The following is a 226044-nucleotide window of genomic DNA, read 5'->3' on the forward strand; positions in this document are numbered from 1 at the left end:
TGGAAGCCTTCCAGATGCGGGGCGGCGTCTTCGGTGTCGAAAATCTCGGCATCCACCCACTCGACCTTGACCTTGACGCGGTTGGCCATGCCGCCATGGGTTAGCGCCTCGGCAATCGATTTATAGGCGTCTTCCAGCTGGGTGTATTTGCCAACGATGGCCACCTTCACCTCGCCCTCGGCGTTGTGGATGCGGTCACTGACGTCTTCCCATTTGGCCAGATCGGGCTTGGGTGCAGGGCTGATCTGGAACGCATCCAGAACCGCCTGATCCAGACCCTCGCGGTGATAGGCCAGCGGGGCGTCGTAGATGGTCGAAAGATCCTGCGCCGCGATCACGCTGTCCGGGCGCACGTTGCAGAACAGTGCCAGCTTCTCGCGTTCCTTGGTCGGAATCGGTCCTTCCGAGCGGCAAACCAGAATATCGGGGGCCAGACCGATGGACCGCAGTTCCTTGACCGAGTGCTGGGTCGGCTTGGTTTTCAACTCACCCGACGCCTTGATATAGGGCAGCAGCGTCAGGTGCATGAACAGGCACTGACCGCGCGGCTTGTCCTGGCTGAACTGACGGATGGCTTCGAAAAAGGGCAGGCCTTCGATATCGCCGACAGTGCCGCCGATCTCGCACAGCATGAAATCAACCTCATCCTCGCCGATGGCGATGAAATCCTTGATCTCGTTGGTGACGTGCGGGATCACCTGAATGGTTTTGCCGAGGTAATCCCCGCGGCGTTCCTTTTCCAACACGTTGGAGTAAATCCGCCCCGAACTGACCGAGTCGGTCTTGCGGGCCGCCACGCCGGTGAAACGTTCATAGTGGCCAAGGTCCAGATCGGTCTCGGCCCCGTCATCGGTGACGAAAACCTCGCCATGTTCAAACGGCGACATGGTGCCGGGATCGACGTTCAGATAGGGGTCCAGCTTGCGCAGGCGCACCGAATATCCCCGGGCCTGTAACAGCGCGCCCAAGGCCGCCGAGGCCAGTCCTTTGCCCAAGGACGAAACCACACCACCAGTGATGAAAATAAATCGCGCCATAGTTTTTCGGCTGCTCCCGTGAGACGTCAAAATCAGCTGCCCGACGGTTCCGAAAAACCGCTGCATCACGGGACTTCACGTATAAAGGATTCGCGCGCATAGCGCAAGAGAACCGCAAGATGCTGTTGCAGTTCTCTTTCAGGTTTCTAGGTCTAGTGGATCAGTCGGCCTGCGGGATCAGCGGCGCGTTGTCGCCTTCTGCCGGAGGCAGCAGATCATCTGCCGACGGAACCGCAGGTGTGCTTTCTTCGGTTGCCGCAGGGGCCGGAACGCCCAGACGGTCGATCACCGAACTGCCCGAGGATTTCTGCGCCGCCAGAATGGTCAGCGTGATCGAGGTCACGATGAAGCAGGCCGCCAGAATCCAGGTCACTTTGCCCAATGCCGTCGCCGCTGCGCGGCCGGTCATGGCACCGCCGCCGCCGCCACCCATGCCAAGGCCACCGCCTTCGGACCGCTGCATCAGCACAACGGCAATCAGGCCCAAAGCCAAAAGAAGGTGGATGATGAGAACAACGTTTTCCATGGTGGTCCCGTGCAGCGTGACGTGTATCGCGTGGTACTTATGCAAGTTTCAACTTGGGGGCAAGACACGAGTTCACATCACCCCGCGTGATGTATCATATCACAGCAAAGGGACTGGACAGAGCGATAAATCCTGACGCAGGCTTCGGGCTATGCCTCATGACGATCCCGACCACCCGCACGCCCTTTTGCCACCCGAACCCGCGCTGCGCGTCAAGGCGCTGGAGACGATTCTGATCCGCAAGGGGCTGATCGATCCGGCAGCATTAGATGAGATCATCGACACCTACCAGAACAAGATCGGCCCGCAAAACGGCGCGCGCGTCGTGGCAAAGGCTTGGAGCGACCCTGATTTCAAAGCGGCACTGTTGGAAGATGCCACGCCGGTCGTTGCCGAGCTGGGGTACTACGGCCGTCAGGGTGAACACATGGTCGCCGTTGAAAACACGCCCCGGCAGCACAACATGGTCGTCTGCACCCTGTGCAGTTGCTACCCGTGGCCGCTGCTGGGTATCCCGCCCGGATGGTACAAATCCGATGCCTATCGCGCCCGTGCCGTGCGGGAGCCACGCAAAGTACTGGCCGAGTTCGGCGTTACCTTACCCGAAAGCACCGCAGTGCGTGTCTGGGATTCGACCGCCGAGATTCGGTACCTTGTGTTGCCGATGCGTCCCGAAGGCACAGAAGGTATGGGCGAGGATGAGCTGACCGCTTTGGTGACACGCGACAGCATGATCGGGACAGGCTTGCCCAAGGTGCCCTCATGACACGTGTCCATGACATGGGCGGACGCTTTGGCGATGGCGAAATCCGGCCCGAGGCTGAGGGCGCGCCGGTCTTTGCCGAAGACTGGCACGGGCGGGCTTTGGCCGTGACGCTGGCTGCCGGTTTTCTGGGGCAGTGGAACATCGACATATCTCGCCACGCGCGAGAGCGGTTGTCGCCCAAGGATTACACCCGGTTTTCCTACTATGAGAAATGGATCTCGGGCCTTGCCGATCTGTTGGTTGAACAAGGCGTACTGACCCTGGATGATCTGCGAGGGGCCGGAGATGATGCGCCGCATCCCTTGACGGACAAGACGCTGAAGGCCGAGGCTGTCGCCGCTGCACTTGCAAAAGGCGGACCAGCAGATCGGCCTTCAAACGTTGCCGCGCATTTTACGATCGGTCAGCAGGTGGTGACAGCGCGACCAACCGCCAATCGCCTTGTCGATGGTGGCCACACGCGCTTGCCAGTTTATGCAGCAGGGGCGCGAGGTCGTATCCTGCGATTGCATGGAACCCATGTCCTGCCAGATTCCAACGCGCATCGTTTGGGGGAAGCGCCGGAACCGCTATATGCCGTTGTCTTCCCGGCGTCCGAGCTTTGGGCCGCCCCCGAACACCCGGATGATGAGGTCGTGCTGGACCTCTGGCAAAGCTATCTGGAGCCCGCATGAGTGACTGCACCACACATTCCGCGCCGGAACCGGTGTTTGCCGAGCCATGGCACGCGCAGGTCTTTGCCGTAACGGTTGCCCTGAATGAAGCCGGACGTTTCGGCTGGCCCGATTGGGCGGCCCGGTTTTCGGACACGTTGAAGCGCAACGGTCTGGACCGTGAACTGGACGGCGGAGACGACTATTTCCACGCCTGGCTGGAAACGCTTGAAGGGTTGTTGGTCGAACAGGGCGCGGCGGTGTCGGAAGACGTGCAGATGCTTCACCGCGCGTGGGAGCAGGCGTATCTGACCACACCCCATGGCCAGCCGGTCCACTTGCGACCAGGCGGGTAGGGGGCGCTGCCCCCGCCGCCCGTTCCGGGCGACTCCCCCGAGATATTTTTGGCCAGATGAAGCAGGGGATCCGATCTTCATCTGGCTATAAATATCCCCGCCGGAGGCATCGCGCGCCAGCGCGATTTCCATCTGCGGCGAAATAGCGGTTTCCCTGTCCTCTGTGCCCCGTTATACGAGCCGAGTTTGATTACTCAGCACGAAAAGGACCGGATATGGCCAACGTGGTTGTTGTCGGCGCCCAGTGGGGTGACGAAGGAAAAGGCAAGATCGTCGACTGGCTCAGCGAGCGGGCGGACGTCATCGCGCGTTTTCAGGGCGGACATAACGCCGGGCATACTCTGGTTATTGATGGCGAGGTTTACAAGCTGAACGCGTTGCCCTCGGGCGTGGTGCGTGGCGGAAAGCTGAGCGTGATCGGGAACGGCGTCGTTCTGGACCCGTGGCATCTGGTCACTGAGATCGCGTCAATCCGTAAGCAGGGCGTCGAGATCACGCCCGAGACTCTGATGATTGCTGAGAATACGCCGCTTATCCTGCCGATCCATGGCGAGCTGGATCGTGCGCGGGAAGAGGCGGCCAGCAAGGGCACGAAGATTGGCACCACCGGTCGCGGAATTGGTCCGGCCTATGAGGACAAGGTCGGGCGACGCTCTGTCCGTGTTGCCGATCTGGCCGATGACGCGACGCTTGAGGCGCGTGTAGACCGCGCGTTGCAGCACCATGATCCGTTGCGCAAGGGCCTGGGCATTGATCCGGTCGATCGCGACGCGCTGGTAGCGCAGTTGAAGGAGATCGCTCAGCAAATCCTGCCGTTCGCCGCCCCGGTCTGGAAGGTGCTGAACGAAAAGCGCAAGGCGGGCAAGCGGATCCTGTTCGAAGGCGCGCAGGGCGCGTTGCTGGATATTGATTTCGGAACCTACCCGTTTGTGACCTCTTCCAACGTGATTGCCGGTCAGGCGGCGACGGGTGTGGGTATCGGCCCGGGGTCTGTTGATTTTGTGCTGGGCATCGTCAAAGCCTATACCACTCGTGTGGGAGAGGGGCCTTTCCCGACCGAGTTGGACGATGATGACGGGATGCGCCTGGGGACCCGTGGCCACGAGTTTGGCACGGTAACAGGCCGCAAACGCCGGTGTGGCTGGTTCGATGCCTGCCTTGTACGCCAGACCTGCGCGACCAGCGGCGTGAACGGCATATCGCTGACCAAGCTGGATGTTCTGGACGGGTTCGAGACGCTGAAAATCTGCACCGGTTATGAACTGGACGGTGAGCGTCTGGATTATCTGCCCACGGCAGCCGACCAACAGGCGCGCTGCACCCCGATCTACGAAGAAATGCCGGGTTGGAGCGAATCCACCGAAGGCGCGCGCAGCTGGGCCGACCTGCCCGCCAACGCGATCAAATACGTGCGCCGGGTCGAAGAACTGATCGAATGCCCCGTGGCGCTTTTGTCCACTAGCCCGGAGCGGGACGACACCATTCTGGTGACCGACCCGTTCGCAGACTGATGGGCGCGGACAAAAAGCCGGGCCTGAGTTACAAGGCCCGACGCCGCTGGTCGCTGGTGATTTTGCTGGTCGGCCTGCCGCTTTACATTGTTGCGGTGGTGACCGTTGTGAACTGGCTGGATCGCCCGTCGATCCTGGTTGAGCTGTTGGTTTACATTGCCCTTGGCATTGTCTGGGCCTTGCCTTTCAAGTTCGTCTTCCGGGGCGTCGGCAAAGAGGACCCGGACGACTCTTGACTCGATCCAGAGACGTCGCCGCCTAAACTGCGGGCAAAAGAAAAGGGCCGAGAGATGTCTCTCGGCCCTTTGTCTTTCTGACTGAGTGATCAACCCGCCGCGCGTTCATCATCCGGGCGGAAACCGATCAGGTTCGAGGCTGCGAACCGGCCCCCGCCTGCTTTCTGGATCTTGCCGTCACGCAGCAACTGACCAAAGGAGCGCAGGCTTTCTTCGCGGTTGAATTCGTTCTGCTTCAACGAGCGGACCTTGTTCATCAGCTGCGGGCGCGAGAACTGTTCCTGACCTTCGATGAAGGACAGATAGGCCGCCGCCGCTTCCAGAAGATCGGGCAGGGACTGCGCGCCCTGATCCTGCGCGAATTGCGCAAAGCCGCCTTCATCCGCTGCGATGTCGTCCTGCTGCGTGGTCACGCGGCGGGGCATGACCGGGCCGGTTTCGACGGCTTCGTCGTCTACACGCTGTTCTGCAACCAGTTTCAGCGGCGCGGCGTCATCGGATTCCGGACGCATGCTGGTGACCTGAATTTCCGGGCGGCGCGGGCTGACAACCGAGGCAAGATCGCCGCGATATTGCTGATCTGGCGAGGCCTTGTCGATTTCACCTTCGGCTTCGGTGGCCGCTACGGCGGTGCGCAGGTGCGAATATGTCTCACGCGCGTCACTGGTGGCCGGATCGCCCATCTGTTCATCAGCTTTGGCCATCAGGCGCAGAACGTCCTGATCCGATGCGCGCTCATCCGGCTGTTTCTGGTCCACGCGGTCGGACATATCTGCCTCGACGCTCGAGATTTTGTTCAGCAGGTTGACCTCGTCGTCCAGCGTCAGAACACCGGGCGCAATGTCTTGCTGAGCTTCTTCTTCGGCTTCCGCCTTCGCTTCGTGATCGCTCAGGATGTTCAGAATGCCATCATCATCCGCATCGTCTTCGGCGGTATCTTCGAAATCCGAGAACAAGACGTCGGCGGGCTGATCGTCTTCCGCCTCATCTTCAAAGAACGCGGCCGGGGCAGGCGCCGGTTCTTTCATGGCCACGGGCTGCGGCTCGAACGTTGGCTTCTGCGGTTCGAGGTCTTCGGCGCTGAGCGCACCGGCCTCGAAGGCGGCGGTTACGGCGTCAACCGGAGCCGGGGCGGCGCTGAGCAGGGCCGAGTCATCATCTTCGGAATAGGCCACAGGGGTGGCGTCCGAGTGCGAGACCACGGCGCGGATGCGCTGCAGTTTCGCGGCGATGCTGTCGGCAGCAGGGGCAGGCACGGCATCAGCTTGTTCAAACGACGTCTGCGGCGCGGGCTGGTGTACCGGCATCGGGGCCGGAGTTCGGGCCACGTTCACCTCAGATGGTACGGGGGCAGGGGCAGGCGCGGCCAACGGTGCGGGGGTGGCTTCGGTGGCGCGCAGCAACAGGCCGCTTTCGCTTTGCCGGGCTTCCACGTGCTGCGAGGCGTCGCGCTGTGCAATACGGGTCAGCATCTCGGCATCGGGCTGGGGGGGTTCCGAACCGAAATACCGGTCATCTGCTGCGAGGTCGCGAAAATACTCGGCAATGGACTTCATCGTTTCGAACGAGTCGTCAAACCCTTCCAAAGTGCAGGAGAAAGTCCCATAAGAAACGGTCAATACCTTGTTATTCTGTACCATCAGACGCACGTCCTCTACAAACTACGAGAGCCAACCTACCCGGAATCGGGCACACACATCGGCTCAGAACTTTCTGCATGAACCTATCATTTTGTGGTCTCAATGTGTCCAAATCCGGGAAAAATGATCAATCTTAGAAAAAATGAGCCGATTGTGCGTTCAAACGGTCCAATTGGCCTGTTTGGAGGGGGATTTGTCGGGTTTGAGGACCTGAATTTGGTGCTGAATCGCGTCAGATCGGTTGTCGCGGCGGATGGCGGAGCGGCCATTTTGGTCGATTCGGACATAATTCCCGAGGCCGTGATCGGCGATTTCGATTCGATGCCTCAGGAAGTGCGAGCGCAGGTTCCCTCGGATCGGTTGTTTCAAATCTCGGAGCAGAACAGTACGGATTTCGACAAGGCGCTGAGGCACATAGAGGCCCCGCTGGTGCTGGGCGCCGGGTTTCTGGGCGGGCGGCTGGATCATCAATTGGCGGTTCTGAACACTCTGGTCGCGCGCTTGGATCGTCCCTGCATCCTGCTGGGTGAACATGAGGTGGTGTTCCACGCACCGCGCTGGATCACCCTGCACCTGACACCCGGCGATATCGTGTCCTTGTTTCCGATGCGGCGCGTCACGGGGCGCAGCCAGGGGTTGGAATGGCCGATCGAAGGGTTGGTGTTCGAACCGGATGGTCGGGTCGGAACTTCGAACCGCGCGGTGTCGGATGTCGAACTGCATATGGACGGGCCGGGCATGTTGCTGATGGTGCCGCGCGCGGCGCTGGATCAGGTTATGCAGGCGTTTCTGTCGGACCAGACCGGGCGGTGGCCCTCTCACGCAGAATGACATATAGCCCGGCACCGATTGTGATCAGAATGCCAATCGCCGCGATCCCGTCGGGCAGGTCGTGAAAGATCAGCCAGCCGATCAGGGTTGCAACCGGGATTTCCAGATATTGCATCGGGGCCAGCGTGGCCGACGGCGCATAGCGCAGCGACCAGGTCATCAGCAGATGCGCGACCGTTCCCAGCACGCCGATGGCCAGCAACAGCCAGTGGGTGTTGCCAGCGGGGATGATCAAGGACAATTCCCAAATCCCCGCATTGGTGCCCCAAAGGACCACCGGCAGCAGCAGGACCGTGGCAAACACCCCGGACACGGCCTGCAGGGAGACCGGATCGGTTTCCTTGGCGATCTGACGCGTCACCAGCATGAACAAGGCAAAAACCACGGCCACGATCAGGGGCAGCAGGGCGGGCAATCCGACCTCGGCAAAGCTGGGCTGGATCACCAGCAAGGTCCCGATGAAACCGACGATACAGGCGATCAGGCGGCGCGGGCCGACCTCTTCCTGCAAGACGTATCTCCCAAGCAGCAGCATGATGAAGGGCATGACAAAGGCGATGGCAATTGCATCCGCCAGCGGCAGAAACTGCAACGCACTGAACATGGCGGTGATGCCGATGATGTGCAGAACCGTGCGGATCAGGGTCAGCCGCAGAACGCGCCCCCGCATGCGCCATGGCCGTCCCGTGACTGCAATCAGCGGGATCAGAATCGCCGCCTGTATGGCAAAGCGCACCAGCACCAGCAGGCCCAGAGGCGTTGTTTCCCCCAACAGCTTGGCCATCGAGTCGCCAAGCGGCGCAAGCACGCAAAAGCCGAGCATCAGAACGATGCCGAATACGGGACGATCCTGGGTCATGGCCGCGACGCTAGCGGTTTCGCGGCGCGGGGGAAAGCTCTGTTCTCAGGCGTCCGGAAGGGGTTGGACTTTGGTGTAATCCGGGCCGGTGCAGGTCGGCAGACCATCATCCAGATGCAGCCAGTCCAGTTTCTCTTCATGCGACACATGCAGAGTCGGTTGCAGCGCTTCGGGGGTTTCCAGCGTCGCAACATACAAGTGCAGCACATCCGACATCTTAGCCGAGCGGAAAGAGATCGGCGTTCCGCAATGCGGGCAGAATGTGCGCTCGACACCGGGAGAGGAATTGAAACTCTTCGGTTCCTCTTTGGTCCAGCGCCATTGGGTGTCGCGGACCGCGAAATAGGTGGTCATGGGCGCGGCGCATTGGCGGCGGCAGCTGTCGCAATGACACGAGACGCAGGACAGGATCGGAGGATCAACCTCAAACGCGATCCTGCCGCACAGGCAATGTCCACGCATGATGCCGCCTCCTGTCTGACCTCAGCAGTTGGGGATGTTCACAGCCAAACCGCCAAGCGATGTCTCTTTGTACTTCTCATGCATATCATGCCCGGTCTGGCGCATGGTTTCTATGACGGAATCCAAGGGTACGAAATGCTTGCCGTCCCCGCGCAATGCAAGCGACGCAGCCGAGACGGCCTTGATCGCGCCCAGGCCGTTGCGCTCGATACAGGGCACCTGCACCAGACCCGCGACCGGATCGCAGGTCATGCCCAAATGATGTTCCAAGGCGATCTCGGCGGCGTTTTCCACCTGCTCGGGCGTGCCGCCCATCACGGCGCACAAACCGGCGGCGGCCATGGCCGAGGCGCTGCCGACCTCGGCCTGACATCCCGCTTCAGCCCCCGAAATCGAGGCGTTGAATTTCACCAAACCCCCAATAGCGGCGGCGGTCAGCAGGAAATCCTCGATATGGCTTTCCGATGCGCCGGGCACGTGGTCCAGGTAATAGCGCAGCACCGCAGGCAGAACGCCTGCCGCACCGTTGGTGGGGGCGGTGACAACCTGTCCTCCGGCTGCGTTTTCCTCGTTCACGGCCATGGCGTAAACGCTCATCCAGTCGTTGATCGTGTGCGGCGCAGTCAGGTTCATGCCGCGTTCCGCCATCAGCGCGTCATAGATGCCTTTGGCGCGGCGACGCACGCTCAGACCGCCGGGCAGAATGCCATCGGTGTGCAGACCGCGTTCGATGCAATCGTTCATCACTTGCCACAGACGCGCGCTTCCTTTGGCGAAACTGTCCGCGCATCCGCGCGCGATTTCGTTTTCGCGCTTCATCTGGGCGATGGACTTGCCGCTGGAGGCGGCCATCTCCAGCATCTCGACCGCTGACTTAAAGGGGAAGGGGACCGGTGCGCCTTCATCTGTCGCTTTGCCTTCGGCCAGTTCCTCTTCGGTCAGAACAAAGCCGCCGCCGATGGAATAGAACACCTGCCGCAGGATCACATCACCCTGCGCATCGGTAGCCATCAGGATCATGCCATTGGCGTGGCCGGGCAGGTTGTGGTCGTAATCAAAGACCAGATCTGCCTTGGGGTCGAACTTCAGGGTCGGCAGCCCCTCGGGGGTGACCGTATGCGTCTCGGCAATCGCGGCCAAAGCGGCCTCGGCCTTGTCGTTGTCATAGGTGTCGGGCACGAACCCGGCCAGACCAAGAATTGTCGCCCTGTCGGTGGCATGTCCCACGCCTGTAAACGCCAGTGACCCATGCAGCGACCCGCGCAGCCCGGCGAACTCAAATGGTGAGGCGCGCATCATGTCAAGGAAACGCGCCGCAGCGACCATCGGGCCCATTGTGTGTGATGAGGACGGGCCGATGCCGACTTTGAACATATCAAAAACGGAAAGGAACATGTCAGATAGCTGAGCCTTCTGGAGGGTTGGCGTGGATCGGAGAGGTGAACGGGGTGACCCCAAGACCTTCGGCTGCAACGGCCGCACGGGTCGCGGGGCGGGATTCAAGCTGCATCAGGATCGCTTGCAGATAAGGCGTGTCGGCCAACTGATACCAACTGCGATCCGCGCTTGCCGGGTACAGCGCCATCCAGCGCATCATGCAAGCAAGGTAGTAGGTCAGGATCGATGGTTTATCTGCGCTCAGCCAGTCAAGGGCCTTTGCGGCCTCGGTATCCAGATGTTTCAGATGGGTGCGCAGCCTTGGGCGGATACCTTGGCGTAAAGGCTCGGCCTGCGCGGCATCGATGTATTTCTCGGCATAGAACAGAATGCGCAGATCGGCATGCAGCGTGTTTGATGCAAAAAACAGCCATTTCAGGAACGATGCCCGATCCGGGCTGTCCGGTGCAGGGGCAAGTTGCCCATGTGTGTCAGCCAACCACAACAGAATGGCCGCTGTTTCAAATATTGGTCCGTTGGGCGTTTCCAGAACCGGGATCAGCCCGTTTGGGTTCAGCGCGCGATAGGCCGCGCTATCCTGTTCGTTCTGCCGTCGGTCGACCAGAACGGTGTCATAGGGTTGGCCCATCTCTTCCAACACCAGCCGGATCACCAGCGAGGCGTTGTCGGGGGCATAGTGCAGGCGGTAGGACGTCGTCATGAGGTCTATTTATACCGCACCGCGAATCCAAAAAGACATGATTGCGACGTTTCCTATCGGAAACGCGTAGTCTTGCGACATCTTTCGCAGGGATGCCGGGTGAATTGGGTCTCGAAGTCGCGATGTGCATTCCGTATAAGTCTGGCAGACCAATCAGGGAATGCTGCCAATGACCGGAGAATTGTCGCCAATCGATACCGCAAAATACGTCGCGGCCCGACGCGCGGCAGAGATGGTCGAAGACGGGATGCGTGTCGGATTGGGAACCGGCTCGACCGCCGCCTGGCTGGTGCGACGTTTGGGTGAGCGCACGCAGCAAGAAGGGTTGCGGTTCAAGGGCGTCCCGACCTCGACCCGTACCGCGCAATTGGCCCGAGAGGTGGGGATCGAGGTCGTCTCGCTGGATCAGGCCGGGTGGCTGGACCTGACGATTGACGGCGCGGATGAGTTTGACGGTGGTCTGAACCTGATCAAGGGCGGCGGTGGCGCGCATCTGCAGGAGAAGATCGTCGCTACGGCCAGCGATCAGATGGTGGTCATCGCCGATGCAGGCAAAGAGGTCGAAACGCTGGGTGCGTTCCCTCTGCCGGTCGAGGTGATCCCGTTCGGCTGGCAAACCACGCGTACCCTGATCGAAGAGGCGCTGGATACGATGGATGTGCTTGGCACGACTTCCGCCCTGCGCATGAATGGCGAGGCGCCCTTTGTCACCGATGAAGGCAACCACATTCTGGACCTACATCTGCAACGGATCGGCAACGCGCGCCAGATGGCACTGGTTCTGAACCAGGTGCCGGGCGTGGTCGAAAATGGCCTGTTCATCGACATCTGCGACAAGGTTGTGGTCGGCCACGGCGATGGCCGGGTCGAGCTGCGCGATATCAACGCAGGCACGATTGAGATGGACCAGTTGATCGGCGGTGCGCGCGAAAACCTGTTTTCGGACCTTGCGGATTGATCCCGGCGCGACCTTTGATGCAAGCATCCGTGAAAAAACCGAAATATGTGCATCAAGGGGTTGGCAGTCTGGTTTTTGCGCCCAGATACCCAGAGACTTTTTGAAAGCTGAACGAAGGAACCCAGCATGAGCTTTGACTATGATCTGTTCGTCATCGGAGGCGGCTCGGGCGGGGTTCGCGCGGCGCGCGTCGCCGCTGGCGAAAACGGAGCCAAAGTGGCACTGGCGGAAGAGGATCGCTATGGCGGCACCTGTGTGATCCGGGGCTGTGTGCCGAAGAAACTGATGGTGTTTGCCAGCGAGTTTTCGGGCATGGTCGGCGATGCGCAAGCCTATGGCTGGGACATTCAGCCCGGCGCGCTGAACTGGAACACGTTCCACGACAAGCTGGTGGCCGAACTGGATCGTCTGGAAGGCATCTACCGCAATATCCTGAAGAACAACGGCGTTGAAAGCTTTGATCAGCGCGCCCGTGTCGTTGATCCGCATACCGTCGAACTGGCTGATGGCACTCGCAAGACCGCCAAGCACATCCTGATTGCCACTGGCGGTCGCCCGGTTGTACCGGACTTTCCGGGCTCGGATCTGGCGATTACTTCGAACGAGATTTTCCACCTGGAGAAGCTGCCCGAAAGCATCCTGATCGTCGGGGGCGGCTATATCGCCAGCGAGTTTGCGGGGATTATGAACGGGATGGGTGTAAAGACCACTCAGTTCTATCGCGGGGCACAAATCCTGCGCGGCTTCGATGAAGAGGCACGCGGGCTGATCTGTGAAGAGATGCGCCAGAACGGCATCGATGTGCGTCTGGGCACCAACGTGCTTGAGATGGCCAAAGAAGGCGAGAAGATCCGCGTCAAAGCCACGGATGGCACCGAGGATCAGTTCGACGTGGTCATGTATGCCACGGGCCGTGCGCCCAATGCCGACAATCTGGGTCTTGAAGAGGTCGGGATCGAGCGCGGCCGCAAGGGCGAGATCATCGTGGATGAATACAGCCAGACGGGTGTACCTTCGATCTACGCCATCGGTGACGTGACCGACCGTGTGAACCTGACCCCGGTTGCGATCCGCGAAGGCATGGCCTTTGTCGAAACCGTGTTCAAAGGCAACCCAACGCCTGTGGATCACGAGTTGATCCCGACCGCGATCTTCACCCAGCCGGAATTCGGCACCGTGGGCCTCAGCGAAGAAGATGCGGCAGCGCAGGAGCCGATTGAGGTCTATGCGACCTCGTTCAAACCGATGCAAAAGGCGTTTGCCGGAGGAACGCAGCGGGTTCTGATGAAGCTGCTTGTCAGTCAGGCGACGCGAAAGGTGCTGGGATGTCATATCGTTGCGCCGGGCGCGGGTGAGATGATCCAGCTGGCAGGCATTGCCGTAAAGATGGGCGCAACCAAGGAAGATTTCGACCGTACAGTCGCGGTTCATCCCGTGATGGCCGAAGAACTGGTGACAATGCGGCAACCTGTGCGCACTGCTTGATTTGCAAGCGCGCGCACACAAGTTACAAGAGACCCCGTGATCACACGGGCCTAAACGAAGGAATTGATACATATGGCGGGCAACAGCGGTGGCCCCTGGGGGGGCGGAGGCTCCTCGGGCGGCGGAGGAAATCGGGGAAATAACGGGGACGGGCGCAAGCCCCCCGAAGGCGACGGCCCGCAGATCCCCGAGATCGATGAGCTGATGAAAAAAGGCCAGGAACAGCTGCGCGTCCTGATGGGCGGTCGCGGCGGTGGCCGTGGCGGCAATGGTCAGGGTTCGGGCGGCGGTGGCCCGATCTTTACCAAAGGCACTGTAATAATCGGTGGCTTGGTGGCGATTGGCCTTTGGGCGGCTGCAAGTTTCTACACGGTTAAGCCGGAAGAACAGTCTGTTGAGCTGTTTCTGGGCGAATTCTCTGCTGTGGGTAATCCGGGTCTGAACTTTGCGCCGTGGCCATTCGTGACGGCCGAGGTACTTCCGGTTACCCGTGAACAGACGGAAGACATGGGCGGCGCGCGCGGCAGCGATGATGGTCTCATGCTGACCGGTGACGAAAATGTGGTCGATATTGACTATCAGGTCGTATGGAACATCACCGAACCGGACAAATTCCTGTTCAACCTGCGTGATCCGCGTCAGACGATCCGCGCCGTGTCGGAATCGGCGATGCGCGAAATCATTGCACAAAGCGAGCTGGCACCGATCCTGAACCGGGATCGTGGCATTATCGCGGATCGCCTTCAGGAATTGATCCAATCCACAATGGATAGTTACGATTCTGGTATCAACATCGTACGCGTGAACTTTGACAAGGCCGACCCGCCGCAGGACGTGATCGCCGCTTTCCGCGACGTTCAGGCCGCTGCGCAGGAACGTGACCGGCTGCAGAACGTCGCCGACGCCTATGCCAACCGTGTTCTGGCGGAAGCCCGTGGTGAAGCCGCGCAGGTTTTGGAAGAGGCCGAAGCCTATCGCGCCCAGCAGATCAACAGCGCGCAAGGTGAGGCGAGCCGTTTCAGCGCGGTTCTCGAAGAATACACCAAAGCGCCTGATGTGACCCGCAAACGCCTGTATCTGGAACGGATGGAGCAGGTTCTGGGTGATGTCGACAAGATCATCCTCGACGAGAACTCGACCGGTCAAGGGCAGGGCGTTGTGCCATATCTGCCGCTGAACGAACTGCGTCGCACCCCAGCCGCGGAGAGCAACTGATGCGTAAGTCACCCATTATCCTGATCATCGTTGCAATTCTGGCCGTTGCCGGGTTGTCCTCGATCTTCATCGTGGACGAGCGTGAACGTGCGCTGGTTCTGCAATTCGGTCGCGTTGTCGCCGTGAAAGAAGAGCCCGGTCTGGCGTTCAAAATCCCGCTGATCCAGGAAGTCGTTCGGTACGACGACCGGATTCTGTCGATTGACGTTCAGCCACTGGAAGTCACCCCGCTGGATGACCGTCGTCTGGTGGTTGACGCATTCGCGCGTTACCGGATCTCCGATCTTGAACAGTTCCGTCAGGCCGTTGGTGTTGGCGGTGTGCCGGTCGCCGAAGATCGTCTGGACCGCATCCTGCGCGCCGAAACGCGGGAAGTTCTGGGTTCTGTATCCTCGCGGGATATCCTCAGTTCCGACCGTGCGGCCCTGATGCTGCGCATCCGCAACAGCGCAATTGCCGAAGCGCGGGCGCTGGGCGTCAACGTGATCGATGTGCGCCTGAAAGCGACCGACCTGCCGCAAGCCAACCTCGAAGCCACCTTCGACCGGATGAAGGCAGAACGCGAACGTGAAGCAACCGACGAACGCGCACGTGGTAACGAAGCCGCGCAGCGGGTTCGCGCGCAAGCTGACCGGACCGTGGTGGAACTGGTGTCTGACGCCAACCGTGAGGCCGAGATCATTCGCGGTGAGGCCGACGCCGAACGCAACGCGATCTTCGCCGAAGCCTATGGCGCGGACCCGGAGTTCTTTGAATTCTACCGCTCGCTGACAGCTTACGAGAATGCTCTGCAAGGCAGCAACAGTTCGTTGATCCTGAGCCCGGACTCGGAGTTCTTCAACTATCTTGCCTCGCCAACGGGGCGGCGGCCGGCGGCTGCTGCGGTCGCTGAGTAATGGGTATGATCCTTCTGGCCTTCGGGCTGGTTCTGATTGTCGAGGGGCTGGCCTATGCGCTGGCCCCTTCACTTATTGAGCGGATGCTCGAGGCGCTTCGATCATTGCCGGAACAGGCACGACGACTTGCAGGGCTTTTATGTGTTGTCAGCGGTCTGGTCCTGCTTTGGGGCGCGTATCAGGTCGGGTTTTAACCCATCTGTTTCACTTGGTGGTGATTTCCCCGCGATCCTGAGTTGCGAGTGGGAACAAACCGACTACATTGGATGCCAAGAAGGGTCTGCCTGCGGGCGGACAACAAGGATTTGACGACAAGGAGTTCCCAAGTGCAGGCACAAGCACGCAGTATTTCCGTCCGGCGGGACGATGGTGTTGGTTTCATGCGGCTGATGTGGCTGGCATTTGCGGGGATGATCCTGATCGCGGCGCAAACCGTTGCCGCCTATGCGCGCGGGGAAAGCCTTGCACCGCTGGCGGAGCAGATCAGCCCGGCGGTAGTGAACATCACCACATCCACGCTGATCGAAGGCCAGACCGGACCGCAGGGTATCGTGCCCGAAGGATCCCCGTTCGAGGATTTCTTTCGCGAGTTTCAGGACCGAAACGGGGACGACGACGATGACAATCGCCCCCGTCGCAGCAATGCGCTGGGGTCGGGGTTTGTGATCTCCGAGGACGGTTACATCGTGACCAACAATCACGTCATTGCCGAAGCGGACGAGATTCTGGTCGAGTTCTTCCCGGGCGACGGTCAGCCCAAGAAAGAACTGCCCGCCAAGGTGATCGGAACGGATGAGAAAACCGATATCGCGCTGCTCAAGGTCGAGGCCACGGGGCCGCTGCAATATGTGCAGTTCGGTGACAGCGACATTGCGCGTGTCGGCGATTGGGTGATCGCCATGGGCAACCCGCTGGGGCAGGGCTTTTCGGTCTCTGCCGGGATTGTCTCGGCCCGGAACCGGGCGCTGAGCGGGTCGTATGACGACTACATCCAGACGGATGCGGCGATCAACCGGGGCAACTCGGGCGGGCCGTTGTTCAACATGAATGGCGAGGTGATCGGCGTGAACACCGCGATCCTGTCGCCCAATGGCGGCTCGATCGGCATCGGGTTCTCGATGGCCTCGAACGTGGTTGTGAAGGTGGTCGACCAGCTGCGCGAGTTCGGTGAAACCCGTCGTGGCTGGCTGGGTGTGCGCATTCAGGACGTGACCGAGGACATGGCCGAGGCGATGGGTCTGGAAAAACCCGGTGGCGCGCTGATCAGCGATGTGCCGGATGGTCCGGCCAAGGATGCGGGGCTGAAAGCGGGCGACGTGATCCTCAGCTTTGACGGGGTCGAGGTCGAGGATACCCGTGGTCTGGTGCGTCAGGTCGGCGAAACCACGGTGGGCAAATCCGTCCGCGTTGTGGTCAGCCGCGATGGTGCCACGCAGACCATTCTGGTCACTCTGGGCCGCCGTGAAGATGCCGAGCGTGCCGAGAACGGGGAAGAGGATACCCCGGACGCGCCGGCCGACGAAAACACCGACATTCTGGGCCTCACAATCTCGCCGCTCAGCGACACGCTGCGCGAGGATCTGGGGCTGGACGCGGATGCCGAAGGGCTGGTGGTGTCGGATGTGGACGAAGCATCCGAGGCCTATGCCAAGGGCCTGCGCGCTGGTGATCTGATCACCGAAGCCGGTCAGCAGAAGGTTGTGACGGTCGAGGACCTTGAGGCGCGCATGGAAGAAGCCCGGACTGCGGGGCGCAAATCCTTGCTGCTGCTGGTCCGTCGCGGCGGTGACCCACGCTTTGTGGCGCTGAGTCTGGAAGAATAAAGGACCGGGCGCGGGAACGCGTCGTCAGGACATGAAAAGAGGCTCCGATCCGGGGCCTCTTTTTCTTTTGGAACGGCGGGGAATTGCGACCATCCATTATGTCGCAAACGGAAGTGACCTGACCCAAGGCCCGTGTTACTGGCCGGATGAAAGGGTATCCCGTGGCAGAACATCAGAAATTACAAAACCCTACCGTCGGCATCGCCTTCATCCTGTTCGGCATGTTGGCGATTTCGTTCAACGATATGATGATCAAGTTCCTGTCGGGCGGTTACCCTCTGCATCAGATGGTTTTCGCCCGGTCCTTTATCGGGATCGGCTTCAGTCTGGCTCTGGTTCAGTTGGAAGGCGGCTGGCGCATTCTGAAAACGGATCAACCCGGTCTGCACCTGCTACGGGCCATATTCATCGTGATCGCGAACCTCACTTTTTTCAGCGCCCTGGCCGTCATGCCATTGGCCGAGGCCACGGCTGTTTTCTTCGTGGCGCCATTGATGATCACGTTGCTGAGCATTCCGCTGCTGGGCGAAAAGGTCGGGCCGTTGCGCATCGGCGCGGTTTTGGTGGGGTTTGCCGGTGTGATCATCATGACGCGCCCGTGGGAAAGCGGGGCCGAGCGCTCAGTCAGCCTGTGGGTTTACGCACTGCCCGTGGCGGCGGCGTTCACCTATGCGCTGAACAACGTGATGACGCGGTTTCTGGGCGCGAAATCCAAGGCGTCTGCAATGGCGGTCTATGTCCAGTCCGCGTTCATCGCCATCAGCATCCTGTTCTGGGCCGTGGCCGGGGATGGGCGTTTTGCAGAGGGGCTGGAGAACGAAAGCCTTGTGTTTCTTCTGCGGGCCTGGGTCTGGCCCGAGGGGCGAGACGTCTGGCTTTTTGCGGGCCTCGGTCTGAATTCTGCCATCATCGGCTATTGTTTGGGGCAGGCGTATCGCATGGCCGACGCGGCCACTGTAGCGCCGTTCGAATATGTGGGGCTGCCTTTGGCGATCTTTTGGGGCTGGGCGATCTGGGGTGAATGGCCCGATCTGCCGGTCGTATGGGGGATCGTTTTGATTCTGGGATCCGGCCTGTTTGTGTTCCTTCGGGAAAAGCAAAAGAACCGAAAGGTGCTGCGCGGCAAGCGCGTGAACCGCCGGTACTGACACGTAAACCCGCCGTGCCACCCCCTTGAAGGTAAATGAGCCATATGCCGGGACAGCATATGGCTCAGGTACAGGGAGAGGTCAGTGGACAGATATCGGGGATGATTCTCTGACCTCCTACGGTAACAAGATCACGCTAGCTTGAACCTGGGTTCTGTTCTGTGAACCAGTTCACACGGGCGCATCTGTCGTCAGATCAAATCCGATTCGGCCAGCTCGCGCAGGGCTTCGAAATCCTGAATTTGCAGACCGCCACGGGAGGCCTCGACCACGTTGTCGCGTTTCCAGGTCGAGATGGTCTTGGACACGGCTTCGCGCGTTGCACCGACAAACTCGGCCAGTTCGCTTTGCGACAAGGTGATGCGTTCGTTGGGGTTGTCCTGCAGGTTGGACAGGTGCAGCAGCTTGCGGGCCAGTCGGATCGGCATCGGCAGAAAGACCTGCTCGTTCAATTGCGATCCCATCCAGCGCATGCGCAGACCGGCCAGACGCACCATATCAACGGCCAGATCGGGGTGTTGGCGGAGTTGGTTCATGACATCGCGCCGCCTAACGCGCAGAACGCGTGTGGGCTCGGCCGCGGCAACCGTTGCGGTGCGCGGGCCGCTGTCGAACAGGGCAATCTCACCAAAGACTTCGCCCGGGCGCATCAGGGTCAGCGACAGCTTGCGGCCGCTCATGGCGAGAAACGACACCTCAAGCGTCCCTTCGATGATCGCATAAAGCGCATCGCCTTCATCCCCTTGTTCAAACAAGGTTTCGTCCTGGTCCAGGGATATTTCGGAGGCAAGCGCCGAGAGCATATCTCGTAGCTCGTCTGAGGCTTCGGACAAAAAGCCACTATTGGGAAAGGCCGTCATGCGGGCGGTGAACTCCGGCTGTGAATGGTGAGTGGTGCCTTAACCTTTCACAGCTTGCCCGCTAAGCCAAGGTTTTTTGTATGGATTTGCTCTCTTTACGGTTGAACCCGACGGTATGTTCCACGGTGCGAACCGTTTATTGGCGGTCGGGGTCGTCCATGTAGTTTTGCAACAGGCTGAACTGCAGCATCAGGAACGCCATCAGGGCAATCGGAAAGCCGAAGGTTTCGATCTTGACCCACAGGTCGGTGGACATGGTCCGCCAGACAATTTCATTGGCGACAGCCAGCACAGCAAAACAGGCACACAGACGGCGCGTCAGGATCATCCAGCCTTCGTGTTTCATCGGCAGCATCTCGTCCAACACATAGGCCAGATAGGATTTCCCCTGCAGCAGTCCGATGCCCAGAATCGTCGAGAAAACGCCATAGACCAGCGTGGTTTTCATTTTGAAAAACCGCTCATCATTGAACCAGGCGGTCAGCCCGCCGAAAAAGATGACCATGAAGGCGGTGAAAATCTGCAATCGGCTGAGTTTCCCGGTCAGGAACCAAAGGATGCCCATCGCGCCCAGCATCAGCGGCACGAAGATGATGGTGGCGATAATGAACCCCGAATACTCGGTGCCGCCGATCAGGAAGCTGTCATCGCGCAGGCGCAGGTAGATGAAGAAGAAGGCCAGCGGGGGCCCAAGCTCCAGCACCTGTTTCAGAAACGGGTTGATGTCTTTTTTGCCTGTCATCATGTCTTCCTGCTGCTTACCCGCCCATTTCAACTATTACGGCGCCCAATGCAATCAATGCCATCAGGGCAATGCGTCTGGGGCCAACGGTTTCTTTCAGAACCAGCCAGCCGATCAGGGCGGCGAATACGGTGGAAGTTTCACGCAAGACGGCGGCCTCGCCCACCTTGTCCAGCCGCGTGGCCAGCATGATGGACCCAAAAGACAACGGCGCGATGATGCCGCCCGCAAGCCCGCGCAGCATCAGGGGCCCGATAGCCGGACGGTTGATCATGGCGCGCCATCTGAGGAAGGCGTAGATCGGCATCGCGGCCCCGTCGATCATGAAGAACCACGCGAGGAAAGTGAACGGGTCCGCAGTGGCGCGGATGCCATAGGCGTCATAGGTGGTATAAAGCGCCACGAACAACCCGGTAGCCACGGCCAGCGCCAGCGCGATGCCAAGCGTTTCCCGGTTGGTCTCAAGAAAGCGCAGGTTGTAGATCGCGAGGCCGAATATCCCGGCCAGAAGGACCGCCACGCCCAGCCACTGGGTACCTGTGAAAGTTTCCCCGAACAGCAGATAGGCTCCGATCACGGTGAACAGCGGGCCGGTGCCCCGGACGACAGGGTAGACGACCGTATAGGAGCCTTTGGTATAGGCCATGGCTTGAAGCGTTTTGTAGGCGATGTGGATCAGCCAGACGACCCCAAAGATGGGCCACATATAGGGTTCAGGCCATGGTACGACGAAGAAGGCGAAGGGGGCGGCCATCAGGCAATAGCAAGCGTCGATGGCCCCCCGCGACAGCCACGGGTCGTGGCGGCCTTTTTGAAGTGCGCCGAACGCGGCGTGCAGGAAGGCAGCCATCAGCGCCAGCCCAAGGGCAAGCTGGTGGCCCGCTTCGGTGCCTTCGAGTGAGATTAGCCAGTCGCTCAAGTATCAGATCTTTGTGCTGGGTGGAGAGGCTGGGGGCTGTCTGCCCCCAGACCCCCGAAGATATTTGTAGCCAGATGAAGAATCGGATCAGCTTTGGTCGAGGCCGGTGAGGGCGGCGGCGAATTCTTCGGGGTCGAAGGGGGCGAGGTCGTCGATTTGTTCTCCGACGCCGATGGCGTGGATGGGCAGGCCGAACTTGTCTGCCAGCGCGACAAGCACGCCGCCCTTGGCGGTGCCGTCGAGCTTGGTCATCACCAGGCCGGAAACGTCAGCCAGATTGCGGAAGGTTTCCACCTGACTGAGTGCATTTTGGCCCGTGGTCGCGTCCAGCACCAGCAGGGTATTGTGCGGGGCAGTATCGTCGACCTTGCGGATGACGCGCACGATTTTGGCCAGTTCCTCCATCAGGTCAGCGCGGTTTTGCAGGCGGCCCGCCGTGTCGATCATCAGCAGGTCTGCACCGTCTTCTTGTGCTTTGGTCAGCGCGTCGAAGGCGAGGCTGGCGGGGTCGGACCCTTCCGGGGCGGTCAGAACTGGGACGCCTGCGCGTTCCCCCCAGACTTGCAATTGTTCGACGGCGGCGGCGCGGAACGTGTCTCCGGCGGCGATGACGACTTTTTTGCCTGCGGATTTGAACTGGCTGGCAAGCTTGCCGATGGTTGTGGTTTTGCCCGAGCCGTTGACGCCGACGACCAGAACCACCTGCGGGCGTTTGGGGTAGATGGGCAGCGGGCGGGCAACGGGTTCCATCACGCGGGCGACTTCCTGCGCCAGCAACTGCTTGATTTCGCGGGCCGAGAGTTTGCGGCCAAAGCGCCCCTCGGCAATATTGGCAGTGACACGCAGGGCGGTGTCGACGCCCATGTCAGAGGCGATCAGCAGTTCTTCGAGCTGTTCCAGCATGTCGTCATCCAGCGTGCGGCGGATTTCGGTTTTGCTTTCAGAGCGACTGAACAGACGACCCAGAAGCCCCTTGTTTTCAGGGACTTCGGGCGGCGTAGGCGCCGGGGTTGGGTCTGCGGGGGCAGGCTCGGGCACCTCGACAGGCTCGGTGGTCGGTACGGGCGTAGGAATCTCCGGCACCGGCTGCGGTTTGGGCTCGGGCTGTGGGATCACCGGATCAGCGGCGGTTTCCTCACCGCCGTCTTCGACAATGGCGTCCAGCCCCTGTTCAAGGCGTGAAGAGGATTTGAACAGCTTGTCCTTCAGCTTTGAAAAAAACGCCATTTTCGATCTCCGCAGGTGTTCCCCCCACCTAATGCGGATTTACCCGAGTTGCAAAGGGTCAGGTAAAGGCAATCAGCAGCCCGGCCTGCGCCACCCAATAGAGCGGCCAGATCGCATAGGGTGTGAGTTTCAGGGCCGGGTGGTTTGGGGGCAGAAGGAACTTTTCGGTCGCCAGAACCAGATCCGAGGCAATGAAGGCCAGCGCGGCCGGAAGGGCCCAGACCAGCATGCCGGTGGGTTGCAGGGACAGGACCGATACTCCCATGCCGAGAATGATGGGGATATAGATCAGAACGGGGACCTTCAGCTCTCCGGCGCGGGGCGGGAGGATTGTAATGACGACGACACCCAGAAGGATCAGCGACCAGAATATCCCCGGTCGATCAAGGATGAGGCCGGCTGCGCTGGCAGGATGAGACAGGAACAGGGCAATATAGGCGATGTGGCCTGCCGCAAATGCGCCGATGCCTGCCATGAAGGTTGCCTCGGACTCGCGTGAGAGCAAGGCGTCCCCGACGGCGCAGAGCGCAAGCGCGAAGATCAGCAGCATCGCGCCGCCTTCAAGCGCAGCGATCACGGCCAGCAACGCGACCGAGGCGGTTTTGAGCACCGTTCGCGCAGCACCTGCCGGGCGCGGTGCCAGGGGAAGATAGGCCAGCGCACATGCCGCTGCGATCCAGAACAGGACGGTCATGTCGTATCCTCTCGGTTGTTTTGGGCCTACTGTCCTTCCTGATCTGCAGCCCAGGCAACAGGTGACGTAGAGGCAGGCGAAACCGGGCAATGCGATTAGCCTTGGCTGCCGGTATCTGACACTATGGTCGCATGGTGAGGTATCTTGCGATTCTACTGGCCCTCTCGGCCCAAGCCGTTGGCGCGCAAACAGCGCTTTCCGGCGCGGAGTTCGATGAGTATACGCGCGGAAAAACCCTGTTTTATGGTTTCCAAGGGAAGGTTTATGGGGTTGAGCAGTATCTGCCCGATCGGCGTGTCATCTGGTCGTTTCTGGACGGGCAGTGCAAGAAAGGCGTCTGGTATCAGCGTGAGGAACAGATCTGTTTTGTCTACGAAGACAGGCTGGATCCGCAATGCTGGGTGTTCAAACGGTCCGGCGGTGGCCTGATCGCGCGGCCAGACGGCGATCCTCAGGCAACCGAGCTGTATGGGATCGAGGATCTGGGCCAGGACATGGTGTGCCTTGGTCCCGAGGTCGGGGTCTGATCCTAGTTTACGCGAAGGTCGTCGTAGCTGATCATGACGTGTTCCTGATACGCAGGTCGCTGGCTCAGCCTGTCAAAGTAACGTTGTAGATTTGGTAAAGGTGCCCTTGGGATGTCGATATCATAATATCGGTACAGGATGTGACCCAACTGGATGTCGGCCAAAGTCAGGTCAGCTCCGGCAATGAAGGCCCTTCCTACAAGCTGCGTGTCCGCAATTTCAAGTTTTCTTTCAAGGGCTTTTACGGCGGAGTTGATGGATTTTTCATCCTGCTCTGACTTGGCCGTTCGCACAACCTGCCAGAACACGGGAACGGTGAAGGCCATCGCAATGTTGATCTTGGCCCATTCGGCCCATTTGTCGACCTCGGCCCGATGAGCCGAGTCTTTGGGCCAAAAGGTGTCGGGCCCGTAGCGGTCGGCGAGATAGCGCAGGATTGCTCCGGTCTCCCAAAGGGGTGGGTTGGGGCCGTCCTGTATCACGGGGATGGTGCGGTTTTGGTTCAGGTTCGCGAAGTCCGGCGTGTCCAGACCGCCGAAACGATGACCGACATCTTGTCGTTCATAATCCAGGCCCAGTTCTTCGACGCACCACATCAGAGCCTGCACATTGGATGACGTTTTGCGGCCCCAGATCGTCAGCATGGCTTAGAACAGCGAGCCCTGATCCGGGGTATCCGCTTTGGCCTTTTTGGCAGGGGTTTTACCGGCCCCTCCGGTCGTCAGGCGACCATCGGCGAATTCGATCTCAAGAGCCGGGTGCTTGGCGGCCTGCGATTTGGTGGTGACCACATCGCCTTCGGCCCGGACAACCGCATAGCCGCGCGCCAGAGTGGCCTTGTAGCTGAGCGTTTCGCGCAACCGATCCGTGGCGTCCAGTTGCTGACGCAGGCGATCCAGCCGGGTATTTTGGGCTGCGTTCAGACGTTCGGCCAGTCGGGCGGTGGCCTGCCGCTGTTGGTCGATCTCGCGCTGAATGGGGCGCAGGGACAGGCGAGAGGACAGGTTGCGCAGGCTTTCCTGACGTGAGGAAACGACGTTGCGCAAGGTCGAGGGGCGCAGATGGGCGGACATTTCGACCAGTTGCAGGCGGCGGTTCTGAACACCTCGGTTCAAAGCAGGTGTCAGGCGTTCCGCAATCAGATCAAGGCGTTGCCGGGGGGAGTTCAACAAACTGTCCGGGCGCGGCAAGGCGCGGGCAACATCGCGCAAACGCTGGGCGCGGCGCTGGACCGCATCGCTGGCGGCGCGGGACAGACGTGCGCCTTGCTCGTTGGTCCAGGCCAGAAGTTCCATCCGTACGGGCACGGCCAGTTCGGCGGCTGCAGTTGGCGTGGGCGCGCGGCGGTCCGAGACGAAATCGATCAGCGTTGTGTCCGTCTCGTGGCCCACGGCTGAGATCAGCGGTATGTCCGAGGCCGCCGCCGCGCGGGCCACGCTTTCTTCGTTGAACCCCCACAGGTCTTCGATCGAGCCACCACCGCGTGCGACAATGATCAGATCGGGACGGGGCAGCGCGCCTCCGGGTGTGAGCGCGTTGAAACCTTCGATGGCGCGCGTGACCTCGGGGGCGCAGTTGGCGCCTTGCACAGCGACCGGCCAGATCAGAACCTTGCGGGGAAACCGATCCCGCAGGCGATGCAGAATGTCCCGGATTACCGCACCGGAGGGGGAGGTCACAACGCCGATGATTTGCGGCAGATAGGGCAGCGGCTTTTTGCGTTCAGGGGCAAACAGCCCTTCGGCTTCCAGCTGCTTCTTGCGCTTTTCCAGCAGCGCCATCAGCGCGCCTTGGCCTGCGACCGCGACCTCATCGACATTCATGTTGTATTTGGACTGTGCACCAAAGGCGGTCAGGCGACCGGTGACAACGACCTCCAACCCTTCTTCCGGAACCACCGACAAGCCCGAGATCTGGCCTTTCCATGTCGTACAGGCCAGCACGTTCCGGTCGTCTTTGATGTCATAGTACAGGTGACCCGAGCGCGCCTTGAACACCCGTCCGACCTCACCCCGAACACGGATTCGCCCAAACGATCCTTCGAGCGTGCGCTTCACCTCGCCGGATATCTCGGAAACCGAATATTCAGGGGTGTTTTGGCCAGGAATGGGGTCGTCTAGCAGGTCGGACATTTCAGCGCCTTGTGTCAAATGCCCGGCCAGCTTAGAACGCCGCGCAGGCGAGGCCAAGCAGATCGGAGACGACCCCATGAACATCCTTATTCTCGGCAGCGGCGGGCGCGAGCACAGCCTGGCCTGGGCGGTGATGCAGAACCCCAAATGCGACCGTCTGATTGTTGCGCCGGGCAATGCCGGGATCGCTCAGATCGCCGAATGCGCGTCTTTGGATATCGAAAATGGCGGCGCGGTGGTCAATTTCGCCGAAGCCAACGCGATCGATTTCGTGATCGTCGGCCCCGAAGCGCCTTTGGCCGCAGGCGTGGCGGATCGGCTGCGTGAGGCAGGCGTGCTGGTCTTTGGCCCGTCAGCCGAGGCGGCGCGGCTGGAAGCTTCGAAAAGCTTTACCAAAGAGATTTGCGATGCCTCTGGCGCACCAACGGCGGCTTATGCGCGTTTTACCGAGGCGGAACCGGCCAAAGCCTATATCCGCGAGCAGGGCGCACCGATTGTCGTCAAGGCTGACGGCCTGGCGGCGGGCAAGGGCGTGATTGTGGCGATGGACGAGCAGGCGGCTCTGGAGGCTATCGACGACATGTTCGGCGGTGCGTTCGGTGGTGCAGGGGCCGAAGTGGTCATCGAAGAGTTCATGGATGGTGAAGAAGCGTCATTGTTCGTGCTGTGTGACGGTGAAAACATTCTGTCTGTCGGGACCGCGCAGGACCACAAGCGGGTTGGCGAAGGGGACACCGGGCTGAATACTGGCGGAATGGGGGCGTACTCTCCTGCACCGGTTCTCAGCGCCGAGGTCGAGGCCCGCGCTATGGACGAGATCATTCGTCCCACCATGGCCGAGATGAAACGCCGGGGCGCTCCGTTTCAGGGGGTGCTCTATGCCGGTCTGATGATCAAGGACGGGCAACCGCGTCTGGTGGAATACAACGTCCGGTTCGGCGATCCCGAGTGTCAGGTTCTGATGATGCGTCTGGGCGCGCAGGCGATGGACCTGATGCATGCAGCAGCCGAGGGGCGGTTGGATGAGACCCGCGTCAACTGGGCGGATGATCATGCGATGACCGTGGTCATGGCCGCGAAAGGCTATCCCGGGGCGTATGAGAAAGGGTCGGTTATCAAAGACTTGGATGGTCTGCCTGAAGACAGCAGCAATATGGTGTTCCATGCGGGCACCAAGGCGGTTGAGGGGCAGGTGCAGGCCTCTGGCGGACGGGTGCTGAACGTCACGGCGCGCGGTGAGACACTGCAAGAGGCGCGGGATCGGGCCTATGCGATGGTGGATGGGGTTGACTGGCCCGAGGGGTTTTTCCGCCGCGATATCGGGTGGCGGGCTCTGTGATCTGATTGCCGGGCTGCGCCCGTCTCAATTTTCTGGGCGAGGGGCCAGCCCCTCGCGCTCCCCGAGATATTTTTGGCCAGATGAAAAACGGATCAGCATTCCAGGGCTTGGACGAGGCTTTCGGGGCCGGCGAATGGGCCGATATCGGTTTGGGTCCAATCGTTTTGGTAAGTGATACTGATGATCCGGGTCCAATCGGCGCTGGCAACGATGAGTTCCGGACCGTTGGCGCAGGTGCGCAGGCCGCCTGAGATGAAATCCTCTCCGATCTTGTGGTTGGTCAGGCCGGGGAGCGAGGCGATTTCGGTCAGAGCATCGTCTTGGTAGCGCCAGATGCGCAGGGTTTTGGCAAGGTGAGGGCGGTCGATATAGGCAATCTCGATATGGCCGTCGCCGTCCAGATCAGCCGCTGCGATGGGGGCGAGCCAGCGGAAGCGTGTACCGATATGCGGTGTCGCGGCAATCTGTTCCCCGCGTGCGTCATAGACCGCGAGCTGTGCCCCGGTGTTGGCCTGGCTTTCGACGACAATGGCTTCGGGTGAGCCGTCTTTGGTGACGTCCACCAGCCGCGGCGCGAGGTCTTCGAAAACGCGATCTTGCGGTAAACGTATCGTCGATATTGAAGGGCTGGCGCTTGTGTTAGCGGTCTGGATGGTGAGCTCCAGCGCGCCATATTCGATAGTGTCGCCCAGAACGCCATGCGGATAACGAGTGGTGGGTTCTGTGAATCGGGCAGAGGCTATGGTGTCGGCGGTTACGATGGGTGCCCCCGCCAGCCACATGCATAAGGCCGTCAGCGCGCCGCGAGCCCATCCTTGCCACAGGCGGACGGGCAGGCGCGGCGCTTTGGGATGCATCAGATCTGCTTTTCCGGCATCTGCACGACCAGACCGTCCAGCGCATCGGTGACCTTGATCTGGCAGGTCAGGCGCGAGCGGGCGGGGTCGGGTTCATAGGCGAAGTCCAGCATATCCTCTTCCATGTCATCCTTGGCGGGGATTTTCTCGACCCAGTCGGGGTGGATATAGACATGGCAGGTAGAACAGGCACATGCGCCGCCGCAATCGGCCTCGATGCCGGGGATATTGTTGTCACGGGCCCCTTCCATGACGGTCAGTCCGTTGGCGACCTCGACTGTATGTTCGGTACCGCCATGCTCGACATAGGTGATCTTTGCCATTGCGTGCGTCTTCCTTTTGCGATGTTCGAATTCTTCCTTAGTGAAGGCATTTAGGTCTTTCCAGTACCATTTGCGACTCGTGACGCCGTGTCTGGACTTTCCGTGCGTATGTTCTATTTTTGTTCTTATGCTTGTTCGCCCCGTGGTTTCAAAGCGGGACTGGCCGCGCCCGCCGTCCTGTTTGCCGTCAGATCAGTTGACCGCACCGCCCGAGGGCGCGCGTGTGGCCGTGGCCGGGCTGGTGATCCTGAGGCAGAGGCCGGGGACCGCCAAGGGGGTGATCTTCGTCACGCTCGAAGACGAGACGGGTATCGTGAACGTGGTGGTCTGGCGCAAGGTTTACGAACAGTTTCGCCGCGCGGTGATATCGGGTCGGTTGCTGCGGGTTACGGGGCGGATGCAGCGGGCGCATTCGGTGACCCATGTGATCGCGGAAGAGATCGAGGATATTTCGGGGATGTTGGATGTGCTGGTGCGGGGCGAGGGACAATAAAGCAATCTGCGTATAGTGCGACCTCTGGAAAGCCCGAATTTCCGGTCATAGCTCGGGTAGGTACCGAAACGGGAAGAGGGCGCTATGGCACACGGGCATTTTCTATGGACCGACCTGTCTACCTACGACATGCAGGCGGCCAGAGCCGATTACAGCGACGTCTTCAGCTGGTCTTTCGGCGGCGATGGCGCCTACGACTTTGCCAGCATCAGCGGGCAGCAGGTCGCGGCCATCTTCCCGATGCCCGAGCGGTTGGCGCAGATGAACATGCCGTCTTTCTGGATGTCCTATATCCATGTCGATGATCTGGATGCGAAGGTCGAACAGGCACGTCGGCACGAAGGGGTTATCATCGAAGTGGAACCTCAGCCGTTCAGCGATGAGGCGCGCATCGCTCTGGTCCGGGATCCATCAGGCGCGGGTTTCACAATGTATGAAAGGCCGGAGATCACCTCTGCAACGTCGGGGCCCGGCGCAGTTGTGGCCCGATTTCATCATGTCCCGGACATCGCCCTGATCGAACCGTTTTACGCGGATCTCTTCAACTGGCGCTTTGAGAAAAGCGTGGAAACCCCGTGGCCCCGATACGATATTCGCCACCCTGACGGCACTGTGGTTGCGCAGGCCGAAGAGGTGCCCGAGGCCATCCGGGGCAAGTTTCGGTATTGGATGCCATGTTTCGGCGTGAGATCGGTGGACGACACCGTTCAGCGCATCAAAGCGCGGGGCGGGTGCCATCACAATGACTTGCCGGACGAGCGTATATTGGTCTCGGACCGGCAGGGTGCCCATTTCATGATCCAGCCCGCGTTTGGTGACTCGGTCGATGTTACCCAGGGGCTAAACTCCGATGTCACGCGAAAGACCCACGTGTTGGCGTGGAAATCGCTGATCGCGGTGACATGCGTTTGGCTTGCCGTGTTTTTGGATTTGCAGGTTTTCTGGGGTCTCCTGTTTCTGATCTGGACCTGGCTTGCCCTCAGAACCGGGCGGGCCGATTTTGTTGAGCCGATCGACCGCGCAACACGGCCCGGGGTGTTCTGGTTGATCACCGGGACGTGGATTGTTCTCAGCATATGGGTGATATTGGCTGCGGTCGCGGGCGTTATCTGATCCTTTGGTTAAGACGGAAGGTTAAAACGGCTCACCGCTTGAACAATACCCCCTGCGATTGCTTGTCGCGATGATCGCCGCGCAATTCGGCATGTAGCGCACGACCGGCCTGAACGCCGGGGCGGGCGCTGACCGTTTCAAGCCAGCGTGCAAAATGGGGTTTGTCGTCCAGCACCTGTTGCTGCCCTTCCCACAGGCTCGCCCAGCCCCAGATTGACATGTCCGCGATCGAGTAGAAATCGCCCGCGACAAACTCATTCTCGGCCAGTCGGCGGTCGAGAACGCCGTAAAGCCGGCCGACCTCGGCGCGGTAGCGGTCTTTGGGGTAGGGCAGGTCCTGTGGTGGGTCCAGTTGCGGGGCGTATCTCAGAAAGTGATGCGCTTGCCCCGCCATGGGGCCGACGCCACCCATCTGCCACATCAGCCATTCCTCGACCGCGATCCGGTCACGCTCGGTTTCGCCGTAAAAACGCCCGGTCTTGCGGGCCAGATACATCAGGATCGCGCCGCTTTCGAACACGGAAACGGGCGCGCCGCCGGGGCCGTCGGGATCGACAATCGCAGGCATGCGGTTGTTGGGTGCGATCTTCAGAAACGCGGGGTCGAACTGGTCGCCTTTGCCGATGTTGATCAGGTGAGTCGTATAGGGCAGTCCCATCTCTTCCAGCGCGATGGACACTTTCCAGCCATTCGGCGTGGGCCAGAAATACAGATCGATCATGATGTCTCCTCAGGTTGAGGAAATCATGAGGTTTTCTGCGCAAACGGCAAGAGGGCTTGCGGGCGGGGCACCGGAAAAAGCCGTGACCAGCGGCGGTTCGGCTGGTCGGGCACACCGCGCCGCAATGCGGTCAGGCTCAGGCGCTTGGGGTCGCGCAGCAAAGCGTTGTAGGTACGCAGAACGCCGTGCCGAGTATAGCTGGACCAGTGACAAATACGCCGCTGCGGTGCCGCGAGGGGGAAGGCCAGCGTGGACAAGTGATCCACGGTCGCAGGGCAGTCGATCTGTAGCGTGACGGCATTGGGTGCGCTCAGACCGGCCCCGATGCTGCGATCACCCGGTGCAGGCGGCTGGATCAGCGTTTCGTAGAGGAAGTCGAACAGGTCGTTTTCGCGGCTGGTGATGTTGATGAATTCCGCCTGACGCCCTGCGGGGGTTTGCAAGGCTTCAACGGCGCGCGATTGGTAGACGGCCCCGGTCAGCGAGACAATTCGGTTCAGCGCCCCCGGCTGAATGTGATGCAGCGCTTCCAACGCCAGTTCTGTGCCCAAGGAGTGCCCGATGAAGTGGATGGGGCGGTCGGGGTTCAGCCTGTGCATCTGTTGAATGACATCGGCCAGAACGCGCCCGGCTTCGACCGCGCGTCGCCGCGCTGTCCACAGCGGGCCGCGCGCGTCCCAGCCGAAGGCGATGGCCAGCCCTTCATCCCGGAACCCTGCGCCAAAGCCCAGATGTTGCGGCCAGCTGGGGCTGTACCACGGCATTGCTTTGGGGCGCAGCGACAGCATGTGAAGGTGCGGGCAGGCGTTCGGGTCATCGGGCCGGTATTTGTAGCCATGGGTCATGATGATGACCGGGCAGCTGGTGTGACGCGTTTGGCGCAAGACCCCAGTTATGGGTCGGGGGCTGCCGTGCAACCGGGCGTGTCCGTCGACAGCATTGATCCTGATTACTGGCATTGGCTCTGCCTCATACAAGATGTTGTGGTGCTGCTTTGTCATGACGCTATGACGCTTCGATGAATGAACGATTACAGAACCGTGACGTTGCCCCGGTCGGGGTTGACGAATTCGCGACTGCGGCGTAAGGGCAACAGCATCACGTGGCGATTTGTTACCGGATTGCGGGCCACGCTAAACAACACCGCTAAAAGGTCAGGATGAAAGGCCCCTTTCGCTTGACCGCGTCTGGGGTTTTTTTGATGCGCCTTGGGGATCGAGGCCGAAAGGAATGACATGAGCGAGAGCTGGAACAAACGCACCCAAGCCGTCCATGGCGGCATCCGTCGCAGTCAGTATAATGAGGTCAGCGAGGCGATTTTTCTGACCCAGGGCTTCGTCTATGACACCGCCGAACAGGCCGAGGGCCGGTTCCTGGAATGTGGCCCGGACGAGTTCATCTATGCGCGTTACGGCAACCCGACCGTCTCGATCTTTGAGCAGCGCATTGCGGCGCTGGAAGGGGCCGAGGACGCGTTTGCCACCGCCTCGGGCATGGCGGCGGTCAATGGCGCGCTGACCTCGATGCTGAAGGCCGGGGATCATATCGTTTCGGCCAAAGCTCTGTTCGGATCCTGTTTGTACATCGTCGAAAACATCCTGACGCGTTTTGGCGTCGAGGTGAGCTTTGTGGACGGCACCGATCTGGACCAGTGGAAGGCCGCAATCCGGCCTGAAACCAAGGCGGTGTTCTTCGAATCCATGTCGAACCCGACACTGGAAGTGATCGATATCGAGGCCGTGGCCCAACTGGCCCATGCGGTGGGTGCTCTGGTTGTGGTGGACCACGTGTTTTCGACGCCTGTGTTCTCGCGCGCGATCGATCAGGGCGCGGATGTTGTGATCTACTCGGCCACCAAGCACATCGACGGGCAGGGGCGCGCGCTGGGCGGTGTCATTCTTGGCACGAAGGACTTCATTCGCGGCACGGTCGAGCCGTATATGAAGCACACCGGCGGCGCGCTGAGCCCGTTCAGCGCCTGGATCATGCTGAAAGGTCTGGAAACCATGGCGCTGCGGGTCAACGCGCAGGCCGCGTCCGCGCAGCAGATTGCCGAGGCGCTGGAAGGGCACCCGGCCTTGGACCGGACCCTGTACCCCGGACTGAAGACTCATGCGCAGAACGATCTGGTGCAGCGGCAGTTGGGTGGCAAGGGTGGTACTGTCCTGTCGCTGGACATCAAGGGGGGCAAGGATGCGGCGTTTGCGTTCCTGAACGCGATGACGATCCCTGTGATTTCGAACAATCTGGGTGACGCCAAGTCCATCGCGACCCATCCGGCCACAACCACGCATCAACGTCTGAGCGATGAACAGAAGGATGAGTTGGGCATCACACCCGGTCTGATCCGCCTTTCGGTTGGGCTTGAGGATGCAGGCGATCTTCTGGCCGATATTCAGAACGCGCTGAAAGCCTCGCAAGGTTAACAAGGCGCTGCCGGGGGCCTGTCAGCCCCCGGATTTACTCTGCTGAATGGTTGTCAGCTACATTCGCGGGCGGTTTTTGACTGAAAATGCCGCAAATGCGTCACTCATTTCGATCCGGGCTGCTATTGCACGCGTAGTAGGTTTATCTGGCAAATAACTTGCCGTGGTATATATCAATGACGACCAATCGAGGAACCTCAGTCCATGAATGTTCACCCGCGCGACATTGACACCCCGGATCGTGATGAAGCTGCTGCTGCCCTGAAGGTGCTGCGGAAATGGGCCGAGACTGCGTCGTCGCTGGAAATCTCGCAGCTTGATCCGGCGGTTGCGCGTCTATTGCCGGGGACGGGTGCGGTGAACTATCCGACCCTTGCGCGGGACTATCCCGATGGCTTTGCCGTGGACACCGCCTATCGCGCATCGCTGCCCGATCTGCAAAACGGCCCGTCCAGTCTGATCCGTGGCGCAAAGCAACAGATTCAGCATGTGGGGATTTCCAATTTCCGCCTGCCGATCCGATTCCACCGCAAGGACGGTGATGTTCTGACGCTGGAAACCTCGATCACTGGCACGGTCAGCCTTGAGGCCGAGAAAAAGGGCATCAACATGTCCCGGATCATGCGGTCTTTCTACAAACATACCGAGCGGACGTTCAGTTTCGAAGTGATGGAATCGGCGCTGAGCGATTATCTGACCGATCTGGACAGCTTTGACGCGCGTATCCAGATGCGGTTCTCCTATCCGATCAAGGTGAAAAGCCTGCGGTCGGGGCTGGAAGGGTACCAGTATTACGACATTGCGCTGGAACTGGTGGAACAGAACGGCGTTCGCCAGAAGATCATGCATCTGGACTATGTCTATTCGTCCACGTGCCCCTGTTCGCTGGAGCTGAGTGAACATGCAAGGTCTCAGCGCGGGCAGCTTGCAACGCCACACTCGCAACGGTCGGTCGCCCGGATTTCGGTTGTCGTGGATCGTGACGCGGATTGCCTGTGGTTCGAAGACCTGATCGAACTGTGCCGCCGCGCGGTTCCGACCGAAACACAGGTCATGGTCAAACGCGAGGACGAGCAGGCGTTTGCCGAATTGAACGCCGCCAACCCGATTTTCGTCGAGGATGCCGCGCGTCTGTTCTGCGCCGAGCTGCTGGCAGATCACCACGTCGGCGATTTCCGCGTGATTGCCAGCCATCAGGAAAGCCTTCACAGCCACGATGCGGTATCGGTTCTGACCGAAGGGCCGACATTCGAATCGGCCAGCCTTGATCCCAGATTGTTTGCGACTCTGTTCCACGTGGGATGAACCGCGGCCGGTAAGCGGCTGAAAATTCATCGCATAGTGCGACTACCAGCGTTTTTTCGCCGCAATGCAGCAGAAATGCTGCAATTGCGCAGTCGTTTGAGGTATGCATGGTCCTGAATGCAGCTGCGGCACGCCTGCGTACTGTGTGCGTGCCGCCCCGGAGGGACACCGAGACGTGCCACGCCTTGGACTGCAATACCCAACCTGCCGCCCGAGCGATCGGAGCGGGGCGGGTCTTACACTCTCACAGACCTGGCTGCATCGCTACTACAGGAGAGACATGTAATGAATCCGATTACCCAACCGCTGGAACTTCAGGCAGCGGCGTTTCGCGTGGCAGGTTACGCCATGGTGAGCCAAATCAAGATCATGCAGATCATGGCGCGTTCGGCGTTGGAACTGCCCATGGCCCCGGTCCACGCGTTGCACAATACGGCATCCAAACCCGCTCCGGCAGAGGCCAAGCCCGTTGCGACCAAACCGGTTGCCAAGCGTGCAGCGGCGACCCCGGTCAAGAAACCTGCGGCGGCCAAGCCCAAATCGGCACCTGCGGCCAAGTTTACCGCGAAACCACGCGCTGTGGCCAAACCGGCTGTGAAGCCCGAAGCTGAGGCGAAAGCACCCGGCAAAGCCGCAGCGCCCGCGCCGAAACTTGCGGCACCTGTTGCAAAGACCACCGAGGCAAAGCCGGCACCCGCAAAGCAAGCTGCAGCGAAACCTACGCCGGAAAAAACGGTGGTGGTCAAAACTGCGCCCAAGACTCCGGCTGCCAAACCCGCCCCACGCAAAGCAGCGGTCGCAAAAACCGCGCCCAAGGCCAAAACTGCCCAAGCGCCGAAACCTGCGGCCAAGCCTGTTCAGGCGGCTCCGGCAAAAGCACCCGAGACGGCAAAACCTGCCGCTTCCGAGGCGCCTAAGCCGCAGGCACGCCGCACCCGGGCGCCTTCAAAACCACCGGTGATGCCGCAACCTGTTGCAAAATCCGACGAGTAATCGCGGATCATCGGCTTGACACGGTCGGGCAGGCGCGCCAACGCTGCGCCTCATGATGGACATTCGCCCGGTCGGATATGTGATTGGCTTGCTGGTCGCCATTCTTGGGGCGACCATGCTGTTTCCTATGCTCGCGGACCTGATCGAAGGGCGCGGCGAATGGTATGTATTCCTGGAAAGCGCGATCATCACCATGCTGACCGGGTCGGTTCTGGCCATGAGCTGCTCGAACGGTGTGGGCGAGGGGCTGACCATCCGGCAGACCTTTGTGCTGACAACCGGCGTCTGGGTCGCGCTGCCGGTCTTTGGCGCGATCCCGTTTCTGTTCGGTGAAACGGAACTGCGCTTTGTCGACGCCTATTTCGAGGCGATGTCCGGCCTGACTACCACAGGCTCGACCGTGATATCAGGGCTGGATGATCTGCCACAGGGCCTTTTGTTGTGGCGCGGCATCCTGCAATGGTTGGGCGGCATCGGCATCATCGTTGTCGCCATGGTGTTCCTGCCCGAGCTGCGCGTGGGTGGGATGCAGATCTTCCGCTCGGAAGGGTTTGAAACCATGGGAAAAATCCTGCCGCGCGCGCAAGAGATTGCGGGCCAGATTTCCCTGATCTACGTGTTTCTGACACTGGCGTGCGGACTGGTGTACGCCAGCTTCGGGATGAGCTTCTTTGACGCCACAGTTCATTCCATGACCACCATCGCAACGGGTGGTTTTTCGAACTACGATTCCTCGTTCGCGACCTTCACCGGTCCGGCGGAATATGCGGCCTCGGTGTTCATGATCCTCGCCGCGCTGCCGTTTGTCCGCTATGTGCAATTGGCCAACGGCAAGACCAACTCACTTTGGCAGGACAGTCAGATCAAGGCGTTTCTGGCGACGATCTTCGTTCTGGTCGTTGTCATGGCCGTCTTCCTGATGTCCGTCTTTCCGCACCACTGGGAGCGCGCCTTCCGCGAGTCGCTGTTCAACATCACCTCGATCATCTCGGGCACCGGCTATGCCAGCGTCAACTACATGACCTGGGGCAGTTTCCCGGTGATGCTGTTTTTCCTGATCGGCCTGATCGGCGGCTGCGCGGGCTCGACCGCCTGTTCGATCAAGGTGTTCCGGTATCAGCTGTTGTTTGCGTCGATCAAAACCCAGATTCGGCGTATCCGGTCCCCGCATGGGGTGTTCATGCCGCTTTACGACGGACGCCCGGTCAGCCGCGATGTTCTGACTTCGGTCATGAGTTTCTTCATGTTCTTCGTGTTGTCCATGGGCGTTCTGTCCTGGGCGCTGGCCCTGACGGGGCTGGATTTCATCACATCGGTCTCGGGCGCGGCGACGGCGCTGGCCAACGTGGGGCCGGGGCTGGGCGATCAGATCGGTCCGGCGGGTAATTTTGCCGGGCTGAACGACTCGGCGAAATGGCTGCTGACCATCGGCATGCTGGTCGGACGGCTCGAGTTGCTGGCCGTTTACGCAATCTTCACCGTTCAATTTTGGAGAAGCTGATGAAAAGAGCTCTTGGCGCGCAGATCTCGCATATGCTCAGAGATCGTGGCGTTGACGTGATCTTTGGTATTCCCGGCGTTCATAATCAGGAAATGTACCGTGGCATCGAAGAGGCCGGGATCACCCATGTTCTTGCCCGGCACGAGCAGGGGGCAGGCTTCATGGCCGACGGCTATGCGCGCGCGACGGGCAAGCCGGGCGTGGCTTATGTGATCACCGGTCCGGGTCTGTGCAACATAATGACGCCGATGGGGCAGGCCTATAGCGATTCGGTGCCGATGCTGGTTCTGTCGTCATGTCTGGATGAGACGCAGGCGCAGCGGGGGCAATTGCATCAGATGAAGGATCAGCAGGCGGCTGCGGGCACAGTGGCCGACTGGTCGTCTCAGGCGAACACCGCACAGGCCGCCTATGGCCTGATCGAGCGCGCATTTGAAGAATTCGAACTGTCGCGGCCCCGTCCCAAGCATATTCAGGTACCGATTGCCCGGCTAGAGGCCGAGGCCGAACCGGCCCCGTTCCCAAATCAGCCAGCACTGCGGACCAAAGCATTGCCGCCGGATGTGGCGCCGGTTGTGTCCCTGCTGAACATCGCGAAACGCCCCTTGTTCATTCTGGGCGGCGGATGTCGGTCGAATGACTGGCGGCAGATTCTGACGCAGGTGGGTGCCGCCTGTTTCACCACCTATGCCGGGCGCGGCATGGTTGGCACGAACTATCCCCTGGACTTCGGCTCAATGTTGCCGCGCCCCGGTAGTGCCGAGGTGATCGCCTCGGCCGATCTGGTGATCGCGGTGGGGGCTGAATTGGGTGAGGTCGATCTCTGGCGGCGGGAACTGGGGCACTCGGCCACTCTGATCCGCGTCGATCTGGACCCCGAGGTGCTGTCAGACCATCACCGCGCTGCAATCAAGATTCAGGCGGATAGCGCAAGCATTGCCCGCGCCCTTTGGGTCGCCACCGAAGACGCGAATCCGGCCACGGGCTGGACGCAGGAAGAGGTGGCCGAGGCGCGCGCCCGTTGGCGGGCCGAGGTTGATGCCGAACGTCCGGGCATCGTACCGATCCTTGACGCTCTGCGCGCCGCGATGCCCGCCGACACGATGATCTATTCCGATATGACCCAGTTTGCCTATGTCGCGAAAGAGGTCTGGGATATGGCCTATCCCCATCACTGGCACCACCCAACCGGCTTTGGCACCTTGGGCTATGGCCTGCCAGCGGGGATTGGCGGGGCTGTGGCGCGGCGAGGCAAACCAACCGCTGTGATCGCCGGGGATTACGGGTTTCACTATACGATGCAGGAACTGGGCGTCGCGGTCGAACTGGGCCTGTCGCTGCCGATCATCCTGTGGGACAACGGCAAGTTGAAAGAGATTGAGGACAGCATGGTCCGCAGTCAGATCGCGCCGAATGCGGTCGTGGCGCGCAATCCCGATTTCTGCAAACTGGCCGAGGCGTTTGGGGCACGGTCCGCCGCGCCCGGCACTCTGGCTGCACTGCAGGAGGCGGTGAAGGCCGCGTTCGATGCGCCGGTTCCAACGCTGATCCACGTCACGCCGGAGATCCTGAAATAAGAAAACGCCGCAGAAATCTGCGGCGTTTCTTTTTCTGCGGATAGGGCTGGGATCAGTCCCAGCAATGAACCAGAACAGTCATTCCCGTTGCGCGGCGGTTCAATTCGTTCGGCGAGATTTGCGTTGCCTCTTCAGGGCCGGACTGACCGGAAACGCCTGCCTGTGTCAGAACGTCCGTCAAACGGTCCGCGGTCGCCGCAAGGCTGACCGAGGCGGGCAGGGTGCGTCCTTCGGTGGGTGTCGGCAGCAACATGCCCACCACATTGCCGCTGTCGTTGAACACGGGGCCTCCGGCATCGCCGGGCTGGGCGTTCAGGGCCAGACGTTTGACCCCTTCTTCACCGTTCAGACCACGAACATCCGCGATTTGCCCATAGGTCAGGGTCGGGGCGCCCAGTGCGCCCTGATAGGAATACCCGGACACCGCCACTTCGGACTGAATGCGCGGTGTGCCTGCGCTGAAGGCGGCAACGCTCATCGGGGCCAGGCTTTGGTTGGGGCGCAAGACAGAAACACCCAGATCGGTATCGGTCCAGGCGACCTGAACCTCCTGATCGCCATCCAGTGTGATCCGGGTGCAATTGTCCGCTGCCTCGGACACGGTCAGCACCGCGCCGCTTGTGTCGGCAAAAAAGCCCGAGCGGGACAGGCGCGGTTTGCGCACTTGCAGGCCCGAAACCAGATCGATCCGCTGATCCAAATTGGCCCCGGCGGTTGCGTCCAGAACCGCGTCGGTGGTCGCAAAGCTGGACGCCATGGCCGCCAGAACGCGCAGGCGGCGCGCCTCATCGCCTTCGGGCCAGACCAGCGTGAATCCTTTGATCCGCCCGTCGTCCAGCTTGGCTTGCGTGAACGAAACAACGCCATTGCCGCGCCCTTCCAGCGAGAACCGGTCGCCGCGCAGCTCGCGCGGGCCATCCAGCGGTACGATTTCCAGCGATTGCATCACCTCATACAACGCGCGCAGCGTGGATGTGTCGCCTTCCTGAGAAATCAGCAGCGCCTTGGCTCCGATATCCGAACCAGACTTGAAATGGGCAAAGGGGGCTTCGTAGCGATCAAACGCCAATGCCTGCAAAGGCATGTCCATCGCAATACCGGCCTTATCGTCCACATATTGCGCCATGCCAACGCTGATCAGCGGCGCGTTGTAGTCATCAATCAGCGCCTTGCGCTGCAAGGTGGTCAGAACGCCTGTCGGCTCATAGCCGTTAAAGCGCTGCCAGTCGCCCATCGACCGGCGGGTGCCTTGCCCGAATGCTCCGTCGATGGTCGAGTTATAGAACCCTGCGGCCTGTAGCGCGGTTTGCAGGTCCTTCCGTTCCTGCGCGCTCAGCAGCCGTTCGGATTGCAGCGCCTGCGCGCGGGTTTCGTCGGACGCCTGCGGTGTCACCTCGGACAGGTTTTGTTCCGGCTGCGGTTCGGGCTCTACCGGTGGTGTGGCGATTCCACGGTCCAGCAGGTTGGCGCCGACCGGCCAGAACTGCTGACCAAAGGCGCTGGAGAATGCGATGAAGCTGTCGCGGGGGATTTCCCCTTCGGCGCGGTAGACGCGCAGAACCTGTTCGGCATCGCTGCGGGCGTAAGGCCCAATGACGATGGCGTACCAGCCGCTGTTCAGACGAAACCCGTTCACATCGGGCAGGGCGCTGGCGTAAACCTGCGCGCGCTCCTGCGCCTCGCGCAAGGAAGGCTGAGCCTCGACCTGTACCCAAACGCCCTGGTCTTGCTGAGCGGATGCGGCGTGCAGGCCGAATAGAAGAAACAAAAGAAATGCCGTTAAAACTCGTGTCATTGTCTGCCCGTTTATGCAGTGTTGGTGCTTTGGCGCAGAATACGCGATTTCGTCCTTCAAATGCCATGGCGGGAATACGGGGAATTTACGGTGTGGCCGTGCAGATACAGCATGGGGCCATTGGCCCGTTGACGCCCCTTGGCCCCTTGCATAGGAAGGGCAAAACCGACCGGAACAGGGCGCAAGCGACGCCCAAAGGGAATGTCATGACCGAACCGTCCAGCGCACCTCGTTCTTTTCAGGAAATTATCCTGCGGCTTCAGACCTATTGGGCGTCCAAGGGCTGTGCGATCCTGCAACCCTACGACATGGAGGTCGGGGCAGGGACCTTCCATCCGGCGACCACCTTGCGCGCGCTGGGATCCAAGGCCTGGGCCGCGGCCTATGTGCAGCCCTCGCGCCGCCCGACCGACGGGCGGTACGGTGAGAACCCGAACCGGTTGCAGCATTACTACCAGTATCAGGTGCTGATCAAACCCAGCCCGCCGGATCTGCAAGAGCTGTATCTGGGCTCGCTGCAGGCCATCGGCATCGATATGGACCTGCACGACATCCGGTTCGTCGAGGATGACTGGGAAAGCCCCACCCTGGGCGCCTGGGGGCTGGGATGGGAGGTCTGGTGCGACGGGATGGAGGTCAGCCAGTTCACCTATTTCCAACAGGTCGGCGGCCATGACTGCGCCCCGGTCTCGGGCGAGCTGACCTATGGGTTGGAACGTCTGGCGATGTATGTGCTGGGCATCGATCACGTGATGGACATGCCGTTCAACGACCCGCAATCCCCCAGTCCGCTGACCTATGGCGACATCTTCAAACAGACCGAAGAGGAATACGCCCGCTGGAATTTCGATGTCGCCAATACCGAGGTCCTGTTGCGCCATTTCGAAGAGGCCGAGGCCGAATGCGCCGCCATTCTGGCGCAGGAACATGACGATCCGAAAACCGGCAAGCGCATCATCATGGCGCATCCCGCCTATGATCAGTGCATCAAGGCGTCGCATATCTTCAACCTGCTGGACGCGCGCGGCGTAATCTCGGTGACCGAACGGCAGGCCTATATCGGGCGCGTGCGGGCCCTAGCCAAACAATGCGCGGATGCCTTTGTTCAGACCGAGGCCGCAGGGCACGCGGCCTGATGCGTCCAACGGGAAACACGACCTCAAGGGTCACAGGGATTTGGTGACCTTGGCCTGAGAGTTGGACAGCGGGCGACGGGCGGACTGTACTGTCCCGTAGCACGCGCTACCTCTGCAATACCTGAGAAAGACTGCGAACGAGGGACCTTCAAAACATGACTGGCAAATTGCTCGCCATCCTTCTTCTGGTGTCCGCCGCGCTTGCGGGCGGCGGGATGTATTATTTGCAGGTCTATGGGTTCTATTACGATGTCGCACCATCGCCAGGTGAGGACGTGGCGCTGCTGGTCGACGGGGCCGATGCACCGGTTGCGATCGAATATTCGGGTTTTCAGGCGATCGACGCCGACAGTTCTCCGATCCGGTTTCGGGCCTGTTTCGACACCGATCTGACGCTGGATGAGTTGCAATCGACGTACCAGTTGGCGGACGAGGCGACCCCCCTGACCGCGCCGGGCTGGTTTGATTGTTACGATGCGGTCGCTCTGGCAGATGCTTTGAAATCCGGTCAGGCGCAGGCATTCATCGGGCAGAAGAATATCCACTATGGTGTGGATCGGATCGTGGCTGTCACACAGGATGGCAAAGGTTACATCTGGCACGCGCTGAACAATTGTGGCGAAAAGGCCTATGACGGCACCGTTGTAGGCGAAGAATGCCCGCCCCGGCCTGAAAGTTAAAACGCCATGGACGCGCAGACCCTGCAGATCCCGGATTTTCTAACGGCGACGCTGGGCTTCGCGGTCTACCTGATCGGGGCCGAGGTCAACGCTCGGGTCGCGGCGCTGCGCCAGTTCAACATCCCCGAGCCGGTGACCGGAGGTCTGTTGGCGTCTCTTGTCGTTCTGGGGCTGTATCTTCTGTTCGATCTGGAACTCGGCTTCGGCCTCGCGGCCCGTGATTTCCTGTTGGTTGTGTTCTTTGCCGGGATCGGCCTGAATGCGCGGCTGTCTGATTTGATTGCAGGCGGCAAGCCACTGTTTTTGCTTCTTGTTCTGACGCTTGCGACCATCATCTTCCAGAACGTGATTGGTGCTGCCGGGGCGGTGACGTTCGGCTATCCCGCGCAGGCCGGGGTGCTGTTTGGCTCAGCCTCCCTGATCGGCGGGCACGGAACGGCGATTGCCTGGGCCCCGGATGTGGCCGAAGTGACTGGCCTGGACGGTGCGACCGAGTTGGGTGTCGCGGTGGCGACCCTTGGCCTTGTTCTTGCCGCGCTTGTCGGCGGGCCGATTGCGCGGGTTCTGGTCGAGGGCCGGAACCTGCAACCGGCGCGCCCGGATGAGGAACACACAATCGGCCTTCCCGATGATGCGGACGAGCGCAATTCCAAGATCGATCACCTGACGATCATGCGCGTCCTTCTGCACCTCAACCTCGCGATCATCTTCGGATATGTGCTGAGCGAGGCGATCACGGCCGCCGGGTTGAAACTACCGCTGTTTGTTCCGTGCCTGATCATGGGAATCGTGATCGCCAACCTACGCGACTGGATTGCCCCGAATGCACCGCAAGTGTCGCGCACACCTTCGCTGGCGTTGATCTCGGAATTCTCGCTGGGCGCGTTTCTGGCCATGTCGCTGATGAGCCTGCAGCTTTGGACAATCGCGGAACTGGGGCTGGCCATCGTCGTCATCATGACGGCGCAAACCCTGTTTGCCGTCGTCTTTGTGATCTGGGTTCTGTTCCCCGTCATGGGCTCGAACTACCGCGCTGCCGTGCTTGCAGCAGGGTTCGGGGGCTTCGCCCTTGGCGCAACCCCCACCGCGATTGCCAATATGACCGCCGTAACCAAGCGATATGGCCCGTCGCCTATTGCCTTTATCGTGCTGCCCCTTGTATCCGCATTCTTTGTGGATATCGCCAATGCCATCGTCATCCAGACGATCGTTTCATTCTAAGGACCGAAAATGCCCGACCTGCTGATCGAACTGTTTTCCGAGGAGATCCCCGCGCGTATGCAGACCCGCGCCGGTGAGGACCTGAAAAAGCGGATCACCGATGGTCTGGTCGAGGCCGGTCTGACCTATGCCGGGGCCGCCGCCCTGACCACGCCCCGCCGCCTGACACTGGCGGTCGAAGGGCTGCTGGCTGAAAGTCCGACGATCCGCGAGGAACGCAAAGGCCCCAAGGTAGGCGCGCCGGACAAAGCGATCGAGGGCTTCCTGCGTGGCGCGGGCCTGACCCGCGACCAGCTTGAGGAGCGTGACACGCCCAAGGGCGCAGTCTATTTCGCGACCATCGAAAAAGCCGGGCGTCCGGCGGCCGAAATCGTGGCCGAGGTGCTTGAGGCGACCATCCGCAACTTCCCCTGGCCCAAGTCGATGCGCTGGGGCAGTGGCCCGATGCGCTGGGTGCGGCCTTTGCACTCGATCCTCTGCATTCTAAATGATGAGACCGGCGCACAGGTCGTGCCGTTGGAGGTCGAAGGGATTACTTCCGGCGATACCACCGCCGGTCACCGTTTCATGGCTCCGGCCCGGTTCTCGGTTTCGTCTTTCGAAGACTACGCCGCTCAACTGAAACGCGCGTTCGTAGTCCTATCGCCCGGCGAGCGCGCCGAGCATATCTGGAACGACGCCCAGAACATGGCCTTTGCCGCCGGTCTGGAAGTGGTCGAGGATAAGGGCCTGCTGGCCGAGGTTGCCGGGCTGGTCGAATGGCCCGTGGTGCTGATGGGGCAGATCGACGAGGAATTCTTGGAGTTGCCGCCCGAAGTGCTGCAGACCTCGATGAAAGAGCATCAGAAGTTCTTTTCCGTGAGGAACCCCAAGACCGGTCGGATCGAACGTTTCATCACCGTCGCCAACCGCGAAACCGCCGACAATGGCGCGACCATTCTGGCGGGGAACCAGAAGGTGCTGTCGGCCCGTCTGGCCGATGCGAAATTCTTCTGGGAGAACGACCTGCGCGTTGCCAAATCGGACATCATCCAATGGACCCGCGCGCTGGAGAATGTGACCTTCCACAACAAGCTGGGTACGCAGGCCGAGCGCATCGACCGCATCGCCGCGCTGGCCCGCGAACTGGCCCCGGTGACCGGCGCGGATGCAGATCAGGCCGAGAAAGCCGCACGTCTTGCCAAGGCCGATCTGAGTTCCGAGATGGTCTATGAATTCCCCGAACTTCAGGGGCTTATGGGGCGGTACTATATCGAAGCCGCAGGCGAGGACACCGCCGTGGCTGCTGTGGCACAGGAGCATTACTCGCCGCTGGGGCCATCGGATGACGTGCCCACTGCGCCGCTGTCGGTGACCGTGGCGCTGGCCGACAAGCTGGACACGTTGACCGGGTTCTGGGCGATTGATGAGAAGCCGACCGGTTCGAAAGACCCGTTTGCGTTGCGACGGGCAGCGCTAGGTTTTGTTCGGTTGGCGTTAGAGAATGACTTGCACCTTAATGACACACCGAGTTTTCGGGAAATTCTTGCGATGGGCTACAATGGCCATGTCTACCCCAACCATTGGCGTCGTATGGGCAAGCCTATGGGTGAGTGGAATGATCAAGACCGCAAGGACGACGAAGCGGCATTGGCACTTTATGATCCAGAAAAAACACTCAAAATAATCGAAGACCTTCTCGCCTTCTTCCACGACCGCCTCAAAGTCTTCCTCCGAGACGAGGGCATCCGCCACGACGTGATCGACGCCTGTATCGCGATGGAGGGGAATGACGACCTCAACCTGCTGGTCAAACGCGCCCGCGCTCTGAATGCGGTGATCGCGACCGAGGATGGGGAGAACCTCGTGCAGGGCTTCAAACGCGCCAACAATATTCTGACGCAGGCCGAGGAGAAGGACGGCGTCGAATACTCCTACGGTGCGGATGTGAAATTTGCTGAAACGGACAGCGAAAAGGCGCTGTTTGCCGCGCTGGATCAGGCGCAGGCGCAGATTGATCCGGCGCTGAAGGCCGAGGATTTCCCGACCGCCATGGCCGCCATGGCCGCTTTGCGTGGCCCGGTGGATGCGTTCTTTGAGGATGTGCAGGTCAACACTGACAACGACATCCTGCGCCGCAACCGTCTGAACCTGCTGAGCCAGATCCGCACGATCTGTTCCAGCGTCGCCGATCTGACCAAGATCGAAGGCTAAGACACCGGGCGCGCGGCCTTGCGCGCCCATATCACCCTTGCGCAAGGGGTAAAGCTGCCTATGCTGCGGTGAAACCAAAAGGTGCCGCAGTGCAGAATAACCCGCATACCACGCTCATCACGCCCAAAGCGCCCATCGCTGCCAATACCCATGGCGGGCGGGCGAAATGTCTGCAACGTCTGGTCCGGCTTGAGATGCCGGTGCCTCGCACGGTGGCGTTGTCCTTCGATGCAGTTCACCGCATTGCGGAAGGGCAGGTGCCGGATATCGCGGCGATTCTGGACCAGTTTGACGAAGACGCCCTGTTGTGCGTGCGGCCCAGTTCGGAAGACCCGGATTGGGGCGGTCCGGGGGCTATCCTGAATATTGGTATGAACGAAGCCCGATACGGCGATTTCGCGGAAAAGATGGGGTCCGAGGCCGCCGCAGCCTTGTCGCTGCGATTTGTGCAAAGCTACGCCATTCACGTGGCGCGTCTGGATGCCGACGTATTTGACGATATCGATACCGTCGGTATGGACGGATTGCGGGACAGTCTGCGCGCCTATGAAGATGAGACCGACGAGGCCTTTCCGCAGGATCGGGGCGAGCAGTTGGTGGGCGTTCTGCGCTCGATGGCGCGGGCATGGGACGGAACGTCGGCCCGGTTGCTGCGTCAGGCCAAAGGGGCCCCAGCAGATGCGGGGCTTGGGCTGGTCATTCAGGAAATGATCCCCGGCGTGGGGCAGGGTGAATGCGGCTCGGGTGTGTTGCAACTGGTTGATTCCACAACCGGAATGCCCCAGATCACGGGGCGATATCTGAGCCAGAGTCAGGGGCGCGATGCGCTGGGCGAAGGTGTCTCGGCGCTGTATCTTGAGAAGGACCCGCGGGGGCAGTCGCTGGAAGAGGTAGCCCCCAAGGCGTTCGCCGACCTGAAGGCGCAGGCCGCGTTGATGCGCGAGAAACTGCGCGAGGAAATGCAGGTCGAGTTCGTGATTGAAAACGGCCATGTGCACATTCTGGACGGTGTGCGTGTGCAGCGGTCCGCGCGTGCGGCGATGCGGATTGCCGTTCGGTTGGCCGAAGACGGGATCATCCCGCAGCAAGAGGCGGTGATGCGGGTTGATCCCCACGCGCTGAACGAGCTGCTGCACCGTCAGGTCCATCCCGAGGCCGAGCGCGATGTGCTGACCACGGCGATTGGCGCAAGCCCCGGAGCCTCGACCGGTAAGATCGTGTTTACCGCCGCCGAAGCGCAGGCCAGCGCGGCGCGGGGTGAGGCCTGTGTTCTGGTCCGCCGCGAAACCTCGCCCGAGGATGTGCGTGGGATGCACGCCGCTGTGGCCGTGCTGACTGAGAAGGGCGGCATGACCAGCCATGCGGCGGTGATCGGGCGTGGTCTGGGCCTGCCCTGTATCGTCGGCGCGTCCGACATCCGCTTTCAGACCAAGAAGAAAATGCTGACCGCCCCGGATGGGCGGGTGTTCAAAACCGGGGACGTGCTGACCATTGACGGAAGCTCGGGGCAGGTTCTGGCGGGGCAACCCGCGATGCTGGAAGCCGCTTTGGACGATTGTTTTCAAACGCTTATGGGCTGGGCCGACGCCGAGCGCGATATCGAGATACGCGCCAACGCCGATACGCCCGCCGATGCACAAACCGCCCGGAACTTTCAGGCGCAGGGCATTGGTCTGTGCCGGACCGAGCATATGTTCTTTGATCCCGGCCGTCTGATCGTGATGCGCGAGATGATCTTTGCGCAAACATCGTCCGGGCGTGAGGCTGTGCTGGAACGTCTGTTGCCCATGCAGCGCGAGGACTTCGTGCAGCTGTTCCGCATCATGGAGGGTCAACCGGTCTGTATCCGCCTGTTCGACCCACCTTTGCACGAATTCCTGCCGACCACCCGCAGTGGCCAGCGTGAACTGGCCGAGGCGCTGGATTTGCCGGTCTCGGATGTTGAACGCCGGGTTGCCGCGATGACCGAATATAACCCGATGCTCGGCCTGCGCGGTGTGCGTCTGGGTGTGACCGTGCCCGAAATCTATGACATGCAGGCCCGCGCGATCTTTGAGGCGACGTTGGAGGCCAGCAAAAACGGCGCCCCCGTGGTGCCCGAGGTGATGATCCCATTGGTGTCGGCCAAGCGCGAGGTCGAACTGGTGAAATCCCGCATCGACTCGGTCGCGGCAGCGGTTGCGGCAGAGCAGGGGCAGGAGTTTGAATACCGTCTGGGCGTCATGGTGGAAACGCCGCGCGCCTGCCTGCGGGCCGAGGAAATCGCCCCCAGCACCGCCTTTTTGAGCTTCGGCACCAATGACTTGACCCAAATGACCTATGGACTGTCGCGTGACGACGCAGGGCGTTTCATGTCGGCTTATGTCCGTCAGGGTGTGTTCACCGAAGATCCGTTTCACGTGCTGGACCCCGATGGCGTGGGTGAATTGCTGAAACTCGGGGCCGAACGGGGGCGTCTGGCAAAACCCGATGTGACGCTTTCGGTGTGCGGCGAGCATGGCGGAAATCCCGAATCAATCGCGATTTGTCGGGACCTCGGCTTTGACTATGTGTCCTGTTCCCCCTTCCGGGTACCGGTCGCTCGGCTGGCTGCCGCTCAACTGGCGATTTCGTCCAGACTTGGGGGTTGACAGCGCCATTTAACCCAAGGATTAGTGGGTTTCAGGCGAACTTGTGGCGGAAAAAATCTTCCCCACGAGCGATTTTCCACTTGCTTTTCCTTCGGTTCTGGACGTTTGCGCCGGACTGCGCTAAATGCCTCGTCGCGCCCGCCGGGGGAGGGTTAGGCGCGAGAAGTGCCTGTGCGAGGTTATCTGATGCTACGTTACATAATGGCTGTTGCCACATTGGCAGCAACCGTGCTGCCAAGTGCGTCCTTCGCCGAGAGGGAAGCAACCGATTCCGCCAAGGAAGAACTTGTCGCCCGCAACGAATTGCCGGCGCAAAGTTTCCGTGACTATTTCAAACTGTTCCAGCCTCGGAAGCCGGCTGCGCCGGTCGAAGTTTCCTACTCGAAGGACTGGCTGGATCAGCAACCCAAAGCAACCGGGGACGAGAACTGGAAGTGTCTGTCCGAGGCGCTGTACTTCGAAGCCCGCGGTGAAAGCGTGCGGGGACAGTTTGCCGTGGCTGAAGTGATCCTGAACCGGGTCAAAAGCAGCCGTTTCCCTGACAGCCTGTGCGGTGTGATCCGTCAGGGCACCGGGAAGAAATACCAGTGCCAGTTCACCTATACCTGCGATGGCCGCAAAGAGGTGATCCACGAAAAGAAAGCCTTTGAGCGTGTGTCGAAAGTCGCGCGGGCCGCGATGGACGGGATTGCAAAGGAACTGACCGAAGGCGCGACCCATTATCACACGACCGCGGTGCGCCCATCCTGGTCACGCGTCTACAAGCAGACCGCGCGGATCGGTGTGCACATCTTCTACCGCCACAACTATCGGACGGCGAGCAACTGATTGACGCACCCGCGCTGGAAGCTTGATGGCGCGGGGCGAGTTGCAGTCTATATTGCGGGCCAGGAGGCCCGTAATGCCATTCAACAGAAGACGATTTTTGCAAACCGCTGCGGCGGCTTCGCTTTTGCCGGCTGCGGTCAGGGCGAACGTCCCACATCTTGAGGCGCGTGTTACAAGTCAACAGCTTGCGCCTGTCGGGTTTCCTGAAACCGAAGTCTGGAGCTATGGAGGCTCGGTTCCGGGCGAGACGCTCAGATACAATCGGGGAACGCGCGTCCAGCAACGCTTTGTGAACAGACTTCCGCAGCCGAGTTCGGTTCATTGGCACGGAATTCGAATAGACAACGCGATGGACGGTGTACCGGGTTTGACGCAAGACGTCGTCGAAGCTGACGGGGCTTTCAAGTATGAATTCGTCGTCCCCGATGCGGGCACATATTGGTACCACGCCCATAACCGGTCGATGGAGCAGGTTGCCCGCGGGCTATACGGTCCCTTGATCGTTGATGAGGTCGTACCACCCGATGTCGATCAGGATCTGATCCTGATGCTGGATGACTGGCGGCTCGACCCGGAAACGGCTCAGATTGCCGACGATTTCAACAACGGCCACGACCTAAGCCATGCCGGACGCCTTGGAAACATTGTCACTGTTAACGGCTCGTTCGATCCGGCCTTTCCGGTGCGTCGAAACGAACGGCTCAGGCTCCGGCTGATCAATGCCTCGAACGCTCGGATCTACGATCTGGACTTGGATGGCCTTACGGGCAGGATTGTCGCTCTGGACGGGATGCCGCTGGAAGTGCCGCTTGCCCTGAGCGGGTCCTTCCCACTGGCCCCGGCGCAAAGGGCGGATTTGATCGTTGACGTTGTGGCTGATGGGCCGACCGCAAGCCTTGTAAGTGTTGAACGCGACGGGGCATTTGGATTGGCGCGTTTCGACATCGGCGGTCCGTCCGCCAACGCTCAACGGACGGACATAGTCGCGCTACCGCCTAATCCCCTGCCGGAAATCGCTGGGATTGACGATGCCCCGCTGCGTCGAATGCGTCTGCAGGGCGGGGCTATGAGGTGGTTGGAAAGCGCTCGGATTGGTGAGACCGACCTGTCAGGGCGCGAGTTGGCGCAGTTGGGGCGGTTCTGGGCATTGAACGGATATGCCGAACGTCCGTCTGATCCTTTTCTCGATGCGTCTCTGGGTAGCCTTCACAGGATCGAGTTCGTGAACGAAACCGCATTCCCCCATGCGATGCACCTGCATGGCCACCACTTTCGGCTTGTTTTGGACGACGGCGCGTTGGGTCCGTGGCGCGATACGGTTTTGATCGAGAGGGGACAAACCCGTCAAATCGCGTTATTTGCCGATAATCCCGGTGATTGGCTGTTGCATTGCCATATGCTGGGACATGCCGCCGCGGGTATGATGAGTTGGTTTCGCGTCACCTGACGCCGCAATCAGCGGCTGGAATGGCGCTTGTGTGAGTGTTATAGCCCCTCGGACCGCCTAAATTAGGCGAACTGTTCTGCAAGCCCGAGAAGGCCTGACCCATGAGTTCTGAAATCCGCCTTGCCTTTGCGCACCCGTCCGAGCGGTCCGAGGCGACCTCGCCCCGGGGGCCGTTGGATCGCATCTCATTGCGTGACCACACTGTCGAGGTTGAAATTGGGGCCTTTCAGGCCGAGCGCGGCACGACGCAGCGCATCTGCTTTAACATCGTGGTCGAGGTGCGCCCGCTGACCTCGGATATTGACGACGATGTGGACCGTATCCTGTCCTATGACCGCGTGACCGAGGCCATCGCCTATGAACTGGCGGCTGAACGCCTGAACCTGCTTGAAACGCTCGCCGAGCGCGTGGCCGAGCGCATCCTGCTGGAACCTCAGGCCGTTCGGGTTTTCGTGCGGATCGAAAAGCTGGATCGGGGTCCCGGCGCGCTGGGGGTAGAGATCGTACGCGGCAAGGACGCCGTTCATCATGACGTTGTTGAAGAAGAACGCCCGCATCCGCGCCTTGTGTTCCTGTCCAATGACGCGATTGCGTCGGGCAATCTGAAAGGCTGGATCGATCAGCTGGAAAATCGTCAGCGCCCGCTGATCCTGTGCGTCGGGGCCTCGGATCTGGCTGCGCCGCAGACCGGCCATGCCATGACGCAGCGCCGGATCGATCTGCTGTCCATCGAACAAAACGCCTGGGTTCTGGCCGCGCGGGATCATCGCTGTGTCGTCGTCTCGACTCGGACCGAGCTGGATTGGGCCATGAAAAACGGCCAGATCTGCGTCTGGGCCCCGTCCAAGATCGTTCTGGATGCGGTGGACGGCCCATCCGCCGCGCCGTCGGACGCGGTTGCTCTGGCCGCGTGGTTTGCCGCGACGTTTGAAGCCAGTGAGATGATGGTGATCGGTGGCGAGCTGCCGAAAGAACCCAAGACGCCCCTGCGCGCCGTCGCCGTCGATCAGGCGCAGTTGTGAGCCATTATTACCGACCGCTGGTTCAGCACGGCCCGGCCCGCCCGGATGGTGCAGTGTCTTTGGCCGGTCAGGCGTTGTGGTTCACACATGCGGAAGCCCTGTCGCGGTTGGATGCGCCCAAGGTCGTCCCGGCGGCTGAAATTCCAGCCGATGTTTTGCAACGCCTCAGCCGCCAGCGTGCAGCAATATCCGGTCTGGACATGGCGCAGCCGCATATCATGGGCATCCTGAACGCGACACCTGACAGCTTTTCGGATGGCGGCGTTCACAGCTCGGTAGAGGGTGCGCGGGCAGGGGCCGCTGACATGGTGGCGCAAGGCGCGACCATTCTGGACATTGGCGGAGAATCGACCCGCCCCGGTGCAGATTTTGTCCCAGAAGCGGAAGAGATCGCCCGCACGCGCCCGCTGATCGAAGCGATTCGGGCGGAAACGGAAGCCTTGATCTCAATCGACACCCGCAAGGCCGCAGTGGCCAAGGCCGCCTGCGCCGCCGGGGCAGGTTTGGTCAACGATGTCTCGGGCTTTACCTTCGATCCTGACCTCGCGCCGTTTTGCGCTGAATTGGGCGCGCCGGTTTGTGTCATGCATATGCAAGGCGACCCGGCCACGATGCAGGACAATCCCGAATACGACAACGTTGTGCTGGATGTTTACGATTTCCTCGAAGGTCAGATCGCGCGGCTGGAAACACTGGGTCTGAGCCGCGATCTGATCATTGTCGATCCGGGTATCGGCTTTGGCAAAACCGAACAGCACAATCTGGACCTTCTGCGCAACCTCAGCCTGTTTCACGGGTTGGGCTGTCCGATCCTTCTGGGCGTGTCGCGCAAGGGGTTCATCGGGTCCATCGGGAACGAGCCGCAAAAAACCGCACGCGCTCCGGGATCAATTGCCCTTGCTCTGGACGGATTGTCCCAAGGTGTGCAGATCATTCGCGTGCATGACGTGGCCGAGACCGCTCAGGCCTTGCGTCTATGGGCTGCAGTCCGGTAATCCGGTCGCAAACATTTTTGTGAGGGGTGAAAGATGCGCAAGCTGTTCGGAACTGACGGTGTGCGGGGCACAGCCAATACACATCCGATGACAGCGGAAATGGCCTTGCGCATCGGGGCCGCCGTGGGGCGGTATTTCCGTCGCGATGCCTCGGGCGTGCACCGTGTGGTGATCGGTAAGGACACGCGCTTGTCGGGCTATATGCTGGAAAACGCGCTGACTGCTGGTTTGACCTCGACGGGGATGAACGTGCTGCTGCTGGGGCCGGTACCGACGCCTGCCGTTGGGCTGATGACCCAATCCATGCGCGCCGATCTGGGCGTGATGATCTCGGCCAGTCATAACCCGGCGGAAGATAACGGCATCAAGTTCTTTGGGCCCGATGGGTTTAAACTGTCCGATCAGGCCGAGTTGGAAATCGAACGGCTGATCGAGGAAGGCGTTAAACCCGCGCAAGCTCAGAATATCGGACGCGCGCGCCGCGTGGACGATGCGCGTTTCCGTTATGGCGAGCGGATCAAGTCCTCACTGCCGCGCGATGTGAAGCTGGATGGCCTGAAAGTCGTGATAGACTGCGCCAACGGCGCGGCACACCGCACCGCGCCCGAGGTGTTGTGGGAACTGGGCGCCGAGGTCATCCCGGTCGGTGTCGCGCCGAACGGCAAGAACATCAACCTAAATTGCGGATCGACCAAGCCTCAGCTTGCCGCCGAAACAGTCGTGGCGCATGGCGCACATGTGGGCGTCTGTCTGGACGGGGATGCCGATCGCGTTGTTGTAATTGACGAAAACGGTGAGGTGGCTGATGGCGATCAGCTGATGGCCTTGCTGGCCTCGGCTTGGGCTGCATCCGGTCAGTTGAAAGGTGACGCGCTGGTGGCCACAGTGATGTCCAATCTGGGTCTGGAGCGTCACCTTCAATCCCAAGGCCTGCGGCTGGAGCGCACGGCCGTCGGCGATCGCTATGTGGTCGAGCGGATGCGTGAAGGCGGGTTCAATCTGGGTGGTGAGCAATCCGGCCATATCGTCATGAGCGACTACGCCACCACCGGTGACGGCCTGATGGCCGGGTTGCACTTTCTGGCCGAGATGGTTCTGTCCGGGCGATCAGCTTCGGATCTGGCACAGCAATTCGAGACCGTGCCGCAGTTGTTGAAGAATGTCCGCTATGGCGAGGGGCAAATGCCGCTTGAAGCGCAAAGCGTCAAAGCTGCCATTGCCGATGCCGAGGCGCGCCTGAACGGGCAGGGCCGCTTGCTGATCCGTAAGTCCGGCACGGAACCGTTGATCCGGGTGATGGCCGAGTGTGAGGATGACGCGCTTTTGTCTCAGGTCGTCGACAGCATTGTCTCCGAGGTTGAAGCCGCAACAGGCTAGCGCCCGGTCAGCAGTTTTCGCAGGCTGAACCATTGGCTGATGGCCAGCCCGGTCAGAATCATGGCCAGGGCGATGAAGAAACGCAGGGGCAGGGCCTCGGACAAGATCCACGCGCCAAACACCATCGACCAGATCGGCACCTGATAATTGACCAGCGTCAGAAAGACCGACCCTGCGCTGCGAATGATCGATACGCGCAGAAGCGTGGCAAAGGCGGTGGGCAACAGGCCCAGGATAATGATTGCAAGGCCCGGGCGCGTGCCTTCCCATCTTGGGAGGCCTTCGGTCACCAGCATCAGCGGCACCAGGCACACTGCGCCGACGACCAGCGTCAGCGCGGCCAGCGTGACAGGGTCAATGGGCGGGCAACGGCGGGTGAAGATCGAGGCCACCGAGTAACACAGCGCGGCTCCGATACAGGCGAGTTGCGCCAATGGCTCGAACCCCTGGCCGATCTGGGTCAAGCCGGGGCCGATCAGAACCAGAGCCCCGGCAAAGCCGAGAGAGACCCCGAAAATGCGGCGCGCATTCATTGGCTCGTCGGAAAAGAAATGCGCCAGCGGCAGCACCATCAGCGGGATCGCCGCCATGGACAGGCCTGCGAAGGCCGAGGGCACGTATTGCTGGCCCCAACTAAGCATCATGAACGGAATTGCGGTCGACAACAGCCCGATGATGACGATTGCGCCCCACAGGGCGCGGTCCGGTCCGGGTATCCTGCGACCAGTGATTGCCATCAGGCCCAGCAGGGTGACCGCACCCAGCGTTGTGCGCGCCGTTGCCACTGTGACGGGCCCATAGCCTTCCAGCGCCATGGCCACGACCATGAACGTGCCACCCCATATGAGGCCGAGTGTCAGGACGCCGCTCCAGTCGCGGTAATCGGGTTCTTGCACCATAAACCCCCCATATCCTTTGATTTTGCCGATGTCACGTGCCCGAAATTGACAAAGCGTTAGTTTTTACTTACCGTAAGTAATGACTTACCAAGATGCATTTGCCGCTCTGGGCGACCCGACTCGTCGGAAAGTGTTCGAAGCAGTTGCAGCCCGGCCCTGCGCGGTCGGGGCTCTGGCTGACACGCTACCTGTCAGCCGCCCGGCGGTGTCGCAGCATCTGAAGGTTCTGTCGGATGCGGGATTGGTTGGGTGCCGGTCGGAAGGGACGCGCCGGATTTACTTTGCCCGGCCTGACGGCTTGGCAGAAATGCGCGCCTGGCTGGATCAATACTGGTCGGATGTGCTGGACAGTTTTGCAGCTGAGATAAACCGGGAAGGGCGAGATACATGACTGATCCAATCGTCAAAACCGTGGTTGTGAACGCCGCGCCGGATCGCGCCTTTGAGGTCTTTGTGCATCGCATCGCAAGCTGGTGGCCGCTGGATGGTCACGCGGTGTCCGCATCCACAGGACAACCGGCGCTGGCCGTCACGATCGAGCCTTGGGTTGGTGGAGCACTGTTCGAAACGATGTATGACGGCGAAAGGGCCGATTGGGGCACGGTGTTGGAATATGAAGAGGGGCACCGCCTGGCCTTCACCTGGCATCCGGGCACCAACAAGGACAACCCCACGCGGGTTGATGTCGCGTTTGAAAGGGTCGGTGCGAACCAAACTCAAGTGACCTTGACCCATTCCGGGTGGGAGGTCTGGGCCGAAGCCGCCGCGGACAAGCGAGGCGGTTACGATTCGGGCTGGGATTTTGTGTTGGGCGAGTGCTTCGCGACAGCATGCGCTGCATAGAAAAGGGCGGCCCGTTAAAGGCCGCCCCAGTGCTGATGGATATCAGACTTAGTTCTTTTCTTGATCGACCAGTTTGCCAGCCGAAATCCACGGCATCATGCCGCGCAGCTTGGCGCCGGTTTCTTCGATCAGATGCTCGTCATTGGCGCGACGCGAGGCTTTCAGGGTCGGCTGGCCGACCTGATTTTCCAGCATGAAGTCGCGGACAAACTTGCCCTGCTGGATGTCGTTCAGAACCTCTTTCATCGCTTTCTTGGTCTGCTCGTAGGGCAGGATGCGCGGGCCGGTGACGTACTGGCCGTACTCGGCAGTGTTCGAGATCGAGTAATCCATGTTGGCGATGCCGCCTTCGTAGATCAAGTCGACGATCAGCTTCACCTCGTGCAGACACTCGAAATAGGCCATCTCGGGCGCATAGCCTGCTTCGACCAGGGTTTCAAAACCGCAGCGGATCAGTTCAACCAGACCGCCGCACAGAACGGCCTGCTCACCGAACAGGTCGGTTTCGCACTCTTCGCGGAAGTTGGTCTCGATGATGCCCGAGCGACCGCCGCCGATGGCCGAGCAGTAGGACAGGCCGATTTCCAGCGCTTTGCCGGTTGCGTCGGTGTCAACGGCGACAAGGCAGGGCACGCCGCCGCCTTTGACGTATTCGCCACGCACGGTGTGGCCGGGGCCTTTGGGGGCCATCATGATGACGTCAACGCCTTCTTTCGGCTCGATCAGGCCAAAGTGGACGTTCAGGCCGTGGGCGAACGCGATGGCGGAGCCGGGCTTGATGTTGTCATGTACGTATTTCTTGTAGGTCTCGGCCTGCAGTTCGTCGGGCATGGTGAACATGATGACGTCGCACCAGGCCGCCGCTTCGGCGATGCCCATGACCTGCAAACCTTCGGCTTCGGCTTTCCTGGCCGAGGCAGAGCCTTCGCGCAGAGCGACGACCAGATTCTTGGCGCCCGAGTCGCGCAGGTTCAGCGCGTGGGCGTGACCTTGCGAACCATAGCCCAGAATGGCCACTTTTTTGTCTTTGATCAGGTTGATGTCGCAATCGCGATCGTAATAGACGCGCATTTTGCCGGTCCTTTCTGTTTCGATTGCTGCGCTTTTACCCGGGTGTTTTGCGATTGGCGAGCGTATTGAAGTTGAGTATTTGTAAAAAAGATGAAGAACTATTCTTCATTTAGCCGAATGATGAGAAATCTATGCTTGATGACCTCGACAGACGTATTCTGCGTCATTTTCAGGCTGATCCCAGCCTGTCCAACGCCGAACTGGCCGAGCGGTGCCGGATTACGCAAGGCGTTTGCTGGCGTCGTATAGAAAAGATGCAGGCCGCCGGTATCATCGAGGGGCAGGAGGCGGTGATCGACTGGGTTGCGCTGGGTTATGCGGTCGAGGTGTCGCTGCGGGTCACGTTGGACAAGACGCAGGTGCGCGCGTTTGACGAATTCACCGCTGCGGCGCGCGAGGTGCCCGAAGTGATCGAGATACAGACCTTTCTGGGCCGCGTGGATGTGCGGCTGTCGGTTCTGGCGAAGGACATGGCGCATTACCAGCAACTCTATCGTGACCGCATTCTGACCTTGCCGCATATCGCCGATATCGAAGCGCTGATGCATATCGCGCGGGTCAAGCGGGATGAGGTGCTGCCGGTATGATCGAGCTGGACGAAACAGACCGAAAGATCCTGCGGGCCTTGCGGCAGGATGCAACGCAAAGCGCCGGTGCGTTGGGGCGCAGGCTGGGGCTGTCGCAACCCGCCACATGGCGGCGGATCCGCAGGCTGGAAGAGGCGGGGGTCATCAAAGGCCGCCGTCTGCGCCTGAATGCCGAGGCATTGGGCTTTGGCGTCACTGTCTTTCTGGGCGTGAAGCTGGCGCGCAAGGGACAGGTCAGTCTGGAAGACTTCGAACGCGCTGTCAGCGCCATTCCCGAAGTGCAGACCGTCGAGCATGTGCTGGGGCTGTATGACTACCGTCTGCGCGTAGTGGCGCGTGACCTGTCCGATTTCGAACGGGTCCTGCGCCGACGGATCATGACGTTGCCCGGCGCGGGGGATGTCGAGGCCAATGTCTTGCTGAGCGAAGAACGCCTGCCCGGTCCGATAGGCTGATCGCGCCTAGTATTTCGTGCGAACGCAATAGCCGGGATGGTGGGTCATGCGGGCGAAGGTGATCGGGTTTTCATCCTTCCACGTCGTCCGCTCCATCTGGATCATCGAGGTTCCGGCGGTGGTGCCCATGAACTCGGCCAGACGACTGTCAGCGGAAATCGCGCAAAAGGCGACCTCGGCCTCGGTGAAGGGGGCAGCGTTCAGCAGCCATTCGTGGGGGCCGTGCGCGCTCAGATCGGCCTCTTCCACCTCGGGAACGGCTGCGATGTTGATCCACCGTTCCTCAAGCTGAAAGGGGCGGTTGTCGGCATAGTGCATGCAGATCACGTGCAGCACACGGGCCTCGGGCGAAACGCTGAGTTGCGAGGCCAGCCAACCGGGGCTGGGCACAACATTACGCTCGACCAGTGCATAGCGGTATGCGGCGTTCTGGTTTTCAATCATCTGCCGGGCCAGCGACAGTTCCAGCCTGGCGTGTTTACTGGGCTCTTTCTTGACCCGCGTTCCACTTTTGCGCTTGCGCTCGACAAAGCCCTGGTCGGCCAGTTCCCGCAGCGCGCGGTTCACGGTGGCCCGCGCGCAGTTGAATTCTTCGGCCAGCTGCGTTTCCGTCGGCAAAAGCGAGCCTTGTGGCCACACACGGCTTTCGATCCGTCGTTTCACTTCGTCACGAACGACCTGGAAGCTGATCCGCTTTTGGTGAGTCACGGGTTGAAATTTCCCTTCAAGCATAAAGTGTATGCATCTGTTCAGAAGCAAGTAGAAGTGTAAAGGGGAGGTGACTCTAATTGGCGTCATTTTTGATGTTTTCGAACTAGTTGGTCTAAATATTTCGGTTTTGTTTTTCGTGACGTAGGGTCACTTTCGTGGCAGTGTACGCCGGAATCAGACAGGGCAATTGGGCCTGGCTTTGGGGAACGACTTCTGGAAAGGAAACTGAATGCCTGCATTGCTGGAAACCGTGGACCGGGATGGTCTTGAAGAGTTCTCGGTTGTCTTTACCGACCGCTCTTTGAACCATATGTCGGCCAAGTTTCAACAGGTTATGCGCGATGTCTCGAGCATGCTGCGCGAGGTCTATAATGCCGACGGTGTTGCCATCATTCCCGGCGGCGGAACTTACGGGATGGAGGCCGTGGCCCGTCAGTTCGCGCGTGGTGCCAACGTTCTGGTGGTGCGCAATGGGTGGTTCTCCTATCGCTGGAGCCAGATCATCGAAAGCGGCGCGCTGACCGGATCGGTTACCGTTCTGAAAGCGCGGGAAACAGGTAATACCAGCCCGTCCCCCTTTGCGCCCGCTCCGATTGAAGATGTGGTTGCTGCCATTCACGAGCAGCGCCCCAACGTGGTCTTCGCACCCCATGTCGAGACTGCGGCGGGCGTGACCCTGCCTGACGATTATGTAACCGCCATGGCAGCTGCCGCGCATGAGGTTGGTGCGTTGATGGTTCTGGATTGCATCGCATCAGGCTGCGCCTGGGTTGATATGAAGGCGACCGGCGTGGACGTGTTGATCTCGGCCCCGCAAAAGGGGTGGAGCGCGTCGCCCTGCGCGGGCCTCGTCATGCTGTCTGAGCGGGCCGAAGCGCGGTTGCAGGAAACCGAGTCCGACAGTTTTGCGGTCGATCTGAAGAAATGGCGTCAGATCATGCAGGCCTATGAGAACGGCGGCCATGCCTATCACGCGACCATGCCGACCGATGCCCTGACGGCGTTTCGCGACACGATGCTTGAGACGCAGGAATACGGGTTCGAGAAATTGCGCGACGCGCAATGGGCTTTGGGCAATGGCGTACGCGCGATGCTGAAGGACATGGGCGTTGTCTCGGTGGCCGCAGATGGTTTTGGCGCGCCGGGCGTTGTGGTCAGCTATACGGCTGATCCCGAGGTTCAGAATGGCAAGAAATTCGCCGCTTTGGGGATGCAGATCGCCGCTGGCGTGCCGTTGCAATGTGATGAACCTGCCGGGTTCAGCACGTTCCGCCTCGGGCTGTTCGGCCTCGACAAACTGTATGATGTGGACGGCACAATCGCGCGTCTGAAACGGGTGCTGGATCAGGTTCTGTGACCGGGTGGCGGGCTGAAGCCCGCCCTACCACCTAACGCACGCCGAGGCCCATCTGCATCAGCGTCTTGCGCACCGGTCCCATGGAGTAGAGCGCGTTCAGCCCCAAGGCGCGGGCATCGCGCAGCGGCCGCGCCTCAAGCATCGAGGTGCGGTTCAACAGGTCGATGCCTTTCACCCGCAGCTCGATCTCGGCATGGCGGGCTTTGTGGTAGGCATCCAGCATTTGCGCATCGCCCAAGCCATCAGGCCGGGCTTGTGCCAGGTCCAGAAGGGATCGCAGATCGCCCAAGGACATGTTCAGACCCTGCGCGCCAATGGGCGGCACCACATGCGCGGCCTCGGCCATCAGGGCGATGCGTTCGCCCGACAGGCGCGCGGCCGATTGGCTGATGATCGGCCAGATCGTCCGGCGCGAGGCCAGTTTCAGCGGCCCGAACAACCCGCAGGACCGCTCCGTCATCGCGGCCTCGAAGGCCTCGGTGTCGAGGTTCAGCAACTCCACCGCGCGCGGGCCGCGTTCCATCCACACGATGGCGGATGAGGGCTGACCCTGCCAGTCGGGCAGCGGTACCAGCGTGAACGGCCCGCCAGACCGGTGGATCTCGGTCGAAACGTTTTCATGGGCAATTGGATGCGTTACCGCAAAAGCCAGCGCTTTCTGACCATAGCGCGTAGTGTGGACGGGAATTCCGGCAGCCTCGCGCATCGTAGAGTTTCGCCCATCGGCGGCGATGACCAGTTTGCACCGGATGCGGCTGCCGTCGCTTAGCCCAACCCGCGCCTCGGCGGTGCGGGTGAACAGGCTGACGGTGCCAGTGCCGGGGCGGAAATCGACATTGGGCAGTTCGGCCAGCCGCGCCACCATTTCGCGACGCAGCAGCCAGTTGGGCAGGTTCCAGCCAAAGGGCTGTTCCGAAACGTCCGAGGCGTTGAAATCGCGCACAACGCGCGGTTCGGGGACGTCTCCGCCCGCATCGACGATGCGCATCACTTGCAGCGGGGCCGCATGGGCATCAAGCCGGGCCCACAATCCACATTGGTCCAGCAACCCACGAGAAGGTTGCAGGAAGGCGGTGGTCCGCAGGTCCGACCCATCGACGTCGCGTTCAGTGATCGGCGGGGTCGGATCAACGCAGATCACGTTGAACCCGGCGGTTCCAAAGGCGGCGGCGGCGGTCAGGCCAGCGATTCCGCCGCCGGAAATCAGGATCTCACAGCTGTCAGTCATGGCACTTGTCTCCGTTCCCGGCAGACCCTAGTGCGGTTCCCGCGCCTGCGCCAAGTGACATCCTGTCCCGTGTCTTATCCGCGTGAAATCAGGATCAGGATCAGAAACATCACCGGCACCATCATCACGGCGGGGATGTAGAGACCGGGCAGGCCGAACAGCAGGGCAGAACAGCCCCACATGCTGAAGATCGCGGCGGCCGTATAGCCTAAATCCTCGGGCTCGCCATCGGCCACGTCGCGGGCCATCCAGCCAAACAAGGGGATTGCATAAAGCAGGCGTTGCCAAATCGGCAGGCGCTGCGGCATCAGGGTCGCGCTCATTGGGGTCTCCGTTCTGTTCGTCGCAGACGGGCATATATGGATGATTGTGCAGCTGCAGAATATGCAGATCGTCGCAGTGTGACAGCCTACCGCAGGCGGGCCAGGAATGCCGTTAGGTCATCCGTATGGTGGTGGATATGATCGGCCTCATGCGGGTCCGGCGCGACGTGAACCGTGCGCATTCCCATCTCATGCGGCGCGGCCAGATTGCGGGGATCGTCCTCGAACATGGCGGCCTTTTCGGTCTGAATACCATCTTGCGAAAAGATCGCCTGAAAGGCCGCTTTTTCCGGCTTGGGGCGATAGCCTGCATGTTCGACACCATAGATGGCATCAAACAGACCCGTCAGCCCGCGCGCCTCAAGCACCCGTTCCGCATAGGGGGCGCTGCCGTTGGTGTAGACGATGCGCCGACCGGGCAGGGCGCGGATATGGGCGGCAAGCTCGGCATCGGGGTCCATATGGCTCATGTCGACCTGATGGACCGCGTGCAGATAGGGGTCGGGGTCTAGATCATGTTCGGCCATCAGCCCGGCCAGAGTTGTACCGTATTCGCGCCAATAGTGGCTGCGCAGGCGGTCGGCCTCGGCCCGGTCCACGCCGATGGCCTGCACGACGTAATCGGTCATCAGCACCTCGATCTGGTCGAACAGGCGCATGTGCGGCGGATAAAGGGTGTTGTCCAGATCGAACACCCATTGGGTGACGTGGCTAAAGGCAGGTTTGACCATGATGTCGGTGTAGGGCGCGAAGGCTGGGTTTTCAATGCTACACTTGATTGCGGCCCCCGGACACGGATAGACATGGCCGAACGAGGAGAGACAACACCCCATGCCCCAATCCCGACAGTCCAACAAGGACGCTTACAGCCTGATTCTCGAAGCCATCGATGTGGGCGTCTACAAACCCGGTGACCGTCTGGTCGAAAGCGAACTGGCCGAGCGGTTCGGCGTCTCGCGCACCCCCATCCGCGAGGCGTTGCAGCGGCTGGAGACGCAGTCGCTGCTGGAGCGGGACGGGCGGTCGCTGATTGTGGCGTCTTTGGACCACAACCAGATGGCCGAACTGTATGTCGTGCGGCGCGAGCTTGAGGGGTTGGCCGCACGTCTGGCCGCCAAACACGCGACCGAGGAAGAGATCCGCGTGCTGCAGGAAATGGTGGCAGAGGATGATGCACTGGTCGATGATCCCTCGGCCTTGTCACGGGCGAACCGGCGGTTTCATGAGCAGATCCATCTGGCCTCGCACAACCGTTATCTGGTTCAGCAATTGGATCTGGTGCATCGCACCATGGCCCTGATGGCGACCACGTCGCTGGCGGCGCAGGGGCGCAGTGAAATTGCGCAGAGCGAGCATAAGGGGATCGTCGAAGCCATCGCTGCACGTGACGAAGAAGCAGCCGGGCGGGCGCTGAAGGACCATATCTCGATCGCCTTCATGACCCGTCTCAAGCAGGACGCGGTGCGGCGCGAGTCTTAACCTTCAGGCTTGCGGCAGGTCCTCTTCGGCCTGCCCATGCTGGGTTTTGTCCCAAAAGAACGGGCAGATTGCGAGCTCCCACAACGCCTTATATGCGGCGAGGACGCCCAGCGGGAAATAAAAGCACATCGTCGGCACAAACGGCAAAAGATGCCGACGTTCCCGGGCGGACACGGCCAGCATGGCGACGGCCATATTGATCAGCTCAGCCGCCAGAAACAGCCAGAGCAGCGTGGTCATCACCGGTGCCGTCAGCAGGGTTTGCATCGGGTTGGGCAGTTGCAGCGCGGACAGCCAGAACATCCACAGGATCGGGGCCAGCAGGAACTGACCCAGCGTGCCCAGAAAGAACGCCTGCACCCCCGCGAACCTGAGCGCTCCCAGTTCGCGATACAGGCCTACCGGGTTCCGCATATGCACCAGATAGGTGACCATGAACCCTTTCAGCCAACGCGAGCGTTGTTTCACCCAAGGCCATGAGCGAAAGTTGGCCTCTTCATAGGTGGTGGTCTCGACCATCTCGGTCCGGTATCCCGCGCGGCTGAGACGGACGCCCAGATCGGCGTCCTCGGTGACGTTATGCGCGTCCCATCCGCCCAGTTCTATCAGCTTGTCACGGCGAAAGAAAAAGGTGGTTCCGCCCAATGGAACGACCAGCCCAAGGCGCGCGATGCCCTGCAGGATCACCCGAAACCAAGAGTTGTATTCGATGGTGAAGCAGCGCGAACGCCAGTTGGTGCGCGGGTTGTAGTAATCCAGCATACCTTGCAGACAGACCACATCCGGCGGGGCCTGAGTGAAATGATGCACCACCCGCTCAATCTGATCTGGTTCGGGCGCATCCTCGGCATCCCAGACCCCCAGAATATCGCCCCGGCAGAAATCCAGCGCATAGTTCATCGCACGCGGCTTGGTTGTCAGCCCGTTCAGTGCGGGCACCTCGACGGTGCGAATCCAGCTTGGCAGGTCGGCTTTCTCGACGGTCTCGCGGGTGACGTCATCGCGTTCCTCCAGCACCAAAATCACGTCCAGAAGGGCTTTGGGATAGGTCAGCCGTTGCAGACGTTTGATCAGGGCGCCTGCGATCTCACGCTCTTTATACAGGGGCACCATGATCGACACACAAGGCTGTCGTAGCGAAACGGGCGTGCAACCGGGATCGGTTTTGGATGGTTTGATTTCTCCCAGCGCAAATGCCAGCGCGCCTGATATCCGCAAGGTCATGAACAGGATCAGGGTTGCGACGGCTGCGATCAGCAGGGCGGCAAGCCCAAGCTGGGGAAGGGCCGCAAAAAACGCCATTAGCCCCAGAACCAGAACCGCAGGGCCAATGCGCGACCGGGGAGTCCAGGTGCGGCAGCTTTGCGCCTCATCCACACGGGTCTCGGCGGCTTGGGCCAGAACCTGCGAGAATTGACGGGCAATCGCGCGATCAATCTGATCCGGTGCGGCCAGAACCGGAAGGACGGCGTAGGGGCAGTCCTGCATTTCTGCAGTGACGGTCGGGAAGCGATCAGGGCGTGCAGTGGCAACCAACAGCAGCGGGCCGACGCGCATCCATGGTATGACGTTATGGGCCAGCCAGAATTCAACCGGCTTGAAATCGCACAGGCCGGGTGCGGGCGGGATCTTGTCCAGATCGGCGATTTGCCATCCGCTTTGCACGGACAGGGCGGTCAGGACATCCGCGCGGCTGACCCAGCCTTCGCCAACCAGAATTTCGCCCAGCGGGGCCTTTTGCTGGGATTGCAGATGCAGCGCCTGGTCCAACTGCTCCCACGAAATCGCACCTTGTTCGATCAGGCAGGTGCCCAACGGTTTGCGTTGCCCTTGAGGGGGGATCGGGGCGGCAGTGGTAAAATCCTGAAGATTCAATTCAACCATTAAAAAACCCTGACGCAGTGACCTGCCGTCAGGGTTGATCAATCTAGGTTAACAGCGGGTTAACCCCGGGCTTTGCGCCAGTTACGCCTGCGCTTTTCTGTCCGCCATGGCGGCTGCGAAGCGTTCGAACAGGTAGAAGCTGTCCTGTGGGCCGGGCGAGGCCTCGGGGTGGTACTGCACCGAATAGACCGGTCGGTCCGTCATGCGGATACCGCAGTTCGAGCCGTCAAACAGCGAGCGATGGGTCTCGACCACACCGTCGGGCAGGGTCTCGGCATCGACAGCGAAACCGTGGTTCATCGAGGTGATCTCGACCTTGCCGGTTTCCAGATCTTTCACCGGGTGGTTTGCACCGTGGTGGCCGTGGTTCATCTTGATGGTCTGACCACCCAGCGCCAGCGCCAGCATCTGGTGGCCGAGGCAGATGCCAAAGACGGGCAGTTCGGTGCTGTTCAGGATCTCTTTGATCATCGGCACGGCATATTCGCCGGTTGCCGCCGGGTCGCCGGGACCATTGGACAGGAACACGCCGTCAGGCTCGTGCGCCAGAACTTCGGCTGCAGTCGCGGTGGCGGGCAGCACGGTCACATCGCAACCAGCCGAGGCGAGGCAGCGCAAGATGTTGCGTTTCGCACCATAGTCCAGCGCCACGACCTTGTGTTGGGGTGCCTTCTGTGGCGCATACCCCTCGGGCCAGGCCCACCGCATCTCATCCCAGCGGTAGCTTTGGGCACAGGTGACGTCCTTGGCCAGATCCATGCCTTCCAACCCGGCAAAGCCACGCGCAGCGGCAACCAGCGCGGCAATATCGAAATTGCCTTCGGGGTCATGCGCCAGCGCCACATGCGGCGCGCCTTGTTGACGGATGGCGCGGGTCAGGCGGCGGGTATCGATGCCGCCAATCGCGATACGACCGCGACGTTCCAGCCATGTTTTCAACTCTTCGGCCGAGCGCCAGTTCGACGGCTCGGTCGGGTCCCATTTGACCACCATGCCCGCAGCCACCGGATCACCGGTTTCGTCATCTTCGGGGTTCACGCCCACATTGCCGATATGGGGGAAGGTGAAGGTGACGATCTGCCCGGCATAAGAGGGGTCTGTCATGATTTCCTGATACCCGGTCATGGCGGTGTTAAAGCACAGCTCGGCCACTGTCTGGCCGGTTGCGCCGAAGCCTGTGCCGTAAAACAGCGTTCCGTCGGCCAATGCCAGACATGCGGTGGGCTTGGACGGGGCGTTCTGGGCCATGGCGCAACTCTCCTACAGGGTAAATCGGCGCATACCTAAGGGGGTTAACCGCTTTGGTCAAGTGTGTTCAAATTTTCGGCTATTGTTGTTTTTCAATGGGTTAGCTGTGTCTGTGCCCTGTTGTGTCACGCTTTTTGTTTAGATATGTTCGGGGTTCCGTTGTCATGGGGATGGACAAACCAAATGGACATGCGATCACGGGTGAACACCGCCCTGAAGCAAGCAATGAAAGACAAAGCGGCCGAGCGTCTGTCGACCTTGCGCCTTATCAACGCTGCGATCAAAGACCGGGATATTGCGTCCCGTGCTTCCGAGAACGAAGAGGCGAAAGGCTGCGGCGATGCTGAGGTTCTTGAAATCCTTGGTAAAATGACCAAGCAGCGCAAGGAAAGCGCGCGCGCCTACGAAGAGGGCGGACGCCTGGACCTGGCCGAGCGTGAAATGCGCGAAGTTGCGATCATCGAGGAATTCCTGCCCAAACAGCTGGACGACGATGAGGTGACAAAAGCGATTCAGACCGCGATTACAGCCACCGGCGCGGGTTCGATCCGCGATATGGGCAAGGTGATGGGTGAGTTGAAGACCCGCTATACCGGCCAGATGGATTTCGGCAAGGTGGGCCCGATGGTCAAAGACCATCTGTGCGCCGCATCGAACGGCGGCTGCTGAACTCATAATCAGACTTGAAACGCTTACTGCGCGGCGGGTCCGCGCAGTCGCTGCACCAGATCGTCATAGAGGGTGATGCGCTCATCCTCGGACAGGAATGCGCCAATCTCGACCTCGCGCCCGTCTCCGATCAGGGTGACGTAATGCGGCACAGGCCCGCCCTTTTCGTGCATTTCGGGCCGTGCCCAGTAGCGGTTACAGGACCATTCCTGCGCTTGCCTGCCCGGTGTTTGGTGGATCAACCGGGCCTGGTTTCCGTCCAGCGTCAGGACCTCCAAAACACTGCGGGCGCGGTAGTTGGTTTGAATCGCCAGCCACAGGCCCAATACGGTCAGCAGCAAGAACGGCAGCAAACCCCACAGGACGACCGACCCCAGCATGGCCAGTATCGGGATCAGGCCAAACAGGAAGACAGACAGGATCACAATCATCGCCCCGCGCGGCGGCAATGAATTATGCGGCCACAGGCGCAGTTCCTGTTCGGTGTCCGAGGTTTGATTCCATTGATACGGCATGGCCGAAACCTAGCGCAGTCTGCGGTCGTGTCTAAGGTTTATTGTCACACAACATGCCCGACACGAGCCCAGGACAAGGCGTCATCCAACCTGTCGTCGCCCCAGAAAACCTCATCACTTACGACAAAGCTTGGGGCTCCAAAAACGCCCAGCCTTGTGGCCTGCTCGGTTTGCGCGTCCAGCGCGGCGATGCAGTCCGGGCTGCGGGCGCGGGACAGGATCAGGCGCGGGTCCTGCTGACAGCGCAGCAAGGCCTCGGACAATGCGGTTTCGCTGCCGCCCTCGACGCCTTCTTCAAACCAGATCCGATACAGGTTTTGCGTAAACTCCTTGCCCCAATCCTCTTGCATACCCAGCAAGGCCACCTGATTGGCCAACCCAAGGTTCGAGATCGGGTAAGGGGCTGGCAGGTTGGCGTGGATGCGGTACTTGGCCGCCCGGCGTTCAATGTCGCGCCACATATAGGCGGATTTGACCGGCTTGCCTGCAAAGGGAATGTTCTGTTGCGCCGACATGATCGTGCGCACGTTGAACGGACGCCAATTCACGGTCGCATTGGTTTCCGCGCACCAGTCGTCCAGCCTCATGACGGTGAGAAAGCTGTAGGTGCTGCCAATCGAGTACCAAAAGTCGATTTCGGGCATCTGAACCCCCAGGGTTGCCGGATCAGTTGCCCGAACCATTCTAGCGTATTTTTCGTGATCTGGCGATCTGTGCACCGCATTGGCGTAGGGCAAAGAAAAAACCCCGCCTGTTCGGGCGGGGTTTTCTTAGGTCTCTGACCGGATCAGTGCGCGTGGCCTTTGTCCCAGTCTTCCTGCTTTGGCAGCTGCTCGAACGTGTGTTCAGGCGGCGGTGTGGGCAGGGTCCATTCCAGCGTATCTGCGTACTCGTTCCACGGGTTCGGACGTGTTTCTTTCGCGCCGCGCAGCAGGGCGTAGATCACGATGCCGAAGAACAGCAGGAACGAAGCGAACGAGATGAACGCGCCGATAGACGATACAAAGTTCCACTGTGCGAAGGCTTCCGGATAGTCGATGTAGCGACGCGGCATGCCCTGACGGCCCAGGAAGTGCTGGGGGAAGAAGGTCAGGTTGGCGCCGATGAAGAACATCCAGAAATGAACCTTGCCCCAGAACTCGGAATACTGACGACCGGTCATCTTCGAGAAGTAGAAGTACATGCCCGCGAAGATCGCAAAGACAGCACCCAGGCTCATCACATAGTGGAAGTGCGCCACAACGTAGTAGGTGTCGTGATAGGCGCGGTCGATACCAGCCTGCGACAGAACCACACCGGTCACACCGCCGACGGTGAACAGGAACAGGAAGCCGAAGGCGAACAGCATCGGCGTCTTGAACTCGATGGACCCGCCCCACATCGTCGCGATCCACGAGAAGACCTTAACGCCGGTCGGAACCGCGATGACCATCGTGGCCAGCATGAAGTAAGCCTGCTGACGCAGCGACATGCCAACGGTGTACATATGGTGCGCCCAAACAACGAAGCCCAGAACACCGATCGCGATGATCGCCCAGACCATCGGCAGGTAACCGAAGATCGGTTTGCGCGAGAAGGTGGCGATCACGTGGCTGATGATGCCGAAACCGGGCAGGATCACGATGTACACTTCGGGGTGGCCAAAGAACCACAGGATGTGCTGATACAGGATCGGGTCACCGCCACCGGCCGGATCAAAGAAGGTGAAGCCAAAGTTGCGATCCATCAGCAGCATGGTGATTGCGCCCGCCAGAACCGGCAGGGACAACAGAATCAGCCATGAGGTGATGAAGATCGACCAGCTGAACAGCGGCACCTTGAAAAGGGTCATGCCCGGGGCACGCATGTTCAGGAAGGTGGTGATCATGTTGATCGCGCCGAGGATCGAGGAGGCGCCCGATACGTGCACGGCAAAGATCGCAAGGTCCATGGACATGCCGCCCTCGGTCGTCGACAGCGGCGGGTACAGAACCCAGCCCACACCCGAACCGAGTTGGTCATTGCCACCAGGGCTCAGCAGCGAGGCGACACCCAGCGAGGTGCCAGCGACGTACAGCCAGAAGGACAGATTGTTCATCCGCGGGAACGCCATATCCGGCGCACCGATCTGCAACGGCATGAAATAGTTGCCAAATCCGCCGAACAGCGCCGGGATGACCACGAAGAACATCATCAGAACACCGTGATAGGTGATCATCACGTTCCACAAGTGACCGTTGGGGGTGCAGGGGTCGGCCATGAAGCCTTCCATGCACATGTACTGAACACCGGGGTGCATCAGCTCAAGCCGCATGTAGATCGTCATCGCGACCGAGATAAACCCGGCCAGCGCCGAGAAAATCAGGTAGAGAATCCCGATGTCCTTGTGGTTGGTCGACATGAACCAACGCACGAAGAAACTGCGCTGGTCTTCATGATCGTGACCATGAATGGCTGCGTCTGCCATTATAGGTGCCTCCTGTTGCAAATGCACCGCGCAGCCGGACCTCTCCGGCGCGCGGGTTTCCTGCTGGTTTTAGAATGCGAAGTCAGCACCTTCAATGGCCGAGTTTGATCTGGATCAAGAATAATTGTCGCGGGCAGGGGACTGCATCGCGATTTTGGGCCTGAAGCAGCCCCATATCTGGGTATGTCTTCGGATTGTTCAAGAGACCGGCGCCATGCGCGTGGCGGTTCCACCTTGACCACCTGCCGCCGGACCCGCAGAACGGTGGGAAACGCTCCAAACCAGAGGCCCGCCATGTCAGCTTACGACCCGGATAACATCTTCGCCAAGATCCTGCGCGGGGAAATCCCCTCGACCCGTGTGTACGAGGATGACGACACGCTGGCCTTCATGGATATCATGCCGCGCTCGGATGGACATTTTCTTGTTATCCCAAAAACGCCCTGCCGCAATGTTCTGGACGCCACACCGGATCAGTTAAGCGCCGTGATGGCGACCGTTCAGAAACTGGCCGTCGCCGCGAAGGCGGCCTTTGCTGCCGATGGCATCACGATCCAACAGTTCAACGAGGCTGCAGGCGGGCAAGAGGTGTTCCATCTGCATTTCCACGTTCTGCCCCGTCACGAGGGCGTGTCGATGCGCCCGCCCGGTAAAATGGGGGATTTCGATCTGATTGCCGAACATGCAGAGAAGATCAAAGCGGCTTTGTAATCTTAGGGCCTCAAAAACCTAGCGGGCGGTTCTTGGATCAAACGAACTGCCCTGATCCCGCGCCACTCTGCGCGGAAATGGTAAAGCCCAGAAGTTGAGCGGAGGCATAATTCGCGTTGCGATGCAGCAATTCAGATGGCTGGGAAGAGCGGGGCCTGAGAATTGCCGTTCCGATTTGGGGTCGGAACGGCAGACTCGTAACCAAACACTTATCGGATTTCTCGGGGGCAAGCCCCGGAGCACCGGTTAACATACCACTCACTCTAGACTGGTCGTTATATGTTACTCTTTAACGGGTCCCATGTATCCAGAAGAACTGAATTTTAGTTAAAGAAAACGATAATTCCGCCTAATTCTGCTGAAATTGCCCCTGTCCTGGGAAACAGAACAGCAGTTGCGAGGGCATTGTTGTTTCCCTTTACGTCACTTTTCGATTCGCCAACCGGGTGCCTTTGGGGCGCTAGACCTCTGCGTTCTCGAACACTTCGGCAAATGTCTTCTGCAGTGCGGCATCCATATCACCCATCGTCACCGGCAGACCAAGATCGACCAGCGAGGTCACGCCATATTCGGTGATGCCACAGGGAACGATCCCCGAGAAATGCTCAAGATCCGGTTCCACATTGACCGAGATGCCATGAAAGCTGACCCACTTGCGCAGGCGCAGGCCGATTGCCGCAATCTTGTCCTCGGCGGGTTTGCCGGTCACGGTCAGCGGCTTGTCATCGCGCCTGACCCAGACACCAACGCGCCCGTCGCGAATCTCGCCCTGAACGTTGAATTCCGCCAGCGCGGAAATCACCCAGGTCTCCAGCTGTTTCACGAACCGCCGCACATCGCGGCCGCGCGTGTTGAGGTCCAGCATCACGTAAGCCACGCGCTGTCCGGGTCCGTGATAGGTGTATTCCCCGCCACGCTTGCTTTCATAGACAGGGAACCGGTCCGGATCCGTCAGATCCTCGATCCTGGCAGAGGTCCCGGCCGTATACAGCGGCGGGTGCTCCAACAGCCAGACACATTCATCTGCCTCGCCTGCGGCGATGGCGGCCACGCGCGCCTCCATAAAGGCAACGGCGTCCTCGTACCGGGTCAAACCATCGGTGATTTTCCATTCCATGCTGGCCTCATATCGCGCATGCGGGGCAGGGGGAAGGGCCTATGCCGCCTCGGCCAGACAGCGCTGCAGAACCTGCGCGTAGGTGTCTGTGCCCTGCGCGCCGGTCAACAGGTATTTGCCGCCAAACACCATCGACGGCACGCCCGAGATACCACGGCTGGTCCAGAACTGCTGTTTTTCGCGCACGGGCGCACCATGCGTGCCCGATTCCAGCGCCACGCGCGCGGCCTTAGGGTCCAGGCCGACGGTCCCAACCGCATCCATCAGGACGTCAACGTCTGAGACATCCCGTTGCTGCGTGAAGCAGGCATCGAACAGCGCCAGCTTCAGCGGATGCTGGCGCCCCTGACCCTCGGCCCAATCCAACAACTGATGCGAAGAAAACGTGTTAACAATCCGGCTTTCATCATTGAAATTGAACGAAAACCCAAGTTCCGCACCCAATGAGGTCAACCTGTCACGTGCTTGCTGGCTTTGCTCGGGCGTGGACCCGTATTTCTCGGCAATATGCTCGCGCAGATTCTGGCCCTCGGGCGGCATATTGGGGTTCAGTTCAAACGGATGCCACCTGAGACGCGCCAGAATGCCAAGCTGCTGCAAGGCCAGATCGAGCTGTCGAAAGCCAATGATACACCAGGGGCACACAACATCCGAAACAATATCAACCTGAACAATCGGGCGCGGGTCAGAGCTGGTCATATCAGTTTCCTGTCAGATCGAATTCTTTGGCTTCCCTGCGATAGATAAGCTTGGCCTGGGCGAATTTAAACCAAGACATTTTTGCCTCTTCACATCGCCAGCATCAGCGTCTATACGCCCCTCTACCAAGTCACTGGCAGTGCGGTCGTGGCGGAATTGGTAGACGCGCAGCGTTGAGGTCGCTGTGGGGTAACTCCCGTGGAAGTTCGAGTCTTCTCGACCGCACCAAATTTTCAAGAAAACATGCAGTTTAGGGCGTTAATCCGAAGCATTGGACTTTCGGTGTGGTGCCGCGCTGCGTTGGTTCCTTCAGCTCGTCAACTGGTTTACCAAAGCTGCTTTGTGAACCAACGGCTACTCCAAATCGAACCACTTTGAGTCCCACCGAACGAACAGCAAATCACAATCGGGCGCGTCCCTGTCGACGGGGCGCAGAGCCTCTATCAATTCAAAGCCGTGTTTGCCCATCTCTGCCACAAAATCGCTGAACCGGTACCCGTCCTTGAAACGCCGTTTTACCGAGACCTCTGCAATGACGAAATCGGTCCGCTTCAAGGTTTCTTCGGCCCCTCGGATAACGGCGAGTTCATTGCCTTCCGTATCGATCTTCAGACCAAATCGGCCAAGAATGTCGGAGGTGTAGGAATCAAGGCGCCGTTTGTCCACGATGCGCTTTTCCATCTTCACGATGCGATTTTCATATTCCTCAGAGAAACCCGCGACACTCGCCAAAGATCGCCGTTTGCGATCCGTGGTGGGGATGATCAGTTCGGCCTGGCCTTCATCTGCGTCCAGCGCCACGATGTTGAGGTCATAATCGATACGCTCGCGCCATGGTGCAACCCGTTGGGCTGTTTCTTCAATCGGATCGAACAGGACGAACTTCTTGTCGGGGAAAGCCTCGTACAGGAAAGGGGTTCCGGCGTCCACGCCGACATCAAGGATCGTGTCCACATCAAAGCCGAAACTGCCAAGGTTCTTCGCAGTCACACCCCCGCTGATCACGGACAGACCCGCGCTGTTGAGCCTGCGCATGACGGGTCGGGGGCCGATAAAGTCGCCACTTTCAAATTCGACAACTTTCAGGCCGACAGACCGCAACAATCTACGAAACGAAAAAGCATCAATCTTTGGCATTCAGCAGCCCCATGGGTTTGGAAGTGGCCTGAGAAGCGGAAGCCTCATCTTCGATCATCGCGTCCCGTAACGCCCGGCTTTGCAATTCCGGCCGAATTGATACCGCATGATCCATACAGACCGCACGGATTTTCAGCAGGTCTTCGGGATCAAAATCGATCAGTTTACGCATTTGGAACATCATGCCGCGCGGATTTCCGTCTGCGTATAGGAACTCGTGCGCGGCGTCCGGAAGGTGGTCTCTAAGCGGTCTGACGTTCGGCCCGACAATGGGTAGGCCATAGGTCAGCGCCAGATTCACCGAACCCGACGTCAGAATTCGGCTGAATGGCGCGACGCAGGCATGGCTACCTGCAATAACATCGCGCAGGTCTTGGTCTGGCAGATACCTGTCGTGAAACCTGACATTGGGCATTTCCCGGATCGGTTGCTGTCCCTTGCGCTCGCCCGCGATAACGGCCCCTGCAATGTCCAGCTCCCACGCTTGATCCCGGATATAGAGCGATTTCAGCGCTTGCCACATAAACTGCCCGCCGCGATTTTCCTGCACTTTTCCGATATGAACAAACCTGCGGTGCTGGGATGGTGCGAGAGCGCCACGCCGCGCCAAAGTGTCTTCGGCCGGCTCGTAGACCCCCAGATAGCTTGGATGCGCGACCAGTAGGATTTTTTCCCAGGGTATTCCGTAAGTTTCGGTCATCAGCTCAACTGCATAAGGCGTATGCAAGTGAATTTTGTCTGCTTGCCGAACCAGCAGGGCGCGCCCTTCGTGGATGGTGTCCATGTCCCTCGCAGAATTGTGCGGGTGGAAGTTGTGAACGGTCCAAACGATCTTTACGCCTTTTTCTCTCAACGCCGCCAAACCTGCTTCGATCTTTGCAAAACGATCTTGAGCCGGGATGTCATTCCTGCTGCCGAACTCAACTGTCTCCCAATGTATCCAGTATATGTCACCCTTTTGCATAGGGGGCAGTTCACCAGCATAAAACGCCCTGAGCCGCACAACCCGGACATCGTAGCCTGAGAAACTGCTGTAAATCATGCTCTGATACGGATTGTTCCCCAGCGGCGCGTTGGAAAAAATCGTCGGCATTAACTCAATCCCTATTCAGGCCCTTAAAGCGCAACGCAAAGTCGTCGTCGCATTTACCTGTATCAACAATCCGCCTGCCGACCTCAACCAGTAAGGTCTGTGTGGTCGCATATCGGTTGCGCAAGGCAATGGACTGATCAGTTGCTGTGTACGATCACGTTGTTCGTGGTGCATGACGCGCCGGTCAAGTGGCAAGGCGCTTATTTGGAAAAGGGACAATTGTCGGGGCATCGTGTCCGTGCGATCACGTCTGCTCGCTTGCAAAGCCCCGTGCGGAACCGTAACAAAGCTGGGCGTTCAAGTTTGTCTGCAAGCGCCCGGCAAGGCCTGATATTGCAGGAACTCCAACGGTTCGGAATGAAGGTCACTGGTGATAGTTGATGAGACTTGTCGTATCCACGATGAAAGACGAAGGGCCGTTCATCCTGGAGTGGATAGCCTACTATATTTCAATCGGGTTCACGCATTTCATTGTCAACTCGAATGACTGTTCGGACGGTACGGACGCCATCCTGAAACGGTGTGAAGAGCTTGGGTTTCTGGCGCACATAGACAATCCGGGCCCGTGGGAGTTCGGGCCGCAGGCGTCGGCCTATTCAAATGCGATGCAGCATCCCTGGTACAAGGAAGCCGAGTGGATCATGGTGTGCGATGTGGATGAGTTTTTTGACATCCGCGTCGGCGACGGAACGTTGGATGACCTGTTTCAGGCGCAGCCGCATGCCGACGGGTTCGCGGCGCTTTGGCAGCTGTTTGGTCACAATGGGATCGTGGATTTTGAAGATCGCTTCATAACCGAACAGTTCACCAAAGCAGGCGAGCTGGGTGCGGTGCTGCCACAAAATCTGCGCGCGTTCAAATCTCTGATCCGAAACAACGGATCGTATTATGCGCTCAATACGCACCGTCCTCGTGGACCTGTTCGTGGCAAGGCAGAGCGCTTTGCCTGGATTGACGGGGACGGGGATCCTTTGCCGCCCGCGATGCGGCGCAGGGGCTGGGCCTTTTCCACCACCGGTGCAGGGTTCGGGGGCAACTTGTTCCGCATGAACCACTATGCGGTGCGGTCCATTGAAAGCTACCTGATGAAGCGCGTACGGGGTGACGTGAATACCACGGCCTTTCATCCGAAGATGGAGGCGACCGGGCAGGCGTATTGGCATTTGCACTGCTATAACGAGGTTGAAGAAACCTCGATCCTGTCAAAGGTTGCGCGTCTTCGTGAAACCTTTGATCGGCTGCGGTCGGACACTGTTCTGGATGAATTGCACCAGCAAGCGGTGGCATTCCACAAGGATCGGATCTCGGTCATTCGGGAAACCGAAGCTGCAAGCAGTTTTATAAAGAAATACAGGAACTTCAAAGGCGGGCAGAATGTGAAAGCGCTGGATCTGGGGGTTATTGAAGAGGCCAATATTTCCTTTGATCCTACGATGTACAAAGATCCAAACGTTACATTTGCTCAGGTCGCCAAGTGGAACCGCATTGGGCAAATGGCGAAAGCGCAGAACTCGAAACCAAAGAATTATCCGTGGTTTGTGCGACTGGATGCTCTGGAGACGCCGCTACAGTATGAAGAGGCTGCCGCGCAGCACGCGATCATCACCGAACCAACACAGGTTTCTGTGCCCTTTGATCCCAAGGATTCCTGCCATCTGCCTATTGCTTCGCCCGAAATCGCAAGAACGGCAGAGCAGCGGCGAGATTTCTTGCAGTCAATTAGTGGGAAGAAAAATTGGGTTCTCATTGGGCAGGTTGAAACTGAAATCGTTGAAGAGATTCTTGCCTTACAGTCGGTTGCAAGGCTGACGATCCTGGCACCTTGGGGGTTGTCGTGGGACGGCTACGCTTGTGATGACACAACGCAGAACCCGGACCTTCAGGCAATGGACCGCGCGTTCTACGCATTTTTGGAGTTTTTTCGTGAACCAATTCTAGCAGGGCGATTGCGTATCTACCGTGCGATGCCACAACTGATGCTTAAATTCTTCAAAAATGAATCTGTTGGTGTTGCGATCATTAGGGGTGTGCGCTCTGAACGTATCACGAACCAATTGTTACGCCGGATTGACCGCGTCCTCGCCCCCGGTGGAAGCATCGCTTTCACGACCTATCGGCGCCGTGGGGGTGGGTCCTATGCTGGGATGAACGCGGCCATCAACAGCTTTTTGGGGCAGAATGCGACCCGTTATAGGGTGACCAGTCTGCAACCACCGTGGCTTGGGATCGACAAGTTACCGCCACTTAACGCAGAAGAGACTTAGCTTCTGGCTCTTGTCTTGTTGGCGTGGTAGCCATTGCTCAATGAACAAAACGGGTTCTGTGTGTGACTGAAACCCGTCTGCCAAGCGAGGTCGAGATGTCAAACGAACCCAAGGTCATAGGTGCAGCACCCGGAAGCCCGCTGAAACCGAAGGCGGACAAGGCGACCAAGCGCAAGAATTCGAAAGAGGCCATCCGACGGACCTTTCTTTCAAGGCTGCCCAAGGGTGGCGTCGCGGTTGAGATTGGCGTCTGGCAGGGCGAGTTTTCTCCGACCATTCTGAAACTGATCGAGCCAAGTCAGTTGTTCCTGATCGACCCGTGGAAGCACATTGGCGAAGAATCCCATACAACCGCGTTTGTTGGCCGGACCGAAGACGAGAAGATGGAAGCGATCTTCCAAAAGGTCGTGAAGGCGTTCGAGGCCGAGATCGAAGAGGGCAAGGTTGGCATCATTCGCGATTTCTCGGTTCCCGCGCTGGAACTGTTTGAAGAAAAGAGTATCTCGTTCGCCTATGTCGACGGCGATCATTCCTACGAGGGGGTCTCGGCAGATCTGGCCGCGCTGTTCCCCAAGATGAAGATCGGCGGGATCATGGCGTTTGATGACTATCACCGCCGTGGCTGGTGGGGGGACGGGGTGATCCGTGCCGTGAACGAATTCCTGGGCCAGTATCCGCGCCACTTGCGTATCCGGGCCATCGCAGGCGCACAGATCGCGATCGAGAAGATCGAGCCTCAGGATGACAGCAAAGGCTGATCTGACCCAGTTTTGAGACCGAGCGCATCAGATGCAAAACCCTGAAAAAATCGTCATCACCGCCATGAAGAATGAGGGGCCTTACATTCTTGAATGGGTGGCCCATCACAAAGTGCTCGGCTTTGACAAGATCATCGTCTACACCAACGATTGCTCGGACGGGACAAATCGCATCCTGCGACGGCTGCAAGAGCTCGGGCATGTCGAGTTTCGCCGCAACCGGGTCGGCGTCGGAGGGATTCACCGGTCTGCCCTTCGGCAGGCGCGTCGATTGCCGGTGGTGAAAGAGGCAAAGTGGATCTATGTCTGCGATGCTGACGAGTTTCTGAATATCCATGTCGGTAACCACAAGGTCGACGACCTGATCGAGGCGACCCCGGATGTGGATGTTATCTCGATCCCGTGGAAGATATTCTCGAACAATGGTCGTCATGTGTTGCGGGATTCTCCGGTTACGGCACAGTTTCTTGACGGCGAACTGGATTTTGAACAGGGCGGGGCCGGGCGGCGATTTGTAAAGTCGATCTTCCGGCAGGGGGAGTTTTATAACCGCTTCGGTCTGCACAACCCACATCCCAGGCCCGAGTTCCAGTCCAGCGTGTTCCGCTCTGTGCCGGGGGGGCATGCCAGGGAACCCGCGCCCTTCGGAAACCACGTCTCGCCGCCGTTTGGCTTTGAGGTCGCGCAGATCAACCACTATGCCGTGCGCTCGACCCAAGCATATCTGGCAAAACGCAGCCGCGGCCGGGCGAACCATTCGTCTCAGACCCTTGGAACCGAATACTGGGATCGCTGGAACCGAGGTGGATCGCGCGATGAAACCATTCTGTGCTATCAGGATGAAACGGCAGAGATGCTGAAGCAGTTCAAATCGGACGAGGTGCTGCAGCGGTTGCATCGCAGGGCGTTTCGCTGGCACAAAGACCTTATTTCCGACCTTATGAAGGTTCCGGATTATAATGAACTGTATCAACGGCTTGTGGAGCGACCCGCAGCCAGCTTTGTTGAACAGGATCGTGGCGTACGCGAGCGCGTCAGAAGCGAACCTTTGCCGCGCCCGTCTGATCAAAATCAACCGGATATGTGATTAAAGACCCCGGAGAATCGAATTAATGGTTGTCGACAACAAGCTTCCGACGGTTGGAATGCTCTGGCTGGAAGGACCGCTGAGTTTTCTCGAGCAGATGTGCCTGCTGTCCTTTGTGGCGAACGGACACAAAGTGGTGCTGTTCCACTATGGCGAGGTCGAAAACGTACCCGAAGGTATCGAGCTGGTGTCGGCAAATGAAATTCACGAGCCGCAGCAATTCATCATGAACAACCAGTTCAAAACTCCGGTCCCGCAGTCGGATATCTTCCGGCTGCAACTTATGAAGAAAACCGATTTTCTGTGGTGCGATACGGATGTAATCTCGCTGGCCCCGATCCCGAAAGCGGATCATATTTTTGGGTATTTCAACAATACCACGATCTGCAACGCGATCATGCGGTTGCCATCTGACAGTCCGGCATTGCGGGGTTACACTGAATACAGCCTTGATCCGTTCCCGATCCGCCCGTGGATCGAGGGTGAAGAGCGGGAAGAGCTGGAACGCCAGAAACGCACCGGTGAGCTGCCTCATGCGTCGGAACAAGCGCACAGTGTGTATGGGCCAGGCGTGCTGACATGGTTCCTGAGGCACCATGGTGAGATTGAACACGCGAGCCCTGTTTCGGTTTTCTATCCCCTTCCGTTCCGGCACACGGGGCAGGCGAACGATATTTCCGCGCGCGAGTTCCGACGGAAGTATCTAACGGACGAAACCCTTGCTGTGCATCTTTGGGGCCGTCGGATGCGGTGGTGGATCGCCAAAGGAATTAACCGTCATTCGTTTTTGGATCGGCGATTGCGGGGATTGGGCATCCGCCCGGCGGATGCGCCTTTGCCGAGAAAGGGCAAGGGCGCTCCGAAGAAGATCGTGTTTCCGGGTGACCTGCCTGAACTGCGCATCAGCAAGGAAGAGATCAGTGCATCCACCAAAGGTGTTATGTCCGTTGCGCAGGTTTCCAATTCGGAACAGTATCTTAAGGTCGCTCAGCTTGAACTGGACAAGATCAGAGAGCGCGGTCTCTACGGTGTGAACAGCGAGCCGCGCGCAGGACACCGACGGGGCTGGGATCATTATCAAAGCGACGTGTCCCGCATGCATGCCTTGTCGATGTCCTTATCGCGCTTTGCCAACAACCAGCGCTATTTGCCGGACTTGTCCAACCCGAAGACCGTGACGGAAAAACTGTTGGTCATGAAGCTGTTTGCCGAGATGCCGGTTGTCTCTGCCGCGGATAAGCTGACTGCTGAAAGATATGTGCCGGACACCGCCAGACATCTTCTAACCCCTGTCAAACGGTACTGGAATTCACCAACGCCAGAGTTGCCGGCGGATATTGATCTGGAACCGGGTAGCTATTGGCTAAAGTGCAACAATGGTCAGGGTCAAAATCATCGTATGACCTGGCCCATGACCGCCGAAGAACATGATCTGGCCAACGAAAAGCTTGTCAACTGGAGCAAAAAGCCGGTCCCGCACGGATATTGGGCGGCCGAATGGTGGTATTCGACCATAGACACGCAATATTTCATCGAAGAAGACCTTGCCGCCGAAGGCGAGGATATCATCGACTGGAAATTCTGGGTTGTCGCCGGGCGGGTGCAGCTTGTTCAGGTCGACCGGGATCGGTCTCGTGGGCATGTGCAGATGATCCATGACCGGGACTTCAACTTCATTCCCAAAGAGTTGTATTTCAAAACCAGTGAAGACACCGAGCCAAGGCCCGAACGGTTTGACGACATGGTTCAGATCGCCGAAGCGATTGGTCAGCGGGTCGAATTTGCGCGGGTGGATCTCTATGCGATTGGCGACAAGATTTACCTTGGTGAAATCACGCTCTGCCCCTTTGGCGGCAAGCGTCAGATGCGCACGCCCGAGTTGGACGCGCAGTTGGGCGAGGCGTGGACGGGGACACGTTTGTTCCCGACCTAAAATCGCGGGTTTATTCGACCGTGATTTCCTGACGCAACCGGCCAGTTGTCTTGTCGAAAATCAGAATGCGATTGTCATCGGTCACCACCGCGTACCAGTTGTTGCCAATCGTGACCGACTGCGCCCTTGCACCATCGGGCAATTCGACCTGATCGGGCAGGGTGGGGGTGCGGTCCGTTAAGCGGATGACAATCAGTGCGAATGTCACTAGAACCCCGCCAATCATCACCGCGGTCAGCAGCATGACCATGCGCCGCAGCAATCGCAGTTGTGGCGTCTCTTGCGGTTCGTCTTGGGGGTCGGAAGGAACAGTCATGGGCACCCGCCAGATAGAGTTTCAGATCGCGGCCGATCCGCCGCCCCGCCTTGATAAGGCGCTTTCGCGGGATGTGCCAGCCGATGAGAACCTGTCGCGCACCCGATTGGCGCGTTTGATTGAAGAGGGCGCGGTGTCCATTGACGGGGTCACGATTCTCGATCCGAAATACAAAGTACCCGAAGGTGCTACGGTGGCCATCACCGTCGCCGAAGCCGAAGACAGCCATATCGGCCCCGAGGATATTCCGCTGCAGGTTGTCTATGAGGACGCAGACCTGATCGTGATCAACAAACCGGCAGGCATGGTGGTGCATCCGGCGCCGGGCTCGCCCAATGGAACGCTGGTCAACGCTCTGTTGCACCATTGCGGCAAGGATCTTTCCGGGGTCGGTGGCGTCAAACGCCCCGGCATCGTTCATAGAATAGATAAAGAAACCAGCGGCTTGCTGGTCGTCGCTAAATCAGATGCGGCACATCACGGGCTGGCCGCTCAGTTCGAGTCGCATAGCGTCGAGCGTTACTATCGCGCCATTTGCTACGGGGTGCCCGATGCCAATGATCCGCGTCTGCGTGGGGCGAAGGGGGTCAGCTTCGAACCCGGCAACATCATGCGTTTGACGACTCAGTTGGCGCGGCACAAGACGGATCGGCAAAGACAGGCTGTGCTGTTCCATGGCGGGCGGCACGCCGTGACACGGGCACGGGTTGTCGAGACGTTTGGCGCTCCTGCAGGGTTGGCGCTGATCGAATGCTGGCTGGAAACCGGTCGGACACATCAGATCAGGGTTCACATGGCCCATGCCGGGCACGGGCTGGTCGGAGACCCGGTCTATGGCGGCAAGCGCAAACCGGCGGCAAAAGCCTTTAGCCCGATGACTGCCGAAGCCGTGCGCGCCTTTCCGCGACAGGCGCTTCATGCCGCTGTTTTGGGCTTTGAACACCCTGTAACGGGCGAAAACCTGCGGTTTGAGGCCGAATTGCCCGCCGACATGCAGAATTTGATCGACACTCTGCGCACACCGCTGACATAATCCGCAAACTGTCGTGAGTAAGGCTTTCTTATCTTTCCTTTACCTAAGCTTAATTCCAAACTGTTAACGGTACCTCTTGAAAGGGGTGGGTTCCTTACCTATCTCCTATGTTAAAGACTTAAACATTTGTCGGAGGGACATCATACATGGCCAATTACGCAAATCTCCCCGCACCGACGCCCGAGGGCGGCCTGAACCGCTATATGCAGGAAATCCGCAAGTTTCCTCTGCTTGAGCCGGAAGAAGAATACATGCTGGCCAAGCGTTGGGTCGAAGAGCAGGACACTGAATCCGCGCATAAAATGGTGACATCGCACCTGCGCCTGGCGGCCAAAATCGCCATGGGCTATCGCGGCTATGGCCTGCCGCAGGCCGAAGTGATTTCCGAAGCGAACGTAGGCCTGATGCAGGCCGTCAAACGGTTCGACCCGGAAAAGGGTTTCCGCCTTGCCACCTATGCAATGTGGTGGATCCGCGCCTCGATCCAGGAATACATCCTGCGGTCCTGGTCGCTGGTCAAGCTGGGCACGACCTCGGCGCAGAAAAAGCTGTTCTTCAACCTGCGCAAGGCCAAGGCCCGCATTGGTGCGCTGGAAGAGGGCGATCTGCGCCCCGAGAATGTCGCGCAGATTGCCAATGATCTGGGCGTGACCGAAGAAGAAGTGATCAGCATGAACCGCCGGATGTCGGGCGGCGATGCCTCGCTGAACGCGACCGTCGGATCCGAAGGCGAAGGTACCATGCAATGGCAGGACTGGCTTGAGGATGAAGACGCAGATCAGGCCGGTGATTATGAGGCGCGCGATGAACTGGACGCGCGGCGCGAGTTGCTGGCAGCCGCTTTGGAAGTTCTGAATGATCGCGAGAAGGACATTCTGACTCAACGCCGGTTGATGGATCAGCCCGTTACATTGGAAGAGCTGAGCACACACTACAATGTCAGCCGCGAACGCATCCGCCAGATCGAGGTGCGCGCCTTTGAAAAGCTGCAGAAGAAGATGCGCGATTTGGCGCGCGAGAAGGGTATGCTCGGCACTGTCTGAACGGGCTGCTTGTGAACAGGATGACCGGCTCAACCCTGTTGGGCCGGTTTTCTTTTGGCTGATCCCGGCGAAACCTGCATGACAGCGCAACCTTCTGCCGTTAAGTAGAACCCAACTTTGGTTGCGCTAACGGCGGAGGGGGAAATGCAGAAACCGGTTCGATGGGGCGTTCTTGGGGCCTCGAAATTTGCGCGTCAGTATCTGGCCCCGGCGATCCACGCGGCGGACGGTGCGCAGCTTTACGGGCTGGCGACCTCGGATCCTGCGAAGGCCACTCCGTTTCAGGCGTTCTGTCCGGATCTGAACGTTTATGACAGCTACGAGGCGATACTGGCGGACCCGCAGATCGATGCGGTTTATATCCCTCTGCCAAACCACCTGCATGTAGAATGGAGCCTGAAGGCGCTGGATGCGGGCAAGCATGTGCTGTGCGAAAAGCCCATGACCATGCGCGCTGATGAGTTCGACGCTTTGATTGACAAGCGCGACCAGACCGGTCTGCTGGCGGCTGAGGCTTATATGGTCGTCCACCACCCGCAGTGGCAGTTGACCCGCAAGCTGATCGCCGACGGGGCCATTGGCAAACTGGCGCATGTGACCGGCGCGTTCAGCTTTGATAACCGCGCGGACACTGGAAACATCCGCAACAAGGCGGAAACGGGCGGGGGTGGCCTGCGGGATATCGGCGTTTACGTGATCGGCTCGACGCGCTTCGCGACAGGGCAGGAGCCGGGCAGCGTTCAATCTGCGATCCGTTGGGAAAACGGGATTGATGCCTTCACTGAGATTCGGGCGCAATTCCCCGACTTCACCTATTCGGCCTATGTCTCGATCCGGATGCACCCGCATCAAGAGATGGTGTTTCACGGCGAAGGCGGCGTGATCCGCCTGACCGCCCCGTTCAACGCGCGGGTCTTTGGCGAGGCGCGGGTTGAACTGCACCGCCCCGGGCTTGAGGTGCAGGTCACGCGTTTTCCGGGCGACGATCACTACAAACTGCAGATCGAGGCGTTTTGTCGATCCGTGCGCGAGGGTGTCGATTACCCTTGCCCGCTGGAATTCTCGCACGGGACGCAACAGATGATCGATCAGGTGTTTGACGGGGCAGTGGCCCTGTAACTTGCCTCCATAACTTGCCATAGGCGCTGGCTCGGTTATCCTGTCACCCTTCGGAACAGGAGAGGACCCATGGCAGGCGGCTGGGCACGCGACGGTGCGGTAAGCGAACAGATCGAGGCGTCGATTTCTGACGAACTGGCCCGGATGCAGGCGCAAAAGCGACCCGAGGGCGAAAGCCTGACCCATTGCGCGGAGTGCGAGGAACCGATCCCCGAGAAACGTCGCGCCGCGCTGCCGGGTGTGAAGCTGTGTCTGGAGTGCCAGCAGGAGCGGGACAGCAGTTTCAAGTCGCGCGGCGGGATCAATCGGCGGGGGTCCAAGGATAGCCAGTTAAAGTGACCTGTGTTGTGGCTGCTTTGACCCCATCTCAGCCGATGTTGCAATTTGCATAAATCGCGGACCTGCCCGAAACATTGCTGTCAGGATTCATCTAACGCATAACTGCCGTCTTCGCGGTGCACTTCTCGCCCGCTGAGGGGCGGGGTAAAGACGCAGACCAGTCGCAGATCACCATCTGTGGCGCGCACGATGTGCCGGTCATGCTGATCCAGGGCATATAGGGTAAATGGTTCAAGCGGATGCCAGGTTTCGTCGTTGAACGCCCTGATCTGGCCCCTGCCTTCGATGCAATAACACGCCTCCAGATGATGGGTGTATTCAAGCTCAAGCTCGGCACCCTTCTTGATAATCGTATCCGTCAGCGTAAATCCCATGCCGTCAGATGCCAGCAATAGCCGCCGGCTTTTCCACCCCGGGCCGGAAACGTCCCGATCTGTGCCAAGGATATCTTTGAGCGTCTTTACAATCATCTTTCGCCGCCTCGTTGTTATCGTACCGCGCGGTTCATCCCGCCGTCGGACAGTATACTCTGACCATTAATGTATCTGGCCCCCTCGCTGGCGAGAAATACGCAGGCCTGTCCAATCTCCTCGAATGTCGCGGGACGCTGCGCGGGGATTTCCCGGCGGGCCCGTTCGGACAGGTTCACGTTCTCGCAGAATCCCGGCAGCAGATTGTTCATGCGAATGTTGTGCCGTGCATAGCGGTCGCCGTAAAGCTTTGAGAAACTGTGCAGAGCACCGCGCAGCATGCTCATGGGGTAGGGCGCACGCGGCTCGATCGTGTTCATGGACGAGATGTTCACGAATGCACCGCCGCCCTGTTCGATCAGGATGGGCGTGACGATGCGGGCGATCTTGACGACGTTCAGCACATACATGTCCAGACTTTCGTGCCAAAGCTCATCGCTCAGCTCCAACAGTGGCCCGTCAAAATCAGGATCGAAGCCCACGGTTTTGATGGCTTCCGGAACCGTCCCGCCATGACCCATATTGCTGACGATGGCATCGATCCTGCCATACTTGCTCATGGTTGTGTCGATCATTGCCTGCAGATCATCGATATCCAGCACCGAGCCTCGGCGGCCAATGCCGCCAAGTTCTTCGGCCAATGCCTTGTCCGGTCCCTGTCATAAGTGCAACTTTGACGTCAGCCATAGTGTGTCCTTCCCGTGCGAAAGTTGTGTGAGGTTTTTTGAGTTAACGGCAGAATAACCCTGCAGGTTTAAGCGGACCTATCGAGTTTATCGGGCATAGCTGTTAGGTTTCCTCACATGACGGAAAACCTCAGACACCTGCGCGCGCTTCAGGCCTTTGACGAAACCGCAACCCATTCGAGCCTGTCCAAGGCCGCAGATGCGCTGAACGTCACGCACGGGGCGATCAGTCGGCAGATCAAACTGCTGGAACTGCATCTGGGTGTGACGCTCTTTCACCGTCGCCCGAATGGCGTTGAACTGACCAAGGCCGGGGAACGTCTGTACCAGTCGACACGCGGGGCGTTTTCCACGTTGCAACTGGGCGTGGCCGAGGTGAAGCGGCTGCATCACCGCCAGTCGATCACTGTGTCTTTGTCCACGTCGCTGGCGCTCAAATGGCTTGTGCCGCTGCTTGGTTCGTTTCAGCAGGAACATTCGGGGATCGCGTTGTTGCTGGATACAAACGATGTCTTTGCGGATTTCGATAGATCCGAGGTCGATGTCGCCCTGCGGTTTGGGGAGCCCGGTTGGGACGGGCTGTATCATGAGCAAATCAGGCAAGAAGACCTGATTGTCGTGGCCGCGCCGTCCCTTGTTGGGAAAACGCGCCTGCCGATGCGGCCCGAGGATGTGGCGGACCTGCCTTTATTGCACGATGCCTTCAATGTCGGCTGGGAAAGCTGGGCCGCACAAGTCGGGTTGAACCCTGATCGGATCAACGCGCAGAGCATCAAATACGTGGACAGTGCTGTTTTGTTAGAGGCGGCGATAGACGGACAAGGCGTGGCGCTGGCCAGACATCTTTTGGCAGAAAGGGATTTGAACCTTGGCCGATTGATCCGCCTTGATGAAAGCCGTGTTCCTCTGGATCGCGGGCTCTACTTTGTCTGCCGCCTCGGCGATCAGGAGAGGGTCACGGTGAGAATATTCAAGAAGTGGCTCATGTCCCTTTGATCACCGGGCTCCTATCGAAGCCCGGAGATTGTGGTCAAAAAAAACGCATTGTTGCGCAAAGCGTGGCAGTCAATCCTTTGAAGGGCCGCTTTAGCCCTCCATCGCCTCCAATTCATCGATGAAGCCCGAGATCATCGACAGGCCTTTGTCCCAGAACTTCGGATCGCTCGCGTCCAGCCCAAACGGGGCCAGCAATTCCTTGTGATGTTTCGACCCACCAGCGCGCAGCATCTCGAAATACTTGTCCTCGAACCCCTCGGCACCGCTTTCGTAAACAGAATAGAGCGCGTTCACGAGGCCGTCGCCAAAGGCATAGGCGTAGACGTAGAAGGGCGAGTGGACGAAGTGGGGGATATAGGCCCAGAAGGTCTCGTACCCTTCCATAAATTCAAATGCCGGGCCGAGGCTTTCGGCCTGAACGCTCATCCACAGGGCATTGATGTCATCCGGGGTCAACTCGCCTTCGCGGCGGGCGGCGTGCAGTTTGCATTCGAAATCGTAGAAGGCGATCTGGCGGACCACCGTGTTGATCATATCCTCGACCTTGCCGGCCAGCAGTACCTTGCGTTGCTCGGGCGTTTCGGCCTGATCCAGCATTTTGCGGAAGGTCAGCATTTCGCCAAACACCGACGCCGTTTCAGCCAATGTCAGCGGCGTCGAGGACAGCATCTCACCCTGATCGGCGGCCAGAACCTGATGCACGCCGTGGCCCAGCTCATGCGCCAGGGTCATCACGTCGCGCGGTTTGCCCAGATAGTTCAGCATCACATAAGGGTGCACGTCGGTCACGGTCGGATGCGCAAAGGCGCCGGGCGCCTTACCCGGTTTCACCGCTGCATCGATCCAGCCTTTCGAAAAGAAGGGCGAGGCGATCTCTCCCATACGCGGATCAAACGCGTTGTAGGCGTCCATAACAGTCTTTTCGGCCTCATCCCATCCAACGATGCGGGTGTCTTCCATCGGCAGGGGCGCGTTGCGATCCCAGACCTGCATGACGTCCAGACCCAGCCATTTGCGTTTCAACTCATAGTAGCGATGGCTGAGTTTGGGGTAGGCGGCCACGACGGCCTCGCGCAGGGCCTCGACCACTTCGGGTTCGACATCGTTCGACAGGTGGCGACCGGTTTGAGCCGTCGGCATGTTGCGCCAGCGGTCTAGGATCTCTTTCTCCTTGGCCTGCGTGTTGTGCACACGGGCGAAGGTTTTGATGTTGTGCTGAAACACCGTCGCCAATTCCCGCGCCGCCGCCTCGCGTTTGCTGCGGTCCTGTTCGGTCAGCAGGTTCAGGGTGCCCTCGATATTCAGTTCTTCGCCGTCAACGGTGAAGGTGAGGCCAGCGATGGTTTCGTCGAACAGGCGTTCCCATGCGTCACCGACGACGCCCAGATCATGCAGAAACTTTTCCAGTTCGTCGGACAGTTGATAGGGTTTCATCGCGCGAATGCGGCGGAAGACCGGCTCGTACCGGGCCAGATCGGCATTGGCGTCGAAATGCGCCTTCAGCACATCGTCGTCGATGCGGTTAAGTTCCAGCGTGAAGAAGACCAGCGGCGTGGTGAAGATCGTGATCTTTTCTTGCATGTCCGACAGGAATTTGGCGCGGTCGGCATCGGTGGTCAGCTGGTAATAGCGCAAGCCCGCGAAGGACATGATCCGCCCGGCGATCGCGTTGATCTTTTCGTTGCGCAGCACGCAGGTCAGCAGGCCGTTGGCGTCCAGTTCGGCCAGCTTGCCTTCGTAGTCCGCAGCAAAAGACGCACATTCGCCTTCCAGCCATCCCAGATCGCGATCCAGCTCGGGCGCGTCTTCTGCGGTGTAGAGATCGCTCAGATCCCATTCCGGCAAGTTGCCCAGATTGTCGGCACCGCCGACGGCATTCGCATCACGGACGGGAAAGGGAAGGTCGCGCATAGATCACCTTTTGAATACTGCTTTGGCAAACATCTAGGGCTGGCGCGCGGGGATCACAAGCGGCCAGTTTGCACACAGGCGATCAATACAAGTGGGGGCTAGGGTGTACCGTTGGATTGATTGGCCAGAAAATGCGCTGCGAGTTGATCCAGAACCGGTCCGCGCACGTCGGGGGCCTCCATCAGAACCTCGTGTTCGCCATCTGGTATCTCGACCAGCTTCCCGTTGGGCCAGTTGGCCATACGCGCACGGATTGCCTTGCGATCCACGATCTGTTCATGACTGCCCAGGAAGGTCAGGCAGGCTGTGTCCGGGGCAGGCTGATCCATCAACCAGGCGCATTCGTCCAGTGACTCGCGCAGCCACAGGTTTGACGGTGCGCCAAGCGACAATTCGGGATGCGCCTCTAGCTGATCCTGCATCATCTTGTACATCACCGGATCGCGGGTCAGGACGTTGCCCTCGAACGGTTGCGTCAACACATAGCTGTCCAGCGAGGTCGTCGGCGGCGTCCGTTCGCCCAACCCAAGGGCCGTTCCCCAATACGCGGTGACACGGCTAAGCGGTTTCATGATAGGCGTGAAGAAAATGCCCCACATAGGCCCCGTGAAGGCGCACGCGGCAAAGCAATTCTTTTCGATCACAGCACGCAGGCCTATAGCACCGCCCATCGAGTGGCCGATCACATACCAGGGTTTCGGCAGGTCAAGCTGTGTCGCCAGATCCAAAACCGCAGTCACATCGTGCTGATAGTCCGGGAAGTGGTCCACATGACCCACACGCGGGTTGTCCAGCAGGCGATCCGCCAGACCCTGGCCGCGCCAGTCGACGGCAAGCATGGCAAAACCGCGTTCTGCGAACTCACCCGCTGTGCTGCCGTATTTCTCGATATATTCCGTTCGGCCCGGAAACATGAAGACCGTGCCGTGCGTATCGCCTTCGGGCCGCCAATGGCCCACGCGGATACGCTTTTGATCTGCTGTGCGCAGCCAATGGGCCGCACCACCAGCAGGACCGCCGGCCACATCTTCGAACAAGGGGGCCGGCGATAACTCCATCAGGCCAGCACCGAGGCAAGTTTCATGGCAATACCCATGTCACCATCCACGCTCAGCTTGCCGGACATGAACGCGCCCGTCGGGTTCAGTTCACCGCTGAGGATTTGTTCGAACGTATCAGCATCGGCGGTCAGGGTCACATCTGCGTCTTCATCGCTGACGCGTGCGCCGTCTGCATCCAGAACGATGGCACCGTGCTCGGCAATCGCAAACTTGGCCGAGGCGTCAAACGCGCCACCCGACAGTTTTTCGTTCAGTGCGGCTGCCGCCTTTTCAAGAATCTCGCTCATGGTGTTCCTCATTTTGTTAGTGCGCCGTGAATGGACATCCGCGGTCGCAACGCTACACTGACGATTGTTATGGGCATTGCAATGATCAATCTCAAAGGTACCGTTGCGGCACTTGCCGTCCTAGTCATGTTTTCCGGAGTTTCTGCCGCTCAGCAGGCCGATTCCCGGGATGAATCGCAGTTGCTGCAACAATTGGCGCAATCAACGCCCGAGCAGGCCATTGGCCTTGACCGGCAGTTGCAGGCGCTGTGGTCGCAATCGGGGTCGGCCTCGGCGGATTTACTGCTGGAGCGCGGGCGCGACGCGTTGGATGAGGGCGACGTTGACGCAGCTATCGAGCATCTGACCGCTCTGACGGATCACGCGCCCGATTTCGCGGAAGGCTGGCATCTGCGCGCCTCGGCGTTTTTTGGGCTAGAACGGTTCGGTATGGCTGCGGCCGATCTGGAATATGCCCTGACCCTGAACCCCAACAATTACGAAGCGATCTATGGCCTGGGTCTGATTTTCGAGATCGTTGGAAAGCCCGAACAGGCATTCGATGCCTATTCGCGCGCGCTGGCTATACATCCGCACCACGAAGAAGTAACCAATGCCGTGAATCGACTGAAGCCTCAGGTCGAGGGCTCAGCGCTCTGACGAACCGGGGCAGGGGGCAAAGGTGAGCGGGTCATCCCGAATAGTGGCCGTACTTGGCCCGACAAACACAGGCAAAACCCATTACGCGATCGAACGCATGCTGGGGCACCGCACCGGTGTCATAGGCCTGCCGCTGCGCCTGCTGGCGCGCGAGGTCTATGACAAGATCGTCGCCATTCGTGGCCCCTCGGTCGTGGCGCTGGTCACGGGCGAGGAACGGATCGTGCCGCCGCGCGCGCAGTATTGGGTCTGCACCGTCGAAGCGATGCCCGAGGGAATGGGCGCCGATTTCGTGGCCATTGACGAAATCCAGCTCTGCGCCGACCCCGAGCGCGGCCATGTGTTCACCGACCGCCTGCTTCGGTCCCGTGGCACCAATGAGACGCTGTTTCTTGGTTCGGACACCATGCGCGGCCCGATTGCGGCGCTGGTCCCCGAGGCGCAGTTCGTCCGCCGCGAACGCATGTCGCAACTGGTCTATGCCGGATCCAAGAAAATCAGCCGGATGCCGCCGCGCAGCGCCATCGTCGGATTCTCGGTCGATAACGTCTATGCCATCGCCGAACTGCTGCGTCGCCAAAAAGGCGGGGCGGCTGTAGTCATGGGCGCGCTCAGCCCGCGCACGCGGAACGCTCAGGTTGAACTCTATCAAAATGGCGAGGTTGATTATCTGGTCGCCACAGACGCCATTGGCATGGGCCTCAATCTGGATGTGAACCATGTGGCGTTTTCGTCCCTGACCAAATTCGACGGCCGCCGGATGCGCCCGCTTGCGCCGAATGAGCTGGCGCAGATCGCAGGCCGGGCAGGGCGCGGTATGTCCGACGGCACCTTTGGCGTGACCGGAGAGGCCCCGCCGCTGGACGAAGGTACAGCGCAGGCGATCATGGACAGCCGATTCACGCCGATGAAAAAGCTGAACTGGCGGAATGCCGCTTTGCGTTTCGGCTCGATCGACGCGCTGATCGACTCGCTTGAGGTCAGCCCGAATGACGAACATCTGATCAAGGCGCGGCCTGCCGATGACCTGAACGTGCTCAAATCGCTGTCGCAAGTGACCGAAGTGGCGGCCCGGGCCAGTGATGGCCCGTCGATCCGTCTGCTGTGGGATGTCTGCCGAATCCCCGATTTCCGCGGCATCAGCCATGCCGAACATGCCAGCCTGCTCGAGGTGATCTATGGCCACCTGCACGAACGCGGCGGCATCCCCGATGACTTCATGGCGCGGCAAATCCGCCGGATTGACCGGACCGACGGCGATATCGATGCATTGTCCAAAAGGTTGGCATATATTCGCACCTGGACATATGTTGCGCAACGAAACAACTGGGTACGCGACGAATCGCATTGGCGTGATGAGACGCGCACTGTAGAAGACAGGCTGTCGGACGCTCTGCATGACCGTCTGACCCAACGATTTGTGGACCGGCGTACATCCGTATTGCTGCGCCGGCTCAAACAGAAGGAGGCCCTTTTGGCCGAAGTAAATGACAAGGGTGAAGTGACCGTCGAAGGCGAATTCGTCGGTCGTCTGGAAGGGTTCCGGTTCTCGCCGGACAAAAGCGCGCAGGGGACCGAGGCGAAAGCTTTGAAATCGGCGTCCTTGCAAGCACTCGCGCCGCAATTCCATCTGCGTGCCGACCGCTTCTACAACGCGCCCGATACCGAAATTGATTTCACCGATCAGGGTGGCCTGATGTGGGGCGAATATGCTGTCGGCAAACTGGTTGCCGGGGCAGACCCCCTGAAACCCGTGGTCGAGGTTTTTGTAGATGAGGCCGCAGGTCCCGATGTGGAACAGAAAGTTCAGCGCCGTCTGCAACACTTCATCGACCGCAAAGTGGCCGCGCTGTTCGAGCCGCTGCTGAACCTGTCACGAGACGAGGAACTGAGCGGTCTGGCCAAGGGTTTTGCCTTCCGCATGGTCGAGGCGCTGGGCGTGCTGCCCCGCGCGCAGGTCGCGCAAGAGGTCAAGGATCTGGATCAGGACGCCCGTGGTGCGCTGCGCAAGCATGGCATCCGTTTTGGTCAGTTCACCATCTTCATGCCGCTCTTGCTGAAACCCGCACCCACGCGCCTGCGTCTGGTTCTGTGGGCGTTGGCACAAGGCTTGCAGGAGTTTCCGGACGCACCGCCTCCGGGTCTGGTCACCGTGCCCGTCGCCAAGGACGCGCCGCAGGGCTATGACACCATGTGCGGCTACCGCGACGCGGGCGAACGCTCGATCCGGATCGACATGCTGGAACGTCTGGCCGACATGCTGCGTGCCGAGGACAGCCGGGGCGGGTTCGAAGCCAAGCCCGACATGCTGTCGATCACCGGCATGACGCTGGAGCAGTTTGCCGACCTGATGCAGGGGCTGGGCTACAAGGCTGAACGCGGCGAGCGCGAGAAAGTCAAACCTGCGCCCGTCGAACAGCCTGTTGAACAGCCAGCGGCAGAAACGACCGAGCAACCCGCCGCCGAAGAAACCCCGGCAGCCGAAGCCGTTGCGGAAGAAACCGCCGCACCCGCCGAGGCGTCAGCCGAGGCCACCGACAGCACCGAGGCGGAAGCCGAGGCACCCGCGTCAGATGAACCCGAGGTCGAGGTCTTCTACACCTTCACCTGGGGTCGCCAGCGCCAGCAATCCCGTGGCCCGCGCCGCGAGCAGGGGCAGGGCAAGGGCAAACCGCGCGGCAAGCCTCAGGACGGACGCGGCAAACCGCAGGGCAAGAAAGGTGGCAAGCCGCAAGGCTCCAAGACCTTCTCGTCGCGGCCTCCGAAAAAGGAAAAGGCCATCGATCCCGATAACCCGTTCGCTGCCGCGCTGATGGGCCTGAAGGACGGTAACTGATCGTTATCCAGCCTTTGGCGTTTTTTCTTGCAGGTTTCCAGAGGGTTCCTATATCATAAAGGCCAGATGGATTTGAGGTGGAATAGCGATATGCCCGCTCAAAGTAAGAAAGTTAAAAAGAAGTTCTCCTCCCGCGACATGATCGTTAACGGGGGGGTTCCCGCTTTGGGCGCGTGTGCGGCAGTTTTGGCTGTTTCCGGCCCGATGGCGCTGGCGGTTTTACTGGGTGCGGCTGCCGGTGTGTCAGGTGTTGTCCTGACAAATGAAATTCCTCAAAAGTAAGACAAAATGCCAAAATCCCTGACGATTTCCCTGGCGGCCGCCTTGATAGGAGTGGCCGTCTACTACTTTTGGACATTCGGGAACGGCGTCACGGAAACCCAAAATGACTTCATTGCCGTCGCGGTGAATTTCTTCAATATATCGGCGATCATTTGTCTGTTTTTCATTTTGGCAACCTGCGAAAAATCTTCAGCCGAAGAATTTGGCGGGGTCATGCGGGACAATATTTCCACAATCGTTGTGGCATTGTTCATAAATGTGATCATGACCGGCTATGATCTGCTGTTGAAATTCAACTTACTTACACCCTGAAGGTCATCATGACCACTGATACCAAGCTCCGGATCGACAAATGGTTGTGGCAGGCGCGGTTCTTCAAGACCCGCAGCCTGGCCGCCAAACAGGTCAGCGGCGGTCACGTGCGTTTGAACGGAAACCGGGTGCTGAAACCGGCGCAAGCGGTGGCGCCCGGTGATGTTCTGACCTTCCCGCAGGGGCGTATCGTCCGGGTTGTACGCGTCGAAAAGCTGGGCGAACGCCGCGGTCCGGCCCCCGAGGCGCAGACGCTTTACTTCGATATGACGGAAAAACGGGAAAGCCCTCCTGAAAATCCGGGATATGAGGGAAAAGGTCGTCCAACCAAGAAAGAACGCCGCGCGCTTGATCTTTCTCGCACCCACAAAGGGTGATCCTCTCTTGAAGAGGCGCGCAGACTGAATTAGCTAGACGCCCAAACCGCTAATGGGAATCCCACCATGACCTATGTCGTCACCGAAAACTGCATCGCCTGCAAATACACCGACTGTGTCGAAGTATGCCCGGTGGACTGTTTCTACGAGGGTGAGAATACGCTGGTCATCCACCCCGATGAATGTATCGATTGCGGCGTGTGCGAACCCGAATGCCCCGCCGATGCCATCCGGCCCGATACCGAGCCGGGCATGGAGCAGTGGGTCGAGTTCAACCGCAAGTTCTCGGAACAATGGCCGGTGATCGTCACCAAAAAAGACCCTCTGCCCGGCGCGGAAGAACGGGATGGCGAAGAAGGCAAGATGGAGAAGTATTTCTCCGAAGCTCCTGGCGAGGGCGGCTAAGCGATTCGCCTGAACCGCGTTGGTGTGATTTCAGCGCCAACGCGGGTTAGCCTGTTGAAAACAGGTCGAATAATGAAATTTTACCTTAGGTAAACTTTCGGGTGTCGCATTTTTGTGATATACTCCGATCCTACATGATGACTGAGATTGGGATGTACTCCGTAAGTATGCTCGCTTTGGAGTTCTGATTTTGTGACGAATATGCCGCCAGACGGGGCTGAACCAGACCCCGCTTGTGGCGTTTTGTCGTCTGCGTCCCGGTCCGTAACCAAGGAATAAACTGAATGACAAAGTCGAAAAAGCTTGAGTTCCGCCCCAACGACTATGTTGTCTACCCCGCCCATGGCGTGGGCCAGATCATCTCGATCGAGGAGCAGGACGTCGCGGGTTTCTCGCTCGAGCTGTTTGTCATCTCATTTGAGAAAGACAAGATGACCCTGCGGGTTCCGACCAACAAGGTCACCGAATCCGGTCTGCGGTCGCTCAGCTCGCCTGACGTGATCAGTCAGGCGATGAAGACGCTGAAGGGCAAGGCCAAGGTGAAACGCGCCATGTGGTCGCGCCGGGCGCAGGAATATGAACAAAAGATCAACTCGGGCGATCTGATTTCAATCGCCGAGGTGGTCCGCGACCTGCACCGCACCGACGATCAGCGCGAGCAGAGCTATTCCGAGCGTCAGCTGTACGAAGCCGCGCTTGAGCGTCTGACCCGCGAAGTCGCCGCCGTTTCCGGTGCCGGAGAGATTTCGGCTGCCAAGCAGGTGGATGACGTTTTGACCTCGCGCGCTGCCGCTGCCTAAGTTTGCGACGCTTGAATTGGAAAGGCCGCCCTGGCACCGGGGCGGCCTTTTTCGTTGCTTGGTGGATTTCTGAATACCGGCTAGTTTTGCTGTAGATGCAAGCAGATACAGGGTCGGGATGAAGCAGACGGTCAAGTTTCTTTACATTGGCAAAGACCCGGTTTCGGTCTGGTTCCGATATGGGCTGATCCTGTTCGACGTGGCGACAATCGTATTTTTTGTCGCCACGGCCCATTTCCCGCATGGGCCATGGGTGACGGCGATCAGCATCATACTTGGCTTGCTGATCATGCTGGATTTTTCAGCCCGGATGTGGATCTCAAAGGACCGGTGGAAGCTGCTGCGCCAGATTTACACGCTGGCCGATATTGTTGTGATCGTATCGCTGGTGCTTGATCCGTTCCTGACAGGCAATCTGGCATTCCTTCGTATCCTCAGGGCCCTGCGTCTGATCCATTCCTATCATCTGCTGCGGGATCTGCGGCGCGACAGCAACTTTTTCCGCACGCATGAAGACGCTGTTATCGCAGCTATCAACCTGCTGGTTTTCGTCTTTGCAACCTCGACCGCTGTTCTGGTGTTCTTCATCCCCGAGAACACGCCCAACCCCTATATCGACGCGCTGTATTTCACGATGGCGACCCTGACCACGACAGGGTTTGGCGACATCACGCTGTCCACGCCGTGGGGCAAGCTGTTTTCGGTTTTTATCATGGTGGTTGGTGTGGCCTTGTTTGTGCGGCTGGCGCAGGCGATCTTCATGCCGCAGAAAGTGCGCCACAAATGCCCCAGCTGTGGCCTGTACCGGCACGACCCGGACGCGGTGCATTGTAAACATTGCGGTTGCACCCTGCACATCAAGACGGGCGGCGTTTCCTAGATCAAAGCGGTCAGGGCGATCAGGAACGTGATCTCGGCCAGTTGCTGGGACGCGCCCAGAATATCCCCGGTCTGCCCGCCGATCTTTACCTTGGCGACAAGTGCCAGCCCCACCACGATCAACGCCGCGCACAGGGCAGGCAGTAGGAATTGCGCACCGATCAGCAGCAGACCGATAGCAAGAGCCAAACCCAAGGAAATTACAACGGCCATAAAGGTCGGCGCGCCAACAGATTGGCTTAGCCCCGATTGCCGTGCGTTCGGCAGCCCGGCCATCAGAACGGGCATGACAGCGCGCGAAAACACGCAGGCCGCCAAAATACCCCAGACCGCGCCGGCAGCCAGAAGGCTTGCGATTGCCGAAATGCGGATCAGTTGCGAACCAATTAGGGACAACACGCCATAAGTACCGATCTGGCTGTCCTTCATGATCTCCAGCCGTCGTTCGCGCGTGAACCCGCCCCACAGCCCTTCGAACGTGTCCGCCAACCCGTCCTCGTGCATCGCTCCGGTCGTCATGATCAGGGTTGCCACCAGCAACGCGGCGCAAATGAATGGCGGCACCGAAAGCGTCAGCGCGATCCAGCCGACAAAGCAGGCCAATGCGCCGATCACCAGCCCGACGATGGGAAAGGCCCAAACCGCCTGTGCCTGACGGGCAAATACATGCTTAGGCAAGCGGGGAAGGGGCAGGCGAGTCAGCAGGACCAGCGCCAGCGGTATATCCCGTACGGAAACCGGATTGGTGTCGTTTTTATGCACCCTCGCGCCTTTCGGGGTCTTGTTGGTATCTCAGCTTCGGTTAAACACACAGGACCACTCTGATGCAATGAGGCTTTGATGCTGCCCGAACTGAATGATTTGAACACGTTCCGCGAAGCGTTGACCAACGCGCCGGAACCGGACACCGCCGCGGCGACCGGAGCAGCCGAGCGTAATGGTCAGTTGACCAAACCCCCCGGCGCGCTGGGGCGGCTTGAGGATTTGGCGATCTGGTACGCCTCATGGCGCGGGGATGCGCGGCCACAGATCGAAGCCCCTCAGGTCATCGTATTTGCGGGCAACCACGGGGTGACGGCGCAGGGCGTTTCGGCCTTTCCGCCCGAGGTCACCGTTCAGATGGTGATGAATTTCGAACATGGCGGCGCGGCGATCAATCAGTTGGCCAAGGCAGCGGGAGCCAAGATGGACGTCCACGCGCTGGAACTGGATCGCCCCACGGCGGATTTCACGCAAGAGCCTGCCATGACCGAGGCCGAACTTCTCAGCGCCTTGCAAACCGGTTGGAATGCCGTGGACCCGCAATCCGATCTGCTGGTGGTCGGCGAGATGGGGATCGGCAACACCACCCCCGCAGCGGCCATTGCCTGTGCGCTGTTCGGCGGGGATGCTGCAGACTGGACCGGGCGCGGGACCGGCGTTGACGATGCGGGCCTTGCCAACAAAACCCGCGTTGTGGCCGAAGGCGTGGCGCGCCATGCCAGCGAGGACGGGCTGGATATTCTGCGCTGCCTCGGCGGGCGCGAGATAGCGGCAATGGCAGGCGCTATCGCCGCTGCGCGCGTCCTGCGTATTCCGGTCATCCTGGACGGATTTATCTGCACCTCAGCCGCCGCATGTCTGGCGCGCGTGTCCGCCTCGGCGCTGGATCACGCGGTTGCCGGTCACCAAAGCGCAGAGGGCGCACATGGGGCCATGCTGTCGAAGCTGGGCAAGGATCCCCTGCTGAGCCTTGGTCTGCGGTTGGGCGAAGGCTCGGGCGGAGCCCTGGCGATCAACATCCTCAAAAGCGCGGTTGCCTGCCATTCGGGCATGGCAACCTTTGCCGAGGCAGGCGTTTCAGACGGATAAACAAAGCGCCTGACCCGGGCTGCGGCCCCGGTCAGGCGGATTTCTTGGCATGTTCTTCGGCCAGTTCCAGAAGCGCCGTTTCCAGATCCTTTTCCAGTTTCTGCGCACGCTCGATGTACTTTTTGTTCTCGGCCGTCGGCATGCCCGGGATCCACAGCTCGGCCAGTTCGCGCACTGACGTCCGGTCGTGGTGATAAAAGGTCTGTTCGGCCTGCGCGGCCTCGTATTCGCTGAGGCCGATATTCTCCAGAACATAGCGCCCGGCGCGCAAGGAACTGTCGAACATCTCACGCACGATGTCGTTGGCTCCGGCCTGATACAGCTCGTACACATGGGTTCTGTCATGGGCGCGCGCGATGATGTGCAGGTCCGGGCGCTGTCGTCGGGCAAAGCCGACCAGCCGCGTCACCGTTTTCCGATCATCCATCGCGGCGACAAGAACCGAGGCTTTCTCGAGCCCCGCAGCGCGCAAAAGTTCGGGCCGTGTCGGATCCCCCAGAAAACCTTTGACGCCGAAACGCCGCATCAACTGGATGGTTTCGATATCGTGGTCCAGAACGATGGTCTTGAAGCCGCTGGCCACCACAAGTCGGTTGACGATCTGACCGAACCGCCCGATGCCGGCGATGATCACCGGGCCTCTCTCGTCAATCTCATCGGGTTCCATCGTGGTGGTGGGTTCGCCGATTTTGCGCGACAGCACGTCATAGATGATGAACAGCAGGGGCGTGATCAGCATCGTCAGAGCAATGATCATCAGCAGTTTCTGGGCCAGATCCTGCGGGATGACGTTCTGCTGCCGCGAAAAGGCCAGAAGCACAAAGCCAAATTCGCCTGCCTGCGCCAGACCCAGGGTGAACAGCCAATGATCCCGGCCCTTCAGTTTGAACGCCTTGCCGACGATATACAGGATGATCCCCTTGGCAAGGATCACCAGCAGGGCCAAGCCAATCAGGTCCAGCGGGTCGTTGAAGAAATAGGCAACGTCAATCCCGGCCCCGACGGTGATGAAGAACAGCCCCAGAAACAGCCCTTTGAAGGGTTCAAGGTCGCTTTCCATCTCGTGCCGGAATTCCGAGCTGGCCAGCACAACGCCCGCCAGAAAGGCACCCAAAGCGGGCGACAGGCCGACAAGGGTCATCAGGAAGGAAATGCCCACCACGATCATCAGCGCCAGCGCCGTATACATCTCGCGCAGGCGGGTGGCGTGGATGAAACGGAACAGCGGGCGGGTCAGGTAGACGCCTGCCAGAATGACAAAAGCGATAGCGCCTAACGTCACCAGCGTAACCGCCCAGCCCGGCAACCCTTCGACCAGAGACAGGCTGTGATGTCCGGCGTCATGCAGATGCTCAGCGCCGCGATCGATCGAGCCGTCAGCCTCGATATGAGGGATGGCGGGCAGGGCAAGCAGGGGCAGCATGGCCAGAATCGGGATGACCGCAATGTCCTGCGTCAGCAGTACCGAGAAGGTGGCCCGCCCGCCATTTGTCTGCATCAAGCCCTTTTCCGACAGGGTTTGCAGCACAATCGCCGTCGAGGACAAACATAAGGTCAAACCAACGGCCAAGGCGACGGACCAAGGGTGATTTGCATAAAAGGCAACGCCTGCGATGACGGCAGTTGACAACAAGACCTGTAGCCCGCCCAGCCCCAGCAGCCTGTCCCGCATGTCCCACAAGGCCCGTGGCTCCAGCTCAAGACCGATCAGGAACAGCATCATGACGACGCCGAACTCGGCCACGTGCTGCAAATCTTCGGTCTCCGCGCCGACCAGGCCAAGAATGGGGCCGATGATGATGCCGGCGGCCAGGTATCCAAGCACTGACCCCAGCCCCAGACGTGCCGACAGGGGCACGGCAATCACGGCGGCAGCCAGATAAATTGAAGCCTGGTAAAGGAAATCGTCCATATGTGTCCTCGTTGCCTGCTCAGGTCGGCAGGGGGGCGTCGCGTTTCAGTTGGTCCATCACGATCTGGCTTTGAACCCGTGCTACAGCAGGATGCGGCAGGATCACCTGATGAAGCAAGCTGTTGAGCGCGGAAAGATCGTCGCAATAGACATGCAGCAGGTAATCTGCCTCACCCGTCATCGTCCAGGCGCTGGTGATCTCGGGGCGGGCGTCGACCATTCGGGCAAAGCTGGCGGATTGTTCGGGGCCATGGGTCCCCAAATGAACCTGAATAAATCCCTGAACATGTAGCCCAAGCTTGAGCGGGTCCAGCCGGGCGGCGTACCCTGTGATATAACCCTCGGCTTCAAGCCGCTGACGGCGGCGACCCGCCTGACTGGCCGACAGGTTCAGCACCTCGCCCAACTGTTGCGCCGTCAGATGCGCGTCCCGCTGCAAAGCTGCAAGCAATCCGATATCGATATGATCAAGCATGTGCGGCGTTTTTTCAGTTTTCTTTTCACAGATGCGAGTTTTGCGCGTCTTTCTTTATTTTACATGAAAACAATGCGCAGAAACAGCGTTGGTTAAGGCGTATTTTAGAATCAGCAATGAATTACCGGCTTCCCAAGGAGACGCGCCATGGGTCCTTTCCCGCACAACGCCCCGAAATCCGTTATCAGTTCAGAAAACCCCGCAGGCACCGACGGGTTTGAATTTGTCGAATTCGCCCATCCGAACCCGCAAGAACTGCGCGATCTGTTCGCCAAGATGGGGTTCGATCTGGTCGCCCGCCACAAGGCCAAACCCCTGGTCGAGCTGTGGCAACAGGGCGATGTCACCTATATCCTGAACGCCGACCCGGACAGCTTTGCCGACAAGTTCGTGGCCGAGCACGGCCCCTGCGCGCCTGCCATGGGCTGGCGTGTGGTGGATGCGCAAAAGGCGTATGATCACGCGGTGTCCAAAGGGGCCGAACCCTATGACGGGGCGGACAAAACCATGGACGTGCCTGCCATCAAAGGCATTGGTGGATCGTTGCTGTATTTCATCGATCAGTATTACGACACATCGCCCTACAATCAGGAATTCGAGTGGATCAAGGAATCCAAGCCGCGGGGCGAGGGGTTCTATTACCTCGATCACCTGACCCACAATGTCTACAAGGGCAACATGGACAAGTGGTTCAGGTTTTACGGAGATCTGTTCAACTTCCGCGAAATCCGGTTCTTCGACATTCAGGGCAAGTTCACCGGGCTTTACAGCCGCGCCTTGACCTCACCCTGTGGCCGCATTCGTATCCCGATCAATGAGGATCGCGGCGAGACCGGGCAGATCGTGTCTTACCTCAAGAAATACAAAGGCGAAGGCATTCAGCATATTGCGGTGGGCAGCGAGGATATCTATGCCTCGACCGATGCTATCGCCGGGAACGGTCTGAAATTCATGCCCGGCCCGAACCGCGCCTATTACGACATGTCGAAAGAGCGTGTGACGGATCATGACGAGCCGTTGGACCGGATGATGAAACACGGCATCCTGATAGACGGTGAAGGCGTTGTGGATGGGGGTGAGACCCGGATTTTGCTGCAAATCTTCTCAAAAACCGTGATCGGCCCGATCTTCTTCGAATTCATCCAGCGCAAGGGCGATGACGGATTTGGCGAGGGTAATTTTCAGGCCCTGTTCGAATCCATCGAGCGTGAGCAGATCGAAAGCGGCGAGATTTCGGCGGCTTGACGCGCGCCTGATAGGCGAAGCGATCATCCACGCGGCATCGACAGGGTCACGTTGCGGCCCTTTTTCTGATACCGCAACTCACTGTCGCTGATGGCGATGACCTTGCCGCCGTCAACCCGGTCACCGACCTTCAGCTTTTTGTACCGACCGCTGGGCAAGCGGACCAAAGCGCGCCGGTTGGCGGGCGTACCATAGACCCCGATCAGGTTCAGCCTGCGCAGGTTGATGGCGTTGTCGATGGTCGCCTGCCGCGCAACAGACGCGGTGGACGGGATTTTGGGGGCGACGGCCTTGGGCTGGAACGATCCGGCCTCGTCACTGTTTTGGTCAACAGCAGCGGTTGAGCCCAGATTGGATGCGGCCGGGGCTGCTGCGGCGACGCGCACAAGACCTGCGGGCCGGGTTTTGGGGCGTGGCACGCGCACAACGGCCAGGGCGGTGGGCGTGTCATCCACCTCGGGCGCGGCTTGCAGGGATTCGGGTCGGAGTTTTGGCCGCATTACTGCCAGTTCTTCCAGGGACCGACCGCCCAACTGCTGACGCTCGAACCGTTCGTCCAGATTGTCCGGGCGGGGTTTCGGGCGGAACCTGGCAAGGCGTGTGTCGGTTTCCTCGACCACGGGTTCCTCTTCGAAACGCGTGGGAACATCCGGCGGAACCGAGGCGGGGCGACCGAGATAGACCATAATGCCGTCAGGGTTCAGGGTGCCGTCCGGGGAAGGTGTCACAAGCCCACGCTCATCCAGATCGAAACCCGCCACGGCTGCGCGCGTCAGGGCAGGGGCGTCAAACGGCAGATCCGTTTCGAAGCTTTCGGCAGGTGCCAGCGCCACTGCGTCGTTCGAGAAATCGGACTTGTCGATTGAGGCAAGATACAGATCGTCCGGCTCGATCAGAGATGGTTCGCTGGGGCGGTCGGGTGCAAGATCAACAACCACGACGCCCGGTTCAACGTCTTGCGCGGTGTCGGAGTCCCGTTCGATCTCTTCCACCGGGGTTGGCTGCACCTTCAACGCCTCCAGAATCGCCGCGTCTGTTGGCGATAAGGCGGGCTGGTCGTCGGGCGCCTGCGGTTGTGTCGCAGAAGGTTCGACCGAGGCCAAGGTATCCTCATCCGGCACAAGGTCGGTTGTTGGCGCACCCGCCACCTCGGTTTCAATCGGCGGTGTTTCGGCGAGGTCTTGAGCGACCTCTTCATCCGGTGTCGCGGTCAGAAAGTCGGGCTCGCCTTCGGCCAGAACATCCTCATCTTGCGCGCCTATCAGGGACCATGCGCCGATTGCCACCGCCAACACAGCAGCCGCTGCGATGGCTGGAACGGTCAGACGTTTGGGATCAAAACCGTTGCCACCCGAAGGCACATCAGCATCCGGCGGAGCAGGCGAGCGGAAAGCATCGGGTGCTGCCGTTTCGGCAATGGCGTGGACCGTTGGTTCGGGTTCTTCGTCGACCTCGGGCTCTACCTGTGCGGCAGGATGTTCGATTTCGAGCACAGCAACGGGCGCAACCGGCGCAGGGTCCAGATCAAACACCGGCTTGCCGGGAAATGTGTCTTCGTCGGGGTCTGCCGTGTAGGCGACCGGGACAAACCCGTGCTCGGCAGTAAAGCTCTGCGCTTCGTTCAGCGTTTGCAGCGACACCGCAGCGCCAAATGTCGTTCCGTCCTGACAGACAGTGGCGAAACTCAGTTCCGAATGCTCATAAGGCGTTGCTGCAACCAGCTCATCGCGAACCTTCTGTGCGCTGTCTTCAGGCGACAGATCACCCGTTTCAACCGAGAGGTAGCGAATCTGGTCCGCCGGAATCACCACATTGCAGCTTAGGTCATTTTCCAGCGCAAAGGCCTGATCCCGCAACGCATGGATCTGCGCGTTCAGATCATCCGCATCCAGAGAAACGGTTCCAATACTGTACCACTCGCCCTCGGACAGGTGGTGCAGCAAAATTCCGGTTGTAGAAAATGACAGCGCAAAGGCGGGTTTCATAATCCCGTGGAACCATAACTCATATCATCAGCGCAAACGATAACACGCCTGCAGACCGACCCTAAAGCAGGAAGCCGCCGAGGGAAAGAAAAAGCCAAGCACCCCCCTTGTATGGCAAAGCCCTGCCAACCCATGTTGAAGGCAATTAGTTTGGAGGGATGACCTTGAAGACATTCGCTTTTCTGGCCGCCATGATGGCCGCAACAACCGCCGGGCTGGCACATGCGGAAGAACGTCGCATCAATGTGGACGCCACGGGAACCGTGCAGGTCGCGCCCGATATGGCGACGATCACGCTGGGCGTGACAAACGAAAACGCCGAAGCCTCTGTGGCGATGCAGGCGACATCGGACGCTGTGGCGCAGGTTCTGGCCCGTCTGACCGACATGGGGATCGAGGATCGGGATGTGCAAACGCGCGACCTGTCCCTGTCGCCGGTCTGGTCGAATCGAAATCAGCGGGACGGCAGCGCGCCCGAGATCACAGGCTTTGTTGCGTCGAACCGGGTATTTGTGCGGGTGCGAGATCTGAGCCAGTTGGGACAGATCATGGATGCCGTCATTCAGGACGGGGCCAATGATTTCGGCGGCCTCAGCTTTGGTTTGCAGGACCCCAAACCGATTGAGGTGCAGGCCCGCGCCAAGGCGGTGGGCGAAGCTACAGCCAAGGCCGAGCAACTGGCGCAAGCGGCAAATGTCACTTTGGGTCCGGTCCAGACAATCTCGGAACGCGGTGGCGGTGTGCGCCCTATGGCCGAGATGCGCGCTTTCAGCGCGGCGGATGCCGGTAGTGTACCCGTGGCCAGCGGAGAGATTTCGGTTTCGGTCAGCGTCTCGATGGAATTCGAGATTTCCGAGTAAGACTACGCCTCGGCGCGGGTCATCAGCGGTTTTCGTTGCTGGCCCGCCGCGTCGAAATTGTCGGGCGACAGCCATTCTTCGAACGCGGCCTTGATACGGGGCCAGTCACTGTCGATGATCGCGTACCACGCCGTATCCCGATTGCGGCCCTTGTAATGGGTCGCCTGCCTGAAGATGCCCTCGAACGTGAAACCCAATCGCTGCGCCGCCCGGCACGAGGCGGCATTGAGCGCGTCGCATTTCCATTCATACCGGCGATAGCCCAACTCGTCGAAGACACGTTTCATCATCAGGTACATAACTTCGGTCGATTGCGGCTTGCGCTGCAACAGGGGGGAGAAGTGGATGTGCCCCACCTCAATTGCCCCGGCCGCAGGCGCAATCCGCAGGTACGAGGCCATGCCCACCGGCACCTCATCCGCATCCAAGACTGTGTGAAACATCGGATCCGCATCCATACAGTTGGCGCGGGCCCAGGTTTCAAAATCCGGCTCGGACTCAAACGGGCCGTAGGGCAGGTAGGTCCAGTTCCGATGATCGGCGTCATTGGCAAACGCCCGGAACAATCCGGGCGCATGTCTGTTCACGTCCAGCGGCACGACCGAGCAATACTGGCCCATCATCGGCGTATAAGGCGGTGTCGGGCGCGGGAAATCGCCTGTGACCGGCAGACCGATGGGTTGACCCAGCGCGTTGGTGTCGTGCCCGCTCATGGCTTAGTTACTGGCTTTGGCCAGGGCCTGATCCAGATCGGCGATCAGGTCATTGGCATCCTCGATCCCGATGGATACACGCACCACGTTGGGGCTTGCGCCCGCAGCCTCTTGCTGTTCCGGTGTCAACTGACGGTGCGTGGTCGAGGCCGAGTGGATGATCAGCGACCGGGCATCACCCAGATTGGCGACATGGCTGAAAATCTCCAGCGCGTTGACCAGCTTGATACAGGCGTCATAGCCACCTTTGACGGCAAAGGTGAACAGCGCACCCGCGCCGCGAGGGTACTGCGCCTTGACCCGGTCGTGATAGGGCGACGAGGGCAGGCCCGCATAGGTCACGTAGTCCACGCGATCATCGGCTTCGAGCCATGCTGCGATCTTTTGCGCGTTCTCGACATGACGCTCCATCCGCAGCGACAGGGTCTCGATCCCCATCAGCGTGTAATGCGCGGCTTGCGGGTTCATGGTCATGCCCAGATCGCGCAACCCGATGGCGATGCCATGGAAGGTGAAGGCCAGTGGCCCAAAGGTCTCGTGGAATTTCAGGCCGTGATACGCCTGCTCCGGTTCGCTGAGTGAGGGGAACTTGTCGTTGGCCGACCAGTCGAACTTGCCCGAATCCACGATGCAGCCGCCGGTGACGGTGCCATTGCCGGTCAGGTATTTGGTGGTCGAATGCACAACCAGCGTCGCCCCGTGTTCAATCGGGCGGCACAGGTAGGGCGTGGCCGAGGTGTTGTCGACGATCAGCGGAATGCCTGCCTCGTCAGCCACATCCGCCAGCGCGCGGATGTCGGTGACATAGCCGCCCGGGTTGGCGATGGATTCGCAGAACACCGCGCGGGTGTTTTCGTCGATGGCAGCCTTCACCGCGTCCAGATCATCGGTGTCCACAAACGTGGCCGACCAGCCAAAGCGTTTGATCGTCTGGCTGAACTGGGTGACGGTGCCGCCATACAAACGGGTCGAGGCCACCACATTGCAGCCCGGTCCCATCAGCGGGAACAGCGCCATGATCTGTGCCGCGTGGCCCGACGAACAGCAGACCGCGCCAACGCCGCCTTCCAGGGTCGCCACACGCTCTTGCAGCACGGCCACCGTCGGGTTGGTCAGGCGCGAGTAGATGAACCCAACCTCTTGCAGGTTGAACAGGGCTGCAGCGTGGTCGGCATCGCGGAACACATAGGCCGTGGATTGGTAGATCGGTGTCTGCCGCGCGCCGGTTGCCGGGTCCGGGCGTGCGCCCGCGTGAATTTGCAGCGTGTCGAAACCGTAGGTGGGGCCGTCAGACATCAAAAAATCTCCTGTTGGAATGTGTGTTGCCGAATCTGTAGGACATTGCCCGCCGTCACACAACGCTGCTGTCAGCGCATCCACAGGCCTTGCGCTTTGATCCGGTTCCGAATGGCCTGTTCGCGGCTGGGCAGCGCGTTGCGGTCGAACAGGTCCCGGATTTTCTTACCCTTGCCCTGGATCACCAGCTTTTTGATCGGGTCGTACTGTTTCAGGACCTTCTTGATCTTGTTCGGGGCCGTAACGGTTTCCAGAACATCGATCACATGGTCGCTTTCGCGGGCATAAAGCATTGGAAACAGGCGGTAGTGACAGCTGACCGAGCCTTCCAGAAGCCCCTCGGGCAGGGCATCGCGTCCGCCGCCGAAGGAATGGATCACAAGGGGCAGGGCGGCCTGATCCAGCCAGGGATCGAGGTTCTGTCCGACCAGTTCCGGAAAATGCTCGTCCCGGATGGTGCGCGCGAAGTCCAGAAACCGTTCGCCAAACTGGCGCGGACATTTGTAGAAATAATAGCCCGCGTTGAAATACAGATACCGCCGCCAGTGCTCGTGCGGTTGGCTGGTGTCAATCGAGCTGTCGAAATCCAGACCAAAACGCCGGTACAGCGCGGACCAGATGCCATCAAATCCCGGCCCGTACAGGGTCGGCTTGGGCCAGGTGCCTTCGACCTTCAAGGATGCGCCGGGGCGGTCGAAATCAAACGGAACGCTGCCCAGATCGCCCGTGATCAGCGTATCTGTATCAAAGAAAACAAAGGGTTCGCCTTCGGGCAGGGCCAAAAGCGCCTCGATCTTGTTGCCATAGGGATAGCTTTCGCCAAAGACATGGCTGTCGAAGGGCAGGATCTCGGCACCCAGATGTTTCAGGGCTTTCAGAACGTCCTCGTCCTGAATGGCGGGGTTCTGAGGCCAGCGCGGGCCGGGATTGGGCGTGGCGACAAACAGACGCCCTTTGAAATCGGGCGATGAATGGCGCAGCGAGGCAGCGAACAGCACGGCCTCGTATTGCAGGCGGTTGTTCTGACCGATGATGACGATGTTGAAATCTTGCGAAGCTGCCCGCATCTGTGCCCGTCCCAAACATGCGCGTTGTCTCACGCACCTGCCTTCGGGCTTACAGCAAGCCGGATAGGGCGTCAAAAGACTGTTGAGGTCCGGCGACCCGACTTGAACGGGTTATCCCGACACGCCGCCCTGCAAAATGCTTAGAAAGTGAGCAAAACGGGGCCAAATCCGGTCTGTATCGGCTGCCGGATTCAAATTTTTGACCATTTGGCAAATTTTACCAATTGATAAAAAATCAAAATGTGGCAAGCTGAGGTCACAACAAACATATCTACAGGGAGTAGAGCGATGGCACAGGGCCAGATGGCACCCGGAATCGTTTCCGGGCGGCTTTCCAGCGATGAGCTGACCTCGAATTTTACCGATTTGCATCCGCCGCTGGCCCCGCACGAGGCTGCCGTGGCCGCAGATCGCTGCTATTTCTGCTATGACGCGCCATGTGTGACGGCCTGTCCGACGGATATCGATATTCCGTTGTTCATTCGCCAGATTCAGGCGGGTCAGCCGCAATCTGCGGGACGGACCATTCTGGACCAGAACATTCTGGGCGGCATGTGCGCCCGTGTCTGTCCGACCGAGACCTTGTGCGAAGAGGCCTGTGTGCGCGAAACAGCCGAAGGCAAACCGGTTGAGATCGGGCGTCTGCAACGCTTTGCGACTGATGATGTGATGGCCTCGGGCGTTCATCCGTTCGAACGTGCCGCCGCGACGGGCAAAACCATCGCTGTGATCGGGGCAGGGCCTGCCGGTCTGGCCTGCGCGCATCGGCTGGCAATGCTGGGCCATGATGTGGTGATCCATGAAGGCAAACCTAAGCCCGGCGGTCTGAACGAATACGGGATTGCCGCTTACAAATCGACCAATGACTTCGCGCAGGCCGAGGTGGATTGGCTGCTGAAGATCGGCGGTATTTCCATCGAAACGGGGTCGCTGTTGGGCGAGGGCCTCTCGCTTGAAGGCCTGATCGAGAATTACGACGCCGTGTTCCTGTCCATCGGTCTTGCTGGCGTGAACGCGCTGCGGGCGCAAGGGGTAGACAAGGACGGCGTGCGCGCTGCGGTCGATTTCATCTCGGACGTGCGGCAAGCGTCGGATCTGGCCGATTTGCCAGTGGGGCGCAATGTCGTTGTGATCGGGGGCGGCATGACTGCTGTTGACGCGGCGGTGAAGTCGAAACTGCTGGGTGCCGAGCATGTCACGATTGCCTACCGCCGTGGGCGGGACGCAATGGGTGCCAGCCGGTATGAGCAGGATCTCGCGGCATCGCACGGGGTTCGGATCATGACTAATGTTCAGCCTGTTGCGGTTCATGGCAACGGCGCAGCGGTCGAGATCGAGCTGGAATATACCTCAAGCCAGAATGGTCAGCTGACCGGGACCGGCGAGACCATTCGCCTGCCTGCCGATCAGGTGCTGAAAGCGATTGGTCAAACCTTGGATGGCGCACCCGAAGGGCTGGAACTGGACGGTAACAAAATCGCCGTCAGCGGTGCCGGGCGCACCTCGATGGCTGGTGTCTGGGCAGGAGGAGACTGCGCTGCGGGCGGGGAAGACCTGACCGTGACCGCCGTGGCCGAGGGCCGGGATGCGGCGATGGACATCCACGCGAGCCTTGTTTCGTGATAGGGTGAGGCATTCAACTCATCCCATTCGCTGAGGTACCGTTATGTCCCAGATCGAAAACGCAGTTGCCCAACACTATACCACCGGCGCCCTGACCGATCGCGTGCGCGATGCGCTGAAAGCCAGTGGCGTAGACCCGGACGCGGCCACGGTCGCGGACCTGAAAGCCGGTGACGAGTTTCACACGGGCGGGGTTCTCGCCACGGATCATCTGTTTGCCCAGCTGTCGCCCACCCATGCAACGCGAGTTCTGGATGTCGGCTGCGGGATCGGCGGGACATCGCGTTATGTCGTGGACCGGTATGACTCGAGGGTGACGGGGGTCGACCTGACGCCTGAATTTGTCGAAACGGCAACGGCGCTTAGCGAGATCGTGGGGCATTCCGACAAGGTCGAGTTCCATGTCGGGAGTGCTTTGGACATGCCGGTGCCGGATGCCGGGTTCGATCTGGCGGTGATGCTGCATGTGGGCATGAACATCGAAGACAAGGCCGGGCTGTTCGCCGAGGTGTCGCGCGCATTGGCAACGGGTGGCAGTTTTGCCCTGTTCGACGTGATGGCCGGAGAAACAGACGAACCCTTGGCGTTTCCGCTACCCTGGTCGACGGTGGAGGAGACGTCCTTCGTGCATGCGCCCGAGGTTTACAAGGACGCAGCCGCATCGGCGGGGCTTGAATTGGTGACCGAGACGGATCGTACCGAATTCGCCATCAAGTTCTTCGAGGAAGCCTTTGCAAAGATTGCCGAATCCGGCCCCGCGCCGTTGGGCATCCACCTGATGATGGGCGAGACGGCGCCCGAGAAGTTTCAAAACTACGTCGCAAACCTGCATGCCGGGCGGATCCGCCCGACCGAGATGATTTTCAAGAAAACCGGCTGAGGAGCCGGAAAGGAGTACCCATGGCTGACCTGACGACAGACTTTCTGGGCATTTCCAGCCCCAACCCCTACTGGCTGGCCTCGGCCCCGCCGACCGACAAGGAATACAACGTCCGCCGCGCCTTCGAGGCCGGATGGGGCGGTGTGGTCTGGAAAACGCTGGGGGCCGAGGGCCCTCCGGTCGTGAACGTCAACGGCCCGCGTTACGGGGCCATTTATGGCGCGGACCGGCGGTTGCTGGGCCTGAATAACATCGAACTGATCACCGACCGGCCCTTGGAGGTAAACCTTGAAGAAATGGCGCGGGTCAAGGCGGATTACCCGGACCGCGCGCTGATCGCTTCGATCATGGTGCCGTGCGAGGAAGAAGCGTGGAAAGCCATCCTTCCGCGTGTTGCCGAAACCGGCGCGGACGGCATCGAGCTGAACTTTGGCTGTCCGCATGGGATGAGCGAGCGGGGCATGGGGTCTGCCGTAGGGCAGGTGCCGGAATACATCGAAATGGTCACCCGTTGGTGCAAGATGTACTATGACCGCCCGGTCATCGTGAAGCTGACGCCGAACATCACCGACATCCGCAAACCTGCAGCTGCGGCGCGGAATGGTGGGGCAGACGCGGTATCGCTGATCAACACGATCAACTCGATCACCAGCGTCAACCTGGACACGTTCAGCCCCGAACCCTCGATTGACGGCAAAGGCAGCCATGGCGGTTACTGCGGCCCGGCAGTCAAGCCGATTGCGCTGTCGATGGTCTCGGAAATCGCACGGGCCGAGGCGACGCATGGCATGCCGATCTCGGGCATTGGCGGCGTGACCACATGGCGCGACGCGGCAGAATTCATCTCATTGGGTTGTGGCAATGTGCAGGTCTGCACGGCGGCCATGACCTATGGGTTCAAGATCATCGATGAACTGACGGCGGGCCTGTCCGAGTGGATGGATGAGAAAGGCTATACCAGCGTCTCAGAAGTCGTTGGGCGCGCGGTGCCGAATGTGACCGACTGGCAGTATCTGAACCTGAACTACATCGCCAAGGCCAAGATCGATCAGGACCAGTGCATCAAATGCGGCCGCTGCTATGCCGCCTGTGAAGACACCAGCCACCAGGCGATTTCGATGTCGCCGGATCGCGTGTTCGAGGTGATCGATGAGGAATGCGTCGCCTGCAATCTCTGCGTGGACGTCTGCCCGGTCGAAGGCTGCATCTCGATGGAGCCGATGGCCGCGGGCGCGGTCGATCCGCGCACCGGCAAAGTTGTTCAGGAGGAATATGCCAACTGGACGTCCCACCCGAACAACCCGATGGCGAAAGCCGCCGAGTAAGAGATACCGGTATCCCGCAAAAACCGGTTCGGTGATACAGTGCCGCTGACAGACAGGATCAAAGGAGAATGTCATGCCAGCGGCACCACCGGGCCGGAACAAGGGAGGCAACCGGGTCACAAAGCTTGACCGGGACACATCCAAAAAGAATGTCGCCCTGTCCAAAGCCAAACAGCGAGACGCGCTGGCGGCAAAGAATTTCGTGCTGCACCAAAAGCAGGTCAAAAAGGACCTGGATCAGATGATCAAGCTGCGCCGCTCGATCGAAGAGATGCTGAAAAAGCTGAAAGAGGATCGCCAGCTGGATCAGCGCTTTCTGGGGCAGGTCAAGAAAAAGGTCAAAGCATTACAGGACTTTGACAAGTTCATCAAAGCGTCCGAGCGTGAGCATTCCATCGGCGTCCAGCAGCCCAAGATGTATACCGCCATCGTACGGGATGCCGGGAAAGTGCCCAAGATCAACACGGTTAACACAATGGGCGATCTGACCATATTGCTGGCCATGGCCATCGTGATTTTGAAACGAATACTGGCTCTGAAACCCGCGAAATAAACCTTAGGGTGTCAGCAGTTTGCGATAGAGCATCTCGACAAAGGGTTCGGCCCCTTCGAACGGGTCTTCCTCGCCCAGAATGGCGCGGACCTGCACGTCAAAATCGGCGTAATGCTGGGTCAGGGCCCAGATCGAAAAGAACAGATGATAGGGGTGCACGCGGGCAATTTTACCGTCATCCATCCATCTGGTCAGGATCTCGGATTTCGAGTCGACCAGGGCCTTGAGGTCGGTGGACAGGGCATCATGTATGCGCGGCGCGCCCTGTACCAGTTCATTGGCAAACAGGCGGCTTTCGCGCGGTAATTCGCGGCTCATCTGCAGTTTGCGCCGGATGTAGGACAGGATTTCCTGCATCGGATCGCCGTTTTCGTCCAGATCGTGCAATGGGGCCAGCCAAACGTCCAGCAAACCGGACAAAAGCGCGGTGTGGATCGCCTCTTTCGAGGGGAAATAATACAGCAGGTTGGGCTTGCTCAGACCGGCCTCGGCCGCGATCTGATCGACGGTCGCCCCGCGAAACCCATGCGCCGAGAACACGTTCAAAGCGGCTTCGAGAATCGCGGCGCGGTTCTTTTTCTGAATTCGGGTTGGTGCGCGGTCTTTGGGCATGGTTCCTGCGTGTCTCTTTTTAGCCAAGTGAGTGTGAATTATGCGGAAAAATTCCGCTGTGTTTCGCAATTTCTTGACTGATGTCGAACCCGTGATAGCGTGAGTTTGACCAGATGGTCAAATCAAGACACCAAAAGCGAGCCAAATCGCAAGCGACAGGGAAAAAGACAATGGCAGCTCCGGCGCAGAATCTCAGGATCAATGGCGACAGGTTGTGGGACAGCCTGATGGAAATGGCCAAGATTGGGCCCGGCGTCGCGGGCGGTAACAACCGCCAGACATTGACCGATGAAGACGCCGAAGGCCGCGCCCTGTTCCAGACATGGTGCGAGGATGCGGGCTGTTCCATGGGGCTGGACCAGATGGGTAACATGTTTGCCCGGCGCGAGGGCACGGACCCGGATGCGCTGCCGGTCTATGTGGGCTCGCATCTTGATACGCAGCCGACGGGGGGCAAATATGATGGCGTTCTGGGCGTGCTTGGGGGATTGGAGATCATCCGGACCCTGAATGATCTTGGGATCAAGACCAAACACCCTATCGTGGCGACGAACTGGACCAATGAAGAAGGCACGCGATACGCGCCTGCCATGCTGTCCTCGGGCGTGTTTGCCGGGATGCACACGCAGGATTGGGCCTACGGTCGCGAAGATGCTGAGGGCAAGAAATTTGGCGACGAGTTGCAGCGTATCGGCTGGCGCGGCGATGAAGAGGTCGGCGCGCGCAAGATGCATGCGTTCTTTGAGTTGCACATTGAACAGGGGCCGATTTTGGAGGCCGAAGGCAAGGATATCGGGGTCGTCACCCATGGTCAGGGGTTGAGTTGGACTCAGATAACCGTGACCGGCAAGGATGCGCATACCGGATCGACCCCAATGCCGATGCGCAAGAATGCCGGGCTGGCGATGGCGCGCATTCTTGAGAAGGTGGATGAGATCGCCTGGTCCCATGCACCCCATGCCGTTGGGGCGGCGGGACATATCGACATCTATCCGAACTCACGCAATGTGATCCCGGGCAAGGCGGTGTTCACGGTCGATTTCCGCTCGCCCGAGTTGGATGTGATCACCGATATGGAGAACCGGTTGCGCGTCGCGGCCGAGGACATTGTCAATGAGATGGGCCTTGAGATCGAATTCGAGAAGGTCGGCGGATTTGATCCGGTCAAATTCGATGATGGATGTGTTGCTGCCGTGCGCGATGCGGCGGAACGGTTGGGTTATTCGCACACGGACATCATCTCGGGCGCCGGGCATGATGCCTGCTGGATCAACCGGGTTGCACCGACCGCGATGGTGATGTGCCCGTGTGTGGATGGGCTGAGCCATAACGAGGCCGAAGAGATCAGCAAGGACTGGGCTGCGGCCGGGGCCGATGTTCTGTTTCATGCGGTCGTCGAGACGGCGGAAATCGTGGAATAGGGGGCGCTGCCCCCGTCGCCCAAGGGCGACTCCCCCGAGGTATTTTTGAACAGAAGAAGCAAGTGGCGCAGACCACATCAGGGAGTTTAACATGAGCACAGTCATCAAGAACGGAACCGTTGTTACGGCAGATTTGTCTTACAAGGCGGATGTGCTGGTCGAAGGCGGCGTGATCATTGAGATCGGGATGGGCCTGAAGGGCGATACCGAGCTGGACGCGACCGGATGTTACGTCATGCCGGGCGGCATCGATCCGCATACGCATCTGGAGATGCCGTTCATGGGGACCTATTCCAGCGACGATTTCGAAAGCGGCACGCGGGCGGCTTTGGCGGGTGGGACGACCATGGTGGTCGATTTTGCGCTGCCAAACCCGGGCGAGAGCCTGCTGGATGCGTTGAAGCGCTGGGACAACAAGTCGACGCGTGCGAATTGCGATTACTCGTTTCACATGGCGGTGACCTGGTGGGGCGAGCAGGTGTTCAATGACCTCAAGACGGTGATTGAGACGCGGGGCATCAACACGTTCAAGCATTTCATGGCCTATAAAGGCGCGTTGATGGTGAATGATGACGAATTGTTCGCCTCGTTCAAGCGTCTGGCCGAGCTGGGCGGCACCGCGATGGTCCATGCCGAGAATGGCGATGTGGTGGCGGAACTGAGCGCCAAACTGCTGGCCGAGGGTAATACCGGCCCCGAGGCGCATGCCTATTCCCGCCCGCCGCAGGTGGAAGGCGAGGCGACCAATCGCGCCATCATGATCGCGGATATGGCCGGAGTTCCACTCTATGTCGTGCATACCTCGTGCGAAGAGGCGCATGAGGCCATTCGGCGGGCCAAGATGCAGGGCAAGCGGGTGTGGGGAGAGCCTTTGATCCAGCACCTGACCCTGGATGAAAGCGAGTATTTCAATCAGGACTGGGATCACGCGGCGCGGCGGGTCATGAGCCCCCCGTTCCGGAACAAGCAGCATCAGGACAGCCTGTGGAACGGGTTGCAATCCGGCACGCTGAGCGTTGTGGCCACAGACCATTGTGCCTTTACCACGGAACAGAAACGTTATGGCGTGGGGGATTTCACCAAGATCCCGAACGGGACCGGAGGGCTTGAAGACCGGATGCCGATGCTGTGGACGCATGGGGTGAATACCGGGCGCCTGACGATGAACGAGTTCGTGGCGGTAACTTCAACAAACATCGCCAAGATATTGAATTGCTATCCGAAAAAGGGCGCTGTTCTGGTTGGCGCGGATGCCGATTTGGTGGTTTGGGATCCTGAGAAATCCAAGACCATCAGCGCGGGCACTCAGCAATCGGCCATCGACTACAACGTCTTCGAAGGCAAAGAGGTCAGGGGCCTGCCACGCTTTACCCTGACACGTGGTCAGGTCGCTGTGCATGATGGAGAGATCCGCACGCAGGAAGGCCATGGCGAGTTTGTGGCGCGTGAGGCGAATACGACCGTAAACAAGGCGTTGAGCACATGGAAAGAGCTGACCGCGCCGCGACCGGTCGAGCGGACGGGTATTCCGGCAACGGGCGTATGACGCAGATGAGCCGTCTTGCGGCGGCTCAAATCCACTCTTTTCAAGGCAATGGAATGAATACTGAAAGTAAGACCCCGTCCGTGATCGAAGCCAGGCAACTTGACCTGACCTTCCAAACTAATGACGGGCCGGTTCATGCCCTCAAGGATGTGAACCTGACAATCGACAAGGGCGATTTTGTCAGCTTCATTGGCCCCTCAGGCTGCGGTAAAACCACGTTCCTGCGCTGTGTTGCGGCGTTGGAGACCCCGACCGGGGGAACCTTGACCGTGAATGGCATGACCCCGGATGAGGCGCGGCGCAAGCGGGCTTATGGGTATGTGTTTCAGGCGGCGGGCCTGTATCCGTGGCGGACCATCGCCAAGAACATCAAACTGCCGCTTGAGATTATGGGTTATTCCTCGGCGGAACAGGATGAGCGCGTTAGGAACGTACTGGAACTTGTTGATCTTGAAGGGTTTGGTGGGAAATTTCCGTGGCAATTATCTGGCGGCATGCAGCAACGGGCCAGCATCGCGCGAGCCCTGGCCTTTGATGCCGATATCCTGCTGATGGATGAACCGTTCGGGGCTTTGGATGAGATTGTGCGCGACCACCTGAATGAGCAGCTTTTGGCACTTTGGGCACGGACCGAGAAGACGATTGGCTTCGTGACCCACTCGATCCCCGAGGCGGTGTATCTGAGCACCAAGATAGTGGTCATGAGCCCCCGGCCCGGGCGGATCACAGATGTGATCGACAGCCCCTTACCGAAGGAGCGGCCTTTGGACATTCGTGACACTCCGGAGTTTATCGAAGTTGCGCATCGAGTGCGCGACGGGCTGAGGGCGGGGCATTCCTATGATGACTGACGCCGTCCAAATCAGACGCGCAAGGCCCGAGGATGTGGAGGCATGCGCCCGGGTGGTTCATGACTGGGCCAGCCAAACCGACTGGATGCCGGACGAACTGCCCGTAGGTCAAATCGCCGACATGATCCGCAAGGCGTTTGATGCGCGCGAAATCTGGGTCACCGGAGACCCGATTGATTGCTATATGTCGGTCGATCCAAAGGAAAACAAAATCGGTGGACTCTATTGCAGCCGAACCGGACAGGGGATCGGCAAGAGATTTGTCGATCAGGCCAAAGAGGGGCGGGACTTTCTTTGGTTGACCACCCACACCCCCAACACGGCGGCGCAGCGATTTTACCGGCGCGAAGGGTTTGAGGTGACAGCCGAGGAACCGCCGGTGCCTCCGGACACCGTTCCTGTCCTCCGGATGGAGTGGCGGGCATGAAACAGTTTTTTGCAGTCATGACCGTTCTGCTGGCCATTGTTGTGCTGTGGTATCTGGCGGTTGCACCGATGAACATCCGTGTCTCGCTGGATCAGGCCGAACGTGCGGGCGAAACCGTCACGCCCGAGGCGTCACGGGACCGTCAGCAGGTCTCGGTCTGGGTTCTGATGACGCAGAATTCAGCGCATATCGTTCGCGGGTACGAACTCGACCGTCCGCGCCTGCCGACCCCGGTTCAGGTGGGGCAGGAGCTGTGGAAAACCACTGGCGAGATGGCGATGCGCGGGCGGGCCATGTCAAAGCGGTCGTTGATCTACCACGGCTGGATCACGCTGCAATCCACCCTTTGGGGTTTCGTGCTGGGCACTGCCGTGGGCATTCTGGGGGCCGTCGCCATTGTCTATTCCCGCGTTGTCGACATGAGCCTGATGCCATGGGCCATCATCAGCCAAACGGTGCCGATTGTGGCGCTGGCCCCGATGATCATTGTCCTGAGTTCGCAATTGGGGATCGAGGGGCGTGGGGTGCCCAAGGCCATTATCTCGGCCTACTTGTGTTACTTCCCGGTTCTGGTCGGGATGGTCAAAGGGCTGCGGTCGCCTGCCGTATCACAACTGGATTTGCTCAGAACCTACAATGCAAACGGACTGCAGGCGTTTCTGAAACTGCGCCTGCCGTCCTCGGTGCCGTATCTGTTTACCTCGCTGAAGGTGGGGATCGCGGCGGCCTTGGTCGGGACGATTGTGGGCGAGTTGCCGACGGGTGCAATCTCGGGCCTGGGTGCGCGGATATTGATCGGGGATCAGTTCGGCACACCGCTGGCCATCTGGGCAGCGCTGTTTGCGGCGGCCATTCTGGCGGGCATCCTGGTGACGTTGCTGGACGTGCTGCAACGGGTGACCCTGAAACGCATGGGGATGGGCGCATGAACTGGCTGATCTTTTCCCTGATCTTCTGGGCAGGTGCCTGGTGGCTGAATGCCTGGCTGGCGCGGTCGATCTATCGCGACTCGAAAGGTATTCGGGTCTTTGTGCCGGTGCTGTTTGGTGTCACGCTGCTGATCCTGTGGGAGGGACTGGTGCGGGGGCTGAACGTCTCACCCGTGATCCTGCCGCCGCCGTCTATGGTGGCGCAGACCTTTGCGAATTCGACGGATATTCTGTGGCAGGATTTTACCCAGACCGTCTTAAAAGGGGCGTTCACCGGCTTTGCCATCGGCAGCAGCGCCGCTTTCGTGACTGCAATCCTGATCGACCGGTCGGTGTTCCTGACACGTGGGCTGCTGCCCATCGGGAACTTTGTCGCGGCCCTGCCCATCGTGGGGATTGCGCCCATTCTGGTCAGTTGGTTCGGGTTTGACTGGCAATCCAAGGCGGCTGTTGTCGTCGTGATGGTGTTCTTCCCGATCCTTGTGAACACGGTGCAGGGCCTGCGCGAGGCGGACGCCATGCAGCGCGATCTGATGCGCACCTATGCGGCCAGTTACATGCAAACGCTGATCAAGCTGCGCCTGCCTGCGGCGATGCCGTTTGTTTTCAACGGCCTCAAGATCGCCACGACGCTGGCGCTGATCGGGGCTATCGTGGCCGAATATTTCGGATCGCCGACGCGCGGCATGGGCTTTCGGATCTCGACCGGAGTGGGCAGTCTGTCCATCGATCTGGTCTGGGCCGAGATTGCTGTGGCGGCCATGGCGGGGACGGTGTTCTATACATTGGTGGCAGGGCTCGAAAAGGTGGTAACCTTCTGGCACCCCTCACAACGCGGATAACAAAAAGAAGACTTAACAGACCCCGAAAACGGGGCACAACACGCAACTAGGAGAAGATGAAGATGAAAAAGCTACTCAGCGGGGCGGTTGCCGCCTTTAGCCTGGCCGCCAGTTCAGCACTGGCCGCAGATGAGGTGACCTTGCAGCTTAAGTGGGTCACGCAGGCTCAGTTCGCTGGCTACTATGTGGCAAAGGACAAGGGGTTTTATGAGGAAGAAGATCTGGACGTGACCATACTGCCGGGTGGTCCTGACATTGCGCCGACGCAGGTCATTGCCGGTGGCGGGGCCGATGTGACCGTCGAATGGATGCCTGCCGCATTGGCTGCCCGCGAAAAGGGCCTGCCTTTGGTCAATATCGCGCAGCCATTCAAAAGCTCGGGCATGATGCTGACGTGCTGGAAGGATGCCGGGATCGCCGCGCCGGAGGATCTGAAAAACCGCACCCTGGGTGTTTGGTTCTTTGGCAACGAGTTCCCGTTCATGAGCTGGATGAGCCAGCTTGGCATCGATACCGGCGGCAAAAGCGAGAGCGGGGTTGAGGTTCTGAAACAGGGTTTCAACGTCGATCCGCTGTTGCAGCGTCAGGCCGATTGCATCAGCACCATGACCTATAACGAATACTGGCAGGTCATCGATGCAGGCGTCAGCCCGGATGAGCTGGTGACATTTAAGTACGAAGATCAGGGCGTCGCGACGCTGGAAGACGGTCTTTATGTACTGGAAGAGAACCTGAGCGATGAGGCTTTCGTGGACAAGATGCAGCGCTTCGTCCGTGCCTCGATGAAAGGCTGGAAATATGCCGAGGAGAACCCGGAAGAGGCCGCTCTGATCGTTCTGGACAATGATGCGACCGGTGCGCAGACCGAAGAGCATCAAAAGCGCATGATGGGTGAGATCGCCAAGTTGACCGCAGGCTCGAACGGCGCGCTTGACCCGGCGGATTTCGAGCGGACCGTTGGCACCCTGCTGGCCGGTGGCTCTGACCCGGTTATCACCAAACAGCCCGAAGGTGCCTGGACGCATCAGATCACCGATGCGGCATTGAACTAAACCAAACAGGCATTTCGCACGTCACGACGCGGTCCCAAACGGGGCCGCGTTTTTCATTCCAACTGTCGGAATTGTGTATGTACTTGGGGTCAAACCGGGTTAGTATTTCTTTGTAATTTATCGCATTTCATCCGATTTGCGTTGCAACTAGGAAAATAATGCAGGGATTTGCATCAGAATTCAGCCGCGCGCTGTCTTTGATCCTCAATGGGGATGCAGAGCTGTGGGCCATTGTGCTTCTGTCCCTGAAAGTTTCCCTGTTTGCGGTACTGATTTCTGCGCTGATCGGGATGCCGGTTGGGGCAGCTCTGGCTGTTGCCCGGTTCCCCGGACGGCGGGTTCTGATCGTGCTGATGAACGCGCTGATGGGCTTTCCGCCGGTGGTGGTGGGGCTGTTGGTGTATCTGATGCTGTCCCGTTCGGGGCCGCTGGGCGTGCTTGAACTGCTTTATACGCCCACCGCAATGATCATCGCTCAGGTCGTGCTGGTGACGCCCATCGTGGCCGCGCTGACCCGACAAGTGGTTGAGATGCTGGCCGAGGAGTATTCGGAACAACTCCGGTCGCTTGGGGTGTCGCGTCTGGCCTCGGTTCCGGTGCTGCTGTGGGATGCGCGGCTTGCTCTGATCACAGCATTGCTGGCCGGGTTTGGCCGCGCGATTGCCGAGGTCGGGGCGGTGATTATCGTGGGCGGCAATATCAACCACGTGACGCGGGTGATGACCACGACGATCGCGCTGGAAACCTCGAAAGGCAATCTGGCGCTGGCGCTGGCTTTGGGTGCGATCCTGATCGGGATTGCGGTGGCCGTGAATGCGATGGTCAGCGCCGCCAGCCTGCGGGCCGAGCAGGAGGGATTGCGCCATGCGTGATCTGGTCTCGGATATGACAAATCGCCTTCATGTCCGCGACGTGCAGATCCGCCGCAACGGGAAAGCTCTGCTGGACGTTGCTGATCTGACGTTGGACGGGCCGGGGCCGACCCTTTTGCTGGGACCGAACGGAGCGGGTAAAAGCCTGTTGCTGCGCTGTTTGCACGGGTTGATTGTGCCGGATCAGGGGCGGGTGATGCAGGACGACACACCGCTGAACGCCGATCACCTGTCGCGGCAGGCGATGGTGTTTCAGCAGCCGGTTCTGCTGCGACGCTCGGTCTCCGCCAATCTGGATTTTGTGTTGAAACGTCAGGGGCTGGCACGCGCCGCGCGCAAAGCCCGGATCGTTGAATTGCTGGCCGAGGGTGGGCTTGAGGACAAAGCCCGGCAATCCGCGCGTTCACTGTCAGGGGGTGAGGCGCAGCGGCTGGCGATCCTGCGCGCGCTGGCGGTGAACCCCGAGACTTTGTTTCTGGACGAACCCACAAGCGCGCTTGACCCAAGTGCCACGCAGATGATCGAACGTATGATCCTGCGCGCGTCGTCTCGGGGTGTGCGGATTGTGATGGTCACCCACGACATCGGGCAGGCGCGGCGGCTTGCGGCGGATATTGTCATGATGCAGGGCGGCCATGTGGTTGAACATGGTTCCGCAAAGCAGGTTCTGGATGCCCCGCAAAGCGAGGCATCCCGGCGCTACCTGGCAGGCGGTTTGGTCACTTAGCAGGAAACTTGGAGGTCGCGATGGTTCGGGCAGTTTTGCGCGCAGCACTGGTGGGTCTTGGCCTGATGGCAGGGACTGCTTTGGCAGAGGAGCCGTTCATTGTCGTGCAATCCACCACGTCTACCCAGAACTCGGGCCTGTTGGACTATATCCTGCCGGGGTTTGAGGCGGAGAGCGGGATCGATGTGCGCGTCGTGGCTGTTGGAACCGGTCAGGCCATTCGCAACGCGATCAATGGGGACGGGGATGTGCTGCTGGTGCATTCTAAGCCGGCCGAGGAGCAGTTCGTGGCCGATGGCTGGGGCGTTGAGCGATTTGACCTGATGTATAACGATTTTGTTCTGGTCGGACCAAAATCGGACCCGGCTGGCGTCAAGGGCGGGTCGGATATTCTGTCTGCATTGGCGGCGATTGAGGCGGTAGAGGCCGTTTTTGTCTCGCGCGGGGATGACAGCGGTACGCACAAGGCCGAGCTCGGCCATTGGGCGGAGGCCGGTATTGATCCGACCGAGGCGTCCGGGACGTGGTATCGCGAAACCGGCTCGGGCATGGGGGCGACGTTGAACGTGGCCAGCGGCATGGGGGCCTATACGCTGACCGACCGGGCAACCTGGCTGTCCTTTGGCAACCGGGGCGATCTTGAAATACTGGTCGAGGGCGACCCGCGTTTGTTCAACCAATATGGCGTGATCCTTGTGAACCCCGACAAACACCCCACAGTGCGCGCCAACGCAGGGCAGAGGTTTATCGACTGGCTGCTGGGGCCGGACGGTCAGGCGGCCATCGAGTCATTCCGGCTGCAGGGGCAGCAGGTGTTCTTTCCCAACGCGCAGTGAATTGGCCTGCGGCCAATGCCTTCGGCGAGAGTATTTTTGAAAAGATGAAGTTTTACCCGCTGGCGCCATTATGGTGGATCTGTCCCAATCCGTTCAGATCGTAGCCGCCGAATTCGGAGGCCCGGGCGTGGAATTGGTCGGAACGCAAGAAGCGCAGCAATTTCTGCATCGGTGGGTCGAAATAGGCGCGTCGCCAGATGGCCAGATCCAGTCTTTCGGAATGGGTCGGGGCAAAGCCAAGATTGTAGAGGCTGGCTAGCGCACCCAGACCGAACCCGGCCTCGGCTTTTGTGTCGTACAAGGTGATGGCCAGTTCCTCTTCGGTGCGGGCGCAGTTTGGCAGGGCGTTCAGATCATCCCGTGCCATGCCATGCGCTTCGAGCTGCGCATCAAACAGGCGCTGGCTTGCGGCGCTGTTCTGGCGCAGGATGACGCGCCGATTTCTAAGATCGGCAAACCCAGTAATGTCGGTGACGCCGGGGGCCAGCAATAACCCGCGCTGCCGCTGGGCAATTTCGACCAGAACCATGGGCGCTTCGCCCAACGCATCGCGCAGGGAGGTTGTGTTGAACCCATCTTCTTCGTGGATGTGCAAGACCGCAGCTTGCGCGCTGCGATCTGCAAGGCGGGTCAGCCCGTCGAAAGAACCGTCATAATAAGTCGCCAACCCCGATCCGCTTTCCCGCAGCGCCCAGTCCAGCAGAGGATCATGGCTGCCCGCGACGATGGCGGGCAGGGGTGGTTCGGCCACCTGTGGACCGGATCGAGAGGCGTTGAGCCATGCGATCACCTCGGCGCGGGGGAACAGCAGTTTGCCCATGGCGCGGACGCAGGGCACCTCGCCCGAGGAGGCCAGATCGTAGGCCTTTCGCTCGCCGATCCGCAGCAGGTCGGCCAGTTCTTTGGTGGTCAGGTAGTCGGACATTCAGTCAAGGCGCACGGCTGAGCCGGAAGTGGCCTCTTCGGCGCTGAAGCCCATCTGCTCCAGCGTGTAAGGGGCTGCAACGGTGATGACGACCATCGCGGCCAGGGCGGCAAAAAAGGCTTTCATGGTCCCCTCCGGGTTCAGTCCTGGTCAACCGTTGCGCGGCGCAGAAAGGCGATCAAATCGTCCCGGTCCTGTGCTTGGGTAATCCGCTGCATCGGCATCTTTGACCCTGGAATGTAGTGATCCGGCCCCTCGTCGAAAAGGGCATTTATCGTCTCATCATTCCAAATGATATCAGAGTCTTGCAAGGTTTCCGAGTAGAAATAGCCCGGCAAGGTTCCGGCCGGGCGACCGAACAGTCCATACAGCGTCGGACCGGCGCGTCGTTGCCCATCAGGTGTGAGGCTGTGGCAGATCGAGCATTTGCGGGCGAATTGGCGTTCGCCATTGCTCATTTCGTCTGGGTTTTTCAGAAAGCTTGGCTCGACAGCGGCCATTTGGTCCTGATCGCCAAGGGCTGAAACCGGCCAGCTATACATGGCGTCGTCGATGCCACCCGCGTGGATGTTCTGCCCGTCGGTGGAAAAGGCCAGCGCCCAGACCGGCCCGCGCAGGGTGGCGCGGAAGTCCTGCGCGATGCGCCATTCGGTCGTGTCGATCACCATGATGTAACCTTCGCCATCACCAACCGCCAGCAGGCTGCGGTCGGGGCTGAGGGCAAGGGCAAGGATCGGGCGGCGGTCGAGGGTGAAGTCTCGTTCTTCCCGCGTGGACAGGTCCAGAATGCGCGTGACGCCGTCAACCGCGCCATAGGCGATCCAGTTGTCCTGCGTGTTCAGGATCAATTCGTTGATGCCAAAGCCATGCTCGACCAACCGATCTGTTTCCTGACCGGTGGCAACATCCCAAAGCCGCAGAGCGCCATCGACCCCCGCAGAATAAAGATGCGCGCCATCTGGCGAAAAGGCCACTGCGTTCACACCGCTGCCGGTTGGTCCAAGCAAAACAGGGTCTGACCCGTCGACCGGCCAAAGCCCGATGGTGCCATCCCAACTGGCTGTGGCAACGTGGGTTTTCGAAGCTGCAAGCCCGACGATCTTGCCTTTGTGCTGGCCGACAATTGCACCGCCGGGCCAGCGACGCAGGGTGAAATCGTCCCCGGCGGAATAGATCGCGGTTCCGTTGAACACGACGCTGTTGACGGCGGCTTCGTGGCCTTCAAGCCATTCGGGGGATTTGCCCGACCATAGACCCACGGAATTGTCGAAACTGGCTGTCGCTATGCGCCCGTCAGGCGCGGTGGCGATCCCCATGATCGGGCCGCCATGACCTTTGAGCGTGAAGAACTCGGGCCAGGCGGGCAGGGGGACCAGCACCAGGGCCAGGATCAGCCCGCGCATCTATTCTGCGGGTGAAGCCGCTGCTTTACCGGCCTCTTTTTCCTGCACCTCTTCCAGCCACAGCGAGTGGTGCTCGCGCGCCCATTGCTCTTCGACCTCACCGGTTCCCATGGCATCGAATGCGCCCTCCATCCCGACCGAGCCGAGGTAGATATGGGCGATGATGATGGCAATGAAGACATAGGCCACCATAACGTGCCAGACCTGCGCATACTGCATCTCTTCCTGCGGTGCCATTTGTGTCGGCAGGTTCAGGCCTAATGCTTGCGGAATACCGGTGGCGTTTGCGACCGAGAAAGTCTTGGCAAACATCGGCAATTCAAACGGGAACAGCAGTGACAGGCCCGACAGGCTGATCGAGACGCCCAGCAGGATGCAGGCCCAGAAGATGATCTTTTGCCCGGCGTTGAATTTCTTGGCGGGCGGGTGAGAGCCTTTGGTGAACAGCCCACCTCCGGCAGCCAGCCATTTCAGGTCTGTGCGGTTTGGTATGTTGTGGGCGATCCAGTTCACGGTGACGATGATGAGCCCCAGCATAAAGGCCCACGCCAGGTTGTTGTGCAGCCATTTGCAGCCCTGGGCGATGGTCGCGAAGCCTTCCTTGCCGAAGATCGGGATCAGGAAGTCGCGCCCATAAAGCGTCAGCAGGCCGGTAAGGCCAAGGATCAGGAAGGACCCGGCAAACAGCCAATGCCCGAAGCGTTCAAAACTGGTGAAGCGCAGGACAGTCCGGCCGGTTTTCTCGCCATCGATGCGGATTTTTCCGCGGATCAGAAAGAACAAGACGATGATCGCAAGCATTCCTGCGATAATATAGCCGCCGTATTCGCGTAACGGTCCGGTGCGGAATTCCCACCACCACATGCCGCCGTCCTGTATCAGAACACTGTCGGCAGGCCCACGGGATGAGACGGTGACGTCTGCCGAACCAAAGCGCAACGCACGGTAGACATCGCTGTCCGATGACACGCCGCTTGGGCCAAACTGGCCCAGCAGACCCTCGACATTGCCCTGGCCGGTGTTTTCCGAACGATAGGCGTTATCCACCAGTTCGCCGCGCTGTCGAGCCAGAATATCCTCAAGCGTCGTCGCGCCGCCGGTCGAACTGCGCTCGGTCGTGGGGGCAGGTACTTCGGTCTCGTCGGATTGCGCAAGTGCGGCCTGCGCCAGTCCAATCGTAAGCAATAATGCGAAGAATAAGCGGAACATCTGAACCTCGGTCAAAATTCCAAAGCAGGCGACCCGCGCGGGCGGGTCACCTGAGTTTGATGCAGACGGTTTATCCGTCTTTCTGGTCGTAGGCCGTGCCCCAACCCCATGCGCCCGAACCAAACCCGCGCGCGACGACGCGCTCGCGGTAGATGGCCGAGACCACGTCACCGTCACCGGCAAGCAGGGCCTTGGTGGAACACATTTCGGCGCAGATGGGCAGTTTGCCCTCGGCGATCCGGTTGCGACCGTATTTGGCGAACTCTGCGTTCGAGTGCGTTTCCTCGGGACCGCCGGCACAGAAGGTACATTTGTCCATCTTGCCGCGCGATCCGAAGTTGCCCGCCTGTGGGTATTGCGGCGCGCCGAACGGGCACGCGTAGAAGCAATAACCACAGCCAATGCACAGGTCCTTGGAGTGCAGGACAACCCCTTCTTCGTTCTGATAGAAGCAGTCGACCGGGCACACCGCCATGCAGGGCGCATCCGAGCAATGCATACAGGCCACCGAGATCGAGCGTTCGCCCGGGTCACCGTCATTGATCGTCACCACCCTGCGGCGGTTCACGCCCCACGGCACCTCGTGTTCGTTCTTACAAGCGGTGACGCAGGCATTGCACTCGATGCAGCGTTCGGCGTCGCAGAGAAATTTTGCTCTTGCTGCCATTTTTCTCTTCTCCTCCCTTACGCTGACCAGATTTTGCAGAGAGTCGCTTTGGTCTCCTGCATCTGGGTCACTGAATCGTAGCCATAGGTCTGGGCGGTGTTGGTACTTTCACCCAGCACATATGGGTCTGCACCGGCGGGGTATTTGTGCCGCTGGTCCTCGCCCTGGAAATGGCCACCAAAGTGGAACGGCATGAAGGCCACACCGGCACCGACCCTGTTGGTCAGCATCGCCATCACCTTGACCTTGCCACCCTCAGGACCTTCGACCCAGACCTGTGATCCGTCACGAATGCCCAGGTTGTTGGCATCGCGGGGATTGATCTCGACGAACATGTCCTGCTGAAGCTCGGCCAGCCACGGGTTCGACCGTGTCTCATCACCGCCGCCTTCATATTCGACCAGACGACCTGACGTTAGGATTATCGGGTAATCCTTTGAAAAGTCGTTCTTTTGGATCGAAGCATAAAGGGTGGGCAGGCGATACGCGTGCCGGTCTTCGTAGGTCGGATAATCCTCCACCAGATCGCGCCGGTTGGTATAGAGCGGTTCGCGATGCAGCGGGATCGGATCCGGGAAGGTCCAGACAACCGCGCGGGCTTTGGCGTTCCCGAAGGGCGCACAGCCATGCTCGATCGCAACCCGCTGGATGCCGCCGGACAGGTCGGTTTTCCAGTTGGTCTCTGGTCCCGCAACGGCGTCGATGGCTGCGCGTTCCTCAGCCGTCAGATCGCCGTCCCAGCCGAGGTCCATCAGCATCTGCATCGTGAATTCGGGATAACCATCCTGAATTTCCGATCCAACGCTATAGACCCCTTCGGCCAGCAGGTTGTCACCATCGCGTTCCACCCCGAAACGAGCGCGGAAAGTCAGGCCACCTTCGGCCACCGGCTTGGACATATCATAGAGGTTCGGTGTCCCCGTATGACCCATCTCGGCCGTGCCCCAGCAGGGCCATGGCAGTCCGTAATACTCGCCGTCGTTTGGTCCACCAATGGCTTGCAGCGTGGTTCTGTCGAACGTGTGCTGGTTGGCCATGTGGCTTTTCAGACGTTCCGGCGACTGACCAGTATAGCCGATGGTCCAGAGGCCCGCGTTGAACTCACGCGTGATACTTTCAACGTTGGGGGTCTCGGCGTCCTCCATTTCGATATTGCGGAACAACCGATCCGCCCAGCCGAACTTATTGGCGAACTTGGCCATGATGACCTCATCCGGCAGACTTTCGAACAGCGGATCCACCACCTTATCGCGCCATTGCAGCGAGCGGTTCGAGGCCGTGACAGAACCACGGGTTTCGAACTGCGTACAGGCGGGCAGCAGGTAGACGCCATCGGTGCGGTCATGCAGCACGGCGGAAACGGTGGGATACGGGTCGATCACGACCAGCATGTCCAGCTTCTCCATCGCCGTCTTCATTTCCGTCATCCGGGTCTGCGAGTTGGGCGCGTGGCCCCACAGAACCATGGCGCGGACATTGTTGTCCTGATCCATGTTGGCCGGGTCTTCCAGAACACCGTCGATCCAGCGAGAGACCGGGATGCCGCGCTCATTCATCAGCGGCTTGTCCTTGCCTTCCTTGTCCTTGATCGTGGCGAACTGACCTTTCAGCCAATCCAGATCCTCACCCCAGACACGGCTCCAATGGCCCCATGCCCCTGCGGACAGGCCGTAATAGCCGGGCAGGGTGTGGGACAGAACACCAAGGTCCGTTGCGCCCTGCACGTTGTCATGGCCGCGGAAGATGTTGGTGCCACCCCCCGAAGTGCCCATGTTGCCAAGCGCAAGCTGCAGCACGCAATAGGCGCGGGTGTTGTTGTTGCCGTTGGTGTGCTGCGTCCCACCCATACACCAGATCACGGTGCCGGGGCGGTTGTTGACCATGGTCCGGGCAACGCGCTTGAGCTGCGAGCCGGGCACGCCGGTCACACGCTCGGTCTCTTCCGGGTTCCAGTTGGCAACCTCGGTGCGGATCTGATCCATACCCCAGACACGGGTGCGGATGAACTCTTTGTCCTCCCAACCATTGTCGAAGATGTGCCACAGGATACCCCAGATCAGCGCAACGTCTGTGCCGGGGCGGAACCGCACATATTCATCCGCATGCGCCGCGGTGCGCGTAAAGCGCGGGTCGCAGACGATCAGCGGGGCGTTGTTCTGCTCTTTCGCGCGCAGAACATGCAGCAGCGAGACGGGGTGCGCCTCGGCCGGGTTGCCGCCGATGATGAAGATGGCCCGTGAATTGTGGATGTCGTTATACGAATTGGTCATGGCGCCGTAGCCCCATGTATTCGCAACACCCGCAACGGTGGTTGAGTGGCAGATACGGGCCTGATGGTCCACGTTGTTCGTGCCCCAGTAGGCGGCGAACTTGCGGAACAGATAGGCCTGTTCGTTATTGTGCTTGGCCGAGCCCAGCCAGTACACGCTGTCCGGCCCGGATTCCTGACGGATGTTCATCATGCCGTCGCCGATCTCGTCGATCGCCTGTTCCCAGCTGATGCGCTTCCACTCGCCACCTTCCTTTTTCATCGGATATTTCAGGCGGCGTTCGCCATGGGCGTGCTCGCGGACCGAGGCCCCCTTGGCGCAATGTGCACCCAAGTTGAACGGGCTGTCCCAGCCGGGTTCCTGCCCGACCCAGACACCGTTCTGCACTTCGGCAACGACCGTACAGCCGACCGAACAGTGAGTGCATACGGATTTGATGTTTTCAACGGCTGTGTTTGCCGCTGTCTGGGCGCTGGCTGGCGTCACGGTTCCACCCGTGGCGCTGATCGCGGCAAGGCCGCCGATCGTCAGGCCCGAGCCACGCAGGAATGCGCGGCGATCGACGGTTTTCTCGCCGACCTGGGACAGGATACTTGTCCGCTGGGGGCGTCTCGCAACCCCGTTGGTCTTTTTCCTTAACATTGGTTTCCTCCCTTGCTGGCCATGTAAGCCATGGCTGGCTTGGTGCTGGTGATGCCGACGTCAGGGCCAATCGCAACCGTCAGTCGGGTGGTGAAAACGTCCGATCCTAGAACCGGGTGCTTTCATCGTCGCTCAAAAGCGCGTGCTTTCGAGATATGCGCGGGTGTGCGCGGTGTCCTGCATGCGGGTCTCATCCGTTGGCAGCTCGGCTGCTTCGGCCTGACCGCTCAGGCTGGCGGCGGCGACGGCAGCGGGTGCTGCGGTTCCGGCCAGTTTGAGGAAGTTGCGGCGCGTGGTGCCTTCTTCCTTGATCTTGCTCATGGGCTCCTCCTGTCCCAGTTGCGAACTAGCGCCAAACGGGGCGCTGACGAGTGACAGCGCATCACGCTGTCGTCATTCGGAAGGCCTCGCGTTCGATCTCCATGAACACCCGACCGGCTGTCCCGACCGAGGCATAGAGAACCGACGCTTCGGCGGCTTCCAAATCCGAATAGAAATGTGCGGCCCAGGGGCCGATATGTTTGTTCCAGAACGCTTTTTGGTCTTCCAGCGTGGCAGGCGCGCCAAAGCGGCCTACGATCATGCCCGCCATCATCTCCATCAGTGAGGCGATGTTGTCCTCGGGCTCGAACACATTCTGCGCCCGTGTGATCCCACGCGCGGCCATGTCGTTGCGAAGCTGCGCGAGGGGTTTTTCGTTCAGGAACCCGGTCAGGTAGAAACTTGCGTAAGGCAGCAATTCTCCACGACCCAGCCCAATGAACAGCGCGTTGAACTCACGCTCGGCGGCAGCGGGTTTGGTGACTTTTGCCACCCGCGCCATCGCCTGAATGGCCTGACCCAGATCGGTGTCGTCGCCGCTTAGGCCCGCCATCTGATCCAAAAGCAACTGATCGGGCGGGCCAGCCAGCAGCAGACCCAGAAAGTTGTAGAAATCCGCGCGAAGCCGATCTTCGGCTGAGATGTCTATGGTCTGCGCGTTATCTGCGGTCATGCGTTATCCTTCGAATTCAAATCTCATACGGCGCGGGGAAGGGGGCAGTTCAGCCTCTTCCGGCTCGTGGGCTGCGGCTACCGAAACGGGTTCAGGAGGGGCTTGATCCAAAGCCGGTTCCTGTTCGATCACAGGTGGCTCAGCCAGGTCTTGGGGCGTTTCTTCCTCTGCCTCAGCAGCTAGTGCTTCAACATGCGCCAGCATGCCTTTGCCAACCTGATACGCTGTCTGGAGGTTCTCGATCACGCAGGCGGCGTCCGTGTAATCCTCGCCGTAATCGACCAGCCCATCCACATTGGCCAGCACCGGGTTCAGCCGCCACAACCGACGTAGCGCCCGACGACGCAGCCGGTCCGGCACCGCCTTGGCCATGAAGCCCGAGACATCGTCGCCCGCCTGCAACTGATCCGGGTCGGGCAGGTTGAACTCGGCCAAAATTTCTGCGTCGGCCTTTTCTTCCAGTTCGGTGTGCTGTGCTGCGATAGCCTGTTCTTCCGCCGCAATCACTTCGGCCTTGGCTTCGGCCTGAACGGCAGCTTTGCGGCGGGACCAGAAATCGCGGGCTTGGGTCATTGCACAACCCTCCGCGGGGCGCGGTAGACGTCCGAGTCCTGCCGGATCCGCGCATCGCCCTTGCCGTCCTCAATCAGATCGGTCCGTTTCTTGTCGCGACGGCGTTTGACGAAAACCTCATCGCGGTGGTGCTCAAGGGTAAAGTCCCGCATCCAGGCAATCAGGCCATCGGTCATCGGGATTTTTTCGACGATCTCTTCGCCGGTATCGGCGTAATCCTGACCTTCGAAGGGCGAGGCGGTGATCAGCACCGCATCCATCGGGCGTTTCCCGTCCAAAGCATCGCGCAGAACCAGATAGATCGAAGGCTGACCGTCAGACAGGTTGACCATGTAAGCCTCGGTCTCATCTGCCCACAAGGTCAGGGGCAGGGTGGCGGCGTGATATTCGACCGCTTCGCCTTCGCGCCGCAACTCCAGCCAATCGGCCGGGCCCGCTCCGGGCAGCGCCGCGACAGCGCGCCAGTTCCACTTGGCCCAGCGGGTCACACCGGGTGTTTTGCGCACAACGACGCCAACAGGCATTTCGATACGGCTTGCGGCCTTGGCCACTGGCTCCTCCCCGTAAGGCTCTCCCCTGCCTTACCTAGCGTCTACTATGGTACACATAGCGCTATCATGCCAAGTCTCAATGACGTAAAAACAGGCGTGATCACCTAGAATTTAACATGTGAAATTCCGACCGATTCAGTCGGAAAACAAGGGGATTTACGTTTTATCCAACAACTTGCCGCTGCCTGGGCGCAGGGGCTGGATTACTAGCGGCAGGATACCATCTAATGTAGACAAGTAAGGAAGCTGTCCGGGGGAGGGACATGGCCACCAAACTCATCCTATGTGACTGCGAAGGGTCACAGCCCGTTGACGCCGACCGGATAGGCTCTGCCTGCGATGTCGAGTGTTCCAGAACCCACACAGCCCTGTGCACCCGCGAGCTTGGCGTGGTGGCCGAGTTCATGAAAGGCGATGATCCGGTTCTGATCGCCTGCGGGCAAGAGCAGGAAGTGTTCCGCGATCTGGCCGAGGACCTCGACGTCGATTTGCCCGCCTTCGTCGATTTGAGGGACCGCGCCGGTTGGTCGGATCAGGCCCGGGACGCCGCACCCAAGATGGCCGCGTTGGCCGCCGAGGCGTTGGTGCCCTTGCCAATCTCACCCAGCGTGGATGTGATCAGCGAAGGGACGTGCTGCATCATTGGCCCCGCCGAGGCTGCGTTTGAATTGGCGGAACGTCTGTCCGGTACCTTGGCGGTCACGGTTTTAACGTCCGAGGACAGTGTTCCCTTCAGCCGCGCTTTTGATGTGGTGCGCGGGCAGGTGCGTTCGGTCACTGGTGCCTTGGGGGGATTCTCGCTGCAGATCGATCAGGTTCAGCAGGTCGAACCGGGTGGTCGCGGGGCCTTCACATGGTCAGCCCCCCGCGATGGTGCGAAATCCGCATGCGATATCCTGATTGATCTGACCGGCGGGACGGCCTTGGTTCAGTCCCCGACCAAGCGCGAAGGGTATCTGCGCGCTGACCCGCGCGATCCGGTGGCGGTTGCCCGTCTGGCCTTTGATGCCGCGCAGTTGGTGGGGACGTTCGAAAAGCCGCTATATGTCCGGTTGGAAGAAACCCTGTGTGCTCATTCCCGCGCCGAACAAGTTGCGTGCACCAATTGCCTCGACATCTGCCCGACTGGCGCAATCACCCCGGCGGGTGAGCATGTTGCGATTGACCCGATGATCTGCGCGGGTTGCGGGGCGTGCGCCGCCCTGTGCCCCTCGACCGCGATTACTTATGAGGACCCGCCCGTGTCGGCGATCCTGTCCCGGATGCATGTTCTGGCCCGCACTTACCGCCGGGCCGGAGGTGCAGCGCCGCGCCTGCTGGTGCATGATGCCCACGGGGCCGAAATGATCCGTCTGGCCGCGCGCTTTGGCCGGGGTCTGCCCGCCGACGTGATCCCGATAGAGTTGAGCGTGATTTCAGGGTTTGGCCATGCCGAAATGCTGGCCGCCCTGGCCCATGGCTTTGCGCGGGTCGATATACTGCTTGCCCCCACAACCGAACGGGATGCGCTGGACCAAGAGCTTGAACTGGCGAAAGCCATAGCCGGAGATGGCGCATTGGGGTTAATAGATGAGGCCGACCCGGACACCGTGTCGGATCAGCTTTACGCGCAAGAGGTTCCGATACCGCTGGCCGATCCGGTTCTGCCCTTGGGCAACCGTCGGCAAATCACCCGGTTGGCTGCGCAGGCCCTGAACCCAAAAACCGATGCGTCTTTGGCACTGCCGGAAGGTGCGCCATATGGGGCAGTTGCGGTGAACACCGACGCCTGCACCTTATGTCTTAGCTGTGTGTCGCTCTGCCCATCGGGGGCATTGATCGACAACCCGGACAACCCGCAACTGAACTTCCAGCAGGACGCCTGCCTGCAATGCGGCCTTTGCCGGAATATCTGCCCGGAAGATGCAATTACATTGGTGCCGCAACTTGACCTGAGCGATGCGGCCCTGTCCCAGCAGGTGTTGAACGAAGAAGAGCCGTTTGCCTGCGTGGAATGCGGCGCGTTGTTCGGAGTAAAATCAACGGTCGAGCGCATCATGGAGAAACTTTCAGGCACGCATCCGATGTTTGCCTCGTCCGAGCAGGCGCGGATGATCCAGATGTGTGACAATTGCCGGGTGAATGCGCAGTTCAAAATCCAGGACAATCCGTTCCAGTCCAATCCGAAACCTCGGGTGGTCACGACGGACGACTATTTCTCAAAACGGAAGGATCATTGATGCTGCAGCGGCGCGCCCAGATCCGCCGCATCGATGACCGAGACAAAGGCAAGGATGGCCTCAAGATCGTCCAGCGTCATTTCAACCGGATGAATGGGCGAGGGGCGCGACGGGTCGAACGGCGGCGTCAGCCCGTCTATCTGCGTGAAAGCCGGGTGCGGGTTCAGCGCAAAGAAGGCCTGAAACCGTTCGGACCAGTCGGGCAGGGTGCGCAACACCGCAAAAGACGGGGTCGAGCCCAGACCGTTCATCCGGTTCTGAGGGCCGATCACATGGCACCTGCCACAATGGGTCATCGACAGTTCCTCGCCCAATGCAGTGTCACCATCGGTGGTCGGGGTGTCGTCGGTAGTGACGACTTCGAAACTGGCGCTGAACGGCGCGCCTTGATCCGGTGCAAAACTCTCGACCGTGCGCTTGCCGGTATCCGACAGCAGCCACTCGCGGAACCGGGACTGGCGCGGGTCGTCCTGAATGCTCAGATGATAGATCACCGCGTTGCGGGCAAAGACCGGATCGCCGTCGGGTTCAGCCGACAACGTCATAACACCGTCTTCTGCGGCAATAACGCGTATCCCGGTCTTGAGTGAAAAGCGCGGAAGAATATGTTGCAAAAGGCCCGTGTCTGAAACCTCGGGCGGGGCGGCAAGGCCGATGGCCTCTTGCGACCCGGAAGGGGTGGCGGTGAGCGTCAGGCTGAGGCACAACAGGACAAAGCGCATGGCCAAACCTAACGGCCAATTGGCAAATGCGTCAAATGAACGAAGAAAGACGGAGACACATGCAATGAAAAGCAACCATGCGATGCAGGGTAAGGGGATGAAGGCATGAGTGTCCGTGACGCGGTTCTTGCAAACCTGAAAAAGATCACCGACCCGGTGTCCGGTCAGGATATCGTCAGCGCCGGTGTCGTGCGCGCGCTGAATGTCGAAGGTGACACCGTGCGGTTTGTGCTCGAGATCGATCCCAAGCAGGCCGAACGCATGGAACCTGTGCGCGCCGCTGCCGAACAGGCCGCGCAGATGGTGGACGGTGTCGCCAAGGTCTCGGCCATGTTGACCGCGCATTCCGACAAGGCCCCGCCGGATCTGAAGCCCAAGCCCAAACCCTCGCAAACCGGGCCGCAGGCGGTTCCGGGTGTGGATCGGATCATCGCCGTTGCCTCGGGCAAGGGTGGGGTGGGTAAGTCCACCGTCTCGGCCAACCTCGCCTGTGCCTTGGCCGCCGAGGGTCGGCGCGTGGGTCTGCTGGATGCGGATGTCTACGGCCCATCGCAGCCCCGGATGCTGGGTGTCTCGGGTCGGCCCGCCAGCCCGGATGGCAAGACGATCCTGCCGCTGCGCAACCATGGCGTCACCATGATGTCGATGGGTCTGATGACCAACGAAGGGCAGGCGGTTGTCTGGCGTGGCCCAATGCTGATGGGCGCGCTGCAACAGATGATGAGCCAGGTGCAATGGGGTGCGTTGGACGTGCTGATCGTCGATCTGCCACCCGGCACTGGCGACGTGCAACTGACGCTGAGCCAGAAGTTCCAGGTGGACGGCGCCATTGTCGTCTCGACCCCGCAAGATGTGGCCCTGATCGACGCCCGCAAGGGGATCGACATGTTCAATCAGCTCAAAACGCCCATCGTCGGTATGATCGAGAACATGTCGACCCATATCTGTTCCAATTGCGGGCATGAGGAACATATCTTTGGCCATGGTGGTGTCACCGCAGAGGCCGAGGCGCTGGGCGTCCCGCTGCTGGGTGAAATTCCGCTGCATCTGGACATCCGTTTGGCCGCTGACGGAGGTGCGCCCATCGTCGTCACCAAACCCGACAGCCCGCAGGCCGAAGCGTTCCGGAAGATCGCCCGCGACATGATTGCCAAGGGTAACGCATGACCGAACCGGTCTTCCCTCCGCTGCTGACGGGCCATCCTGCGCAGGGCGGGGAAGACCCGTTTGAGAAGGCGCAGGCCATGGCGGCACTGGGCTGTGATGCGGGGTCGGTGGTCTACAACATTCAGGCCGACCGCCTGCGCGTGGCCATCGTCTTCGCGCCTGAGGTGCCATTGCAGGATGCCATGGCGATGCTGCCGCTGTGCGCTGTGGGGTTCCAGAATGCGCTGGGCGCGCTGGCTCCGCCCGAAGTGGCCGTGCATCTTGGTTGGGACGGGCTGATCTGCGTGAATGGCGCGAAATGTGGACAGTTCCACGTCGCAGCCTCGACCACAGACCCGGATCAGATGCCCGACTGGCTGGTGATCGGTTGGGAACTGGCGCTGCTGCAAACCAGCGATGCGCCGGGGAATACCCCGGACATCACCGCGCTGTATGACGAAGGCTGCGCCGACGTATCTGCGACCCAACTGGTGGAAAGCTGGTCACGGCACATGCTGACATGGCTCAACCGCTGGCAAGAGGACGGCAACGCGCCATTGCACGGCGAATGGCTGGGTCTTCTGCGTGGCGTCGGGGAACCGCTGGCCGACCGGGGCGTCTTTCTGGGCACGGATGAGCGGTTCGGTATGCTGATCCGGGACGGCGATGACACCCAGTTGCGCCCGCTGACAGAATTATTGGAGACGACCTGATGAAACTCGCCCGTGCGATCCATTTCGATGAAAGCGACATGAATGTGTTTCATTCCCCTGCGCGGACCGGAGAATGGTGCATCTCAGGCGGGTTCGAATTCTCGAACTGGGGGCAGGGCGATTTGGAAGGGAAATCCCGGCAGGCCTACGCCAATGGCTGGTTGGGGTTAGAGACCTTCGGGCGCGTGACATTTGTTGCGGTGACCCAGATCGAAGCGGCCGAAAAAGATCAGATCATCCAAAACCTGGCCGAACATTTCGTGCAATTCTACGGCGCGCCATCGGTCGAGGATGCGCTGGGCGTGGCGCAGGCGGAAATCGAGCATATGTCGGAACTGTGCGATGAGCACGCGCCGAACACCCTGCTGACCGTGGCGCGTGAGCTGACCGAAAGCGGCGTGCACGAGGCGTTCCGCGTGATCACGCCGCAAGAAACCCAGCTAGAGGCGCTGGCGGTTCATGGGTCGCTAGACGATTAAACGTTGTCGACAAAGCCGCCGAACTGACCGCGCTTGAAGATCAGGCCCTTGCCGGTGCGGTACATCACCTGTTCCACCTGACCGACAAGGATTAGATGATCCCCGGCCTCGTGTTTGGCATGAAGCTGGCAGTCGAAGCGGGCCAGACACTCGGCCAGTTGTGGGCGACCGGCTGCATCCAGTTCCCATTTGGCATGAGAGAAATCGGTGCCGTCGCGCGCGAATTTCAGCGCGGCATCCTGCTGTTCCTGTGCCATGACGTGGATTGCATAGTGCTGGCACCCGTTGAAGGCGTTGAAACGGTATGAATCCTTGGCAAGACACCACAGCACCAAAGGCGGATCCAGCGAGACCGAGGCAAAAGAGTTCACGGTGATCGCCCGCGGGCCGTTTTCCGTGTGCGTGGTTACGACCGTGACACCCGTTCCGAAGCAGCCCAATGCCTCGCGAAAGGCGGTGCTTTGTTCGGGGCTGGGGGTGAATGTGTTTTCGGTCATTGCACGCTCTTGGTTCCGGCGCGCCTGAGGTGCCACGCGCCATCTGGTTTGTCCATCAAAAGCTTAATGTCGCGCGCATATTTCCCGATCAGTTGAGGTCTTCCAGAAGACGCCCATGTTTGCGTGTCTCGGCAATAACCGCGCCAAACGTGGTCATCTGCCTTGCCTGCAACATCGGCAGCATCCTGACCAAGGCCTCGGCCGTTGCGACGGCGTCCCCAAGGGCGGTGTGGCGCAGCGCCTCGGGGATGGTGACGTCCAGCCGGTCACACACAGCGTCCAGCGTATGCGTTTCGCTGGCCCCAAACAGGACCGCCGACAGCAGAACGGTGTCCAGAATGGGGTGATCCCATTCGACATCCATGCGTTTCGCATGACGGCGCAAAAAGGCCATGTCGAACGGCGCGTTATGCGCCACGATCACGGCGTCGCGGGCGAATTGATGAAACACCCGTCCGGCCTGCGCGATATCCGGCGCGCCCTGAACCATGTGGTCGCTGACCTTGTGCACTTTGGTCGAGGCTGCGGGGATCGGGATGCCCGGATCGACCAGCATGTCCAACTGCTCACCCTCAACGATGCGCCCTTTGATGACACGCACTGCGCCGATCTGAACGATTTCATCCTTGTGCGGCAAAAGGCCGGTGGTTTCGGTATCAAAGACGACGAAGCACAAATCCGACAGGGCGCGCTGCTCGAACGATTCCTCTGCAGCCGTGGTCAGCAGGTCGAAGTCATAAACCAGGGGGCGGGCGGCCTCAGGCGCAATCCGCGCGGCGCTGTCGCCGAAGATCAGCATATAGCCCGGCGCATCACCCAAAGGCTTCATACGAGCCTGATAGCTTTGATTGCCGTCAATGCTGATCAGGGTGCATTCGACATCCATGCCGGTCTTGGTCAATCGGGCATAAGCTTTCTCAAGCGGCTCGGGATTGAGGTATTCGAACAGGGACGCGTTGAGGCGTGGGTGTGCGATCTGCGCCAAAACCTCTGCCGCCTGCGCGTCATAAAGAACGATCTTGTGCGATGGGCTGGACAGCAGCATGGCCACCGGAATCTCGGTCAACAACGCGGTCAGGCGTTGCTTTTCCGCGGCCAGATTGGCGGTTTCGGCGGCGACCGCCTCGGCGATGTTCAGGGTTTTGTCGGATAGCTGATCCGCCAATCCCGCAGCGGCAGGGGCCAGATCACCCAGATATTTCGCCGCATCAACATCCATATCGGTGCTGACGCCGGCATGCGCGCGGGCCCGTAATTCAGCCGAGAGGCGCTCAATGGGCTTGGCGACGTTGTCGTCGAACAACAGCCAAACCCCCGCGACAAGCGCCAGCAATCCAAACCCGATCAACAGGCCCGAGAAGACAAAGGCATCCAACAATTCCGGCATGTCTGCGCGGGCATAGCTGACCCACAGCGCAACGGTGCTGACGGCCACCCCGCCAGCGGCAAGAAGGCAGAAGAACAGAAAAATCCGGATCCGAAGGCTGAGGCGGGTCAGCATGGTTACACTCCGCAGGTTGCCTCGATAATCGGGTCGCCGGTCTCGGCTGTGATCCAGTCGGCGTTCAGCAACTGACCGTCATCGCCAAATTCGGCCCCATCCGCCAGGCTCGCACGGCGATTTTCGGCGCAATTCACTGCGACGGGCAGTTTGGAGACCGGCGACCACCGGCCGAAGAAATACAGATCGACCAGACGCTGATCTGGTAACTGATCGTTGGTCTTCACGGAAACCGTATCTATCGCGGCGAACCGATCTACAAAGGGCACCGCATAGGTCCAGGGACGATAAAACGCGCGGCTTTCGACCTCTTGGATCACCGCCAGACTGTCGGGCAGAGTGTCTCGGGTGCGATCATACCAGGAATACTCGCTGGCGATCGTCATCCCGATCATCCCCAAACCTGCCGCGACCGGAGTGGCCCAACGCGGCAACAGCCCGCCCGTCAGTTTGTTCAGCACCATCACGATCCCGGCGAATGCAAAACCCGCGAATATTGTGCCGATCAATTCCAGAAACATGCGGTTCCTCCAGTTTTCGGGCGCGACACGCCCCTTCTTCTCGTTCCAAATACGGTCGCCGAAGGCGATCCCTTGTGCGACACAGGCGCAGGTTTAGCCTAACATCCCCTTGCCGTGACCCACAGCCGATTGCATGGTCTTGATGACAACAAAAGCGTCCCGCAAATGGCTGCGCTCAAAATCCGACAGGTCCGAGGGTGGCAGGTAATTATCCGGTTCCCGTCCAGCTTTCACAATCCGGACCTGATGTTCCAGCCGGGTTTCCGCGATCAGGTCATAGGCATCCAATAGGTCCCGCGCCCCGGACGGGCTGAGAACACCTGCTGCCTCGGCAGCTTTCAGGCGCGCGCGGGTGTTTGCCTCGGTCAATTGCCCTTGCAAGGTGTAAATCCGGGCCAGATCGACCACGGGCACGACGCCGTTATGCTTCAGATCCAAAGTGTTGCGATGCTCGCCTGACCGGATCGTGGCAAACCCGCGCAGCAAGCCCAGCGGCGGAGTATGCTTCAGCGAGTTCGAGATCATATGCGCCACAAAGATCGAGTTCGAACTGGCCGCCTTCAGTGTATTGGCGTGCAAATCGGCAAACAGCTCGAAGGCGCCGCCGATGGGGCGAAGGTCAAACATGACCGAGGCCAGCATCTGCGCCTCGGGGTTGGGTTTGGCAATCCAGCCGCTGAAATACTCGCGCCAGACCCGCACAGGCTGGCACCAGCGCGGATTGGTCGCCATCATGTCGCCGGGGCAATAGAAGTACCCGCACACGTCCAGCCCGTCCGAGACGAACTTCGCAAGTGATTGAAAATATGGCATATCGGCGTCGGAGGCGCTGTCATCCAACATCAGGCAATTGTCCTGATCGGATACACCTGTCTGTTCCTGCCGCCCTTGTGAACCGCAGGCCAGCCACAGGTAAGGAACAGGTGGTGGGCCCAGTTTTTCCTCGGCCAGCGCCAACAGCCGTCTTGTGGCTGTGTCGGCAATATCGGTGATCAGCCGGGTCACGATCTCGTGCCGGTTGCCCCCGGCCACAAGCTGCACCAGAAGCTGCGGGATCTCTGCCGTGACCTTGGCCATGTCCTCGGCGCTGTTGGCATTGGCGATGCGGCGCACCAGCTCCGCCGAATTGACGGCCTGATAGTGGGTCAGATCCGTTTGCGTTACGATCCCGACCAGACGTCCCCCTTCGCAAATCGGGATATGGCCGATACCACGCTCCATCATCACATGCAGCACATCCGATCCGATGTCCGAAGGCGAAAGCGTCATGGGGTTCGGCGTCATGATCTGCGAGACCGGGGTATCCGCCGGAAGCGCGTCCGCCACGTATTTGCCCGAGATGTCCCGCAGCGTGGCAATTCCCACCAAGCCATCAGCATCCGTCACGCAAAGGGATGAAATGCGCTTGTCACGCATGATGCGCGCTGCGTCTTGCACCGGCGTCGCAGGGGAGCAGGTGGCCGGGTTATGCGCCATCAGCGTGTCGATGGCGCTGGTCGCCAGGCTTTGCGGTCCGGCCCGGTCGCCGCGTGACCGGTCAAAGAATTTCGATACGATTTCGTGCCCGTCGATCAGCTCGCGCACCAGATCAGGCGGCAGAACGATCAGCACAGATGGCGAATGCGCCCGCGCTTTGGTGGCTGCCTTGCCGTCCTTCAGCAGCCCGCGTTCGCCAAAGGAATTACGCAGCCCAAGTTGCGAAACCACAGCGCCGTTTTCATCGGATATTTCGACCTGACCTTCGTAGATCAGAAATACGCCGGGCAGGGTATGGCCCAGATCATAGACTTCAGAGTCCTCGTCGACCTCCCACACTTCGATCTGCTGGGCGATATCCGCCAGCACCGAGTCGGGAAGCGCGTCATAGGGGTGTACGGATTTCAGAAACCGGGTGATCTGGTCGTGGGACAGGGGCATCAGATACCTCCGGATGGTCTGAGTAAAAATCCCGCCCGGTGGAATGCCGGGCGGGAACAGTAAGTCGAAAGACGCGGCACATAGAGGTTATCCATGCACCGCATCATGCTCATTTATTCTGAGCTGCGCCAGCACCACGGGGAATGCGAACGCTTTCGACCAGATCTTTGATCTCCTGCGGAGTCTCTTTGGTCATACCGGCAACGACGTAGGCAACGCCGAAGTTGATCATTGCACCAATGGCGCCGAACGAGGTCGACTTGATCGGACCCAGCAGCGGGTCAGCATCGGTGAACGAGTTGGTGCCCGGAATGAACAGCCAGCCTTTGTGCAGGAAGATGTAGACCAGGGTCACAACCAGACCAGCCATCATGCCAGCAACCGCGCCGGTGTTGTTGATGCGGGTCGAGAAGATCCCCATCATCAGCGCCGGGAAGATCGAGGCTGCCGCCAGACCAAAGGCCAAGGCCACGGTTTGCGCCGCAAAGCCCGGTGGGTTCAGACCCAGCCAAGTTGCGACCACGATGGCCACGGCCATTGCAATCCGCGCCGCCAGAAGTTCACCCTTTTCAGAGATCGACGGGTTGATCGCACCTTTGACAAGGTCGTGGGACACCGCCGACGAGATCGCCAGCAACAGACCCGCAGCCGTGGACAGGGCAGCAGCCAGACCACCGGCAGCAACCAGACCCACAACCCAACCCGGCAGGTTGGCAATCTCCGGGTTCGCCAGAACCAGGATGTCGCGGTTGAACTTGGTCAGCTCGTTTCCGACCCAGCCTTTTTCTTCAGCGAGTGCCTGCATGTCTGCGTTGGCATCGTTGTAGTACTGGATCTTGCCGTCGCCGTTTTTGTCTTCCCAATCCAGCAGACCGGTTTTCTGCCAAGTGGCCATCCAGTCATAGCGTGGATCGTTGTCGATTTCCTCGACCGATACGGCTCCGCCTTCGATGCCGCCATTGGGCCACATCATGTCACTGATGTTCAGACGCGCCATGGCACCAACCGCAGGGGCAGTCAGATACAGCAGAGCGATGAAGACCAGCGTCCAGCCAGCGGACCAACGTGCGTCAGACACTTTCGGCACGGTGAAGAAGCGCATGATCACGTGCGGCAGACCGGCGGTACCGATCATCAGCGACAGCGTGAACAGAACCATGTTCAGCGTGTTCGAATGGTGGGCCGTGTACTCGTTAAAGCCCAGCTCGGTCACGATCGCGTCCAGCTTGGTCAGCAGCGGCTCACCGCTTGCGGTATCGCCAAACAGACCCAGCGCCGGGATCGGCGTGCCTGTCAGCTGCAGCGAGATGAAGATGGCCGGGATGGTGTAGGCGGTGATCAGCACGCAGTACTGAGCGACCTGAGTGTAGGTCACGCCCTTCATCCCACCAAACACCGCGTAGGCAAACACAACAGCGGCACCGATCAGCAGGCCGGTGGTGTTGTCAACCTCGAGGAAGCGGCCAAAGGCCACGCCCACGCCGGTCATCTGACCGATCACGTAGGTCACCGACGCAACGATCAGACAGACAACCGCAACGACACGTGCGGTCTGGCTGTAGAAACGGTCGCCGATGAATTCCGAGACGGTGTATTTGCCGAACTTACGCAGGTAGGGCGCAAGCAGCAGAGCCAGCAGCACGTAACCACCGGTCCAACCCATCAGGAAGGTTGAGTTGTCATAGCCGGTAAAGGCAATCAGGCCCGCCATCGAGATGAACGAGGCCGCAGACATCCAGTCTGCCGCTGTTGCCATACCGTTGGTGACCGGGTGAACGCCGCGACCGGCGGCGTAGAATTCAGATGTGGAACCCGCGCGGGCCCAGATCGCGATGCCGATGTATAGCGCAAAGGATGCGCCAACAAACAGCAGGTTGATGGTAAACTGATCCATTATCCCCGCTCTCCCTTACTCTTCATCCACGCCGTATTCGGCGTCCAGCTTGTTCATGCGCCAGGCGTAGTTGAAGATCAGCACCAGAAAGACCAGGATCGATCCCTGCTGGGCGAACCAAAAGCCCAGATCGGTGCCGCCAACAGAAATGCCGGACAGCAGCGGACGCAGCAGAATGCCGAATCCAAACGACACCAGCGCCCAGATCGCGAGGCTGATGTAGATGAGGCGCAGGTTGGCCTGCCAATAGCCCTTATCGGCTTCGGCAGTCTGCGCGGAGTTTGTAGATTGATCCGCCATTGCGGTTTCCTCCTTCGCTTCCTCGTTGGGCGGCCCGTTGCCCAACTCCTCCAGTGCTGCGGGCCGCTTCTCGATGTTTCCAAACGCCCCGTGACGTCCGGCATAACTTCTCTGTTCCGCCAGGGCGGTTCATTGAAGTATTCTGTTGTGGGATCAAAGCCTTGCGGCCTTTCTCCTCCCCTTACTTCATCGCGTCGCTGACGATCACCTCCAGGTCGCGTGCGATGTCCTCAATCTGGCCCATGGCGTTTGTGCGTTTCAGCACGCCCTGGGTTTCGTAGTAGCTGATCAGCGGTGCGGTCTGCGCATGATAGGCGGTCAGGCGCGAAGCCACCGTTTCCGCGTTGTCATCCGCGCGACGCTTGAACTCGGTGCCGCCGCAATTGTCGCAGGTGCCTTCAACGGCGGGCTGTTTGAACCGGTCGTGATAGCCTTCGCCACAGCCAGCACAGGTGTAGCGGCCCGAGATGCGGATCACCATTTCGGCGTCTTCAACCTCAAGGCTGATTGCGGCGCTGATCTTCTGGTCGCTTTCCGCCAGCAATCCATCCAATGCCTCGGCCTGAACGGTTGTGCGGGGGAAGCCGTCTAGGATAACGCCCTTGGCGCAATCGGGTTCGGCCATACGGTCGCGCAGAATGGCGATGACGATCTCGTCACTGACCAGATCACCAGCCTCCATTACTGCTTTTGCCGCTTTACCGGCCTCGGTGCCTGCTGCTACAGCGGCGCGCAAAAGATCGCCCGTGCTGAGTTGAACGAGGCCGAATTTGTCCTCAAGCATCCGGGCTTGCGTACCCTTCCCGGCGCCCGGAGGCCCGAGAAGGATCAGAACAGCGGGGGATATGGTCGTGGCAGCGTCCATCACATCCTCACTTATTCGCACGGTTTTCGATCAGGTCTTCGACAACCGAAGGATCGGCGAGTGTCGACGTATCGCCCAGGCTGTCAAAGTCGTTCTCGGCAATCTTGCGCAGGATACGGCGCATGATTTTGCCTGAACGGGTCTTGGGCAGGCCCGGGGCCCACTGGATTACATCGGGCGAGGCAATCGGGCCGATCTCGGTCCGAACCCATGTGCGCAACTCTTTCAGCAGATCATCCGAAGGTTCGCGATCATTCATCAAAGTGACATAACAATAGATGCCTTGTCCTTTGATTTCATGGGGATAGCCCACAACGGCGGCCTCGGCCACAGCGGCATGCGCGACCAGAGCGCTTTCCACCTCGGCCGTGCCCATGCGGTGACCGGATACGTTGATCACGTCATCCACACGGCCGGTGATCCAGTAGTCGCCATCTTCGTCGCGACGGCAGCCGTCACCAGTGAAGTAATAGCCTTTGTAGTCCGAGAAATAGGTCTTCTCGAACCGCTCATGATCACCCCAGACGGTGCGCATCTGACCGGGCCAACTGTCTTTGATGCACAGAACGCCTTCGACGCCGTTGCCTTCGATCTCGACGCCGGATTGGGGGTCCAGAACCACGGGCTGAATGCCAAAGAACGGCTTCATCGCCGAACCGGGCTTCATCGCATGTGCGCCGGGCAGGGGGGTCATCAGGTGACCGCCGGTTTCGGTCTGCCACCATGTATCCACGATGGGGCATTTGCCCTTGCCGACAACGTCGTTGTACCAGTTCCAGGCTTCGGGGTTGATCGGCTCACCCACGGTACCCAGTGTGCGTAGATCGCTCAGGTCGCATTTCTCGACAAACTCGTTGCCCTGACCCATCAGGGCGCGGATTGCAGTCGGCGCGGTGTAGAACTGGTTGACCTTGTGCTTTTCGCAAACCTGCCAGAAGCGGCTGGCATCCGGATAGGTCGGCACACCTTCGAACATCAGCGTGGTCGCGCCATTGGCCAGCGGGCCGTAGACGATATAGCTGTGGCCGGTCACCCAGCCCACGTCCGCCGTACACCAGTACACGTCGCCTTCGTGATAATCGAACGTGATCTCGTGCGTCATGGCGGCGTAAACCAGATAGCCGCCGGTGGTGTGCACAACGCCTTTCGGTTGTCCGGTCGAACCGGAGGTATAGAGAATGAACAGAGGATCCTCGGCGCTCATCTCGGCGGGCGCGCAATAGTCGTCTGCCTCCAAGGCCATCTCATTGTAATCATAGTCGCGTCCATCGATCCACGTGGTCTGACCTCCGGTGCGCTTGACGACAAGACATTTCACCGTGTCCTTACAGTGCAACAGGGCCGCGTCCGCGTTCGATTTCAGTGGCGTCTTGCGCCCTCCACGCGGCGCTTCGTCGGCGGTGATGACAACCTTGGCATCGCAGCCGTTGATCCGCGCCGCCAGCGCGTCGGGCGAGAATCCGGCGAAAACGATGGAATGGATTGCACCAATCCGCGCGCAGGCCAGCATGGCATAGGCCGCCTCGGGGATCATCGGCAGGTAGATCACCACGCGATCGCCTTTGCGCACACCCAGTGATTCCAGAATATTCGCCATCCGGCAGGTGCGGCGGTGCAACTCGGCATAGGTGATGTGCTGGGCAGGGTCGTTTGGATCATCCGGTTCCCAGATGATCGCTGTCTGATCTCCACGCGTCTCCAGATGACGGTCCAGACAATTGGCCGAGACGTTCAGCGTACCATCGGCATACCAGTTGATCTTGACCGAGCCAAAGCTGTAATCGACGTCTTTGACCTGAGAGAAAGGCTTGATCCAGTCAACGCGCTTGCCCTGTTCGGCCCAAAACGCGTCAGGGTCGCTGATCGAAGCTGCATACATCGCGTCATATTTCGCAGCATCGACATGCGCACGTGCGACGGTTTCTGCGGATGGCGGATAAGTCTTGGCATCTGCCTGGGCAGCGGTGGTCATTTTTGAGGCTCCTCCCTCTGGACTGGATTTCACTGGGTCATTTCTTTCCCCAAGATCGGGCAAAGTCGATCCCATTCCTCCCCGATCGCAGTATGGCCGGGTTCAGAAAATAATGAAATAAATTGCCGTAATCCTTGAATTTGTTTGTCAAAAAATTTCTTTCCGTTGGGTAAATGTGTAAACAAAGCCTAAACTTTTGATTAAATATTGTTAAAAAACAAAAGCTAAGTTGTAATGATGATAACGGCGCTGGCTTGCTCTCAGGCTTCCATGATGGGTGGGTGGATCCGCTGGATGTACCGATCAAGCGCCTCTCGAAGTGTCCGGCAAAACTTTGCCAATCTCTGTGCAGGGTTGGCATCGGCGAATGTTGGCGCTAGCATTTTTCCAAGCGCCTCGGGAGGAGGTGCACATAAGGGAGAGATCACATGAAAAAGATGTTGAGCGGTGCTGCCGCCGCCGCAATAAGCATTGCCTTTGTCGCCGAGGCATCAGCGACCGAATGGAATGCCTCGGTCTGGGGCAAGCGCCGGGCCTTTACCGAACATGTCGAAAAACTGGCCGAGCTGGTGAATGAAAAAACCGGCGGGGATTTTACCATCAATGTCAGCTATGGCGGGTTGTCCAAGCCGCGTGAGAATCTGGACGGGATCGAGATCGGTGCCTTCGAGATGGCGCAGTTCTGCGCAGGTTATCACCGCGACAAGAACCGGGCGATTACCGTTCTGGAACTGCCATTTCTGGGGGTAAACAACCTGGCGGAAGAGGTTGCCGTCAGCCACGCGGTCTATGACCATCCCGCCGTGCAGGATGAGATGGCACAGTGGAACGCGCGCCTGCTCATGACCTCGCCCATGCCGCAATACAATCTGGTCGGCACCGGCGACCCGCGCGATCAACTGGCCGAGTTCGAAGGCATGCGCGTCCGTGCAACCGGTGGTCTTGGGCAGGCGTTTGAAGCGGTTGGAGGGGTCCCGACCTCGGTTCCGGCCACCGAAGCCTTCAACGCGATGGAATCCGGCGTGGTCGACACAGTGGCCTTTGCCCAGCACGCGCATCTGTCCTTTGGCACGATCAATGAGGCTGATTGGTGGACGGCAAACCTGAACCCCGGCACGGTGAACTGCCCGGTTGTTGTCAATATCGACGCGTATGAAGCCTTGTCACCGGAACACCGCGAAGCGCTCGACAGCTCGATTGACGAGGCCATCGATCACTATCTGGCCAATTACGGCGGTCTGCTGGAACAGTGGGACAGCGTTCTGGAAGAAAAGGGCGTGACCAAGGTGATGATCGATGATGCGGTCATCGAAGAGTTCCGCACCAAGGCCGCTGATCCGATCCGTGAACAATGGATTGCCGACATGTCCGCGCAAGGTCTTCCCGCACAAGAGCTTTATGATCTGGTTCAGTCCACGTTGCAGCAACAGCGCGGCGGCAACTGATCGTATTTCCGGGCGCTCGGACAGGGTGCCCGGACATCCCTGACATAAAGGATCACCGGAATGGCAGGTACAGCCACGGTGCTGGAAGACGGCAGCCGCCTCAGCCAGCTGGATCAGCGTCTGCTGACGGTCGAGCGTTTATTGGCGTTGATCAGCGGTCTTGCCGTATTTGGTCTGATGGTTCTGGCCGTAGTCTCGGTCAGCGGGCGAAACGCAATCAACGCACCTCTGCCCGGCTATGTGGACTGGATCGAGCAGGCCATGCCCCTGATTGCCTTTCTGGGCATCTCCTACGTTCAGCGGGACGGCGGACATATCCGGATGGATATTGTCATCTCGCGCCTGCGGGGACGTGCTTTGTGGTTATTCGAGACGGTGTCGGTCATCCTGATCCTGGTGTTGATGCTGGCGCTGGTCTGGGGCAGTTGGTCCCATTTCGACCGGTCCTTCGATTTTGGTGCGCCGTTATGGAGCCGCGACAGTTCCATCGACATCGGAATACCTCTGTGGCCCGCCAAGCTGTTGGCACCGGTGGCGTTCTCGGTGCTGTGTCTGCGGCTGGTCTTGCAGGTCTGGGGATACGGGCGCGCTTTTGTACTGGGGCTGGATGCGCCGGTGGCCGTGCCCCTAATCCAGGACGCCGCAGCACAGGCCGCAGCCGAGGCCGATCAGTTCGAAGGGCAGGACTAGCGCATGGACACGATCGAGATCGGCCTTTGGGTCACAGGTGGCCTGCTGGTTCTGGTTGTAACCGGTATGCGAGTGGCCTTTGCGGCGGGTCTGGCCGGGTTGTTCGGCCTGATCTGGATCTTCTGGGCCAAGTTCGGTTACGACCCCGACCGGTTCGGCAAGGCCGTTACCGTTGCCGTCAAAACGGCGGGGCAGGTGCCGCATTCCAAGGTGGCGGCCCATACACTCAGCCTGATCCCGACCTTCATCCTGATCGGATATCTGGCCTACTACGCCGGTCTGACCCGAGCATTGTTCGAAGCGGCCAAACGCTGGATTGCCTGGGTGCCCGGCGGGTTGGCCGTCTCGACCATCTTCGCCACCGCAGGATTTGCCGCCGTGTCCGGCGCGTCAGTCGCCACCTCTGCCGTGTTCGCCCGCATCGCCATCCCCGAGATGCTGAGCGTCGGATACAACAAACGCTTCGCCGCTGGTGTTGTGGCCGCTGGGGGCACATTGGCCTCTCTCATCCCGCCCTCAGCGATCCTTGTGATCTACGCAATCATCGTCGAGCAGGACGTCGGAAAACTGCTTCTGGCCGGGTTCATACCGGGGGCATTTTCAGCCCTTGTCTACGGGCTACTGATCGTTGGGATCGCGGTCGTGTTCAAATCCGTCGGCCCCCCCGTCACCGGCTTCAGTTGGAAACAACGTTTCGCTGCTCTGCCGGGCGCAATCCCCATCGTTGCCGTCATCCTGATTATCATCTGCTTTGTCTACAACCCGTTCGGAGACAAAGCCTGGGGTACCCCAACCGAAGGCGGCGCAATTGGCGCTTTCATCGTGTTCTGCTTCGCCCTGTTTCACGGCATGCGCTGGCCCGAGTTCAAATCCGCCCTGCTGGAAACGGCCAAACTGACGGCCATGATCTTTTCGATCATCTGGGGCGTTTTGATCTATGTTCGCTTTCTTGGCTTCGCCGACCTGCCGGGCGCGTTCTCGGACTGGATTACCTCTTTGGAAATGTCCCCGATGCTGATCCTGATCTGCATCCTTCTGGCCTATGCCGTGCTGGGCATGTTCATGGACGCAATCGGCATGCTGTTGCTGACCCTTCCGGTGGTTTATCCGGCGGTCATGGCCCTGAACGGCGGTGAAACCGTCAGCGCGGTCGAGAGCGCCTTTGGCATGTCTGGCCCCATGTGCGCCATCTGGTTCGGAATACTGGTGGTTAAAATGGCCGAGTTCTGTTTGATCACGCCCCCAATCGGATTGAACTGTTTCGTCGTCGCAGGCGTGCGGCCGGATCTGAGTGTTCAGGATGTCTTCAAAGGCGTCACACCTTTCTTCATCGCAGATGCTGCGACGATTGCCTTGCTTGTGGCGTTCCCGGGGATCGTTCTCTACCTGCCGTCTTTGGCCGGGTAGAGCCATGCGAGGCTCTGCCTCGCGCTCCGGGATATTTTTGGCCAGATGAAGAAACGGATCCTTAACCATTCTGATGGAAAAGAGTTCTGCGGTACAGGCGGGGACGCCGATGACCGCGCCAGGTGAAGCTCTCTGGCCGGTCGGTCAGAGGGCGGATCCCTGCTTCATCTGGCTATAAATATCCCGGGGGAGTCGCCCGCAGGGCGGCGGGGGCAGAGCCCCCTTTGCCGGCCATGGCTCAAGCAGTGATCGGTTGGGCTACTATCCCGCCCGCATCAGCATCCCAAACAGGTCGCGCGGGTCGTCGGGGTCAGCGAGCATATCCAGCGGTTCGTAGAAATCGGTCCCCTCGACCACGCTTTTGATCACGCGCAGGGCCGAGAAATCCTCAATTGCGAAACCCACGCTGTCGAACAGGGTGATTTGCCTGTCATCGGTGCGACCTTCGATCTGGCCGGTCATAACCTGCCAGATCTCGGTGACGGGGTAATTAGGTTCAAGCGCCTGAATCTCACCCTCGATCCGCGTCTGCTCGGGGTATTCGACAAATATGTCCGAGCGCAGCAGGATATCGCGGTGCAGTTCGGTTTTGCCGGGGCAATCGCCGCCGATTGCGTTGATGTGAACACCGGGTCCGACCATGTTGTCTGTCAGGATGGTGGCGTATTTCTTGTCGGCAGTGCAGGTGGTGATGATCTGAGCACTCTCGATCGCTTCCTCGGCCGTTTTACAAGCCACCACGTTCAAGCCCTTGCCGTGAAGGTTTGCCGCGCATTTGGCGGTCGCGTTTGCGTCGATGTCGTAGAGGCGAACGGTTTCGATCCCGCACATTGCTTTGAACGCAAGGCATTGGAATTCGGACTGCGCGCCATTGCCGATCATAGCCATGGTGGTCGCGCCCTTGGGCGCAAGATATTGACCCACCAGTGCCGAAGTGGCCGCAGTTCGCAGCGCCGTCAGAATGGTCATTTCCGTCAACAGAGTGGGGTAGCCGGTGTAAACATCTGCCAGCAAACCAAAGGCGGTGACAGTCTGCAGCCCCTCGGACGTGTTCTTCGGGTGGCCGTTGACGTATTTGAACCCGTAAGCCTCACCATCCGATGTTGGCATCAGCTCGATCACCCCATGTGGTGAGTGCGCTGGGATGCGCGGGGTTTTGTCAAAGCTTTCCCACCGTTTGAAATCGGCTTCGATCTGAGTGGCGATTTTGGCGATCATCGCTTCGACGCCGATGTGGTGGACCAGCCGCATCATGTTGTCGACGGACACGAACGGGACCAGGGCCTTGTCGGAAGGTGCAGTCATCAGAAGCTCCGTGTGGGGCGGTCAAAGATCCGGCGTCCCATCAGCGACGCGGTCAGATCCACCATCAGTCGTGCGGTGCGCCCGCGTTCGTCCAGAAACGGGTTCAGTTCCACCAGATCGAGCGAGCTGACCAATCCGCTTTCATGCAGCAGTTCCATGGCCAGATGCGCCTCACGTTCAGTTGCGCCGCCGGGCACGGTGGTTCCGACCGCTGGCGCAATGGCCGGATCGAGGAAATCCACATCCAGCGACACGTGCAGCAGGCCGTTTTCGGCCCGAACCCGATCCAGAAATGCCATCAGAGGTGCTTTGATCCCGTGTTCGTCGATACTGCGCATGTCGGCCAGCATGGCCTGGTCCTGCTCGAGAACCGCGCGTTCGGCGGGATCGACAGAACGCAAGCCGATCATGCCGACCCGATTTGTGGGCACTGTGGCGGGCAGGGGCGGAAACGCCTCGAACCCCGGCTGGCCAGTGAAATAGGCGACCGGCGTGCCGTGCAGGTTTCCGCTGCCGGTGCTGGTCGGCGTATGAAAATCGCTGTGGGCGTCGAGCCACAGGACAAATAGCGGGCGGTTGATCTGTTGTGCATATGCTGCCATTCCGGCAACGGTGCCCATCGACAAGGCGTGATCCCCGCCCAAAAAGACCGGTGTTCCTTCGGGCGCGGCCTTCTGCGTTGCGCGGCTGAGCGCGCTTGTCCAACCCACGCATTCGGGCAGCGAAAACAGGTGTTCATGTTCCGGCATCTGCACCGCGTCAGGGGCCACATCGCCCCAATCGGTGACAGTATGCCCCAACTCGGCCAGCGCGGTTTCCAACCCGGCAACACGATAGGCATCGGGGCCCATTCGGCACCCCTGACGCCGTTTGCCGGCATCCAGGGGTGCACCGATCAATATGATGTTCTTGATATCCATGTGTCCATTTAACCGTTCGATATATCTTGCTGGAAGACGGCAAATTGTTCAAAATGAACTTAAGAAATCCGAAACGGAAACAAGTTATGGACGAACTGGACAATCGACTGATCAGCGCGCTGCACCGGGATGCGCGGGCGTCCCTGTCTGAACTGGCTGAGACGCTGGGGGTGACCCGCACAACCGTGCGCAGCAGGATGCAGCGGTTGAAACAGTCGGGTGAGATTGTCGGCTTTACGGTTCTGACTCGCCGCGATGTGGCGCAAAGCCCGGTGCGTGGGTTGATGATGTTGGAAATCGAAGGGCGCGGGACCGAGCGTACGATGGCCCGTATCGGTGCAATGCAGCAGGTACGGGCCGTGCATTCCACCAACGGCAGCTGGGATCTGATTGCCGAGATCGGAACCGAAACGCTGGTCGAATTGGACGAGGTGATTTTTCAGATCCGCAGGATGGAGGGGATCACCCGATCCGAGACGAACCTGCTGCTGTCTACTCGCAAGGGTCGGTTCTGACAGGGCATAGCGCTTTGACCCGGAAGGAATTTGTGACAGAGTTTCTTTGCGTGTCGCCCCAAAGGGGCGCGTCAGACCAAGGGGCTGGCGTCGCACACGGTTAAGAAAACGGCAGGGACGCGCAGCATGACAGCACAGGACCACAGCGACGAGTCCAAGGCGATGCAATGGGCTGAAAAGCTGACCGGGATGCTAGAAAAACCCTGGGTGCGTATCGCCATTCCGGTTCTGGTCACAGCGATCGCTTTGACGGTTCTGCACGAGCTGTCATCACATGTGAAATGGGCGGATGTGCAATCCGACATCGCCGCTACGCCCTGGACTTTGCTGCTGGTCGCCCTGTTCTGGGCCGGAGTAAGCTATTTTTCCTTGTCCTTGTATGACGTCTTTGCGGTGCAAAGCGTAGGCGGTGGCAAGGTACCCTTGCCGATTGCGGGCTTGGCGGGGGCCAGCGGTTATGCGGTCTCCAACTGCTTGGGGTTTTCCTACATCACCGGCACAGCGATCCGGTACCGGATCTACGCCTCGCTGGGCCTCGACCTTGGGCGTGTGGCCGGGGTGATCGCCACGTCCTGGGTTGCGTTCTGGATGGGGTTGGTTCTGATCCTTGGGGTATTGCTAACGCTGCATCCCGATGGGATCTCCAAAGTCCTGCCGATCAGCGAAACGGTCGAGACGATCATTGGCCTGTGTTTGCTGACCGGGTTGGTCGCAGTGTTCTTCTGGTTGGCAAGTGGAGGGCGCCGGTTCTCGTTCGCAGGGTTTGAGTTCAACCTGCCGGGTGGCAAGCTGGCCAGCTTGCTGACGCTGGCGGCCTTGGGCGACCTTCTGGGTGCGTCGATGGTTTTGTACGTGCTCATGCCCGACGATCTGGGCGTCGGATTTCCCTATTTCTTCACGATCTACGTGGCCGCCATTGCGGTCGGTATCCTCAGCCACGCGCCCGGAGGGATCGGCGTGTTCGAAGCCACCTTGATCGCGGGGCTGGGGGCCTCGGGTCGGTCGGACGTGATCGCTGCGTTGCTGTTGTATCGGGTTGTTTACACCTTTGTTCCTTTTGCAATTGCCAGCTTGTCCATCGCAGTCGCCTCGGCCCTGACACAGCGCCACCGGATTGGCGGGGCAGCGGTTTGGGTGTACCGGGCCATCCGCCCGATTGTGCCGATGGTCGCAGCGGGTGTGACCGCAACCGCAGGTATCATCCTGTTGGTTTCGGGCGCGTTGCCGTCGAATTCCCAAAACCTGAGTGTCTTGCGTGACGTGCTGCCCTTGTCCTTTGTCGAGGCGTCGCATCTGGCGGGCAGCGCGGTGGGGGTTTTGCTGCTGCTGGTTTCGCGGGGTCTGTTCCGCAAACTCTACCGGGCGTGGGTCGTGGCGATGTTGCTGATGGTGGCGGGCTTTGCCGCCTCACTCGCCAAGGGGTTGGACACGCATGAAGCCATTGGCCTGTTGGTCACGATTGCCGTGTTGGCGCTGTTCCGAGGTGCGTTTTACCGGGTCAGCGGGGCGTCGATCTTCCGGCTGAACATCCCCTGGCTGATCAGCGTGGTCGTATTGCTGGCGGTGATCTTCTGGATCGGTCTTTTTGCCTATTCCCATGTTGAATACCAGAATGCGCTGTGGTGGGAATTCGCGTGGAACGGCGACGCCTCACGCTTCCTGCGATCCAGCCTTGTGGTGGCGGTAATCGTGGGCATCGTGGCCGTGACCTCGTTGTTCGGGCGCGAGATACCGGCACCGGTCCGCACCGAAATCCCCGAGGTCGTCGAGCGGCTGGTGATGGAGAGTGAGGACACCGAATCCCAAATCTCCCTGACCGGAGACAAGCAATTCCTGATCGCTCCGGATCAGACAGCATTCATTGCCTATGCCGACACCGGCAACGCCATCATTTCCAAGGGCGAGCCGGTAGGGGATGAAAAGGCCGGGCAACAATTGGTCTGGCAGTTGCGAGAGATGGCGGATCGTGAAGGCAAGCTGTGTGCGTTTTACAGCGTTTCGACCAAGTATCTGCCGACTTTTCTGGATCTGGGCCTGTCGATCCTGAAAATCGGTGAGGTCGCGCGCGTGCCGCTGCAAGATTTCTCGCTGGATGGAAAATCCCGCAAACGGTTCCGGCAGGCCAAGAACCGGGCCGAGCGGGAAGGGTATGTGTTCGAGATCATTCCGAAAGAAAACCTCGCGCCGATATTGCCGGAGCTGCGGAAAATCTCGGATGACTGGCTGGCGCAGAAAGCAGGGGCTGAAAAAGGCTTTGCCCTGGGCGGATTCGACGACGACTACCTGTCCTATTTCGATCATGCGGTGCTGCGAAATGGTGAGACCGGGCAGATCATGGCCTTTGCCAACCTGTTTCAAGGCGGCAACAAGTCGGAACTGTCACTGGATCTGATGCGGTATGAACCCGACAGCCCCAGCTTTGTCATGGATGCACTGTTTGCCGAGATGATGGTCTGGGGATCCGAGCAGGGATTTCACTGGTTCTCGCTGGGCGCGGCCCCGTTTTCAGGCATTGAAAACCGCCAGTTGGCCTCGCTCTGGAACCGGATCGGCGGCTTTGTCTATGAACATGGTGAGCAGTTCTATCACTTCGAAGGGCTGCGCGCGTTCAAACAGAAGTTCGACCCGGAATGGAGCCCGAACTATCTGGCCAGTCCCGGCGGTCTGGCCGCGCCGCGAATTTTGTATGAGGTGAATATCCTGATCTCGGGCGGACTGCGCGGGCTGACAAAGTAACCCCTAGTTTAGACTCGCCCCGGTCGGGTCCTGTTGCAACAGGTCGCCCCAATCGGTGCGATACGCCATCTCGGCCAGAACCGTTTCCGGCAGGAACTCCTGGTTCTGTCGAATTTGCCACCCGCCACCGAGGCCTTTGTAAACGGCGACCAGATTGCTTGAGACCTGCTGCCGTGCCTCGATCAGATTGGCCTGAGACCGCAAGAGCGCGGTTTGCGTATTCAGAACACGCGAATAGTCCGCGATCCCATCACGATATTGGCTGACGGCAATATCCGCGGCCTTGCGCGAGGCATCGACGCTTTGCTGGTACAGTCCGACCTGCTTGCGCGCCTGTGCATAGGCGACCATGGCGCTTTCGACCTCGGAATAGGCGGTCAGGACGGTGTTCTGGTAATTGGCGATCAGCGCCTGATACGCCGCGTCCTGTGCGCGGACATTGTTCTTGATGCGCCCATAGTTCAGCACGTTCCAGACCACGCCCGCGCTGGCCAGACCCGTCGTGCTGTTCGAGCTGAACAGATCGCGCCCGCCCGAGGCCTGCAAGCCGATCGAGCCGGACAACACGAACTGTGGATACAGGTCCGCCATGGCGATACCCACCTGCGCCGATTGCGTGGCGGCCGCCAGTTCCGCCGCGCGCACATCCGGACGGCGACGCAGTAATTCTGCCGGAACACCCACGGCGACATTGGACCGGGCCGAAGGGATGCGCCCGGAGTTTCCCAAAAGGCTGGTCATTCGCGAGGGCGTTGCGCCAAGCAAGACGGCCAACGCATTCTTGGTCTGTTGCAGGTCGCTTTCCAACTCGGGCACCAAGGCTTTGGTGTTGTTCAACAGTGCGGTGGATTCCTGAACGTCCAGTTCAGTGGTGACGCCGTTGTTGAAACGTAGCTGGGTCAGGTCCAGCGACTCTTGCTGAAGGGTGATGTTTTCGCGGGCAACGGCCAAGGATTCCTGCAAGGCGCGGATATTGACATACAGTGCCGCCACATCCCCGGTCAGCGTCACCAGCGCGTCGTCATAGTTGGCCACCTGCAGGGCCAGATTGGATCGCGCGGCCTGAACGCCACGCCGCTGAGCGCCCCAGACATCCAGCTCCCATTGGGCATCAAAGCCCACTTGCGACGTCGAAAATTCGGTATCCAGCGGGATGATGCGGTTGATATCCGAGATCGGTCCAAGGTTATCGCTGATCTGTCGCCGTTCCAGAGATCCACCAATAGCCTGCGACTGAGGGTAAAGCTCGCCAAAGGCGATCCCCAACTGCGCGCGGGCCTGTAACACGCGAGCTCCGGCAACCTGCAGCGTTAAGTTCTGGGCATAAGCCTCGGCCACCAGTTTGTTGAGGGTCGGGTCATTGAACGTCTCCCACCATTTCACCACCGGCGCGCTGCGCGAAGTCAGGCCGCTTGGCCCCGTGCTGGGGCTGTTGACCTCGATCCACTCTTTCACGACCGGAGAGTTCGGGCGCACGAAATCCGGGCCAACCGGCGTACAGGCCACCAGCATCGCTGCACACAGGGCCGTTCCCATCAGGTATCGAAAGGGTTTGGCCCGTGTCATGCTCTGCGTCCTCAAATGTCCAGCGGTCGGATGAAATTGGCGAAGGAGTACAGGCGGATATTGATGCGCCTCAGAAACTCAAAGCTTTTGCCCTGACCCGTGTAGATGGCCACCGCCGCGTGACCGCCCGCTGGCAGGATGTGGTCTTCGGGCAGATCGACCGTAATCTGAACCGCAATCCGACCGGGCAGTTTCGGCAATTCGAAACCGGGCAGGCGGCCCGAGGGCAGGTACTGGCCCTGTCGCGTCGCCCACCAGATCGCCTCGACCTTGCCGGGTAGGATTTCGCCGGGATAAAGATCAAGGGCGACCTCAACCTCTTGCCCGACCTCGACGAATTTCAGGTTTTGCTGGCGGAACGTTGCCAGAAGATAAGGGTTGTCCTCGGTCACAAAGCTGGCGATTGCGCCCAGACGAATGTCACCAACAACCAAGCCGGGGCGGGCCTGTTGCGAGACGATCATGCCGTTTTCAGGGGCATAGATCGTTGTGTTGTTTAAGAAATACTCGGCCTCGGCCAATTGCGCCTGTGCTTGTAAGATGCCGGTATTAACCCCGTCGATCTGGGATTCCTGCGCGAGAATGGATTTTTGCAAATTGGCTTCGGCTTGTTTCACCGCCGCCTGATCCTCGGTCACTTGTTCGTTCCAGCGATCCAGTTCATCCTGTCGTGCACCCCCGGCGGGAACGAGATTTTCGTATCGCGCCTGCTGGGTGAAGGCATAATCCAGTTGCGCAATGGCCCGCTCAACCGCTTCGGTCGAGGCGATGACATCCTGTTCCAAGATTTTAGCGTTCTGCTGCGCGGCCACCAACTGCGCCTGCGCATTGTCCACCGCCAGCGAAAACACCGTATCGTCGAAGCGATAGAGCGGATCGCCCTTGGTGACGGGTGTGTTCGGTTCCACCAGAACTTCGGTCAGGATCGTCGGCTGTGTTAGCTTGGGTACGATCTGAATGGTGGACCGTACGACGTGACTGTCGACCGAGAAAGGCTGGAAGAACCGTAGCGCGACCAAAAAGATCAGCAATAGATGCGCGCCGACCCAGAAGGATACAATCCCCCAGGCGATGTTGAACTTCAGCCACTCCATCTTGAAGAAGATGAACCAGACGAAAATGATGTAGAAAAGCGTGATGCCCAGGGCGACGAACATGTGCGGATGTTTCCTTTGGCCTTAGCTTTTCTGCGTCTCGTCCGACGCGGCCTGATATTCTTCTTTGACGGTCCCGCCTAAGCGTTCAATGTCTTTGCGGATGGCTTCTTTTTCTTCGTCGGGGCCGCGACGCATATCAACCGTGATGCCGTCGTGAAATGCCCACATGAAGGCATGGACCCATGGCACAACGGCCAGAAACCCCATCCATCCCATGATCTTGACGGCTTCGGCGTGCGGATGGTTGCGTTTGATCGCGATGCGACCGGGCAGACCCATGATGAACAGAAACAGCGCCATCACAGCGGCCAGCAACAGGATCAATGCAACGAAGGTCAGGTAATCGTAGTAGCCCAAAGGCTGTCCCAGAAGTCCCATGCTCGCGCCTCCTTTCTGGACGGTTGCCCCATCCTCAGGTGTAGGGGGACGATCGTCAATCCATTTATGGTGGAAGGCGGTCGCAATCCCGGGTCACGGGCACAGTCGAACGTTTGTGTCCCAGGCGGTGCATTTTCCCGACAGGTCCGCAGGCAGTGGCTGATCGGTATACACCGTGTCGATTTCGGCCAGTGAGGCGATCCGCGCCGGGGCCGAGCGTTGGAACTTTGAATGATCGGCCACCAGAAACGTGCGCCGCGCCTGTGCGATGATGGTTTGGCTGACATGCACTTCCTGAAAGTCGAAATCCAGCAAATCGCCCTCGGTATCCAACGCCGAGCATCCGATTACCGCATAGTCGAATTTGAACTGTCGGATCGTGTTGACGGTCTGGTTGCCGATCAGACCACCGTCCGAGCGCCGCAACACGCCGCCAGCCACAACAATCTCGCAGCCCGGGTTTTCGACCAGTATGTTTGCAACATTCATATTGTTGGTCACCACCATCAGGGTCTTGTGGTTCAGCAATTGCCGCGCGACGGCTTCGGTCGAGGTGCCGATATTCAGAAAGATCGAGGCACCGTCGGGAATATCCTGTGCGCAGGCCTGCGCCATCAGGGTCTTGGCATCCGCGTTCAGGGTGCGGCGATCCTCATACCCGATGTTGGACACCCCGGAACGCAGAACCGCACCACCATGCACCCTGTCGAGTTTGCCGGTATCGGCCAGCTCGGTCAGGTCGCGCCGGATGGTTTGGACGGTGACCCCGAACCGCTCTGCCAGCCCCTCTACCGTGACGCGGCCTTCGGTGCTTGCGATCTCAAGAATGTCGGCTTGGCGGAAGGAAAGGGACATAGCAGTTCCAAATAGTCAGAGTTCTTTCGTTTTTGTTCTTTCTGGCCGAATTGGCAAGTTGCAATGCGTGAAATTCAAATCAGTGTTGCAAAGCGAAAATAAACGAACATAAAGCTTGATAATACGAATACCCTTCTGATTAATGCGCGCAGATGGGTTTGATTGGGAATCAAAAGCTATGACATCGACGGACGATCAGATCACCGACCTGTTCATCATCGGCGGCGGGATCAACGGATGCGGCATCGCGCGGGATGCGGCAGGGCGGGGAATGTCTGTCACTTTGGCTGAAATGAACGATCTGGCGTCGGCTACGTCTTCCGCCTCGACCAAGCTGTTTCATGGCGGTCTGCGGTATCTTGAGTATTTCGAAATCCGCCTGGTGCGCGAGGCGCTGATCGAACGTGAGACGCTGCTGCTTGCTATGCCCCACATCAGTTGGCCGATGCGTTTTGTGCTGCCCTATCACAAGGATATGCGGTTCGATTCTGAGACGCCGACATCAAAGCTGCTCAGCACCGTGATGCCATGGATGCGCGGGCGACGACCGGCCTGGCTGATCCGGTTGGGCCTGTTCCTGTATGACAACCTTGGTGGGCGCAAAATCCTTCCGGGGACCAGCTCTTTGAACCTGCGCAGCGCGCCCGAAGGTGTTCCGTTGCAGGACAGGTTCGAAACGGCTTATGAGTATTCCGACTGCTGGATCGAAGACGCCCGGCTGGTGGTTCTGAACGCCCGCGACGCCGAGGCGCGCGGGGCTCGGATCATGGTGCGGACCGAAGTGATTTCGGCCCACCGGGTCGACGATCTGTGGGAGGTTACGGTCAGGGATCGCGACAGCGATGAAACGCGTGTGATCCGTGCCAAAATGCTGATCAATGCCGGTGGGCCGTGGGTTGGGGACATCATCCAATCCAAAATCCACGTGAATTCGCGCGAAGGCGTGCGGCTGGTGCGGGGCAGCCATATCGTGACACGCAGGCTGTTCGATCACGACAAGTGTTATTTCTTTCAAGGTGAGGACGGTCGCATCATCTTTGCCATTCCCTACGAGCAGGATTTCACCCTGATCGGAACAACGGATCAAGACCACGCGGAACCGTCCGAACATCCCGTCTGCACCGACGCCGAGAAGGACTATTTGTGCGCCTTTGCCTCGAAATATTTCGCGCAGCCCGTGACGCGGGACGACATCGTCTGGACCTATTCCGGCGTCCGCCCGTTGTATGATGACGGTGCCAGCAGCGCGACAGCGGCGACGCGGGATTATACGCTGAAGGTGAACGCAAATGGCGGGGCACCTGTGCTGAACGTGTTTGGCGGCAAGATCACCACCTATCGCCGTCTGGCTGAAAGCGCGCTTGAGAAAGTGGCAGAGCATTTCCCGGATTTGTCGGGACCATGGACAGCAGGAGTGGCCTTGCCGGGCGGGGACTTCCCAGTTGATGGGGTGCAGGCCCTTACCGACGCGCTGCGCGCAGACTATCCATTCCTTAATGCCGCTTGGGCCGCGCGCCTGATCCGCGCCTATGGCACCGACGCGGCGGTGATGCTGGGCGACGCAAAGGAAGCCTCTGATCTGGGCGAGGATTTCGGCGCGACCCTGACCGCGCGCGAGGTCGCATGGCTGATGGACAAGGAATACGCCCGGTTGGCCGAGGATGTGGTCTGGCGGCGCAACAAGCTGGGGCTGCGTCTGAATGCCGATCAGATCGCGCGGATTGATCAGTGGATGGGGCAGCGCGCGCAGGCGCAGGTCGCCTGACCCTTGGATGGGCCGACAGATCGTGTTAGCCATCGGGAACGGTCGGCAGACACCGAGGCGTCGCTGCTCTGACATCAGAGAGCTAAACCTGCCATTCAGTTTGAGACGGCATCGCAAACCAAAAGGGGCGTTGTTTCGTCAAGTCAGCGACCGACGAGCGTGCGAAACGCCCGATATGGATGCATGATGACCAAAACACCTGTCCCTTTACACGTGGATGACCTGACCGGATTTGCCCGCAGCTTAAGCCGCCAATTGGGTGAGGGCAGCCCGTCCCATCTGACCCTGATGAACATGCTGTCCCGCGCTGCGGGGTACCAGAACCTGCAACATATGCGGACTGCGAGTGCTGCGAAACGGCGTATCGAGGCCCGGCCCGACCTTGTGCCCGTTGATATGCGTCTGGTCGAGCGGGCTCTGTTTCAATTCGATGCACATGGCCGCTTGCGCCAGTGGCCGTCCCGACGCGCGGTGCAAACCCTTGCGTTGTGGGCCTTGTGGGCCAGCCTTCCCGCAGGCATCAGTCTGAGCGAGAAAGAAATCAACAACATGCTGGGGCGCGAGCATCTGTTCCACGATCCGGCCACCTTGCGGCGCACGATGATTGGCTGCGGAATGCTGACCCGGCAAAGCGATTGCAGCGATTATCGACGTGTCGAACAGGCCCCACCGGCAGAGGCGCAAACCGTCATTAGCGCCGTCACCGCCCGGCGACGCGGTCGGACAGTTGCTGCGTGATATTCTGAACTAAAAAAAGCCCCGTGACCTGCACGGGGCTTTTTTCTGCATCATTGACTGGGTCAGGTTGCTTCGCCCGTTGGGTCCGGGTCTTTTTTGCTGCCCTTCAGCCATTCGCGCAGGCTTTGCATCAGGGCGTAGAGCACCGGCACCAGGATCACGCCGACAAGCGTTGCGGCCAGCATTCCGCCAAATACGGCCACACCAATGGCTTTCTGACTTGCCGCACCCGCGCCGTTTGCCGCCAGCAGGGGAACAACTCCAAGCAAGAAGGACAAAGCCGTCATCATCACCGCGCGGAAACGCTGATAGGCGGCTTCGGCTGCGGCATCCTTGATCGACAAACCGTTGGCGCGTTGTTCCATCGCGAATTCAACAATCAGAATCCCGTTTTTCGAGGCCAACCCGACCAGCATGATCATCCCGATCTGCGTATACAGGTTGATGTCGCTGCCCACGATGGCCACCGCCGCCACCGCCCCGAACAGGGCGACAACCACCGATAGCAGGATCGAGACAGGCATCGACCAGCTTTCGTACTGACCGACAAGGAACAGGTAGCCAAAAAGGATCGCCAGCCCCAGGATCACGATCACAAGACTGCCCGAAGCCAACTGCTGCTGCGCCGTTCCGGTCCATTCGAACGCATAGCCGGGGGGCAGGGCGGTCGCCGATTCCTCGGTCATTACATTGATGGCATCACCGGTGGACAGGCCCGGCGCAGGCACCGCAGTCACAGTGGCCGAGCGGAACAGGTTATGCCGCTTCAACAAAACCGGGCCCAGCACGTTTTCGACATCGATGAGCGTGCCCAGCGGAACCATCTCACCCTGTTGCGAGCGGACGTAGAGGTTCGAGATATCCTCGACATTGTCCCTGTATGTCCCGTCCGCCTGTATCATCACGCGGTAGACGCGGCCAAACAAGTTGAAATCGTTCACATAGTACGATCCCAACTGCGCCTGCATGGTCTGAAAGATCTCGGCAACCGAGACTTGCAGGGTTTTGGCTTTCTCGCGGTCCAGATCGACAAACAGCTGTGGCACGTTTGCGCGGAAGGTCGTGTAGGATTGTCCGATCTCGGGGCGTTGGTTCGCCGCATAAACAAAGGACCCCACGGCCGAAGCCAGATCCTGCGGTGTACCGCCGCCGGTCTGCTGCACCTCCATCTCGACCCCAGCGGACATGCCCAGGCCCTGAATGGGCGGTGGGTTGAAGGCCACGATCGAGGCCGCGGATTCGCCATTGGCGATGGCGAGCACCTTGGCCAAAATGGCATTGGCGCTCACATCATCGTCCTGACGGTCATCCCAATTGGTCAGGTTCACGAAGATCGCCGCGCCGTTTGTGGTTGTACCGTTCAGCAGCGAGAAGCCGTTGACCAGCACGGTACTGGCGACACCCGGGATTTCGCGGATCTTGTCGTCCACGCGGGCCGAGACCGTTTCGGTCCGTTCCAAAGTGGCCGCGTCGGGCAGTTGGATGTCCACGAACAGATAGCCGTTGTCCTCAAGCGGGATAAAGCCGCTGGAGGTGTTGGACATGATCGTCCCCGTTCCCATCCCAAGCGCCACAATGACACCCAGCGCGACGACGGGCAGGATCAACAGCTTGCGCACAATCGCGACATAGCCGCTGCGCACCGTTCCGATGAACCCTTCAAACAGGGCCAGAAGCCCCTTGGGCGGGCCGGAACGGGCACGCAGAACCAGGCCACACAGAGCGGGCGACAAGGTCAACGCGTTGATCGATGAGATCACAACAGCGGTCGAGATCGTCACCGCAAACTGCGAATACAGCCGTCCGGAGATGCCGGGCATGAAGGTCACGGGCACAAACACGGCCAACAGAACCAGCGTTGTCGCGATCACGGGACCGGTGATCTGGCCCATCGCCTTGCGGGTCGCCTCGGCAGGGGGCAGCCCTTCATCCGCGATGATCCGTTCGACGTTTTCCACCACCACGATGGCGTCATCAACCACGATCCCGATAGCCAGAACCAGAGCGAACAGCGAGATCGTGTTCAGCGACATGCCAAAGGCCAGCAGGAAGGCAAACGTTCCTATCAAGGATACCGGAATTGCCACCGCCGGGATGATGGTCGCTCGCCAATTCCCAAGGAATATGAACACGACCGAGATCACCAGAATGAAGGTCAGGATCAGGGTCGAAACCACATCGTTCAGCGACGCCTCGACAAAGTCGGTGGTATTGAACGGCACTTCGTATTCCACATCCGTCGGGAAAGAGCGGGACAAGCGTTCTAACTCGGCCTGTACCCGTTCAGACACCGCAAGCGCGTTGGCGCCGGGGGCCTGATAGATGCCGATCACTGTGGCAGGAACCGCCTGGAAGTAGCCCGAGGCTGAATAGAACTGCGCCCCAAGCTCAACCCGTGCAATGTCGCGCACGCGCACGATGGACCCGGCATCGCCGGTGCGGATAACAATTTCGCCAAACTCGGCAGCTGAGGTCAGGCGTCCTTTGGTTTTGATCGTGTATTGGAATGTCTGGCCTTCAGGCACGGGCGGAGACCCGATCGAGCCTGCCGAGACTTCGATATTCTGTTCGCGGATCGCATTGATTACATCTCCGGGGGTGATCGACAGGGCGGCCATCTTGTCCGGGTCCATCCAGATCCGCATGGCGTATTCCAGATTGGTCAGAACATCCGCCTTGCCCACACCCTGAACCCGCGCCAGCGCGTCTTTCAGGTTGATCGAGGCATAGTTGGACAGAAACACACTGTCATAGGTCCCGTTGGGCGAGGTCAACGTCACCAACAGCAGCATGTTGGTCGACGCCTTTTGCGTCACGACGCCCGAGGATGTCACCTCGGAAGGCAGGGATGACATGGCCTGCGCCACCCGGTTTTGCACGTTGACCGAGGCAATGTCCGGGTCCGTGCCCACCTCGAAGGTAATATTCAGGGAATACGAACCGTTATCGGACGAGGTTGACGTCATGTAGATCATGTCGTCCACACCGTTCACCTGCGCCTCAATCGGGGCGGCGACGGTGTTTTCCACGGTCTCGGCGTTTGCGCCGGTATAGGTGGTCGTCACGCTGACCACGGGCGGTGTGATGTCCGGGAACTGGGCGACCGGCAGAACCATATAGCCGATGCCGCCCATGATCGTCAGGACAAGCGAAATGACAAGCGCCAGCTTGGGCCGGCTGATGAACAGGGCTGAGAACATCCGTTATTCTCCCGGCTGCTCAGAGGCCACGACCGCATCCACGGCCACGCCAGGACGCACCCTTTGCAGGCCCTCGACGATCACGCTCTCGCCTTCGCGAAGCCCATCGGTGACGATGATGGCGGTGTCCACCGTGTCACCGGTCGTGATATAGCGCTGTTCGACCATCTGCTGGTCATTGACGACCAGAACAAACTCGCCCCGCTGATCCCGTTGCAGCGCGGCCTGAGGGACAAGCACCTGCAAGGTCGGCTCCAGCGCTTCGATCTGGACGTTAAGGAATGCGCCGTCGATGATCAGCCGATCCGCGTTTTCAAACTCGGCCCGCACGGTAATCGCGCCGGTCAGAGGGTCGATGCGGTTGTCGACAAACACGATTTCGCCGGTTTCACCCAATTCCGTCCCGTTGGGCAGGGTGACGTGCACATTGGGGCTCTTCTGACTTTCTGCCAGAGTGCTGGCATTCTCGCCAAACTGTTGAAGAACCGAAGTAAATTGTTTTTCGTTCAGCGAGAAGTTCACGTAGATCGGCGCTTCGCTGACCAGGTTGACCAGCGGAGGGTTCGACGGGCCAACAACGTCACCTACACTTGTGGCAACGCGCCCGATGCGGCCCGAAAACGGCGCCTGAATCTGCGTGTAGCTCAGGTCAAGCTGGGCTTGCTGGATGGCTGCGTTTGCGGCTTTGACTTCGGCTTCGGCAACCAGTTCGTTGGCGCGCGCAATGTCGCGTTCGGATTCCGGGGTTGCATCACGGCGGAACAACTCTTCTTTCCGGGCCAGATCGACCTTTGCCAGTTCCAGATTTGCCTCGGCGCGGTCCAGATCGGCCTTGCGCGCCTCAAGTGTGGCCTCATAGAGGTCGGGCTCGATGGTAAACAGAAGATCGTCTTTCTGGACCAGTGCGCCGTCCTCGACGTTCTGAGACTCAAGAAACCCGTTGACCCGCGCGACGATGTCCACCTTGTCTATGGCTTCCGCCCGACCGATGAAAACGGCTTCATCCGTGATCTCTTGGGTATAGGCCGCAGCGATGGAAACCTTTGGTGGCGGCGCGTCGCTTTGATCTTGCGCCGCAGCCCCATGCGCCACCCCAAGGCAGGTCAGTAAGGCAAGATGCCGCCCCAGCATTTTGGCTGACCCGAAGATGGGAAAACCGATATTCGTCAAATCAAGGGACATGGCGCGTGCCTCACAGTAGATATGAAATAGCTGCCCGGACCCCAAAGGCCCCGGCGCGAGTCGATAGAATTCCTCGACAGGATGGACGTTTTGAGACTTTATCTCAAGCTTCTTGAATACGACTGGTGCGGCCTTGGGCGCAGAAATTTCTTCGTGCTTCGGCTAACTTAGGACCCCAAGGGTTTGGCACCCCGGTAAGACAGCATGCGTCACGCGATGTATCGGCATAAAAAACGGGGGCCGAAGCGGCCCCCGTGTCGTATCTGTCACGATGGTCTGAATTCAGTCACGGGTGCCGGCAAAACGGGTTTGCCAGTCTTCGCGCTGTTCATCGGTGATTTTGGCGAACAGGACATCGGGAACGGTGAACTCATGACCGGCGGGCAGGGCGGACAGCGCCGCTGCCACATCCTCGGGCCAGCCGGTGTCCAGCGTGTTCATCGCGCTCAGCATCCGGGCCGAGGTGTCGGGGATGAACGGCGCGCTCAGCACCGCATAGAGCCGGATCAGGTTCAGGCCCAGACGTACCTGCGCGGCGGCTTGTTCGGGGTCTTCCTTAAAGGTCGACCAAGGGGCTGCGGCCTGCAGGTATTCGTTGCCCGCCACCCAGATGGCCCGCAATTCCTGCGCCGATTTGCGCACATCCATCGCCTCCATGTGGCCCTCATAGGCGCGGACACGTTTGGTCAGTTCTTCGATCAGCGTGTTCTCACGTTCGCCATAGGTGCCGCCTTCGGGCACAGCCTCGCCGAATTTCGAACGGCAGAACTTGGTGATACGGCTGACAAAGTTACCCAGCACATCCGCCAGATCCTTGTTCACCGATTGCTGGAAGTTCTCCCACGTGAACTCGCTGTCGCTGCTTTCGGGCGCATGGCTCAGCAGCCACCAGCGCCAGTAATCGGCGGGCAGAATCTCCAGTGCCTGATCCATGAACACACCGCGCCCCTGCGAGGTCGAGAACTGGCCGCCGTCATAGTTCAAGTAGTTGAAGGATTTCAGGTGATCGACCATCTTCCACGGCTCGCCCGAGCCCAGAATGGTGGCCGGGAAGCTGAGCGTATGGAACGGCACGTTGTCCTTGCCCATGAACTGCACATAACGCACGTCATCCGCGCCCTTGTCGGTGCGCCACCAGCGTTCCCAATCCGCATCCGTCTTGCCGTTCGCATCTGCCCATTCCTTGGCGCAGGCGATGTATTCGATGGGCGCGTCGAACCAGACATAGAAGACCTTGCCTTCCATCCCCGGCCAGTCCTGGTCGCCTTTCTTGACCGGCACACCCCAATCCAGATCGCGGGTGATGCCACGGTCCTGCAGGCCGTCGCCATCGTGCAGCCACTTCTTGGCAATGGATGTGGTCAGGATCGGCCAATCGGTCTTGGAGTCGATCCACGCGTCCAGTTGGTCCTTCATCGCGGATTGACGCAGATACAGGTGCTTGGTCTCGCGCACTTCCAGATCGGTCGATCCGCTGATCGCGCTGCGCGGCTCGATCAGGTCGGTCGGGTCCAGCTGCTTTGTGCAGTTCTCGCATTGATCCCCCCGCGCGCGGTCATAGCCGCAATTGGGGCAGGTGCCCTCGATGTAGCGGTCGGGTAGAAAGCGTTTGTCGGCGTTGGAATAGACCTGTTTCTCGCTGACCTCGCGGATCAGCCCGGCCTCGTCCAGCTTGCCCGCGAAATGTTGCGTCAGCACCTTGTTCTGCGCACTGGACGAGCGGCCAAAGTGGTCAAAGCTGAGCCCGAACCGCTTGGCGATATCGGCCTGCACGCCATACATCTCGGCGCAGTATTCCGCGACCGGTTTGCCCGCCTTGGCGGCCGCCAGCTCGGCCGGGGTGCCGTGTTCGTCGGTGGCGCACAGGAACATGACCTCATTCCCGCGGCCACGCTGATAACGTGCGTAAAGATCAGCAGGCAATTGCGAGCCGATCAGATTGCCGAGGTGCTTGATCCCGTTGATATAGGGGATCGCCGAGGTGATGAGAATCCGAGCCATTTTGCGTGTCCACGTAACTGTCTGCGCGCTCGTCTACAGTAAGTCACTGGCCAGCAAAAGCCCGGCTTTCGGGCAGAAGCGATTTTAACGTCTGTGTTGCCGACCCTAATGCGACCTCAGGGGTTCAGCCGCCGTTTGTTTCAGGGCGTTCCTAATACAAGGTCCCCAATGCGATATCGAAGACCGGAAAGGTGATGTTGAAATTCGCCTCCTGCATCCGTTCGCGTTTGTGATGCAGGGCGTGAAGATGCCTGAGACGCCACCAGCCGGGTACGGATTGGAACATCGCCTCAGCCCGGCTGCCGGGCGGGACGTGATAGCTGAAGTGACACACCTCATAAAGCAGATATCCGGCGATGGTCGAAGCGGCAAACAACGCGCCGACATTTGGATTGAATATCCATCCCAGAACAAGGCCACCGGGCAGCGCAATGCCCATCGTGAACAGAAAGATCAGATAGAGCGGGAACAGAACCACACGCCAGTCAAATGGGCTTTCATATCCCATGTCGGTGTCCAGAAAAAAGGAATGATGATCCCCGGTGTGGCGCTGGTAGAACAGTTTGAGCACCCTGGTCTTTTCGTGACCAAGCCAGCGGTGCGAGGCATATTCGGCAAAGTTCACAAACAAAAGCGTCGCCGGGATCACCAGCAACTGTGACGCGGTCACGTCCGTGACGAAGGTCAGGCTGTAGCAGATGACGAAAAGGCCAGCGATGGCCACCGACAGCATATGGAAATACCCGCTGTACATTTTGCTTATGCCAGCGCGGTATTTCGCCCTGAAGGCCTGCATGGCTGCTCTGGTCATCATTGTCGTCTTCCTCCCGAGTATTCGGGGTCAGACTATATGCTTTTCCGGAATAAGCGCCTGCGACCCGACGTTAACTTGGACAGATTGAAGGTCAGTTTTTTTCAGGACTCGCGCAGGTTCCGCCTTGGGACGGTCGTTCAGGCATGATCCGCTCGCGGGGTTTTGGGTATAACACTCATGTTTCGCACCGTTGGGGGCAGATGCGATCAATGCTGGTCCTGCTTCTTTATCCTTCCCGGGACCGTTTCAGCAATCGGCCAATGGTGAAGGAGGTGCGCGGTGCATAGACGTAATTTGTTCGCTCTTCGGGCGTGGGGCGCGACCGCATTCGGGCCAGGCCAAATCCGATCAGGAAGATGTGACCCAGCGCAACAAAGGCAAACAGCGCCCCGGGACCGAATTGCTGGATCAGCGTTGATGAGATGTAGGGCGATGCAATGGCCCCCAGCGCATACCAGAACATCAGCGCCGCCGACAGCTCGACCCGCTGTTCGGTTGTGGCAAAGTCGTTTGCGTGGGCGGATGAAACCGAAAAGATCGGGAAGGTGGTAAAGCCGAAGAAACCAGCCGCCAGCATGACACCCACAGTTCCGGTGCCGCTGGCCGCCATGGTGACCCCGCAGCTTAGGACCGCGACGGCGGACAGCCAGATCAGAACCCAGCGCCGGTCATATTTATCCGCAAGCCAGCCCATCGGATATTGCGCCAATGCCCCGCCCAACACGAATGAGGCCAGGAAGAACGCGATCTGGTCCACGCCCAGTCCGACCTCCTGCCCATAGACAGGACCAACCATTCGAAACGATGCGGAACTCAGCGCGGCAACGATCACGCCCGCAACGGCAAGGGGTGAGCTGCGCCAGGCCAGTTTTGGCCGCAACCGAGGCGCATCAGGTGTCTGAGGTTGACTGGCCCGCGTCAGTGTCAGCGGCAACAACGCGGCGCAGCACAGAATGGCCAGCAGGTTATACGACACGTAAGAGGCAGGTGGCAGAACCGCGATGATCAACTGCGCGGTCAGCGAGGCACCCATGTCGACAATGCGGTACGTGCCCATCGCGCGCCCACGCGTTTCATTGTTGACTTTTGCGTTCAGCCAGGCCTCGATCACTGTATAGCACCCGGCGACACAGGTGCCCGATGCGATCCGCAGCGCGGCCCAGATATAGGGGTTTTCGGTCAGTGTGTGCCCGATCAGCCCCATCGCACCCAAGGCGGTGCAGACCGCGAAGGCGCGGGAATGGCCCACAGTCCCCATCAAACGCGGGGCCCACCAGCAGCCGACAAAGAACCCGATGAAATGTGCCGATCCCAGCAGACCGATCTGCTCGGTCGTGAACTCAAGCGTGATGCCCGAGATGGCGTCCAATGGCCCGACGCCGCCTGTCGACAGTTGCAACAGAATGACGGAAAGAAACAGGGCGGCGAAGGAAATGATCGTGCGCATAATGGGGTTACACTGACGCTCTGACAGGCAGATGCGCGCGCCTATTCGACGCGAGGGGGTCGTTTTTTGACCTTTGGCCGATTTCAGGCGCGTGAGATTTCGGCGTGGATGTCCAGCCCGACGTTTTCTGCCACCAGATCGGGATAGCCCGAGGCGCCAAAATCATGCCGGTTCAGCGCACCCGTCAGGCCGATGGACAATTGGTCCAGATCGTCCGGGGCTGTTCCGGGGCGACGATAAAGGCTCGCATCCAGGGTCACCGGACGGGTGACGCCCCGCACCGTCAGATCGCCGGTAATCCGCGCCCCGTCCGAGATGCGGCCCGACGGGCCAAGCTGAACGTCGGTCGAGACAAAGCGAATGGTCGGATGGCTTTTTGCGTTCAGCACGGTCTGCCCCAGCATCGGCATCCGGGCAAACGGCAGCCGTGTGCGCGCCTTGCTAACATCCAGCACCACGTCGACCCGGCTGTTCTGCAATCGGCGCGTATCGATCTGAACATTCGCCGACCGGATCGGCATCGACCCGGTCTGGGAAACGCCCGACAGATCGAAACTGAAACCGACGCGGGTGTCCCGAGCCGACAGAACATAGGGTTGCAAAGCGGCTTGCGCCGTCCGGGTCAGGGGCAGGGCAGCCAACCCGGCAAGGACACAGCGGCGGGTCAGGGTGGTCATGCCATGACCCCCTCTCGTCTGGGGCGGGAACGTTTGAGCAGCATCAGCACGATGGCGATGTTCAGCCCGTTCCACAGAATGCCGTTCACGAAGGCCAGTTGATAGTTTCCGGTCACGTCGTAAATCCATCCCGACATCCAGCCGCCAAGGGCCATGCCCAGAATGGTCATCATCATGACAAAGCCGACACGCGCCCCGGCCTCTTGCGGGGGCATGTATTCACGCACGACCAGCGCGTAGCTGGGAACGATGCCGCCCTGTGCCAGACCGAACAGCATGCTGATGACATAAAGCGAGACCATCCCGTCATAAGGCAGGAACAGAAACAACGCGATACATTGCAGGACCGAGCCGATCAGCAGGGTCATGACACCACCCAACCGGTCCGCCAGCAAGCCCGAGATAATCCGGCTGACAACACCACCCAGCAGCATCAGCGACAACATCTCGGCCCCCACGGCAGGCCCGTATCCCAGTCCGACGCAATACGAGACGATATGGACCTGCGGCATGGACATGGCCACACAACAGCCGATACCGGCAAGGCCCAGAATATATTGCAGCGCGCGGGGTGAGACGCCAACGCTGCGGGCGTTGATCTGCGCGGTCGCGGCGGCGGTGCTGTGCGCCTCGACCGGGACCTGACGGCGCAGCAGCAGCGACAGGGGAATGACGACCAGCAGGGTCAGGGCGGCCAGGGTCAGGTAGACCTGTTGCCAGCCATCGCGGGCCAGAATGTCGGACAGCAGCGTGGGCCAGATCGCCCCGGACAGGTAATTGCCGCTGGCCACCAGCGCCACGGCAATTCCGCGCCGCTTCATGAACCAATGCGAAATATCGGCGATCAGGGGGCCAAACCCAATCGATGTGCCCAGACCCAGCAGCAGATGCGCAGCCGACAGCAGCAGGATATTCGGGGCCCAAGTCGCCAGCAGATAGCTGACCGCACTCAGCATTGCAGCCCCGATCAGCGCTATGGTCACGCCCAGACGGTCAACCATTTGCCCCAACCACATATTTCCCAGGGCAAAGCCGATCATGGACAGAACATAAGGCAACGAGGCTTCGGCCCGCCCTGCACCGAATTCGGCCTCGATCGCGGGCATCACCACGATCACCGCCCACATGCCCACATTCGCCACCGTTGCGATGGCGAGCGTGATCAGAAGGCGCAGCCACGAGTAGCGGCTATCGTGGATCGGGTGAGTCATGCGGTGACGCTAGGGTGCAGTCCGGGGTTTGACCAGTCACATCTTGCGTGATCGATGCGGTCTCAGGTCAGAACATCCTCGGTTTCGACCCGTTTCAGGTGCAAACCGGCGCGGGCGGCGGTCATGGTGGCCTGCCATGTGACCGGCGGCAGCGCGCGGGCGCGGCGGCGGGTCAGGGTCCAGCGGCGGGCCTCTCCCTTATGATTGGCGGCCATGTGCCAGCGCGTCTCGACCCCTTGCGCGCCACCATCGCCGGGGGTTAGCAGCAGACCCAGCGGCGCGCGCGCCATCGCGCCGCCCTGTTCGGCAGCCAGATGCATCCGCCGGATCGGGGTCAGCCCCGGCGCGCGGGGCAGATCGCCGACGATCAGCGGAATGGCCCCGCTGCGCAGCGCCTCTTCCAGACACCACAGCAGATCTTCGGCGCGGGTGGGGTGGACAAAGATGAACCGGGCGGGATCGGCAAAGGGCATCATCCCGTCGGGGTGTAACTGGCCGGGCTCCCACGCGGGGGAAATCCACAAGACCGGCCCCTGCATCTGACCGGCCAGCCACATGGCAAAACTGCGCCGGGCCGGACCGCAGACTTCGTGCACGCGGCCCAGTTGCAGGGCGATTTCCTCATGAAGTTTGACCCCCGGCGCGGCGCGCGCGGATTTTTGACCAAGAAGCTGAGCAGACATGATATGTTCGTATCATGTTCTTATTTTGTTCTCAAGTGGGGTGCGTTTAGCGCGACAGGATCAGGCGACTATCGGTGAACTGGATGTTCGAAAACCGATGCAGGTAATCCATGCCCAGCAGCGACTGATGCAGTTCACCTTCATTGATCCAGGCCGAGACATTGCGGTCCGTGATCGGCCCCAGTTCCAGGCTATCCAGCCGCACGGGCGCGGTCCGGACCTCGCCGTTCGCGGTAATCGCGCGCCCGAAATAGTTCAGCTGATCCGGGTCAATGCCCACACGTTCCGCATCCTGCGCGCTGAGGACGATCTGGCTGGCCCCGGTATCCACAAGGAAGACAATAGGCTCGCCGTTCACCGTGACCGGCAGGTAATAATGCCCGTCCTGCGCGCGCGGAACCTCGATGGTGTCGCCGGTGACGGCCATTTGCGGAGCAGGGCCGACCGAGGACCGGATATCCTCCCACAAGCCAATGACCGCGATGACGCCCACAAAGATGAACACCCAGGCCATCACCTGTTGCAGGGTCTTGTTCAGGGATTGGCGGTTCTGGGCGACAAACCACAGCAATATGGCCGCGGCCAACACGACCAGATACACCAAACGCCCGATATCGTCGCCATTCATGCTGCTGCCCTTATCCTTGGTTCTGACCCTCTATATGGGGATTTAGGACGCAAAACCAAAGGCCTTGAGGCCATCCAGAATGAACTGCACCGACAGGGCGGCCAGCAGCATACCCAACAACCGGGTCAACACGTTCAGACCGGTTTTGCCCAGAATGCGGGCGATCAGACCGCCCGACAAGAAGAACAACAGAACCACCGCCATGACGGCCAGCATTACGGCCACTGCCGCAGCAATTCCCTGAATGCCCGGATGCTGCCCGGACAGCAGAATAATGGTCGCAATCGATCCCGGCCCGGCGACCAGAGGGATGGCGAGCGGAAAGACGGACGGATCGTTGTGTTCCTCTTCCTCGGCCCGATCCTCGCGCCGTTTGGTGCGGCGTTCGAACAGCATGTCCAGCGCGGTCAGGAACAGCAGTGCGCCGCCGGCGACCTTGAACGCCTCCATCGAAATGCCAACGAAACCCAGTACGGCCTCACCAAAGGCGGCAAAGGCAATCAGGATGCCCGAAGCCACAACGCAGGTGCGATAGGCCGTTCGCCGCCGGGTGCGCGCGTCCATATCCTGCGTCATCGCGACAAAGATGGGCGCGGTGCCAAACGGGTCGATCACCACGAACAAGGTGGTGAAAGCGGTGATGAAGAAGGCGGCGTCAGTCATGCGGCGCTCTCGGCCTGTTCCAGTTTTTCAGCCGCAGCAACCCAAAGCGCCTCGGCCTTTTGCATGGCTTCGGTGACTTCGGCGAATTTACGGTTCCAGGTTTCCAGATCGTTGATCTTGTCATCCTCGTACAAGGCCGGGTCCGCCAGCTTGGCCGACAGCTTGTCATGCATGTCCGTCAGTTTCTCGATCCGGTCCTCGCATTTGCGCAGATCGGCGCGCAGGGCCAGCATCGCCTCACGCGAGGGGCGCTTGGGCTTGGCGGTTTGCGGCTTCGCCTTCACGGGTTTGTCGCGGGCCAGCAGCAAGGAACGATAGGCCTCCAGATCGCCATCGAACGGCTTGACCGTCCCGTCCGAGACCAGCCATAGCCGGTCCGCCACCAGCGATAGCAGGTGCATGTCATGGCTGACCAGCACAACCGCGCCGGAATAGGCGGTCAGCGCCTCGACCAGCGCCTCGCGGCTTTCGATGTCCAGATGGTTGGTCGGCTCGTCCAGGATCAGCATATGCGGCGCGTCGATGGTGGCCAGCAGCAGCGACAGCCGCGCCTTTTGACCGCCCGACAGACGCCCCACCTTGGTCTCAGCCTGATCCGCGTTCAGGCCGAACCCGGCCAGACGCGAGCGCCACTTGCCCGGCGCCTCATCCGGGCGCAGGCGGCGCAAGTGGTCCAGCGGCGTCTCGTCCACATAGAGCTCATCCACCTGATGCTGCGCGAAATAGCCGATGCGCAGCTTGTTGGAGCGGCTCATCTTGCCCACCATCAGGGGCAGGCGGTCGGACAGCAGCTTGGACAGGGTCGATTTACCCTGACCGTTCTTGCCCAGCAGCGCGATGCGGTCGTCCTGATCGATGCGCAGGTTCAGACGGCGCAGCACTTCGGTCTCGCCATAGCCCGTGACGCCGCCTTCGAGATTGATGATGGGTGGCGACAGTTCCTCGGGTTCCGGGAAAGAGAACGCGCGCAACGCGGCCTCTTGCGGGGTTGAGACCAGTTGGATGCGTTCGATCATCTTCAGGCGCGATTGGGCCTGCACGGCTTTGGACGCCTTGGCGCGAAACCGGTCCACGAAACTTTGCAGATGCGCGATGCGGGCCTTGGCCTTGGCGTTTTCCGATTCCGCCTGCGCCAGCCGCTCGGCCCGGCGTTCGGCGAATTTGTCGTATGGCACCGCGTAGTAGGTGAGCTTTCGATCCTCCAGATGCAGGATCGAGCCCACCGCGCGGTTTAGCAGCCCGCGGTCGTGGCTGATGATGATGACCGTATGCGGATATTTCGCCAGATAGCTTTCCAGCCATAAGGCGCCTTCGAGGTCCAGATAGTTGGTCGGTTCGTCCAGCAGCAGCAGATCAGGCTGAGAAAACAGCACCGCCGCCAACGCCACGCGCATCCGCCAGCCGCCCGAGAAATCGGAACAGGGTTTCAGCTGGTCGTCGTCATCGAACCCCAGACCCTTGAGGATCGAGGCCGCGCGCGCCTCGGCCGACCACGCATCAATATCGGCCAAACGGGTCTGGATCTCCGCGATCCGTGCGGGGTCGGTGGCGCTGTCGGCCTCGGCCATCAGCGCGCTACGTTCGGTATCGGCGGCCAGAACCGTGTTGATCAGCGACACATCGGACGAGGGCACCTCTTGCGCCACCCCACCAATCCGCGCCCGTTTCGGGACCGAGATATTGCCGGACTCCAGCGCCAGTTCCCCCCGGATCAGTCGAAACAGGGTGGTCTTGCCGGTGCCATTGCGGCCCACAAGCCCGACTTTGTGCCCGTCGGGAATGGTTGCACTGGCCCCGTCGAACAGGGGGCGGCCTTCAACGGCATAGGTGATGTCTTCGATCCGTAGCATGAGGCCGCTCTTAGCAGAGCCGTGATGCCGCCGCCAGCGGCTTGGCATGTTCAACCGCCGGGCAATGTGTTAGCGCGTTCTGCAAGCACCGGAGACACCTTATGCGCGCGGCCCAATCGCACCCGACACTGATCACGCTGGTTCTGCTGACCGCGCTGTCGGTGCTGTCGCTGAATATGTTCCTGCCGTCACTGGCCCATATTGGTGAGGATTTGCAGGCTGACTATGGATTGGTCAATCTGGCGGTCGCGGGCTATCTGGCTCTGTCCGCTGTTCTGCAACTGATCATGGGGCCCTTGTCCGACCGGTTCGGGCGGCGGCCCGTTCTGCTGCTCAGCATGGTGATTTTTGTTGCGGCATCTGTCGGTTGCGCCTTGGCCGAGTCGATCTGGGTCTTTCTTGGCTTTCGCATGTTGCAGGGCGCAATCATCGCGGGGCAGGTGCTGTCGCGCGCTGCTGTGCGCGATATGTACGAGCCCAACGAAGCCGCCAGCAAACTGGGTTACATCTCGATGGCGATGGCCCTTGCGCCAATGCTGGGCCCGATGCTGGGCGGCGTGCTTGAAATGCTGTTCGGCTGGCGCGCGGGTTTTGTCCTTTATGCCATGTTGGGCGTGGCCATGTTGGTGCTGGTCTGGGCCGATATGGGCGAGACCAACACAAACGCCAACGCAACTTTCGCCGCGCAGATGCGGCTTTATCCGCAGCTGTTCGGCTCTCGCCGGTTCTGGGGCTATTCGTTCTGCGCGGCATTTTCGATCGGGGGCTTTTATGCCTTCATCACTGGCGCGCCTTTGGTCGCGGGCGCGTGGTTCGATCTCAACCCGGCTTTGTTAGGGGTAGGGATCGGGATTATCACGCTGGGGTTCATGGCTGGCAGCTTTCTGACCGGACGCCTCGCCGCCCACACAAAACTAAGCACGATGATCCTTGTTGGACGGGCAATCGCCTCGCTTGGTCCGCTGATCGGCTTGCTGACATTCCTTGGCGGGTTCGGCACGGTCTGGACGTTTTTTGGGTCCGCAGTCTTCGTGGGCTTTGGCAACGGTCTGACTGTCGCCAATGCAACGGCCGGGTTGATGTCGGTCAGGCCGCAGCTTGCGGGCAGCGCCGCCGGATTGTCCGGCGCGATCACCGTTCTGTTGGGCGCTATTCTCACCTCAGCCACCGGCGCACTGGTCAGTGCCCAGAACGCGCCCTTTGTCGTGTTGGGCATGATGTGCGCCAGCAGCTTTGCGGGGCTTTTGTCCATCCTCTATGTGCGTTGGATCGATCTGCACGACCCGCTTCCCGACACGATCTGAATGTCAGGCAATCATTGTCCTTTTCTTACGCCCGATACCATGCTACGCGGCGCGCGATGGATTTCGGCGCGAGTGTCGCGCCCTATGTTAAGGAGAGGCCGACATGGCACTGGAACGCACATTCTCGATCATCAAACCCGATGCAACCCGCCGCAACCTGACTGGCAAGATCAACGCCAAATTCGAAGACGCGGGCCTGCGCATCGTTGCGCAAAAGCGCATCCACATGACCAAGGAACAGGCTGGCAAGTTCTACGAAGTCCACGCCGAGCGTCCGTTCTATGACGAACTGTGCGAATTCATGTCGTCGGCTCCGGTCGTTGTTCAGGTTCTGGAAGGCGAAGGCGCCATTGCCAAGAACCGCGAAGTCATGGGCGCAACCAACCCCGCTGACGCGGCCGCCGGCACCATCCGCGCCGAGTTCGCTGAATCGGTCGGTGAAAACTCGGTCCACGGTTCGGACGCACCGGAAACCGCAGCAGTCGAGATTGCCTATTTCTTCTCGGGCATCGAACTGGTCGGCTAAGCTACGGCTTATATCGGATTTTGAGGCCGCTCCGTTTTGGGGCGGTCTTTTTCGTTCAGACCTGTTTCAGATCCTTGGCGGCGACGCGCACGCCAATCGCATCCAGATCCGAGATCATCTGGTTTTCCGGCGCGGTTCTGGTGCTGGCCTTGATGGCGTCAAACCGCTGACGCAGCTGCTTTTTCTCTTCACCCTTGCAGTCGTTCCAAGGGCGGCCCTGCAGGCCCATCACCAGCACATAATACCCGATGAAATGCGCTTTGGTTCCGGCCTGTAGCAGCCGGGAATACGCCTCATCCGGCCCCAACTCGCGCAGTTCCTGCGCTGAATGGATGCCCGCGCGGGCGCAGGCTTGCTCGAAGGCGGGGCCCAGATTGCGGATGGATGACACGGGATCAGACATGCCTTTGGTTTAAACAGCCGTTGCAGGGCTGTCACCCGCGCATTTCGTTGGGTCGCGCCCGGTTTTACTTGCAACGAATGCAGAGTCTTGCATTCATAACGTCAAGCCATCGCAGAAAACCGGATGGATAAGACCAAAGGCTTCGGCCAAACTGTGGAGAATAGCGAAAAACACCCCACATTCGCTTGAGGGAAAGCCCCTTAGATTGCTGAAAAAAGTTCGATTGCAGAAAGCAACGGCATTCAGAAGGTCACGGAGATTTTGGTCAGTGACGACCTTGAAGCAAAGCGAAAGAGCAGTTCATGAATTCTAAGTCCGAGGCGCTTTTCTTTGTTCTTGGCGCGTTTGATCAGGCTGCGTTTGCGTCGGCCCTGACTGATATGTCGGTGCGTGTCACCAGGTCGAACGCTGGTAAGCCGTTTATTCTGCTGGATTGCCATGATCAGTCGATCCGCGCCTCTGGTCGGATATTGTTGGAAACGGAAGGGGCGTTGCACCTGTTGCAGAAGGACGGTGCGCGCCGGAGCCAAAAAGGTAAGGGCCGGGGCCGGTTTGTGAAGGATCTGCCAGCAGGTCCTGTGCGTGAGGCTTTGAGCGGCTTTCCCAAACTGCGCGCCTTGATGGATATCGCCACGGGCGAAAGGCAGGAAAGCGACGTGGCCCTGCTGGACGATCTGCAAAAGACGCAAGTACGCGGCAGTGTGGTTTCGCTGTCAACGGACAATGGTCAGGCAACAATCCTGCGCCTTCGGCGATTGCGTGGGTACGACAAAGCCTTTGACAAAGCCTGCGCTGCGGTCCGTGCAATGGCTGGGGCAAGCCCAGACATTGAAACACTGGTGGATGCGATATCGGCGACCGACGCGCGCTATCGTGCAAAGCCCGAGATCGCACTGGGGACCGACGAACCCTCGATCCAAGTCGCGGCCGATATTATCAAGACTTATCTGAAGGTTGCGCAACAAAATGAAAGTGGCCTGATCGCGGATATTGATACCGAGTTTCTGCATGACTACCGCGTGTCGCTGCGTCGAATTCGCTCGGTCATCAGCCTGTTCAAAGGGGTGTTTTCTGAGGCGCAGACCGCCGAATTCAAAAAGACCTTCTCGGAGCTGATGGCGCCGACAGGGCGGATGCGGGATCTGGACGTCTATCTTCTGGAAAAGGATATGTATTTCAACCTGGTGCCAAGCACGCTTCATGCTGGTCTGGACGCCATGTTTGCGCAATTCCAGAAGGAACGCGCCCAAGAACTGTCGCGCATCACGCGCCGATTGCGCAGCAAGGCTTACCAGAGCCAGATGTCTGACCTCAGGGCGCTGTTTGACGGGACGGAAAACGTAAAACCGGGACCGAATGCGCAGCGCGGGGCGTATGACTATGCCTGCGCGCTTATTTGGAAACGTTATCGCAAGGTTTGTAAAATCGCACGCAGCATCACCCCCGAAACTCCGGATGAAACGGTGCATGACCTTCGGATCGACTGCAAGAAACTGCGATATCTGATGGAGTTCTTTGCGCCACTGTTCGATGCGAAAGACTTCAAATCGATCCTCAAGCCCCTGAAAAAGCTTCAGGACAATCTTGGGCTGTTCAACGATTACTCGGTCCAGCAAGAGGCTCTGCTGGCTTTTACGTCTCAGCAATCAAACGCCCAAGGCCGTGTGGATGCTCAGGTCGGTTTGGCTGTTGGCGGGCTGATCGCCGTACTGGATCAACGTCAGCGGGCCGAGCGTGACCGGGTGATCGCCAATTTCCAGCAATTCGATGCCCCCGAAACACGCCATCTGTTCCGCAGCCTGTTTCACCAGCCCAAGGAGTGAGGAATGAAGATCATTGCCTGTTACAGCAACAAAGGCGGTGTCGGGAAAACCGCAACCTCGGTCAATCTGGCCCATGCCTATGCCGCGGCGGGCAAGCTGGTGCTGCTGTGCGATCTTGATCCACAAGGGGCCTCGGGGTTTTACTTTCGGGTCAAGCCATCGAAAAAACTAACGGATGCGCGGTTTTTTGAGGATGTGAAGCGTTTTACCAACGCCATTCGGGCCAGCGATTTCGAAGGGTTGGACATTCTGCCTGCAAATCTGACCTTCCGCGATTTTGATGTGTTTCTATCGCGGATGCGGAACAAGCGCTCGCGCCTGAAAAAGGCTCTGACGGCAGCGGGCAGTGACTATGACGTCATCATCCTCGATTGCCCGCCGAATTTTTCGACCCTGTCCGAGAATATCTTTAAAGCCGCCGATGAGATTGTCGTGCCAGTCATCCCAACCACCCTGTCGGAGCGTACGTTCGATCAGTTGGTGGGGTTCTTTGACGAACACAAACTGCCGAAGAAAAAGCTGAAGGCATTCTTTTCGATGGTGCAGCAGCGCAAAACCCTGCATCAGCAGACGATGGAGACGATGCGCAAGGCTTATCCGAAGCGGTTCATGCAAAGTTGCATTCCTTTTGCCTCGGATATCGAGAAAATGGGCAAATATCGCGCGCCGGTGGTCACATATGCCCCGCGCGGCGTGGCGGGGGCGGCCTATCGGGCGCTTTATGAGGAATTGGAAAACGGGGTGGTTTCGACCAAATGAGCAAGGAAATCGAGCGTAAGTTTCTGGTCCACAGTCTGCCGGAGCTGAGCGGCGCGCAGAAAGCGGTTGTCCGGCAGGGTTATCTGACGGCCCCGGACGATTCGACCGAGCTGCGGTTGCGGCAGAAAAATGACCGGTACTTCCTGACCCTCAAAGGCAGCGGAGGGCTGGTTCGGGTAGAGCGTGAGGCCGAAATCTCGGCCGATCAATTCGAAACCTTCTGGCCGGAGACCGAAGGGCGGCGGGTCGAAAAAGAACGGTTCACCGGCGCGTTGCCGGATGGGCGGGTATTCGAACTGGATATTTTTCAGGGCAATTTGGCGCCGCTGCAACTGGTCGAGGTTGAGTTCTCGTCAGAAGACGAGGCGCACAGTTTTGCGCCGCCCGCTTGGTTCGGCGTGGATGTGACCGAGGATAAGCGTTATAAAAACAAGAACATGGCCATCGACGGCGCGCCTGACTAAACCCGGCGCGCCAGATTTAGGGTGGTTTCCAGGCCGGGTTCGCAATTCCGTGCCGCGAACCGCCCGCCATGCATGTGTGAGATCGCCGCGACCAGCGCCAACCCCAACCCCGCATTGCGTTCCGTGCGGGCGGGGTCAAGCGTCACGAAGGGCAGTTGCAGGCGGTGCAGGTCCTCTGGCGGGACGCCCGGTCCCTGATCACGCACACTAAAGTGGGCCGTGTCACCATCCTCACCGATCGAGATTGTGATGGCGGTGTTTTCGGGCGCATAGCGCATAGCGTTTTCCAGCAGGTTCGACAGCGCCTGAGACAGAAGGGGCCGGTGGCCCTGTATCGGGGCGGCCTGTCCCTGAACCTCTAGCCGGATGTTCTGATCAGCGGCGACAGGTTCGTAGAGTTCAACAACGTCGCGGGCGAGTTGCTGCAAATCCACCTGTTCGAACTGTTCACGGCCCAGCCCGGCCTCGGCGCGTGAGATTTCCGTTAACTGCCCCAAAACCCGCAAAACGTGGTCGATTTCACCGGTGGCGCGGGCAATATCAACCTCACGATCCAAGTCGCTTTTGTCGGGATCTGAAAGCGCCTCGACCCGTTGTTTCAGGCGCGACAGGGGCGAGCGCAGGTCATGGGCTATCGAGTTGGACGTGGTGCGCAGGTTGCTGATCAGTTCTTCGATCCGATCCAGCATGTTGTTCAGTGTTCCGGCCACCTGATCGAACTCATCGCCAGTGCCGCGCAACGGCATCCTGCGGGACAGATCGCCCGAGACGATGTTCTCGGCAGTGCTGGCGATGTCGGACAGGCGGGAAAAAACCAGCCGGGTGAACAACCAGCCGGTCAGCACGCTCAGCGCCAATGCGATGCCAAGGGCCAGCGCTACGGATCGCAGCAGAACCCGGTCGAATTGTTGCCGCGCGACGGCGTCGCGGCCGACGATTAGGCGCTCCCTGCCGGGCAGGCGGATCGACGCGGCCGAGACGGGGACGAGTTGATCGTCATCGGCGCGGCGCAGTTCCAGTTCAACCCAGCCACTGCCTGCCGTGATATGTTCGGGCCATTGCTTGAGGTTTCCGACCAGCTTGTTGCCGAACCGATCCGTCAGAAGATACAGCGCATCGCGTTCCGAGGCGCTGGGAAGGCGGCGTTCGATGGCTGTGATCAGCCCGATCAGGCCCCGGCGTTCATATTCATCAGCCAACCCCGTGAGTTCTGCTGACACGACCGAGCGGGTCTCGGATTCAATACTGCGATTGGCCGTAACATAGACCAACGCCAGCACCGTCGCCGTCAAAAGCGTGCTGAGTACCATGCTGGCCAGAACCAGCCGTGTGCGTGAATTGTTCAGGGAAAGCCGCAGGTTATCCATCAGACATCATGTAACCCGCACCCCGGACCGTTTCAATCAGTGGCGCGTCGCCGCCTTCGTCCAACTGGCGGCGGAGTTTTGAGATATGGACGTCCACGACATTGGTGTTCGGGTCGAAGTGATAATCCCAAACGCCTTCCAGCAGCATGGTGCGCGATACGACGCGATTTTTGCGGCGCAGGAAGAATTCGAGGATCTGGAACTCACGCGGGGTCAGCGTGATCTCATGCCCGTCGCGCGTGACCTTGCGGGTCAGCAGATCCATCTCAAGATCCTTGCAGGTCAGGGTCGGCGTTTCCTCGGATTCCTGCGGGCGACGCAAAAGCGCCTCGATCCTTGCGTGTAGTTCCTGAAAGGAAAACGGCTTGACCAGATAATCATCCGCGCCCGAGCGCAGACCTTTCACGCGCTCATCCACCGCGCTCATGGCGGTCAGCATCAGAACGGGGGTTTTCAACCCTGCAGCGCGCATGGATTTGATCAGGGACAACCCGTCCAAGCCAGGCAGCATCCGATCCAGAACAATGGCGTCAAAGCCGCCATCGGTGGCATGATACAGCCCCTCGCGGCCATCGGCGGCAACCTCGACCACATAGCCTTCCTCGCTGAAACCTTTGGCGATGAAGTCCCGTGTGTCTTCGTCATCTTCGACGATCAGCAGGCGTCGGCTCATGATCGGGGTTCCTTTCTATCGGGATTTAAACACAATTTTCAGATAAAGCACATGGTTTGAGAATGGTTCGTATCTGAGGGATCGAGCCGGGTGCGGCCTCGCGCACCCGGCAAGCCCGGCGGATTGCGGACAAATCAATTCCGCCAGGAAGCGCACGTCATATATCCCCATCATGTGACGCGCGCGGGTCGTCGGTCAGGCGATTTCAACCGCGACAAAGATCTGGTTGCCGCTGCGATTGATCAGCACCAGCGCCGGGTCGGTCTTTTCGCTGTCCAGCGCAGCTTTCAGTGCGTCCGGCGTCAGCGTGTCCTGGCCACCCAGTTTGACGATGATATCACCGCGCTGCAGACCGGCCTTGGCGGCAGGGCTGTCGGGCTTCAGGTCGGTCACAACCACGCCGTCAACGCCTTCGGCCACACCCATCTCGGCGCGGGCGGCCTCGGTCAGTGGCGCAACGGTGACACCCAGTTGGGTACCAGTGGCTTCCGCATCAACGGGGCCGTCCACTTGGGCCTGGGCAGACTGGTGCTGGCCAATCGTCAATTGCAGGTCCTGTTGGGTGCCGTCGCGCAGCACGGTCAGGGTGCTGTCGGTGCCAACTTTGGTGGTGCCAACCAGAAGGGGCAGGTCGCTGCTGTTATCCACGGTCTCGTCATTGAAACTCAGGATCACGTCGCCCTGTTGCAGAACACCGTCCGCCGGGCTACCGGCCACGACGTCCGAAACCAAAGCACCGGTCGAGCTGTCGATACCAAGCGCCGCTGCCAGTTCCGGACTGACATTCTGGATCGACACGCCCAGCCAACCACGGCTGACCTGACCGTCATCGCGCAGATCGGCTGCGATATGTTCCACGATGTTCGATGTCACCGCAAAGCCAAGGCCGACCGAGCCGCCGCTGGGCGAATAGATGGCCGAATTCACGCCGACCACTTCGCCTTCCATGTTGAACAGCGGACCGCCCGAGTTGCCTTTGTTGATGGCCGCATCGGTCTGAATGAACTCGGCATAAGGCCCTTGCGAGATGTTGCGGCCCTTGGCCGAGACGATCCCGGTGGTAACGGTCGAGCTCAGGCCGAACGGGTTGCCGATGGCCACCACGTCCTCGCCCACGCGGATCACGTCGCTGTCGCCCATTTCGACCGCTTGCAGGGTTTCGCCTGCGTCGATCTTCAGAACGGCAATATCGGTCAGCGGGTCGGTGCCGATCACTTCGGCGTCAAACGTGCGGTCATCGTTCAGGCGCACAGTGACCGATGAGGCGTTGTCGACCACGTGGTGGTTGGTCACGATAAACCCGGCCTCATCCAGAACAAACCCCGATCCCAGACCCTGTGCCGGGCCGCGTTGTGGCATTTGGAAACCTTCGGGGCCACCGAAGCGTTTGAAGAACTCGCCAAAGGGATGGCCTTCGAAGTCAAACTCCTGACCTTGCGCCGGGCTTGTGGCGATGTCCTGCTCGGCGATGATGGTCACCACCGACGGGGATACGGTTTCGACCAGATCGGCCAGTGCCTCATCCGCCATCGAGGGCAGAGCGGTTGTCGCCAGCAATGCAGCGCCCAGTGCGCTGACGCCGATCCAACTGGAATTTCGCGGCAAAAGAAGCGAGGATTTACGGATGCTCATTTGTGTCTCCTGTTCATATCGCGCGATTGCTGTCGCGCGTTAACAGGCAGATAGAACGCCAGTCTTTGGCTTACGTGGCGAGAGGGTTAAGAAATCTTAATTTTGCCACAAACCGCCTGTTCGGTGTGCCGCGATGTGGGTCAGAGATTCGGGCGAAGGCCTTGAGCGAATCGGAGGATTGTTGCCGAAACGTGTGTCAAACACTCAAAAGTGTTGAATTTCGTTTCCCTTGTGGACAATCGGGTGGCCTGAAATATCAAAAAGAGAGTGATCTTCCTTTAGTTGTGGACCGGTTCCAAAAACTGTGAGCCGACCGGTTTAACAACACGAGATTGTTATCAGATAGCGCATTACGCATGTGCATAACGGCCTTATTTGTGAATTCCTAAAAATCTAAGCACACTTGGAAGTTGTGTAAGCGAAAGCAGAATGTTGCTTAAAAGCCATTCGTTTGCTGCTGAACTGGGCAGTTTTGTCCAATTTTACGTTGTTTCGACGGATCGGATCGGGGAATATGAACATGCCCAAGTGAGGGGGAGCCGAAGGCACTAGGGGGTGCCAACGGTGATCTCGGTCTTAAATAGCGCTAGCGGCATGTTAACGAGGGGGTCTTGTTTAGGTTTAGCGGCGGAAAACCCAGTCAGCCTGTTTGGCGAGATTGGTCGCGCTTTTGAGATCGAAGAAAAGTGGTAGTCCTGTTTGGGTACGCGGCCCGGTCGTCATCGACCGGGCCGTGATCATTTTGGGGGCTGGTTTTGGTGCCATGCGGCCCAGTCCTCGGGCGTGTCCAGATCCAGCAATGCATGTGAACCCGGCAAGGCAACTGTGAAAACCCGGTCCTTGTTTGTGCGCACGACGGATTGCGCGCCTTCGTCTCCGGTCAATTGGGCCAGCGCCGCAAACAGGCTTTGGTCGAACACCACGGGATGACCCGGCTTGCCGCTTTGTGTGGCACCGCGCCAGATCAGGAAGTCGGGGTTGTTGTTGTGTGCTGCCAGAACCTCCGCCAGATCGTTCGATGTCAGGTCGGGTAAATCGGCCAGCATCACCATGACGGCCGTTGCGTCCGGGCCTATATGCGCCAACGCACCGCGCAAGCTGGCATTCATTCCTTCCGCAGCGTCCGGAATCGGCACCCGACGAACATCAAGACCGTCCAGCGCCTGATACCGGGGATGAGGCCTTTGGGGCAGGGCGACCGTCACAGGCCCGGCGGCCAGCGCAGTTTGGGCGGATCGCCTGAGCAGCGAAACACCGTCCACCTGTTGCAACAGCTTGTCCGCACCGCCCATCCGCGACGATTGCCCGGCGGCCAGCAGGATGATGGGAATCCTCGTCATTCCGCCACCATGCCGTCCGGGCGGCGCCAAGTCATCCCCTCATCCGGGCACCATCCGCGTCAAACAATGGGGTCGAGATCACGCGGGCCTTGCGCATCTGGCCCAGGATTTCGATTTCGACCACCAGCCCGTCGCTTACACGTTCTGTTGGGAGAAAGCCCATGGCGACGGACTTCTGCGCATAATGCGAAAACCCACCCGAGGTGCAGAAACCGACGACGGACCCGTCCAGCCAGATCGGCTCGTAAGCATTCACATCGGCATCTTCGGTGTCGACCTCAAAAGCGACCAGCTTGCGGGCGGTGCCATTGGCACGCTCCGCCTCGGCAGCGGCGCGGCCGATGAAGTCCGCGTTCTTGGAAAATGAGATAAAGCGATCCAGCCCCGTTTCGGCGGCGGTGTAATCGGGCGAGAACTCTCGCATCCATGAGCCAAAGAACTTGTCCAGCCGAAGGGACATCATGGCACGCATACCAAAAGGGGTTATTCCGTGCGGCTGCCCGCCCTGCCACAAGGTCCACCAGAGCTGCCTTTGGGCCATTGGATCACAGTAGATCTCATACCCCAGATCGCCGGTATAGCTTACCCGCTGGACGATGCAGTCGGTCATGCCGATGGTCATCGGGCAAACGTCGAGGAACCTCAGGTCTGTCACATCCTGACGTGTGCAGGCCGCCAGTACTTCGGTGGCCTTTGGCCCTGCAATCTGGAAGCCGTTCAGACGGTCGCTGATATTTTCAACCGTCACGCCCTCGGCCAAATTCTGTTGGAACCAGCGCATATGATAGGCCTGACTGCCATATGCGGCCGTCAGGCGGAACTCGGTCTCGCGCAGGCAGGAAACGGTGAAATCGCCGATCAGCTTGCCCTTGGGCGACAACATTGGCGTCAAAGACACGCGCCCCGGCTGAGGAATGCGTCCGGCCATGATCCGGTCCAACCATGCACGGGCGTTGGGGCCGGTGACGCGGTATTTGCCGAAATTGTGGACCTCGTTGATGCCGACGCTGTCGCGGACGGCGCGAACCTCGCGGCCAGTGGCGTCGAACGCGTCCGAGCGGCGAAAGGACGGCGTTTCGTAGCCCGGTTCATCCCCTTGGGCGAAGTAATTCGGCACCTCAAGCCCGTATTGCTGCCCCCACACCGCGCCCAGATCGCTGAAGATGTCATACATCGGGGTCGTGCGGTTGGGGCGGGCGGCGGGCAGTTCCTCGTTCGGGTAGGCGACGCTGAAGCGTTTTTGATAGTTCTCGATCACCTTCGGGCGGGTATAGCCGGGGCTGATCCAATCGCCAAACCGGGCCACATCCATGGCAAAGACGTCGCGTTCGGGCTCGCCCTCGATCATCCATTGCGCCAGCGTCAGGCCAACGCCGCCGCCCTGAGAGAACCCGGCCATGACACCGCAGGCCGACCAATAGTTGCGCATCCCCGGCACCGGCCCGACCAAAGGGTTCCCGTCCGGCGCAAAGGTGAACGGCCCGTGGATCACCGATTTCACACCGGCCTCGGCCAGAACCGGAAAGCGTTTATAGGCAAACTCGATACTGTCGGTGATCTTGTCATAGTCATCCGGCAGTAGTTCATGCCCGAACTCCCATGGCGTTCCGTCTACGGCCCAGGGTTTGCAGGGCTGTTCGTAGAACCCGATGCACAGGCCGCGGCCTTCCTGCCTCAGATAGCTTTCGCCCGCAGGGTCCATCACATGCGGATGCTCGCCGCCCGCGTCGATGATCGCCTCGATCTGAGGGATCGAGTCCGTCACCAGATACTGATGCTCCATCGGGTGCAGCGGGAAATAGACCCCCGCCATCGCGCCGACCTCACGTGCCCAAAGGCCGCCTGCGTTGACCACATGCTCGGCGTGGATCGTGCCCTTGTCGGTGACCACGTCCCATGTGCCGTCGGCGCGCTGGTTGGTTTCGCGCACCATGCAATGGGTCTCGATCGTGGCTCCGCCCATCCGCGCCGCTTTGGCATAGGCGTGTGTCGTGCCCGAGGGGTCCAGATGCCCGTCCAGCGGATCATAAAGCGCGCCGATGATGCCGTCGGTGTTGGTGATGGGGGCGATGTTTTTGATCTCGTCCGGGCCGACAATCTCGGTCTCAAGCCCCATGAAGCGATGCTTGGCCCGCTCGGCCAGCAGCATGTCAAAGCGGTCCTGATTGTCGGCCAGGGTCACACCGCCCACATGGTGCAGCCCGCAGGACATGCCGGTGATCTCTTCCAACTCTTTATACAGCCGGATCGTATAGCCTTGCAGCGCCGCCATGTTGGTGTCGCCGTTCAGCGTATGAAACCCGCCCGCCGCGTGCCAGGTCGAACCGCTGGTCAGTTCCGAGCGTTCCAGCAGCATCACATCAGCCCATCCAAGCTTGGTCAGGTGATACAGCACGGAACACCCGACAACGCCGCCGCCTATCACCGCCACACGGGTTTGAAGTTTCATGAACGCCTCCGATTTGCTTGGTTTCCACTGTGATCTGCGCGCGCGCAGATGCAACGCCAAATGCGACAAGAATTGTCGCTGGACGAAATCCTCAATTCCGGTCAAAGACAGACAAAAGCGGTCACAAGGCTGTTACAGAATCAAGCTAACTGCCGCGCCGACTGGATCCCTCCTGAAACACTCAACAAGGAAAATGAGATGAGCAAGTTTGACCTCAAACCGCTGTCGCTGAGCCGCCGTGAATTCATGGCAAAAGCAGGCGCATTGGGCCTGAGCGCCGCTGCGGCAAACCTGATCTGGGCCGAGGCCGGTCTGGCGGATACCCCCAAGAAGGGCGGCCACTTCGTGTTGGGCCTGAAGGGCGGCGAAAGCACCAACACGCTGGACCCGGCGCTGTCGGCTTCGCATGTGACCGCCAAGGCGCTGCGGGCCTTTGGCAACACGTTGACCGTTGTCTCGGCTGATGGTGGGCTTGAGCCCAGCATCGCTGAAAGCTGGGAGGCGTCTGAAGACGCCAAAGACTGGACCTTCCGCATTCGCAAAGGGGTCGAGTTCCACAACGGCAAGACCCTGACACCCGAAGACGTGCAACTGACCCTTGCGCGTCATTCAAACGAAGAGTCGCAGTCCGGTGCGCTGGGGATCATGCGCGGGATCGAGGATATTCACGTCGATGGCGACAATGTCGTGATCAGCTTGACCACCCCCAACGCGGACCTTCCTTACCTGATGTCCGACTACCACCTGATCATGCAGCCGGGCGGTGGCATGGACAACCCGGCCGAGGGGATCTCGACCGGTGCCTACAAGGTGGTCGCGGATGAGCCCGGTATTCGCTACGCGTTCGAGAAGTTTGCGAACCATTGGGATGACAGTGTCGGCCATTTCGACAGCCACGAGATTCTGGTTCTGAACGACGACACCGCCCGCTCGGCCGCGTTGCAGGCCGGTCAGGTGCACGCGATCAACATCGTGCCGCCGCGCACCGCAAAACTGTTCGGTCGCGCGCCCGGTGTGACCATCAACGCAACCTCGGGCCGTGGGCATTACATCTTTGTCATGCATTGCGACACCGCGCCGTTCGACAACAAAGACCTGCGTCTGGCGCTGAAATACGCGATCAACCGCGAGGAACTGGTCGACAAGGTGCTGCGTGGCTACGGCTCGGTCGGCAATGACATTCCGATCAACGAAGCCTATCCGCTGTTCGACGGCACGATGGAGCAACGCCAGTTCGATCTGGCCAAGGCTGCCGAGCATTACAAGGCGTCGGGCCATGACGGCTCTCCTATCGTTCTGCATGTCTCGGACGGTGCCTTTGCCGGTGCGGTCGACGCGGCGCAGCTGTTCCAGTTGTCGGCTCAAGAGGCCGGTATTCCGCTGGAAATCCAGCGTGAGCCTGCAGATGGTTACTGGTCGGAAGTGTGGAACAACAAGCCGTTCTGTGCCTCGTATTGGGGCGGGCGTCCTGTGCAGGATCAGATGTGGTCGGTTGGCTACCTATCGACTGCCGATTGGAACGACACCCATTTCAAGAACGAAGAATTCGACGCGCTGCTGCTGAAAGCCCGTGCCGAACTGGACGAGACCAAGCGCAAGGAAATCTACGGCCAAATGGCCCGGATCGTTTGGGAAGAAGGCGGTCTGATCAATCCGATGTTCAACCAGTTCATCGACGGCTATTCGGACAAGGTGACCGGCTGGGCCGCGCATGCCAATGGCGACCTGATGGACGGTTATGTCGCAAGCCGGACCTGGTTTGCGTAACCCCTTAAACAGAACCGGCGCCCTGTGATCGGGCGCCGGTTTTTCTTTCGGCTGGTTACAGCGGGCGGATTTTCAGGCCCGTTACCCGATTGCCCTCACGGGCCGTGACCTCGAACCGGAAGCCGTGGAACGAGAAGACCTGACCCACCACCGGGATCATCTGCGCCTCGTGAATGACAAGCCCGGCCAGTGTGTTGGCCTCTTCGTCCGGCAGGGACCAATCCAACGCGCGGTTCACGTCGCGGATCGTCATCGCCCCTTCGACCAGATACTGGCCATCATCGGTTCGGGTGACCGGAACCTCTTCTTCAAGGTCGAACTCATCGGCAATCTCGCCGACGATCTCTTCCAGAATATCCTCAAGCGTGATCAGACCACGCAGCGAGCCGTATTCGTCCACAACCAGCGCAAAATGGCTGTGCATGCGCAGGAACTCTCGCATCTGGTCGTCCAGAGTGGTCGTTTCCGGCACGAAATACGGGTCATTGGCGACCCTTGCGATATCGAAGGACTTTAGCCGGTCCGCATCGCCGTCGGCCCCACCAACCTGCGCGTACATGGCGCGGAACAGGTCTTTGGCGTGGACCACACCGACGATATTCTCGGGCTCATCCCGAAAGACGGGCAGGCGGGTATGAGGGCTTTCCAGACATTGCTTCAGGATCGCCTCGGGCGCTGCGTCTGCATCGATCATCTCGATGTTCGAACGGTGGAGCATAATCTCTTCCACAACCCGGTCGCCCAGATCCAGCGCGCCCAGAATGCGGTCGCGGTCTTCCTTTTCGACGACACCTTCGGAGTGACCCAGTTGCAAAGCACCAGCGATTTCCTCGCGCACGGCAAGGATGTTGCTGTCGGGGTCGATCTGCACCCCGAACAGGCGCAGAACAGCCCGCACCAAAAGCCGAACCGCCGCGACGATGGGCGAAAACACCGTTACCACCACGCTGATGATCGGGGCAACGGCTGCGGCCGCTTTTTCCGAGTTTGTGATGGCGTAGGTTTTCGGCAAGACCTCAGCGAAGATCAGAACCAGCAGGGTCATGACCAGCGTCGCCAGTGCCACGCCGCTTTCACCGAACAGGCGCGTGAACAGGGCCGTGGCCAGCGAGGCCGCCAGAATGTTCACAAGGTTGTTGCCCAGCAGGACCGATCCGATCAGACGCTCATTATCGTCGGTGATTTCCAGCGCCTTCTTGGCCCCGCGCGAGCCCTTGTCGGCCTGCGCGCGCAACTTACCGCGCGATGACGCTGTAAGTGCCGTTTCAGAGCCGGAGAAAAAGCCAGACAGGAATAGCAAAAGCAGGATAGCGCCCGAGGTTAACCAGAATGCGCCGTCGATCAGAGAGGATGTGGGTTCCATCGGTCCTTGGTTGTTCGTGTTTCTGCATCCGTTATGGGGATGCTGCCCCTATGGATCAAGGGTTTAGCCCTTGTCGCCGGGGTCTTTCGCCAGCGGGTGATGCTCTAACACCAGTTCCGCAAGCCTTTCGTCCAGAACGTGGGTGTAGATCTCGGTTGTGGCAACATCGGCATGGCCCAGCAGCGTCTGGATCGAGCGCAGATCGGCCCCGTTGGCCAGCAGATGGGTGGCAAAGGCGTGGCGCAGAGTGTGGGGCGTGACCTTTTCGGGCGATACACCGCCCTGAACCGCCAGTTCCTTGACCAGCAGGAAGAACCGGTGCCGCGTCAGATGGCCGGATTTGCCACGCGACGGGAACAGGAACCTGGATCGCTGCCCGCCTTTTTCGACCATCTTGTCTTCGGCTTCGTCCCGCATTCTCAGCCATTCCGAAAGTGCCTCGCGGGCTGGGGGCGACAACGGCACCATGCGTTCCTTGCCGCCTTTGCCCAGCACCAGCAACATGCGCGGATCACCCCGCGCTGATGAGACCGGCAGTGAGACCAGCTCGGTCACGCGCATGCCGGTGGCATATAGCAACTCCATCAAACAGGAATTGCGCACGCGGTCGGCTTCGGTGCGCCCGGTATTGCGGGCGGCTTCCAGCAGCCGGTCGACCTCGGGCACGTCCAGCGTTTTGGGCAGTTTCTTGGTCCGTCCGGGGCCTTTGATCTGAATGGCGGGATCGGCCTCGCGCCAGCCTTCCTCGAATGCGAACCGATACAATTGCTTGATCGCCGAAAGCCGCCGCGCCCGAGTGGATTTCGACAACCCCTGTGCATCGCAATCGATGAGATACCCTTCAATCTGGTCGCGATCAGCCTGTTCGAACGTTATGTTTCGGTGCTCCAACCACGCGGCGAAATCCTTCAGGTCTCGCCCATAGGCCAGCAGAGTGTTGGTTGCGGCCCCCAACTCGGCCGCTTGCGCCTGCAAAAAGGTCGAGATCCACAATTCTTGCGAGGCTGGTCCACCCATGACCGTCACCCCTGCAGGATCAGAAGGTTCAGCGCCGCGCGTCTGGCGGTGTCTTCCAGCCCCACGTGCCGAAAGGCCGCAATGGCCGCTGTCAGATCGACCAGATTGCCGCGTGCACCATGGGTGAACAGTTGCATGGCCTCCAGAATGGCCTCTCCCAACTGGCCCTGTTCCAGCAGGGCGTCGATATCTGACGGAACAGGCGCGGCCCATTCGAACCCCTGCGCCACCGCATCAGCCAGCGGCGAGGGCGAGACCGCGCGACCGGGGTCCCCTTGCGCAAGGGCCACGAGGAACTGAGCCTCGGTTGATTTGTCCGGTGTTGTCAGGGCTGCCCGCTCGTATTGCTCGGACAGCATAAGAATGCGCCAGCGCAGGTTGTCCGTGGCCGGAACGGGCAGGGTCACGTTGGCCAGCCGGTCGGCGAACAGCTCGGCAAATGGCACTTCCAGCCCGACACTGCGCATCTGATCCCATGCGCGGGGCAGGGTCTTTCCGATCGCTTCGGCATTGCCGCTGTCCAGCGCGCTTTCGAACTGCTGGATGGCCGCGACCCGATCCCAGACCGCGCCCGATGCAGCCGGGTCCCGCTCGGTATAAAGCCCCAGCAACTGGTTGGGCGTCAGGGCACCGATACGCGTCAGACGTTCGGCGGCCTCGATCTGGGCTTTCCACCCGGCCACATCGCGCAGGTCTGCATTGGCAAAGGCGCGGGGCAGCGGGGCAGATGGCAACCGTTCCCCGATCGCTTCGAACAGGCGGAAGCTGAGCGGCGTCGGGTCTTCGGGCTGCGGCAGATACGCTGCGTCTTCGTAAAGTTCCGGGCTCAGGAAACGGTCCAGCACGTCAAGCTCATCCTGCGGCAGGATTTTCAGCGCATGCGCGGCCTCCAGCGTCAGCGCAGCCGAAGGCCAATCGCCCCGCCGGGCCTTGCAGAAAATCTGTGCCGCATAATCACGCGACAGATGCGGTTGCGCGATCAGGGCAGTACAACTGCGGTCTTCGTCCCCGGTCAGTAGAGTAGCATCGAACCAGCGTTGAAACCGAGCCTGCGAATCCGTGGGACCAGCCAGTTGCACCAGCGATTGCGCCGGATCAGCGGCCCCCAATTGCATCAGCCGATCAAGGCGCGCCAGTAGCAAAACCTCTTCGGCGCCGGAACCTGCGGGCGCGCGGGCTTCGGACAGCAGCAGGGTGAACAGCAACCGCTGCATGGCCGGGTTATGTTTGACTGGCACCCGCGCGATCAGTTCGGACAGACGTTCCGGGTCGCTGCCCTGCCATAGATCAACCGGCAAGCCGGTGACAGTGGATGACACCAGACCCAGCGGCTGCGACAGCGCCTCAAGCGGTGTGACCTCGACCTGAGGCTGCACCCCGTTCTGGGTGACAGGCGGCTCCAGCAGGACGGTTCCGGGCAGGTTTTCCGGCGGCTCGGTCAGCCATTCGATAGCCGACAGCGGCTCTTGCGCCTGCGCGGCCCCGGCCAGCAGCAATGCCACCGCAATGTGCTTAGTCGACATCCAGAGTGACCGGTTCACGGATTTCAGTTTGCGGGGCCGAGAAATCCGCCCCGAAATAGGGGCCGATATAGGCATAGGCCACCAGCCCGATGAAACTCAGGCAAATTAAGTAAATCAGGAACTTGATCAGACGACCCATGGCGCCACGCTGCCTCAATTTTTGATTTTGGCCAAGTTATAACTGGCATTTTTTCCAAGATCACGTCATTCACGGTGAAATGAGCGAAATTAAGCATAACACGCATCCGGCGGATACGGGATCACGATATGATCTGCACAAAACCGTGGTTCTTGTCGGCATGATGGGGGCAGGGAAGACGGCTGTGGGCCGAGCCCTGGCCGCGCGGCTGGGTGTTCCGTTTCTCGACAGCGATGCCGAGATCGAATCGGCGGCCAACTTGACCATCCCCGAGATCTTCGAACGGGATGGTGAGCCGTTTTTTCGCCAGAAGGAAACGCAAGTTATTGGCCGTCTGCTGGATGAGGAACGCGGCATTCTGTCCACCGGCGGCGGCGCGTTCATGGCAGAAGGCAACCGCGTGATGATAAGCGAGCGTGGGGCCTCGGTCTGGTTGCGGGCCGATCTGAACGTGCTGTGGAACCGGGTGCGCCATAAGGACACCCGCCCGCTGCTGCGCACTTCCGACCCGTATGCGACGCTCAAGGCCCTGTACGAGGATCGCGTGCCGGTCTATGCCGAGGCTGATCTGATTGCCGAGTCGGATGGTGAGACCTCGATCGACAATATGGTGGACCGCGTGGTCGAGGCCCTGTTGGCCCGCCCGGATGTTTTGGAACGGAAGTAAATGCATCAAACCGTACATGTGGAACTGGGCGAACGCTCGTATGATGTCGAGATTGGCCCCGATCTGCTGGCGCAATCCGGTGCGCGGATTGCCCCGTTGCTGCACCGTCCGAAGGTTGCGGTTCTGACCGATGAAAAAGTCGCCGCGCTGCATCTGGACGCGCTGCGTGACGGTCTGGCCGCTGCCGGGATCGAGATGTCGGCGCTGGCCCTTCCAGCAGGTGAGGCGACTAAAAGCTGGCCGCATTTCGAACGCGCGGTGGAATGGCTGTTGGCCGAAAAGGTCGAACGGCGCGATGTGATTGTTGCCTTGGGTGGCGGCGTGATCGGCGATCTGGCTGGCTTTGCCGCTGCCGTGCTGCGGCGCGGGGTGCGGTTTGTGCAAATCCCGACCTCGCTGCTGGCGCAGGTCGACAGTTCGGTGGGTGGCAAGACCGGGATCAACGCGCCGCAAGGCAAGAACCTGATTGGCGCGTTTCATCAACCCTCGCTGGTGCTGGCCGATACCTCGGTTCTGGGGACCATGACGCAGCGGGATTTCCTGTCTGGCTATGGTGAGGTGGTCAAATACGGCCTGCTGGGCGACGCGGAGTTCTTTGAATGGCTGGAGGCCAACGGCCCCGACGTTTCATCCGGTGATATGGCCGCACGGGTGCGCGCTGTCACCCGGTCTGTTCAGATGAAGGCTGACATCGTCGCGCGGGATGAGACCGAGCAGGGCGACCGCGCCCTGCTGAACCTCGGCCATACCTTCTGTCACGCGCTGGAGGCCGCGACGGGCTATTCCGACCGCCTGCTGCACGGCGAGGGTGTCGCCCTCGGCTGTGCGCTGGCGTTCGAGCTATCGTCCCGTTTGGGTCTGTGTTCTCAGGAAGATCCAAGCCGCGTGCGGGCGCATCTGAAAGCGATGGGGATGAAAACCGATCTGGCCGACATTCCCGGACAGCTTCCGGGCGCCGAGGTTCTGGTCGATCTGATGGCGCAGGATAAGAAGGTCATTGACGGTCAGTTGCGCTTTATTCTGGCGCGCGGGATCGGTCAGGCCTTTGTCACATCGGATGTGCCGCGTGATGCGGTGATGTCGGTGCTGCAGGACGCGTTGCCTACAGCCTGAAACAAGAGCGTGCGATCTTTTACCTGAAGCACCATGCGACACGAATGGCCCAAGAGCGCCTTAGGCGTGGCAGGGTCTTCGTGTCTCGGGTTCAAGGTCGCACGCTCTAACGCCCCCGGATCACCATCAATTCGCCGATGTTTTCCCGCGTGATATAGCCGATCATACGACCCGTGCGGCTGGTGACAGCAATCGCCGGGGCACCCTTGTGCAGCCCTTTCAGAACCGCCTCAAGGCCGGTAGTCAGTCCAACCTGAGGGATATCGCCCTCCATGATCGAGGTCGCAGGGTCCGACCGGGGATGATCCCCCGCCAGCGCGGCAAACAAACGATCCCGCGTGACAAAGCCAAGCAAGGCCCCGTCGGTATCCAAGACGGGAAACTCGTGCTGCGTCGTGTGAATGACGGCTTGGGCGGCGGTGTTCAAACTGTCCTGCGGCGACAGCGCGTGAAACTCGGTAATCATCGCATCCCGCGCCAGCACACGGCGCGCGACGGATCGCAGGGCGACGTCCTGATTTTCGGCATTGGCTGCGATGAACACAAAAACGGCAATCAGAACAAGGATCGGATTGCCCGAGCTCAGGCCCCAGAACCCCAATCCAATGGCAACAATCTGCCCGCTGAATGCGGCAATGCGGGTGGCCTGAACCCGGTCCATCCTGAGGCACAACAGGGCGCGGACCACGCGCCCCCCATCCATGGGGAAAGCCGGGATCATGTTGAAGGCCGCCAGCAGCAGATTGACATAGGCCAACCGTTGCAAGATCCCGAAACTGGCCGAGTCCAGATCAGTGACTGAACCGGGCGATATGCCCGCGCCCAGCAGAACCAACACCAACCAAATGACGATATTCACCGCAGGCCCGGCCAGCGCCACCCAGACCTCTTGCATCGGTTTTTCGGGCATCCGTTCCAGACGGGCCAGACCGCCGATGGGCAACAGCGTTATATCGGGGGTTTTGATGCCAAAGCGCCGGGCCATCAGGGCATGACCGAACTCATGCGCCACAACGCAGGCAAACAGGGCCAGCACAAACAGCAGATTGTCGATGACCGCAGGCCAGCCACCGTTGGAGTAGGCGGCAAAGCCGACCCAGGCCAACAAAAGGAAGAAGGTGACATGGACCCTCAGTTCGGACCCGAGGAACCGGCCGAGGGCGAAGGACCATGTCATGTGTTTACTCCGTTTCGCTTAGAACGGAATCTCGTCGTCGTCGATTCCGCCGGATGCAGTGGCAGGGGCGCTGGATTGGCCACCATAGGGGTCGCCATAGCCGCCACCGGCCTGACCGCCGCCATAGCCGCCCGACTGTCCTCCGCCATAACCGCCACCGCCGCCGCCTTCACCGCCGCGGCTGTCCAGCAGTGTCAGTTCACCGCGATAGGGGCGCAGCACCACTTCGGTCGAATAGCGATCCTGCCCCGATTGATCCTGCCATTTGCGCGTTTCCAACTGGCCTTCGATATAGACCTTGCTGCCCTTGCGCAGATACTGCTCGGCAATGCGGGCCAGCGGTTCCGAGAAGATGGCAACCGAGTGCCATTCCGTCCGTTCCCGGCGTTCACCGGTGTTGCGGTCTTTCCAGTTCTCGGAGGTGGCGATGCGCAGGTTGCACACTTTGCCGCCGTTCTGAAATGACCGAACCTCGGGATCGCGGCCAAGATTGCCGACCAGAATGACCTTGTTGACTGAACCCGCCATGTATTTCCCCGTTCTGTATTGATCTGAGTGCGCCGAATCTGGCGCCGGATGTCTTTGCGACCCTATATCGCCTGCGTCTTGGTTAAAACATGATTGATCACGACAACGTTCGGCAAGAATTCTTGCGTCTGTCTTTACCAAGCTTTCATTTTTGACTGGAATACCTATACTCCGACTGATTTTTGAGCGAGCGGGATAGGCTTTCATGCGTTCTGTGTGTGTTGGGTTAACGGTTCTGGGCGTTGTGTTGCTGTCTGGATCTGTGCAGGCGGACACGTTGTCCACGAAAAGCCGGATGGACATTTTTCTGAAACAATCCAAAGTATTGGATGGCAGGGCGGCAACGCAGTATCGCGGCTCCGAGCGCCTGAAACCAAAGACCGAGCGGGTCAAGGTGAACAAGCGCTATACCGGCAGCTACCGGGGCGAATACCTGAGCCTCGCGCGCGATGCGGCCCGGTTGCACAGCATCCCCGAAGATCTGTTCCTGCGGCTGGTGCAGCAGGAAAGCGGCTGGAACCCGCATGCCAAATCTCACAAGGGGGCGTTGGGGCTGGCGCAGCTGATGCCTCAGACCGCCAAGTTGCTGGGCGTGAACCCGCATGATCCCAAGCAGAACCTTGAAGGCGGCGCGCGCTATCTGTCCTGGCAATACCGCAAGTTCAAATCCTGGCCTTTGGCGCTGGCGGCGTATAACGCTGGCCCGAAAGCGGTTGAAAAGCACGGCGGAATCCCACCCTACAAGGAAACCCAGAACTACGTGAAGGTAATCTGGGGCGGCTGATCGGGTGATGCTGCAAGGCGGCATGATCTGATCCTTGATCCGGCAATGACCGCTGACCTAACCTGTAGGCGATCTTTCAGGACCCGAACAGGTGCCGATGTTGCAAGACCGACCGGAAATCCCCGCTGAAACAAAGGCCAATTGGCAAAGGTTGGTGGACCTTGTTGCCAAGCTTGCCGATGTGCCTGCCAGTCTGATCATGAAAACGGATGCGCCGGATCATACGGTCCTGATCACCTCGGACCACCCTCAGAATCCGTATCCCGTGGGGATGAACTTTCAGTTGAATCCCAAGCTTTATTGTCAGGGCGTGTTGCAACAGGACAGCGAGTTGGTGGTCGAGGACGCCACCTGTGATCCCGTCTGGAGCGGTAATGACGACATGGAACACGGCATGTCCTTTTACATCGGATTGCCGCTGAAATGGCCGGACGGGGCGGTGTTCGGAACCATCTGCATTCTGGACCGGCACCGCAATCGTCGCGCGCTGTTGTTTCGCGAAGGGCTGGCACAATTCGCGCGTATGGTCGAATCCGATCTCGCTTTGATTCAAGAGGTTTATCTGCGTCGCGCGCTGGAAGAAAAGCTGAATCAAACATTGGCGCAACTGGAAAGCCGGGTGCAGGCTCGCACCCGTGAATTGCAAGAAACAAACACCGCCCTGCGCGTTCTGCTGACCAGCGTCGATGATGACCGCAAAGACCATGACCAGGATATTGTCGAGCGGGTGCGCCTGATGGTCTTGCCCTATCTGGACAAGCTGCGCGGACATCTGCCCGAGGGCGGCGCGGCCCATGCTTATCTGGATCTGGCCGAAAGCAACCTTAGGGATATGACCTCGATGCTGTCGGACAAACTGTCCGATGCGTTCTCGATCATGACACCGACCGAGATCGAAATTGCGCAGTTGGTGATGTCCGGGAAAACGACGAAAGACATTGCGCGGGCCTTGTCGCGTGAGACGTCGACCATCGATTTTCATCGCAACAACATTCGCCGGAAATTGGGCTTGGATGGGCGCGATCAGAATCTGCGCAGTCATCTGCTTTCTATTTCCTGAACATAGAATATGGGGAATGCCCCCATATTCCCCCCAGATTTTTCTGATCTGAGCCTGTTGTTCCCCTGTTGTTACCCTTCCGATCAGGTGCGCCGCACGCGCGCCTGACCAACAAGGAGGTACAAGATGGATCGCAAAGATCTGAAGCCCACAATCCTGAACGGACAGAAAGACAGATTGGCCAAGGGCCTGTCGCGCCGGTCTTTCTTTATGGCGGCAGGCGCGGCCGGAGTCGGCGCATCGCTGCTGAACGGCAAACCGGCCGAGGCGCAATCGCAAGCCTGGCTTCAGCCGGGCAACAATAACCACGTTATCGACCTGCAAGGCTCGACCGGTCAGGCCAGTACAGGCACGGTCGGGATCGACTATTACGGGCATTGCGCGATCAAGATCACCTCGCCCAACGGTGCGACCGTGCTGTTCGACCCGTGGCGCGATGATCCGTCGGGTGCTTGGGGCTTGTGGTTCCGCAATGAGTTCCCTCAGATCCCTGTGGACATAACCCTGTCGACCCACGCCCATTTTGACCATGACGCGATCGAGCGCCCAAGCTCGACCATGGTTTTGGACCGGATGGTCGGCCATTTCGAATTTGCCGATGTCAAAATCACCGGCTTTGCAGACAAACACGCCTGTGTGGCACCGGGTTGGTACGAATGGACCAATGCGCTGGCCGAGTTTGGCGTGGAAGCCTGTCCGCCCAACAACGTGGGCCACATGGATATGGTGGTCTATCTGGTCGAAACCGGCGGCATCCGCACGCTGATCTGGGGCGACAACCGCCATAACCCGCCGCAGGAATTCTGGGATGCAATCGGGCAGGTGGACGTGCTGACCCTTCCGGTCGATGGGTCAGAGCATATCCTCAGCTACCAGCAGGGCAACGACATCGTCTCAAAGCTGAAACCAAAGGTTGTCATTCCGACCCACTATCTGAACGAGGTCACGTCCTACACGCTGACCACGCTGCAATCGGCAGATGACTGGGTGAAGGCGCAGCCCAGCTACAAAATGCTCGACAGCGCGAGCCTGACGCTTGAGGCCGGAGAGATTGGCGGCATGACTCAGGAATTCATGCATTTCGGCAACAACGTAATGACCGGTTGATACAAGGACCGGCAGAACCACCACTCGCAAATCAAGTGCGCCGGTAATCTGACGGTTTCCCCGCCTCAGGGCGCAAAAGAAAGGGCCGGTCCTTGAACCGGCCCTTTTTTCCAGTGTTGCAGGGTTTATTCCGCTGCGATTTTGATCACCGGTTCCATACGGGCCAGAACCTCGTCGGCCAGATGGCACTTCACCTGATGCCCATCAGCCAGTGTCTTGACCGGTGGCACATCCGACTCGCATCGCCCGTCCGGAACTTCGGACTTCCAGCGGCAGCGGGTCTGGAACGGGCAACCCGGCGGCGGGTTCATGGCCGAGGGGATATCGCCCTCCAGAACGATATGCTCTTTCTCGATCGAAGTATCCGCAATCGGAACCGCGCTCAGCAAGGCCTCGGTATAGGGGTGATAGGGCGGCGAGAAGACCTGATCGGTTGTCCCCAACTCGACCACATGGCCCAGATACATTACCATCACCCGGTCGCTGAGGTATCGGACAATCGACAGATCGTGGCTGATGAACAGCAAGGTGGTCTTGTGTTCGCGCTGAATCTCCATCAGCAGATCGGTCACTGCGGCCTGTACTGACACGTCCAGCGCAGATACGGGTTCATCCGCAACCACGATCCGTGCATCGCCTGCAAAGGCGCGTGCGATACCGACGCGTTGCTTTTGGCCGCCCGACAATTGCCGTGGCATTCGGTCGGCGAAGGCACGCGGCAGTTTCACCAGATCCAGCAGTTCCAGCATCCGTTGCTTTCGCTCGGCCTCGGAATTGCCGACACCGAAGATTTCCAGCGCCCGGATGATCTGTCGCCCAACCGTCATCGACGGGTTCAGCGTGTCAAACGGGTTCTGGAACACCATCTGAACCTCGCCCACGGTCTTGGCATCGCGCTCCTCAATAGGCACCGCTTCGATATTGCGGTTGTCCAGAAGGATCTGACCGTCCGTTGCCGTCTCAAGCCCCATCAACACCTTGGCAAAGGTGGACTTGCCGCATCCGGATTCACCCACAATGGCGAGGGTCTCGGATTCATGCGCCTCAAAGCTCAGCGTCTCATTGGCTTTCACAACTTTGGTTTCACCGCCCCCGAACAGGGCGTTGGCCGCCACCTCATAGTATTTCTTGAGGTTGTCCATTTTCAGGACCGTGCGCCCGATCTCGGCCTTTTCTTTCTGTTCGCCGACGGTAATGGGCGCATTCCAGTCAATTTCCTTGAACTTCAGACAGCGCGTGTGGTGGCGATCATTGCCCGGCACAGCCTCCATCAGAATATTCTGCGCGTCACAGCGACCCTCTTCGAAATAGTCGCAGCGCGGGCCAAAGTTACAGCCCGGCGGGCGTTCATGTGGCAGGGGGAAGTTCCCCGGAATGGCCACAAGCGGGCGTGCGTTCTTGTCCGCGCCGGGCAGGGGGATCGAGCGGAACAGCGCCTGCGTATAGGGGTGCTGCATCTCGTCGAACACATCCTTGATCGAGCCACGCTCGACCGCCTCGCCCGAATACATCACGCACAACCGGTCGCAGGTTTCCAGAACCAGCCCCAGGTTGTGCGAAATGAACAGCATCGAGGTGCCGTATTTCTTGCCCAGATCTTTGACCAGTTCCACCACGGCGGCCTCGACCGTCACGTCCAGCGCGGTGGTCGGCTCGTCCAGGATCAGCAGCGCAGGCTTCGACATCAGCGCCATCGCGATCACGATCCGCTGTTGCTGACCGCCCGACAACTGATGCGGGAAGGAATTCAGCATCCGCTCGGGGTCGGGCAGGCGTACGTCGGTGACAACCTCCAGCGCGCGGGCATAGGCCTCTTCGGCACCGACGCCCTCGTGGATCATCGGCACTTCCATCAGTTGCTTGCCGATCTTCATCGCGGGGTTCAGCGATGCCATCGGCTCCTGATAAATCATCGCGATTTCATTGCCGCGAATGTCGCGCAATTCATCCGAGGTCATCTCGGACAGGTCGCGCCCTTTGAACTTGATCGTGCCGCCGACAATCCGGCCGTTCTTGCCAAGATCTTGCATTACGCCAAGGGCCACGGTGGACTTACCGCACCCGGATTCACCAACCAGCCCCACAGCCTCACCGGGCTGTACGCTGACCGAGAAATCCATCACGGCAGGAATTTCACGCAGACGGGTAAAGAACGAAATCGAAAGCTTGTCGATCTCCAGAATTGGACCGTCATAATCCGCCAGTTTATTCATCTTGTATCTCCTCGCGAGAGTCCGGGGATCCCCTTCATCTGGCTAAAAATATCCCGGAGGTCTGGGGGCAGCGCCCCCAGAACAGATCACATCAGTCCTTCAGACTTTCTTCGCGCAAACCATCTGCCAGCAGGTTCAACCCAAGAACCAGCGACAACAACGCCAGCGCGGGCGGCAGGGCCGGGTGCAGATAGATCGACAGAAGCTTACGCCCCTCGTTGATCGTCGACCCCCAATCCGGGCTTTCCGGCGGCAGGCCCAGCCCGAAGAAACCCAAGGTCCCCAGCAGGATGGTGGTGTAGCCAATGCGCAGACAGAAATCGACGATCAGCGGGCCGCGCGCGTTGGGCAGGATTTCCCACAGCATGATGTACCACGGGCCTTCACCACGGGTCTGCGCCGCCGCCACATAATCGCGTGTCTTGATGTCCAGCGCCAGACCGCGCACGATGCGGAACACCGTGGGTGAGTTGACGAAGACCACCGAGACGAACACCACCAGAATCCCGCCCGGAATATCGAACAGGTCCAGATAGGTCGGCAGACCCCAGATGCGATAGGCATCAGTATCGATGATGTAGCCGCCGGATGAGATCAGCGACAGATACAGCCAGATCGTCACCCCCAACACCCCGATCAGCAACGGTGTGCGGAAATTGGGACGCGTGTAGTAGCGCGAGTTCAGCAATACACCCAGGAACAGGATCGGGAACACGAACAGCACGGCAGCCATGTAGTTCGGAACCCCGGTCGCCACGATCTCGGGCGTGACCAGCAGGTAGAATAGCAGGATCACGGGGAAGGCCAGGATCAGGTTGGCCAGGAACGAGATGAACGTGTCCAGACGACCACCGTAATATCCTGCGGGCAGACCCAGCGTAATGCCGACCATGAAGGCAAACATGGTCGCCAGTGGCGCGATCTGAACCACGATCCACGCGCCTTTGACCATACGGCTAAAGACATCGCGGGCCAGGTTGTCGCCGCCCAGCAGATACCAGGAATACGCGCCTTCTTCCGAACCCGGCAGGGGGGTTCCAGGCACCTTGTTCTTCATGCCCGAGACCTGCGCCAGCGGGTCATGGGTGACGATCAAATCAAGCGCTCCGAAGATCCCGGTGAACACCCAGAACATGACCAGACCAAAGCCGATCATGCCGATGGGGCTGTCGAACAGCTTGCCGTAAAGACCCAGCTTGCGTTTGAACGCGATCGACATTGCATAAAGCAGGATCAGTGACAGCCAAACCGGCAGGAACTGTTGCGATATCGCGCCGATGATGCCGGCGCCGGTGCCCATCACGATCCCTAGGACGATATAGGCTACGGCAATCCCGACACTTGCAAGAAAGCTGTAGCGCAGCGCGCCCTGGATCATGTTGCGCAGCCCCGAGCTTGAGGTCAGCGTGCCATCCGGGTTCACGGTCATCTGGTCTTCGGGCAGCACGATGCTTGCCAGCATCCAGACAATGATCGACAGGAACATCAGCCCCAGTGCAAGCGCCAGAAGCGGGTTGAGGAAGGCGATAGAGCCGGTCCAGGTAAGTGGTTCCATGATCTATCCCTCCTTATGCGATGCGGATGCGCGGGTTGAGGTAGACATAGCCGATATCCGAGATCAGCTGCGTCACCAGCACCACAAAGACCGACACGACCGAGATCGCCAGCAACAGCTGAATGTCGTTGTTGCCCGCCGCCTGTACCAGCGCCCAGCCAAACCCCTTGTAGTTGAACAGGGTCTCGACGATCACCACGCCGTTCAGCAGCCATGGGAACTGCAGCATGATGACGGTAAAGGGCGCGATCAGTGCGTTGCGCAGCGCGTGTTTCATAACGATGTTCGGGAACGAGACACCTTTCAGGCGCGCGGTCCGGATGTATTGCGCCGTCATCACCTCGGTCATCGAAGCGCGGGTCATTCGGGCGATATAGCCCATCCCGTATAGCGCAATGGTCAGAACCGGCAGGAAGAAGTTCTCAAACGTCGGGTTCTCCATCGCCTGTGTTGCCGTCCCCTTGAACCATTTCAATCCAACAGCAGACGAGGTGAAGATCGCGATGAAGATAACGCCCGAGACGTATTCTGGCGTTGCCGTCGTGGTAATGGCAAAGGTGGACAACGTGCGGTCCGTGGCCGAGCCTTCTTTCATCCCAGCCAGAATGCCAAGGATCAGCGCCGAAGGGACCATCAGCAGCATGACCCAGAACATCAGCCGTCCAGTCAGCGCCAGACGGGTTCCAACAACCGCCGAGACCTCGTCTTTGAAGACCGTCGAATAGCCCCAGTATCCCTGCAGGATGCCGCAGAAATTGGGCGCTTCTTCCGCGGGTTGACCGGGCAGAATACAGCGGCCCAGAACGGTGCCGTCCTCATTCGTGTGCCGGTACGAGGGTAACACGCCCAGCCATTCGCCGTATTTGATCGGCGTTGCTTGGAGATAGCCGTTCTTTTCCAGGAAACTCTCGACCTGTTCATCCGACATGCGGAAGTTGCCTTGCGTCTTCGCAAGCTTTTCAAGGTTCGGGTAGAGGTTTGTCAGAAAGAAAACCAGGAACGTCAGGCATAATGCTGTCAAAAGCATGATGCCGACGCGCCTTAGAATGAATAGTCCCATGTTAGCCCCTGTTGGTAGGCTGGCGTGCTGGTCTGTGCGCCACACACGTCGCTGTTTTTCTGGTCGCCGTCGTCAGGACGAAAAGGCCGCGCCCTTGTGGCGCGGCCTATTGCAGTTTTGGCTCAGGACAGGATGCCGAACTTATAAAGTTGCGGCAGATCCGCGATATGCTTCTCAACCCCCACCATATTCTCGCGGTGGTGACGCATGGCCGTGCGCCAGTAAGGTTGGATCACAACGCCTTCTTCGATCATGATCGCCTGCAGCTTGCCCATTACTTCGCGACGGCGGTCTACATCGGCGATCGAGTTGGCCTCGGCCAGCAGCGTGTCGAACTCTTCGTTTGCGAAACCGGATTCGTTCCACGCCACACCCGACTTGTAGGCCAGAGCCAGGATCTGAGTTCCAAGCGGACGGTGGTTCCAGTTGGTCGACGAATAGGCGTATTTGGTCCAGTCGTTCCAGAATGTCGAACCGGGCAGCACGGTGTGCTTGGCCTTGATCCCGGCGTCATTCAACTGGGCAACCACCGCTGCGGTTGTGTTCCGGCGCCAATCATCGTCGATGGACTGAACTTCATGCTCGAAGTCGCCCATGCCGGCCTCGTCCATAAGGGCTTTGGCCTTTGCAGGATCATAGGGAATACGAGTGACCGCTGAATCATGTTCCGGGTGCATCGGACCGACATGGCAGTTGTCCGCAGCGATGCCGTAGCCGGACATACCAAGCTCCAGACACACTTCGTTGTCCACGGCCATCGCCAGCGCCTGACGCACGCGTTTGTCGCCGTAGATCTTGTTGCCATCGGCGTCTTCGGCCAGTTGGTTCGGACGAATGACGATGGTAAAGCCCGACGGGATTTCCGAGCGGGTCAGGCCGATGCCGTCAAAGATGTCGACAAATTCACCGACCGATTCCCAGTTCATGTCGATTTCTTCGGCTTCGTATGCAGCCAGGAAGGCGGCAGGGTCGGTGCCGTAGTCGATGAACTCGATCCGGTCGATATAGCCGCCTTTTCCGGCTTCATAACCCCACCAGTCGAAGCCTTCGTTGCGCACCAGAACGCCTTTGACGCCGACTTCGTGGCTTTCGGGCAGCATAAAGCCGGTTCCGATCGGGTTGCCCAACATGTTGTCGGGGTCGTGGCTGCTGTGAACAATGGCCGCCGGATAGTCAGCCATGCCCGGAATGATGGTGATGTCCGGCGCGTTGCACTTCAGCTTTACGGTGTGCGTGTCAACCACGGTGATCGCACCGTCGGCTGCTTTCTGGGTGCTTTCGTCAACCAGGGACGCCATCCGCGACGCCATCGAGTTGCCTTCGACCGCCGAGTCGCACCAGCCGGTGATATTGCGGGCAACATCTTCGGCAGTGAAATCGTCGCCGTTGTTCCACTTAACACCCTTGCGAACGTTCAGAGTGTATTCGGTGGCGTCGTCATTGGCCTCCCAGCTTTCCAGCAGCATGGGCTTGAACGAGCCGTCATTGTTATATTCGACCAGATATTCCAGCCAGCCTGCGGTGAAGGTGGCAATCTGTGTCCAGTCGAAGGTGCGCGGATCTTTCAGCGCGCGCACTTCCATCTGATAGCGGATGGTGCCGCCACGCGGCGGTTCCTGTGCGGCTGCCGGTGCTTGCAAGCCGATCAGGCCATAAGCCGTGGGCACTGCAACGCCCAGCGCGGTGGCGCGGGCCATAAACTCGCGTCGGCTGAGTTTACCGTCGCGGCATTCCTGGGCGTGCATCTCTGCTGCCCAATGAACCGATGCTCCGGTTGGTGTTCGATCTGACATTTACTCTATCTCCCTGAGTAACAGTTTTTTTGATTTGATGAACCAGCTTACCCGGCGCAGTTCGCGCCGACGGGTAAATCTACGGGATTTGTTTTTTGGATTCTCTGCATCCCCATGGGCGTATTCGGCACCAGAATTTGGAACGCGTCAATGTTCGAAATCGTCATTCGAGGCACAAAAACGACATTGGCCGGTCTTGTGTTCGGGATGTTTTCGGTAACAGGTTGCGCCGGTCTGTCACGAAATTCGTAGTATTTCCGCCTGTTTTTAGGGGATCGCGCATCGATTCCTTGCGTAACATTGACAAGGATTAAGTTTTCTTAAGGGAAGGGGCCCGCGTCGTAATCTTACCATGTTGTTACTTGGAGAAATCCACATTTGCCCAGCGTTTCATGCGCGCGCGAAACCACGTGCGCTGGCGTTTTGCGAATTGGCGCGTCGAAATCGTGGCTCGTTCACGAGCCTCGTCCAGTGTCATTTCACCGTCCAGATAAGACATCAGTTCGGGCACGCCGATGGCCTTGAAAGCGGGCAGTGACGGATCATACCGGTCGCGCATGGCTGCAATCTCGTCCAAGGCACCTGTCTTTACCATCTGATCAAATCGGCGTGAGATCCGATCCAGCAGCCACGTTTTGTCCACATCAAAGATGATCGGAACGCAGTCCTCCAGCTTCAATGCAGGTGGTGGCGTATCCGATTGCCAGGATTGAAGGCTGCGACCCGTCGCGGCCTGAACCTCCCACGCGCGTTGGACGCGGGCGCGGTTGTTTATGTCCAATCGGCTAAGCGTTTGAGTGTCCACGCCGTCGATCAGATCCGGCAGGGACATCTGATCCGCGATCTGCCGAACTTCGGTGGGGGTGGCCGGGATCTCGGCCATCCCTTCGGTCAAGGCGGTGAAATACAACCCGGTGCCGCCGACGATGATCGGGCGTTCCCCAGCGGTCAGCAGGGGCACAGCCTCACGCAGCCAGTGGCCGGTTGAATAGCTCTGATCATAGGCGACATGGCCATACAGCTTGTGCGGTGCACGCGCCTCGTCCTGCGGCGACGGTCTGGCCGAGATCACTTGCCAGCAGTCGTAAACCTGACTGGCATCGGCGTTAACGATGACCCCACCAAAGGTTTCGGCGATCTGCAAAGCCAGGTCCGATTTGCCGGATGCGGTCGGGCCCGCGATTAGCACGGGCTTGCCATCCTCGATAGGCGGCAACCGGTCCCAAATTCGTGTTGCGGGTCGGTCCGCCATCAGGGTCGCCTTCTTCCTAAGCATCCGCATTGAACCTGCGGAACTTTTGCTTCATTTTGCGCCGCAAATAAACCCGTGCCAGCCCGGAGCGCAATATGAGCCTGACCCCATCACCCGAAACAACGAAACCCAAGTATAACCGCGTCATGCTGAAAATCTCAGGCGAGGCGCTGATGGGGGATCAGGGATTCGGACTTCACCCGCCAACCGTGCAACGCATCGCGCAAGAGGTGAAATCGGTTCATGATCTGGGTGTCGAGATTTGCATGGTGATCGGCGGGGGCAACATCTTTCGCGGCCTCAGCGGATCGGCACAGGGGATGGAGCGGACCACCGCTGACTATATGGGAATGCTGGCCACCGTGATGAACGCGCTGGGGATGCAGTCGGCACTGGAAGAGATTGGGGTGTTCACCCGCGTGATCTCGGCCATTCGCATGGATGAGGTGTGCGAGCCCTATATCCGCCGCCGTGCCGTGCGGCATCTGGAGAAAAAGCGGGTCTGCATCTTTGCCGCCGGAACCGGCAACCCGTATTTCACAACCGATACCGCCGCCACCCTGCGCGCCAACGAAATGGCCTGTCAGGCGATCTTCATGGGCAAGAACGGCGTTGATGGCGTGTATGATAAGGACCCGAAAGAGCACGCCGATGCGGTACGCTACGACACCGTCTCTTATGATGATGTGCTGGCCAAGCGGCTGCGGGTCATGGACGCCTCGGCCATTGCGCTGGCGCGGGACAACAACCTGCCGCTGATTGTGTTCGGCCTTGATGAGCCCGGAGGTTTCCGCGGCATTCTGGCGGGTGAGGGAACCTATACCAAGGTTCAGGGCTGACGCGGCGCTTTTGAAAGCAATTGGGGAAGGGGACCGGCCATGACGTCTTTGGATATCGATTTCGTTCGGGCTCAGTTCCCGGCCTTCTCCGAGCCCAGATTGAAAGGGCAGGCTTTTTTCGAAAATGCGGGCGGGTCATGTACGTGCAAGCCGGTGATCGACCGGCTGACGCGGTTCTACACCCAGCGCAAGGTGCAGCCTTATGCGCCGTTTGAGGCAAGCCAGCTTGCAGGGGCTGAAATGGACGAAGCCCGCGCGCGGCTGGCGGCCATTTTGGGCGTCGACACTGATGAGCTGAGCTTTGGACCCTCGACCACCCAAAACACTTACGTTCTGGCGCAGGCGGTGCGGCAATGGATGAAGCCGGGTGAGGCGATTGTCGTAACCAACCAGGATCACGAGGCAAATTCCGGTCCGTGGCGACGCCTGGCAGATGCGGGGATCGAAATCCGGGAATGGCAGATCGACCCCCAGACAGGCACGCTGAACCCGCAGGACCTTGAGAATCTGCTGGACGAGAAAACCCGCCTTGTCTGCTTTCCGCATTGCTCGAACGTGGTGGGTGAGATCAATCCGGTGACGGAAATCACCGCCATTGCTCATGCCGCCGGGGCGTTTGTCTGCGTTGACGGCGTGTCTTATGCGCCGCACGGGTTGCCGAATGTCGGGGATCTGGGACCGGATATCTATTTGTTCTCGGCCTACAAGACCTACGGCCCGCATCAGGGCTGCATGGTCATTCGGCGAACGCTTGGGGAACTGCTGCCGAACCAGGCGCATTATTTCAACGGGGACGTTCTGTATAAGCGCTTTACCCCCGCTGGACCCGACCACGCGCAGATCGCGGCAAGTGCAGGGATGGCGGATTACATCGAACTGCTGTGTCAGCACCACGGCGGACCGGACACAGGCGCGGCCGCGCAGGGGGCTTTTGTCCATGATCTGATGCGCGCCCATGAAGAGGCGTTGCTGCAACCGGTTCTGGATGCGGTCAAATCGCGCAATGCCGTGCGCCTGATCGGACCTTCTGATGCGGCGCGTCGTGCACCGACGGTCGCCTTGGCCTTGGGAAAACCGGCCGAGCCTGTGGCAGCCGAGTTGGCCAAATATGGCATCATGGCGGGTGGCAGTGATTTCTACGCGGTGCGACCGTTGCAGGCGATGGGCGTCGATCCGGCGCAGGGTGTATTGCGGGTCAGCTTCACCCACTACACCTCGCAACAGGAAATTGATCAATTGTTGGAGGCGCTTGACCGCGTTTTGTGATCCACTCAAAGCCCTGTTTCGTAGTACGAAGAAAACACCAGGGCGGTCATGTCATCTATACAGTCCCCAATCATTATCTGGTTCCGACGGGATTTGCGCCTGTCGGACCATCCGGCCTTGTCTGCCGCCGCGCAAACCGGTCGGCCCGTCATTCCGGTGTTCATTCTTGATTCACTGACCGAGACACTTGGCGCTGCACCCAAATGGCGTCTGGGTTTGGGGCTTGAAGCCTTTACGCAATCGCTGGGTCAGGCTGGCAGCCAATTGATCCTACGACGCGGCGATGCGTTGGACCAGTTGCAGAAACTGGTGTCCGAAACCGGCGCGACCGAGGTCTACTGGTCTCGGGCCTATGATCCAGAGTCGATTGCGCGGGATATCAAAGTCAAAGCGGCCCTGATCGATGATGGCGTTGAAGCCAGGTCCTTTGCGGGCCATCTGCTGTTTGAACCCTGGACCGTTGCCACGAAAACCGGGCAGCCGTTCCGCGTGTTCACTCCGATGTGGCGCGCAGTGCAGGGGCGCGAGGTACCCGAGCCATTTCCCAAAGTAACCAACCTGAACGCGCCCACCCGTTGGCCTGTGTCAGAGACGCTGGGTGACTGGAGTATGGGAAAGTCTATGAACAGGGGCGCTCGGGTCGTTTGCCCGCATGTTCGACCCGGTGAAAACGCGGCCTATGACCAACTGAACGCCTTTTTGGAGCGCGTTTCGCGCTATTCCGAAGACCGGGACCGGCTGGATGTCGATGGCACCTCGAACCTCTCGGAATATTTGTCCTTGGGCGAGATCGGCCCTCGGGCGGCGTGGCACCGTGTGCAACAGGCCGCGTTGATGGGAACGACCGGGACCGACAGTTTCCTGCGGCAGTTGGTCTGGCGCGAGTTCGCCTATCACCTGATGTATCACACGCCGCACCTGCTGACCGGCAACTGGCGACCCGAATGGGATGCCTTCCCATGGAATACCGACCCGGACCACCCCGAGGTGTTGGCCTGGAAACAGGCCAGAACCGGCATATCTGTAGTCGATGCGGGCCTGCGCGAGATGTATGTGACCGGTCGAATGCACAATCGTGCCCGGATGATCGTCGCAAGCTACCTGACCAAGCACCTGATGACCCATTGGAAAGTCGGGATGAATTGGTTTGAGGACTGTCTGATCGACTGGGACCCGGCCTCAAACGCGATGGGCTGGCAATGGGTGGCGGGTTCAGGTCCGGATGCGGCCCCGTTTTTTCGCATCTTCAACCCGCAAACGCAGCAAGAGAAGTTCGACCCTAGGAACCATTATCTGCAGCGTTGGATCGCCGAAAGGCACGCAAACCCAAGCGCCACCGCCTTGGCCTATTTCGACGCGATCCCGAGGTTCTGGGGAATGAACCCGTCCACGCCATACCCGCCACCGGTCGTGGATTTGGCTGACGGGCGCAAGCGCGCTCTGTCTGCGTATGAAAGCCGAAAAACCCAGTAAGGAACTGAAAACTTGCCAGAAACAAAAAGCCGTCCTAGCCTGAACCAAACACCGCAGAGGGGAGAGCGGATGATCCTGACGTCGACCGAGGGGCAGACAGACCTGCCCAGATATTTCGCGCAAGTCTTCAAGATGCTGGGCAAGATGGAGTCCGGGCGGCTGGATATCACTTTGCCGGATGGTCGCGTGTTTCGATCAGAAGGCCCCAAACCCGGCCCGATTGCAGCGGTCGAAATCCACGACCCGGATGTTTTTGCACGTCTTATCCGGGAAGGAGAGCTTGGGTTCTCGGACGCCTATCTGGAAGGACATTGGAGCACGCCCGACCTGCGATCCTTTATGGATCTTGTCCATCTCGGTTCGGAAACGGTTTATGACGGGTTCACCGGCAAGTTCCTGGTGCAGGCCTATGAACGGCTGCGGTTCTGGCTGCATCGCAACAATCGGAAACAGGCCAAGAAGAACATCTCGTACCACTACGATCTGGGCAATGACTTCTATGGCCTGTGGCTTGACGACACGATGACCTATTCCAGCGCACTGTTCGAGACCGGACAGGAGAGCCTGGAAAAGGCGCAGACGGCCAAATACGCCAGCCTCATTGACGAAATGGGCGTCAAACCCGGCGATCATGTGCTTGAGATCGGATGCGGCTGGGGCGGCTTTGCCGAATATGCCGCGAAAGAGCGTGGTTTGCGCGTCACCGGCCTGACCATTAGTCAGGAACAGTTGAACTTTGCGCGACAACGTATGGAAAAAGCTGGACTTTCCGACATGGTCGAGCTGAAGCTTCAGGATTATCGGGACGAGCGCGGATTGTACGACGGCATCGCCTCGATCGAGATGTTCGAGGCTGTAGGACAAAAGTACTGGCCTGTCTATTTCGAGACGGTGCGCGAACGTCTGAAGCCCGGCGCTCAGGCCACGTTGCAGATCATAACCGTGGGCGATCACCGCTGGGATTTTTACAAGAACGGCGTTGATTTCATTCAGAAATACATCTTTCCGGGCGGCATGTTGCCATCGCCCACGATCCTGCGCCAACAGATCGATCTGGCGGGGCTTGATCTGGTGCGTTCGAAAGAGTTTGGCAAAAGCTACGACCTGACGCTGCGCCGCTGGTATGACACGTTCAACGCCAAGTGGGATCAGATCGCTGACATGGGGTTTGATGAGCGTTTCCGCCGCATGTGGAATTATTATTTGACCGCATGTGGCGCGGCCTTTGACACGGGCAATTGCGATGTGACACAGATCACCATAGCAAAGCCCAGTTAAGGAACGGAATTCGTAAATGCCCACAGCCGCGCGATTAGTTGCCGCCCTTTGTCTTGCGGTGGTGGCCTTTCTGGTCTCCAGCATGGTTATCAACAACGGGGAAGAGGGTAAGGATTACGGCTATTTTACCGTGGTGAACCTTGTAATCGCTGTCGCATGTGGCTGGAAAATCATGGGCAAACGGGCAGGGCGCGGCTGGACTGCCGGGATCAACAACGGGCTGACCGGCGTGGCCTCGCTGGTGTTCTGGGCGCTGTTTGTGCAGGGCTGTTACGAGATGTTTCGCCTTGCCATGCGCAACCGCTATGACGGCCCGTTCGAGGCGCTCAAGGCGATCTTCGTGATCGGTGTCGACTATGGGCGGTTGCTGCTGGTTCCGGAAATCCTGATCACTCTGGCCGTCGGGTCGGTTCTGGCCGGTCTGGCCACGGAAATCGCCAGCCGACGCTGGCGCTGATACCCTCAACCCGACAGGAAAGCTGTTCACCCGTGTCTGATTTGTTCTTTTACGGCACCCTGCGCTACGTTCCACTGCTGGAACGCGTGCTGGGTCGGTCCGCTGGGGATGTGTCGCTGACCCCTGCCAGTCTGCCGGATCATGCAGTTCATGCGGTGGTAGGAGAGGACTTTCCGATGATCCAGCCAATGCCGGGGGCTGAGGCCGACGGCCTTTTGGCCCGCGACCTGACCAAGCAGGATCTGGCACGACTGGCCTATTACGAAGGCGGGTTTGACTATGATTTGCAGCCCTTGGCCGTAGCCTTACCCGATGGCAGCACGACGACCGCTCAGGTGTTTTTCCCGGCCCCCGGTGCCTGGGTGCCTGCGGGTCTTTGGTCGCTGGAGCGGTGGGCCGAGAAACTGGGCGAGGTCACCGCGCTGGCCGCCGAAGAGGAGATGGCCTATTTCGGCAAGGTTGATGCCAAAAAGATGACCCGCAGCATCCCGGCAATACAGACTCGCGCCCAGGCCAAGTTGTTTGCCCGGCAGCGCCGCTCGGGTGATCCGCGCGATACGGCAACGGATGTTGTCGTCCACAGTCATACACGCGCCTATGTCGATTACTTCGGCATGGAGGAAATCCAGCTACAGCACCGCCAGCACGACGGTTCGATGGGTCCTGTTCTGAACCGCAACAGCCTGATGCAGGGCAGCGCGGTTGTGGTTCTGCCCTATGACCCGGTGCAGGACACCGTGATGCTGGTCGAGCAGTTCCGCCCCCCGATCTTCCTGATCGAAGACCCCGAGCCCTGGATGTGGGAGCCGGTGGCGGGCATGATCGACGCTGGCGAAACACCGGAACAGGCGGCCCATCGCGAGGCGTTGGAGGAGGCTCAGGTCACGCTCGATGCGCTAGAGTTTGCGGGTGGGGCCTATTCCTCAAGCGGGTCTTCGACCGAGTATGTCTATCTGTATGTCGGTCTTGGAGCTTTGACCGAAACGACCGACGCAGGCGGATTGGACAGCGAAGGCGAGGATATTCGCACCCGAATTCTGCCGTATTCGGAATTCATCAGTCTTGTGGACAGCCATGCCTTCAAGGATTTGCCCTTGCTGTCGCTGGCCCATTGGCTGGCCCGTCACCGGGACCGTTTGCGCCAGTGACTATCGCGCTTGTGGTTGCGGCGGCTCGGCTGTAAATCTTCCCTGATACCAAACGACAAGAGGGCGCCATGCGCATTGCACGAGACCTTGCCGACGCAGTCGGGAAAACACCGCTGATCCGGCTGAAGCGCATCAGTGAAGAGAGCGGATGCGAAATCCTCGGCAAGGCCGAGTTCATGAACCCGGGACAGTCGGTCAAGGACCGCGCGGCGCTTTATATCATCCGCGATGCGGTCGCGCGGGGTCAGTTGAAACCCGGTGGCACCATTGTCGAAGGCACGGCGGGCAATACCGGGATCGGCTTGGCGCTGGTTGGTGCCTCAATGGGCTTCAAGACGGTGATCGTGATTCCGGAAACCCAGTCGGAAGAAAAGAAAGACATGCTGCGCCTTGCCGGCGCGCAACTGGTTCAGGTTCCGGCGGCGCCGTATCGCAACCCAAACAACTTTGTGCATTACTCGCGCCGTCTGGCCGAGGAACTGGCGCAAACCGAACCCAATGGCGCGATCTGGGCCAACCAGTTCGACAATATCGCCAACCGTCAGGCCCATGTGGAAACCACCGGCCCCGAGATTTGGGAACAGACCGATGGAAAGGTGGACGGTTTTGTCTGTGCCGTAGGTTCAGGCGGAACGCTGGCCGGTGTGGCCGACGCTTTGCAGCCCAAAGGTGTGAAGATCGGCCTGGTCGATCCGATGGGGGCAGGGCTTTACTCCTACTACACCACCGGTGAGATCGCGATGGAGGGCAGCTCGATCGCCGAAGGCATCGGACAGGTGCGCATCACCAAGAACCTGGAAGGCTTCAAGCCGGACTTTTCGTACCAGATGACCGACAATGAGGCGCTGCCCCTGATCTTCGATCTGCTGCGCGAGGAAGGTCTGGTTATGGGCGGTTCAACCGCGATCAACATGGCGGGCGCGGTGCGTCTGGCCAAGGATCTGGGCCCCGGCCATACTATCGTGACCATCCTGTGCGACTATGGCACGCGCTATCAGTCCAAGCTGTTCAACCCGGAATTCCTGCGTGAAAAAGAACTGCCGGTACCGGATTGGATGACCGAAGCACCCCGCAGCATTCCGGGCGTGTTCGAGGACGTATGATGCTGCAGCAGGTCCGCCTGTGCCTTGTTCTGGTTGCCCTGTGTCTGTTCGGGTTTGTCGGCGCGGCCACCGCGCAACTGACCGACCGGCAGAGCGAATACTATCAGGGCTGGATCAAGACGGCGGACCGGGCCGAAACGGTGATCGAGGCCAACAGGGCCTCGAATGCTGCGTTAGAAAATCTACGTTCTGAAATAAACAATTACCGCGAGGACTTTAATCAGGCGCGCGGGGCAAACACTGACCGCATTCAGACATTAGAAGGCCAGATCAAGGCGCTAGGTCCCAAGCCGGAAGGTGATGCCGAAGAACCAGAACAACTGGCGATGTTGCGCGCGCATCTGGACGAACAACTCAACAGCCTGCGCGTCCCCCGGATCATCTCGGAAGAGGCCTATAGCAGGGCCAACGGGTTGATCAGCGAGATTGACCGGATCATCCGGGACCGCCAGAAAAAAGAGCTGTTGCAGCGTGGCCCGTCCCCGATCAACCCGATCTATTGGCGGCCGGCCTGGGCAGATGTGACCGAAGCCACCCGCAGCCTGTTCAACGAGACCGCCAAGAACCTGCGTACAGATTCCGTCCGCGAACAAATCCGCGAGCGCGGTCTGGGCATTTTTCTGTTGATGGTTGCCTCGGCGGTTCTGCTGATCTTTGGGCGTTATTGGTCGGAAAGAGGCGGGGACTACCTGCGTAAACTGGGCGGTGGAGGCACCGGGGTCTGGACCTTTGTCGTCTCGCTGTTCCGCATTGCTCTGCCCTGGTTGGGTGTCTGGGCCGCCGTACAGGCGATCACGCTGACCGGGGTGCTGGGCTTGCGCGGCACGTTTCTGTTGCAAAGCGTTCCGTATTGGGCAGCGATCATTTTCTTCTACGATTGGATCGGTCGGCAGATCTATCTGATCGGAGAGGCGCAGAATTTCCGCCGCCTGTCGGCAAACAAAATCAAGGAATTGCGGGTCTATCTGGATCTGCTGGCCATCATGCTGATTTTGCACGAACTGGCCATTCTGTTCGATCAGATCGAAAATATCTCGGACGCGACGCGGGCTGTTGTCAGCTTCCCGGTTGTTGTCATGACCGCGTTGCTTCTGCTGCGGGTGCGCCATATCCGGACCAATGACGTCCAACAGGATGAGGTCGATCCAAACGCGTCAACCCGGGGCGCAAGCCTGAGCCAACTGATCGAGCTGCTTCGTCGCGTTCTGTTCCTGCTTGGCATCGCGACGCCAGTTCTGGCGATGTTCGGCTATACGAATGCAGCCGAGGCCATCGTTTTCCCTGCTGTTAAAACGCTGATCCTGATTGCGGCGCTGGTGATCGCGCAGCGCTTCCTGACAACGGTTTACGGTTGGATAACGGGGCAGGGCGACGCCGCGCGCGACTCGTTGTTTTCGGTGCTGCTGGGGTTTGCGCTTGCGATCCTGTCGGTGCCTGTTCTGGCCATCTACTGGGGCGCGCGCGAGACTGATCTGATCGAAGTCTGGACGCGCATTCTGCTGGGTTTCGACATCGGTGGCGTCACAATTTCACCCAGCAATTTCCTGACCTTTGTGGCCGTATTTGCCATCGGCTATACGGTGACGCGGCTGGTTCAAAGCGGGTTGCGCAACTCTTTGTTGCCCAAAACAAAAATTGATCCCGGCGGCCAGAACGCGATTGTGGCCGGGTCCGGCTATGTCGGGATCACCATCGCTGCGCTGATCGCGATCATGGTGGCCGGGTTCGATCTGTCCTCGCTTGCGATTGTGGCCGGGGCGCTGTCTGTCGGGATTGGATTTGGTCTGCAAACCATCGTGTCGAATTTCGTGTCGGGCATTATCCTGCTGGTCGAGCGTCCGATCTCGAAGGGGGATTGGATCGATGTGAACGGGATGATGGGCTACGTGCGCGATATCTCGGTCCGGTCCACGACGATTGAGACCTTCGACCGAACAGATGTGATCGTTCCGAACTCGGACCTGATCAGCGGCGTGGTTACGAACTATACGCGGGGCAATACCATCGGGCGGGTGATCGTGCCGGTAGGCGTGGCCTATGGCACAGACACGCAACAAGTCGAAACGATTCTGGGTGAGATCGCAAATGCCCATCCGATGGTTCTGGCGAACCCTGCGCCCAGCGTGGTGTTCCAGGGCTTTGGCGCGGATTCGCTGGATTTCGAAATCCGGGCCATCCTGCGCGACGTGAACTGGGTGCTGTCGGTGAAATCCGACATGAACCACGAAATCAACCGCCGCTTTGCCGAGGCCGGGATCGAGATCCCGTTTGCGCAGCGTGATCTTTGGCTGCGCAACCCCGAAGTTCTGCACCCGGCGCCTCAAGGCCCGTCCGAGCCGCCTGAGAAAGAACCCGAGGCCCCGAAAAAGGCGACGTCTGCGCCGATCCAAATGACCGAGGCGGATCTGGATCCTGACGCCGGGGATGAGCTTTGATCCGTCCATAGAAGACATCGGATTTCGACGTCACGGATTTGTTTGAAACCGTTCACTTTCCCTGAATTCGGCCCTTGCAAATCCACCGGCATTGGTCCAAATATCGCCGTCACGGAGAGGTGGCCGAGTGGTCGAAGGCGCACGCCTGGAAAGTGTGTAGGCGGGAAACCGTCTCCAGGGTTCGAATCCCTGTCTCTCCGCCACAGGACTTTCGCGAGAAAGGCCAACCATCTTCTGATCAAAGCGCTGAGCGGCAGTCGTTCCCAAGGAACGATGAGAGCTTGTGAGGTTCGTACAAAGTTCCTTCGTTTCCGCCACTTTCACCCAACTCACCGTCCAATTTCCAAGCTGTGAGCGCCGGTGCGCCAACTGCTTGCATTGTAACGAATTGATGACGGGATTATATTCGCCTCAAGCGGACAATTCTGCATATCGGCAGACAGGACAAAAAACAAAATGATTGAGCTGGACGGTAATGCGCCGCTGCGCAAAAGCCAGAATTACGAGATATTCCAACATCCTGAACTGGAAAACGCCTTGTTGAAGGTTCGGGTTGATGAGCCAAAGCGCAACCATCTCATTCCGCGCTATGCCGAGTGGCGGTACGGAAATCTGCGACAGTGGGCGCGTGAGGCGAATGAATATCTGGCGGCCCTGAATCGTGGGTGTCCCGAGATTGAGCGTCTGGCGCGGTTCATGGGCTATGCGCCGACCTCTCGGGGACCGGCCATTGTGGTTGAAAAAATGACCGGGCCGGACGGAGATCTCGCGCCCTCGCTGCACGCTGAAATGGTGGCGGCAAAGGATAAACCCGAGGTTCAGCAAAAGCTGAAGGCCGAACTACTGGAGCTTTTGGACGATCTGGAGCGCGGTCGTATCATTGTGGGCGACCTGTGGGCCGCAAACATCGTCCGCGCGCAGGAACGCGGCGGTCGGCTTGTTGTGATCGATGGGCTGGGTGAGCGGGTTCTGTTCCCGTTGACCGTGTTCAGCGATTGGGCCTTTCGACAATCAATCGCCCGGCGGCGCGCGCGTATGGCGCGCTGACGCGTGTCGGAAAGGGGTGCGCATTTGTGATTCCGGGCCTTGGCGGTTCGGCCTGATTTGCTCTATCCCTTACAGAGTTCGTCAATTTGATTGTCTTTCTCCAAGAGGTGCGCCGTGAAACTTGAAATCCCGAACTCCACGCCACCTGCAGATGCGTCTCAGCGCAAGGCCATTGAACCCGTCATCTGCTATCCGCCAGACACGCTGGACCCGCCGGACCTGACCGGGCTGCGTGCCCTGCGCAACGCAGCCGTCAAATCCGCCGAGGTCACTGCGGCCCCTCGGGATGCGGCGTGTATCGACGTCCCCGCAGGCGCGTTTTTCCGCATTGTGTCGGTGCAGGGGTCTCAGGTCGGCGATCTGAACCTGTGGAACAAGCACGATCTGGCCGAGCGGTTCTATTCCGGAAAAACCCGCGCGTTGCATGGCACGCATCTGTCGACCGGAGACCGGATGTGGTCGAGTTTCCCTGCCATGCGCCCGATGGCGACCATCATTGACGACACTCTGGACTGGTATGGATTCGATGAGTTCGGCGGCTCGGTCCACGATGTTATCGGGACGCGCTGTGACCCGTATACCGGTCGTCTGTTGTCTGGTGATGACTACCACTATTGCTGCCATTCCAATCTGACACGCGCCTTGTCCCGGCATTGCAGTCTGCCGCTGCACGAGGCCGAGATGCACGTGCATGACGTGTTGAACGTTTTCATGTGCACCGGATTCACGCGGGACACCGGTCAGTATTTCATGAAGGCCAGCCCGGTGCGTCCGGGAGATTACCTTGAGTTTTACGCCGAGATCGATCTGATCGTCGGTCTGTCGGCCTGCCCGGGCGGGGATTGTTCGTCCGAGCATTCCTCGGACACCGCCGCTTGCTACCCATTGTTGATCGAGGTCTACGACCCCGGTGAAACAGCCCGTGCTGCGCATGAACCGCCGGCCGTTTCGGCCTATAGCCGCACCCATGGAACGGATTGAGGTTGGACCTTTCGCGGCGCTTTCCGGGTTAAAAAAACAGCCTCACAACAGGCGAATAGACCCTTAAGTCTGATAAACGTTAACAAAAATCGGAATTTGTTATAGTCTTGTGGCGTTATTCAATTGGTAACGCCCGGGTATTGGTGTGACACAGACGCTTTATGAGAAATACGGTGGGTTTAAAACGATCAGCCGGGTGGTGATGTCCTTCTACGAAATGGCATTGGATTCCGACGAGATCGGCGACTATTTCGAAGATATCGATATGCCGCGCCTGATCGACCATCAAACCAAATTCGTTTCCTCTCTGATCGGGGGGCCTGCTGCTTTCAGTGACGACAGGATCGAGGCGGTTCACCGCCATCTCAACATCAGCCATGAGGACTTCGACGCTATGGCCGTGTTGTTCGGCGAGGCGCTGGAAATGCACGGTATGTCAGAGCCCGACATCAAGACAGCCCTTGGCGCGATTGAAGGAAAACGGTCGATCATCGTCGCCCGGGACGCTGCATGAGCATCCATGCCATCAACGAGCAACTGTTGCGCGCTATTGGCGTCGGCGTGGCCGTGGTGCGGGCCGAGGATCTGGAGTTTGTCTTTCACAATGGCTCTTTCGCCGAATGGTTCGGCAAACCAGAGGACGGTCAAACGCTGCTGGATCTGGTGCCCGATCTTGATCTGAGAGAGTTGGATGACGTCAAACAGTCTGGCCTGCGCTACTCGGTCGAGTTGCAGATCAAGCCCAGACGCCGGACCTTGATCTTTGCGGTCACAGTGTCATTGGCCAATGGCCTGTCCGAGCAGGTTCTGATCATCGAATGCCAGAACATCACGCGCATTCGCGAACTTGAAAGCATGATCGACAGCTACTCGACCATGGTGGAACGCAACACCCGAGAGTTGGAGCGCGAAAAGGAACGGGTCGAACGTCTGCTGCTGAACGTGATGCCGCGCGCGGTGTACGAAGAGTTCAAGACCTTTGGTGTTGTGACCCCGCAATTGTACGATCAGGTCTCGGTCGTGATGTTGGATTTTGTCGGCTTCACCGACTTTGCCGCGAAAACCGATCCGACAGTGACGCTGAGCGAGTTGAACGACATCTTCACAGCCTTTGACCGGATCGTAGAACAGTTCGGATGCGAGAGGATCAAGACGATCGGTGACGCCTATCTGGCCGTTTCGGGCATGCCCGATGCGACGCCGGATCACGCAACCGCCGTGGCCCATTGTGCCGTGCGGTTTCTGCGCTATCTCGAACGCCGCAATGAAAGCCACCCCCATAAATGGCAGGCACGTGTCGGGTTGGGCATGGGGGCTGCGGTCGGGTCGGTCGTGGGTATCCAGAAATACGTCTATGACGTCTTTGGTCCAGCGGTGAACACCGCCGCGCGTCTGCAAGTCTTTGCAAACCCGATGAATATCGTCGCGCCGGAGGAAATGAAATACGCCCTGATCGACGAATTTCAGGTCTCGGATATCGGTCTTGTCGACATAAAGGGCATGGGGCAGATGAACCTGATCAATGTCACCTCTGGCCTGAGCGTACCGCAAAACAGTCAGCGGGTCTGAACCGGTTCAGTCGTCCTGCGGCACCAACCCCAATCCACGCAGATAGATACCGATACCACTTTCCAGCAGGTCCTCGGGCGGGAAGGGCGACGTTGCGCCCGTGTTGCGGGCGTAGAGTTCGACAACCCCATGGCTCATCGCCCAGATATGTGCGCTGAACATCGAGGCAGGCGGGCGCTTTTCCGGTGGAATATGTTGCGACAGATCGGCTGCGGCCTTTTCCAACACGTTCTTGGCACGATTGGCCGCCAGAGACAGCTCGGGCGTGCGGTTCAGAGACACGCCGCTTTCGAACATCGCGATATAGTGGCCGGGATGTTTGCGGGCAAAAGCCAGATAGGCGCGGCCCGTCGCCTCGAACGCGGCAAGGGCCGAGGGCTGGCCTTTGTCATAGGCGTACTGCATCAGGTCGGCAAACATCTCGAAGCCTTGCTTGGCAGCTTCTGCAATCAGATCTTCACGCCCGTGGTAGTGCCGATAAACAGCCGCTGGCGTGACCCCGGCCGTCTTCGCCGCCTCGGACAGAGTGAACCCCGTTGGGCCTTTTTCCTCGATCAGGGACAACGCAGCCTCAATCAGGGCTTGTTTCAGGTTTCCATGGTGGTAACCGCGTTTCGTCATCCTGGCCTCAGGTCAGTTTTCATTCCTTGGGAAGCAAAGACATAGTCCACCTGTGTCTGAGCGTCCATCACTTGGTGCTGCGTGCCTACGCGTCCCAAATCTCTGGCCCGCCGCAGATCTTTGGGTCGATTTTGCCCACCGCGCCCTTGTCTTTTTCATCATAGTCCAGCGCGCCAAGAACCGTCTGAATCGCTGCGATGCGGGCGCGTTTCTTGTCGTCTGATCGGACGATGGTCCAGGGGCAATGCTCGGTATGGGATCGGGTCAAAGTCTCCGAGATCGACTGAGTGTATTCGTCCCATTTGTTCAATCCCGCCACATCAATGGGGCTGAGTTTCCATTGCTTCAGCGGGTCGGTTTCTCGCGCGAGGAACCGGTTCAGCTGTTCGGCGCGCCCGACATTCAGCCAGAACTTGAACAGGTGGATACCGTCATTCACCAGCCCGGTTTCCAGCGGCAGAACCTGACGAAAGAAACGTTCGCGTTGTTCAGGCTCGCAAAAGCCAAAAACGTTTTCAACCACACCGCGATTGTACCAGCTGCGGTCGAAGAACACGATTTCCCCAGCCGTGGGCAGATGTTGGATATAACGCTGGAAATACCACTGGCTGCGTTCGGCGTCGGACGGTTTGGCCAGTGCCACATTGCGTGCGCCGCGCGGGTTCAGGTTTTCGCGAAAGCGTTTGATCGTGCCGCCTTTGCCCGCCGCATCGCGGCCTTCGAAGATGATTGCAACCCGCTGACCGGTCTCTTTGACCCAGGATTGCATTTTGACCAGTTCGATCTGCAACGCCTCAATCTGCGCCTCATAGTCCTTGGACTTCATCTTTTCCGCATAGGGGTAGGTCGGGTTCAGGATCTCGCCCTTTTTTGCCTTTTTGATCAGGTCGCGCACATCCTTCGGCGCGCCTTTGCGGAAGTAGTTATCGATGGAACCTTTTTCGGACCGGGCCATGCATCACCTCGCAATAAAATCCATTTCTTACTATGGATTAGGTGCCTGCCTAACGCAAACCCGCACGCTGCGCGGCCCGATCTATTGCGGCGGCCACTTCCTCGGCAGCCACGACCTGCGGCATGTGGCCGATGCCGGGCAGTTCGATCAGCTCTGCCCCCGGTATCTGTTCGATCAGGCGGTGCGAGTGCCACTCAAGCCCCACGGTGTCGTCGGCGGTGCCGTGCAGGATTTCCGTCGGCACCGAAATCTCGGCATAGCGGGGTTGCAACGTGGCGACTTCGTCCAGCAGGTTGGCGCGTTGTTTGGCATTGGCGTGCATCGAGGCCCGGCGCATCGTCAGTTCCGGCCCGAAATGCGCGGCATATCCTTCGGGGGCCGTCTGCGGGGCGAAGACCTTGTCCATCGCCTGTTCGACATACCAACCCGGCACGTAAGAGGTGATCAGGGGCAGTGCGAGCGTGTTCCCGACCGGGGTCGAGGCGAGGCGGTTGAACCCATCAAGCGGCGTCTCCCACGGGATGGCCGCGGGGGCGATCAGAACAAGGGCCGAGATATTGTCGGGCCGCGTTACGGCCCAGGCAAGCGAGACGGATCCGCCATAGCTTTGGCCAGCGACGATGGGTTTATCAGCCCCTAGCTGAGCGGCAGCCTTCTGCAGGATGTCAGCCTGTTCGGTGATGGTTTCTCCGTCAGGATTGAAACTGGCGGAATAGCCCAGCCCCGGACGATCAAACACGATGACACGGTAGGTCTGGGCAAGGATTGGCGCCAACGCAAAGGTCATGTCGCGCGTGTTTCCGCTGGACCCGTGGATCAGTACCACATCGGGGCCTTCGCCCATCACGACAGCGTGGACTGCGATCCCATCGACATCTAAAATCTGACCTTCCGGTGGAAAGGCAGCCTCGGCCCGTGTTTCGATCTGGGCGCTGCGCCACGCGGTGAATGCGGCAAAGCCAAGAACGAGTACGGCGAATGATATCAGAAGCTTAACGGCCAATTTCGTCCATGTCGAAAGGTGTGGTCTGGTAAATCTCGTTGATCCAGTTGCCGTACAAAAGATGCGCGTGGCTGCGCCAGCGGTTTTGCGGCGTCCGGGTCGGGTCGTCATCGGGGTAGTAGTTCATCGGCACGTTTATCGGCGTGCCATTGGCCACGTCCCGATCATATTCCTGCTTCAACGTATCGCTGTCATACTCAAAATGGTTGAAGATATAGAGCGCACGATGCCCCGGATCCTCGACCAGACAGGGGCCCACATCGTCGCTGCCCAGCAGGGTGTTCAGCCCCGGTGCGCCGTCAATCTCGGCCTGTTTCATTTCGGTCCAGCGGCTGACCGGAATGACGCAATCATCCGAGAAGCCGCGCAGGAACGGAGACGCCGCGTTCAGGTTCCGGTGTCGGAAACAGCCAAACGCTTTGGCATCCAGCATGTGCTTTTTGACGCCGTGGAAATGGTTGATCATCGCCATCCCGCCCCAACAGACGCCGAAGGTGGAATGCACGTTGGTCTGGGTCCACTCGAAAACTTCGCTGATCTCGTCCCAATAGGTAACGTCCGGAAATTCCAGATGTTCAATCGGAGCGCCGGTGATGATCAGGCCATCGAACTTCTGGTCCTTGACCTCCTGAAAGGGGCGATAGAACTCGGCCATATGTTCGGCTGCGGTGTTCTTAGTCCGATGCTCGGTCATGCGGATCAGGGACAGATCGATTTGCAGCGGCGTTGCACCGATCAGACGTGCGAACTGATTTTCCGTCTGAATCTTCTTGGGCATCAGATTCAGCAACCCGATCTTCAGGGGGCGGATATCCTGACGCATTGCCTGATCCTCGGCCATGACCATGACGCCTTCCTTGGTCAGGACGTCAAAGGCGGGCAGGTCTGAGGGGATCTTGATCGGCATCGGTTCAGGCTTTTTTGGGTTTTTACAGAAGCTTGTAGTTAGGCGTTCTTGGGTTGGGTCTCAAGGGCGCGTTCGATCAACTCATCGAAATCGGCCGCGTCGCGCACCTTGCCTATCTCATCGGCGGTGATGGTGATGCCCCAGTTTTTGGCCATGGCCGCATATCTGGGCTGACGATGGGCCAGCGCCTGCGCATAGGTCCAGCGGATGAAGGCATTCGGATCGACCTCGGCCTCGGCGCAGCCGTGCTGGTCCAGATAGTCGGTCCACACGCGGGTCAGGAATTCGGCCTGATAGGACATCGGTTTCGGAGCTTTGTCGAAGCGGCGGACAAGTTCTGCCGTGTGATCCTCGTCCCCTTTCAGCCAGATCATCAGCGTGTGCTTGGACAGTTCGGTCATCACCTGATCAGACGGATCATTCGGATCGACCCATTCGCAGATCGACCCGCCGGTGTCGCAGATGAAATGCGGGTAATGATACAGACGCTGCGCCCTGTCGATGAAATACTCG

General features: G+C 59.7%; 214 protein-coding genes, 2 tRNA genes and 1 riboswitch (2 of these 217 only partly in view). Of the genes, 110 read left to right on the top strand and 106 right to left on the bottom strand.

The window, feature by feature from the left end; translation table 11 throughout:
• Positions 1–1037, bottom strand: the 5' portion of a protein-coding gene (locus tag ACR0KX_RS05485) for a CTP synthase (protein WP_170451529.1). 607 nt of this gene lie to the left of the window's left edge; 1037 of the gene's 1644 nt are visible here — the first part of the coding sequence; its start codon is at positions 1035–1037; the stop codon falls past the left edge of the window.
• A 160-nt stretch (positions 1038–1197) separates the two neighbouring features.
• Positions 1198–1563: a preprotein translocase subunit SecG gene (gene secG, locus ACR0KX_RS05490; protein WP_170453086.1), complete on the bottom strand. Its 366-nt coding sequence runs from the start codon at positions 1561–1563 to the stop codon at positions 1198–1200.
• A 151-nt stretch (positions 1564–1714) separates the two neighbouring features.
• Here secG and nthA point away from each other — a divergent pair, with 151 nt between their 5' ends.
• The 5 genes from nthA (at position 1715) to ACR0KX_RS05515 (ending at position 5085) form a co-directional block, all read left to right on the top strand.
• The gene (gene nthA, locus ACR0KX_RS05495) at positions 1715–2329 is read left to right on the top strand and encodes a nitrile hydratase subunit alpha (RefSeq protein ID WP_170451527.1); all 615 of its coding nucleotides are present in this window, start codon (positions 1715–1717) and stop codon (positions 2327–2329) included.
• Positions 2326–3003 (top strand): nitrile hydratase subunit beta, encoded by a 678-nt coding sequence (gene nthB / locus ACR0KX_RS05500; protein ID WP_170621588.1) that lies wholly within the window; start codon positions 2326–2328, stop codon positions 3001–3003. The genes nthA and nthB overlap by 4 nt, the downstream gene beginning before the upstream one ends.
• Positions 3000–3338: a nitrile hydratase accessory protein gene (locus ACR0KX_RS05505; RefSeq protein ID WP_170451523.1), complete on the top strand. Its 339-nt coding sequence runs from the start codon at positions 3000–3002 to the stop codon at positions 3336–3338. Before nthB ends, ACR0KX_RS05505 begins: the two co-directional genes overlap by 4 nt.
• Before the next feature lie 215 nt (positions 3339–3553).
• On the top strand, positions 3554–4849 hold the full coding sequence (locus tag ACR0KX_RS05510; protein WP_480581701.1) for an adenylosuccinate synthase: 1296 nt from the start codon (positions 3554–3556) through the stop codon (positions 4847–4849).
• Positions 4849–5085, top strand: a complete 237-nt coding sequence (locus ACR0KX_RS05515) for a DUF2842 domain-containing protein (protein WP_170517799.1) — start codon at positions 4849–4851, stop codon at positions 5083–5085. Before ACR0KX_RS05510 ends, ACR0KX_RS05515 begins: the two co-directional genes overlap by 1 nt.
• Positions 5086–5174: 89 nt before the next feature.
• Here ACR0KX_RS05515 and ACR0KX_RS05520 read toward each other — a convergent pair whose 3' ends face one another.
• Complete coding sequence (locus ACR0KX_RS05520; protein WP_170517802.1) at positions 5175–6725, bottom strand: midas domain-containing protein; 1551 nt, start codon at positions 6723–6725, stop codon at positions 5175–5177.
• A gap of 219 nt (positions 6726–6944) precedes the next feature.
• Between ACR0KX_RS05520 and ACR0KX_RS05525 the strand changes: the two genes are divergently transcribed.
• Positions 6945–7556, top strand: a complete 612-nt coding sequence (locus tag ACR0KX_RS05525; RefSeq protein WP_480708015.1) for a thiamine diphosphokinase — start codon at positions 6945–6947, stop codon at positions 7554–7556.
• Here ACR0KX_RS05525 and ACR0KX_RS05530 read toward each other — a convergent pair.
• Genes ACR0KX_RS05530 through ACR0KX_RS05545 form a run of 4 tightly spaced genes read right to left on the bottom strand, consistent with a single transcriptional unit; the run spans position 7501 to position 10975 of the window.
• Positions 7501–8415: a DMT family transporter gene (locus ACR0KX_RS05530; RefSeq protein WP_170451513.1), complete on the bottom strand. Its 915-nt coding sequence runs from the start codon at positions 8413–8415 to the stop codon at positions 7501–7503. The two genes, ACR0KX_RS05525 and ACR0KX_RS05530, sit on opposite strands and share 56 nt — an antisense overlap.
• Before the next feature lie 45 nt (positions 8416–8460).
• On the bottom strand, positions 8461–8877 hold the full coding sequence (locus ACR0KX_RS05535; protein WP_170517811.1) for a GFA family protein: 417 nt from the start codon (positions 8875–8877) through the stop codon (positions 8461–8463).
• Positions 8878–8898: 21 nt separating this feature from the next.
• Positions 8899–10272, bottom strand: coding sequence for an L-serine ammonia-lyase (locus tag ACR0KX_RS05540; protein WP_170621590.1), 1374 nt, complete (start codon positions 10270–10272; stop codon positions 8899–8901).
• Position 10273: 1 nt separating this feature from the next.
• Positions 10274–10975, bottom strand: a complete 702-nt coding sequence (locus tag ACR0KX_RS05545; protein ID WP_170621591.1) for a glutathione S-transferase family protein — start codon at positions 10973–10975, stop codon at positions 10274–10276.
• A gap of 169 nt (positions 10976–11144) precedes the next feature.
• Between ACR0KX_RS05545 and rpiA the strand changes: the two genes are divergently transcribed.
• The 7 genes from rpiA (at position 11145) to ACR0KX_RS05580 (ending at position 18500) form a co-directional block, all read left to right on the top strand.
• Positions 11145–11933, top strand: coding sequence for a ribose-5-phosphate isomerase RpiA (gene rpiA / locus ACR0KX_RS05550; protein WP_170621592.1), 789 nt, complete (start codon positions 11145–11147; stop codon positions 11931–11933).
• Positions 11934–12059: 126 nt separating this feature from the next.
• The gene (gene gor / locus ACR0KX_RS05555; RefSeq protein ID WP_170621593.1) at positions 12060–13418 is read left to right on the top strand and encodes a glutathione-disulfide reductase; all 1359 of its coding nucleotides are present in this window, start codon (positions 12060–12062) and stop codon (positions 13416–13418) included.
• Between the two features lie 72 nt (positions 13419–13490).
• Positions 13491–14633 (top strand): FtsH protease activity modulator HflK, encoded by a 1143-nt coding sequence (gene hflK, locus ACR0KX_RS05560; RefSeq protein ID WP_170517826.1) that lies wholly within the window; start codon positions 13491–13493, stop codon positions 14631–14633.
• Complete coding sequence (hflC, locus tag ACR0KX_RS05565) at positions 14633–15529, top strand: protease modulator HflC (RefSeq protein ID WP_170517829.1); 897 nt, start codon at positions 14633–14635, stop codon at positions 15527–15529. Before hflK ends, hflC begins: the two co-directional genes overlap by 1 nt.
• Complete coding sequence (locus ACR0KX_RS05570) at positions 15529–15723, top strand: DUF2065 domain-containing protein (RefSeq protein ID WP_170330952.1); 195 nt, start codon at positions 15529–15531, stop codon at positions 15721–15723. Before hflC ends, ACR0KX_RS05570 begins: the two co-directional genes overlap by 1 nt.
• 132 nt (positions 15724–15855) lie before the next feature.
• Positions 15856–17352, top strand: coding sequence for a Do family serine endopeptidase (locus tag ACR0KX_RS05575; RefSeq protein ID WP_480581682.1), 1497 nt, complete (start codon positions 15856–15858; stop codon positions 17350–17352).
• A gap of 146 nt (positions 17353–17498) precedes the next feature.
• Complete coding sequence (locus ACR0KX_RS05580; protein ID WP_170451497.1) at positions 17499–18500, top strand: DMT family transporter; 1002 nt, start codon at positions 17499–17501, stop codon at positions 18498–18500.
• Between the two features lie 191 nt (positions 18501–18691).
• On the opposite strand, the gene ACR0KX_RS05585 is transcribed toward ACR0KX_RS05580, so the two are convergent.
• The 5 genes from ACR0KX_RS05585 to ACR0KX_RS05605 all read right to left on the bottom strand — a co-directional run bounded on the left by ACR0KX_RS05585 (position 18692) and on the right by ACR0KX_RS05605 (position 22942).
• Complete coding sequence (locus ACR0KX_RS05585) at positions 18692–19360, bottom strand: Crp/Fnr family transcriptional regulator (RefSeq protein WP_170451495.1); 669 nt, start codon at positions 19358–19360, stop codon at positions 18692–18694.
• A 136-nt stretch (positions 19361–19496) separates the two neighbouring features.
• A complete protein-coding gene (locus ACR0KX_RS05590; protein WP_480708018.1) occupies positions 19497–20102 on the bottom strand; it encodes an inner membrane-spanning protein YciB in 606 nt (201 codons plus the stop codon).
• A 16-nt stretch (positions 20103–20118) separates the two neighbouring features.
• Positions 20119–21021, bottom strand: a complete 903-nt coding sequence (locus tag ACR0KX_RS05595) for a DMT family transporter (RefSeq protein WP_170451491.1) — start codon at positions 21019–21021, stop codon at positions 20119–20121.
• A gap of 87 nt (positions 21022–21108) precedes the next feature.
• Positions 21109–22248: a signal recognition particle-docking protein FtsY gene (gene ftsY / locus ACR0KX_RS05600; protein WP_170621596.1), complete on the bottom strand. Its 1140-nt coding sequence runs from the start codon at positions 22246–22248 to the stop codon at positions 21109–21111.
• Positions 22249–22306: 58 nt separating this feature from the next.
• Entirely contained in the window at positions 22307–22942 is a 636-nt protein-coding gene (locus ACR0KX_RS05605) for a lysoplasmalogenase (protein WP_170621597.1), read from the bottom strand.
• A 131-nt stretch (positions 22943–23073) separates the two neighbouring features.
• Between ACR0KX_RS05605 and ACR0KX_RS05610 the strand changes: the two genes are divergently transcribed.
• A complete protein-coding gene (locus ACR0KX_RS05610; protein WP_170621598.1) occupies positions 23074–23469 on the top strand; it encodes a hypothetical protein in 396 nt (131 codons plus the stop codon).
• A gap of 2 nt (positions 23470–23471) precedes the next feature.
• Here the strand turns inward: ACR0KX_RS05610 and ACR0KX_RS05615 are convergent, their stop codons facing one another.
• Together ACR0KX_RS05615 and xseA are read right to left on the bottom strand one after the other, a co-directional pair.
• Complete coding sequence (locus ACR0KX_RS05615; protein ID WP_480708021.1) at positions 23472–24113, bottom strand: glutathione S-transferase family protein; 642 nt, start codon at positions 24111–24113, stop codon at positions 23472–23474.
• A 3-nt stretch (positions 24114–24116) separates the two neighbouring features.
• Positions 24117–25601, bottom strand: coding sequence for an exodeoxyribonuclease VII large subunit (gene xseA, locus ACR0KX_RS05620; protein WP_170621600.1), 1485 nt, complete (start codon positions 25599–25601; stop codon positions 24117–24119).
• A 76-nt stretch (positions 25602–25677) separates the two neighbouring features.
• Here xseA and purD point away from each other — a divergent pair, with 76 nt between their 5' ends.
• The gene (gene purD / locus ACR0KX_RS05625; protein WP_170621601.1) at positions 25678–26940 is read left to right on the top strand and encodes a phosphoribosylamine--glycine ligase; all 1263 of its coding nucleotides are present in this window, start codon (positions 25678–25680) and stop codon (positions 26938–26940) included.
• Positions 26941–27032: 92 nt separating this feature from the next.
• Here the strand turns inward: purD and ACR0KX_RS05630 are convergent, their stop codons facing one another.
• Together ACR0KX_RS05630 and ACR0KX_RS05635 are read right to left on the bottom strand one after the other, a co-directional pair.
• Positions 27033–27797, bottom strand: coding sequence for an FG-GAP repeat domain-containing protein (locus ACR0KX_RS05630; RefSeq protein ID WP_480708023.1), 765 nt, complete (start codon positions 27795–27797; stop codon positions 27033–27035).
• On the bottom strand, positions 27797–28120 hold the full coding sequence (locus tag ACR0KX_RS05635; protein ID WP_039534845.1) for a 2Fe-2S iron-sulfur cluster-binding protein: 324 nt from the start codon (positions 28118–28120) through the stop codon (positions 27797–27799). Before ACR0KX_RS05635 ends, ACR0KX_RS05630 begins: the two co-directional genes overlap by 1 nt.
• Positions 28121–28247: 127 nt before the next feature.
• Here ACR0KX_RS05635 and ACR0KX_RS05640 point away from each other — a divergent pair, with 127 nt between their 5' ends.
• Positions 28248–28613, top strand: coding sequence for an OB-fold nucleic acid binding domain-containing protein (locus ACR0KX_RS05640; protein WP_170621602.1), 366 nt, complete (start codon positions 28248–28250; stop codon positions 28611–28613).
• A gap of 84 nt (positions 28614–28697) precedes the next feature.
• Positions 28698–29726: a VOC family protein gene (locus ACR0KX_RS05645; protein ID WP_170621603.1), complete on the top strand. Its 1029-nt coding sequence runs from the start codon at positions 28698–28700 to the stop codon at positions 29724–29726.
• Positions 29727–29757: 31 nt separating this feature from the next.
• On the opposite strand, the gene ACR0KX_RS05650 is transcribed toward ACR0KX_RS05645, so the two are convergent.
• Complete coding sequence (locus tag ACR0KX_RS05650) at positions 29758–30447, bottom strand: glutathione S-transferase N-terminal domain-containing protein (protein WP_480708025.1); 690 nt, start codon at positions 30445–30447, stop codon at positions 29758–29760.
• 23 nt (positions 30448–30470) lie between these two features.
• Positions 30471–31292: a DUF726 domain-containing protein gene (locus tag ACR0KX_RS05655; RefSeq protein WP_170621605.1), complete on the bottom strand. Its 822-nt coding sequence runs from the start codon at positions 31290–31292 to the stop codon at positions 30471–30473.
• Positions 31293–31539: 247 nt separating this feature from the next.
• Positions 31540–31617: riboswitch (SAM riboswitch) on the top strand.
• A gap of 65 nt (positions 31618–31682) precedes the next feature.
• Here ACR0KX_RS05655 and metZ point away from each other — a divergent pair.
• The 5 genes from metZ to ACR0KX_RS05680 all read left to right on the top strand — a co-directional run bounded on the left by metZ (position 31683) and on the right by ACR0KX_RS05680 (position 38249).
• A complete protein-coding gene (metZ, locus tag ACR0KX_RS05660) occupies positions 31683–32873 on the top strand; it encodes an O-succinylhomoserine sulfhydrylase (RefSeq protein WP_170621606.1) in 1191 nt (396 codons plus the stop codon).
• Positions 32874–33077: 204 nt separating this feature from the next.
• Positions 33078–34178, top strand: a complete 1101-nt coding sequence (folE2, locus tag ACR0KX_RS05665; RefSeq protein WP_170621607.1) for a GTP cyclohydrolase FolE2 — start codon at positions 33078–33080, stop codon at positions 34176–34178.
• Positions 34179–34463: 285 nt separating this feature from the next.
• Positions 34464–35171 (top strand): hypothetical protein, encoded by a 708-nt coding sequence (locus tag ACR0KX_RS05670; RefSeq protein WP_170451467.1) that lies wholly within the window; start codon positions 34464–34466, stop codon positions 35169–35171.
• A 52-nt stretch (positions 35172–35223) separates the two neighbouring features.
• Entirely contained in the window at positions 35224–36672 is a 1449-nt protein-coding gene (locus ACR0KX_RS05675) for a TrkH family potassium uptake protein (RefSeq protein ID WP_170451465.1), read from the top strand.
• Complete coding sequence (locus ACR0KX_RS05680; protein ID WP_170621608.1) at positions 36672–38249, top strand: 5-guanidino-2-oxopentanoate decarboxylase; 1578 nt, start codon at positions 36672–36674, stop codon at positions 38247–38249. Before ACR0KX_RS05675 ends, ACR0KX_RS05680 begins: the two co-directional genes overlap by 1 nt.
• Positions 38250–38301: 52 nt before the next feature.
• Here ACR0KX_RS05680 and ACR0KX_RS05685 read toward each other — a convergent pair whose 3' ends face one another.
• The gene (locus ACR0KX_RS05685; protein ID WP_170621609.1) at positions 38302–40044 is read right to left on the bottom strand and encodes a peptidoglycan-binding protein; all 1743 of its coding nucleotides are present in this window, start codon (positions 40042–40044) and stop codon (positions 38302–38304) included.
• Between the two features lie 206 nt (positions 40045–40250).
• Here ACR0KX_RS05685 and ACR0KX_RS05690 point away from each other — a divergent pair, with 206 nt between their 5' ends.
• The 10 genes from ACR0KX_RS05690 to glmM all read left to right on the top strand — a co-directional run bounded on the left by ACR0KX_RS05690 (position 40251) and on the right by glmM (position 53573).
• Complete coding sequence (locus ACR0KX_RS05690; RefSeq protein ID WP_170453078.1) at positions 40251–41180, top strand: glycine--tRNA ligase subunit alpha; 930 nt, start codon at positions 40251–40253, stop codon at positions 41178–41180.
• Between the two features lie 155 nt (positions 41181–41335).
• Positions 41336–41860, top strand: a complete 525-nt coding sequence (locus tag ACR0KX_RS05695; protein WP_170451459.1) for a DUF6446 family protein — start codon at positions 41336–41338, stop codon at positions 41858–41860.
• 6 nt (positions 41861–41866) lie between these two features.
• A complete protein-coding gene (gltS, locus tag ACR0KX_RS05700; protein WP_170451457.1) occupies positions 41867–43081 on the top strand; it encodes a sodium/glutamate symporter in 1215 nt (404 codons plus the stop codon).
• Positions 43082–43138: 57 nt separating this feature from the next.
• The gene (gene glyS / locus ACR0KX_RS05705) at positions 43139–45274 is read left to right on the top strand and encodes a glycine--tRNA ligase subunit beta (protein WP_480708394.1); all 2136 of its coding nucleotides are present in this window, start codon (positions 43139–43141) and stop codon (positions 45272–45274) included.
• A gap of 68 nt (positions 45275–45342) precedes the next feature.
• Positions 45343–47904, top strand: coding sequence for a pyruvate, phosphate dikinase (locus ACR0KX_RS05710; protein WP_170451454.1), 2562 nt, complete (start codon positions 45343–45345; stop codon positions 47902–47904).
• A 186-nt stretch (positions 47905–48090) separates the two neighbouring features.
• Positions 48091–48732 carry a cell wall hydrolase gene (locus ACR0KX_RS05715; protein ID WP_170621610.1) on the top strand — a complete coding sequence of 214 codons (642 nt, stop codon included), beginning with the start codon at positions 48091–48093 and terminating at the stop codon, positions 48730–48732.
• A gap of 73 nt (positions 48733–48805) precedes the next feature.
• The gene (locus ACR0KX_RS05720) at positions 48806–50179 is read left to right on the top strand and encodes a multicopper oxidase domain-containing protein (RefSeq protein ID WP_170621611.1); all 1374 of its coding nucleotides are present in this window, start codon (positions 48806–48808) and stop codon (positions 50177–50179) included.
• Between the two features lie 101 nt (positions 50180–50280).
• Positions 50281–51201 carry a dihydroneopterin aldolase gene (locus ACR0KX_RS05725; protein ID WP_170517894.1) on the top strand — a complete coding sequence of 307 codons (921 nt, stop codon included), beginning with the start codon at positions 50281–50283 and terminating at the stop codon, positions 51199–51201.
• Positions 51198–52196 (top strand): dihydropteroate synthase, encoded by a 999-nt coding sequence (folP, locus tag ACR0KX_RS05730; protein ID WP_480708029.1) that lies wholly within the window; start codon positions 51198–51200, stop codon positions 52194–52196. The genes ACR0KX_RS05725 and folP overlap by 4 nt, the downstream gene beginning before the upstream one ends.
• Positions 52197–52229: 33 nt before the next feature.
• Complete coding sequence (glmM, locus tag ACR0KX_RS05735) at positions 52230–53573, top strand: phosphoglucosamine mutase (RefSeq protein WP_480708031.1); 1344 nt, start codon at positions 52230–52232, stop codon at positions 53571–53573.
• Here the strand turns inward: glmM and ACR0KX_RS05740 are convergent.
• Positions 53570–54472, bottom strand: coding sequence for a DMT family transporter (locus ACR0KX_RS05740; RefSeq protein WP_480708033.1), 903 nt, complete (start codon positions 54470–54472; stop codon positions 53570–53572). The genes glmM and ACR0KX_RS05740 overlap by 4 nt on opposite strands.
• Positions 54473–54551: 79 nt before the next feature.
• Here ACR0KX_RS05740 and ACR0KX_RS05745 point away from each other — a divergent pair, with 79 nt between their 5' ends.
• Positions 54552–54863 (top strand): ArsR/SmtB family transcription factor, encoded by a 312-nt coding sequence (locus ACR0KX_RS05745; RefSeq protein WP_480708035.1) that lies wholly within the window; start codon positions 54552–54554, stop codon positions 54861–54863.
• A complete protein-coding gene (locus ACR0KX_RS05750; RefSeq protein ID WP_480708036.1) occupies positions 54860–55315 on the top strand; it encodes an SRPBCC family protein in 456 nt (151 codons plus the stop codon). The genes ACR0KX_RS05745 and ACR0KX_RS05750 overlap by 4 nt, the downstream gene beginning before the upstream one ends.
• 48 nt (positions 55316–55363) lie before the next feature.
• On the opposite strand, the gene ilvC is transcribed toward ACR0KX_RS05750, so the two are convergent.
• Positions 55364–56386: a ketol-acid reductoisomerase gene (gene ilvC / locus ACR0KX_RS05755; RefSeq protein WP_480708038.1), complete on the bottom strand. Its 1023-nt coding sequence runs from the start codon at positions 56384–56386 to the stop codon at positions 55364–55366.
• Between the two features lie 131 nt (positions 56387–56517).
• Here ilvC and ACR0KX_RS05760 point away from each other — a divergent pair, with 131 nt between their 5' ends.
• Both ACR0KX_RS05760 and ACR0KX_RS05765 read left to right on the top strand, forming a co-directional pair.
• Positions 56518–56973, top strand: a complete 456-nt coding sequence (locus ACR0KX_RS05760; RefSeq protein WP_480708040.1) for an Lrp/AsnC family transcriptional regulator — start codon at positions 56518–56520, stop codon at positions 56971–56973.
• The gene (locus ACR0KX_RS05765; RefSeq protein WP_170451435.1) at positions 56970–57428 is read left to right on the top strand and encodes an Lrp/AsnC family transcriptional regulator; all 459 of its coding nucleotides are present in this window, start codon (positions 56970–56972) and stop codon (positions 57426–57428) included. The genes ACR0KX_RS05760 and ACR0KX_RS05765 overlap by 4 nt, the downstream gene beginning before the upstream one ends.
• Before the next feature lie 6 nt (positions 57429–57434).
• Here ACR0KX_RS05765 and ACR0KX_RS05770 read toward each other — a convergent pair whose 3' ends face one another.
• Positions 57435–58136, bottom strand: a complete 702-nt coding sequence (locus ACR0KX_RS05770; RefSeq protein ID WP_480708042.1) for a GntR family transcriptional regulator — start codon at positions 58134–58136, stop codon at positions 57435–57437.
• 232 nt (positions 58137–58368) lie between these two features.
• Here ACR0KX_RS05770 and ACR0KX_RS05775 point away from each other — a divergent pair, with 232 nt between their 5' ends.
• The gene (locus tag ACR0KX_RS05775) at positions 58369–59496 is read left to right on the top strand and encodes an aminotransferase class V-fold PLP-dependent enzyme (RefSeq protein ID WP_480708044.1); all 1128 of its coding nucleotides are present in this window, start codon (positions 58369–58371) and stop codon (positions 59494–59496) included.
• Between the two features lie 31 nt (positions 59497–59527).
• On the opposite strand, the gene ACR0KX_RS05780 is transcribed toward ACR0KX_RS05775, so the two are convergent.
• The 3 genes from ACR0KX_RS05780 to ACR0KX_RS05790 all read right to left on the bottom strand — a co-directional run bounded on the left by ACR0KX_RS05780 (position 59528) and on the right by ACR0KX_RS05790 (position 61778).
• Positions 59528–60724, bottom strand: coding sequence for a UbiH/UbiF family hydroxylase (locus ACR0KX_RS05780; RefSeq protein ID WP_170621616.1), 1197 nt, complete (start codon positions 60722–60724; stop codon positions 59528–59530).
• A gap of 74 nt (positions 60725–60798) precedes the next feature.
• Complete coding sequence (locus tag ACR0KX_RS05785) at positions 60799–61047, bottom strand: hypothetical protein (protein ID WP_170451428.1); 249 nt, start codon at positions 61045–61047, stop codon at positions 60799–60801.
• Between the two features lie 86 nt (positions 61048–61133).
• The gene (locus ACR0KX_RS05790; protein ID WP_170451426.1) at positions 61134–61778 is read right to left on the bottom strand and encodes a pyrimidine 5'-nucleotidase; all 645 of its coding nucleotides are present in this window, start codon (positions 61776–61778) and stop codon (positions 61134–61136) included.
• A gap of 100 nt (positions 61779–61878) precedes the next feature.
• Between ACR0KX_RS05790 and ACR0KX_RS05795 the strand changes: the two genes are divergently transcribed.
• A complete protein-coding gene (locus ACR0KX_RS05795) occupies positions 61879–62526 on the top strand; it encodes a GntR family transcriptional regulator (protein WP_170451424.1) in 648 nt (215 codons plus the stop codon).
• A 3-nt stretch (positions 62527–62529) separates the two neighbouring features.
• On the opposite strand, the gene ACR0KX_RS05800 is transcribed toward ACR0KX_RS05795, so the two are convergent.
• Positions 62530–64410, bottom strand: coding sequence for a glycosyltransferase (locus tag ACR0KX_RS05800; RefSeq protein ID WP_170621617.1), 1881 nt, complete (start codon positions 64408–64410; stop codon positions 62530–62532).
• A gap of 81 nt (positions 64411–64491) precedes the next feature.
• On the bottom strand, positions 64492–65658 hold the full coding sequence (gene carA, locus ACR0KX_RS05805) for a glutamine-hydrolyzing carbamoyl-phosphate synthase small subunit (protein WP_170517926.1): 1167 nt from the start codon (positions 65656–65658) through the stop codon (positions 64492–64494).
• A 183-nt stretch (positions 65659–65841) separates the two neighbouring features.
• On the opposite strand from carA, the gene ACR0KX_RS05810 reads away from it, so the two are divergent.
• Positions 65842–66327 (top strand): GatB/YqeY domain-containing protein, encoded by a 486-nt coding sequence (locus ACR0KX_RS05810; RefSeq protein WP_170517930.1) that lies wholly within the window; start codon positions 65842–65844, stop codon positions 66325–66327.
• Positions 66328–66350: 23 nt separating this feature from the next.
• Here ACR0KX_RS05810 and ACR0KX_RS05815 read toward each other — a convergent pair whose 3' ends face one another.
• The 3 genes from ACR0KX_RS05815 to ctaD all read right to left on the bottom strand — a co-directional run bounded on the left by ACR0KX_RS05815 (position 66351) and on the right by ctaD (position 69288).
• Complete coding sequence (locus tag ACR0KX_RS05815; protein ID WP_480708047.1) at positions 66351–66842, bottom strand: DUF2244 domain-containing protein; 492 nt, start codon at positions 66840–66842, stop codon at positions 66351–66353.
• 44 nt (positions 66843–66886) lie between these two features.
• The gene (locus tag ACR0KX_RS05820) at positions 66887–67486 is read right to left on the bottom strand and encodes a 2-hydroxychromene-2-carboxylate isomerase (RefSeq protein ID WP_170451414.1); all 600 of its coding nucleotides are present in this window, start codon (positions 67484–67486) and stop codon (positions 66887–66889) included.
• A gap of 143 nt (positions 67487–67629) precedes the next feature.
• A complete protein-coding gene (gene ctaD, locus ACR0KX_RS05825; RefSeq protein ID WP_170451412.1) occupies positions 67630–69288 on the bottom strand; it encodes a cytochrome c oxidase subunit I in 1659 nt (552 codons plus the stop codon).
• Between the two features lie 294 nt (positions 69289–69582).
• On the opposite strand from ctaD, the gene ACR0KX_RS05830 reads away from it, so the two are divergent.
• Complete coding sequence (locus ACR0KX_RS05830) at positions 69583–69999, top strand: HIT family protein (protein ID WP_170621618.1); 417 nt, start codon at positions 69583–69585, stop codon at positions 69997–69999.
• A gap of 460 nt (positions 70000–70459) precedes the next feature.
• Here the strand turns inward: ACR0KX_RS05830 and lipB are convergent, their stop codons facing one another.
• Positions 70460–71116 carry a lipoyl(octanoyl) transferase LipB gene (lipB, locus tag ACR0KX_RS05835; RefSeq protein ID WP_170451408.1) on the bottom strand — a complete coding sequence of 219 codons (657 nt, stop codon included), beginning with the start codon at positions 71114–71116 and terminating at the stop codon, positions 70460–70462.
• Between the two features lie 39 nt (positions 71117–71155).
• Positions 71156–71815 carry a DsbA family oxidoreductase gene (locus tag ACR0KX_RS05840; RefSeq protein WP_170621619.1) on the bottom strand — a complete coding sequence of 220 codons (660 nt, stop codon included), beginning with the start codon at positions 71813–71815 and terminating at the stop codon, positions 71156–71158.
• Between the two features lie 141 nt (positions 71816–71956).
• Between ACR0KX_RS05840 and ACR0KX_RS05845 the strand changes: the two genes are divergently transcribed.
• Positions 71957–72043, top strand: a tRNA-Leu gene (locus ACR0KX_RS05845).
• Positions 72044–72169: 126 nt separating this feature from the next.
• Here ACR0KX_RS05845 and ACR0KX_RS05850 read toward each other — a convergent pair.
• Together ACR0KX_RS05850 and ACR0KX_RS05855 are read right to left on the bottom strand one after the other, a co-directional pair.
• Positions 72170–72952 carry an FkbM family methyltransferase gene (locus ACR0KX_RS05850; RefSeq protein ID WP_170451405.1) on the bottom strand — a complete coding sequence of 261 codons (783 nt, stop codon included), beginning with the start codon at positions 72950–72952 and terminating at the stop codon, positions 72170–72172.
• Positions 72939–74045 (bottom strand): glycosyltransferase family 4 protein, encoded by a 1107-nt coding sequence (locus ACR0KX_RS05855; RefSeq protein WP_170621634.1) that lies wholly within the window; start codon positions 74043–74045, stop codon positions 72939–72941. The genes ACR0KX_RS05850 and ACR0KX_RS05855 overlap by 14 nt, the downstream gene beginning before the upstream one ends.
• A gap of 401 nt (positions 74046–74446) precedes the next feature.
• Here ACR0KX_RS05855 and ACR0KX_RS05860 point away from each other — a divergent pair, with 401 nt between their 5' ends.
• From ACR0KX_RS05860 to ACR0KX_RS05875, 4 genes are all read left to right on the top strand, one after another.
• The gene (locus ACR0KX_RS05860) at positions 74447–76309 is read left to right on the top strand and encodes a glycosyltransferase family 2 protein (RefSeq protein WP_480708051.1); all 1863 of its coding nucleotides are present in this window, start codon (positions 74447–74449) and stop codon (positions 76307–76309) included.
• 62 nt (positions 76310–76371) lie between these two features.
• Positions 76372–77067, top strand: coding sequence for a class I SAM-dependent methyltransferase (locus tag ACR0KX_RS05865; protein WP_480708053.1), 696 nt, complete (start codon positions 76372–76374; stop codon positions 77065–77067).
• A gap of 31 nt (positions 77068–77098) precedes the next feature.
• On the top strand, positions 77099–78154 hold the full coding sequence (locus ACR0KX_RS05870; protein ID WP_480708055.1) for a glycosyltransferase family 2 protein: 1056 nt from the start codon (positions 77099–77101) through the stop codon (positions 78152–78154).
• 25 nt (positions 78155–78179) lie between these two features.
• A complete protein-coding gene (locus tag ACR0KX_RS05875) occupies positions 78180–80087 on the top strand; it encodes an ATP-grasp fold amidoligase family protein (protein WP_170621636.1) in 1908 nt (635 codons plus the stop codon).
• A gap of 10 nt (positions 80088–80097) precedes the next feature.
• On the opposite strand, the gene ACR0KX_RS05880 is transcribed toward ACR0KX_RS05875, so the two are convergent.
• Complete coding sequence (locus tag ACR0KX_RS05880; RefSeq protein ID WP_170451397.1) at positions 80098–80403, bottom strand: DUF6476 family protein; 306 nt, start codon at positions 80401–80403, stop codon at positions 80098–80100.
• Between ACR0KX_RS05880 and ACR0KX_RS05885 the strand changes: the two genes are divergently transcribed.
• The 4 genes from ACR0KX_RS05885 to ACR0KX_RS05900 all read left to right on the top strand — a co-directional run bounded on the left by ACR0KX_RS05885 (position 80402) and on the right by ACR0KX_RS05900 (position 83937).
• Entirely contained in the window at positions 80402–81436 is a 1035-nt protein-coding gene (locus ACR0KX_RS05885; protein WP_480708057.1) for an RluA family pseudouridine synthase, read from the top strand. The two genes, ACR0KX_RS05880 and ACR0KX_RS05885, sit on opposite strands and share 2 nt — an antisense overlap.
• A gap of 146 nt (positions 81437–81582) precedes the next feature.
• Positions 81583–82479: an RNA polymerase sigma factor RpoH gene (rpoH, locus tag ACR0KX_RS05890; RefSeq protein WP_170621638.1), complete on the top strand. Its 897-nt coding sequence runs from the start codon at positions 81583–81585 to the stop codon at positions 82477–82479.
• A 144-nt stretch (positions 82480–82623) separates the two neighbouring features.
• Positions 82624–83598 (top strand): Gfo/Idh/MocA family protein, encoded by a 975-nt coding sequence (locus tag ACR0KX_RS05895; RefSeq protein ID WP_170621639.1) that lies wholly within the window; start codon positions 82624–82626, stop codon positions 83596–83598.
• A gap of 69 nt (positions 83599–83667) precedes the next feature.
• A complete protein-coding gene (locus ACR0KX_RS05900) occupies positions 83668–83937 on the top strand; it encodes a DksA/TraR family C4-type zinc finger protein (protein ID WP_170451390.1) in 270 nt (89 codons plus the stop codon).
• Between the two features lie 80 nt (positions 83938–84017).
• On the opposite strand, the gene ACR0KX_RS05905 is transcribed toward ACR0KX_RS05900, so the two are convergent.
• Complete coding sequence (locus ACR0KX_RS05905) at positions 84018–84407, bottom strand: ectoine synthase (RefSeq protein ID WP_170451388.1); 390 nt, start codon at positions 84405–84407, stop codon at positions 84018–84020.
• A 17-nt stretch (positions 84408–84424) separates the two neighbouring features.
• Positions 84425–85048, bottom strand: a complete 624-nt coding sequence (locus ACR0KX_RS05910) for an SDR family oxidoreductase (RefSeq protein WP_480708060.1) — start codon at positions 85046–85048, stop codon at positions 84425–84427.
• 162 nt (positions 85049–85210) lie between these two features.
• Here ACR0KX_RS05910 and ACR0KX_RS05915 point away from each other — a divergent pair, with 162 nt between their 5' ends.
• Positions 85211–86089 (top strand): LysR substrate-binding domain-containing protein, encoded by an 879-nt coding sequence (locus tag ACR0KX_RS05915; RefSeq protein WP_170621641.1) that lies wholly within the window; start codon positions 85211–85213, stop codon positions 86087–86089.
• Between the two features lie 90 nt (positions 86090–86179).
• Here ACR0KX_RS05915 and ACR0KX_RS05920 read toward each other — a convergent pair whose 3' ends face one another.
• The 3 genes from ACR0KX_RS05920 to ACR0KX_RS05930 all read right to left on the bottom strand — a co-directional run bounded on the left by ACR0KX_RS05920 (position 86180) and on the right by ACR0KX_RS05930 (position 89348).
• Complete coding sequence (locus ACR0KX_RS05920; protein ID WP_480708062.1) at positions 86180–88000, bottom strand: M3 family oligoendopeptidase; 1821 nt, start codon at positions 87998–88000, stop codon at positions 86180–86182.
• Positions 88001–88098: 98 nt separating this feature from the next.
• Positions 88099–89058 (bottom strand): alpha/beta hydrolase, encoded by a 960-nt coding sequence (locus ACR0KX_RS05925; RefSeq protein WP_480708063.1) that lies wholly within the window; start codon positions 89056–89058, stop codon positions 88099–88101.
• Positions 89058–89348: an SCP2 sterol-binding domain-containing protein gene (locus tag ACR0KX_RS05930; RefSeq protein ID WP_170451378.1), complete on the bottom strand. Its 291-nt coding sequence runs from the start codon at positions 89346–89348 to the stop codon at positions 89058–89060. The genes ACR0KX_RS05925 and ACR0KX_RS05930 overlap by 1 nt, the downstream gene beginning before the upstream one ends.
• A 30-nt stretch (positions 89349–89378) precedes the next feature.
• On the opposite strand from ACR0KX_RS05930, the gene ACR0KX_RS05935 reads away from it, so the two are divergent.
• The 8 genes from ACR0KX_RS05935 (at position 89379) to ACR0KX_RS05970 (ending at position 95879) form a co-directional block, all read left to right on the top strand.
• The gene (locus ACR0KX_RS05935; protein WP_170517983.1) at positions 89379–89987 is read left to right on the top strand and encodes a tetratricopeptide repeat protein; all 609 of its coding nucleotides are present in this window, start codon (positions 89379–89381) and stop codon (positions 89985–89987) included.
• A gap of 22 nt (positions 89988–90009) precedes the next feature.
• On the top strand, positions 90010–92823 hold the full coding sequence (locus ACR0KX_RS05940) for a helicase-related protein (RefSeq protein ID WP_480708065.1): 2814 nt from the start codon (positions 90010–90012) through the stop codon (positions 92821–92823).
• Positions 92824–92913: 90 nt separating this feature from the next.
• Positions 92914–93105 carry a hypothetical protein gene (locus ACR0KX_RS05945; protein WP_170451372.1) on the top strand — a complete coding sequence of 64 codons (192 nt, stop codon included), beginning with the start codon at positions 92914–92916 and terminating at the stop codon, positions 93103–93105.
• Positions 93106–93111: 6 nt separating this feature from the next.
• Positions 93112–93417 carry a hypothetical protein gene (locus ACR0KX_RS05950; protein ID WP_170451370.1) on the top strand — a complete coding sequence of 102 codons (306 nt, stop codon included), beginning with the start codon at positions 93112–93114 and terminating at the stop codon, positions 93415–93417.
• 8 nt (positions 93418–93425) lie between these two features.
• Entirely contained in the window at positions 93426–93794 is a 369-nt protein-coding gene (locus ACR0KX_RS05955) for an RNA-binding S4 domain-containing protein (protein WP_170451368.1), read from the top strand.
• Between the two features lie 66 nt (positions 93795–93860).
• Positions 93861–94199 carry a ferredoxin FdxA gene (gene fdxA, locus ACR0KX_RS05960; protein ID WP_170451366.1) on the top strand — a complete coding sequence of 113 codons (339 nt, stop codon included), beginning with the start codon at positions 93861–93863 and terminating at the stop codon, positions 94197–94199.
• Between the two features lie 284 nt (positions 94200–94483).
• A complete protein-coding gene (locus ACR0KX_RS05965; protein WP_170451364.1) occupies positions 94484–94999 on the top strand; it encodes a CarD family transcriptional regulator in 516 nt (171 codons plus the stop codon).
• A 118-nt stretch (positions 95000–95117) separates the two neighbouring features.
• On the top strand, positions 95118–95879 hold the full coding sequence (locus tag ACR0KX_RS05970) for a potassium channel family protein (protein WP_170451362.1): 762 nt from the start codon (positions 95118–95120) through the stop codon (positions 95877–95879).
• Here ACR0KX_RS05970 and cobS read toward each other — a convergent pair.
• The gene (gene cobS / locus ACR0KX_RS05975; protein WP_170621645.1) at positions 95876–96640 is read right to left on the bottom strand and encodes an adenosylcobinamide-GDP ribazoletransferase; all 765 of its coding nucleotides are present in this window, start codon (positions 96638–96640) and stop codon (positions 95876–95878) included. The genes ACR0KX_RS05970 and cobS overlap by 4 nt on opposite strands.
• Positions 96641–96718: 78 nt before the next feature.
• On the opposite strand from cobS, the gene cobT reads away from it, so the two are divergent.
• The gene (cobT, locus tag ACR0KX_RS05980; protein WP_170621646.1) at positions 96719–97729 is read left to right on the top strand and encodes a nicotinate-nucleotide--dimethylbenzimidazole phosphoribosyltransferase; all 1011 of its coding nucleotides are present in this window, start codon (positions 96719–96721) and stop codon (positions 97727–97729) included.
• A gap of 31 nt (positions 97730–97760) precedes the next feature.
• Here the strand turns inward: cobT and ACR0KX_RS05985 are convergent, their stop codons facing one another.
• Together ACR0KX_RS05985 and ACR0KX_RS05990 are read right to left on the bottom strand one after the other, a co-directional pair.
• Positions 97761–99641 carry a monovalent cation:proton antiporter-2 (CPA2) family protein gene (locus ACR0KX_RS05985; protein ID WP_170451356.1) on the bottom strand — a complete coding sequence of 627 codons (1881 nt, stop codon included), beginning with the start codon at positions 99639–99641 and terminating at the stop codon, positions 97761–97763.
• A gap of 19 nt (positions 99642–99660) precedes the next feature.
• Positions 99661–100116 carry an Lrp/AsnC family transcriptional regulator gene (locus ACR0KX_RS05990; RefSeq protein WP_170451354.1) on the bottom strand — a complete coding sequence of 152 codons (456 nt, stop codon included), beginning with the start codon at positions 100114–100116 and terminating at the stop codon, positions 99661–99663.
• Positions 100117–100263: 147 nt separating this feature from the next.
• Between ACR0KX_RS05990 and hppD the strand changes: the two genes are divergently transcribed.
• Positions 100264–101361: a 4-hydroxyphenylpyruvate dioxygenase gene (gene hppD / locus ACR0KX_RS05995; RefSeq protein WP_170451352.1), complete on the top strand. Its 1098-nt coding sequence runs from the start codon at positions 100264–100266 to the stop codon at positions 101359–101361.
• Between the two features lie 23 nt (positions 101362–101384).
• Here the strand turns inward: hppD and ACR0KX_RS06000 are convergent, their stop codons facing one another.
• Positions 101385–103346, bottom strand: a complete 1962-nt coding sequence (locus tag ACR0KX_RS06000; RefSeq protein ID WP_480708069.1) for a hypothetical protein — start codon at positions 103344–103346, stop codon at positions 101385–101387.
• A 158-nt stretch (positions 103347–103504) separates the two neighbouring features.
• Between ACR0KX_RS06000 and ACR0KX_RS06005 the strand changes: the two genes are divergently transcribed.
• Positions 103505–104206, top strand: coding sequence for an SIMPL domain-containing protein (locus ACR0KX_RS06005; protein WP_480625900.1), 702 nt, complete (start codon positions 103505–103507; stop codon positions 104204–104206).
• Positions 104207–104208: 2 nt separating this feature from the next.
• On the opposite strand, the gene ACR0KX_RS06010 is transcribed toward ACR0KX_RS06005, so the two are convergent.
• From ACR0KX_RS06010 to ACR0KX_RS06020, 3 genes are all read right to left on the bottom strand, one after another.
• Positions 104209–104919: a GNAT family N-acetyltransferase gene (locus ACR0KX_RS06010; protein ID WP_170621648.1), complete on the bottom strand. Its 711-nt coding sequence runs from the start codon at positions 104917–104919 to the stop codon at positions 104209–104211.
• 3 nt (positions 104920–104922) lie between these two features.
• Positions 104923–106215, bottom strand: coding sequence for an O-acetylhomoserine aminocarboxypropyltransferase/cysteine synthase family protein (locus ACR0KX_RS06015; protein ID WP_170451344.1), 1293 nt, complete (start codon positions 106213–106215; stop codon positions 104923–104925).
• A 71-nt stretch (positions 106216–106286) separates the two neighbouring features.
• Entirely contained in the window at positions 106287–107282 is a 996-nt protein-coding gene (locus tag ACR0KX_RS06020; protein WP_170621649.1) for a hypothetical protein, read from the bottom strand.
• A 288-nt stretch (positions 107283–107570) separates the two neighbouring features.
• Between ACR0KX_RS06020 and ACR0KX_RS06025 the strand changes: the two genes are divergently transcribed.
• The 4 genes from ACR0KX_RS06025 (at position 107571) to ACR0KX_RS06040 (ending at position 111663) form a co-directional block, all read left to right on the top strand.
• The gene (locus ACR0KX_RS06025; RefSeq protein ID WP_170621650.1) at positions 107571–108905 is read left to right on the top strand and encodes an NAD(P)-dependent oxidoreductase; all 1335 of its coding nucleotides are present in this window, start codon (positions 107571–107573) and stop codon (positions 108903–108905) included.
• A 43-nt stretch (positions 108906–108948) separates the two neighbouring features.
• Positions 108949–109785 carry a methyltransferase domain-containing protein gene (locus tag ACR0KX_RS06030; protein ID WP_170621651.1) on the top strand — a complete coding sequence of 279 codons (837 nt, stop codon included), beginning with the start codon at positions 108949–108951 and terminating at the stop codon, positions 109783–109785.
• Between the two features lie 20 nt (positions 109786–109805).
• The gene (gene preA, locus ACR0KX_RS06035; RefSeq protein ID WP_170518020.1) at positions 109806–111110 is read left to right on the top strand and encodes an NAD-dependent dihydropyrimidine dehydrogenase subunit PreA; all 1305 of its coding nucleotides are present in this window, start codon (positions 109806–109808) and stop codon (positions 111108–111110) included.
• A gap of 73 nt (positions 111111–111183) precedes the next feature.
• Positions 111184–111663: a hypothetical protein gene (locus ACR0KX_RS06040; RefSeq protein WP_170451334.1), complete on the top strand. Its 480-nt coding sequence runs from the start codon at positions 111184–111186 to the stop codon at positions 111661–111663.
• Positions 111664–111666: 3 nt separating this feature from the next.
• On the opposite strand, the gene ACR0KX_RS06045 is transcribed toward ACR0KX_RS06040, so the two are convergent.
• A complete protein-coding gene (locus tag ACR0KX_RS06045) occupies positions 111667–112275 on the bottom strand; it encodes a TetR family transcriptional regulator C-terminal domain-containing protein (protein ID WP_170451332.1) in 609 nt (202 codons plus the stop codon).
• A gap of 170 nt (positions 112276–112445) precedes the next feature.
• On the opposite strand from ACR0KX_RS06045, the gene ACR0KX_RS06050 reads away from it, so the two are divergent.
• From ACR0KX_RS06050 to ACR0KX_RS06095, 10 genes are all read left to right on the top strand, one after another.
• The gene (locus ACR0KX_RS06050) at positions 112446–113696 is read left to right on the top strand and encodes a Zn-dependent hydrolase (RefSeq protein ID WP_170451330.1); all 1251 of its coding nucleotides are present in this window, start codon (positions 112446–112448) and stop codon (positions 113694–113696) included.
• Positions 113697–113787: 91 nt separating this feature from the next.
• The gene (hydA, locus tag ACR0KX_RS06055; RefSeq protein WP_170621652.1) at positions 113788–115242 is read left to right on the top strand and encodes a dihydropyrimidinase; all 1455 of its coding nucleotides are present in this window, start codon (positions 113788–113790) and stop codon (positions 115240–115242) included.
• 53 nt (positions 115243–115295) lie between these two features.
• Positions 115296–116093 (top strand): ABC transporter ATP-binding protein, encoded by a 798-nt coding sequence (locus ACR0KX_RS06060; RefSeq protein ID WP_170451327.1) that lies wholly within the window; start codon positions 115296–115298, stop codon positions 116091–116093.
• Entirely contained in the window at positions 116086–116520 is a 435-nt protein-coding gene (locus ACR0KX_RS06065) for a GNAT family N-acetyltransferase (protein WP_170621653.1), read from the top strand. The genes ACR0KX_RS06060 and ACR0KX_RS06065 overlap by 8 nt, the downstream gene beginning before the upstream one ends.
• Complete coding sequence (locus tag ACR0KX_RS06070) at positions 116517–117449, top strand: ABC transporter permease subunit (protein ID WP_170734568.1); 933 nt, start codon at positions 116517–116519, stop codon at positions 117447–117449. Before ACR0KX_RS06065 ends, ACR0KX_RS06070 begins: the two co-directional genes overlap by 4 nt.
• Positions 117446–118291 carry an ABC transporter permease gene (locus ACR0KX_RS06075; protein ID WP_480708074.1) on the top strand — a complete coding sequence of 282 codons (846 nt, stop codon included), beginning with the start codon at positions 117446–117448 and terminating at the stop codon, positions 118289–118291. Before ACR0KX_RS06070 ends, ACR0KX_RS06075 begins: the two co-directional genes overlap by 4 nt.
• A gap of 62 nt (positions 118292–118353) precedes the next feature.
• Positions 118354–119343: an ABC transporter substrate-binding protein gene (locus tag ACR0KX_RS06080; protein ID WP_170451323.1), complete on the top strand. Its 990-nt coding sequence runs from the start codon at positions 118354–118356 to the stop codon at positions 119341–119343.
• A 158-nt stretch (positions 119344–119501) separates the two neighbouring features.
• On the top strand, positions 119502–120215 hold the full coding sequence (locus tag ACR0KX_RS06085; protein ID WP_170621655.1) for an ABC transporter permease: 714 nt from the start codon (positions 119502–119504) through the stop codon (positions 120213–120215).
• Complete coding sequence (locus ACR0KX_RS06090) at positions 120208–120942, top strand: ATP-binding cassette domain-containing protein (RefSeq protein WP_170621656.1); 735 nt, start codon at positions 120208–120210, stop codon at positions 120940–120942. The genes ACR0KX_RS06085 and ACR0KX_RS06090 overlap by 8 nt, the downstream gene beginning before the upstream one ends.
• Before the next feature lie 20 nt (positions 120943–120962).
• The gene (locus tag ACR0KX_RS06095; RefSeq protein WP_170621657.1) at positions 120963–121778 is read left to right on the top strand and encodes a substrate-binding domain-containing protein; all 816 of its coding nucleotides are present in this window, start codon (positions 120963–120965) and stop codon (positions 121776–121778) included.
• A gap of 52 nt (positions 121779–121830) precedes the next feature.
• Here the strand turns inward: ACR0KX_RS06095 and ACR0KX_RS06100 are convergent, their stop codons facing one another.
• The 10 genes from ACR0KX_RS06100 to ACR0KX_RS06145 all read right to left on the bottom strand — a co-directional run bounded on the left by ACR0KX_RS06100 (position 121831) and on the right by ACR0KX_RS06145 (position 131012).
• Positions 121831–122703 (bottom strand): helix-turn-helix transcriptional regulator, encoded by an 873-nt coding sequence (locus tag ACR0KX_RS06100; protein ID WP_170621658.1) that lies wholly within the window; start codon positions 122701–122703, stop codon positions 121831–121833.
• On the bottom strand, positions 122704–122829 hold the full coding sequence (locus ACR0KX_RS06105; protein WP_480581542.1) for a hypothetical protein: 126 nt from the start codon (positions 122827–122829) through the stop codon (positions 122704–122706). It abuts the gene before it with no gap.
• Between the two features lie 14 nt (positions 122830–122843).
• The gene (locus ACR0KX_RS06110; RefSeq protein WP_170621659.1) at positions 122844–124106 is read right to left on the bottom strand and encodes a c-type cytochrome; all 1263 of its coding nucleotides are present in this window, start codon (positions 124104–124106) and stop codon (positions 122844–122846) included.
• Positions 124107–125315, bottom strand: a complete 1209-nt coding sequence (locus ACR0KX_RS06115) for a formate dehydrogenase subunit gamma (RefSeq protein ID WP_170621660.1) — start codon at positions 125313–125315, stop codon at positions 124107–124109.
• 70 nt (positions 125316–125385) lie between these two features.
• Entirely contained in the window at positions 125386–125982 is a 597-nt protein-coding gene (gene fdh3B, locus ACR0KX_RS06120) for a formate dehydrogenase FDH3 subunit beta (RefSeq protein ID WP_170621661.1), read from the bottom strand.
• Between the two features lie 17 nt (positions 125983–125999).
• A complete protein-coding gene (locus tag ACR0KX_RS06125) occupies positions 126000–128894 on the bottom strand; it encodes a formate dehydrogenase subunit alpha (protein ID WP_170451316.1) in 2895 nt (964 codons plus the stop codon).
• A gap of 132 nt (positions 128895–129026) precedes the next feature.
• The gene (locus tag ACR0KX_RS06130; RefSeq protein ID WP_170621662.1) at positions 129027–129215 is read right to left on the bottom strand and encodes a twin-arginine translocation signal domain-containing protein; all 189 of its coding nucleotides are present in this window, start codon (positions 129213–129215) and stop codon (positions 129027–129029) included.
• Between the two features lie 61 nt (positions 129216–129276).
• Positions 129277–129888, bottom strand: coding sequence for a molecular chaperone TorD family protein (locus tag ACR0KX_RS06135; RefSeq protein ID WP_170451314.1), 612 nt, complete (start codon positions 129886–129888; stop codon positions 129277–129279).
• Between the two features lie 3 nt (positions 129889–129891).
• Positions 129892–130461 carry a DUF3306 domain-containing protein gene (locus ACR0KX_RS06140; RefSeq protein WP_170621663.1) on the bottom strand — a complete coding sequence of 190 codons (570 nt, stop codon included), beginning with the start codon at positions 130459–130461 and terminating at the stop codon, positions 129892–129894.
• On the bottom strand, positions 130458–131012 hold the full coding sequence (locus ACR0KX_RS06145; RefSeq protein WP_170451312.1) for a DUF3305 domain-containing protein: 555 nt from the start codon (positions 131010–131012) through the stop codon (positions 130458–130460). Before ACR0KX_RS06145 ends, ACR0KX_RS06140 begins: the two co-directional genes overlap by 4 nt.
• 263 nt (positions 131013–131275) lie before the next feature.
• Between ACR0KX_RS06145 and ACR0KX_RS06150 the strand changes: the two genes are divergently transcribed.
• Positions 131276–133231, top strand: a complete 1956-nt coding sequence (locus ACR0KX_RS06150; protein WP_170621664.1) for a 4Fe-4S binding protein — start codon at positions 131276–131278, stop codon at positions 133229–133231.
• Here the strand turns inward: ACR0KX_RS06150 and ACR0KX_RS06155 are convergent.
• The gene (locus tag ACR0KX_RS06155) at positions 133225–133953 is read right to left on the bottom strand and encodes a hypothetical protein (protein WP_170621665.1); all 729 of its coding nucleotides are present in this window, start codon (positions 133951–133953) and stop codon (positions 133225–133227) included. The genes ACR0KX_RS06150 and ACR0KX_RS06155 overlap by 7 nt on opposite strands.
• Before the next feature lie 105 nt (positions 133954–134058).
• Between ACR0KX_RS06155 and ACR0KX_RS06160 the strand changes: the two genes are divergently transcribed.
• The 3 genes from ACR0KX_RS06160 to ACR0KX_RS06170 are packed head-to-tail and all read left to right on the top strand — an operon-like array spanning position 134059 to position 136291.
• Positions 134059–135120, top strand: a complete 1062-nt coding sequence (locus ACR0KX_RS06160; RefSeq protein ID WP_170621666.1) for an Mrp/NBP35 family ATP-binding protein — start codon at positions 134059–134061, stop codon at positions 135118–135120.
• Positions 135117–135812, top strand: coding sequence for a biotin/lipoate--protein ligase family protein (locus ACR0KX_RS06165; protein WP_170621667.1), 696 nt, complete (start codon positions 135117–135119; stop codon positions 135810–135812). The genes ACR0KX_RS06160 and ACR0KX_RS06165 overlap by 4 nt, the downstream gene beginning before the upstream one ends.
• Positions 135812–136291 (top strand): DUF6505 family protein, encoded by a 480-nt coding sequence (locus tag ACR0KX_RS06170; protein ID WP_480708080.1) that lies wholly within the window; start codon positions 135812–135814, stop codon positions 136289–136291. Before ACR0KX_RS06165 ends, ACR0KX_RS06170 begins: the two co-directional genes overlap by 1 nt.
• Here the strand turns inward: ACR0KX_RS06170 and ACR0KX_RS06175 are convergent.
• The 8 genes from ACR0KX_RS06175 to acs form a co-directional block, all read right to left on the bottom strand.
• On the bottom strand, positions 136288–136788 hold the full coding sequence (locus ACR0KX_RS06175; RefSeq protein ID WP_170621669.1) for a flavin reductase family protein: 501 nt from the start codon (positions 136786–136788) through the stop codon (positions 136288–136290). The two genes, ACR0KX_RS06170 and ACR0KX_RS06175, sit on opposite strands and share 4 nt — an antisense overlap.
• Positions 136789–136876: 88 nt before the next feature.
• Complete coding sequence (locus ACR0KX_RS06180) at positions 136877–138289, bottom strand: 3'-5' exonuclease (RefSeq protein ID WP_480708082.1); 1413 nt, start codon at positions 138287–138289, stop codon at positions 136877–136879.
• 2 nt (positions 138290–138291) lie between these two features.
• The gene (locus ACR0KX_RS06185; RefSeq protein ID WP_480708084.1) at positions 138292–138810 is read right to left on the bottom strand and encodes a hypothetical protein; all 519 of its coding nucleotides are present in this window, start codon (positions 138808–138810) and stop codon (positions 138292–138294) included.
• 93 nt (positions 138811–138903) lie between these two features.
• The gene (locus tag ACR0KX_RS06190; protein ID WP_480708086.1) at positions 138904–140727 is read right to left on the bottom strand and encodes a DUF294 nucleotidyltransferase-like domain-containing protein; all 1824 of its coding nucleotides are present in this window, start codon (positions 140725–140727) and stop codon (positions 138904–138906) included.
• Positions 140728–140836: 109 nt separating this feature from the next.
• The gene (locus ACR0KX_RS06195) at positions 140837–142621 is read right to left on the bottom strand and encodes a sodium:solute symporter family protein (RefSeq protein ID WP_170451296.1); all 1785 of its coding nucleotides are present in this window, start codon (positions 142619–142621) and stop codon (positions 140837–140839) included.
• Positions 142622–142636: 15 nt separating this feature from the next.
• Positions 142637–142921, bottom strand: a complete 285-nt coding sequence (locus ACR0KX_RS06200) for a DUF4212 domain-containing protein (RefSeq protein ID WP_170451294.1) — start codon at positions 142919–142921, stop codon at positions 142637–142639.
• Positions 142922–143102: 181 nt separating this feature from the next.
• Positions 143103–143786 (bottom strand): adenylate kinase, encoded by a 684-nt coding sequence (locus ACR0KX_RS06205; protein WP_170621672.1) that lies wholly within the window; start codon positions 143784–143786, stop codon positions 143103–143105.
• A gap of 7 nt (positions 143787–143793) precedes the next feature.
• Positions 143794–145758, bottom strand: coding sequence for an acetate--CoA ligase (gene acs / locus ACR0KX_RS06210; protein WP_170621673.1), 1965 nt, complete (start codon positions 145756–145758; stop codon positions 143794–143796).
• A gap of 428 nt (positions 145759–146186) precedes the next feature.
• On the opposite strand from acs, the gene ACR0KX_RS06215 reads away from it, so the two are divergent.
• Genes ACR0KX_RS06215 through ACR0KX_RS06225 form a run of 3 tightly spaced genes read left to right on the top strand, consistent with a single transcriptional unit; the run spans position 146187 to position 149300 of the window.
• Positions 146187–147203 (top strand): C4-dicarboxylate TRAP transporter substrate-binding protein, encoded by a 1017-nt coding sequence (locus ACR0KX_RS06215; protein WP_170621674.1) that lies wholly within the window; start codon positions 146187–146189, stop codon positions 147201–147203.
• A gap of 60 nt (positions 147204–147263) precedes the next feature.
• The gene (locus tag ACR0KX_RS06220; protein WP_170518085.1) at positions 147264–147893 is read left to right on the top strand and encodes a TRAP transporter small permease; all 630 of its coding nucleotides are present in this window, start codon (positions 147264–147266) and stop codon (positions 147891–147893) included.
• Between the two features lie 3 nt (positions 147894–147896).
• The gene (locus ACR0KX_RS06225; RefSeq protein WP_170621675.1) at positions 147897–149300 is read left to right on the top strand and encodes a TRAP transporter large permease; all 1404 of its coding nucleotides are present in this window, start codon (positions 147897–147899) and stop codon (positions 149298–149300) included.
• Between the two features lie 261 nt (positions 149301–149561).
• Here the strand turns inward: ACR0KX_RS06225 and ACR0KX_RS06230 are convergent, their stop codons facing one another.
• Entirely contained in the window at positions 149562–150605 is a 1044-nt protein-coding gene (locus ACR0KX_RS06230; RefSeq protein ID WP_170621676.1) for an ornithine cyclodeaminase, read from the bottom strand.
• On the bottom strand, positions 150605–151525 hold the full coding sequence (gene rocF / locus ACR0KX_RS06235) for an arginase (protein WP_480708089.1): 921 nt from the start codon (positions 151523–151525) through the stop codon (positions 150605–150607). The genes ACR0KX_RS06230 and rocF overlap by 1 nt, the downstream gene beginning before the upstream one ends.
• Before the next feature lie 86 nt (positions 151526–151611).
• On the opposite strand from rocF, the gene ACR0KX_RS06240 reads away from it, so the two are divergent.
• The gene (locus ACR0KX_RS06240) at positions 151612–152040 is read left to right on the top strand and encodes an Lrp/AsnC family transcriptional regulator (RefSeq protein ID WP_170451276.1); all 429 of its coding nucleotides are present in this window, start codon (positions 151612–151614) and stop codon (positions 152038–152040) included.
• A gap of 126 nt (positions 152041–152166) precedes the next feature.
• Positions 152167–154776 carry a bifunctional lysylphosphatidylglycerol flippase/synthetase MprF gene (gene mprF / locus ACR0KX_RS06245; protein WP_170451275.1) on the top strand — a complete coding sequence of 870 codons (2610 nt, stop codon included), beginning with the start codon at positions 152167–152169 and terminating at the stop codon, positions 154774–154776.
• A 3-nt stretch (positions 154777–154779) separates the two neighbouring features.
• Here the strand turns inward: mprF and ACR0KX_RS06250 are convergent, their stop codons facing one another.
• The 4 genes from ACR0KX_RS06250 to ACR0KX_RS06265 all read right to left on the bottom strand — a co-directional run bounded on the left by ACR0KX_RS06250 (position 154780) and on the right by ACR0KX_RS06265 (position 158732).
• A complete protein-coding gene (locus ACR0KX_RS06250; protein WP_170621678.1) occupies positions 154780–156342 on the bottom strand; it encodes an efflux transporter outer membrane subunit in 1563 nt (520 codons plus the stop codon).
• Positions 156343–156353: 11 nt separating this feature from the next.
• Complete coding sequence (locus ACR0KX_RS06255) at positions 156354–157499, bottom strand: HlyD family secretion protein (RefSeq protein ID WP_170621679.1); 1146 nt, start codon at positions 157497–157499, stop codon at positions 156354–156356.
• Between the two features lie 21 nt (positions 157500–157520).
• The gene (locus tag ACR0KX_RS06260) at positions 157521–157877 is read right to left on the bottom strand and encodes a DUF3302 domain-containing protein (RefSeq protein ID WP_170518099.1); all 357 of its coding nucleotides are present in this window, start codon (positions 157875–157877) and stop codon (positions 157521–157523) included.
• Between the two features lie 93 nt (positions 157878–157970).
• Positions 157971–158732 carry a DeoR/GlpR family DNA-binding transcription regulator gene (locus ACR0KX_RS06265; protein WP_170451267.1) on the bottom strand — a complete coding sequence of 254 codons (762 nt, stop codon included), beginning with the start codon at positions 158730–158732 and terminating at the stop codon, positions 157971–157973.
• Between the two features lie 178 nt (positions 158733–158910).
• Between ACR0KX_RS06265 and glpD the strand changes: the two genes are divergently transcribed.
• Entirely contained in the window at positions 158911–160497 is a 1587-nt protein-coding gene (gene glpD / locus ACR0KX_RS06270; protein ID WP_170621680.1) for a glycerol-3-phosphate dehydrogenase, read from the top strand.
• A 186-nt stretch (positions 160498–160683) separates the two neighbouring features.
• The gene (locus ACR0KX_RS06275; protein WP_170451263.1) at positions 160684–161235 is read left to right on the top strand and encodes a DUF2087 domain-containing protein; all 552 of its coding nucleotides are present in this window, start codon (positions 160684–160686) and stop codon (positions 161233–161235) included.
• A 62-nt stretch (positions 161236–161297) separates the two neighbouring features.
• Here the strand turns inward: ACR0KX_RS06275 and ACR0KX_RS06280 are convergent, their stop codons facing one another.
• The 11 genes from ACR0KX_RS06280 to ACR0KX_RS06330 all read right to left on the bottom strand — a co-directional run bounded on the left by ACR0KX_RS06280 (position 161298) and on the right by ACR0KX_RS06330 (position 175591).
• Complete coding sequence (locus ACR0KX_RS06280) at positions 161298–164435, bottom strand: efflux RND transporter permease subunit (protein WP_170451261.1); 3138 nt, start codon at positions 164433–164435, stop codon at positions 161298–161300.
• A gap of 3 nt (positions 164436–164438) precedes the next feature.
• Positions 164439–165617: an efflux RND transporter periplasmic adaptor subunit gene (locus tag ACR0KX_RS06285; protein WP_170451259.1), complete on the bottom strand. Its 1179-nt coding sequence runs from the start codon at positions 165615–165617 to the stop codon at positions 164439–164441.
• 282 nt (positions 165618–165899) lie between these two features.
• On the bottom strand, positions 165900–167618 hold the full coding sequence (gene metG, locus ACR0KX_RS06290; protein WP_170451256.1) for a methionine--tRNA ligase: 1719 nt from the start codon (positions 167616–167618) through the stop codon (positions 165900–165902).
• A 151-nt stretch (positions 167619–167769) separates the two neighbouring features.
• Entirely contained in the window at positions 167770–168429 is a 660-nt protein-coding gene (locus ACR0KX_RS06295) for a sterol desaturase family protein (RefSeq protein ID WP_480708092.1), read from the bottom strand.
• 229 nt (positions 168430–168658) lie between these two features.
• Positions 168659–169879, bottom strand: a complete 1221-nt coding sequence (locus ACR0KX_RS06300; RefSeq protein WP_170451252.1) for an MFS transporter — start codon at positions 169877–169879, stop codon at positions 168659–168661.
• Positions 169880–169962: 83 nt separating this feature from the next.
• Entirely contained in the window at positions 169963–170556 is a 594-nt protein-coding gene (locus ACR0KX_RS06305) for a YceI family protein (protein WP_170621683.1), read from the bottom strand.
• Positions 170553–171767, bottom strand: a complete 1215-nt coding sequence (locus ACR0KX_RS06310) for an MFS transporter (protein WP_170518127.1) — start codon at positions 171765–171767, stop codon at positions 170553–170555. Before ACR0KX_RS06310 ends, ACR0KX_RS06305 begins: the two co-directional genes overlap by 4 nt.
• 62 nt (positions 171768–171829) lie before the next feature.
• Positions 171830–172450 carry a hypothetical protein gene (locus ACR0KX_RS06315; protein WP_170621684.1) on the bottom strand — a complete coding sequence of 207 codons (621 nt, stop codon included), beginning with the start codon at positions 172448–172450 and terminating at the stop codon, positions 171830–171832.
• 46 nt (positions 172451–172496) lie between these two features.
• Positions 172497–173078, bottom strand: a complete 582-nt coding sequence (locus tag ACR0KX_RS06320; RefSeq protein ID WP_170621685.1) for a TIGR02281 family clan AA aspartic protease — start codon at positions 173076–173078, stop codon at positions 172497–172499.
• 42 nt (positions 173079–173120) lie between these two features.
• Entirely contained in the window at positions 173121–173741 is a 621-nt protein-coding gene (locus ACR0KX_RS06325; RefSeq protein WP_170451242.1) for a MarC family protein, read from the bottom strand.
• Complete coding sequence (locus ACR0KX_RS06330; protein WP_170451240.1) at positions 173738–175591, bottom strand: ABC-F family ATP-binding cassette domain-containing protein; 1854 nt, start codon at positions 175589–175591, stop codon at positions 173738–173740. Before ACR0KX_RS06330 ends, ACR0KX_RS06325 begins: the two co-directional genes overlap by 4 nt.
• Positions 175592–175692: 101 nt before the next feature.
• Here ACR0KX_RS06330 and ACR0KX_RS06335 point away from each other — a divergent pair, with 101 nt between their 5' ends.
• Positions 175693–176895, top strand: coding sequence for a multidrug effflux MFS transporter (locus ACR0KX_RS06335; RefSeq protein ID WP_170621687.1), 1203 nt, complete (start codon positions 175693–175695; stop codon positions 176893–176895).
• 103 nt (positions 176896–176998) lie between these two features.
• Positions 176999–177421 (top strand): nucleoside-diphosphate kinase, encoded by a 423-nt coding sequence (gene ndk, locus ACR0KX_RS06340; protein WP_170352964.1) that lies wholly within the window; start codon positions 176999–177001, stop codon positions 177419–177421.
• 55 nt (positions 177422–177476) lie between these two features.
• On the opposite strand, the gene ACR0KX_RS06345 is transcribed toward ndk, so the two are convergent.
• Entirely contained in the window at positions 177477–177824 is a 348-nt protein-coding gene (locus tag ACR0KX_RS06345; RefSeq protein ID WP_170621688.1) for a TfoX/Sxy family protein, read from the bottom strand.
• Positions 177825–178126: 302 nt separating this feature from the next.
• Between ACR0KX_RS06345 and ACR0KX_RS06350 the strand changes: the two genes are divergently transcribed.
• The 3 genes from ACR0KX_RS06350 to ACR0KX_RS06360 are packed head-to-tail and all read left to right on the top strand — an operon-like array spanning position 178127 to position 180870.
• Positions 178127–179647 carry a CHAD domain-containing protein gene (locus tag ACR0KX_RS06350; protein ID WP_170621689.1) on the top strand — a complete coding sequence of 507 codons (1521 nt, stop codon included), beginning with the start codon at positions 178127–178129 and terminating at the stop codon, positions 179645–179647.
• 3 nt (positions 179648–179650) lie between these two features.
• Entirely contained in the window at positions 179651–180406 is a 756-nt protein-coding gene (locus ACR0KX_RS06355; RefSeq protein WP_170621690.1) for an AAA family ATPase, read from the top strand.
• Complete coding sequence (locus ACR0KX_RS06360) at positions 180403–180870, top strand: CYTH domain-containing protein (RefSeq protein WP_170621691.1); 468 nt, start codon at positions 180403–180405, stop codon at positions 180868–180870. The genes ACR0KX_RS06355 and ACR0KX_RS06360 overlap by 4 nt, the downstream gene beginning before the upstream one ends.
• Here the strand turns inward: ACR0KX_RS06360 and ACR0KX_RS06365 are convergent.
• The 5 genes from ACR0KX_RS06365 to ACR0KX_RS06385 all read right to left on the bottom strand — a co-directional run bounded on the left by ACR0KX_RS06365 (position 180867) and on the right by ACR0KX_RS06385 (position 188331).
• Entirely contained in the window at positions 180867–182237 is a 1371-nt protein-coding gene (locus ACR0KX_RS06365) for a sensor histidine kinase (protein WP_170621692.1), read from the bottom strand. The two genes, ACR0KX_RS06360 and ACR0KX_RS06365, sit on opposite strands and share 4 nt — an antisense overlap.
• The gene (locus ACR0KX_RS06370) at positions 182230–182910 is read right to left on the bottom strand and encodes a response regulator transcription factor (RefSeq protein WP_170451226.1); all 681 of its coding nucleotides are present in this window, start codon (positions 182908–182910) and stop codon (positions 182230–182232) included. Before ACR0KX_RS06370 ends, ACR0KX_RS06365 begins: the two co-directional genes overlap by 8 nt.
• Before the next feature lie 195 nt (positions 182911–183105).
• Positions 183106–184542 (bottom strand): Do family serine endopeptidase, encoded by a 1437-nt coding sequence (locus ACR0KX_RS06375; RefSeq protein WP_170621693.1) that lies wholly within the window; start codon positions 184540–184542, stop codon positions 183106–183108.
• Positions 184543–185279: 737 nt separating this feature from the next.
• Positions 185280–185882: a nucleotidyltransferase family protein gene (locus ACR0KX_RS06380; protein ID WP_170621694.1), complete on the bottom strand. Its 603-nt coding sequence runs from the start codon at positions 185880–185882 to the stop codon at positions 185280–185282.
• 31 nt (positions 185883–185913) lie between these two features.
• Positions 185914–188331 carry a GcvT family protein gene (locus ACR0KX_RS06385; protein WP_170621695.1) on the bottom strand — a complete coding sequence of 806 codons (2418 nt, stop codon included), beginning with the start codon at positions 188329–188331 and terminating at the stop codon, positions 185914–185916.
• A gap of 198 nt (positions 188332–188529) precedes the next feature.
• On the opposite strand from ACR0KX_RS06385, the gene ACR0KX_RS06390 reads away from it, so the two are divergent.
• The gene (locus ACR0KX_RS06390; protein ID WP_170621696.1) at positions 188530–190098 is read left to right on the top strand and encodes an ABC transporter substrate-binding protein; all 1569 of its coding nucleotides are present in this window, start codon (positions 188530–188532) and stop codon (positions 190096–190098) included.
• Positions 190099–190153: 55 nt separating this feature from the next.
• On the opposite strand, the gene ACR0KX_RS06395 is transcribed toward ACR0KX_RS06390, so the two are convergent.
• The 4 genes from ACR0KX_RS06395 to ACR0KX_RS06410 all read right to left on the bottom strand — a co-directional run bounded on the left by ACR0KX_RS06395 (position 190154) and on the right by ACR0KX_RS06410 (position 194140).
• Positions 190154–191461 (bottom strand): HlyC/CorC family transporter, encoded by a 1308-nt coding sequence (locus ACR0KX_RS06395; RefSeq protein WP_170518159.1) that lies wholly within the window; start codon positions 191459–191461, stop codon positions 190154–190156.
• Between the two features lie 63 nt (positions 191462–191524).
• Positions 191525–192478 (bottom strand): tyrosine recombinase, encoded by a 954-nt coding sequence (locus ACR0KX_RS06400; RefSeq protein ID WP_480708096.1) that lies wholly within the window; start codon positions 192476–192478, stop codon positions 191525–191527.
• 5 nt (positions 192479–192483) lie between these two features.
• Positions 192484–194001 (bottom strand): hypothetical protein, encoded by a 1518-nt coding sequence (locus ACR0KX_RS06405; protein WP_170621698.1) that lies wholly within the window; start codon positions 193999–194001, stop codon positions 192484–192486.
• On the bottom strand, positions 193991–194140 hold the full coding sequence (locus ACR0KX_RS06410) for a hypothetical protein (RefSeq protein WP_170451211.1): 150 nt from the start codon (positions 194138–194140) through the stop codon (positions 193991–193993). Before ACR0KX_RS06410 ends, ACR0KX_RS06405 begins: the two co-directional genes overlap by 11 nt.
• Positions 194141–194219: 79 nt before the next feature.
• On the opposite strand from ACR0KX_RS06410, the gene ACR0KX_RS06415 reads away from it, so the two are divergent.
• Together ACR0KX_RS06415 and aroB are read left to right on the top strand one after the other, a co-directional pair.
• Complete coding sequence (locus ACR0KX_RS06415) at positions 194220–194807, top strand: shikimate kinase (RefSeq protein WP_480708098.1); 588 nt, start codon at positions 194220–194222, stop codon at positions 194805–194807.
• Positions 194808–195920, top strand: a complete 1113-nt coding sequence (aroB, locus tag ACR0KX_RS06420) for a 3-dehydroquinate synthase (RefSeq protein WP_480708100.1) — start codon at positions 194808–194810, stop codon at positions 195918–195920.
• Positions 195921–196026: 106 nt separating this feature from the next.
• Here aroB and ACR0KX_RS06425 read toward each other — a convergent pair whose 3' ends face one another.
• On the bottom strand, positions 196027–197097 hold the full coding sequence (locus ACR0KX_RS06425) for a site-2 protease family protein (protein WP_170630170.1): 1071 nt from the start codon (positions 197095–197097) through the stop codon (positions 196027–196029).
• Between the two features lie 18 nt (positions 197098–197115).
• Positions 197116–197625 (bottom strand): single-stranded DNA-binding protein, encoded by a 510-nt coding sequence (gene ssb, locus ACR0KX_RS06430; RefSeq protein WP_170734614.1) that lies wholly within the window; start codon positions 197623–197625, stop codon positions 197116–197118.
• Positions 197626–197830: 205 nt separating this feature from the next.
• On the opposite strand from ssb, the gene ACR0KX_RS06435 reads away from it, so the two are divergent.
• From ACR0KX_RS06435 to ACR0KX_RS06445, 3 genes are all read left to right on the top strand, one after another.
• Positions 197831–198409 (top strand): lytic transglycosylase domain-containing protein, encoded by a 579-nt coding sequence (locus tag ACR0KX_RS06435; RefSeq protein ID WP_170621701.1) that lies wholly within the window; start codon positions 197831–197833, stop codon positions 198407–198409.
• 97 nt (positions 198410–198506) lie between these two features.
• Positions 198507–199469 carry a LuxR C-terminal-related transcriptional regulator gene (locus tag ACR0KX_RS06440; protein WP_170621702.1) on the top strand — a complete coding sequence of 321 codons (963 nt, stop codon included), beginning with the start codon at positions 198507–198509 and terminating at the stop codon, positions 199467–199469.
• Between the two features lie 126 nt (positions 199470–199595).
• A complete protein-coding gene (locus tag ACR0KX_RS06445) occupies positions 199596–200576 on the top strand; it encodes an MBL fold metallo-hydrolase (protein WP_170621703.1) in 981 nt (326 codons plus the stop codon).
• A gap of 125 nt (positions 200577–200701) precedes the next feature.
• Here ACR0KX_RS06445 and ACR0KX_RS06450 read toward each other — a convergent pair whose 3' ends face one another.
• The 5 genes from ACR0KX_RS06450 to miaA all read right to left on the bottom strand — a co-directional run bounded on the left by ACR0KX_RS06450 (position 200702) and on the right by miaA (position 208449).
• On the bottom strand, positions 200702–202789 hold the full coding sequence (locus tag ACR0KX_RS06450) for an ABC transporter ATP-binding protein (RefSeq protein ID WP_170451195.1): 2088 nt from the start codon (positions 202787–202789) through the stop codon (positions 200702–200704).
• A gap of 91 nt (positions 202790–202880) precedes the next feature.
• Positions 202881–204344, bottom strand: a complete 1464-nt coding sequence (locus ACR0KX_RS06455; protein ID WP_170630167.1) for an ABC transporter permease — start codon at positions 204342–204344, stop codon at positions 202881–202883.
• 13 nt (positions 204345–204357) lie between these two features.
• Positions 204358–205404, bottom strand: coding sequence for an ABC transporter permease (locus tag ACR0KX_RS06460; RefSeq protein ID WP_480708103.1), 1047 nt, complete (start codon positions 205402–205404; stop codon positions 204358–204360).
• 122 nt (positions 205405–205526) lie between these two features.
• Complete coding sequence (locus tag ACR0KX_RS06465; protein WP_480708105.1) at positions 205527–207197, bottom strand: ABC transporter substrate-binding protein; 1671 nt, start codon at positions 207195–207197, stop codon at positions 205527–205529.
• Positions 207198–207555: 358 nt separating this feature from the next.
• The gene (gene miaA, locus ACR0KX_RS06470) at positions 207556–208449 is read right to left on the bottom strand and encodes a tRNA (adenosine(37)-N6)-dimethylallyltransferase MiaA (RefSeq protein WP_170621706.1); all 894 of its coding nucleotides are present in this window, start codon (positions 208447–208449) and stop codon (positions 207556–207558) included.
• 101 nt (positions 208450–208550) lie between these two features.
• Between miaA and pyrH the strand changes: the two genes are divergently transcribed.
• From pyrH to ACR0KX_RS06535, 13 genes are all read left to right on the top strand, one after another.
• Complete coding sequence (gene pyrH, locus ACR0KX_RS06475) at positions 208551–209288, top strand: UMP kinase (RefSeq protein ID WP_480582223.1); 738 nt, start codon at positions 208551–208553, stop codon at positions 209286–209288.
• Between the two features lie 39 nt (positions 209289–209327).
• Entirely contained in the window at positions 209328–210554 is a 1227-nt protein-coding gene (locus ACR0KX_RS06480) for an aminotransferase class V-fold PLP-dependent enzyme (RefSeq protein WP_480708107.1), read from the top strand.
• Between the two features lie 48 nt (positions 210555–210602).
• Positions 210603–212027, top strand: a complete 1425-nt coding sequence (locus ACR0KX_RS06485; protein ID WP_480708109.1) for a cryptochrome/photolyase family protein — start codon at positions 210603–210605, stop codon at positions 212025–212027.
• Positions 212028–212096: 69 nt separating this feature from the next.
• Positions 212097–213305: an SAM-dependent methyltransferase gene (locus ACR0KX_RS06490; protein WP_170734621.1), complete on the top strand. Its 1209-nt coding sequence runs from the start codon at positions 212097–212099 to the stop codon at positions 213303–213305.
• 16 nt (positions 213306–213321) lie between these two features.
• Positions 213322–213762 (top strand): TrgA family protein, encoded by a 441-nt coding sequence (locus tag ACR0KX_RS06495; RefSeq protein WP_170451176.1) that lies wholly within the window; start codon positions 213322–213324, stop codon positions 213760–213762.
• A 32-nt stretch (positions 213763–213794) separates the two neighbouring features.
• The gene (locus ACR0KX_RS06500; protein WP_170621709.1) at positions 213795–214910 is read left to right on the top strand and encodes an NUDIX domain-containing protein; all 1116 of its coding nucleotides are present in this window, start codon (positions 213795–213797) and stop codon (positions 214908–214910) included.
• Positions 214911–214978: 68 nt separating this feature from the next.
• A complete protein-coding gene (locus tag ACR0KX_RS06505; protein ID WP_480708111.1) occupies positions 214979–216013 on the top strand; it encodes a cysteine synthase A in 1035 nt (344 codons plus the stop codon).
• Complete coding sequence (locus ACR0KX_RS06510; protein WP_170621711.1) at positions 216013–218448, top strand: DUF3772 domain-containing protein; 2436 nt, start codon at positions 216013–216015, stop codon at positions 218446–218448. Before ACR0KX_RS06505 ends, ACR0KX_RS06510 begins: the two co-directional genes overlap by 1 nt.
• Before the next feature lie 113 nt (positions 218449–218561).
• Positions 218562–218651 (top strand) — tRNA-Ser (locus tag ACR0KX_RS06515).
• Between the two features lie 253 nt (positions 218652–218904).
• Positions 218905–219495: a YrbL family protein gene (locus tag ACR0KX_RS06520; RefSeq protein ID WP_170621712.1), complete on the top strand. Its 591-nt coding sequence runs from the start codon at positions 218905–218907 to the stop codon at positions 219493–219495.
• A gap of 114 nt (positions 219496–219609) precedes the next feature.
• The gene (locus tag ACR0KX_RS06525; protein ID WP_480708113.1) at positions 219610–220476 is read left to right on the top strand and encodes an urea carboxylase-associated family protein; all 867 of its coding nucleotides are present in this window, start codon (positions 219610–219612) and stop codon (positions 220474–220476) included.
• 145 nt (positions 220477–220621) lie between these two features.
• Positions 220622–220990, top strand: a complete 369-nt coding sequence (locus ACR0KX_RS06530) for a group I truncated hemoglobin (RefSeq protein ID WP_170451166.1) — start codon at positions 220622–220624, stop codon at positions 220988–220990.
• Complete coding sequence (locus tag ACR0KX_RS06535) at positions 220987–222045, top strand: adenylate/guanylate cyclase domain-containing protein (protein ID WP_170621713.1); 1059 nt, start codon at positions 220987–220989, stop codon at positions 222043–222045. Before ACR0KX_RS06530 ends, ACR0KX_RS06535 begins: the two co-directional genes overlap by 4 nt.
• A 6-nt stretch (positions 222046–222051) precedes the next feature.
• On the opposite strand, the gene ACR0KX_RS06540 is transcribed toward ACR0KX_RS06535, so the two are convergent.
• The 5 genes from ACR0KX_RS06540 to ACR0KX_RS06560 all read right to left on the bottom strand — a co-directional run.
• Entirely contained in the window at positions 222052–222666 is a 615-nt protein-coding gene (locus tag ACR0KX_RS06540) for a TetR/AcrR family transcriptional regulator (RefSeq protein WP_170451162.1), read from the bottom strand.
• An 85-nt stretch (positions 222667–222751) separates the two neighbouring features.
• Complete coding sequence (gene ppk2, locus ACR0KX_RS06545) at positions 222752–223621, bottom strand: polyphosphate kinase 2 (protein WP_170451160.1); 870 nt, start codon at positions 223619–223621, stop codon at positions 222752–222754.
• A 49-nt stretch (positions 223622–223670) separates the two neighbouring features.
• Positions 223671–224624: an alpha/beta fold hydrolase gene (locus tag ACR0KX_RS06550; protein WP_480625942.1), complete on the bottom strand. Its 954-nt coding sequence runs from the start codon at positions 224622–224624 to the stop codon at positions 223671–223673.
• Complete coding sequence (gene metA / locus ACR0KX_RS06555; RefSeq protein WP_170451156.1) at positions 224614–225531, bottom strand: homoserine O-acetyltransferase MetA; 918 nt, start codon at positions 225529–225531, stop codon at positions 224614–224616. The genes ACR0KX_RS06550 and metA overlap by 11 nt, the downstream gene beginning before the upstream one ends.
• Positions 225532–225569: 38 nt before the next feature.
• A protein-coding gene (locus ACR0KX_RS06560; protein WP_480625943.1) for an ATPase crosses the window boundary here: on the bottom strand, positions 225570–226044 show its 3' portion. It continues 398 nt past the right edge of the window; 475 of the gene's 873 nt are visible here — the last part of the coding sequence; the start codon falls outside the window, past its right edge; it ends in the stop codon at positions 225570–225572.

Source organism: Ruegeria sp. BG5 (assembly GCF_056538425.1).

What these genes read in the sequence shown, in the direction of transcription:
- secG (WP_170453086.1), bottom strand. Translation starts at nt 1,563, where the DNA reads ATGGAAAACGTTGTTCTCATCATCCACCTTCTTTTGGCTTTGGGCCTG.
- nthA (WP_170451527.1), top strand. Translation starts at nt 1,715, where the DNA reads ATGCCTCATGACGATCCCGACCACCCGCACGCCCTTTTGCCACCCGAA.
- nthB (WP_170621588.1), top strand. Translation starts at nt 2,326, where the DNA reads ATGACACGTGTCCATGACATGGGCGGACGCTTTGGCGATGGCGAAATC.
- ACR0KX_RS05505 (WP_170451523.1), top strand. Translation starts at nt 3,000, where the DNA reads ATGAGTGACTGCACCACACATTCCGCGCCGGAACCGGTGTTTGCCGAG.
- ACR0KX_RS05510 (WP_480581701.1), top strand. Translation starts at nt 3,554, where the DNA reads ATGGCCAACGTGGTTGTTGTCGGCGCCCAGTGGGGTGACGAAGGAAAA.
- ACR0KX_RS05515 (WP_170517799.1), top strand. Translation starts at nt 4,849, where the DNA reads ATGGGCGCGGACAAAAAGCCGGGCCTGAGTTACAAGGCCCGACGCCGC.
- ACR0KX_RS05520 (WP_170517802.1), bottom strand. Translation starts at nt 6,725, where the DNA reads ATGGTACAGAATAACAAGGTATTGACCGTTTCTTATGGGACTTTCTCC.
- ACR0KX_RS05530 (WP_170451513.1), bottom strand. Translation starts at nt 8,415, where the DNA reads ATGACCCAGGATCGTCCCGTATTCGGCATCGTTCTGATGCTCGGCTTT.
- ACR0KX_RS05535 (WP_170517811.1), bottom strand. Translation starts at nt 8,877, where the DNA reads ATGCGTGGACATTGCCTGTGCGGCAGGATCGCGTTTGAGGTTGATCCT.
- ACR0KX_RS05540 (WP_170621590.1), bottom strand. Translation starts at nt 10,272, where the DNA reads ATGTTCCTTTCCGTTTTTGATATGTTCAAAGTCGGCATCGGCCCGTCC.
- ACR0KX_RS05545 (WP_170621591.1), bottom strand. Translation starts at nt 10,975, where the DNA reads ATGACGACGTCCTACCGCCTGCACTATGCCCCCGACAACGCCTCGCTG.
- rpiA (WP_170621592.1), top strand. Translation starts at nt 11,145, where the DNA reads ATGACCGGAGAATTGTCGCCAATCGATACCGCAAAATACGTCGCGGCC.
- gor (WP_170621593.1), top strand. Translation starts at nt 12,060, where the DNA reads ATGAGCTTTGACTATGATCTGTTCGTCATCGGAGGCGGCTCGGGCGGG.
- hflK (WP_170517826.1), top strand. Translation starts at nt 13,491, where the DNA reads ATGGCGGGCAACAGCGGTGGCCCCTGGGGGGGCGGAGGCTCCTCGGGC.
- hflC (WP_170517829.1), top strand. Translation starts at nt 14,633, where the DNA reads ATGCGTAAGTCACCCATTATCCTGATCATCGTTGCAATTCTGGCCGTT.
- ACR0KX_RS05570 (WP_170330952.1), top strand. Translation starts at nt 15,529, where the DNA reads ATGGGTATGATCCTTCTGGCCTTCGGGCTGGTTCTGATTGTCGAGGGG.
- ACR0KX_RS05580 (WP_170451497.1), top strand. Translation starts at nt 17,499, where the DNA reads ATGAAAGGGTATCCCGTGGCAGAACATCAGAAATTACAAAACCCTACC.
- ACR0KX_RS05585 (WP_170451495.1), bottom strand. Translation starts at nt 19,360, where the DNA reads ATGACGGCCTTTCCCAATAGTGGCTTTTTGTCCGAAGCCTCAGACGAG.
- ACR0KX_RS05590 (WP_480708018.1), bottom strand. Translation starts at nt 20,102, where the DNA reads ATGACAGGCAAAAAAGACATCAACCCGTTTCTGAAACAGGTGCTGGAG.
- ftsY (WP_170621596.1), bottom strand. Translation starts at nt 22,248, where the DNA reads ATGGCGTTTTTTTCAAAGCTGAAGGACAAGCTGTTCAAATCCTCTTCA.
- ACR0KX_RS05605 (WP_170621597.1), bottom strand. Translation starts at nt 22,942, where the DNA reads ATGACCGTCCTGTTCTGGATCGCAGCGGCATGTGCGCTGGCCTATCTT.
- ACR0KX_RS05610 (WP_170621598.1), top strand. Translation starts at nt 23,074, where the DNA reads ATGGTGAGGTATCTTGCGATTCTACTGGCCCTCTCGGCCCAAGCCGTT.
- ACR0KX_RS05615 (WP_480708021.1), bottom strand. Translation starts at nt 24,113, where the DNA reads ATGCTGACGATCTGGGGCCGCAAAACGTCATCCAATGTGCAGGCTCTG.
- xseA (WP_170621600.1), bottom strand. Translation starts at nt 25,601, where the DNA reads ATGTCCGACCTGCTAGACGACCCCATTCCTGGCCAAAACACCCCTGAA.
- purD (WP_170621601.1), top strand. Translation starts at nt 25,678, where the DNA reads ATGAACATCCTTATTCTCGGCAGCGGCGGGCGCGAGCACAGCCTGGCC.
- ACR0KX_RS05630 (WP_480708023.1), bottom strand. Translation starts at nt 27,797, where the DNA reads ATGCATCCCAAAGCGCCGCGCCTGCCCGTCCGCCTGTGGCAAGGATGG.
- ACR0KX_RS05635 (WP_039534845.1), bottom strand. Translation starts at nt 28,120, where the DNA reads ATGGCAAAGATCACCTATGTCGAGCATGGCGGTACCGAACATACAGTC.
- ACR0KX_RS05640 (WP_170621602.1), top strand. Translation starts at nt 28,248, where the DNA reads ATGCTTGTTCGCCCCGTGGTTTCAAAGCGGGACTGGCCGCGCCCGCCG.
- ACR0KX_RS05645 (WP_170621603.1), top strand. Translation starts at nt 28,698, where the DNA reads ATGGCACACGGGCATTTTCTATGGACCGACCTGTCTACCTACGACATG.
- ACR0KX_RS05650 (WP_480708025.1), bottom strand. Translation starts at nt 30,447, where the DNA reads ATGATCGATCTGTATTTCTGGCCCACGCCGAATGGCTGGAAAGTGTCC.
- ACR0KX_RS05655 (WP_170621605.1), bottom strand. Translation starts at nt 31,292, where the DNA reads ATGACCCATGGCTACAAATACCGGCCCGATGACCCGAACGCCTGCCCG.
- metZ (WP_170621606.1), top strand. Translation starts at nt 31,683, where the DNA reads ATGAGCGAGAGCTGGAACAAACGCACCCAAGCCGTCCATGGCGGCATC.
- folE2 (WP_170621607.1), top strand. Translation starts at nt 33,078, where the DNA reads ATGAATGTTCACCCGCGCGACATTGACACCCCGGATCGTGATGAAGCT.
- ACR0KX_RS05670 (WP_170451467.1), top strand. Translation starts at nt 34,464, where the DNA reads ATGAATCCGATTACCCAACCGCTGGAACTTCAGGCAGCGGCGTTTCGC.
- ACR0KX_RS05675 (WP_170451465.1), top strand. Translation starts at nt 35,224, where the DNA reads ATGATGGACATTCGCCCGGTCGGATATGTGATTGGCTTGCTGGTCGCC.
- ACR0KX_RS05680 (WP_170621608.1), top strand. Translation starts at nt 36,672, where the DNA reads ATGAAAAGAGCTCTTGGCGCGCAGATCTCGCATATGCTCAGAGATCGT.
- ACR0KX_RS05685 (WP_170621609.1), bottom strand. Translation starts at nt 40,044, where the DNA reads ATGACACGAGTTTTAACGGCATTTCTTTTGTTTCTTCTATTCGGCCTG.
- ACR0KX_RS05690 (WP_170453078.1), top strand. Translation starts at nt 40,251, where the DNA reads ATGACCGAACCGTCCAGCGCACCTCGTTCTTTTCAGGAAATTATCCTG.
- ACR0KX_RS05695 (WP_170451459.1), top strand. Translation starts at nt 41,336, where the DNA reads ATGACTGGCAAATTGCTCGCCATCCTTCTTCTGGTGTCCGCCGCGCTT.
- gltS (WP_170451457.1), top strand. Translation starts at nt 41,867, where the DNA reads ATGGACGCGCAGACCCTGCAGATCCCGGATTTTCTAACGGCGACGCTG.
- glyS (WP_480708394.1), top strand. Translation starts at nt 43,139, where the DNA reads ATGCAGACCCGCGCCGGTGAGGACCTGAAAAAGCGGATCACCGATGGT.
- ACR0KX_RS05715 (WP_170621610.1), top strand. Translation starts at nt 48,091, where the DNA reads ATGCTACGTTACATAATGGCTGTTGCCACATTGGCAGCAACCGTGCTG.
- ACR0KX_RS05720 (WP_170621611.1), top strand. Translation starts at nt 48,806, where the DNA reads ATGCCATTCAACAGAAGACGATTTTTGCAAACCGCTGCGGCGGCTTCG.
- ACR0KX_RS05725 (WP_170517894.1), top strand. Translation starts at nt 50,281, where the DNA reads ATGAGTTCTGAAATCCGCCTTGCCTTTGCGCACCCGTCCGAGCGGTCC.
- glmM (WP_480708031.1), top strand. Translation starts at nt 52,230, where the DNA reads ATGCGCAAGCTGTTCGGAACTGACGGTGTGCGGGGCACAGCCAATACA.
- ACR0KX_RS05740 (WP_480708033.1), bottom strand. Translation starts at nt 54,472, where the DNA reads ATGGTGCAAGAACCCGATTACCGCGACTGGAGCGGCGTCCTGACACTC.
- ACR0KX_RS05745 (WP_480708035.1), top strand. Translation starts at nt 54,552, where the DNA reads ATGACTTACCAAGATGCATTTGCCGCTCTGGGCGACCCGACTCGTCGG.
- ACR0KX_RS05750 (WP_480708036.1), top strand. Translation starts at nt 54,860, where the DNA reads ATGACTGATCCAATCGTCAAAACCGTGGTTGTGAACGCCGCGCCGGAT.
- ilvC (WP_480708038.1), bottom strand. Translation starts at nt 56,386, where the DNA reads ATGCGCGTCTATTACGATCGCGATTGCGACATCAACCTGATCAAAGAC.
- ACR0KX_RS05760 (WP_480708040.1), top strand. Translation starts at nt 56,518, where the DNA reads ATGCTTGATGACCTCGACAGACGTATTCTGCGTCATTTTCAGGCTGAT.
- ACR0KX_RS05765 (WP_170451435.1), top strand. Translation starts at nt 56,970, where the DNA reads ATGATCGAGCTGGACGAAACAGACCGAAAGATCCTGCGGGCCTTGCGG.
- ACR0KX_RS05775 (WP_480708044.1), top strand. Translation starts at nt 58,369, where the DNA reads ATGCCTGCATTGCTGGAAACCGTGGACCGGGATGGTCTTGAAGAGTTC.
- ACR0KX_RS05780 (WP_170621616.1), bottom strand. Translation starts at nt 60,724, where the DNA reads ATGACTGACAGCTGTGAGATCCTGATTTCCGGCGGCGGAATCGCTGGC.
- ACR0KX_RS05785 (WP_170451428.1), bottom strand. Translation starts at nt 61,047, where the DNA reads ATGAGCGCGACCCTGATGCCGCAGCGCCTGCCGATTTGGCAACGCCTG.
- ACR0KX_RS05790 (WP_170451426.1), bottom strand. Translation starts at nt 61,778, where the DNA reads ATGGTCAAACCTGCCTTTAGCCACGTCACCCAATGGGTGTTCGATCTG.
- ACR0KX_RS05795 (WP_170451424.1), top strand. Translation starts at nt 61,879, where the DNA reads ATGCCCCAATCCCGACAGTCCAACAAGGACGCTTACAGCCTGATTCTC.
- ACR0KX_RS05800 (WP_170621617.1), bottom strand. Translation starts at nt 64,410, where the DNA reads ATGGTTGAATTGAATCTTCAGGATTTTACCACTGCCGCCCCGATCCCC.
- carA (WP_170517926.1), bottom strand. Translation starts at nt 65,658, where the DNA reads ATGGCCCAGAACGCCCCGTCCAAGCCCACCGCATGTCTGGCATTGGCC.
- ACR0KX_RS05810 (WP_170517930.1), top strand. Translation starts at nt 65,842, where the DNA reads ATGGACATGCGATCACGGGTGAACACCGCCCTGAAGCAAGCAATGAAA.
- ACR0KX_RS05815 (WP_480708047.1), bottom strand. Translation starts at nt 66,842, where the DNA reads ATGCCGTATCAATGGAATCAAACCTCGGACACCGAACAGGAACTGCGC.
- ACR0KX_RS05820 (WP_170451414.1), bottom strand. Translation starts at nt 67,486, where the DNA reads ATGCCCGAAATCGACTTTTGGTACTCGATTGGCAGCACCTACAGCTTT.
- ctaD (WP_170451412.1), bottom strand. Translation starts at nt 69,288, where the DNA reads ATGGCAGACGCAGCCATTCATGGTCACGATCATGAAGACCAGCGCAGT.
- ACR0KX_RS05830 (WP_170621618.1), top strand. Translation starts at nt 69,583, where the DNA reads ATGTCAGCTTACGACCCGGATAACATCTTCGCCAAGATCCTGCGCGGG.
- lipB (WP_170451408.1), bottom strand. Translation starts at nt 71,116, where the DNA reads ATGGAATGGAAAATCACCGATGGTTTGACCCGGTACGAGGACGCCGTT.
- ACR0KX_RS05840 (WP_170621619.1), bottom strand. Translation starts at nt 71,815, where the DNA reads ATGACCAGCTCTGACCCGCGCCCGATTGTTCAGGTTGATATTGTTTCG.
- ACR0KX_RS05850 (WP_170451405.1), bottom strand. Translation starts at nt 72,952, where the DNA reads ATGCCAAAGATTGATGCTTTTTCGTTTCGTAGATTGTTGCGGTCTGTC.
- ACR0KX_RS05855 (WP_170621634.1), bottom strand. Translation starts at nt 74,045, where the DNA reads ATGCCGACGATTTTTTCCAACGCGCCGCTGGGGAACAATCCGTATCAG.
- ACR0KX_RS05860 (WP_480708051.1), top strand. Translation starts at nt 74,447, where the DNA reads ATGAAAGACGAAGGGCCGTTCATCCTGGAGTGGATAGCCTACTATATT.
- ACR0KX_RS05870 (WP_480708055.1), top strand. Translation starts at nt 77,099, where the DNA reads ATGCAAAACCCTGAAAAAATCGTCATCACCGCCATGAAGAATGAGGGG.
- ACR0KX_RS05875 (WP_170621636.1), top strand. Translation starts at nt 78,180, where the DNA reads ATGGTTGTCGACAACAAGCTTCCGACGGTTGGAATGCTCTGGCTGGAA.
- ACR0KX_RS05885 (WP_480708057.1), top strand. Translation starts at nt 80,402, where the DNA reads ATGGGCACCCGCCAGATAGAGTTTCAGATCGCGGCCGATCCGCCGCCC.
- ACR0KX_RS05880 (WP_170451397.1), bottom strand. Translation starts at nt 80,403, where the DNA reads ATGACTGTTCCTTCCGACCCCCAAGACGAACCGCAAGAGACGCCACAA.
- rpoH (WP_170621638.1), top strand. Translation starts at nt 81,583, where the DNA reads ATGGCCAATTACGCAAATCTCCCCGCACCGACGCCCGAGGGCGGCCTG.
- ACR0KX_RS05895 (WP_170621639.1), top strand. Translation starts at nt 82,624, where the DNA reads ATGCAGAAACCGGTTCGATGGGGCGTTCTTGGGGCCTCGAAATTTGCG.
- ACR0KX_RS05900 (WP_170451390.1), top strand. Translation starts at nt 83,668, where the DNA reads ATGGCAGGCGGCTGGGCACGCGACGGTGCGGTAAGCGAACAGATCGAG.
- ACR0KX_RS05905 (WP_170451388.1), bottom strand. Translation starts at nt 84,407, where the DNA reads ATGATTGTAAAGACGCTCAAAGATATCCTTGGCACAGATCGGGACGTT.
- ACR0KX_RS05915 (WP_170621641.1), top strand. Translation starts at nt 85,211, where the DNA reads ATGACGGAAAACCTCAGACACCTGCGCGCGCTTCAGGCCTTTGACGAA.
- ACR0KX_RS05920 (WP_480708062.1), bottom strand. Translation starts at nt 88,000, where the DNA reads ATGCGCGACCTTCCCTTTCCCGTCCGTGATGCGAATGCCGTCGGCGGT.
- ACR0KX_RS05925 (WP_480708063.1), bottom strand. Translation starts at nt 89,058, where the DNA reads ATGGAGTTATCGCCGGCCCCCTTGTTCGAAGATGTGGCCGGCGGTCCT.
- ACR0KX_RS05930 (WP_170451378.1), bottom strand. Translation starts at nt 89,348, where the DNA reads ATGAGCGAGATTCTTGAAAAGGCGGCAGCCGCACTGAACGAAAAACTG.
- ACR0KX_RS05935 (WP_170517983.1), top strand. Translation starts at nt 89,379, where the DNA reads ATGGACATCCGCGGTCGCAACGCTACACTGACGATTGTTATGGGCATT.
- ACR0KX_RS05945 (WP_170451372.1), top strand. Translation starts at nt 92,914, where the DNA reads ATGCCCGCTCAAAGTAAGAAAGTTAAAAAGAAGTTCTCCTCCCGCGAC.
- ACR0KX_RS05950 (WP_170451370.1), top strand. Translation starts at nt 93,112, where the DNA reads ATGCCAAAATCCCTGACGATTTCCCTGGCGGCCGCCTTGATAGGAGTG.
- ACR0KX_RS05955 (WP_170451368.1), top strand. Translation starts at nt 93,426, where the DNA reads ATGACCACTGATACCAAGCTCCGGATCGACAAATGGTTGTGGCAGGCG.
- fdxA (WP_170451366.1), top strand. Translation starts at nt 93,861, where the DNA reads ATGACCTATGTCGTCACCGAAAACTGCATCGCCTGCAAATACACCGAC.
- ACR0KX_RS05965 (WP_170451364.1), top strand. Translation starts at nt 94,484, where the DNA reads ATGACAAAGTCGAAAAAGCTTGAGTTCCGCCCCAACGACTATGTTGTC.
- ACR0KX_RS05970 (WP_170451362.1), top strand. Translation starts at nt 95,118, where the DNA reads ATGAAGCAGACGGTCAAGTTTCTTTACATTGGCAAAGACCCGGTTTCG.
- cobT (WP_170621646.1), top strand. Translation starts at nt 96,719, where the DNA reads ATGCTGCCCGAACTGAATGATTTGAACACGTTCCGCGAAGCGTTGACC.
- ACR0KX_RS05985 (WP_170451356.1), bottom strand. Translation starts at nt 99,641, where the DNA reads ATGGACGATTTCCTTTACCAGGCTTCAATTTATCTGGCTGCCGCCGTG.
- ACR0KX_RS05990 (WP_170451354.1), bottom strand. Translation starts at nt 100,116, where the DNA reads ATGCTTGATCATATCGATATCGGATTGCTTGCAGCTTTGCAGCGGGAC.
- hppD (WP_170451352.1), top strand. Translation starts at nt 100,264, where the DNA reads ATGGGTCCTTTCCCGCACAACGCCCCGAAATCCGTTATCAGTTCAGAA.
- ACR0KX_RS06000 (WP_480708069.1), bottom strand. Translation starts at nt 103,346, where the DNA reads ATGAAACCCGCCTTTGCGCTGTCATTTTCTACAACCGGAATTTTGCTG.
- ACR0KX_RS06005 (WP_480625900.1), top strand. Translation starts at nt 103,505, where the DNA reads ATGACCTTGAAGACATTCGCTTTTCTGGCCGCCATGATGGCCGCAACA.
- ACR0KX_RS06010 (WP_170621648.1), bottom strand. Translation starts at nt 104,919, where the DNA reads ATGAGCGGGCACGACACCAACGCGCTGGGTCAACCCATCGGTCTGCCG.
- ACR0KX_RS06015 (WP_170451344.1), bottom strand. Translation starts at nt 106,215, where the DNA reads ATGTCTGACGGCCCCACCTACGGTTTCGACACGCTGCAAATTCACGCG.
- ACR0KX_RS06020 (WP_170621649.1), bottom strand. Translation starts at nt 107,282, where the DNA reads ATGCGGGCAGCTTCGCAAGATTTCAACATCGTCATCATCGGTCAGAAC.
- ACR0KX_RS06025 (WP_170621650.1), top strand. Translation starts at nt 107,571, where the DNA reads ATGGCACAGGGCCAGATGGCACCCGGAATCGTTTCCGGGCGGCTTTCC.
- ACR0KX_RS06030 (WP_170621651.1), top strand. Translation starts at nt 108,949, where the DNA reads ATGTCCCAGATCGAAAACGCAGTTGCCCAACACTATACCACCGGCGCC.
- preA (WP_170518020.1), top strand. Translation starts at nt 109,806, where the DNA reads ATGGCTGACCTGACGACAGACTTTCTGGGCATTTCCAGCCCCAACCCC.
- ACR0KX_RS06040 (WP_170451334.1), top strand. Translation starts at nt 111,184, where the DNA reads ATGCCAGCGGCACCACCGGGCCGGAACAAGGGAGGCAACCGGGTCACA.
- ACR0KX_RS06045 (WP_170451332.1), bottom strand. Translation starts at nt 112,275, where the DNA reads ATGCCCAAAGACCGCGCACCAACCCGAATTCAGAAAAAGAACCGCGCC.
- ACR0KX_RS06050 (WP_170451330.1), top strand. Translation starts at nt 112,446, where the DNA reads ATGGCAGCTCCGGCGCAGAATCTCAGGATCAATGGCGACAGGTTGTGG.
- hydA (WP_170621652.1), top strand. Translation starts at nt 113,788, where the DNA reads ATGAGCACAGTCATCAAGAACGGAACCGTTGTTACGGCAGATTTGTCT.
- ACR0KX_RS06060 (WP_170451327.1), top strand. Translation starts at nt 115,296, where the DNA reads ATGAATACTGAAAGTAAGACCCCGTCCGTGATCGAAGCCAGGCAACTT.
- ACR0KX_RS06065 (WP_170621653.1), top strand. Translation starts at nt 116,086, where the DNA reads ATGACTGACGCCGTCCAAATCAGACGCGCAAGGCCCGAGGATGTGGAG.
- ACR0KX_RS06070 (WP_170734568.1), top strand. Translation starts at nt 116,517, where the DNA reads ATGAAACAGTTTTTTGCAGTCATGACCGTTCTGCTGGCCATTGTTGTG.
- ACR0KX_RS06075 (WP_480708074.1), top strand. Translation starts at nt 117,446, where the DNA reads ATGAACTGGCTGATCTTTTCCCTGATCTTCTGGGCAGGTGCCTGGTGG.
- ACR0KX_RS06080 (WP_170451323.1), top strand. Translation starts at nt 118,354, where the DNA reads ATGAAAAAGCTACTCAGCGGGGCGGTTGCCGCCTTTAGCCTGGCCGCC.
- ACR0KX_RS06085 (WP_170621655.1), top strand. Translation starts at nt 119,502, where the DNA reads ATGCAGGGATTTGCATCAGAATTCAGCCGCGCGCTGTCTTTGATCCTC.
- ACR0KX_RS06090 (WP_170621656.1), top strand. Translation starts at nt 120,208, where the DNA reads ATGCGTGATCTGGTCTCGGATATGACAAATCGCCTTCATGTCCGCGAC.
- ACR0KX_RS06095 (WP_170621657.1), top strand. Translation starts at nt 120,963, where the DNA reads ATGGTTCGGGCAGTTTTGCGCGCAGCACTGGTGGGTCTTGGCCTGATG.
- ACR0KX_RS06100 (WP_170621658.1), bottom strand. Translation starts at nt 122,703, where the DNA reads ATGTCCGACTACCTGACCACCAAAGAACTGGCCGACCTGCTGCGGATC.
- ACR0KX_RS06105 (WP_480581542.1), bottom strand. Translation starts at nt 122,829, where the DNA reads ATGAAAGCCTTTTTTGCCGCCCTGGCCGCGATGGTCGTCATCACCGTT.
- ACR0KX_RS06110 (WP_170621659.1), bottom strand. Translation starts at nt 124,106, where the DNA reads ATGCGCGGGCTGATCCTGGCCCTGGTGCTGGTCCCCCTGCCCGCCTGG.
- ACR0KX_RS06115 (WP_170621660.1), bottom strand. Translation starts at nt 125,315, where the DNA reads ATGTTCCGCTTATTCTTCGCATTATTGCTTACGATTGGACTGGCGCAG.
- fdh3B (WP_170621661.1), bottom strand. Translation starts at nt 125,982, where the DNA reads ATGGCAGCAAGAGCAAAATTTCTCTGCGACGCCGAACGCTGCATCGAG.
- ACR0KX_RS06125 (WP_170451316.1), bottom strand. Translation starts at nt 128,894, where the DNA reads ATGTTAAGGAAAAAGACCAACGGGGTTGCGAGACGCCCCCAGCGGACA.
- ACR0KX_RS06130 (WP_170621662.1), bottom strand. Translation starts at nt 129,215, where the DNA reads ATGAGCAAGATCAAGGAAGAAGGCACCACGCGCCGCAACTTCCTCAAA.
- ACR0KX_RS06135 (WP_170451314.1), bottom strand. Translation starts at nt 129,888, where the DNA reads ATGACCGCAGATAACGCGCAGACCATAGACATCTCAGCCGAAGATCGG.
- ACR0KX_RS06140 (WP_170621663.1), bottom strand. Translation starts at nt 130,461, where the DNA reads ATGACCCAAGCCCGCGATTTCTGGTCCCGCCGCAAAGCTGCCGTTCAG.
- ACR0KX_RS06150 (WP_170621664.1), top strand. Translation starts at nt 131,276, where the DNA reads ATGGCCACCAAACTCATCCTATGTGACTGCGAAGGGTCACAGCCCGTT.
- ACR0KX_RS06155 (WP_170621665.1), bottom strand. Translation starts at nt 133,953, where the DNA reads ATGCGCTTTGTCCTGTTGTGCCTCAGCCTGACGCTCACCGCCACCCCT.
- ACR0KX_RS06160 (WP_170621666.1), top strand. Translation starts at nt 134,059, where the DNA reads ATGAGTGTCCGTGACGCGGTTCTTGCAAACCTGAAAAAGATCACCGAC.
- ACR0KX_RS06165 (WP_170621667.1), top strand. Translation starts at nt 135,117, where the DNA reads ATGACCGAACCGGTCTTCCCTCCGCTGCTGACGGGCCATCCTGCGCAG.
- ACR0KX_RS06170 (WP_480708080.1), top strand. Translation starts at nt 135,812, where the DNA reads ATGAAACTCGCCCGTGCGATCCATTTCGATGAAAGCGACATGAATGTG.
- ACR0KX_RS06175 (WP_170621669.1), bottom strand. Translation starts at nt 136,788, where the DNA reads ATGACCGAAAACACATTCACCCCCAGCCCCGAACAAAGCACCGCCTTT.
- ACR0KX_RS06180 (WP_480708082.1), bottom strand. Translation starts at nt 138,289, where the DNA reads ATGCTGACCCGCCTCAGCCTTCGGATCCGGATTTTTCTGTTCTTCTGC.
- ACR0KX_RS06185 (WP_480708084.1), bottom strand. Translation starts at nt 138,810, where the DNA reads ATGTTTCTGGAATTGATCGGCACAATATTCGCGGGTTTTGCATTCGCC.
- ACR0KX_RS06190 (WP_480708086.1), bottom strand. Translation starts at nt 140,727, where the DNA reads ATGCCCCTGTCCCACGACCAGATCACCCGGTTTCTGAAATCCGTACAC.
- ACR0KX_RS06195 (WP_170451296.1), bottom strand. Translation starts at nt 142,621, where the DNA reads ATGGATCAGTTTACCATCAACCTGCTGTTTGTTGGCGCATCCTTTGCG.
- ACR0KX_RS06200 (WP_170451294.1), bottom strand. Translation starts at nt 142,921, where the DNA reads ATGGCGGATCAATCTACAAACTCCGCGCAGACTGCCGAAGCCGATAAG.
- ACR0KX_RS06205 (WP_170621672.1), bottom strand. Translation starts at nt 143,786, where the DNA reads ATGGACGCTGCCACGACCATATCCCCCGCTGTTCTGATCCTTCTCGGG.
- acs (WP_170621673.1), bottom strand. Translation starts at nt 145,758, where the DNA reads ATGACCACCGCTGCCCAGGCAGATGCCAAGACTTATCCGCCATCCGCA.
- ACR0KX_RS06215 (WP_170621674.1), top strand. Translation starts at nt 146,187, where the DNA reads ATGAAAAAGATGTTGAGCGGTGCTGCCGCCGCCGCAATAAGCATTGCC.
- ACR0KX_RS06220 (WP_170518085.1), top strand. Translation starts at nt 147,264, where the DNA reads ATGGCAGGTACAGCCACGGTGCTGGAAGACGGCAGCCGCCTCAGCCAG.
- ACR0KX_RS06225 (WP_170621675.1), top strand. Translation starts at nt 147,897, where the DNA reads ATGGACACGATCGAGATCGGCCTTTGGGTCACAGGTGGCCTGCTGGTT.
- ACR0KX_RS06230 (WP_170621676.1), bottom strand. Translation starts at nt 150,605, where the DNA reads ATGACTGCACCTTCCGACAAGGCCCTGGTCCCGTTCGTGTCCGTCGAC.
- rocF (WP_480708089.1), bottom strand. Translation starts at nt 151,525, where the DNA reads ATGGATATCAAGAACATCATATTGATCGGTGCACCCCTGGATGCCGGC.
- ACR0KX_RS06240 (WP_170451276.1), top strand. Translation starts at nt 151,612, where the DNA reads ATGGACGAACTGGACAATCGACTGATCAGCGCGCTGCACCGGGATGCG.
- mprF (WP_170451275.1), top strand. Translation starts at nt 152,167, where the DNA reads ATGACAGCACAGGACCACAGCGACGAGTCCAAGGCGATGCAATGGGCT.
- ACR0KX_RS06250 (WP_170621678.1), bottom strand. Translation starts at nt 156,342, where the DNA reads ATGACACGGGCCAAACCCTTTCGATACCTGATGGGAACGGCCCTGTGT.
- ACR0KX_RS06255 (WP_170621679.1), bottom strand. Translation starts at nt 157,499, where the DNA reads ATGTTCGTCGCCCTGGGCATCACGCTTTTCTACATCATTTTCGTCTGG.
- ACR0KX_RS06260 (WP_170518099.1), bottom strand. Translation starts at nt 157,877, where the DNA reads ATGGGACTTCTGGGACAGCCTTTGGGCTACTACGATTACCTGACCTTC.
- ACR0KX_RS06265 (WP_170451267.1), bottom strand. Translation starts at nt 158,732, where the DNA reads ATGTCCCTTTCCTTCCGCCAAGCCGACATTCTTGAGATCGCAAGCACC.
- glpD (WP_170621680.1), top strand. Translation starts at nt 158,911, where the DNA reads ATGACATCGACGGACGATCAGATCACCGACCTGTTCATCATCGGCGGC.
- ACR0KX_RS06275 (WP_170451263.1), top strand. Translation starts at nt 160,684, where the DNA reads ATGACCAAAACACCTGTCCCTTTACACGTGGATGACCTGACCGGATTT.
- ACR0KX_RS06280 (WP_170451261.1), bottom strand. Translation starts at nt 164,435, where the DNA reads ATGTTCTCAGCCCTGTTCATCAGCCGGCCCAAGCTGGCGCTTGTCATT.
- ACR0KX_RS06285 (WP_170451259.1), bottom strand. Translation starts at nt 165,617, where the DNA reads ATGTCCCTTGATTTGACGAATATCGGTTTTCCCATCTTCGGGTCAGCC.
- metG (WP_170451256.1), bottom strand. Translation starts at nt 167,618, where the DNA reads ATGGCTCGGATTCTCATCACCTCGGCGATCCCCTATATCAACGGGATC.
- ACR0KX_RS06295 (WP_480708092.1), bottom strand. Translation starts at nt 168,429, where the DNA reads ATGACCAGAGCAGCCATGCAGGCCTTCAGGGCGAAATACCGCGCTGGC.
- ACR0KX_RS06300 (WP_170451252.1), bottom strand. Translation starts at nt 169,879, where the DNA reads ATGCGCACGATCATTTCCTTCGCCGCCCTGTTTCTTTCCGTCATTCTG.
- ACR0KX_RS06305 (WP_170621683.1), bottom strand. Translation starts at nt 170,556, where the DNA reads ATGACCACCCTGACCCGCCGCTGTGTCCTTGCCGGGTTGGCTGCCCTG.
- ACR0KX_RS06310 (WP_170518127.1), bottom strand. Translation starts at nt 171,767, where the DNA reads ATGACTCACCCGATCCACGATAGCCGCTACTCGTGGCTGCGCCTTCTG.
- ACR0KX_RS06315 (WP_170621684.1), bottom strand. Translation starts at nt 172,450, where the DNA reads ATGTCTGCTCAGCTTCTTGGTCAAAAATCCGCGCGCGCCGCGCCGGGG.
- ACR0KX_RS06320 (WP_170621685.1), bottom strand. Translation starts at nt 173,078, where the DNA reads ATGAATGGCGACGATATCGGGCGTTTGGTGTATCTGGTCGTGTTGGCC.
- ACR0KX_RS06325 (WP_170451242.1), bottom strand. Translation starts at nt 173,741, where the DNA reads ATGACTGACGCCGCCTTCTTCATCACCGCTTTCACCACCTTGTTCGTG.
- ACR0KX_RS06330 (WP_170451240.1), bottom strand. Translation starts at nt 175,591, where the DNA reads ATGCTACGGATCGAAGACATCACCTATGCCGTTGAAGGCCGCCCCCTG.
- ACR0KX_RS06335 (WP_170621687.1), top strand. Translation starts at nt 175,693, where the DNA reads ATGCGCGCGGCCCAATCGCACCCGACACTGATCACGCTGGTTCTGCTG.
- ndk (WP_170352964.1), top strand. Translation starts at nt 176,999, where the DNA reads ATGGCACTGGAACGCACATTCTCGATCATCAAACCCGATGCAACCCGC.
- ACR0KX_RS06345 (WP_170621688.1), bottom strand. Translation starts at nt 177,824, where the DNA reads ATGTCTGATCCCGTGTCATCCATCCGCAATCTGGGCCCCGCCTTCGAG.
- ACR0KX_RS06350 (WP_170621689.1), top strand. Translation starts at nt 178,127, where the DNA reads ATGAATTCTAAGTCCGAGGCGCTTTTCTTTGTTCTTGGCGCGTTTGAT.
- ACR0KX_RS06355 (WP_170621690.1), top strand. Translation starts at nt 179,651, where the DNA reads ATGAAGATCATTGCCTGTTACAGCAACAAAGGCGGTGTCGGGAAAACC.
- ACR0KX_RS06360 (WP_170621691.1), top strand. Translation starts at nt 180,403, where the DNA reads ATGAGCAAGGAAATCGAGCGTAAGTTTCTGGTCCACAGTCTGCCGGAG.
- ACR0KX_RS06365 (WP_170621692.1), bottom strand. Translation starts at nt 182,237, where the DNA reads ATGGATAACCTGCGGCTTTCCCTGAACAATTCACGCACACGGCTGGTT.
- ACR0KX_RS06370 (WP_170451226.1), bottom strand. Translation starts at nt 182,910, where the DNA reads ATGAGCCGACGCCTGCTGATCGTCGAAGATGACGAAGACACACGGGAC.
- ACR0KX_RS06375 (WP_170621693.1), bottom strand. Translation starts at nt 184,542, where the DNA reads ATGAGCATCCGTAAATCCTCGCTTCTTTTGCCGCGAAATTCCAGTTGG.
- ACR0KX_RS06380 (WP_170621694.1), bottom strand. Translation starts at nt 185,882, where the DNA reads ATGACGAGGATTCCCATCATCCTGCTGGCCGCCGGGCAATCGTCGCGG.
- ACR0KX_RS06385 (WP_170621695.1), bottom strand. Translation starts at nt 188,331, where the DNA reads ATGAAACTTCAAACCCGTGTGGCGGTGATAGGCGGCGGCGTTGTCGGG.
- ACR0KX_RS06390 (WP_170621696.1), top strand. Translation starts at nt 188,530, where the DNA reads ATGAGCAAGTTTGACCTCAAACCGCTGTCGCTGAGCCGCCGTGAATTC.
- ACR0KX_RS06395 (WP_170518159.1), bottom strand. Translation starts at nt 191,461, where the DNA reads ATGGAACCCACATCCTCTCTGATCGACGGCGCATTCTGGTTAACCTCG.
- ACR0KX_RS06400 (WP_480708096.1), bottom strand. Translation starts at nt 192,478, where the DNA reads ATGGGTGGACCAGCCTCGCAAGAATTGTGGATCTCGACCTTTTTGCAG.
- ACR0KX_RS06405 (WP_170621698.1), bottom strand. Translation starts at nt 194,001, where the DNA reads ATGTCGACTAAGCACATTGCGGTGGCATTGCTGCTGGCCGGGGCCGCG.
- ACR0KX_RS06410 (WP_170451211.1), bottom strand. Translation starts at nt 194,140, where the DNA reads ATGGGTCGTCTGATCAAGTTCCTGATTTACTTAATTTGCCTGAGTTTC.
- ACR0KX_RS06415 (WP_480708098.1), top strand. Translation starts at nt 194,220, where the DNA reads ATGAGCGAAATTAAGCATAACACGCATCCGGCGGATACGGGATCACGA.
- aroB (WP_480708100.1), top strand. Translation starts at nt 194,808, where the DNA reads ATGCATCAAACCGTACATGTGGAACTGGGCGAACGCTCGTATGATGTC.
- ACR0KX_RS06425 (WP_170630170.1), bottom strand. Translation starts at nt 197,097, where the DNA reads ATGACATGGTCCTTCGCCCTCGGCCGGTTCCTCGGGTCCGAACTGAGG.
- ssb (WP_170734614.1), bottom strand. Translation starts at nt 197,625, where the DNA reads ATGGCGGGTTCAGTCAACAAGGTCATTCTGGTCGGCAATCTTGGCCGC.
- ACR0KX_RS06435 (WP_170621701.1), top strand. Translation starts at nt 197,831, where the DNA reads ATGCGTTCTGTGTGTGTTGGGTTAACGGTTCTGGGCGTTGTGTTGCTG.
- ACR0KX_RS06440 (WP_170621702.1), top strand. Translation starts at nt 198,507, where the DNA reads ATGTTGCAAGACCGACCGGAAATCCCCGCTGAAACAAAGGCCAATTGG.
- ACR0KX_RS06445 (WP_170621703.1), top strand. Translation starts at nt 199,596, where the DNA reads ATGGATCGCAAAGATCTGAAGCCCACAATCCTGAACGGACAGAAAGAC.
- ACR0KX_RS06450 (WP_170451195.1), bottom strand. Translation starts at nt 202,789, where the DNA reads ATGAATAAACTGGCGGATTATGACGGTCCAATTCTGGAGATCGACAAG.
- ACR0KX_RS06455 (WP_170630167.1), bottom strand. Translation starts at nt 204,344, where the DNA reads ATGGAACCACTTACCTGGACCGGCTCTATCGCCTTCCTCAACCCGCTT.
- ACR0KX_RS06460 (WP_480708103.1), bottom strand. Translation starts at nt 205,404, where the DNA reads ATGGGACTATTCATTCTAAGGCGCGTCGGCATCATGCTTTTGACAGCA.
- ACR0KX_RS06465 (WP_480708105.1), bottom strand. Translation starts at nt 207,197, where the DNA reads ATGTCAGATCGAACACCAACCGGAGCATCGGTTCATTGGGCAGCAGAG.
- miaA (WP_170621706.1), bottom strand. Translation starts at nt 208,449, where the DNA reads ATGGCGGACCGACCCGCAACACGAATTTGGGACCGGTTGCCGCCTATC.
- ACR0KX_RS06480 (WP_480708107.1), top strand. Translation starts at nt 209,328, where the DNA reads ATGACGTCTTTGGATATCGATTTCGTTCGGGCTCAGTTCCCGGCCTTC.
- ACR0KX_RS06485 (WP_480708109.1), top strand. Translation starts at nt 210,603, where the DNA reads ATGTCATCTATACAGTCCCCAATCATTATCTGGTTCCGACGGGATTTG.
- ACR0KX_RS06490 (WP_170734621.1), top strand. Translation starts at nt 212,097, where the DNA reads ATGATCCTGACGTCGACCGAGGGGCAGACAGACCTGCCCAGATATTTC.
- ACR0KX_RS06495 (WP_170451176.1), top strand. Translation starts at nt 213,322, where the DNA reads ATGCCCACAGCCGCGCGATTAGTTGCCGCCCTTTGTCTTGCGGTGGTG.
- ACR0KX_RS06505 (WP_480708111.1), top strand. Translation starts at nt 214,979, where the DNA reads ATGCGCATTGCACGAGACCTTGCCGACGCAGTCGGGAAAACACCGCTG.
- ACR0KX_RS06510 (WP_170621711.1), top strand. Translation starts at nt 216,013, where the DNA reads ATGCTGCAGCAGGTCCGCCTGTGCCTTGTTCTGGTTGCCCTGTGTCTG.
- ACR0KX_RS06520 (WP_170621712.1), top strand. Translation starts at nt 218,905, where the DNA reads ATGATTGAGCTGGACGGTAATGCGCCGCTGCGCAAAAGCCAGAATTAC.
- ACR0KX_RS06535 (WP_170621713.1), top strand. Translation starts at nt 220,987, where the DNA reads ATGAGCATCCATGCCATCAACGAGCAACTGTTGCGCGCTATTGGCGTC.
- ACR0KX_RS06540 (WP_170451162.1), bottom strand. Translation starts at nt 222,666, where the DNA reads ATGACGAAACGCGGTTACCACCATGGAAACCTGAAACAAGCCCTGATT.
- ppk2 (WP_170451160.1), bottom strand. Translation starts at nt 223,621, where the DNA reads ATGGCCCGGTCCGAAAAAGGTTCCATCGATAACTACTTCCGCAAAGGC.
- metA (WP_170451156.1), bottom strand. Translation starts at nt 225,531, where the DNA reads ATGCCGATCAAGATCCCCTCAGACCTGCCCGCCTTTGACGTCCTGACC.